This window comes from Sanguibacter suarezii NBRC 16159 (assembly GCF_001552735.1).
Taxonomy (GTDB): Bacteria; Actinomycetota; Actinomycetes; order Actinomycetales; family Cellulomonadaceae; genus Sanguibacter; species Sanguibacter suarezii.
Map to the genome: position 1 here is coordinate 169436 of NZ_BCRT01000010.1, position 230686 is coordinate 400121.

General features: G+C 70.6%; 197 protein-coding genes, 3 tRNA genes, 1 other RNA gene and 1 pseudogene (2 of these 202 cut by a window edge). 104 read left to right on the forward strand and 98 right to left on the reverse strand.

The window, feature by feature from the left end; genetic code table 11:
• Window positions 1–744: the 3' portion of a hypothetical protein gene (locus tag SS2_RS05420; RefSeq protein WP_157607194.1), read on the forward strand. Its footprint begins 153 nt before the window's first position; the window shows 744 of its 897 coding nt (coding positions 154–897); its start codon lies off the left edge, out of view; its stop codon occupies window positions 742–744.
• Window positions 745–787: 43 nt separating this feature from the next.
• Here the strand turns inward: SS2_RS05420 and SS2_RS05425 are convergent, their stop codons facing one another.
• A complete protein-coding gene (locus SS2_RS05425; RefSeq protein WP_066461846.1) occupies window positions 788–1645 on the reverse strand; it encodes a DUF3097 domain-containing protein in 858 nt (285 codons plus the stop codon).
• A 110-nt stretch (window positions 1646–1755) separates the two neighbouring features.
• Here SS2_RS05425 and hrcA point away from each other — a divergent pair, with 110 nt between their 5' ends.
• From hrcA to SS2_RS05495, 14 genes are all read left to right on the forward strand, one after another.
• A complete protein-coding gene (gene hrcA, locus SS2_RS05430) occupies window positions 1756–2781 on the forward strand; it encodes a heat-inducible transcriptional repressor HrcA (RefSeq protein WP_066461851.1) in 1026 nt (341 codons plus the stop codon).
• A 175-nt stretch (window positions 2782–2956) separates the two neighbouring features.
• Window positions 2957–4069 (forward strand): molecular chaperone DnaJ, encoded by a 1113-nt coding sequence (gene dnaJ / locus SS2_RS05435; protein ID WP_066461854.1) that lies wholly within the window; start codon window positions 2957–2959, stop codon window positions 4067–4069.
• Window positions 4069–4860, forward strand: coding sequence for a 16S rRNA (uracil(1498)-N(3))-methyltransferase (locus tag SS2_RS05440; RefSeq protein WP_066461856.1), 792 nt, complete (start codon window positions 4069–4071; stop codon window positions 4858–4860). Before dnaJ ends, SS2_RS05440 begins: the two co-directional genes overlap by 1 nt.
• A gap of 42 nt (window positions 4861–4902) precedes the next feature.
• The gene (locus tag SS2_RS05445; RefSeq protein WP_066461858.1) at window positions 4903–5277 is read left to right on the forward strand and encodes a histidine triad nucleotide-binding protein; all 375 of its coding nucleotides are present in this window, start codon (window positions 4903–4905) and stop codon (window positions 5275–5277) included.
• Between the two features lie 144 nt (window positions 5278–5421).
• Window positions 5422–6480, forward strand: a complete 1059-nt coding sequence (locus SS2_RS05450; protein WP_066461859.1) for a PhoH family protein — start codon at window positions 5422–5424, stop codon at window positions 6478–6480.
• Window positions 6477–6938, forward strand: a complete 462-nt coding sequence (gene ybeY / locus SS2_RS05455) for an rRNA maturation RNase YbeY (RefSeq protein ID WP_066461861.1) — start codon at window positions 6477–6479, stop codon at window positions 6936–6938. The genes SS2_RS05450 and ybeY overlap by 4 nt, the downstream gene beginning before the upstream one ends.
• Entirely contained in the window at window positions 6935–8281 is a 1347-nt protein-coding gene (locus SS2_RS05460; RefSeq protein WP_066461863.1) for a hemolysin family protein, read from the forward strand. Before ybeY ends, SS2_RS05460 begins: the two co-directional genes overlap by 4 nt.
• The gene (era, locus tag SS2_RS05465; RefSeq protein WP_066461865.1) at window positions 8278–9225 is read left to right on the forward strand and encodes a GTPase Era; all 948 of its coding nucleotides are present in this window, start codon (window positions 8278–8280) and stop codon (window positions 9223–9225) included. The genes SS2_RS05460 and era overlap by 4 nt, the downstream gene beginning before the upstream one ends.
• A 343-nt stretch (window positions 9226–9568) precedes the next feature.
• On the forward strand, window positions 9569–11743 hold the full coding sequence (locus tag SS2_RS05470) for a DUF7937 domain-containing protein (protein ID WP_066461866.1): 2175 nt from the start codon (window positions 9569–9571) through the stop codon (window positions 11741–11743).
• Between the two features lie 173 nt (window positions 11744–11916).
• On the forward strand, window positions 11917–13773 hold the full coding sequence (locus SS2_RS05475; RefSeq protein WP_066461867.1) for a variant leucine-rich repeat-containing protein: 1857 nt from the start codon (window positions 11917–11919) through the stop codon (window positions 13771–13773).
• A gap of 215 nt (window positions 13774–13988) precedes the next feature.
• The gene (gene leuA, locus SS2_RS05480) at window positions 13989–15740 is read left to right on the forward strand and encodes a 2-isopropylmalate synthase (RefSeq protein ID WP_066461868.1); all 1752 of its coding nucleotides are present in this window, start codon (window positions 13989–13991) and stop codon (window positions 15738–15740) included.
• 93 nt (window positions 15741–15833) lie between these two features.
• Entirely contained in the window at window positions 15834–16700 is an 867-nt protein-coding gene (gene recO / locus SS2_RS05485; RefSeq protein WP_083941808.1) for a DNA repair protein RecO, read from the forward strand.
• 11 nt (window positions 16701–16711) lie between these two features.
• Window positions 16712–17593, forward strand: coding sequence for an isoprenyl transferase (locus SS2_RS05490; protein ID WP_066461869.1), 882 nt, complete (start codon window positions 16712–16714; stop codon window positions 17591–17593).
• Window positions 17593–18222 carry a TetR family transcriptional regulator gene (locus SS2_RS05495; protein WP_066461871.1) on the forward strand — a complete coding sequence of 210 codons (630 nt, stop codon included), beginning with the start codon at window positions 17593–17595 and terminating at the stop codon, window positions 18220–18222. Before SS2_RS05490 ends, SS2_RS05495 begins: the two co-directional genes overlap by 1 nt.
• Here SS2_RS05495 and SS2_RS05500 read toward each other — a convergent pair.
• The 5 genes from SS2_RS05500 to SS2_RS05520 are packed head-to-tail and all read right to left on the reverse strand — an operon-like array spanning window position 18182 to window position 21860.
• Complete coding sequence (locus SS2_RS05500; RefSeq protein WP_066461879.1) at window positions 18182–18709, reverse strand: DedA family protein; 528 nt, start codon at window positions 18707–18709, stop codon at window positions 18182–18184. The two genes, SS2_RS05495 and SS2_RS05500, sit on opposite strands and share 41 nt — an antisense overlap.
• Window positions 18710–18716: 7 nt before the next feature.
• Window positions 18717–19106, reverse strand: coding sequence for a Fur family transcriptional regulator (locus SS2_RS05505; RefSeq protein WP_066461881.1), 390 nt, complete (start codon window positions 19104–19106; stop codon window positions 18717–18719).
• The gene (locus SS2_RS05510) at window positions 19094–20050 is read right to left on the reverse strand and encodes a metal ABC transporter permease (protein ID WP_066461890.1); all 957 of its coding nucleotides are present in this window, start codon (window positions 20048–20050) and stop codon (window positions 19094–19096) included. Before SS2_RS05510 ends, SS2_RS05505 begins: the two co-directional genes overlap by 13 nt.
• Window positions 20047–20862: a metal ABC transporter ATP-binding protein gene (locus SS2_RS05515; RefSeq protein ID WP_066461891.1), complete on the reverse strand. Its 816-nt coding sequence runs from the start codon at window positions 20860–20862 to the stop codon at window positions 20047–20049. The genes SS2_RS05510 and SS2_RS05515 overlap by 4 nt, the downstream gene beginning before the upstream one ends.
• Window positions 20859–21860, reverse strand: coding sequence for a metal ABC transporter substrate-binding protein (locus SS2_RS05520; RefSeq protein WP_066461892.1), 1002 nt, complete (start codon window positions 21858–21860; stop codon window positions 20859–20861). The genes SS2_RS05515 and SS2_RS05520 overlap by 4 nt, the downstream gene beginning before the upstream one ends.
• A 198-nt stretch (window positions 21861–22058) precedes the next feature.
• Here SS2_RS05520 and SS2_RS05525 point away from each other — a divergent pair, with 198 nt between their 5' ends.
• Both SS2_RS05525 and dusB read left to right on the forward strand, forming a co-directional pair.
• The gene (locus SS2_RS05525) at window positions 22059–23447 is read left to right on the forward strand and encodes a glycine--tRNA ligase (RefSeq protein ID WP_066462424.1); all 1389 of its coding nucleotides are present in this window, start codon (window positions 22059–22061) and stop codon (window positions 23445–23447) included.
• Between the two features lie 149 nt (window positions 23448–23596).
• On the forward strand, window positions 23597–24796 hold the full coding sequence (dusB, locus tag SS2_RS05530; protein WP_066461894.1) for a tRNA dihydrouridine synthase DusB: 1200 nt from the start codon (window positions 23597–23599) through the stop codon (window positions 24794–24796).
• Here dusB and SS2_RS05535 read toward each other — a convergent pair.
• From SS2_RS05535 to SS2_RS05545, 3 genes are all read right to left on the reverse strand, one after another.
• Window positions 24777–25436 carry an MOSC domain-containing protein gene (locus SS2_RS05535; RefSeq protein ID WP_066461896.1) on the reverse strand — a complete coding sequence of 220 codons (660 nt, stop codon included), beginning with the start codon at window positions 25434–25436 and terminating at the stop codon, window positions 24777–24779. The genes dusB and SS2_RS05535 overlap by 20 nt on opposite strands.
• A 325-nt stretch (window positions 25437–25761) precedes the next feature.
• Entirely contained in the window at window positions 25762–27540 is a 1779-nt protein-coding gene (locus SS2_RS05540) for a glycoside hydrolase family 13 protein (RefSeq protein WP_083941810.1), read from the reverse strand.
• A gap of 62 nt (window positions 27541–27602) precedes the next feature.
• Window positions 27603–28673, reverse strand: coding sequence for a LacI family DNA-binding transcriptional regulator (locus SS2_RS05545; protein ID WP_066462426.1), 1071 nt, complete (start codon window positions 28671–28673; stop codon window positions 27603–27605).
• Window positions 28674–28988: 315 nt separating this feature from the next.
• On the opposite strand from SS2_RS05545, the gene SS2_RS05550 reads away from it, so the two are divergent.
• The 6 genes from SS2_RS05550 to dnaG all read left to right on the forward strand — a co-directional run bounded on the left by SS2_RS05550 (window position 28989) and on the right by dnaG (window position 38193).
• A complete protein-coding gene (locus SS2_RS05550) occupies window positions 28989–30230 on the forward strand; it encodes a sugar ABC transporter substrate-binding protein (RefSeq protein ID WP_066461898.1) in 1242 nt (413 codons plus the stop codon).
• Window positions 30231–30351: 121 nt separating this feature from the next.
• Window positions 30352–31977 carry an ABC transporter permease subunit gene (locus SS2_RS05555; RefSeq protein WP_066461900.1) on the forward strand — a complete coding sequence of 542 codons (1626 nt, stop codon included), beginning with the start codon at window positions 30352–30354 and terminating at the stop codon, window positions 31975–31977.
• A 1-nt stretch (window position 31978) separates the two neighbouring features.
• Window positions 31979–32893, forward strand: coding sequence for a sugar ABC transporter permease (locus SS2_RS05560; protein ID WP_157607195.1), 915 nt, complete (start codon window positions 31979–31981; stop codon window positions 32891–32893).
• Window positions 32893–34737, forward strand: a complete 1845-nt coding sequence (locus tag SS2_RS05565) for a glycoside hydrolase family 13 protein (RefSeq protein WP_066461902.1) — start codon at window positions 32893–32895, stop codon at window positions 34735–34737. The genes SS2_RS05560 and SS2_RS05565 overlap by 1 nt, the downstream gene beginning before the upstream one ends.
• Window positions 34738–34801: 64 nt before the next feature.
• A complete protein-coding gene (locus SS2_RS05570) occupies window positions 34802–36097 on the forward strand; it encodes a deoxyguanosinetriphosphate triphosphohydrolase (protein ID WP_066461903.1) in 1296 nt (431 codons plus the stop codon).
• Between the two features lie 47 nt (window positions 36098–36144).
• Complete coding sequence (gene dnaG / locus SS2_RS05575) at window positions 36145–38193, forward strand: DNA primase (RefSeq protein WP_066461905.1); 2049 nt, start codon at window positions 36145–36147, stop codon at window positions 38191–38193.
• 71 nt (window positions 38194–38264) lie between these two features.
• Here dnaG and SS2_RS05580 read toward each other — a convergent pair whose 3' ends face one another.
• Both SS2_RS05580 and SS2_RS05585 read right to left on the reverse strand, forming a co-directional pair.
• On the reverse strand, window positions 38265–40103 hold the full coding sequence (locus SS2_RS05580) for an HNH endonuclease signature motif containing protein (protein WP_245643368.1): 1839 nt from the start codon (window positions 40101–40103) through the stop codon (window positions 38265–38267).
• A 236-nt stretch (window positions 40104–40339) separates the two neighbouring features.
• A complete protein-coding gene (locus tag SS2_RS05585) occupies window positions 40340–40627 on the reverse strand; it encodes a hypothetical protein (RefSeq protein ID WP_066461909.1) in 288 nt (95 codons plus the stop codon).
• 361 nt (window positions 40628–40988) lie between these two features.
• Between SS2_RS05585 and SS2_RS05590 the strand changes: the two genes are divergently transcribed.
• Complete coding sequence (locus SS2_RS05590; protein ID WP_066461911.1) at window positions 40989–42374, forward strand: FAD-binding oxidoreductase; 1386 nt, start codon at window positions 40989–40991, stop codon at window positions 42372–42374.
• A 76-nt stretch (window positions 42375–42450) separates the two neighbouring features.
• Here SS2_RS05590 and SS2_RS05595 read toward each other — a convergent pair.
• From SS2_RS05595 to SS2_RS05615, 4 genes are all read right to left on the reverse strand, one after another.
• Window positions 42451–42523 (reverse strand) — tRNA-Asn (locus tag SS2_RS05595).
• Window positions 42524–42542: 19 nt separating this feature from the next.
• Entirely contained in the window at window positions 42543–43076 is a 534-nt protein-coding gene (locus tag SS2_RS05600) for a hypothetical protein (protein WP_066461913.1), read from the reverse strand.
• A 447-nt stretch (window positions 43077–43523) separates the two neighbouring features.
• Window positions 43524–44522, reverse strand: coding sequence for a hypothetical protein (locus SS2_RS05610; protein WP_157607196.1), 999 nt, complete (start codon window positions 44520–44522; stop codon window positions 43524–43526).
• Window positions 44523–44969: 447 nt separating this feature from the next.
• Window positions 44970–45043: transfer RNA gene (locus SS2_RS05615), tRNA-Ile, on the reverse strand.
• A 59-nt stretch (window positions 45044–45102) separates the two neighbouring features.
• On the opposite strand from SS2_RS05615, the gene SS2_RS05620 reads away from it, so the two are divergent.
• The 3 genes from SS2_RS05620 (at window position 45103) to SS2_RS05630 (ending at window position 47111) form a co-directional block, all read left to right on the forward strand.
• Entirely contained in the window at window positions 45103–45900 is a 798-nt protein-coding gene (locus tag SS2_RS05620) for a DUF1206 domain-containing protein (RefSeq protein WP_066461918.1), read from the forward strand.
• Between the two features lie 69 nt (window positions 45901–45969).
• Complete coding sequence (gene def / locus SS2_RS05625; RefSeq protein WP_066461920.1) at window positions 45970–46458, forward strand: peptide deformylase; 489 nt, start codon at window positions 45970–45972, stop codon at window positions 46456–46458.
• A 152-nt stretch (window positions 46459–46610) separates the two neighbouring features.
• Complete coding sequence (locus tag SS2_RS05630) at window positions 46611–47111, forward strand: DUF3145 domain-containing protein (RefSeq protein WP_066461921.1); 501 nt, start codon at window positions 46611–46613, stop codon at window positions 47109–47111.
• Between the two features lie 73 nt (window positions 47112–47184).
• Here the strand turns inward: SS2_RS05630 and SS2_RS05635 are convergent, their stop codons facing one another.
• The 5 genes from SS2_RS05635 to SS2_RS05655 form a co-directional block, all read right to left on the reverse strand.
• The gene (locus SS2_RS05635; RefSeq protein WP_066461922.1) at window positions 47185–48429 is read right to left on the reverse strand and encodes a beta-ketoacyl-[acyl-carrier-protein] synthase family protein; all 1245 of its coding nucleotides are present in this window, start codon (window positions 48427–48429) and stop codon (window positions 47185–47187) included.
• A gap of 121 nt (window positions 48430–48550) precedes the next feature.
• The gene (locus tag SS2_RS05640; protein ID WP_066461924.1) at window positions 48551–48799 is read right to left on the reverse strand and encodes an acyl carrier protein; all 249 of its coding nucleotides are present in this window, start codon (window positions 48797–48799) and stop codon (window positions 48551–48553) included.
• Window positions 48800–48866: 67 nt separating this feature from the next.
• Window positions 48867–49871, reverse strand: coding sequence for a beta-ketoacyl-ACP synthase III (locus SS2_RS05645; RefSeq protein ID WP_066461926.1), 1005 nt, complete (start codon window positions 49869–49871; stop codon window positions 48867–48869).
• Window positions 49868–50878 (reverse strand): ACP S-malonyltransferase, encoded by a 1011-nt coding sequence (locus SS2_RS05650; protein WP_066461929.1) that lies wholly within the window; start codon window positions 50876–50878, stop codon window positions 49868–49870. The genes SS2_RS05645 and SS2_RS05650 overlap by 4 nt, the downstream gene beginning before the upstream one ends.
• 145 nt (window positions 50879–51023) lie before the next feature.
• Window positions 51024–52211 (reverse strand): PucR family transcriptional regulator, encoded by a 1188-nt coding sequence (locus SS2_RS05655; RefSeq protein WP_066461942.1) that lies wholly within the window; start codon window positions 52209–52211, stop codon window positions 51024–51026.
• Window positions 52212–52365: 154 nt separating this feature from the next.
• Here SS2_RS05655 and SS2_RS05660 point away from each other — a divergent pair, with 154 nt between their 5' ends.
• Window positions 52366–53022, forward strand: a complete 657-nt coding sequence (locus SS2_RS05660; RefSeq protein ID WP_245643370.1) for a hypothetical protein — start codon at window positions 52366–52368, stop codon at window positions 53020–53022.
• Between the two features lie 98 nt (window positions 53023–53120).
• Here the strand turns inward: SS2_RS05660 and aceE are convergent, their stop codons facing one another.
• Window positions 53121–55865, reverse strand: coding sequence for a pyruvate dehydrogenase (acetyl-transferring), homodimeric type (gene aceE, locus SS2_RS05665; protein WP_066462430.1), 2745 nt, complete (start codon window positions 55863–55865; stop codon window positions 53121–53123).
• Between the two features lie 435 nt (window positions 55866–56300).
• On the opposite strand from aceE, the gene SS2_RS05670 reads away from it, so the two are divergent.
• The 8 genes from SS2_RS05670 to SS2_RS05705 all read left to right on the forward strand — a co-directional run bounded on the left by SS2_RS05670 (window position 56301) and on the right by SS2_RS05705 (window position 62581).
• Window positions 56301–56714, forward strand: coding sequence for a DUF3052 domain-containing protein (locus SS2_RS05670; protein ID WP_066461945.1), 414 nt, complete (start codon window positions 56301–56303; stop codon window positions 56712–56714).
• Window positions 56715–56725: 11 nt separating this feature from the next.
• Window positions 56726–57184: a peroxiredoxin gene (locus SS2_RS05675; RefSeq protein ID WP_066461947.1), complete on the forward strand. Its 459-nt coding sequence runs from the start codon at window positions 56726–56728 to the stop codon at window positions 57182–57184.
• Window positions 57181–57627, forward strand: a complete 447-nt coding sequence (locus SS2_RS05680; RefSeq protein WP_157607197.1) for a hypothetical protein — start codon at window positions 57181–57183, stop codon at window positions 57625–57627. The genes SS2_RS05675 and SS2_RS05680 overlap by 4 nt, the downstream gene beginning before the upstream one ends.
• Before the next feature lie 64 nt (window positions 57628–57691).
• Window positions 57692–57765, forward strand: a tRNA-Val gene (locus SS2_RS05685).
• Window positions 57766–57857: 92 nt separating this feature from the next.
• Window positions 57858–59111, forward strand: a complete 1254-nt coding sequence (locus SS2_RS05690) for a histidine kinase (RefSeq protein ID WP_083941815.1) — start codon at window positions 57858–57860, stop codon at window positions 59109–59111.
• The gene (locus tag SS2_RS05695) at window positions 59108–59824 is read left to right on the forward strand and encodes a response regulator (protein ID WP_066461955.1); all 717 of its coding nucleotides are present in this window, start codon (window positions 59108–59110) and stop codon (window positions 59822–59824) included. The genes SS2_RS05690 and SS2_RS05695 overlap by 4 nt, the downstream gene beginning before the upstream one ends.
• An 82-nt stretch (window positions 59825–59906) precedes the next feature.
• Entirely contained in the window at window positions 59907–60674 is a 768-nt protein-coding gene (locus SS2_RS05700) for an ABC transporter ATP-binding protein (RefSeq protein ID WP_066461956.1), read from the forward strand.
• Between the two features lie 5 nt (window positions 60675–60679).
• Entirely contained in the window at window positions 60680–62581 is a 1902-nt protein-coding gene (locus SS2_RS05705; RefSeq protein ID WP_245643405.1) for an FtsX-like permease family protein, read from the forward strand.
• Window positions 62582–62667: 86 nt separating this feature from the next.
• Here SS2_RS05705 and SS2_RS05710 read toward each other — a convergent pair whose 3' ends face one another.
• Together SS2_RS05710 and SS2_RS05715 are read right to left on the reverse strand one after the other, a co-directional pair.
• Window positions 62668–63222, reverse strand: a complete 555-nt coding sequence (locus SS2_RS05710; protein WP_066461958.1) for a HEAT repeat domain-containing protein — start codon at window positions 63220–63222, stop codon at window positions 62668–62670.
• A gap of 13 nt (window positions 63223–63235) precedes the next feature.
• Window positions 63236–63994 (reverse strand): DUF2161 family putative PD-(D/E)XK-type phosphodiesterase, encoded by a 759-nt coding sequence (locus tag SS2_RS05715; RefSeq protein WP_066461960.1) that lies wholly within the window; start codon window positions 63992–63994, stop codon window positions 63236–63238.
• Between the two features lie 102 nt (window positions 63995–64096).
• On the opposite strand from SS2_RS05715, the gene SS2_RS05720 reads away from it, so the two are divergent.
• Window positions 64097–64717: a DUF305 domain-containing protein gene (locus SS2_RS05720; protein ID WP_066461963.1), complete on the forward strand. Its 621-nt coding sequence runs from the start codon at window positions 64097–64099 to the stop codon at window positions 64715–64717.
• A gap of 3 nt (window positions 64718–64720) precedes the next feature.
• Here the strand turns inward: SS2_RS05720 and SS2_RS05725 are convergent, their stop codons facing one another.
• Both SS2_RS05725 and SS2_RS05730 read right to left on the reverse strand, forming a co-directional pair.
• Entirely contained in the window at window positions 64721–66490 is a 1770-nt protein-coding gene (locus SS2_RS05725) for an oleate hydratase (protein WP_066461964.1), read from the reverse strand.
• 178 nt (window positions 66491–66668) lie between these two features.
• Window positions 66669–67466 carry a hypothetical protein gene (locus tag SS2_RS05730; RefSeq protein WP_066461965.1) on the reverse strand — a complete coding sequence of 266 codons (798 nt, stop codon included), beginning with the start codon at window positions 67464–67466 and terminating at the stop codon, window positions 66669–66671.
• 175 nt (window positions 67467–67641) lie between these two features.
• Here SS2_RS05730 and SS2_RS05735 point away from each other — a divergent pair, with 175 nt between their 5' ends.
• Window positions 67642–68142, forward strand: coding sequence for a ClbS/DfsB family four-helix bundle protein (locus tag SS2_RS05735; RefSeq protein ID WP_066461966.1), 501 nt, complete (start codon window positions 67642–67644; stop codon window positions 68140–68142).
• Here SS2_RS05735 and SS2_RS05740 read toward each other — a convergent pair.
• The 3 genes from SS2_RS05740 to SS2_RS05750 form a co-directional block, all read right to left on the reverse strand.
• Entirely contained in the window at window positions 68139–70163 is a 2025-nt protein-coding gene (locus SS2_RS05740; protein WP_066461969.1) for an ABC transporter ATP-binding protein, read from the reverse strand. The genes SS2_RS05735 and SS2_RS05740 overlap by 4 nt on opposite strands.
• The gene (locus SS2_RS05745) at window positions 70163–71899 is read right to left on the reverse strand and encodes an ABC transporter ATP-binding protein (protein ID WP_066461970.1); all 1737 of its coding nucleotides are present in this window, start codon (window positions 71897–71899) and stop codon (window positions 70163–70165) included. Before SS2_RS05745 ends, SS2_RS05740 begins: the two co-directional genes overlap by 1 nt.
• Before the next feature lie 128 nt (window positions 71900–72027).
• Window positions 72028–72654 carry a LysE/ArgO family amino acid transporter gene (locus tag SS2_RS05750; protein ID WP_066461971.1) on the reverse strand — a complete coding sequence of 209 codons (627 nt, stop codon included), beginning with the start codon at window positions 72652–72654 and terminating at the stop codon, window positions 72028–72030.
• A gap of 68 nt (window positions 72655–72722) precedes the next feature.
• Here SS2_RS05750 and SS2_RS05755 point away from each other — a divergent pair, with 68 nt between their 5' ends.
• Window positions 72723–73676, forward strand: coding sequence for a LysR family transcriptional regulator ArgP (locus SS2_RS05755; protein ID WP_066461972.1), 954 nt, complete (start codon window positions 72723–72725; stop codon window positions 73674–73676).
• Here SS2_RS05755 and SS2_RS05760 read toward each other — a convergent pair.
• Window positions 73642–75147 (reverse strand): histidine-type phosphatase, encoded by a 1506-nt coding sequence (locus tag SS2_RS05760; protein WP_066461974.1) that lies wholly within the window; start codon window positions 75145–75147, stop codon window positions 73642–73644. The two genes, SS2_RS05755 and SS2_RS05760, sit on opposite strands and share 35 nt — an antisense overlap.
• 275 nt (window positions 75148–75422) lie before the next feature.
• Here SS2_RS05760 and SS2_RS05765 point away from each other — a divergent pair, with 275 nt between their 5' ends.
• Window positions 75423–77528 carry an MMPL family transporter gene (locus tag SS2_RS05765; protein ID WP_066461976.1) on the forward strand — a complete coding sequence of 702 codons (2106 nt, stop codon included), beginning with the start codon at window positions 75423–75425 and terminating at the stop codon, window positions 77526–77528.
• A 36-nt stretch (window positions 77529–77564) separates the two neighbouring features.
• Here the strand turns inward: SS2_RS05765 and SS2_RS05770 are convergent, their stop codons facing one another.
• Complete coding sequence (locus SS2_RS05770; protein WP_066461977.1) at window positions 77565–78260, reverse strand: SOS response-associated peptidase; 696 nt, start codon at window positions 78258–78260, stop codon at window positions 77565–77567.
• Window positions 78261–78365: 105 nt separating this feature from the next.
• Here SS2_RS05770 and SS2_RS17880 point away from each other — a divergent pair.
• Window positions 78366–78845 (forward strand): annotated as a pseudogene (locus tag SS2_RS17880) (4'-phosphopantetheinyl transferase family protein); the annotation flags it as partial.
• 121 nt (window positions 78846–78966) lie between these two features.
• On the opposite strand, the gene SS2_RS05780 reads toward SS2_RS17880, so the two are convergent.
• Entirely contained in the window at window positions 78967–80376 is a 1410-nt protein-coding gene (locus SS2_RS05780; RefSeq protein ID WP_169796261.1) for a M1 family metallopeptidase, read from the reverse strand.
• Window positions 80373–84497, reverse strand: a complete 4125-nt coding sequence (locus tag SS2_RS05785; RefSeq protein WP_217995568.1) for a Pls/PosA family non-ribosomal peptide synthetase — start codon at window positions 84495–84497, stop codon at window positions 80373–80375. The genes SS2_RS05780 and SS2_RS05785 overlap by 4 nt, the downstream gene beginning before the upstream one ends.
• A gap of 208 nt (window positions 84498–84705) precedes the next feature.
• On the opposite strand from SS2_RS05785, the gene SS2_RS05790 reads away from it, so the two are divergent.
• The 5 genes from SS2_RS05790 (at window position 84706) to SS2_RS05810 (ending at window position 92151) form a co-directional block, all read left to right on the forward strand.
• Entirely contained in the window at window positions 84706–86898 is a 2193-nt protein-coding gene (locus SS2_RS05790) for an NTP transferase domain-containing protein (protein ID WP_066461981.1), read from the forward strand.
• Window positions 86899–86942: 44 nt separating this feature from the next.
• Window positions 86943–89357, forward strand: a complete 2415-nt coding sequence (locus SS2_RS05795) for a glycoside hydrolase family 94 protein (protein WP_066461983.1) — start codon at window positions 86943–86945, stop codon at window positions 89355–89357.
• A gap of 207 nt (window positions 89358–89564) precedes the next feature.
• Window positions 89565–90452: a polyphosphate kinase 2 gene (ppk2, locus tag SS2_RS05800; protein ID WP_083941899.1), complete on the forward strand. Its 888-nt coding sequence runs from the start codon at window positions 89565–89567 to the stop codon at window positions 90450–90452.
• Window positions 90453–90461: 9 nt separating this feature from the next.
• Window positions 90462–91343, forward strand: coding sequence for a Nif3-like dinuclear metal center hexameric protein (locus SS2_RS05805; RefSeq protein ID WP_066461985.1), 882 nt, complete (start codon window positions 90462–90464; stop codon window positions 91341–91343).
• A 58-nt stretch (window positions 91344–91401) separates the two neighbouring features.
• On the forward strand, window positions 91402–92151 hold the full coding sequence (locus SS2_RS05810; RefSeq protein ID WP_066461987.1) for a zinc ribbon domain-containing protein: 750 nt from the start codon (window positions 91402–91404) through the stop codon (window positions 92149–92151).
• A 148-nt stretch (window positions 92152–92299) separates the two neighbouring features.
• Here the strand turns inward: SS2_RS05810 and SS2_RS05815 are convergent, their stop codons facing one another.
• Window positions 92300–93076, reverse strand: a complete 777-nt coding sequence (locus SS2_RS05815) for a YaaA family protein (RefSeq protein ID WP_066461989.1) — start codon at window positions 93074–93076, stop codon at window positions 92300–92302.
• Window positions 93077–93172: 96 nt separating this feature from the next.
• Here SS2_RS05815 and SS2_RS05820 point away from each other — a divergent pair, with 96 nt between their 5' ends.
• Complete coding sequence (locus tag SS2_RS05820; RefSeq protein ID WP_066461991.1) at window positions 93173–93559, forward strand: tautomerase family protein; 387 nt, start codon at window positions 93173–93175, stop codon at window positions 93557–93559.
• Here SS2_RS05820 and SS2_RS17885 read toward each other — a convergent pair.
• The 3 genes from SS2_RS17885 to SS2_RS05835 all read right to left on the reverse strand — a co-directional run bounded on the left by SS2_RS17885 (window position 93556) and on the right by SS2_RS05835 (window position 97969).
• Window positions 93556–94140 (reverse strand): hypothetical protein, encoded by a 585-nt coding sequence (locus tag SS2_RS17885; protein WP_245643372.1) that lies wholly within the window; start codon window positions 94138–94140, stop codon window positions 93556–93558. The genes SS2_RS05820 and SS2_RS17885 overlap by 4 nt on opposite strands.
• 107 nt (window positions 94141–94247) lie before the next feature.
• On the reverse strand, window positions 94248–97133 hold the full coding sequence (locus tag SS2_RS18115) for a glycosyl hydrolase 53 family protein (protein WP_066461992.1): 2886 nt from the start codon (window positions 97131–97133) through the stop codon (window positions 94248–94250).
• Window positions 97134–97423: 290 nt separating this feature from the next.
• Window positions 97424–97969: an NUDIX domain-containing protein gene (locus SS2_RS05835; RefSeq protein WP_066461994.1), complete on the reverse strand. Its 546-nt coding sequence runs from the start codon at window positions 97967–97969 to the stop codon at window positions 97424–97426.
• Between the two features lie 87 nt (window positions 97970–98056).
• On the opposite strand from SS2_RS05835, the gene rnpB reads away from it, so the two are divergent.
• Both rnpB and SS2_RS05845 read left to right on the forward strand, forming a co-directional pair.
• Window positions 98057–98434: RNase P RNA component class A (rnpB, locus tag SS2_RS05840), an RNA gene on the forward strand.
• Between the two features lie 280 nt (window positions 98435–98714).
• Window positions 98715–99065, forward strand: coding sequence for an STAS domain-containing protein (locus SS2_RS05845; protein WP_066462441.1), 351 nt, complete (start codon window positions 98715–98717; stop codon window positions 99063–99065).
• 193 nt (window positions 99066–99258) lie between these two features.
• On the opposite strand, the gene ppgK is transcribed toward SS2_RS05845, so the two are convergent.
• Entirely contained in the window at window positions 99259–100044 is a 786-nt protein-coding gene (gene ppgK, locus SS2_RS05850) for a polyphosphate--glucose phosphotransferase (RefSeq protein ID WP_066461996.1), read from the reverse strand.
• Complete coding sequence (gene map, locus SS2_RS05855; protein WP_066461998.1) at window positions 100041–100913, reverse strand: type I methionyl aminopeptidase; 873 nt, start codon at window positions 100911–100913, stop codon at window positions 100041–100043. The genes ppgK and map overlap by 4 nt, the downstream gene beginning before the upstream one ends.
• Window positions 100914–101043: 130 nt before the next feature.
• Here map and SS2_RS05860 point away from each other — a divergent pair, with 130 nt between their 5' ends.
• Window positions 101044–101226, forward strand: coding sequence for a hypothetical protein (locus SS2_RS05860; protein ID WP_066462000.1), 183 nt, complete (start codon window positions 101044–101046; stop codon window positions 101224–101226).
• 116 nt (window positions 101227–101342) lie between these two features.
• Here SS2_RS05860 and panB read toward each other — a convergent pair whose 3' ends face one another.
• Together panB and SS2_RS05870 are read right to left on the reverse strand one after the other, a co-directional pair.
• The gene (panB, locus tag SS2_RS05865; protein WP_066462002.1) at window positions 101343–102188 is read right to left on the reverse strand and encodes a 3-methyl-2-oxobutanoate hydroxymethyltransferase; all 846 of its coding nucleotides are present in this window, start codon (window positions 102186–102188) and stop codon (window positions 101343–101345) included.
• Between the two features lie 41 nt (window positions 102189–102229).
• Window positions 102230–103888 carry an NAD+ synthase gene (locus SS2_RS05870; RefSeq protein ID WP_066462004.1) on the reverse strand — a complete coding sequence of 553 codons (1659 nt, stop codon included), beginning with the start codon at window positions 103886–103888 and terminating at the stop codon, window positions 102230–102232.
• A gap of 140 nt (window positions 103889–104028) precedes the next feature.
• On the opposite strand from SS2_RS05870, the gene SS2_RS05875 reads away from it, so the two are divergent.
• The 3 genes from SS2_RS05875 (at window position 104029) to SS2_RS05885 (ending at window position 108897) form a co-directional block, all read left to right on the forward strand.
• Window positions 104029–105363 carry a glutamine synthetase family protein gene (locus SS2_RS05875; RefSeq protein WP_066462006.1) on the forward strand — a complete coding sequence of 445 codons (1335 nt, stop codon included), beginning with the start codon at window positions 104029–104031 and terminating at the stop codon, window positions 105361–105363.
• A gap of 42 nt (window positions 105364–105405) precedes the next feature.
• Window positions 105406–108507, forward strand: coding sequence for a bifunctional [glutamine synthetase] adenylyltransferase/[glutamine synthetase]-adenylyl-L-tyrosine phosphorylase (locus SS2_RS05880; RefSeq protein WP_066462008.1), 3102 nt, complete (start codon window positions 105406–105408; stop codon window positions 108505–108507).
• Between the two features lie 93 nt (window positions 108508–108600).
• On the forward strand, window positions 108601–108897 hold the full coding sequence (locus SS2_RS05885; RefSeq protein ID WP_066462010.1) for a hypothetical protein: 297 nt from the start codon (window positions 108601–108603) through the stop codon (window positions 108895–108897).
• On the opposite strand, the gene SS2_RS05890 is transcribed toward SS2_RS05885, so the two are convergent.
• From SS2_RS05890 to SS2_RS05905, 4 genes are all read right to left on the reverse strand, one after another.
• Window positions 108894–109946: an AI-2E family transporter gene (locus SS2_RS05890; RefSeq protein ID WP_245643374.1), complete on the reverse strand. Its 1053-nt coding sequence runs from the start codon at window positions 109944–109946 to the stop codon at window positions 108894–108896. The two genes, SS2_RS05885 and SS2_RS05890, sit on opposite strands and share 4 nt — an antisense overlap.
• Before the next feature lie 96 nt (window positions 109947–110042).
• The gene (gene ddaH, locus SS2_RS05895; protein WP_066462015.1) at window positions 110043–110813 is read right to left on the reverse strand and encodes a dimethylargininase; all 771 of its coding nucleotides are present in this window, start codon (window positions 110811–110813) and stop codon (window positions 110043–110045) included.
• A 39-nt stretch (window positions 110814–110852) separates the two neighbouring features.
• Window positions 110853–111752, reverse strand: a complete 900-nt coding sequence (locus tag SS2_RS05900) for a universal stress protein (protein WP_066462017.1) — start codon at window positions 111750–111752, stop codon at window positions 110853–110855.
• Window positions 111752–113254 carry an amino acid permease gene (locus SS2_RS05905; RefSeq protein ID WP_066462018.1) on the reverse strand — a complete coding sequence of 501 codons (1503 nt, stop codon included), beginning with the start codon at window positions 113252–113254 and terminating at the stop codon, window positions 111752–111754. Before SS2_RS05905 ends, SS2_RS05900 begins: the two co-directional genes overlap by 1 nt.
• 236 nt (window positions 113255–113490) lie before the next feature.
• Here SS2_RS05905 and SS2_RS05910 point away from each other — a divergent pair, with 236 nt between their 5' ends.
• The gene (locus SS2_RS05910) at window positions 113491–114621 is read left to right on the forward strand and encodes an NAD-dependent epimerase/dehydratase family protein (protein ID WP_083941819.1); all 1131 of its coding nucleotides are present in this window, start codon (window positions 113491–113493) and stop codon (window positions 114619–114621) included.
• Window positions 114622–114623: 2 nt separating this feature from the next.
• Entirely contained in the window at window positions 114624–116009 is a 1386-nt protein-coding gene (locus SS2_RS05915; protein ID WP_083941900.1) for a UDP-glucose dehydrogenase family protein, read from the forward strand.
• On the opposite strand, the gene SS2_RS05920 is transcribed toward SS2_RS05915, so the two are convergent.
• The 8 genes from SS2_RS05920 to SS2_RS05955 are packed head-to-tail and all read right to left on the reverse strand — an operon-like array spanning window position 115977 to window position 126511.
• On the reverse strand, window positions 115977–117059 hold the full coding sequence (locus SS2_RS05920; protein WP_245643376.1) for a glycosyltransferase family 9 protein: 1083 nt from the start codon (window positions 117057–117059) through the stop codon (window positions 115977–115979). The two genes, SS2_RS05915 and SS2_RS05920, sit on opposite strands and share 33 nt — an antisense overlap.
• The gene (locus SS2_RS05925) at window positions 117056–117766 is read right to left on the reverse strand and encodes an SDR family oxidoreductase (protein WP_066462019.1); all 711 of its coding nucleotides are present in this window, start codon (window positions 117764–117766) and stop codon (window positions 117056–117058) included. The genes SS2_RS05920 and SS2_RS05925 overlap by 4 nt, the downstream gene beginning before the upstream one ends.
• Complete coding sequence (locus tag SS2_RS05930; protein ID WP_439646291.1) at window positions 117763–119916, reverse strand: PfkB family carbohydrate kinase; 2154 nt, start codon at window positions 119914–119916, stop codon at window positions 117763–117765. The genes SS2_RS05925 and SS2_RS05930 overlap by 4 nt, the downstream gene beginning before the upstream one ends.
• Entirely contained in the window at window positions 119913–121214 is a 1302-nt protein-coding gene (locus SS2_RS05935) for a glycosyltransferase (RefSeq protein ID WP_083941823.1), read from the reverse strand. The genes SS2_RS05930 and SS2_RS05935 overlap by 4 nt, the downstream gene beginning before the upstream one ends.
• Complete coding sequence (locus SS2_RS05940) at window positions 121211–122212, reverse strand: glycosyltransferase (RefSeq protein WP_066462022.1); 1002 nt, start codon at window positions 122210–122212, stop codon at window positions 121211–121213. The genes SS2_RS05935 and SS2_RS05940 overlap by 4 nt, the downstream gene beginning before the upstream one ends.
• A complete protein-coding gene (locus SS2_RS05945) occupies window positions 122209–123252 on the reverse strand; it encodes a glycosyltransferase family 9 protein (protein ID WP_066462443.1) in 1044 nt (347 codons plus the stop codon). The genes SS2_RS05940 and SS2_RS05945 overlap by 4 nt, the downstream gene beginning before the upstream one ends.
• Window positions 123249–124823 (reverse strand): HAD-IIIA family hydrolase, encoded by a 1575-nt coding sequence (locus SS2_RS18220; protein ID WP_066462025.1) that lies wholly within the window; start codon window positions 124821–124823, stop codon window positions 123249–123251. Before SS2_RS18220 ends, SS2_RS05945 begins: the two co-directional genes overlap by 4 nt.
• Window positions 124820–126511 (reverse strand): carbamoyltransferase family protein, encoded by a 1692-nt coding sequence (locus SS2_RS05955; RefSeq protein WP_066462027.1) that lies wholly within the window; start codon window positions 126509–126511, stop codon window positions 124820–124822. Before SS2_RS05955 ends, SS2_RS18220 begins: the two co-directional genes overlap by 4 nt.
• 188 nt (window positions 126512–126699) lie before the next feature.
• Between SS2_RS05955 and SS2_RS05960 the strand changes: the two genes are divergently transcribed.
• Complete coding sequence (locus tag SS2_RS05960; protein WP_066462029.1) at window positions 126700–127551, forward strand: glycosyltransferase; 852 nt, start codon at window positions 126700–126702, stop codon at window positions 127549–127551.
• A 4-nt stretch (window positions 127552–127555) separates the two neighbouring features.
• Here the strand turns inward: SS2_RS05960 and SS2_RS05965 are convergent, their stop codons facing one another.
• The 3 genes from SS2_RS05965 to SS2_RS05975 all read right to left on the reverse strand — a co-directional run bounded on the left by SS2_RS05965 (window position 127556) and on the right by SS2_RS05975 (window position 130323).
• Complete coding sequence (locus tag SS2_RS05965) at window positions 127556–129343, reverse strand: thiamine pyrophosphate-requiring protein (protein WP_066462031.1); 1788 nt, start codon at window positions 129341–129343, stop codon at window positions 127556–127558.
• Window positions 129344–129364: 21 nt separating this feature from the next.
• Entirely contained in the window at window positions 129365–129619 is a 255-nt protein-coding gene (locus SS2_RS05970) for an acyl carrier protein (RefSeq protein ID WP_066462032.1), read from the reverse strand.
• Window positions 129620–130017: 398 nt separating this feature from the next.
• Window positions 130018–130323: a DUF4235 domain-containing protein gene (locus SS2_RS05975; RefSeq protein WP_066462033.1), complete on the reverse strand. Its 306-nt coding sequence runs from the start codon at window positions 130321–130323 to the stop codon at window positions 130018–130020.
• Window positions 130324–130498: 175 nt separating this feature from the next.
• Here SS2_RS05975 and SS2_RS05980 point away from each other — a divergent pair, with 175 nt between their 5' ends.
• Window positions 130499–131461 (forward strand): S41 family peptidase, encoded by a 963-nt coding sequence (locus SS2_RS05980; protein ID WP_066462034.1) that lies wholly within the window; start codon window positions 130499–130501, stop codon window positions 131459–131461.
• Here the strand turns inward: SS2_RS05980 and SS2_RS05985 are convergent.
• Window positions 131442–132032 (reverse strand): TetR/AcrR family transcriptional regulator, encoded by a 591-nt coding sequence (locus SS2_RS05985; protein ID WP_066462036.1) that lies wholly within the window; start codon window positions 132030–132032, stop codon window positions 131442–131444. The two genes, SS2_RS05980 and SS2_RS05985, sit on opposite strands and share 20 nt — an antisense overlap.
• A 103-nt stretch (window positions 132033–132135) precedes the next feature.
• On the opposite strand from SS2_RS05985, the gene SS2_RS05990 reads away from it, so the two are divergent.
• Window positions 132136–133182 carry a hypothetical protein gene (locus SS2_RS05990; protein ID WP_217995569.1) on the forward strand — a complete coding sequence of 349 codons (1047 nt, stop codon included), beginning with the start codon at window positions 132136–132138 and terminating at the stop codon, window positions 133180–133182.
• On the opposite strand, the gene SS2_RS05995 is transcribed toward SS2_RS05990, so the two are convergent.
• The gene (locus SS2_RS05995; protein ID WP_066462037.1) at window positions 133179–133367 is read right to left on the reverse strand and encodes a hypothetical protein; all 189 of its coding nucleotides are present in this window, start codon (window positions 133365–133367) and stop codon (window positions 133179–133181) included. The genes SS2_RS05990 and SS2_RS05995 overlap by 4 nt on opposite strands.
• 182 nt (window positions 133368–133549) lie before the next feature.
• Here SS2_RS05995 and SS2_RS06000 point away from each other — a divergent pair, with 182 nt between their 5' ends.
• Complete coding sequence (locus SS2_RS06000) at window positions 133550–134545, forward strand: NADP-dependent oxidoreductase (RefSeq protein ID WP_066462038.1); 996 nt, start codon at window positions 133550–133552, stop codon at window positions 134543–134545.
• 33 nt (window positions 134546–134578) lie between these two features.
• Here SS2_RS06000 and SS2_RS06005 read toward each other — a convergent pair whose 3' ends face one another.
• Together SS2_RS06005 and bsh are read right to left on the reverse strand one after the other, a co-directional pair.
• Window positions 134579–134980 carry a GNAT family N-acetyltransferase gene (locus tag SS2_RS06005; RefSeq protein ID WP_066462039.1) on the reverse strand — a complete coding sequence of 134 codons (402 nt, stop codon included), beginning with the start codon at window positions 134978–134980 and terminating at the stop codon, window positions 134579–134581.
• Window positions 134981–135063: 83 nt separating this feature from the next.
• Window positions 135064–136011: a choloylglycine hydrolase gene (gene bsh / locus SS2_RS06010; RefSeq protein ID WP_066462043.1), complete on the reverse strand. Its 948-nt coding sequence runs from the start codon at window positions 136009–136011 to the stop codon at window positions 135064–135066.
• 593 nt (window positions 136012–136604) lie between these two features.
• Here bsh and SS2_RS06015 point away from each other — a divergent pair.
• Together SS2_RS06015 and SS2_RS06020 are read left to right on the forward strand one after the other, a co-directional pair.
• Window positions 136605–137510 (forward strand): aminoglycoside phosphotransferase family protein, encoded by a 906-nt coding sequence (locus SS2_RS06015; protein WP_066462446.1) that lies wholly within the window; start codon window positions 136605–136607, stop codon window positions 137508–137510.
• A gap of 222 nt (window positions 137511–137732) precedes the next feature.
• A complete protein-coding gene (locus SS2_RS06020) occupies window positions 137733–138413 on the forward strand; it encodes a GntR family transcriptional regulator (RefSeq protein WP_066462045.1) in 681 nt (226 codons plus the stop codon).
• Window positions 138414–138429: 16 nt separating this feature from the next.
• On the opposite strand, the gene SS2_RS06025 is transcribed toward SS2_RS06020, so the two are convergent.
• The gene (locus tag SS2_RS06025; RefSeq protein WP_066462048.1) at window positions 138430–139359 is read right to left on the reverse strand and encodes a carbamate kinase; all 930 of its coding nucleotides are present in this window, start codon (window positions 139357–139359) and stop codon (window positions 138430–138432) included.
• 120 nt (window positions 139360–139479) lie between these two features.
• Here SS2_RS06025 and SS2_RS06030 point away from each other — a divergent pair, with 120 nt between their 5' ends.
• The 4 genes from SS2_RS06030 to SS2_RS06045 are packed head-to-tail and all read left to right on the forward strand — an operon-like array spanning window position 139480 to window position 144656.
• The gene (locus SS2_RS06030; protein WP_169796263.1) at window positions 139480–140376 is read left to right on the forward strand and encodes an oxamate carbamoyltransferase subunit AllH family protein; all 897 of its coding nucleotides are present in this window, start codon (window positions 139480–139482) and stop codon (window positions 140374–140376) included.
• A complete protein-coding gene (locus tag SS2_RS06035) occupies window positions 140369–141670 on the forward strand; it encodes a cytosine permease (protein ID WP_066462054.1) in 1302 nt (433 codons plus the stop codon). Before SS2_RS06030 ends, SS2_RS06035 begins: the two co-directional genes overlap by 8 nt.
• A gap of 23 nt (window positions 141671–141693) precedes the next feature.
• Window positions 141694–143238 (forward strand): acyl-CoA synthetase FdrA, encoded by a 1545-nt coding sequence (fdrA, locus tag SS2_RS06040; protein ID WP_066462056.1) that lies wholly within the window; start codon window positions 141694–141696, stop codon window positions 143236–143238.
• Complete coding sequence (locus SS2_RS06045; protein WP_245643378.1) at window positions 143235–144656, forward strand: YlbE family protein; 1422 nt, start codon at window positions 143235–143237, stop codon at window positions 144654–144656. Before fdrA ends, SS2_RS06045 begins: the two co-directional genes overlap by 4 nt.
• Window positions 144657–144722: 66 nt before the next feature.
• Here SS2_RS06045 and SS2_RS16945 read toward each other — a convergent pair whose 3' ends face one another.
• Window positions 144723–145301: a CGNR zinc finger domain-containing protein gene (locus SS2_RS16945; protein WP_083941827.1), complete on the reverse strand. Its 579-nt coding sequence runs from the start codon at window positions 145299–145301 to the stop codon at window positions 144723–144725.
• A gap of 141 nt (window positions 145302–145442) precedes the next feature.
• On the opposite strand from SS2_RS16945, the gene SS2_RS06055 reads away from it, so the two are divergent.
• Window positions 145443–146468, forward strand: coding sequence for an LLM class flavin-dependent oxidoreductase (locus SS2_RS06055; RefSeq protein ID WP_245643379.1), 1026 nt, complete (start codon window positions 145443–145445; stop codon window positions 146466–146468).
• Window positions 146469–146590: 122 nt separating this feature from the next.
• Window positions 146591–148765, forward strand: coding sequence for a glutamine synthetase III family protein (locus SS2_RS06060; protein WP_066462059.1), 2175 nt, complete (start codon window positions 146591–146593; stop codon window positions 148763–148765).
• A 186-nt stretch (window positions 148766–148951) separates the two neighbouring features.
• Here SS2_RS06060 and SS2_RS06065 read toward each other — a convergent pair whose 3' ends face one another.
• Window positions 148952–149857 carry an alpha/beta fold hydrolase gene (locus SS2_RS06065; protein ID WP_245643380.1) on the reverse strand — a complete coding sequence of 302 codons (906 nt, stop codon included), beginning with the start codon at window positions 149855–149857 and terminating at the stop codon, window positions 148952–148954.
• Window positions 149850–150875, reverse strand: a complete 1026-nt coding sequence (locus SS2_RS06070) for an NADP-dependent oxidoreductase (protein WP_066462061.1) — start codon at window positions 150873–150875, stop codon at window positions 149850–149852. Before SS2_RS06070 ends, SS2_RS06065 begins: the two co-directional genes overlap by 8 nt.
• Window positions 150876–150983: 108 nt before the next feature.
• Here SS2_RS06070 and SS2_RS06075 point away from each other — a divergent pair, with 108 nt between their 5' ends.
• The gene (locus SS2_RS06075; protein ID WP_066462067.1) at window positions 150984–151391 is read left to right on the forward strand and encodes a winged helix-turn-helix transcriptional regulator; all 408 of its coding nucleotides are present in this window, start codon (window positions 150984–150986) and stop codon (window positions 151389–151391) included.
• A gap of 245 nt (window positions 151392–151636) precedes the next feature.
• Here the strand turns inward: SS2_RS06075 and glnA are convergent, their stop codons facing one another.
• A complete protein-coding gene (gene glnA, locus SS2_RS06080; protein ID WP_066462068.1) occupies window positions 151637–153061 on the reverse strand; it encodes a type I glutamate--ammonia ligase in 1425 nt (474 codons plus the stop codon).
• Window positions 153062–153269: 208 nt separating this feature from the next.
• Here glnA and SS2_RS06085 point away from each other — a divergent pair, with 208 nt between their 5' ends.
• Complete coding sequence (locus SS2_RS06085) at window positions 153270–153710, forward strand: RDD family protein (protein ID WP_066462069.1); 441 nt, start codon at window positions 153270–153272, stop codon at window positions 153708–153710.
• A gap of 100 nt (window positions 153711–153810) precedes the next feature.
• Here the strand turns inward: SS2_RS06085 and SS2_RS06090 are convergent, their stop codons facing one another.
• The 4 genes from SS2_RS06090 to SS2_RS06105 form a co-directional block, all read right to left on the reverse strand.
• On the reverse strand, window positions 153811–154554 hold the full coding sequence (locus tag SS2_RS06090; protein WP_066462070.1) for a DUF4191 domain-containing protein: 744 nt from the start codon (window positions 154552–154554) through the stop codon (window positions 153811–153813).
• An 89-nt stretch (window positions 154555–154643) separates the two neighbouring features.
• Window positions 154644–155645 carry a lipoyl synthase gene (gene lipA / locus SS2_RS06095; protein ID WP_066462072.1) on the reverse strand — a complete coding sequence of 334 codons (1002 nt, stop codon included), beginning with the start codon at window positions 155643–155645 and terminating at the stop codon, window positions 154644–154646.
• Window positions 155646–155678: 33 nt separating this feature from the next.
• Window positions 155679–156371: a lipoyl(octanoyl) transferase LipB gene (lipB, locus tag SS2_RS06100; RefSeq protein WP_066462074.1), complete on the reverse strand. Its 693-nt coding sequence runs from the start codon at window positions 156369–156371 to the stop codon at window positions 155679–155681.
• Window positions 156372–156375: 4 nt separating this feature from the next.
• Complete coding sequence (locus SS2_RS06105) at window positions 156376–156819, reverse strand: MarR family winged helix-turn-helix transcriptional regulator (protein WP_066462076.1); 444 nt, start codon at window positions 156817–156819, stop codon at window positions 156376–156378.
• Window positions 156820–156875: 56 nt separating this feature from the next.
• Between SS2_RS06105 and SS2_RS06110 the strand changes: the two genes are divergently transcribed.
• The 3 genes from SS2_RS06110 to SS2_RS17345 all read left to right on the forward strand — a co-directional run bounded on the left by SS2_RS06110 (window position 156876) and on the right by SS2_RS17345 (window position 162015).
• Window positions 156876–159188 carry an MMPL family transporter gene (locus SS2_RS06110; RefSeq protein WP_066462078.1) on the forward strand — a complete coding sequence of 771 codons (2313 nt, stop codon included), beginning with the start codon at window positions 156876–156878 and terminating at the stop codon, window positions 159186–159188.
• Window positions 159185–160249: a Gfo/Idh/MocA family protein gene (locus SS2_RS06115; protein ID WP_245643381.1), complete on the forward strand. Its 1065-nt coding sequence runs from the start codon at window positions 159185–159187 to the stop codon at window positions 160247–160249. Before SS2_RS06110 ends, SS2_RS06115 begins: the two co-directional genes overlap by 4 nt.
• A gap of 80 nt (window positions 160250–160329) precedes the next feature.
• On the forward strand, window positions 160330–162015 hold the full coding sequence (locus SS2_RS17345; RefSeq protein WP_066462079.1) for a hypothetical protein: 1686 nt from the start codon (window positions 160330–160332) through the stop codon (window positions 162013–162015).
• A 29-nt stretch (window positions 162016–162044) separates the two neighbouring features.
• On the opposite strand, the gene SS2_RS06125 is transcribed toward SS2_RS17345, so the two are convergent.
• The 3 genes from SS2_RS06125 to lpdA form a co-directional block, all read right to left on the reverse strand.
• On the reverse strand, window positions 162045–162983 hold the full coding sequence (locus tag SS2_RS06125) for a TIGR01777 family oxidoreductase (RefSeq protein ID WP_066462463.1): 939 nt from the start codon (window positions 162981–162983) through the stop codon (window positions 162045–162047).
• Window positions 162984–163103: 120 nt separating this feature from the next.
• Entirely contained in the window at window positions 163104–164918 is a 1815-nt protein-coding gene (gene sucB, locus SS2_RS06130) for a 2-oxoglutarate dehydrogenase, E2 component, dihydrolipoamide succinyltransferase (protein ID WP_066462082.1), read from the reverse strand.
• Window positions 164919–164947: 29 nt separating this feature from the next.
• Window positions 164948–166333, reverse strand: coding sequence for a dihydrolipoyl dehydrogenase (gene lpdA / locus SS2_RS06135; RefSeq protein WP_066462083.1), 1386 nt, complete (start codon window positions 166331–166333; stop codon window positions 164948–164950).
• Window positions 166334–166565: 232 nt separating this feature from the next.
• Between lpdA and SS2_RS06140 the strand changes: the two genes are divergently transcribed.
• Complete coding sequence (locus SS2_RS06140; protein WP_066462084.1) at window positions 166566–166907, forward strand: oxidoreductase; 342 nt, start codon at window positions 166566–166568, stop codon at window positions 166905–166907.
• Between the two features lie 111 nt (window positions 166908–167018).
• On the opposite strand, the gene SS2_RS06145 is transcribed toward SS2_RS06140, so the two are convergent.
• On the reverse strand, window positions 167019–168497 hold the full coding sequence (locus SS2_RS06145) for a leucyl aminopeptidase (RefSeq protein WP_066462085.1): 1479 nt from the start codon (window positions 168495–168497) through the stop codon (window positions 167019–167021).
• Window positions 168498–168579: 82 nt separating this feature from the next.
• Between SS2_RS06145 and SS2_RS06150 the strand changes: the two genes are divergently transcribed.
• The 4 genes from SS2_RS06150 (at window position 168580) to SS2_RS06165 (ending at window position 170827) form a co-directional block, all read left to right on the forward strand.
• A complete protein-coding gene (locus tag SS2_RS06150) occupies window positions 168580–168942 on the forward strand; it encodes a hypothetical protein (RefSeq protein WP_066462086.1) in 363 nt (120 codons plus the stop codon).
• 44 nt (window positions 168943–168986) lie between these two features.
• Entirely contained in the window at window positions 168987–169469 is a 483-nt protein-coding gene (locus SS2_RS06155; RefSeq protein WP_439646292.1) for a hypothetical protein, read from the forward strand.
• A gap of 117 nt (window positions 169470–169586) precedes the next feature.
• A complete protein-coding gene (locus SS2_RS06160) occupies window positions 169587–170615 on the forward strand; it encodes a quinone-dependent dihydroorotate dehydrogenase (RefSeq protein WP_066462087.1) in 1029 nt (342 codons plus the stop codon).
• On the forward strand, window positions 170612–170827 hold the full coding sequence (locus tag SS2_RS06165) for a hypothetical protein (protein ID WP_066462088.1): 216 nt from the start codon (window positions 170612–170614) through the stop codon (window positions 170825–170827). The genes SS2_RS06160 and SS2_RS06165 overlap by 4 nt, the downstream gene beginning before the upstream one ends.
• A gap of 96 nt (window positions 170828–170923) precedes the next feature.
• On the opposite strand, the gene SS2_RS06170 is transcribed toward SS2_RS06165, so the two are convergent.
• A complete protein-coding gene (locus SS2_RS06170) occupies window positions 170924–171934 on the reverse strand; it encodes an aldo/keto reductase family protein (protein WP_066462089.1) in 1011 nt (336 codons plus the stop codon).
• Window positions 171935–172091: 157 nt separating this feature from the next.
• Window positions 172092–172691, reverse strand: a complete 600-nt coding sequence (locus tag SS2_RS06175; RefSeq protein ID WP_066462093.1) for a DUF3043 domain-containing protein — start codon at window positions 172689–172691, stop codon at window positions 172092–172094.
• A gap of 53 nt (window positions 172692–172744) precedes the next feature.
• Between SS2_RS06175 and SS2_RS06180 the strand changes: the two genes are divergently transcribed.
• Window positions 172745–174091 carry a dipeptidase gene (locus tag SS2_RS06180; protein WP_066462095.1) on the forward strand — a complete coding sequence of 449 codons (1347 nt, stop codon included), beginning with the start codon at window positions 172745–172747 and terminating at the stop codon, window positions 174089–174091.
• 6 nt (window positions 174092–174097) lie between these two features.
• Here the strand turns inward: SS2_RS06180 and SS2_RS06185 are convergent, their stop codons facing one another.
• From SS2_RS06185 to nadA, 3 genes are all read right to left on the reverse strand, one after another.
• Complete coding sequence (locus SS2_RS06185; RefSeq protein WP_066462097.1) at window positions 174098–174625, reverse strand: acyl-CoA thioesterase; 528 nt, start codon at window positions 174623–174625, stop codon at window positions 174098–174100.
• An 89-nt stretch (window positions 174626–174714) separates the two neighbouring features.
• Window positions 174715–175314, reverse strand: a complete 600-nt coding sequence (locus SS2_RS06190) for a DJ-1/PfpI family protein (RefSeq protein WP_083941834.1) — start codon at window positions 175312–175314, stop codon at window positions 174715–174717.
• A 75-nt stretch (window positions 175315–175389) separates the two neighbouring features.
• On the reverse strand, window positions 175390–176592 hold the full coding sequence (nadA, locus tag SS2_RS06195; protein ID WP_066462099.1) for a quinolinate synthase NadA: 1203 nt from the start codon (window positions 176590–176592) through the stop codon (window positions 175390–175392).
• A 111-nt stretch (window positions 176593–176703) separates the two neighbouring features.
• On the opposite strand from nadA, the gene SS2_RS06200 reads away from it, so the two are divergent.
• Both SS2_RS06200 and SS2_RS06205 read left to right on the forward strand, forming a co-directional pair.
• A complete protein-coding gene (locus tag SS2_RS06200) occupies window positions 176704–177918 on the forward strand; it encodes a glycerate kinase (RefSeq protein ID WP_066462101.1) in 1215 nt (404 codons plus the stop codon).
• Between the two features lie 121 nt (window positions 177919–178039).
• Window positions 178040–178390: a HesB/IscA family protein gene (locus SS2_RS06205; protein ID WP_066462103.1), complete on the forward strand. Its 351-nt coding sequence runs from the start codon at window positions 178040–178042 to the stop codon at window positions 178388–178390.
• A gap of 130 nt (window positions 178391–178520) precedes the next feature.
• Here SS2_RS06205 and SS2_RS06210 read toward each other — a convergent pair whose 3' ends face one another.
• Window positions 178521–178766: a sulfurtransferase TusA family protein gene (locus SS2_RS06210; protein WP_066462104.1), complete on the reverse strand. Its 246-nt coding sequence runs from the start codon at window positions 178764–178766 to the stop codon at window positions 178521–178523.
• Window positions 178763–179953: a cysteine desulfurase family protein gene (locus SS2_RS06215; RefSeq protein WP_066462106.1), complete on the reverse strand. Its 1191-nt coding sequence runs from the start codon at window positions 179951–179953 to the stop codon at window positions 178763–178765. Before SS2_RS06215 ends, SS2_RS06210 begins: the two co-directional genes overlap by 4 nt.
• A 284-nt stretch (window positions 179954–180237) precedes the next feature.
• On the opposite strand from SS2_RS06215, the gene ctaC reads away from it, so the two are divergent.
• The 3 genes from ctaC to SS2_RS06230 are packed head-to-tail and all read left to right on the forward strand — an operon-like array spanning window position 180238 to window position 183313.
• Window positions 180238–181137, forward strand: a complete 900-nt coding sequence (ctaC, locus tag SS2_RS06220) for an aa3-type cytochrome oxidase subunit II (protein ID WP_066462108.1) — start codon at window positions 180238–180240, stop codon at window positions 181135–181137.
• Window positions 181137–182918, forward strand: coding sequence for an aa3-type cytochrome oxidase subunit I (ctaD, locus tag SS2_RS06225; RefSeq protein ID WP_066462110.1), 1782 nt, complete (start codon window positions 181137–181139; stop codon window positions 182916–182918). The genes ctaC and ctaD overlap by 1 nt, the downstream gene beginning before the upstream one ends.
• Window positions 182915–183313: a cytochrome c oxidase subunit 4 gene (locus tag SS2_RS06230; protein WP_066462112.1), complete on the forward strand. Its 399-nt coding sequence runs from the start codon at window positions 182915–182917 to the stop codon at window positions 183311–183313. Before ctaD ends, SS2_RS06230 begins: the two co-directional genes overlap by 4 nt.
• Window positions 183314–183809: 496 nt before the next feature.
• Here SS2_RS06230 and SS2_RS06235 read toward each other — a convergent pair whose 3' ends face one another.
• The 5 genes from SS2_RS06235 to ctaE all read right to left on the reverse strand — a co-directional run bounded on the left by SS2_RS06235 (window position 183810) and on the right by ctaE (window position 188807).
• Window positions 183810–184433 carry a superoxide dismutase gene (locus SS2_RS06235; RefSeq protein ID WP_066462114.1) on the reverse strand — a complete coding sequence of 208 codons (624 nt, stop codon included), beginning with the start codon at window positions 184431–184433 and terminating at the stop codon, window positions 183810–183812.
• A 128-nt stretch (window positions 184434–184561) separates the two neighbouring features.
• Window positions 184562–186271, reverse strand: coding sequence for a cytochrome bc1 complex cytochrome b subunit (qcrB, locus tag SS2_RS06240; RefSeq protein WP_066462115.1), 1710 nt, complete (start codon window positions 186269–186271; stop codon window positions 184562–184564).
• Window positions 186268–187299, reverse strand: coding sequence for a cytochrome bc1 complex Rieske iron-sulfur subunit (gene qcrA / locus SS2_RS06245; protein ID WP_066462116.1), 1032 nt, complete (start codon window positions 187297–187299; stop codon window positions 186268–186270). The genes qcrB and qcrA overlap by 4 nt, the downstream gene beginning before the upstream one ends.
• Window positions 187296–188075 carry a cytochrome bc1 complex diheme cytochrome c subunit gene (qcrC, locus tag SS2_RS06250; protein WP_066462118.1) on the reverse strand — a complete coding sequence of 260 codons (780 nt, stop codon included), beginning with the start codon at window positions 188073–188075 and terminating at the stop codon, window positions 187296–187298. Before qcrC ends, qcrA begins: the two co-directional genes overlap by 4 nt.
• Window positions 188076–188156: 81 nt before the next feature.
• Window positions 188157–188807: an aa3-type cytochrome oxidase subunit III gene (gene ctaE, locus SS2_RS06255; protein WP_083941838.1), complete on the reverse strand. Its 651-nt coding sequence runs from the start codon at window positions 188805–188807 to the stop codon at window positions 188157–188159.
• Window positions 188808–189067: 260 nt separating this feature from the next.
• Here ctaE and SS2_RS06260 point away from each other — a divergent pair, with 260 nt between their 5' ends.
• Window positions 189068–189469 (forward strand): response regulator transcription factor, encoded by a 402-nt coding sequence (locus tag SS2_RS06260; RefSeq protein WP_066462120.1) that lies wholly within the window; start codon window positions 189068–189070, stop codon window positions 189467–189469.
• Complete coding sequence (gene trpD, locus SS2_RS06265; protein ID WP_066462123.1) at window positions 189466–190521, forward strand: anthranilate phosphoribosyltransferase; 1056 nt, start codon at window positions 189466–189468, stop codon at window positions 190519–190521. The genes SS2_RS06260 and trpD overlap by 4 nt, the downstream gene beginning before the upstream one ends.
• A 40-nt stretch (window positions 190522–190561) precedes the next feature.
• Here the strand turns inward: trpD and SS2_RS06270 are convergent, their stop codons facing one another.
• The 3 genes from SS2_RS06270 to SS2_RS06280 all read right to left on the reverse strand — a co-directional run bounded on the left by SS2_RS06270 (window position 190562) and on the right by SS2_RS06280 (window position 194738).
• Window positions 190562–190843, reverse strand: a complete 282-nt coding sequence (locus SS2_RS06270; protein WP_066462125.1) for an Lrp/AsnC family transcriptional regulator — start codon at window positions 190841–190843, stop codon at window positions 190562–190564.
• Window positions 190844–190904: 61 nt separating this feature from the next.
• Complete coding sequence (locus tag SS2_RS06275) at window positions 190905–192854, reverse strand: DEDD exonuclease domain-containing protein (RefSeq protein WP_083941840.1); 1950 nt, start codon at window positions 192852–192854, stop codon at window positions 190905–190907.
• Window positions 192855–192926: 72 nt separating this feature from the next.
• Window positions 192927–194738, reverse strand: a complete 1812-nt coding sequence (locus SS2_RS06280; protein ID WP_066462127.1) for an AMP-dependent synthetase/ligase — start codon at window positions 194736–194738, stop codon at window positions 192927–192929.
• A gap of 140 nt (window positions 194739–194878) precedes the next feature.
• Between SS2_RS06280 and SS2_RS06285 the strand changes: the two genes are divergently transcribed.
• On the forward strand, window positions 194879–195823 hold the full coding sequence (locus SS2_RS06285; protein ID WP_066462129.1) for an ROK family glucokinase: 945 nt from the start codon (window positions 194879–194881) through the stop codon (window positions 195821–195823).
• Window positions 195824–195896: 73 nt separating this feature from the next.
• Here the strand turns inward: SS2_RS06285 and SS2_RS06290 are convergent, their stop codons facing one another.
• Window positions 195897–196463: a hypothetical protein gene (locus SS2_RS06290; protein ID WP_157607202.1), complete on the reverse strand. Its 567-nt coding sequence runs from the start codon at window positions 196461–196463 to the stop codon at window positions 195897–195899.
• Between the two features lie 59 nt (window positions 196464–196522).
• Between SS2_RS06290 and SS2_RS06295 the strand changes: the two genes are divergently transcribed.
• From SS2_RS06295 to SS2_RS06305, 3 genes are all read left to right on the forward strand, one after another.
• Window positions 196523–197317 carry a lysophospholipid acyltransferase family protein gene (locus tag SS2_RS06295; RefSeq protein WP_245643383.1) on the forward strand — a complete coding sequence of 265 codons (795 nt, stop codon included), beginning with the start codon at window positions 196523–196525 and terminating at the stop codon, window positions 197315–197317.
• Window positions 197318–197400: 83 nt separating this feature from the next.
• Window positions 197401–198624, forward strand: coding sequence for a pyrophosphate--fructose-6-phosphate 1-phosphotransferase (locus SS2_RS06300; protein WP_066462133.1), 1224 nt, complete (start codon window positions 197401–197403; stop codon window positions 198622–198624).
• The gene (locus SS2_RS06305) at window positions 198621–199973 is read left to right on the forward strand and encodes a class II 3-deoxy-7-phosphoheptulonate synthase (protein ID WP_066462135.1); all 1353 of its coding nucleotides are present in this window, start codon (window positions 198621–198623) and stop codon (window positions 199971–199973) included. Before SS2_RS06300 ends, SS2_RS06305 begins: the two co-directional genes overlap by 4 nt.
• A 151-nt stretch (window positions 199974–200124) precedes the next feature.
• Here SS2_RS06305 and SS2_RS06310 read toward each other — a convergent pair whose 3' ends face one another.
• Both SS2_RS06310 and SS2_RS06315 read right to left on the reverse strand, forming a co-directional pair.
• Complete coding sequence (locus SS2_RS06310) at window positions 200125–202503, reverse strand: Stk1 family PASTA domain-containing Ser/Thr kinase (RefSeq protein ID WP_083941842.1); 2379 nt, start codon at window positions 202501–202503, stop codon at window positions 200125–200127.
• Between the two features lie 86 nt (window positions 202504–202589).
• Complete coding sequence (locus SS2_RS06315) at window positions 202590–203609, reverse strand: lytic transglycosylase (RefSeq protein ID WP_066462137.1); 1020 nt, start codon at window positions 203607–203609, stop codon at window positions 202590–202592.
• A gap of 187 nt (window positions 203610–203796) precedes the next feature.
• On the opposite strand from SS2_RS06315, the gene SS2_RS06320 reads away from it, so the two are divergent.
• A complete protein-coding gene (locus tag SS2_RS06320) occupies window positions 203797–204261 on the forward strand; it encodes an Rv2175c family DNA-binding protein (protein WP_066462143.1) in 465 nt (154 codons plus the stop codon).
• Between the two features lie 16 nt (window positions 204262–204277).
• Here SS2_RS06320 and SS2_RS06325 read toward each other — a convergent pair whose 3' ends face one another.
• Complete coding sequence (locus SS2_RS06325; protein ID WP_066462145.1) at window positions 204278–205387, reverse strand: polyprenyl synthetase family protein; 1110 nt, start codon at window positions 205385–205387, stop codon at window positions 204278–204280.
• 157 nt (window positions 205388–205544) lie between these two features.
• Here SS2_RS06325 and SS2_RS06330 point away from each other — a divergent pair, with 157 nt between their 5' ends.
• The 3 genes from SS2_RS06330 to SS2_RS06340 all read left to right on the forward strand — a co-directional run bounded on the left by SS2_RS06330 (window position 205545) and on the right by SS2_RS06340 (window position 209007).
• Window positions 205545–206687 (forward strand): DUF4192 domain-containing protein, encoded by a 1143-nt coding sequence (locus SS2_RS06330; protein ID WP_083941844.1) that lies wholly within the window; start codon window positions 205545–205547, stop codon window positions 206685–206687.
• A gap of 122 nt (window positions 206688–206809) precedes the next feature.
• Window positions 206810–207223, forward strand: a complete 414-nt coding sequence (locus tag SS2_RS06335; protein WP_066462149.1) for a universal stress protein — start codon at window positions 206810–206812, stop codon at window positions 207221–207223.
• Window positions 207224–207462: 239 nt separating this feature from the next.
• Window positions 207463–209007 (forward strand): RNA polymerase sigma factor, encoded by a 1545-nt coding sequence (locus SS2_RS06340; RefSeq protein WP_066462153.1) that lies wholly within the window; start codon window positions 207463–207465, stop codon window positions 209005–209007.
• A 188-nt stretch (window positions 209008–209195) separates the two neighbouring features.
• Here SS2_RS06340 and SS2_RS06345 read toward each other — a convergent pair whose 3' ends face one another.
• Window positions 209196–209450 (reverse strand): DUF7455 domain-containing protein, encoded by a 255-nt coding sequence (locus SS2_RS06345; protein WP_066462155.1) that lies wholly within the window; start codon window positions 209448–209450, stop codon window positions 209196–209198.
• A gap of 69 nt (window positions 209451–209519) precedes the next feature.
• Between SS2_RS06345 and SS2_RS06350 the strand changes: the two genes are divergently transcribed.
• The 10 genes from SS2_RS06350 to SS2_RS06395 all read left to right on the forward strand — a co-directional run bounded on the left by SS2_RS06350 (window position 209520) and on the right by SS2_RS06395 (window position 220352).
• Window positions 209520–211685, forward strand: a complete 2166-nt coding sequence (locus SS2_RS06350; RefSeq protein ID WP_066462475.1) for a DNA gyrase/topoisomerase IV subunit B — start codon at window positions 209520–209522, stop codon at window positions 211683–211685.
• An 89-nt stretch (window positions 211686–211774) separates the two neighbouring features.
• A complete protein-coding gene (locus SS2_RS06355) occupies window positions 211775–212896 on the forward strand; it encodes a GNAT family N-acetyltransferase (protein ID WP_245643384.1) in 1122 nt (373 codons plus the stop codon).
• A gap of 137 nt (window positions 212897–213033) precedes the next feature.
• A complete protein-coding gene (locus SS2_RS06360; protein ID WP_157607204.1) occupies window positions 213034–214074 on the forward strand; it encodes a prenyltransferase/squalene oxidase repeat-containing protein in 1041 nt (346 codons plus the stop codon).
• 68 nt (window positions 214075–214142) lie between these two features.
• Entirely contained in the window at window positions 214143–215030 is an 888-nt protein-coding gene (locus SS2_RS06365) for a hypothetical protein (RefSeq protein WP_066462160.1), read from the forward strand.
• Window positions 215027–216154 (forward strand): energy-coupling factor transporter transmembrane component T, encoded by a 1128-nt coding sequence (locus tag SS2_RS06370; RefSeq protein ID WP_157607205.1) that lies wholly within the window; start codon window positions 215027–215029, stop codon window positions 216152–216154. Before SS2_RS06365 ends, SS2_RS06370 begins: the two co-directional genes overlap by 4 nt.
• Window positions 216151–217830, forward strand: coding sequence for an ABC transporter ATP-binding protein (locus SS2_RS06375; protein ID WP_083941846.1), 1680 nt, complete (start codon window positions 216151–216153; stop codon window positions 217828–217830). Before SS2_RS06370 ends, SS2_RS06375 begins: the two co-directional genes overlap by 4 nt.
• Entirely contained in the window at window positions 217827–218696 is an 870-nt protein-coding gene (locus SS2_RS06380; RefSeq protein WP_245643385.1) for an ECF transporter S component, read from the forward strand. Before SS2_RS06375 ends, SS2_RS06380 begins: the two co-directional genes overlap by 4 nt.
• Before the next feature lies 1 nt (window position 218697).
• Window positions 218698–218985, forward strand: a complete 288-nt coding sequence (locus SS2_RS06385) for a hypothetical protein (protein WP_066462164.1) — start codon at window positions 218698–218700, stop codon at window positions 218983–218985.
• Window positions 218986–219066: 81 nt separating this feature from the next.
• On the forward strand, window positions 219067–220014 hold the full coding sequence (locus SS2_RS06390; protein ID WP_066462166.1) for a DUF1214 domain-containing protein: 948 nt from the start codon (window positions 219067–219069) through the stop codon (window positions 220012–220014).
• Window positions 220015–220067: 53 nt separating this feature from the next.
• Window positions 220068–220352, forward strand: coding sequence for a hypothetical protein (locus SS2_RS06395; RefSeq protein ID WP_066462168.1), 285 nt, complete (start codon window positions 220068–220070; stop codon window positions 220350–220352).
• Window positions 220353–220439: 87 nt separating this feature from the next.
• Here SS2_RS06395 and metH read toward each other — a convergent pair whose 3' ends face one another.
• From metH to SS2_RS06415, 4 genes are all read right to left on the reverse strand, one after another.
• Window positions 220440–223970 (reverse strand): methionine synthase, encoded by a 3531-nt coding sequence (gene metH, locus SS2_RS06400; protein ID WP_066462170.1) that lies wholly within the window; start codon window positions 223968–223970, stop codon window positions 220440–220442.
• A gap of 239 nt (window positions 223971–224209) precedes the next feature.
• Window positions 224210–225865, reverse strand: a complete 1656-nt coding sequence (locus tag SS2_RS06405; protein WP_066462172.1) for an HNH endonuclease signature motif containing protein — start codon at window positions 225863–225865, stop codon at window positions 224210–224212.
• Window positions 225866–226037: 172 nt separating this feature from the next.
• Window positions 226038–226709 (reverse strand): NADPH-dependent F420 reductase, encoded by a 672-nt coding sequence (locus SS2_RS06410; RefSeq protein WP_066462173.1) that lies wholly within the window; start codon window positions 226707–226709, stop codon window positions 226038–226040.
• Entirely contained in the window at window positions 226706–227752 is a 1047-nt protein-coding gene (locus SS2_RS06415) for an LLM class flavin-dependent oxidoreductase (RefSeq protein ID WP_066462174.1), read from the reverse strand. Before SS2_RS06415 ends, SS2_RS06410 begins: the two co-directional genes overlap by 4 nt.
• 119 nt (window positions 227753–227871) lie before the next feature.
• Between SS2_RS06415 and SS2_RS06420 the strand changes: the two genes are divergently transcribed.
• Window positions 227872–228402 carry a MarR family winged helix-turn-helix transcriptional regulator gene (locus SS2_RS06420; protein WP_083941848.1) on the forward strand — a complete coding sequence of 177 codons (531 nt, stop codon included), beginning with the start codon at window positions 227872–227874 and terminating at the stop codon, window positions 228400–228402.
• Between the two features lie 25 nt (window positions 228403–228427).
• Here the strand turns inward: SS2_RS06420 and SS2_RS06425 are convergent, their stop codons facing one another.
• Window positions 228428–229441 carry a hypothetical protein gene (locus SS2_RS06425; protein WP_066462176.1) on the reverse strand — a complete coding sequence of 338 codons (1014 nt, stop codon included), beginning with the start codon at window positions 229439–229441 and terminating at the stop codon, window positions 228428–228430.
• Between the two features lie 50 nt (window positions 229442–229491).
• A protein-coding gene (locus SS2_RS06430; protein ID WP_066462178.1) for a DNA gyrase/topoisomerase IV subunit A crosses the window boundary here: on the reverse strand, window positions 229492–230686 show its final stretch. Its footprint extends 1280 nt past the window's final position; 1195 of the gene's 2475 nt are visible here — the last part of the coding sequence; the start codon falls outside the window, past its right edge; its stop codon occupies window positions 229492–229494.

The window sequence follows — 230686 nt, forward strand, 5'->3', positions numbered from 1 at the left end:
CCCCAGCCGAGCGGTTTCCCACCGCCGCCGGCCGGCTACCCACCGCCTCCGGCCGGCTACCCGCAGGCGGCCCTCAGCCAGGTCTCGGTCGCAGACGCCTTCACCTACGGCTGGAACAAGTTCACCGAGAACGTCGGCGTGATCCTCCTCGCGGCCCTCACCTACGCCGCGGCGTTCGTCGTATTGGGGATCATCGCCTTCACCATCCTCGTCGGCACGGCCGCGGCCACCACGGACGCCTACGGGAACCTCAGCAGCGGTGGTGCCTTCGGCTTCGGGTTCGGCATGGTCGTGTTCATCGCCCTGGCGGTGGTGCTCGGCGCGCTGGTCCAGGCCGGGATCATCCGCGGGTCGCTCGTGGCGACGCACGGCCGGCGGCTCGCCTACGAGGACTTCTTCCGCTTCGACAACCTCGGCACGGTCATCCTCACCGCGGTGCTCGTGGGCCTGGCGACGGCGCTGCTGTCCATCACCGTCGTCGGCGGGATCATCTTCGCGTTCTTCGCTCAGTTCGCGCTGTTCTTCGTCATCGACAGACGTCTGGGCGCGATCGACGCCATCGGCGCCAGCTTCCGGATGGTGTGGGCGAACCTCGCCACCGTGGTGCTGCTGTCCATCGGGGTGTACATCGCCGAGTTCATCGGCAGCCTGCTGCTCGGGATCGGGCTGCTCGTGGCGCTGCCCGTGGCGATGATCGCCTCCGCCTTCGTCTACCGCCGCCTCATCGGGGAGTACCCCGTCTAGCCCAGTACCCCGTCTCGCCCAGCACCCCGCGTATCCCGCGGGCTCAGCCCTCGGTGACGAAGTCGATGAGCTCCTCCACCCGCGCCAGCAGTGAGGGCTCGAGGTCCGCGTAGGAGCGCACCGTGCCCAGGATCTTCTTCCACCCCATCGCCACGTCGGTCTGGTTCTGCGCGGGCCAGCCCAGCTCACGCAGGATCCCGTACTTCCACTCCGTGCCGCGCTCGATGACCGGCCACCGCTCCAGGCCGATGCGGGCAGGGCGGACCGCCTGCCACACGTCGACGTAGGGGTGACCCAGGACCCGCACGTTCCCGCCGGGGAACTGGCGCAGCACGTCGTCGGTGATGCGCTGCTCCTTGGAGCCGGCCACGAGGTGGTCCACGAGCACACCGACCCGGCGCCCGGGGGAGGGCTTGAAGTCCGCCAGGGCCACGGCGAGGTTGTCCACGCCGTCGAGCAGCTCGACGACGACGCCCTCCACCCGCAGGTCGTCGCCCCACACCCGCTCGACCAGCTCGGCGTCGTGACGGCCCTCGACCCAGATCCGGCTGCCGCGGGCCACCCGGGCGCGGGTGTCGGTCACCGCCCGGGAGCCGCTCGCGGTGCGGGCGGGGGCCTGCGGCGCGCGCGCCGCCACCGGTGGCGTGAGCTCGACGGGGGCACCGTCGATCCAGAAGCCGGGGCCGAGCGGGAAGGTCCGGGTGCGCCCTGCGCGGTCCTCGAGCACCACCACGTGCATCCCGCCGGACTTCTCCGTGCGCACCACCGCGCCCACCCATCCGGAGGTGACCTCCTCCACCACGAGGCCGCGATCGGCGGGGAACGGCCGCGAGACAGGCCGCCGGGAGGCCGGGTGGGGGCCGGAGGACAGGACGTCGGAGGAGTAACGATCAGCGCTCACCGCGCAAGGTTATCCGCCGCGGCGGGGTGGTCGTGGAAGTGCCTGGGGGGTGTCGCGTAGAATTAGCACTCACCTACTTCGAGTGCTACGTGAGGGCAGGAGGAACTGACATGGCGTCGAGCGACGACCGCAGGCTGGATGTGCTCCGGGCCATCGTCGAGGACTACGTCCACACGCGTGAGCCGGTCGGGTCGAAGGTGCTCGCCGAACGGCACGGTCTGGGCGTCTCCCCGGCAACCATCCGCAACGACATGGCGGTGCTGGAAGAGGCTGGCTACATCGCCCAGCCGCACACCTCCGCCGGCCGGGTGCCCACCGACAAGGGCTACCGGATGTTCGTCGACCGTCTGGCCGAGGTCAAGGCGCTCTCGCCGGCCGAGAAGAACGCGATCGAGACCTTCCTCGCCGGTGCGGTCGACCTCGACGACGTCATCTCCCGCGCCGGGCGGCTGCTGGCTCAGCTCACCGGTCAGGTCGCCGTGGTGCAGTACCCCTCCTTGCGCCGGTCCGGGCTGCGTCACCTGGAGATCGTCGTGCTCGGCGACCGCCGGCTGCTCGTGGTGATCATCACCGACACCGGCCGCGTCGAGCAGCGCACCCTCGAGGTGGAGTGCCCGCCGGACGAGGAGACGCTGCTCCACCTGCGGACCCGGTTCAACGTCGCGGCGGCCGGTCGCCGGCTGCCCGAGCTGCGGGTGGCGCTCGAGGAGCTCGCGGACAGCTTCCACCCGCGTGACCGCGCCATGGTGGCGCGGATCGCCGAGGTGGTCACCGACACGCTGTCCCAGGAGAGCGAGGAACGGATCGTGCTCGCCGGGACCGCGAACCTGGCCCAGGCGAACATGCGGTTCGAGCACTCGCTGCGGCCGGTCCTGGAGGCGCTCGAGGAGCAGGTCGTGCTGCTCAACCTGCTGACCGACATGGTCGAGGACTCCGGGGACGTCGCCGTGCGCATCGGCCACGAGACCCAGCTCAGCGGCTTCTACGAGACGTCCATCGTGACGACCGGCTACGGCAGCGAGGGCGACGCCATCGCGACGATCGGCTCGATCGGACCGACCCGGATGGACTACCCGGCCACGATGGCGGCGGTCCGGGCCGTGGCGAGGTACCTCTCCAGGATCCTCACCACATGACCTGGCCACCAGAGGGAATCACAATGGACCTCGGTGGCGTTGTCACACGTGACACCACCTGACCGACCTGACCTGACCTGACCTGACCTGACCTGACCTGACCGTGCGACCGCCGGTGGCGGCACCGCCCGGCACTCCCGAGTTTCAGCAAACCCCGATCGGCAGAGAGTATTCAGTGAGCGACTACTACGACGTGCTTGGTGTGGCCAAGGACGCAAGCCAGGACCAGATCAAGAAGGCCTACCGCAAGCTTGCGCGCGAGTTCCACCCCGACGTTGCCGGCCCCGGCGCCGAAGACCAGTTCAAGGACGTGGGCCGCGCCTACGAGGTGCTCTCCAACCCGGAGAAGCGCCGCTCCTACGACATGGGCAACGACCCCTCCGCCCCCGGCGGCGGCATGGGCGGCGGCTTCGGCTTCCAGGACATCTTCGAGACGTTCTTCGGCGGCGGTCAGGCCCAGCGCGGACCCATCCCGCGCGCCCGCCGCGGCCAGGACGCGCTCATCCGCCTGGACATCGACCTCGCCGAGGCCGCCTTCGGTGTGCGCCGCGAGGTCCAGGTGGACACCGCAGTCGTCTGCGGCACCTGTTCCGGTTCCTGCTGCCGCCCCGGCACCTCCCCGCGCACCTGCGACGTCTGCAACGGGCGCGGGACGGTCCAGCGGGTGGCCCGCTCCTTCCTCGGCCAGGTCATGACGACCGCGCCGTGCGCCCCCTGCCAGGGCTTCGGCACCACGATCCCCGAGCCGTGCGCCGAGTGCGCCGGCGAGGGCCGCGTGCGCAGCCGTCGCACCGTCACCGTCGAGGTGCCCGCGGGAGTGGAGACCGGCAACCGGATCAAGCTCACCTCCCAGGGTGAGGTCGGCCCCGCCGGCGGACCGGCCGGTGACCTGTACTTCGAGATCCGTGAGCGCAAGCACGAGCTGTTCCTGCGCCGCGGCGACGACCTGCACGCCACCCTCGAGGTGCCCATGACCGCCGCCGCGCTGGGCACGGTCATCGAGCTCGAGACCCTCGACGGCGTCGAGTCCGTGGACCTGCGCCCGGGCACGCAGCCAGGTCAGATCATCACCCTCAAGGGCCTGGGCATCGGGCACCTGCACGCCGCCGGACGCGGTGACCTCAACGTCCACGTCGAGATCCAGATCCCGACCGGCCTCAACGACGAGCAGGCCGACCTGCTGCGTCAGCTCGCCGAGCTGCGCGGGGAAGAGCGTCCCGAGGGACGCGTGGCCGCCGCGCACCCGGGTGTCTTCACCCGCCTGCGTGACAAGCTCTCGGGTCGATAGTGAGCGCGCCGGTCTTCCTCGCCGACCCAGGCGGCCTGGCCGTCCTCGCGCCCGGTGACACCTACCTGCTCGACGGCGACGAAGGGCGCCACGCGGGCGTCGTGCAGCGCCGCCGGGTGGGGGAGCGCATCGACGTGGTCGACGGCGCCGGCCGGCGGGTGGAGACCGTGGTCGCCACGGTCGACGCCGGGACGCTCGAGCTCTCGGTCACCGCTGTGCGCACCGAGGCTCCCGACGGCGTCGAGCTCGTCCTCGTGCAGGCCCTCGCCAAGGGAGACCGCGACGAGCTGGCCATCGAGGCGGCGACCGAGGTGGGCGTGGACGCGGTCCTGCCGTGGCAGGCCGAACGCTCCGTGGTGGTGTGGCGCGGTGACCGCGCCGCGAAGTCCCGTGCCCGCTGGGTCGCCACCGTCAAGGCCGCGACCAAGCAGGCGCGCCGGGCGACCCTGCCCGCCGTCGGCCAGGTGGTGGACGGCAAGGCGCTCGCCTCGACCGTCGAGGAGGTGCGCGCCGGCGGCGGCCTGACCGTGGTGCTGCACGAGGACGCCACGACGCCGCTGGCCGGCGTCGACCTCCCGGTCCCTGACGCGGCTGCGGCCGCCGCCGGTGCGCCGGTCCGCCGGGTGCTCGTCGTCGTGGGCCCCGAGGGTGGGATCAGCGACCGTGAGGTCGCAGCGCTCACCGACGCCGGCGCGGTGCTCGCCCGTCTCGGTCCGCACGTGCTGCGCACCTCGACCGCGGGGCCCATCGCGATCGCGCTGCTGAGCCAGCGGCTGGGCCGGTGGGGGTGAGCCTGCGCTGAGCCGGCACCCGAACTGGGCTAGCCTCGGGTGATGACCTCCTCGCAGCCGAACTCCCCGACCCTGACCGACCCGGAGTGCCTGTTCTGCAAGATCGTCGCAGGCACGGTGCCAGCCACGGTCGTCGCCGAGACGCCCGAGGTGATCGCCTTCCGCGACATCAACCCGCAGGCGCCGATGCACGTCCTCGTGGTGCCGCGTGAGCACTACGGCGACATCGCCCAGCTCGCCGCAGGCGACCCGGCCCTGCTCGCCGGGGTGGTGGCGCTGGCCGACGAGATCGCCGGGGACCTGGCCGACGGTCAGTTCCGGCTCATCTTCAACTCCGGCCCGCACGCCGGGCAGAGCGTCTTCCACGTCCACGGTCATGTCATCGGCGGCGAGCGGCTCGGCTGGTCCCCGGCCTGAGGCCCGCGCTCGCCCGCGCGGCAGCGATCCGCTGCTCGTGCGGTGCGGAGCCACCTGCTCGTTAGACTGGGAAGCGGGTACCTGTCTGCGGACACGGGCCGTCACTGCAGCGAACGATCAGACAAGGAGCGGGCACACCGCTATATGGCAACTCCAGAGAGCACGACCGGATCCTCGCGAGGGGACGTCGAGCACCGCATCATCGTGCCTGCGGACGTTTCGATCTCGTCCTTGCTCGGGCCCGTGGACTCCGTCCTGCGAGCGATCGAGGAAGGCTTCGACGCCGTCGACGTCCGCGTCCGTGACCACGAGATCGTCCTGCGCGGACCGGTCGGCGACGTCGCCCTGGCCGCCCGCCTGGTCGACGAGCTCATCGAGGTCGCCGAGGCCGGCACGGCGCTGTCCGCCGACGTCGTCAAGCGGTCGATCGTCATGCTGACCTCAGCCACCGAGACCCGTCCCGCCGAGGTCTTCACCCTGAACATCCTGTCCAACAAGGGCCGCACCATCCGGGCCAAGACCGTCGGGCAGAAGCACTACGTCGACGCGATCGACGCCAACACCGTGACCTTCGGGATCGGTCCGGCCGGGACCGGCAAGACGTACCTGGCCATGGCCAAGGCGGTCCAGGCCCTCCAGGCCCGCCAGGTCAACCGGATCGTGCTCACCCGACCGGCCGTGGAGGCGGGGGAGCGGCTGGGCTTCCTGCCGGGGTCGCTCTCGGAGAAGATCGACCCGTACCTGCGCCCGCTCTACGACGCCCTCCACGACATGATCGACCCGCAGTCCATCCCCAAGCTCATCGAGGCCGGCACCATCGAGGTCGCCCCCCTGGCGTACATGCGCGGGCGCACCCTCAACGATGCGTTCATCATCCTCGACGAGGCGCAGAACACCTCCGTGGAACAGATGAAGATGTTCCTCACCCGGCTGGGCTTCTCGTCCAAGATGGTCATCACCGGTGACGTCACCCAGGTGGACCTGCCCGGTGGCACGGCGTCAGGGCTGCGCGTCGTCCAGGACATCCTCACCGGGGTCGACGACGTGGAGTTCTGCCGGCTGAGCTCGGGCGACGTCGTCCGTCACCGGCTGGTGGCCGACATCATCGACGCGTACTCCCGCTGGGACACGGCGGTCAGCACCCGCACCGGCGGCTCGCACGCCCCGGGCGACCACATCCACGAGAAAGGCCACCATCGGTGAGCATCGAAGTTAACAACGAGTCCGGCTACGAGGTCGATGAGGCCGAGTTCGCTGCGCTGGGCCGGTTCGTGCTCGACGAGATGCACGTGCACGCCCAGACCGAGCTGTCGATCCTCTTCGTCGACACCGACGTCATGACTGAGCTGCACATCCAGTGGATGGACGAGCCGGGACCCACGGACGTGCTGTCCTTCCCGATGGACGAGCTGCGCCCGGGCCGGGACGGGGACATCACCCCCGCCGGCCTGCTCGGCGACGTCGTGCTGTGCCCTGAGGTCGCCGCCGCGCAGGCCGTCGCGGCCGGTCACTCCACGGTCGAGGAGATGCTGCTGCTGACCACGCACGGAATCTTGCACCTGCTCGGCTACGACCACGCCGAGCCCGAGGAGGAGAAGGAGATGTTCGCGCTCCAGCGCAAGCTTCTGCTCACCTTCCTCGCCGGCCGACCCACCGGATGAGCGTGGCCGGAGACATACCCGTCGGCCTCCTCCTCCTGCTCGCAGTCGTGGGCATCGCGCTCGCCGCGATCCTCAGCGCAGGTGAGGCCGCCGTCCTCAGGATCTCTCGCTCGGCGGTCAGCGAGATCATCGATCACCGCCCGGACAGCGCCGCGCGCATCCAGCGCCTGGTGGCCGACCCCGGCCACACCGCCGCCGCAGCGGCCTTCGTCCGGGTCTTCGCCGAGATGCTCGCGACCGCGTGCATCACCGTGGCCCTGGCCTCGGTGGTGCACCAGTGGTGGCTGGTGCTCATCCTCGCCGTCGTCATCAGCGCTCTCGTCTCGCTGCTCATCGTGCGGGTCAGCCCGCGCAGCCTCGGGCGGCACCGCCCTGCCCAGACGCTCGTCCTGGTCAGCCGGGTGCTCAGCGTCGTGCTCGCGGTGGCCGGCGGCGTGACGCGGCTGACCAGCGCGACGCGCACCACCCTGGAGGCCGACGAGTCCCGCGAGCTGCGGGACATGGTCGACCGGGTCAACGACTCCGACGTCATCGAGGACGAGGAACGGATGATGCTCCGTTCCGTCTTCGAGCTGGGCAGCACCCTGACCCGGGAGGTCATGGTCCCGCGCACCGACATGGTGACCTGCGCGGCCACCACTCCGCTGCCCAAGGCGCTCTCCCTCTTCCTGCGCTCGGGGTTCTCCCGGGTGCCGGTCATCGGGGAGTCCGTGGACGACCTGCTGGGCGTCGTGTACTTCAAGGACGTCGTGCGGGTCCTGCACGACGCCGAGGGCGGGGAGACCCGCCCGGTGACCACGGTCATGCGACCGGCGACCTTCGTGCCGGAGTCCAAGCCGGTCGACGACCTCATGCGGGAGATGCAGGTCTCCTCCTCGCACATGGCGCTCGTCGTCGACGAGTACGGCGGCATCGCCGGGCTGGTGACGATCGAGGACGCGATCGAGGAGATCGTCGGCGAGGTGACCGACGAGCACGACGCCGCCCCACCCGAGGTGGAGGAGGTCTCACCGGGTCAGTTCCGCGTGCCCTCACGGCTGCCGATCGACTCCCTCGGGGAGCTCTTCGACCTCGAGATCGAAGACGACGACGTGGACACCACCGGCGGCCTGCTCTCCAAGGCGCTGGGCAAGGTGGCGCTGCCGGGCTCGGCCGCCGACGTCCACGGCCTGCACCTGGTCGCCGAGCAGGTGGAGGGCCGACGTCGCCAGCTGGCGACCGTCCTCGTCTCGCGCAGCGCCCCCGCGGCCACCGAGACCACACAAGAACGACGAGTACTTGACGACCACCGCGCGAGCGACGACCGCCGCGCGTCCGCAGAACAGCAGGAGACCGACTCATGACCCGTAACACCTCACCCGACACCCAGGTCGGTGGGACGTACCGATCGGGCTTCGCCTGCCTCGTCGGCCGGCCCAACGCCGGGAAGTCGACGCTCACCAACGCGCTGGTGGGGCAGAAGGTCGCGATCACCTCCGACCGTCCCCAGACCACCCGCCACACCATCCGCGGCATCGTCAACCGGCCCGACGCCCAGCTCATCCTCGTCGACACCCCCGGCCTGCACCGCCCGCGCACGCTCCTGGGGGAGCGCCTGAACGACCTCGTCCGCGAGACCCTCACCCAGGTGGACGTCATCGTGTTCTGCCTCCCGGCCGACCAGAAGATCGGCCCGGGCGACCGGTACATCGCCGAGCAGCTCGCCCAGCTGAGCACCGGGCGTCGTCGCACGCCGATCGTCGCCGTCGTCACCAAGGCAGACCTCGTCACCCGTGAGGAGCTGACCAAGCACCTGCTCAAGGTGAACGAGCTGGGGGAGTGGGCGGACATCGTCCCCGTCTCGGCCAAGGGCGAGTTCCAGGTGGACGTGCTCGCCGACGTCCTCGTGGGTCACCTGCCCGAGGGCGCGGTCCTCTACCCCGACGGTGAGCTGACCGACGAGCCCGAGGCCGTCATGGTCGCCGAGCTGGTCCGTGAGGCCGCCCTCGAGGGCGTACGCCAGGAGCTGCCGCACTCCCTCGCGGTGGTCGTGGAGGAGATCACCCCGCGCGAGGGCGGGTCGGGCGCCAACCCGCTGCTCGACGTCCGCGTCAACCTCTACGTCGAGCGTGACAGCCAGAAGGCGATCATCATCGGCCGCGGCGGGTCGCGGCTGCGGCACGTGGGCACCGAGGCGCGCAAGGGCATCGAAGCGTTGCTCGGCAACCGGATCTACCTCGACCTGCACGTCAAGGTGGCCAAGGACTGGCAGCGCGACCCCAACCAGCTGCGCAAGCTCGGCTTCTGACCGAGGCCGCCCGGTCCCTCTCGTCTCTCCTCTCGCCCCTGTGACCTCGCTGTTCGTCGAGGTCATGGGGACCTCTACCCACTCCGCAGGGGTGCGCTCAGGCCCTTCCTGGACATAGTGTCCATGCTGTCATCAGCACCGCACCGGGCGCCGCCCGGCAGCCCCGCCCTCCGGCGCGGGGCGCCGGAGCTCCGGCGGCCGTGGTCCACGGCTCGCTCCGGCGGGTGGATGGCATAGGCACGGCACGTGCGATGTGGGTAGGTTGTCACCGTCATCCACGTGGCACCGTCGCGCGTCCCACGCCGCGGGCACGGTCGCAGACGGTAACGACGAGAGGGAGATCATGAGTTACGAAGGTCAGGCTCCGCCACCCGGTGGCTACCCGCCCAACGGGCACCAGCAGTCCTCGCAGGGTCCAGGCGAGCACGCCCAGCCAGGACAGGCTTCCCCGTCCGGCTACGGTCAGCCCGCGCCCTACCAGCAGCCCGGTCGTCAGGGTGGCCCGTACGCGGGACAGCCGAGCGGCCCCGCACCGGCGCCGGGCCCCTCGGGCCAGCACGGACAGCAGCCCTCCGGGTCCTACGCCCAGGCTCCCGCCGCACCGCGGCCCAACCCCTTCGCAGGGATCCCCACGTCGGACTTCGTCCGGGACGCCATCGCCGCCCTGCTCCTGCTCGTCTCCTTCGCGCTGCCGGTGACCTACGGTCGCGAGTTCGAGGACATCGGTGACCGCTTCCACTTCGTCGTGATCCTCGTGACGGTCCTCTCGATCGTCTCCCTCACGCTGCCCTACCTCGCCCGAGCGGGCGTGTTCCCGCCGAGCTGGACGGTGCACACCACCCGCAAGGCGCGCTTGCTGGCCAACGCGCCGTACGTCGTCGTCGTCCTCGTGTACGTGGTGATGGACATCCTCACCAGCGACGAGATCACCGGACTGGGGACGATCTTCGCCCTCGGTCTCGCCGGCGCGGTCCTGGCAGCCCAGCCGCGCCAGTGCGAGATGGGCCCGGAGGACCTCGACCGAGACGTGTCGAAGCTCTGGTGGTCCATCACCGCGGCCATCGGTGGGTTCATCGCCCTCACCTACGTCGTCTCGCTGATTTTCTTCCTCATCGACATCGGTGACTTCGCAGACTTCTGGGGAACGGTCGCCGCAGTCGGCGCCGTGCTGGCCTGGATCGTGGCCGTCGCCTTCAGCCTGTGGGCGATCTACGGGACCGTCGTGCTGCGGTCGCCGAGCTGGCGACTGGTGCTCATCGGCATCGGCGTCATGCTCGTGTGCGCCTTCGTCTTCGGTGCCGGCGAGGGGTCCTCCCTGGTCAAGATCGAGTCGCTGCGCGTCTTCGGTCTGGGGATCATCCAGCCGCTCAGCCTGGAGGAGGGCCTCGGGGCGATCTTCGTCCCCGCCGCCGCTGCTGCCGCTGCGGCGCCTGCCACGCTGCGCGCCCTGTCCCGCGAGCCGCGGTCCACGACGTGGATCTTCACCGCTGTGCACGGCTTCGACTACATCGCCCTGCTCGCCGCGGCCACCGTGGTCACGTCCGCGCTGCTGTTCTTCGTGGACGTCGTCGATCGGTCCACCGGCGTCCTGGTCACCACCATCGTGCTGGGCCTGCTGATCCTCGCCGTGGCGCTCTACGCCCGGCTCTCGCTGGCCAAGAACCTCTCCGCCAGCCGGATCCTCGCTCTCGGCGCCGCCGGGGTCACCTTCGTCCTCGGCCTGGTCATCGTCATCATGGTGCCCGAGGAGGCCTTCGGGGACGGGAAGTACATCACCGTGGGCCACCTTCTCCTCGCCTTCGGTCTGCCCGTCCTCGTAGCGATCGCGCTGACGGTGCCGAAGGACGTGCGCGAGTACTTCGCCTCCCACCGCCCCGTCGGCCAGGGCGCGACGAACGCCGCGTACCAGTGGGCCGCACCCCAGGGGCAGGCACCCGGCTACCAGTACCCCGGTCAGGCCGGTGCTCCCGCAGGACCCGGTGCTCCGGGTGGGGCGGGCGCACCGGGTGGCTACGGCGCGCCCGGCCAGGCGCCCCAGGCCTACGGCGCACCTGCCCAGGCCGGGCCGTGGCAGACCCAGGGGGCTGGCGGTAACGCACCGCAGGCTCCCCAGCCCCAGCAGCAGGCTCCGCAGCAGCAGCCCCAGCAGCACGTCGCGCAGTCTGAGCCGGTGCAGCCGGTGCAGCCTGAGCCCGTGCAGGACGTCTCGCACGAGACGGCCCCGCACGAGACGGCCCCGCACGAGACGGCCCCGCAGCCGGCGGACCCGTCGCACCGTGAGGAGCCCGTCTCCGAGGTGACCGAGGTCGTCGAGGCTCCCACGAGCAGCGGCTTCACCGCCGCTCAGGCGCTCGACCCGAGCACCCCGGGTGCCGTCCTGGCCCAGATCGTCCAGGACGCTCCTGAGCTGCGCGCCCAGGTGGCGGCGAACCCGTCGACCTACCCGGCGCTGCTGGGCTGGCTCTCCCAGCTCGGCGACCCTGAGGTGGACGAGGCGCTGCGCCGCCGCGAGCACTGAGGAACCCCTGCAGTCCGGGGCAGGAGGCCGTCCGCCAGACGGCCGGCCTCCTGCCCCCACCCCACCTGCCCGGCCCCGCCCCACCTGCCCGGCCCTGCCCCACCCTGCTCCGCCCAGCCCGCTCTGCCCACCCCGCCCCTGCGTCCACCGGCAACCAGAGAAGACAGGTAGCAATGACCAACCCGAGCGACTACACCCTCGCGCAGGCCGCTGACCCCTCCACCCCGGCTGCGCTCCTGGGCGAGATCGCCACGCACCGCCCGGACCTGCGCCCTGCCATCGCCGCGAACCCGACTGCGTACCCCGAGCTGTTGGACTGGCTCAGGGCCTTCGGCGATCCCACGATCGACGCGGCGCTGGCCGCTCGCGGCGCGGCTCCCGCGGCGGGGTACGGATATGGCACCCCGGCCCAGGATCCGTCCGTGACCCAGCCCCTCCCGAGCGGGTACGGCGCCTACGGTGTCAGCCCCACGACACCCTCCACGACACCGTCGACGGGGGAGCAGGCCAGCCAGTGGGGCCCGCCCGCTGCCGAGCAGACGGCCGCGTGGGGACAGCAGCCTCCCGCTGGCCAGGGTGCATGGAACCAGCAGCAGGACCCCGCAGGCCAGGCCGCATGGGGACAGCAGCCTCCCGCCGGCCAGGGCGCATGGAACCAGCAGCAGGACCCCGCATGGGGACAGCAGCCGGCCGGTGCCGCGAGCACGGCGTGGAGCCAGCCCCAGCCCCAGCCCAAGGCGTCGTCGCGCCGCGGCCTGTGGATCGGCGTGTCGGTGGTCGGCGTGCTCGTGGTCGCTGGTGCTGCTTTCGCGGCCAACGCCCTCTGGTTCTCCAAGGTCGGCGGGGCCAAGACCCCCGAGGCGGCAGTCACCCAGATGATGGACGCAGCAGTGTCCAAGGACCTGGTCGCGCTCTACGGCGTCACCTCTCCCTCGGAGTTCGAGAGCGCGACGACGGGCATGAGCCTGTTCATGGACCGGATGAGCGAAGACAGCGACCTCGACACCGGGGCGCTCAAGGACGTGTACGAGGACTACCTCGAGGCCTTCGACCTGAGCATGGACGGCCTGGAGGTCGAGGTCGAGGAGATCGAGGACGGCCTGGCAAAGGTGTCCGTCGTCGCCGGTGAGCTGACCATCGACGCCGACGCCGAGGAACTCAGCGACGCCACGATCGCCGCGATGGACCAGCTCGAGAGCGGGCCCATGTCCGAGCTCTTCGCGCTGAGCGGGACCTCGATGCCCACCGACGCCGAGGTCCGCGAGGAGATGAACACTGCCGTCGCCGAGACCTTCCCGGTCGACGTCTCCGCCGCTGACCTCGAGGACCCGTTCCTCATGGTCGTGCGTGAGGGCGGGAGCTGGTACGTCAGCCCCATGCTCACCATGCTCGAGTACGGAGCGGTCGCCGAGGGCGTCGAGCGCGGCTCGCTGCCCGCGAGCGACCTCGCCGGTCAGTTCGACAGCCCGGAGGCTGCCGCCGACGGGCTCGTGGACTCCATCACGGAGTACCTGTCCACCGGCGACGAGTCCGCGCTCCTGTCCACGCTCCCGCTGGCCGACCGCCGCGCGCTGTCCCTGTACGGGAACTTCGACGAGATCGACGTGGCCGAGCTCGCCGAGCTGCAGGAGCTTCTCGAGACCAGCACCATCGACGCGTCCTTCGCCGTCCGCGACGAGGACGACGGCGTCGCCTGGCTGCAGCTGGAGACCTTCAGCTTCACCGGTGAGTTCGACGGTGTCGCCAGCACCCTCGAGCTCGACGGCGAGTGTGTCTCGGCCGACGTCGACGGACAGGCGATCAACGCCTGCCTCGACGACATCCCGGCGCTCAAGGAGCTGGGTCTGGGCGACCTCTCGCTCATCGCGGTCGAGGAGGACGGCGGCTGGTACATCTCCTACGCCGGGACCGTGGGAGACGCCTCCGGCGTCGTGCTGGCCAACGTGATGCGTCTGTACGAGGAGGGCAAGCTCACCGACATGCAGTGGTGGTCGGACAACCTCGGCATCCTCGGCGACGAGCTGTTCTGAGGGGCGGGCGCCAGCGTGTCCTGCCTCGTGGACCGCTGGCGCCACCGCTCCGCAGGGGGAGTACAGTGTTTTTCGTGAAGCGTGCTCAGCAGGTGTCCCTGCTCCTTCTGTGCCGCGACGGGGCCTCGTAGGCCGGTTCCTCGTCGCGGTGGTTGGTGTGCCGGCTCGTAGGACCCACACCCACACGCAGCAAGAGACCGAAGGATTGACCCGCCATGAACGCACACGCAGCCCCTCAGCAGCCGTCGACCATGCCCGTCGGCAAGTACCTGCCCTACGCCCAGCAGTTCACCGTGGACCTGCCCGGGCGCACCTGGCCGGACAAGACCATCACCCAGGCGCCGCGCTGGTGCGCGGTCGATCTGCGTGACGGCAACCAGGCGCTCATCGAGCCGATGAACCCCGAGCGCAAGCTGCGGATGTTCGAGCTGCTGGTGTCGATGGGCTACAAGGAGATCGAGGTCGGCTTCCCCTCGGCGTCCCAGACGGACTTCGACTTCGTCCGGATGCTCATCGAGAAGAACCTCATCCCCGACGACGTCATCATCCAGGTGCTGACGCAGTCCCGCGAGCACCTCATCGCCCGGACCTACGAGGCCATCCGCGGGGCCAAGCACGCGATCGTGCACCTGTACAACTCCACGTCCGTCCTGCAGCGCGAGGTCGTCTTCCGCACCGACCAGGACGGCATCGTCGACATCGCGCTCGAGGGCGCGAAGCTGTGCCGCAAGTTCGAGCAGACCATCCCCGAGACGACGGTCTACTACGAGTACTCCCCGGAGTCCTACACCGGGACCGAGCTGGAGTTCGCGGCGCGGATCTGCAACGAGGTGATCGAGGTCTTCGAGCCCACCCCCGAGCGCAAGGTCATCATCAACCTGCCCGCCACGATCGAGATGGCGACGCCGAACGTCTACGCCGACTCCATCGAGTGGATGAACCGTCACCTCAACCACCGCGAGAACATCATCATCTCGCTGCACCCGCACAACGACCGCGGCACCGCGGTGGCCGCCGCCGAGCTGGGCTACCAGGCCGGCGCGGACCGCATCGAAGGCTGCCTGTTCGGCAACGGCGAGCGGACCGGGAACGTCGACCTGGTGACCCTGGGCATGAACATGTTCAGCCAGGGCATCGACCCCCAGATCGACTTCTCTGACATCGACAACATCCGCCGCACCGCCGAGTACTGCAACCAGCTCTCGGTGCACGAACGCCACCCCTACGCCGGTGACCTCGTCTTCACCGCGTTCTCGGGCTCGCACCAGGACGCGATCAAGAAGGGCCTCGATGCCATGGCTGCCCAGGCCGAGGCGGCGGGCACGAGCGTGGACGAGCTCGTCTGGGGCGTGCCGTACCTGCCGATCGACCCGCGCGACGTGGGACGCAGCTACGAGGCGGTCATCCGGGTCAACTCCCAGTCCGGCAAGGGCGGGATCTCCTACCTGCTCAAGACCGAGCGTCACCTCGACCTGCCGCGTCGTCTGCAGATCGAGTTCTCCCGCGTGGTGCAGTCAGTGACCGACGCCGATGGCCGCGAGGTCACCGGCGAGGACATCTGGCAGATCTTCGCCGACGAGTACCTGCCGGCCCCGGTCGACGGCCCCCTGCAGCCGTGGGGACGGTTCTCGCTGCGCGGCACCCGGGCCTCGAGCGTCGAGGGCGGCCTGGACACGCTGTCGGTGGATCTCGTCGACGACGGTGAGCTCATCACCCTGGAGGGCTCCGGCAACGGACCCATCGCCGCCTTCGTCGACGCCGTGTCATCGATCGGCGTCGATGTGAAGGTGCTCGACTACGCCGAGCACGCCCTGTCCGAGGGTGGGGACGCCACGGCGGCGGCCTACGTCGAGTGCGCCGTCGGCGAGGAGGTCCTGTGGGGAGTCGGGATCGACCCGTCCATCACGACCGCCTCCCTCAAGGCGATCATCTCGGCCGTCAACCGCCAGGGCCGCACCCAGGAGTAGCAGCCGCCACCGGGCCCGCACAGTTGTGCGGGTCTGGTGACGGAGGGCGCGTGGCATGCCGGACCAGCGGCCGCGATGGCGGACAATGGACCTGTGGTCCTGTATCGAGACGAGGCGTTGGTTCTGCGCACCCACAAGCTGGGTGAGGCAGACCGCATCATCACGTTCCTGACCCGCGAGCACGGCAAGGTCCGGGCCGTGGGCAAGGGGGTGCGCCGCACCTCCTCGAAGTTCGGCGCCCGCCTCGAGCCGTTCATGTTCGTCGATGTCCAGCTGCACGTCGGGCGCAGCCTGGACATCGTCACCCAGGTCGAGACGGTCGAGCCCTACGCCCGTGCCATCTGCGAGGACTACGGTCTGTACACCGCAGGCGCGGTCATGCTCGAGACCGCCGATCGTCTCGTCGACGCCGAGCGCGAGCCCGCCCTCCAGCAGTTCTGGCTGCTCGCCGGAGCGCTGCGCGCACTGTCCTCGCGGGCTCACGCCCCTGGCCTGGTCCTGGACTCCTACCTGCTGCGCGGCCTGGCCGTGGCCGGGTGGGCACCGACCTTCGCCGACTGTGCGCGGTGCGGCGAGGTGGGCCCGCACCGCGCCTTCTCCGTCGCCCAGGGCGGCACGGTGTGCTCGCGGTGCCGCCCGCCGGGCTCGACCGCCCCGGCGCCGGAGACCATCGAGCTGCTCGCAGCCCTGCTCAGCGGTGACTGGTCGGTGGCCGACGCCACCGGTGAGCGCACCCGGCGCGAGGCCAACGGCCTCGTCGCTGCGTATAGCCAGTTCCACCTGGAACGGTCGCTGCGCTCACTGCGGATGGTCGACCGCGCCGACCCCGGCGGGACCCCCGCACCGACGCCGGCGCCAACCGCAGCACCGACCCCCGCACCGACCGCCGCCCCCGACTCCTCGTCCTCCGGTCCCACCGGCGACGTCCCCGTGGCAGCCGCCACCCCAGCCGACAACTGAGAGGTCCCGCCATGGTCCGCGGCCGCAGAGCTGCTCAGGGTGCCACGCCACCCGCCGCCCCCGTCCCCCCGCCGCCGCACCCCTCGGGCGCTGTGGCGCCGTCCATCCCGGCGGAGTTCGTGCCCAAGCACGTCGCCGTCGTCATGGACGGTAACGGCCGGTGGGCCAACGCGCGCGGGCTGCCGCGCACGGCCGGGCACGAGGCGGGGGAGGCCGCCCTGCTCGACGTCGTGGCAGGAGCGATCGAGGTGGGCGTCACGCACGTGTCCGCCTACGCCTTCTCGACCGAGAACTGGAAGCGCTCGCCCGAGGAGGTGCGCTTCCTCATGGGCTTCAGCCGGGACGTGCTGCGCCGCCAGCGGGACACCATGAGCTCGTGGGGTGTCCGGGTGCGCTGGGCCGGGCGCCGGCCCCGGTTGTGGCGCTCGGTGATCAAGGAGCTGGAGACGGCGGAGGAGATGACCGCCGAGAACACCGTCTGCACCTTGACCATGTGCATCAACTACGGTGGCCGCGCCGAGATCGCCGACGCTGCCAAGGCCATCGCCCACGAGGTCGCCGCGGGGCGGCTGGACCCGGACAAGATCACCGAGAAGACCGTCGCGCGGTTCCTCGACGAGCCGGAGCTGCCCGACGTCGACCTGTTCCTGCGGTCCTCGGGGGAGCAGCGGATCTCGAACTTCATGATCTGGCAGTCCGCCTACGCCGAGCTCGTCTTCCTGCCCGAGCCGTGGCCCGAGGTGGACCGGCGCAGCCTGTGGCGCGCTGTGGAGGAGTACGCCAGCCGCGACCGACGCTACGGCGGCGCGGTCGACCTGGCAGCCCAGGAGGCCGCTGCGGAGGCTGTCGAGGAGGCCGCCGCCGACGCCGAGGCAGTCGTGGAGTCCCGCTGATGAGCCCAGCCCCGGGCACCACCCCGGCCCGGCGCGTCTACGCCAACGGCAGGGTCAAGCGCCAGGAGATCATCCAGGCGGCGATCGCGCTGTTCGCCGAGGTGGGGTTCAACGCGGCGTCCCTGCGTGACATCGCGGCACGGGCCTCGATGTCTCACCCGGGCCTGCTCCACCACTTCCCGACCAAGGCCGCGCTGCTGGCGGCAGTCCTGGAGTACCGCGACGAGGTCGACGGCGCCGCGATGGCGGAGGAGGTGGCCCAGGGGCGCAGCGCGCTGGAGGCTCTGGTCCACCTCGTCGAGCGCAACCAGGTGCGTCGGCCGATCGTCGAGCTGTACGCGACGCTGTCAGCCGAGGCGACGTCGCCCGAGCACCCGGCCCACGCCTACTTCGTCAGCCGGTACTCCGAGATGACAGCCATGCTCACGCAGGAGTTCCGGCGTCACGCCGACGCCGGCCGGCTCCGCGCCGGGGTCGTCCCGGACCGCGCCGCGCGCACGATGATCGCCGTCCTGGACGGCCTGCAGATCCAGTGGCTGCTGTCCTTGGGGGAGCCCCAGGGCAGTCAGGTCGACGTGGTGGCCGACCTCAGAGCCCATCTGGCGACGGTGGTCGACGCAGCGCTGTGACCGTGCGGCGACGTCGGGACACCCACACCGCCAGGACGACCGCCAGCACCAGCGCGACGAGGGCGGCGATGCCCCACGGGGACCCGGCAGCCGCGGCCAGCGCCGCCTCCCAGGCCGCCCACCCGACGGTGGCGTAGATGGTCGAGTGGATGACGCAGCCCAGGAGCATCGCGGGCAGGTAGCGGCGCACGGGCATCTGAGTCAGCCCGGCGGCGGCGTTGACGATCGTCTTGAAACCGACGGTGAAGAAGCTCAGCGGCACGGCGAGTACGCCCCAGCGGTTGAGCGCCGCGGTGCCTCGGGCTGCCGCGGGGCTGAGCGACCAGGCCTGGGCGCGCGCGAGCACGCGGTTGCGCGGGGCAGTCCGCGCCACGGTCTGGACCACGACGAGCCGCGCCAGCCAGTAGGTGGCCTGGGTCCGCACGAAGACGATCGTGAAGAAGAAGCCGAAGATCGCGACGAACGGTGCTCCGTCGAGGTCAGGCATCAACGACCTACCGCTCCACCGCGCAGTCGGCGCACGTCCCGAAGAGCTCGATGGTGTGCTCGATGTCGGTGAAGCCGTGCGTCGACCCGACCAGGGTCGCCCAGGCCTCGACGGTGGGGCCGTCGATCTCGATGGTCGCACCGCAGAGGCGGCACACGAGGTGGTGGTGGTGCTCGGTGCGCTGGCACCGGCGGTAGACGTTCTCGCCGTCGGCGGTGCGCAGGACGTCGACCTGGCCGGTGTCTGCCATGGCCTGCAGGGTCCGGTAGACCGTGGCCAGCCCGGTGGTCTCGCCACGGGCGCGCAGCACCTCGTGGAGCTGCTGGGCGCTGCGGAAGTCCTCGGTCGCGTCGAGCAGCTCGGCGATGGTCGCGCGCTGGCGAGTCATTCGCTGCATGTCGTGGCTCCCTTGTGGAGTGAGGCGTGGGGTGAGGCATCGAGCGAGACGTCGTCGAGCATGTCCGGGTGGGGGTCCAGCGCGGCCCTGCGACGGCGCAGCACCAGGGGGCGCAGCGCGGCGACGAGGGCGTAGATGAGGACCGCCAGGATGACGATGGTCGCGCCGGGGGACTGCGGCTGCCAGTACGTGATGGACAGCCCGACGACGCACACCGTGACGCCGACGCCGACGGCGACGCCCATGGTACGCCGGAAGGACGTCGTGACGAGCTGGGCGACGGCCACCGGGATGATCATCAGCGCGCTCACCAGGAGCAGGCCCACCACGCGCATGGAGACGGTCACGGTGAGTGCGGCGATGACCGCGATGGCGATGTTCAGGGCGCGCACCGGCAGGCCGGAGGCGCGGGCGAAGTCCTCGTCGTGGGAGACGGCGAACAGCACCGCGCTCAGCCCCACGCCGACGGCGAGGATGATCACGCCCAGGCCGATCGTCAGGTAGAGGTCGGTCATGGTGACCGTGGAGATCGACCCGAAGAGGTAGGACATGAGGTTGGCGTTGGTCCCGCCGGCGAAGCCGATGATGAGCACGCCGCCGGCGATGCCGCTGTAGAACAGCAGCGCGAGGGCGACGTCGCCGCTCGTGCGTCCGCGTTCGCGGACCAGCTCGATGGCGATGGCGCCGATGATCGCGGCGACGACGGCGCCGGGGACGGCGAGGGCGTCGTTCTGGACCAGGCCCATCGCGGAGCCGACCAGCCAGCCGACCGCCACCCCGGTGAGGGCGACGTGACCGATGCCGTCACCGAGCAGGGAGAGGCGGCGCTGGACGAGGTAGGTGCCCATGACCGGCGCGGTCAGGCCGACGATCACGGCTGCGGCGAGGGACCGCTGCATGAAGGGGTCGCTGAGCATCCCGGCGAGCTCGCTGAGAAGGGTCATGATCCGAAACCTGCGTCCTGGATGAGCGGAGACCCCTCGAGCGGGTCCTCGTGCGGGTGCACGTGGTCATGCCCGGGCCAGGCGTGGTCGGGCGCGGCGGGCAGCGCGGCGCCGTCGTGCACCTTGGTGCCGTGCTGCAGGACGACCGTGCGGGAGATGAGCGGGGCGAAGGACCCGAGCTCGTGGAGCACCACGAGGATCGTCGTGCCGAGCTCGACCAGACCGGTGAGGGTGGCGGCGAAGGCCTCCTGGCTGTGCCGGTCGACGCCGGCGACGGGCTCGTCCAGGACGAGCAGGTCTGGGTCCCGCACGAGGGCGCGGGCGATGAGCACACGCTGCTGCTGACCGCCGGAGAGCTCGCTCACCGCGCGGCTGGCGCGGTCGGCGAGACCGACCCGGGCGAGGGCGTCCAGGGCGGTGGCCCGCGCTCCCCGCGGCATCCGGATCTGGCGGCCGTAGAGCAGGCCGGAAGAGACCACCTCAAGGGCGGTCGAGGGGACACCGGTCGTGGCGCTGACCCGCTGGGGCACGTAGCCCACGCGCTTCCACGGGACGGCGGGGCCCAGGGGCTTGCCGTACAGCGAGACCGAACCGCGCGAGGCGGGCAGGATGCCCACGAGGGCCCGGACGAGGGTCGACTTTCCCGAGCCGTTCGCACCGAGCAGGGCCACGACCTCGCCCGAGGTGACGCTCAGGTCGATGCCCCGCAGGATGTGGCTGCTGTCCAGCGTGACGTGCAGGTCCCGCGCCTCGATGACCTGCTCGCGCGTGGCCGGGCGGGGGACTGGGGTGGGGAGGGCCGACGCGGTCATGCGCAGCCGAGCCCGGTGCGCAGCGCCTCGAGGTTGGCGAGCATGACACCACGGTAGTCGCCGTCGGGGTCGCTCAGGCTCTCGAGCGGGTCCAGGACGGTCGCGGTGATCCCGAGGTCGTTCGCGAGGGTCTGTGCCACCTTGGGGCTGATGAGGGTCTCGAAGTAGATCGTGGTGACACCGCGGTCGCGGATGGTTGCTGAGACCTCCTTGATCCGGGCCGGGGACGGCTCGGCGTCGGGGTCGATGCCCGAGATGCCCACCTGCTCGAGGCCATAGCGGTCAGCGAGGTAGCCGAAGGCCTCGTGCGTGGTCACCAGCACCTTGCTCGTGCACTGGGACAGCCCGGCGGTGAGCTCGGCATCGAGCTCGAGGAGGGAGGCCTCGAGCTCCGCGCCGCGGGCGGCGTAGGTCTCGGCGTTCTCCGGGTCGACGGCCGAGAGCTCGGCGACCACGTCCTTGCTCACCGCGGCCAGGCGGGTGGGGTCGAGCCAGAAGTGCGGGTCGAGCTCGCCGTGGTCGTGGCCGTCGTCGGCCGTGTGCTCCTCAGCGTGCTCGTCCGCGTGCTCCTCCTCGGAGTGCTCGTCGCCCTCGTGCTCGTGCGTGCCCTGCAGCTCGTGAGCCTGCAGGTTCGCGGAGTCCGCCGCGTCGACGAGGTGTGCCGGCTCGCGTGCGGCGATGGCCGCGTCGACGGCGGGCTGGAAGTCAGAGAGGTAGACGACGAGGTCGGCGTCGCCGACCTCACGGGCCTTGGCGGGGGAGAGCTCGAGGTCGTGCGGCTCCGCGCCCTCGGGAGTGAGCGAGGTGACGGTGACGAGGTCGCCGCCGATCTCCTCGGTGATGTACTGCAGCGGGTAGAAGGAGGCGAGCACCTGGAGCCGGCCGTCGTCCTCGGCGGTGTCGGCGCCGGCGCAGCCGGTGAGGGCGAGCGCGGCAGCCAGGACGCCACCGGTGAGGGCGGCCAGGGGACGACGAGAGACACAGTTCATGAGCATCATTATCAATTAGCGCTTTCTGCGGTGTCAAACGAGTCATCTGTCTGCTCGGTCACGTCCGAGGCCGCGCCCGGTGCCGGCCCGCCGCTGCCCGTGAAGGTCGTGACCCCGAGTAACCTGGGTGGTCGGCGCACGGTGTGCGTCGCCCCCCTCTGCCCCACGAGCCACGTGCGGGCACCGAAGTCTCTTGGAGTGATCACTGTGGCCCAAGCGCCCTCTCACCTCGATTCCGTCATCTCTCTCGCGAAGCGTCGCGGCTTCGTGTTCCAGTCCGGCGAGATCTACGGAGGGTCGAGGTCCGCCTGGGACTACGGCCCCCTCGGTGTCGAGCTCAAGGAGAACATCAAGCGCCAGTGGTGGCGCACGATGGTCACCAGCCGTGACGACGTCGTCGGCCTGGACTCCGCGGTCATCCTGCCGCGCAAGATCTGGGAGGCCTCGGGTCACGTCGGAGTGTTCACCGACCCGCTGACGGAGTGCCTGTCCTGCCACAAGCGGTTCCGCGAGGACCAGATGATCGAGGAGTTCGAGGAGAAGAAGGGCCGCGAGCCCGTCGGAGGCCTCGCCGAGATCGCCTGCCCCAACTGCGGGAACCGCGGGCAGTGGACCGAGCCGCGCGACTTCAACATGATGCTCAAGACCTACCTCGGCCCCGTCGAGGACGAGTCCGGGCTGCACTACCTGCGCCCCGAGACCGCGCAGGGCATCTTCGTGAACTTCGCCAACGTCCTGGGCGCGAGCCGCAAGAAGCCTCCCTTCGGCATCGGCCAGATCGGGAAGTCCTTCCGCAACGAGATCACGCCGGGGAACTTCATCTTCCGCACCCGTGAGTTCGAGCAGATGGAGATGGAGTTCTTCGTCGAGCCCGGCACGGACGAGGAATGGCACCAGTACTGGATCGACCTGCGCACCAACTGGTACGTCGACCTGGGCATCGACCGCGACAACCTGCGCCTGTACGAGCACCCGAAGGAGAAGCTCTCGCACTACTCCACCCGCACGGTGGACATCGAGTACCGCTTCGGCTTCACCGGGAGCGAGTGGGGCGAGCTCGAGGGCATCGCCAACCGCACCGACTTCGACCTCAAGACCCACAGCGAGCACTCGGGCAAGGACCTGAGCTACTTCGACCAGGGCAAGAACGAGCGCTGGGTGCCCTACGTCATCGAGCCCGCGGCCGGCCTGACCCGCTCGCTCATGGCCTTCCTGGCCGACGCCTACACCGAGGACGAGGCGCCCAACGCCAAGGGCGGGGTCGACGTGCGCACCGTGCTCAAGCTCGACCCGCGCCTGGCTCCGGTCAAGGCCGCGGTCCTGCCGCTCTCGCGCAACGAGCAGCTCTCCCCGAAGGCCCGCGACCTGGCCGCCGAGCTGCGCAAGAACTGGAACGTCGACTTCGACGACGCCGGTGCGATCGGGCGCCGCTACCGCCGCCAGGACGAGGTCGGTACCCCGTTCTGCATCACGGTCGACTTCGACACCCTCGACGACCAGGCCGTCACCATCCGTCACCGCGACGACATGTCCCAGGAGCGCGTCTCCCTGGACCAGGTCACCTCGTACCTGGCCACGCGCCTGCTCGGGTCCTGACCAGTCAGTGACCACGGCGTGACCTGACCTGCGGGTGCGTCCCGGCTGCCCTCCCGCAGCCCGGCACCTGCCCGACGGCGTGTCCCCCCGGAGCCGCCCACGCCTCGCGTGGGCGGCTCCTCGCGTTGGGGCGGTGGGATACTGATGGGATGAGTTCCACGTCTTCCACCCTGAGCGCGCCCGCCTCGACGGCGCCCGCGCCGCTGCTCCCGCCGCTGCGCATCGGCCCGCACACGGTCCCCACCCCCGTCGTCCTGGCGCCGATGGCCGGGGTGACCAACACCGCCTTCCGCAAGCTGTGCCGCGAGCACGGCCCGGGCGGGCTGTACGTCGCGGAGATGGTGACCTCCCGGGCGATCGTGGAGCGCAACGTCGAGGCGCTGCGCATCGTGACCTTCGAGGAGGGGGAGTCGCCGCGCTCCGCCCAGGTCTACGGCGTGGACCCGGCCACGGTGGCAGCAGCGGTCAAGATCATCGCCGGTGAGGACCGGGCCGACCACGTCGACCTCAACTTCGGCTGCCCGGTCCCCAAGGTGACCAAGAAGGGCGGGGGCGCCGTCCTGCCGTGGAAGCGTGAGCTGTTCACCCGGATCGTCAACGCGGCCGTCGAGGCTGCGGCGCCCTACGGTGTGCCGGTCACGGTCAAGATGCGCAAGGGCATCGACGCCGACCACCTCACCTACCTCGAGGCTGGTCTCATCGCGGAGCAGGCCGGGGTCGCCGCCGTGGCGCTGCACGCCCGCACCGCCGCCGACTACTACTCCGGCACCGCGGACTGGTCGGCGATCCGCCAGCTCAAGGAGACCGTCACGTCGATCCCGGTGCTCGGCAACGGAGACATCTGGTCTGCTGAGGACGCCCTGGAGATGGTGCGCCAGACCGGCTGCGACGGCGTCGTGGTCGGGCGCGGGTGCCAGGGGCGCCCGTGGCTCTTCGCCGACCTCGCCGCGGCCTTCAACGGCTCCGACGAGCGGATCAAGCCGGGGCTCGCTGTCGTCGCAGAGACGATCTACCGGCACGGTGAGCTCATGGCCGACTTCTTCGAGGACGAGGACAAGGGCACCCGCGACCTGCGCAAGCACATGGCCTGGTATCTCAAGGGCTACGCCGTCGGCGGCGACGCCCGTCGCGGGCTGGCACTGGTGTCCTCCCTCGCCGAGCTGCGCGAGCGCCTGGACGCCCTCGACCTCGACCAGCCCTACCCGGGCAAGGACGCCGAGGGCCAGCGCGGCCGCCAGGGATCACCCAAGCAGCCGCACGTCCCCTACGGCTGGCTCGACTCGCGCGAGCTGAGCGACGAGCACCGCGCCAAGCTGCTCGAGGCAGAGCTCAGCGTCTCGGGTGGTTGATCGCGTCGAGCACGCGCTGGGCGAGCTGCAGGACACCCGCGTCGTGGGCCTCCCCCAGCACCCGGGCGTCCTCGGGTGAGCGCTCGGTGAACCAGCGGCCGACCGTCACCGTGTGGTCGGGTCGTGACAGGACGGTGATCTCGTCCTCGGCCTGGATCGATCCGGGGCGCAGGACGCGCAGGTAGGTCCCCACGAGGCCCGCGTCGCTGAACCGGCGCACCCAGTGCTCCTCGCCCAGGCGTCGGGCAAAGGTGGCGCAGGGGGTCCGCGGGCTCGTCACCTCGACCTCGACCGTCGCGCCGATGCGCCATCGTTCTCCGATGAGCGCACCCGTCGTAGCGATCCCGCGGGTGCGCAGGTTCTCCCCGAAGAGCCCGGGCGGGACCTCGCGGCCGAGCTCCTGCGCCCAGGTCGCTGCCTCCTCGTCGGCATAGGCGTAGAGCGCCTTGTCCTCCCCGCCGTGGTGGCTGCGGTCGGCCTGGACGTCCCCGCGCAGACCGAGGGTGCCGACCTTGACCGGCCCGGTGACCGGGCGTTTATCGATCGCGGTGACCCCGACGGGTCCGGGGTCGGTCTGAAGCGCGTGCACGCGGCAGACCGCGCTGAGCCGGGCGGGTCCCTCGGGAGATGGCGTGAACATGGGCTCATCATGCCAAGGTCGGGCGGTCAGGTCAGGCGGTGCGGCGGACCTGAACCTTCGCGGCGAGGTCGCGGACCTGGCGCGGGGTGGCCCGGGGGAAGAACGGGAGGCTGTGCTAGGCGAGGTCGAGGACGGCGACGTCGGCGCTCATCAGCGCCTCCTCGGTGTCGCGCGCGAGGTTCGCACCCCCGCCCGAGGGCGGGGAGCTCGGGGTGAGACCGAGCTCCGCGCGCCGTCGGGGGGGCTGACGTGCCGCTCGGTCCGTGTCCAGGCCGACGGTCGTGTTCCACGACGCCGACCCGTGACGAAGACCGAGGTCATCGGACTACAGCTGGACCCAGACCGTGGTGTCCTGCGGGACGCCGCCGTCGGTCAGCGGGCCGCTCGAGATGAGCACCTGGGCGTCGGCCGGCAGAGCGACCGGGGTCTCGCCGAAGTTCGTCAGCACGAGCACGTCGTTGTTGACGAAGGCGAGCACCGTGGCGGACCCGGCGAACTCCTCGACCCAGCCCAGCGATCCCAGACCGAGGTCGTGGGACTTGCGCACGGCGAGGGCGTCACGGTACATCGAGAAGGTCGAGCCCTCGGTGGCGCGCTGGACGTCAGCAGCGCACTCCTTGTAGGAGTCGGGCTGGGGCAGCCACGTCTTGCCGGTCGGGCTGAAGCCGAGGCCGGGCTTGTCGGACTCCCAGGGCAGGGGCACGCGGCAGCCGTCGCGGCCGGCCTCGGTGTAGCCCGAGCGCCACCAGGCCGGGTCCTGACGGAGGTCGTCGTCGAGGTCGGTGTGCTCGGGCAGGCCGAGCTCCTCACCCTGGTACAGGTAGGCGGAGCCGGGCAGGCCCAGCATCTGCAGGCTCGCGGCGCGGGCGCGGCGCAGGCCGAGCTCGGCGTCGGGCTGGGGGTCGTTCTTGCCGATGCCGTTGGGGCGCACCGCGGCACCGGTCAGGCCCATCCGCGAGGCGTGGCGGATGACGTCGTGGTTGGACAGCACCCAGGTGGTGGGCGCGCCGACCTCGTCGGAGGCGTGCAGGGACGCGGTGACGACGTTGCGCAGGGCTGCGGCCTCCCACGCGGTGGTGAGGTAGGAGAAGTTGAAGGCCTGGTGCATCTCGTCGCTGCGGACGTAGCGGGCCAGACGGCTCAACGGCTCGACCCACGCCTCAGCCACCAGGGCACGGTCGCCGGCGTAGTCGGCGAGGACCATGTTCCAGGCGCGGTAGATGTCGTGCACGCCCTCCTGGTCGAACATGGGGCCGGAGTTGCCGGCGCCGGTGGAGCCGTCCTCGGCGGGCTCGGTGGTGCCTTCGACCATGGCGACGTCGCCGTCCCAGTCGGGCAGGCCCGGTGCCTTGACCATGCCGTGGGCCACGTCGATGCGGAAGCCGTCGACCCCACGGTCGAGCCAGAACCGCAGCACCTCCTCGAACTCGGCACGCACCTCCGGGTGCTCCCAGTCCAGGTCAGGCTGGCGGGTGTCGAACATGTGCAGGTACCACTGGTCGTCGGAGACGTCGTCCGCCGCGGCCAGGGGAGAGGTGCGCTCGTTCACGCGGGTCCATGCCGGACCGCCGAAGATCGACTTCCAGTTGTTGGGCGGCAGCTCGCCGTTCTCGCCCTTGCCCTCGCGGAACAGGTACCGGGCACGCTCGGGGCTGCCGGGGCCGGCGGCCAGGGCGGCCTTGAACCACTCGTGGTCGTCGGAGGTGTGGTTGGGCACGAGGTCCGCGATGATGCGCAGGCCGCGGCTGTGTGCCTGGGCGACGAGCTCGTCGAAGTCGGCCAGGGTCCCGAACAGCGGGTCGACGTCGCGGTAGTCAGCGACGTCGTAGCCGGCGTCGGCCTGGGGGGAGCGGTAGAACGGGGAGAGCCACACGGCGTCGATCCCGAGCTCGACCAGGTGGTCCAGGCGCGCGGTGACGCCGGGGATGTCGCCGATGCCGTCGCCGTCGCTGTCCGCGAAGGAGCGCGGGTACACCTGGTAGATGACGGCGGAGCGCCACCACTCGCGTGCCGAGTCGCTCTTGGGGTGGATGACCGTGGTGGTCGGGTTGAGCGAGGTCAGCTCGAGAGCAGAGGAGTCTGCGATCGAATCGATATGAGTCACGTCGACAATGTCCTTGTCATGAGGGGTCGGTCTTGTGCGGTCAGTCGTGGAAGAAGAGGAGGTCAGACGTTGCGCAGGGCAGCGTGCAGACGCATGTCCGGGGACGCGCCGGTGGAGTTGCGCACGATGAGCTCGGGATAGAACAGCAGCTCCGAGCGCGGCGCCGGGGCTCCGCTGATGCTGGCCATCAGCGCACTGATGGCGGCATGGCTCATGGCGGAGACCGGCTGGCGCACCGTGGTCAGGGGCGGGTCGGTGAAGGCGATGAGCGGGGAGTCGTCGTAGCCGATGATCGACACGTCGTCGGGGACGGACAGCTTGCGCTGGTGCGCAGCGCGGATCGCCCCGAGAGCCATGAGGTCTGAGCCGCAGACGATCGCGGTGTGGCCGGAGTCGATGAGGTCGCCACCGGCGGCCTGACCGCCCTCGACCGTGAACAGCGACGTCGCGATGTGCGCGGACGCGTCCTCGATGCCGAGGTGGCGGGACATCGCCTCGCGGAACCCCTCGACCTTGCGCTGAGCCGTGATGAAGCGGTCCGGGCCGGTGGCCAGGCCGATCTTCTGGTGGCCCAGGGAGACCAGGTGGCGGATCGCGAGCTCCATCGCGGCGACGTCGTCGGCCGAGACGAAGGGGGCGTCGATCTCGCCGGCGAAGCCGTTGATGAAGACGAGGGGCACGCCGCGGCTGCGCAGCTGCTCGTACCGGCTGCGGCTGGCCTGGGTGTCGGCGTGCAGGCCGGAGAGGAAGATGATGCCGTCGATCGCGTGGTCGAGCAGCATCTCGATGTACTCGTCCTCGGTGGTGCCACCGGGGGACTGGGTGCACAGCAGCGGGGTGTAGCCGCGCTGGGAGAGCATGCTCTCGATGGTCTGGGCGAAGGCGGGGAACACCGGGTTGGTCAGCTCCGGGACGATCATCCCGACGAGGCCGGCGGACCGGTTGCGCAGCTTCTCAGGCCGCTCGTAGCCGAGCACGTCGAGGGCGGCCAGCACGGCCTGGCGGGTCTCGGAGGCGACTCCGACCTTCCCGTTGAGCACCCGAGAGACGGTCGCGGTGCTGACGCCTGCCTGCTTGGCGAGGTCGGCCAGCCGGGTCTTGGGTCCCAGTGCTTCAGTGGGGATATGAGTCAGTGACACGCCAGACCTCCTTGTCTTGTGCCGGGCTCGCGATCAGCCGGGGTGTGCTCGGGTTCTACCTACAGGGAGAGGGTTTCTTGCAGTGTGTTGCAGGTCCCTATCACCAGTGAATAGTACGGCAGAACCCCGTGAACTCCTAGAATCCGCCGTGGAATCTGCCCGGTCAGTCTTGCACAACCGATCGTTGCATGAAAGTTACTGCAACGGCTTGCAGATCGCGGTGCTCACGGTTTAGTGTCATCGGCATCAGGGCCAACGTCGGTGATCCACTGGCGTCGGCCGGACCAGTTACTCACCCTTGGAGACACGATGCGACGGAGCATCCTTCTGACCGGCGTGCTCGCCTCGAGCCTGGCACTCTCAGCCTGCGGCTCGAGCGGCAACAGCACCAGTGACACCCCCAACCCCGATGCATCCTCGCCTGCGGCCGACGCGGCCGGCGTCTTCACGATGTGGGTCGACGAGGTCCGCATCAACGACGTCAAGGGCGTCGTCGAGACCTTCGCCGAGGAGAGCGGCGTCGAGGTCAACCTCGTGCAGAAGGCCTCAGGCGACATCCGCGAGGAGTTCGTCCAGCAGGCACAGACCGGTGAGGGCCCCGACGTCATCATCGGCGCGAGCGACTGGCTCGGCGAGCTGGTCAGCAACGGCCTCGTCGCTCCCGTCGAGCTCGGTGACGCAGCCTCCGGCTTCGTGCCCTCCGCCGCGACCGCCTTCGCCTACGACGGCCAGAACTACGGCACGCCCTACGCGATCGAGAACATCGCCCTCGTGCGCAACAACGCGCTCGCCACCGAGACCCCGGACACCTTCGACGCTCTCGTCGAGCAGGGCAAGGGCCTGGGCACGTACCCGGTCCTCATCCAGCAGGGTGCTGAGGGCGACCCGTACCACATGTACCCCATCCAGTCCTCCTTCGGTGCCGTCGTCTTCGAGCAGAACGCAGACGGCTCCTACACCGACACCGTCGCCATGGGCGGCGAGGCGGGCACCAACTTCGCCAACTTCCTCCAGAAGATGGGCCAGGAGAAGGTCTTCGACACCGCGATCGACGGCGAGAAGGCCAAGCAGGCCTTCCTCGACGGCCAGAGCCCGTACATCATCACGGGACCGTGGAACACCACGGCCTTCACCGAGGCCGGCCTGGACATCTCCGTCCTGCCGATCCCGAGCGCCGGTGGCGAGGTCTCTCGTCCCTTCGTCGGTGTCCAGGGTGCCTACGTCAGCGCCTTCGCCAAGAACCCGGTCCTGGCGAACGAGTTCGTCGCCAACTACCTCACCTCTGAGGCGGCTCAGGACGCGCTCTACGAGGCCGGCGGCCGTTCGCCCGCCCTCGCTGCCTCCGCTGCCAAGGTCGAGGACCCGATCCTCGTCGGCTTCGGCGAGGCCGGCGCAGACGGCATGACCCAGCCGTCCATCCCCGCGATGGCTTCGGTCTGGTCCTTCTGGGGCATCGGTCAGGCCGAGATCATCTCGGGCGCCGCAACCGACCCCGCCGCCGCATGGACCACGATGATCTCCAACATCGAGGCGGCCATCGCCGGCTCGTGATCTGAGAGATCGCACGTTTCGCGCAGATGTGGGAGCCATCGACGGCTCCCACATCTGCGTCCCGAGCACAGGTCCGCAGGACATCGCCGTCCCGGCCGCACCATTCCCGAGGGGGAGACCCATGACTGACCAGCCGACGGCCGTCCGACCGCCTGACACAGAGCCTGACGCCACGTCCAAGCGCCCACGCGTGCGCGGGCCGCGGACCGACCACTCACCCGCCCGGGACTTCAAGCCCGGCTTCATCGCCAAGCTCGTGCTCATGGCACTGGTGAACGCCTTCGGTCTCTACGGGATCCTCGCTGCCGCTGGCGTCGAGTCCTGGGGCATCGTCGCGTTCTTGGTCATCGCGCTCATCGCGGCCAACTACGTGTACTTCGCCCGCCGCGCGGTGCCGATGAAGTACCTGGTGCCTGGGCTGGCGTTCCTGCTGGTCTACCAGATCTTCACGATGTTCTACACCGGCTACATCGCCTTCACGAACTACGGCGACGGCCACATCCTCGACAAGCAGGGTGCGATCTCCGCGATCGAGCTGCAGACCGAGAAGCGCGTCGAGGGATCGGCCACCTACCCCCTCACGGTCCTGTCCGGCGACGACGGCCTGGCCTTCGCCATCGTGCGCGACGGCGAGGCGCTCGTCGGTGACATCGACACCCCCCTCGAGCCGGTCGACGACGTGACGATCGAGGGCTCCAAGGTCACCGAGGTCCCCGGCTACGACGTCCTCAACTTCGGCCAGATCGCTCAGCGACAGGCCGAGGTCACCACCATGCGGGTCGCCTTCTCCGAGGACCTCGGTGGTGGGAGCCTGCGCACCCAGGACGCCTCCAACGGCTATGTCTACGCCCCGACGCTCAACTACGACGAGGCGACCGACACCTTCACCAACCTCGAGACGGGCACCGTCTACACCCCCGACGACCGAGGCAACTTCGTCTCCGCCGACGGTGAGCGGCTGACCCCGGGCTGGAAGGTCTCCGTCGGCTTCGAGAACTTCACGAAGATGTTCACCGACTCGCGGATCTCGGGAGCCTTCCTGCAGATCGCGGCGTGGACCTTCGCCTTCGCCTTCTTGTCCGTGGCGACGACCTTCGTCCTCGGCCTGGCTCTCGCCCTCGTCTTCAACGACCCGCGCATCCGGGGTCGCAAGGTCTACCGGGCGCTGATGATCCTGCCGTACGCCTTCCCCGGCTTCCTCGCGGCGCTGGTGTGGAAGGGCATGCTCAACGAGCGCTTCGGCTTCATCAACGAGGTGATCTTCCGCGGAGCAGACATCGGGTGGCTCAACGACCCGTGGCTGGCCAAGCTGGCAGTCCTTGGCGTGAACCTCTGGCTGGGCTTCCCGTACATGTTCCTCATCTGCACCGGCGCCCTCCAAGCCATCCCCAACGACGTCATCGAGTCCTCCAAGCTCGACGGCGCGGGACCCTTCCGGATCGTCTCGAAGATCATCTTCCCGCTGCTGCTCGTCTCCGTGGCGCCGCTGCTCATCTCCTCCTTCGCCTTCAACTTCAACAACTTCACGCTCATCTACATGCTCACCGGTGGTGGCCCCAACTTCCCCGGGAGCCCGCTCATCATCGGATCGACGGACCTGCTCATCTCGATGGTCTACTCCGTCGCCTTCGAGAGCGGCGTGAAGCAGTACGGGCTCGCTGCGGCGGTCTCGATCCTCATCTTCATCTTCGTTGGATTCATCTCCTGGCTCGGCTTCCGCCGCACCCGGCAACTCGAGGAGCTCTGACATGGCCACCGCACCTACGCAGCTGTCCCGTTCGACCGGAGAAGCGGTCGAGTACCGCGGCGACGCTCCCAAGGGCGCCCGCTGGTGGCGTGAGATCGGCTGGCGTCACATCGTCGGCGTCGTCACGATCATCTACTGCGCGCTGCCTCTCCTGTACGTGCTCTCGGCCGCGCTCAACCCGGGCGGCACGCTCACCGGCTCCAACGACCTGTTCAAGACGATCAGCCTGGAGAACTTCCAGCGCCTGTTCGAGACGGACTTCGGGTACTGGGCCGTCAACTCGCTCGTCATCTGCACGGTGACGGCGATCGGCACGGTCCTCATGGGCGGTGCCGCCGCGTACGCCTTCTCCCGGTTCCGGTTCCGCGGACGTCACGCCTCGCTCACGACGCTGCTGCTCATCCAGATGTTCCCGCAGATGCTCGCGGTCGTCGCGATCTTCCTCGTCCTGCTCAGCCTCAAGGACGTCTTCCCGATCCTCGGGGTGAACAGCCAGATCGGCCTCATCATGGTCTACCTGGGTGGCGCCCTCGGGGTGAACACCTTCCTCATGTACGGGTTCTTCAACACCGTCCCGCGTGAGATCGACGAGGCAGCGAAGATCGACGGCGCGAGCCACGCGCAGATCTTCTGGACGATCATCCTGCGCCTGGTCGCCCCGATCCTCGCGGTGGTCGGACTGCTGTCCTTCGTGGGGACCTACGGCGAGTTCATCATCGCCAAGACGGTGCTGCAGAGCACCGAGAAGCTCACCCTGGCGGTCGGCCTCTACCAGTGGGCCTCCGACGAGCGCAACGCCCCGTGGGGTCAGTTCGCCGCGGGTGCGGTGCTCAGCGCCATCCCGGTGATCCTGCTGTTCCTCTTCCTGCAGAAGTACATCGTCTCCGGCCTGACGGCAGGATCGGTCAAGGGCTGATGACAGTCACGCACGGTGCGGGTCACCTTCTCGGTGACCCGCACCACGACGGTTCGTCCTTGTACGTCTCCACCCAGGTCCCTCGGCTGGGGGACCGCGTCACCGTCCGCGTGCGGATCCCGCTCGGCCCGCCCGAGCAGGCCGAGCGCGGTGTCCACCTGCGGGTGGTGCGCGACGGCGAGCCGCGGATGTCGCCGGCTCGTCTCGTCGAGGTCACGGCCACCGACCGGTGGTACGAGGCCGAGGTCCTCGTGCACAACCCGGTCACCAGCTACCGCTTCTTCATCGACTCCCCGGGCGGGTACCGGTGGCTCAACGGCCGCGGTGTGTTCGCCCGCGAGGTGCCCGACGTCGCCGACTTCCGCCTCACCGTCTTCGAGCCGGCGCCGGCCTGGATGACCGGCTCGGTGGTGTACCAGGTCTTCCCCGACCGCTTCGCCCGGGCCATCAGCGACAAGCCGCTGCCGGAGTGGGCGCAGGCGGCGCAGTGGGACGACGAGCCGATCGCCTCGGGCCACGGGGTGGCCACCCAGCTCTACGGCGGTGACCTGCCTGGGGTGCGCGAGCACCTGGACCACCTCGTCGAGCTCGGGATCGGCACGGTCTACCTGACCCCGGTGTTCCCCGGTCGCTCCAACCACCGCTACGACGCGACGACCTTCGACCACGTCGACCCGCTGCTCGGCGGGGACGAGGCCCTCGTCGACCTGTCCCGCGCGGTGCACGAGCGCGGGATGCGGATCATGGGCGACATCACCACCAACCACACCGGCTCCGGCCACGAGTGGTTCGCGGCCGCCCAGGCGGACCGCGCGAGCGAGGAAGCCTCCTACTACTACTGGACCGAGGACGAGCCCGGGTACGTCAGCTGGCTCGAGCACGCCTCGTTGCCCAAGCTCAACTACGCCGCCCCGGCCCTGGCCGCCCGGATGATCGAGGGTCCTGCCTCGGTGATCGGGCGGTGGGTCGCCCCGCCGTACTCCCTCGACGGATGGCGGGTCGACGTCGCGAACATGACCGGCCGCTACGCCGACCAGGACGTCACCCACGAGGTGGCTCGCACCATCCGCGAGACCATGACCGCGATCAACCCTGAGGCGGTGCTCGTCTCCGAGCACTTCCACGACTCGGGAGCGGACATGATGGGCGACGGGTGGCACGCCAACATGAACTACTCCGCCTTCACCCGCCCGGTGTGGTCCTGGATCGTCGCCCCGGACAGCACCGTCCCCGCGCTCGGTCTGCCCACCACCCTCCCGCGTCGATCCGGGGTGGACATGGTCGCCGCCATGCGCGACTTCGACTCTGTCGTGCCGTGGAAGGTCATGGCCACGCAGTGGAACATGCTCGGCTCCCACGACACCCCGCGCCTGCGCACGCTCGCGGGCAGCCGCGAGATGGTCGAGGTCGCCGCAGGCCTGCTGTTCACCTTCCCGGGGACCCCGGTGCTGTTCGCCGGAGACGAGGTGGGCGCGCAGGGCACCAACGGTGAGCACGCGCGCGTGACGATGCCGTGGGACGACCCGGACCGCTGGGACGGAGAGACCTTCGAGATCTACCGGTCGCTCATCGCGTTGCGCCGGTCGAGCCAGGCCCTGCGTGAGGGCGGGCTGCGCTGGGTCGTGGTCACCGACGACGCCGTGGCGTACCTGCGCGAGACCCCCGAGGAGTCGGTGCTCGTGCTCGTCGCCCGCGCGCCGTGGGACGGCGCCGTCCTGCCCGGCGAGCTCGCCGAGCCGGGGGCGGTGCGCAACCTCTACGGCGGGGCCGTCCTGGACCACGGCGACGACGGGCTCACGCTGCCCGGGGACGGCCCGGGCGTGCAGGTCTGGCGTCTGCGGTAGCCGGTGATCTGGCCCCTGATGGGCACCGCTAGGGTGCCGACGCCGGTATCGCTAGGGTTGACCTGTGCCACACACTCACGCTGACAGCTCCCTGCGCGGTTCCGGCTACTCCGAGGCCGACCGCGCGCGGTGGGTCACCGAGGCGCCCAAGAGCAAGTCGCGGACCCCCTTCGAGCGTGACCGGGCGCGCATCGTGCACTCCTCGGCGCTGCGCCGGCTCGGGGCCAAGACCCAGGTCCTGGGCCCCGGGTCGGACGACTTCATCCGCACCCGGCTCACCCACACCCTCGAGGTGGCCCAGGTGGGGCGCGAGCTCGGCAAGGCGCTGGGCTGCGACCCGGACGTCGTCGACACCGCGTGCCTGGCCCACGACCTGGGCCACCCTCCCTTCGGGCACAACGGCGAGCGGGCCCTGGCCGAGCTCGCCAAGGACGTGGGCGGCTTCGAGGGCAACGCTCAGACGCTGCGTCTGCTCACCCGGCTGGAAGGCAAGGTGTTCTCCGAGGACGGGCGCGGCGTCGGGCTCAACCTCACGCGCGCGAGCCTGGATGCCTCGGTGAAGTACCCCTGGGCCTTCCGGGAGGGACCGCTGCGCCTGGACGGGCGACCGACGCACAAGTTCGGCGTGTACGCCGACGACATGCCGGTCTTCGAGTGGCTGCGCGAGGGTGCGCCCGCGGGTGTGAAGTGCCTGGAGGCGCAGGTCATGGACCTCGCCGACGACATCTCCTACTCCGTGCACGACGTCGAGGACGGCATCGTGGGCGGGCGTTTCGACCTGGCGGTGCTCGCCGCGGACGAGGAGCGGGCCCGGGTGATCGACGCTGTGCAGACCTGGTACGGGCACCTCGTCTCACCCGACGGCCTGCGGGACGCCATCGAGCGGCTCGACGCCGCAGGTCTGCTGGTGCAGGGCTTCGACGGGTCCCGCCGGGCGCTGGCCACGCTCAAGGACACGACGAGCTGGCTCATCGGCCGCTTCGCCAAGGCCGCGGAGAAGGCCACCCGTGCCCAGTACGGCGACGGCCCGCTCACCCGCTACGCCGCGACCCTCGTGGTGCCCGAGCACACCCTCGCCGAGATCCTCGTCCTCAAGGGGCTGGCCGTGGCCTACATCATGGCCCCGCGCGAGGCAGAGCCGCTCTACATCCACCAGCGCCAGCTCATCGCCGACCTCGTCGAGGTGCTCAGCGAACGGGCTCCCATCGCCCTGGAGCCGGCCTTCGCAGCCGACTGGCGCGAGGCCGAGGACGACGCCCGCCGGCTGCGGATCGTCATCGACCAGGTGGCCTCGCTCACCGACATCAGCGCCGCCCAGTGGCACGCGCGGCTCGTCCAACCGGTGCGTGTGCGCCGCTGAGCAGGGCCGGGCACGAGGCGCTCCCGGGGACGCCTAGACTCAGTGACGTGGCAGGCCTGATCAAACGAGAAGACGTCGACGCCGTACGGGACAAGGCGCGTATCGAGGAGATCGTCGGCGAGCAGGTCACCCTGCGCACCGCCGGCGTCGGATCGATGAAAGGGCTGTGCCCTTTCCACGACGAACGCTCTCCGTCCTTCCACGTCAGGCCCCAGGTAGGCCGCTGGCACTGCTTCGGCTGCAACGAGGGCGGCGACGTCATCTCCTTCGTGCAGAAGATGGACGGGCTCGGTTTCTCCGAGGCCGTGGAGTACCTCGCGGGACGCGTGGGCATCACGCTGCGCTACGAGGAGGGCGGGGGACCGCGCCGCACCGAAGAGCCTGGCCGGCGCCAGCGCCTGCTCGAGGCCAACCGGGTCGCCGCCGCATACTTCGCTGAGCAGCTGCTCAGCCCCGAGGCCGCAGCCGGGCGGACCTTCCTGGCCGAGCGCAGCTTCGACCGGGGCGATGCCCTGCACTTTGGTGTGGGCTATGCGCCCAACGGGTGGGACAACCTGCTGCGTCACCTGCGCGGCAAGGGGTTCACCGAGGCGGAGATCGCGGCGTCGGGCCTCATGAGCGAGGGCAACCGAGGCATGTACGACCGCTTCCGCGGGCGCCTGATCTGGCCCATCCGCGACGTGACGGGCGAGACGATCGGCTTCGGCGCGCGCAAGCTCTACGAGGAGGACCAGGGCCCCAAGTACCTCAACACCCCCGAGACCGCGCTGTACAAGAAGTCGCAGGTGCTCTACGGGATCGACCTCGCCAAGCGGGACATCGCCAAGAACAAGCAGATCGTCGTCGTCGAGGGGTACACCGACGTCATGGCTGCGCACTTGTCCGGGGTGACCACGGCCGTGGCGACCTGCGGCACGGCCTTCGGCTCCGACCACGTGCGCTTCGTGCGACGGCTGGTGGGGGACACGAGCTCGGGTGCGGGCGTCCAGCTCGCCGGGGGCGGGTCCTCGGGCGGGGAGATCATCTTCACCTTCGACGGTGACGCGGCCGGCCAGAAGGCCGCCATGCGCGCCTTCGGCGAGGACCAGAAGTTCTACGCCCAGACCTTCGTGGCGGTCGAACCCAGCGGCATGGACCCGTGCGAGCTGCGCCAGGCGCGCGGCCCGCAGGCGGTCCAGGCCCTGGTGGAGGGCCGTCAGCCGCTCTTCGAGTTCGTGCTCAAGACGACGCTGGCGAGCTTCGACCTGGAGACCGCGGAGGGGCGGGTGGCGGCGCTGCGCTCGGCTGCTCCCGTCGTCGCCGGGATCCGGGACACGGCGCTGCGCCCGGAGTACGCGCGCATGCTGGCCGGCTGGCTGGGCATGGACGGTGAGTCCGTTCGCCGCGCCGTGCACGACGCCGGGCGCGGGGCCGCAGGGGCGTCTCGGCCACCCGAGCGCGGCTCGGGCGGCCCGCAGCGCGGTGGTCCGGCGGGCGGTTCTGGCGCGGGCTCGGCGCGCGGGTATGCGGGTGGATCTGGGGGCGGGGCCGGAGGTGGCTATTCGAACGGTTCCGCAGCTGGCGGCGACCGCGGTCAGCTGCCGGCTGCCGCCGGTGACGGCCTCGCCAGGCCGAGCCAGAGCGACCCGATCGCACGGCTGGAGCGCCAGACCCTCGAGGTGATCTTGCAGTACCCGAGCATGGTGCCGGCCGCGCTGGTCGACGACCTGCCCGGTGACGCGTTCACGGTGCCCGCCTGGCGTGCGGTGCACGAGGCGATCCGGGCGACCGGTGGCCTGGCGTCCGCGGCAGGCCGCGCTGACTCCGAGTGGGTGGCGCTGGTCGCGGAGGAGTCGAGCGCGCCCGTGCTCGCCCTGGTCAACGAGCTCGCGGTGGCACCGCTGCCCGAGGACCGTCCCGGGGCCATCGAGGACTATGTGCGGGGGATCGTGCGGGCTTTCCTGGATCTCGGGTTCACCCGCAAGATCGGCAACGCCCGCAGCCGCCTCCAGCGGATCGACCCGGTCGCCGACGCCGAGGCCTACACCCAGGCCTTCACCGAGCTGCTGACCATCGAGCAGCAGCGCCGCGAGCTGCGCGAGCAGGACAACGAGTAGGACACCGACCAGGATTGACCAGGACAATCAGCTGGCGCGAGCACGGTGGTGAGCACCGCGTGGCGACGTGGTCAGAACGGTGGCACGTCGGGGAACCGTGACCGCACCGGATGCGTGCCGAGCTGCTCCGACCGGACCGCTGATGGGTCGTTCGAGCGATCCGCTGCGCGGCGCGAAGACCTCGCCGCACCCCAGTCCGGGTCCTCGGTGTCCGCCTCACTGGCTGTGGAGTAGCGGAGCGCATCCTCGGCGGACGTGGGAGTGACGCCGATGCGCAGGAGGAAGTCGGCGGACAGCCCCAGCGACACCAGGTAGGCGAAGCTGAGCCGGGGAGCATGGTCGTTCGACGGCGGATCGGAGGTGTAGGCGCGCCCTGACGGCGCCGTCCACTCGACCGCGGCGTCGAAGAGGCCCGGCGGGGGCCTCGATGAGATGGGTGCGGAGGGCTCTGACTGTCCTGGCCCCTCTGGCCGTCTCACAGGCGTGCTCGGTCCCGACTGTGCTCGTCGCCCTGACTCTGGTTCGGGCTCGGCTGGGACGTCTGCCTGGTTGAGGAGGCGGGGTCGCCAGGTGCTGAGGTGCTTGAGGCGATGATGCCGCCGGCACACGGTCATGAGGTTGTCGTGGTCCGTCGTGCCGCCCAGCGCCCAGTCGGTGATGTGGTCGAGGTCGCAGCGTCTGGCGCGACGGGAGCACCCCGGGAACCGGCAGGTCTCGTCGCGCAGCCGGAGCGCTGCTCTGAGGTCCGCGGGGACGGCGTAGCGGTCCCGGCCGACGGAGAGCACCACCCCGGTCTCAGGATGGGTGAGGATGCGTCTGAAGCTCCGAGCGCGACCGGCCAGGATCCGAGCGGTCTCAGCATCCATGGGGCCGTAGCCCTCGAGGGTGGCGGGGGAGTCGCTGTGGCCGAGCAGAGTGAGCACAGGGACGGTCACAGCCACCGTCGCCTGGATGCCTCGCAGCAGGCGGCCCCGGTCGAGGGGTCCCGCGCCGGTGGGTCCCCAGTCGTACCGGGGTGGTGAGTCGTCGTGGTCGGCTCTGTCGGGCCCGCCGACTGTACTGTCCCTGCCGTCCCTGCCTTGCTTGCCGTCGGTGCCGGCAGCGCCGTCCCGAGCGTGCCGGAAGGCGTCATGGGCGTCGTCGTCCAGCATGAGTGCGCTGAAGGCGTCGGCGCGGAGCTCAGGCAGTGATCGCGGGTCGCTCGGGTGCTGCACGGCAGCAGCGATGTCGCTCACCCGGTTGAAGATGGCCACAGCCTCCACCGCTGGGAGGTACTGATGCAGCCAGGCCATGCCATCACGGGCGGGATCGAGCTGGACGCACCGCTTCGGCAGGGCTGCGGCGTGCCGTTCGACCAGGGGGACGGGGTGCGAGCGTTCGCGCTCTTTGCGGGCACGTCGGGCGAAGGTGCTCGCTGTGAGACCAGGTGCTTGGGCGAGCAAGCGTCGTTCGAGATCTTCGCGCTGGGCCTGCTCAAGGCCGTCTGTGTGCTCGAGGACCACCTGGGCGTGGCGGTAGGAGATGACCCCTTCGCGCAGTGCGGCGAGTGTGGCTGGGCAGGTCTCCACGAGGATCTGGGCGTCGTCGACCAGGGTGCTGGTGGTCTGCTCGGGAAGGCTCAGTGCGCAGGCCAGCTCGGCGACCACCGCCAGGTGGGCGGTGTGCTGAGCCCGGGGTGCCCACGGATCGTCGACCAGGAGGTCAGCCGACTGGACCGACCATGTGCGGACAGCCTCCATGAGCTCGGCCCGCCAGGCCGAGAGAGAATTCATCATGGCGTTCGCGGCAGCAACCGCGCCGACCAGGTCGTTCAAGGTGTCCAACGCCTGCTGGGCTGCGCCACGAGCAGGGGCGGACGCACGTGACGTCTCGACTGCTGGTGGGCCGCAGGTCCCGGGATCGGTAGGCATGTTCTGACCATATGCCCAGGCTCTGACATTCATGCCAGATGGGACCTTTGCAGTGCGACGTCGCAGATCAGAGGGTCGGCAGGGCTGTGAACGCGTGGGCGAGCCCACATCGAGTGAGCGCAGGAGGGGGCTGAAGAGACCTGCGCCCTCGCCATCGGGCCGACGGCCGGGACCCGCACCGCACCGCCCCGCAGCGGCCCGCCGTCGGGCAGGCCGGTCGCCCGCCGTCGGGCAGGTCAGGCGCCGGCGATCTCCTCGGGCGCGATCTCGCCCCGCTCGATGAGCTGGCGGCGTGCCTCGATCACCGGGGCGACGGACTCGGCGCTCCAGATGTTTCCGCCGTTGAGCATGCCCTCGGGGTCAGGGAAGCCCTCGGGCGCGACGCGGATCCCGGCGACCCACATGCGCAGCAGAGCCGGCGTCACGCCGAAGGCGTGCGCCAGTGCGGGGCTGTCATAGACGCCCTTGAACGGTTGGGGGGGTGTCTCACGGATGCGCTGAGGTGCGCGGGCGACGTCGGTCATGATGCAACTGTCCCAGAGAACACACGGAATCCCATCATGCGTCAGCGGGCGCGTTGCCGCAGAGCGTGCCCGCGCACCGGTCATGTGTTGAGCCAGGACCAGTCCTGCGAGACGATTGTCATGATCGGGACCCTTGGGAGCCGGGACGTCCTAGGACGCGGGTGACCACCCACGCCCGTGCGCCAGGTCCGACGCCGCGCCCCCTGGGTGTGCGCCATCCTCTCCGTCTTCTCGCAGCCCCGCGCCCGCCGCCTGGCCGCCTCGCACCGCCGCGGACCGCTCACGGTGATGCCTGTACCTCGCACCGTCCCGCTCCGCGTCCGCGCGCACCTGCCGTAGCCACGGGGCCCAGGAGCTCACCATGGTCCCTCACGACACGATCTCTCAGGATGACGTCCAAGCGCTCGCAGACTCGGTGACGGGTCCCGTGATCGTCCCCGACGACGCCGACTACGCCGACGAAGGCCGCGCCTACAACCTCGCTGTGCAGCACGCCCCGGACGTCATCCTCGGCGCCACCGACGCCGACGACGTCGCAGCCGGCATCCGCTGGGCGGGCCGGCTCGGGTGTCCCGTCTCGGTCCAGGCCACCGGTCACGGTGCGAGCTCGGCGATCGACGGCGGGCTGCTCATCAGCACCAGCCGCATGCAAGAGATCGTCGTCGACCCCGTCGAGCGGACGGCCCGGGTGGGGGCGGGGGTGCGATGGCGCGACGTGCTCGCCGCGACCGTGCCGCACGGGCTGATCGGGCTCAACGGCTCGAGCACCGCCGTGGGCGTCGTGGGATACACGGTGGGAGGCGGACTGCCCATCCTGGGCCGCGCCTTCGGATTCGCCTCGGACCGCGTGCGTAGCTTTGAGGTCGTCACCCCGGACGGGGAGGTGCGCCACGTCGACCCGGACTCCGAGCCCGACCTCTTCGCAGCGCTGCGCGGAGGGAAAGGCAGCTTCGGGATCGTCACGTCGTTGACGTTCTCGCTGCTCCCGCTCTCCGAGCTCTACGGCGGCGGCATCATGTACCCCGGCGCGGACGCCGCGGAGGTGCTCGCGGCCTTCAGCCGCTGGCTCCCCACCCTGCCCGACGCCGCAGCGCCGTCGATCGCGCTGCTCCGGCTGCCGGACCTGGAGTTCGTGCCCGAGCCGTTGCGCGGACAGTTCGTCGTGCACCTGCGCTTCGCCTATGTCGGCGGCCCGCTCGACGGTGCCGAGCTGCTGGCCCCCATGCGGGAGGTCTCGACCCCGCTCATGGAGATGGTCGGGCCGATGAGCTATCTCGACGTCGACCAGGTGCACATGGACCCGGTGGACGCGCTGCCCTTCGAGGATGGCGGCCTGCTGCTGCACAGCTTCGACGAGACGGCTCAGCGGGCACTCCTGGAGCTGGTGGGGCCGCAGGCGGACACCCCGCTCCTCATGGTCGAGGTCCGGCCGCTCGGAGGGAACCTCGCCCTTCCGCCGGTCGGGGTGGACTCCGTCTCCGGGCGGGACGCGGCCTTCTCGTTCATCACGATCGGGCTCATGGTGCCGCCGGTCGGGGAGAGGGTGCCGAGGGCGATCCGTGACGTCATGCGTGCCATGGAGCCCTTCTCGACCGGGGGGACCATGGTGAACTTCCACGGCCGTCCTGGGGACGAGGCCGACCGGGCCCGGGCGTGGTCACCGGAGGCCTACGCCCGGTTGACCGCAGCCAAGGCGACCTACGACCCGACCAACATGCTGAGGTTCGGTCACGGGGTCGGCGTCTGAGTCCGCGGCCGTCTGCCGGGGGAACGACAAAGGCCTCCGACCTGCATCTCTGCAAGTCGGAGGCCTTCGTTGTGGGCTCCCGCGACTGGACTCGAACCAGTGACAATCCGATTAACAGTCGGATGCTCTGCCAACTGAGCTACGCGGGACTGACCGGAGAAAACTCTATCAGGCTTCCGGGTGTGCTCCTGACGTGGAACGCAACCGGGAGAGTGCTGTCCGGATCAGCTGTGCTGACCTCGCAGACCTTACGTCGGCACCGGGGTCCGGCACAACTTGGGTGAACAGATCGCCCGTTGCGTCACGTCGCACTGCCACCCGGGCAGAGAGCCCGTCGGGCAGGTGGACGGTCTCGGACAGGACGACCGAGTGCTGCACACGCTCGCGGAACACCCGCGCGAAGGCTGTGCGCTCGGGGTGGGCCAGGCGCAGCGGCGTCGGCTCCAGGGAGTCCACCCACCGAACGGTGAGTGCAGCCTCTGCGGGGTCCCAGCTGGCGCGATCGACGCGGCACCACGGCGAGGACACCGCGGCGGTGGGGGGAGAGGGCGGCCCAGGGACCACGACGAGCGACCGCTGGGTGGCAACCGCCCAGGCGCCTTCGTCGAGCATCGCGCTGCCCAGCACCGTGTCACCCGCTGGCAGGTGCAGCGAACGGCGGATCTCGGGCGGCATCGCGTCCTTGCGTGAGAACAGTCCCATGGGATCACCGTAGTCGGTGGGAATGTCCCAGGTGAATGCGGGCGGGCACGACGCCGGGCACGACGCCGGGCGCGACGCGCGCGACCGTCTCCTCGTGGGTCAAGACCATGCCCCGTGAGCGCGGCCTGGTGCCCATCGAACGACAAGGTGAGGATGAGCGCGTGCTCGCTGAGCGGTTCCGACAGTTCCCTGAACTGAGGAGCGTCACGTTCGGTGTTCCGGATTCTGCGGAGGCTCAGTCGCCGCTTGAGAACGACGGTGGCCGACAGCTCGACTGAGCGATGACAGAGGCCCGACGGGATGATCGCTGACCACGGGACGGACCCTGGTCGCACCGTAGGGTGCAGCGTTGGAGCGAGACCCGGACGAGAAGAAACCCCCGAGGAGCGTAGGGCTCCTCGGGGGTTTCTTCTGAGCTGTTCACAGAGCAGTGGTGACGGACTGCGATTAGCCCGCGATGGGTGGCGTAAGTCCGCTCGACGGGTGGGTGTTGCACCCTGAGCCGAGGCACCCACCTCCACCCGTGCTCGGCGGGGCCGGCGCTGGAGCGGGCTTCGCAGGCGCCGGAGCAGGCTTCGTCGTCGTGGAGCCCTCGTTGGTGGTGGTCCCACCAGTGGACGTCGACGGCTTGCTCGCTGCAGCCTTGCGGGCAGCCTCAGCAGCCGCGGCTGCCTGACGAGCTTCTTCGGCGACCCGGGCCTCTTCTGCCAGGCGTACTTCCTCGGCCAGTCGAGCCTCTTCGGCAAGACGGGCTTCCTCGGCGATCCGGGCGACCTCGGCCTGCGCCTCGGCGCTCAGACGAGCGCCCTCAGCGATCTGGAACTCGGCGAAGTCGACACCGAGCACCGTCACGGCGCTGTTGAGCGCCTTGATGTCGGCGGCCAGCAGGGACGCCTCGTCGGTGATGAGCGCGGCGTCCTCACGGGTGGAGCACTCCACCGAGACCGATGCACCGGCGACCTTGGCACGGGCGTCGGCGACGACCGTGAGCCGCTCGGCGCCGGAGGGCCGGGCCTCGACGGCTTCGATGGCTTCGACGCCCTCGCTCGCCTCGACAGCTGCGACGGTCTCGACCGCGGGGCGCTCGGCGTAGGCCGTGGTGCCCTGCTCGGCCAGCACAGCGAGATCCGGGATCCCAGCGAGGATGTCGGCGGGCAGCTCGGTGACCGTCGTGCTCTCCACGACCAGGTCGGCTGCGGCGAGAGCGTCTTCGACGAACCCGTTGGCCTCGGTGGCGCGCTCGACAGCGCTGAGGCACTGGCGCTCAGTCTCTGCGGCGTTGGCGCGGGCGTTGCCGGCCACGAACAGCAGGATCCCGCTGAGGATGATGACGAGGCCGACAGCGAGCAGGATGAGGAGCTTCTTGTTCGACGCCAACCCCCTCTTCGAGGGGCGGTCGGCATCTGGGGTCGTGGGCACATCGGGTGTGCCAGGCGTGTCGACCATGGTCGTCATCTCCTTCTTCACATCTGGTGGCGGGGGCGGTCGGGGACATGGCGAAAGGCGCATCTCTTCACGTCATGGAGGCCTGTCAGAAACGCGGCTTCTGCAAGAGGCAGGCTCCCCGGTCGTGCGCATGTCGGAGACGACGGCGCCTCAGGGGTGACTGGGCCCCGATCCGGGCGGACGAGAGGCCATTACTCGAATCGGACGATCCGGGGAGGTTATGAGGACCCCACGTCGCGCTCACTAAGTCGGCTACACATGGATCCGGAGCAAGAGTCTGCATGTCCAGCACATGGCTTCTCGCAGGGACGACATGTCGTGCACGAGGAGCAGGACTGTGCCGTGCTCGATGGGGCATTCGACGACGTAGACGACGAGCGCGTGGCGGCAGCACAGAGGAGAAGGGCGCCCTAGCAACGTTGCCGTTGGCCAGGACGCCCTTGTGGGTGCCCCGTGCCGGACTTGAACCGGCGACCAGTCGATTATGAGTCGATTGCTCTGACCATCTGAGCTAACAGGGCGCGGTGGAGAGTGTATCCGGCGGGAGGCGGGATCGGTCTGTAGATGCAACGATCATCCGATGCCGAACACCTCATCACCCACAGAAACTGCCCGTGACCTCCAACAATCCACCGGATTCCGGCGTGCTGCGCGTGCTGGCTACGCCGTGAGCGGGCTGCTGCACATCCTCATCGGATGGATCGCCATCCACCTCGCGCTCACCGCGTCGTCCGAGGAGGGCGGCTCAGCCGACCAGGAAGGTGCGCTCGCCCAGCTCGGCGAGGCGCCGTGGGGCGCGGCCGTCCTGTGGTTCTCGGTCGTCGCGCTCGTGGCGCTCGCAGCGTGGCAGGCCACCGAGGCTGTCGCGGGTGGGGACGGCGCGGGCGCACGGGTCAAGGCCGCTGCCAAGGCCGTCGTCTACCTCGCGGTGGGCGTGCTCGCCTGGCAGGTGGCGCAGGGCGGGGGCTCCGGGTCCGGATCGCAGACGGGTGAGCTCATGTCCTCGGGCCTCGGCCGGGTGGCCGTCGCGGTGGCGGGGCTCGTCGTCGTGGGAGTTGGTGGCTACCACGTGTACAAGGGCGTGACCAAGAAGTTCACCGAGGACCTGCAGGGCGGGACCGCGGGCACCATCGGGCGCGGGGTCGTTGCCGTCGGGGTCGCCGGGTACGCCGCCAAGGGCGTCGCGCTGATCATCGTGGGCGTGCTCTTCGTCGTCGGCGCCGTGCAGGCAGACCCGGAGAAGGCCAGCGGCCTCGATGTGGCGCTGCGCACGCTGGCGGAGCTGCCCTTCGGCAAGGTGCTGCTCGCTGTGGTCGCCCTGGGCTTCGTCGCGTACGGGATCTACTCCTTCGCCCGGGCGCGGTTCGCGCGGATGTGATCTGCAGATCTGAGCGGATGGCTCGCGCGGATGTGACAGGGACGTGGCTGGTCATGAAACAATAGGCGCATGGCTATCCGTGAGATCCGCGTCATCCCCGATCCCGTCCTTCGCACCCCGTGCGAGGAGATCACGGTGATCGACGACCGGGTCAGGAGCCTCGTCGAGGACCTCGTGGAGACCGTCGACCACGACGGCCGCGCGGGCCTCGCTGCGAACCAGATCGGCGTGAGCCTGCGAGCCTTCTCGTGGAACATCGATGACGAGATCGGCTACGTCCTCAACCCGAAGATCGTCGAGCTCTCCGAGGACGAGTACCAGGACGGCGACGAGGGCTGCCTGTCGGTCCCCGGGCTCTGGTACCCGACCAAGCGCGCGTGGTACGCCCGCGTGGAGGGCATCGACCTGGACGGCAACAAGGTCGTGGTGGAGGGGACCGAGCTCATGGCCCGGTGCCTGCAGCACGAGGTGGACCACCTCGACGGCCACCTGTACCTCGACCGCCTCGAGCGGGCCACCCGCAAGAAGGCCATGCGGGAGTTGCGCGAGTCTCTCTGAGCGGGGCTTTGGACCGGTACGCCACGCTGGTCATCAGACGTGATCTACGGCATGATGTGGCACAGCAGTTCCGATAAACCGTGATGTACATGCAGTCGCCCGGTTGATAGAGGTCGTTGGGGAAGACGAATCTCTACTCTGGGAGGGACAACATGGCTGGTGCTATCACCCGCGGTGTGTTTTTTGTGCACTCGTCTCCACGAGCGCTCTGCCCGCACCTCGAGTGGGCAGCGAGCAACGTCCTCGGCACCGCCGTGACGCTCGACTGGATCGAGCAGCCTGCTGCGCCCGGACTCTACCGGGCGGAGTACACCTGGCAGGGCCAGCAGGGCTCTGGGTCGCGCCTGGCGTCAGCCCTGCGCGGCTGGACCCACCTGCGCTACGAGGTCACCGAAGAGGCCAGCCACGGCTCCGACGGTTCTCGCTGGAGCCACACTCCCGAGCTGGGCATCTTCCACGCCTCCACCGACGTGCACGGCAACATCGTCATCCCCGAGGACCGTGTCCGCGCGGCGCTGGAGTTCGCCCACGACCCGCGGCGCATGCGTGACGAGCTCGACCTCGCCCTCGGGCAGGCCTGGGACGACGAGCTGGAACCCTTCCGCTACGCCGGCGCCGGAGCGCCCGTCCGCTGGCTGCACCGCGTCGGCTGAGGGCAGCGGAACCACACGAGAACGACGAAGGGGCGGACCCGGCCGGGTCCGCCCCTTCGTCGTGCGTCGAGCCTCAGGCGTTCGTGACCACCAGGGCCACGTTGTGCCCGCCGAAGCCGAAGGAGTTGTTGATCGCCGCGATGTCACCCGTGGGCAGCGCGCGCGGGGTGTCCCGGACCAGGTCGAGGGTGAGCTCGGGGTCGGGGTTGGCGACGTTGATCGTCGGGGGAGCCTGGCGGTGGTGCACGGCGAGGACGGTGAACACCGTCTCCAGCGCCCCCGCGCCACCGAGCAGGTGACCCGTCATGGACTTCGTGGCCGAGAGCGCCACGCGGTCCGCTGCGGACCCCACGACAGCGCTCACCGAGCGAGCCTCGATGAGGTCGCCCACGACCGTGGAGGTCGCGTGGGCGTTGACGTGCACGACGTCCGCCGCGGTCACCTGAGCGTCCTCCAGGGCTGCGCCCATGGCGCGGATCTGGCCGGCGCCCGTGGGCTCGGGGGAGGTGATGTGGTAGCCGTCGGCGGTCAGGCCGAGACCGGCGACCCGGGCGTAGACGCGCGCACCGCGGGCTGCGGCGTGGTCAGCGGCCTCGAGCACGACGACGGCCGCACCCTCACCGATGACGAAGCCGTCGCGGTCGACGTCGTAGGGGCGCGAGGCGCCCGCCGGGTCGTCGTTGCGCAGGGACAGCGTGCGGGAGGCGGCGAAGGCGGAGATCGGCATGGGGTGCACGGTCGCCTCGGTGCCGCCGGCGATGACGACGTCGGCACGGCCGGAGCGGATCATCTCGACGCCGTAGGCGATGGCCTCGGCGCCGGAGGCGCAGGCGGAGACGAGGGCGTGCGCGCCGGCGCGAGCACCGAACTCGAGGGAGACGTAGGCGGTGGGGGAGTTGGGCATGAGCATGGGCACGGTCATCGGCAGGACCCGACGAGCACCCTTCTCACGCAGGGTGTCCCAGGCGTCCAGGGTGGTCCAGATGCCGCCGATGCCGGAGGAGACCACGGAGCCGATGCGGTCGCCGTCGAGCTCGGGGGAGCCGGCGTCGGCCCAGGCCTCGCGGGCGGCGATGATGGCGTACTGCGCCGAGGGGTCCATGCGCTTCATCTCAGGACGAGCGAGCACCTCCTCGGGCTTGACCTTGATGGTCGCAGCAAAGTTGACGGGCATGCCGTAGGTCTCGGCCCAGTCGTTGTCGAGGGTCCGGGCACCGGACTCGCCAGCAAGGGCGGCGGCCCAGGTCGATGCCACATCGCCGCCGAGCGGCGTGGTGGCACCAAGGCCGGTGACGACGACGTCGCGAACGTTGGTCATGGGAACTCCTGGGGATCGTGGACGGTGCCCGAGCGGGGCTGGTGGAGCAGGTGGCGCAGTCGAGCTGGGGGCGCTGGGACGGTGCCGGTGAACCGGCCCGTCCCAGCGGGTCAGGCGTGGATCAGGCCTGGGCGCCGGTGATGAAGGTCACCGCGTCGCCGACGGTCGCGAGGTTCTTGACCTCGTCGTCGGGGATGGTCACGGAGAACTTGTCCTCGGCGTGGGTCACGATGGTCATCATCGAGAGGGAGTCGATGTCGAGGTCGTCGGTGAAGGACTTCTCCGAGGTGACCGAGTCAGCGGGCAGGCCGGTCTCCTCAGCAACGATCTCGGCGAGGCCTGCGAGGACATCAGCTTCGGTGAAAGCCATGGGTGTTTCTCCTTGTGTGTGGTGATGAGTGACGTGCGGGAGGGAAAGAAGAACGTACGGGGGAAACTTACGGCAGAACGACGACCTGAGCGGCATAGACGAGCCCGGCGCCGAAGCCGATCTGCAGGGCCAGGTCGCCCGACTTCGCCGCGCCCTCGCGGAGCAGACGCTCCGCGGCGAGCGGGATGGACGCGGCTGAGGTGTTGCCGGTGTCGGCGATGTCACGTGCCACGACCACCGTCTCAGGCAGCTTGAGCTGCTTGATGAACTGGTCGATGATGCGCATGTTCGCTTGGTGCGGGATGAACACCTGGATCTGGTCGGCGGTGACGCCCGCCGCGTCGAGGGCCTGCTGGGCGATGACCGGCATCTGGAAGCTGGCCCACTTGAAGACGGGCTGGCCCTCCTGGCGCAGGGTCGGCCAGCCGAGCTCGGGGTTCTCCTTGAGCTCGCTCCAGCTGTGCGTCTGACGGATCGTCTGAGCCTTCGAGCCGTCCGAGCCCCAGACGGTCGGGCCGATGCCGGGGAAGTCGGAGGGGCCCACGACCGCCGCACCCGCGCCGTCGCCGAGCAGGAAGGAGATGGAGCGGTCGGTCGGGTCGATGAAGTCGCTCATCTTCTCCGCGCCGATGACCAGCACGTTGCGGGCCGCGCCGGAGCGCACGAGCGCGTCGGCCTGGCCGATGGCGTAGGCATACCCGGCGCAGGCGGCGGAGATGTCGTAGGCAGCGGCCGGGGTCGCGCCCAGCCGGTCGGCGATGACCGCGGCGGCAGACGGCGTCTGGTGGAAGTAGGTGACCGTGGAGACGATGACGGCGTCGATGTCCGCACCGGTCAGCCCGGCGGCGTCGAGGGCCTTGCGGGCGGCCGCCTCGGAGAGGTCGAGCACCGACGTCTGCGCACCGGCGCGGCGGCGGGTGATGATCCCGGTCCGCTGGCGGATCCACTCGTCGGAGGAGTCGATGGGCCCGGCGATGTCGTCGTTGGTCACGACGAGCTCCCCACGCTCGGCGCCGATCCCCAGGATGCGGGAGAACTGCGGGCCGGTGGACTGCTTGAGCTGGATGGTCACTTGGAGTCCTCTTCCGGCGAGCTGGTGGTGGTGGCACGTGCCCCGACGGTGGAGTGCCGGGCGACGAGGTCGCGGGCCGCGTCGAGGTCAGCGGGCGACTTGATGGCGACGGTCTCCACTCCCGGGAGGGAGCGACGGGCCAGGCCCGTCAGGACCCCACCCGGTGCGAGCTCGAGCAGGCCCGTCACCCCGAGGGCGATGAGCTGCTCCTGGCACAGGTCCCAGCGCACCGGCGCGACGATCTGCTGGGCGAGGCGGGCGAGAACGTCCTGGTGGGCGCCGAAGGGGCCACCGGTGCGCGCGGCGTCGAGCTGGGCGTAGGAGGCGCCGTCGGCGTTGGACAGCAGCGTCAGGGACGGGTCCTGGGCCGGCCACCCGGCAGCCACCGGGGCGAAGGCGTCCAGCGCCGACTGCATGAAGGGGGTGTGGAAGGCGCCGGCGACCTGAAGGGCGATGACCCGTGCCTTGGCCGGGGGAGCGGCGGCCAGCGCGGCCAGCCCCTCGAAGGACCCGGCTGCCACGACCTGGCCGGTGCTGTTGACGTTGGCCGGGAAGAGCCCGGCGGCCTCGATCGCCGCGAGCACCTCGCCCGGGTCGCCGCCGACGACGGCGCTCATGCCGGTCGGGGTGGCGGCCGCGGCCTGCGCCATGAGCTGGGCGCGGGAGGTCACCAGGCCGACCGCACCGGCGTCGTCGAACACGCCGGCGGCGGCGGCGGCGGCGAACTCGCCGACGGAGTGGCCGGCGGTGACGTCCACGACGTCCGCCGCGGCTGCGCCGTCGAGCAGGGCGCGCAGCGCGATCAGCGACGACGAGACGATGAGGGGCTGGGCGACGGCCGTGTCCCGGATCGTGTCCGCGTCAGAGACGGTGCCGTGCGCGAGCAGGTCGATGCCGGAGGCCTGGGAGAAGGACGCCAGCTGGTCGGCGACGCCGGGCAGCTCGAGCCACGGGGCGAGCATTGCGGGGGACTGTGAGCCCTGTCCAGGGCATACGACGGCAAGCACGGTCTAACTCTGCCCGATCTGCTAGGGGGGCGGGCCGTCACGACCCGCACGAAGTGTTTCTCTGGTGATTGTGCATAACCTACAAGAAGGCGCCGATCCGCCGGGTGACTGTCCATCCTGGCGCCCTGCGCCACCCGGCGCGGACCTACCGGCTCGTGGAGAGCCGCCCCACCGCCAGGGCCACCTGGAGCACGAAGGACTCCCGCGCGTCGAGCGGGTCCCAGCCGGTGAGCTCGGCGACCTTGCGCAGACGGTAGCGCACCGTGTTGGGGTGGACATAGAGGTCACGGGCGGCGGCCTCGAGGGACCGTCCGGTGGCCAGGTAGGCCGAGAGCGTCTCCAGGACCGCGCCCGTCGCCTCGAAGAGCGGGGTGTAGGCCTGGCGGACCAGGGTGCGGCGTGCCTCGTGGTCGCCGGTGAGCACGCGCTCGGGGAGCAGCTCGTCGGCGAGCACCGGGCGCGGTGCCTGCGGCCACGCGGGAGCGGCCCGCAGCCCGGCGAGGGCCGCCGCGGCCGACCGCGGCGCGTCCTCGAGGCCGGGCATGGCCGGCCCGATGATGACCGGACCGGGTCCGAACCGGGGCAGCAGCGAGTTCGCGGCGGCGACGAGGTCACCCTCGCCACCCAGCACGAGCACGATCCGGTCGCCCTGGATCCCCACGAGAGCGTCGGCGGCCGCGCGCCGGGTGACGCGGCGCAGCTCGGCCGCGCGCACGTCGTCGAGCGGTGAGGTGGTGGTGCCGACCATGACGAGGACGGAGCCGTGGCCGGTCCAGCCCAGCGCGGCGACCCGGGAGCGCACGGAGTTGTCGCTGTCCCCGCGGATGATCGCGTCGACGACGAGCGCCTCCAGGCGGGCGTCCCAGGCGCCGCGCACCTCTGCGGCCCGGGCGTAGACCTCGGCGGCGGAGAAGGCGACCTCGCGGGAGTACCGCAGCACGGCCTCACGCAGGTCCCGCTCCCCGCCCGGGATGGCGAGCTGGTCGCTGTGGGTCTCCACGACCTCGACGACGATGCGCACGAGCTGGAGGGTGTGCTGCAGGGAGATGGACCGGGTGAGGTCGGTCGGCGCGGCGGCGAAGATGTCGCTCACGGCGTGCGGAGAGCTGGCCGGGTCGGCGAACCAGGTGACGAAGGCGGTGATGCCGGACTGGGCGACCAGGCCCACCCAGGACCGGTCCTCGCCGGGCAGCTCCCGGTACCAGGGCAGCTCGTCGTCGAGGCGGCGCAGCGCGGCTGCGGTGAGCAGACCGCTGCCGTCGCGGACCCGCTGGAGGGTCGTGGGGCCGGTCGGCGTCGAGGCGGCAGTCGCGTTCTTCGCAGCGGAGGGCATGCACCGAGCATACGGCGTCCGTTGTGGGGAACTGACAAAACTAGGGGCGTTTGCGGAGTGTCGCGTATCTCGCAATCCGGTCATGCTCTCTGTGCGGGCCCCGACGAACGGCTATCGTCGGCGTATGGCCCTCATGCCCAGACTCCGTCAGCTGATGCGACGAACCACGTCCGCATCGACCATCGGGGCGCGCCGGCCCACCTCACGCGGCCGCCGCGGTGACACCCTCCACGAGGATGCGCTGCGCGCGATGCTCGTCGATGACCCCAACAACATCCGTGCCTTCCAGGCGCTCTCAGAGATCGTCCGACGCCGGGCTGCCGAGGGCAGCCACGCGGACGACCCGTTGAGCGCACCCCCGGACGCCGGCGCTCAGCAGCGTGCTGCTGACCTTGCCGTCTGGTCCCTCGGCGAGGAGCTCGCCGGCAACCCCCGAGCCTGGTACCCGCTCATCGAGCTCGCTCGGCTCTCGCTGCACGACGACCAGGACGCGGCCATCCGCCGCCTGGCCACCGCCTCGGACCGTGACCCCTCCGGAGAAGCCCTCGCAGAGTCCCTCGCGGTGCTCCGGGAGGCTCAGCTGCCCGTGGAGGCCCTGGGCCTCGGCGTGGGCCACTGGCGGGCCAAGGAGCACAGTCCTGAGGTCGGGCGCCAGCTCGTGCTGGCCGCGCTCGACGCAGACCGCACCTACGACGCCCGCCATCACCTGGCCAGCCTGGAGCTCAACCCCGACCGTCAGGCCGTGGACGCGATCCGCGGCGAGCTCGAGCCGGCGATCATGCGTGTGGAGCAGCACATCCCGGAGTCCTGAGCCGGCTGCGCGCGAGGAGCGCGCAGCCGACCAGCCCGCAGACGACGACGGCCCAGCCCCCTCTCGGGGGCCGGGCCGTCGTCGTTCGTGCTAGCGGGTCAGGAGTCCCCGCCCGCGTTGCCGGAGGTGCCGGCGTTCACGTCGTGCAGCTGGTACTGCTCGATCGCCCGTGCGGGGGCGTCGGCCGCGACCTCGCCGCGGCGGGCCAGCTGCTGCAGGACCCGCACGACGACGGAAGGACCGTCGATCTTGAAGTACCGGCGCGCGGCGGCACGGGTGTCGGAGAACCCGAAGCCATCGGCGCCGAGCACCGCGTAGTCGCCAGGGATCCACTGACGGACCTGGTCGGGGACGAGGTGGTCGAAGTCGCTCGTGGCCACGAACGGACCCTGAGCCCCGGCGAGCTTCGTCGTGAGGTAGGCCTCACGAGCAGGCTCGGACGGGTTGAGGAAGTTGTGCTGCTCGGCGAGGAGACCGTCGCGGCGCAGCTCGTTCCAGCTCGTCACGGACCACACGTCAGCCTGCACGCCCCAGTCCTGGGCGAGCAGCTCCTTGGCCTCCAGCGCCCACGGCACACCCACGCCCGAGGCCAGGATCTGGGCCTTGGGGCCCTCGCCCTCGCTCGTGGCGACACGGTGGATACCGCGCAGGATGCCCTCGACGTCCACGTCCTCCGGCTCGGCCGGCTGGCTGATCGGCTCGTTGTAGACGGTGAGGTAGTACATGACGTTGGGGTCACGGGACTCGTTGTCGCCGTACATCCGCTGGATGCCGTCACGCACGATGTGGCTGATCTCGTAGCCGTAGGCCGGGTCGTACTGGACGATCGCGGAGTTGGTGCCGGCCAGGAGCGGGGAGTGGCCGTCAGCGTGCTGCAGGCCCTCACCGGTCAGGGTCGTGCGACCAGCGGTCGCGCCGATGATGAACCCGCGGGTGAGCTGGTCACCGGCGGCCCAGAACTGGTCGCCCGTGCGCTGGAACCCGAACATCGAGTAGAAGATGTAGAACGGGACCGTCACCTCGCCGTGCGTGGCGTAGGACGTGCCCACAGCCTGGAACGCGGAGGCCGAACCGGCCTCGTTGATCCCGGTGTGCATGATCTGACCGGCCTCGGACTCCTTGTAGGAGAGCATGAGCTCGCGGTCCACGGCCAGGTAGTTCTGCCCGAGGGTGTTGAAGATCTTGGCGCTCGGGAAGATCGAGTCCAGGCCGAAGGTCCGAGCCTCGTCCGGGATGATCGGGACGATGCGGTGACCGAAGTCCTTGTCCTTGATGAGGTCCTTGAGCAACCGCACGAACGCCTGGGTGGTGGCGATCTGCTGAGCTCCGGAGCCCTTCTTGAGGATGTCGTACTTGCTGGCTGCCGGCAGCGTGACCGGGCTGGAGACCGAGCGGCGCTCGGGCACAAAACCGCCCAGCTTGGCCCGACGGTCCAGCATGTACTGGATCTCCGGCGCGTCCGTCCCGGGGTGGTAGTACGGCGGTGCGTACGGGTCGGCGTCGAGCTCGGCGTCGGTGATCGGGATGTGCAGCGTGTCGCGCAGCGTCTTGAGGTCGGCCGGGCCGACCTTCTTCATCTGGTGCGTGGAGTTGCGCCCGGCGAAGCCGGAACCCAGTCCGTAGCCCTTGATGGTGTGCGCGAGGATGACGGTCGGCTGGCCGGTGTGGGCCGTGGCCGCCGCGTAGGCCGCGTAGATCTTGCGGTAGTCGTGGCCACCGCGCTTGAGAGCCCAGATGTCGTCGTCGGACAGGTTCTCCACGAGCTGCTTGGTCCGCGGGTCGCGGCCGAAGAAGTGCTCACGGATGAACGCGCCGTCCTCCGCGCGGTAGGTCTGGTAGTCGCCGTCGGGCGTCTCGTTCATGAGGTTGACGAGAGCGCGGTCCTTGTCGGCGTTGAGCAGCACGTCCCATTCGCGGCCCCAGATGACCTTGATGACGTTCCAGCCGGCGCCGCGGAACTGCGCCTCGAGCTCCTGGATGATCTTGCCGTTGCCACGGACCGGGCCGTCGAGGCGCTGCAGGTTGCAGTTGACCACGAAGGTGAGGTTGTCGAGCTGCTGCTGGGCAGCGAGCTGCAGCATGCCGCGGCTCTCGGGCTCGTCCATCTCGCCGTCGCCGAGGAAGGCCCAGACGTTCTGCTTGCTGGTGTCCTTGATACCGCGGTTGTGCAGGTAGCGGTTGGTCCACGCCTGGTAGATGGCCGACGCCGGGCCGAGGCCCATCGAGACCGTCGGGAACTCCCAGAAGTCCGGCATCTGACGCGGGTGCGGGTAGGACGGCAGGCCGCCACCGGCGTGGGAGTGCTCCTGGCGGAACCCGTCGAGGTCCTCAGCCGAGAGACGTCCCTCGAGGAAGGCGCGGGAGTACACGCCGGGGGAGGCGTGACCCTGGAAGTAGACCTGGTCGCCGCCGCCCGGGTGGTCCTTGCCGCGGAAGAAGTGGTTGAGGCCCACCTCGTACAGCGTCGCGACGGACGCGTAGGAGGAGATGTGCCCACCGACACCGATCCCGGGGCGCTGTGCGCGCGTGACCATGACGGCCGCGTTCCACCGGTTCCAGCTGCGGTAGCGCCGCTCGAGCACCTCGTCGCCGGGGAAGTACGGCTCTTCGTGGACACCGATGGTGTTCACGTAGGGCGTGTTGATCGACGTCGGGATTGCGACGTTGCGCTCCCGGGCCCGCTTGAGCAGGTTCAGGAGCACGTAGCGGGCGCGAGGGCCACCACGATCGTCAATCAGCCCGTCGAGGGACTCGACCCATTCTCCGGTCTCGGAGGGATCGATATCGGGGACCTGGCTCAACAGACCATTGATCAATGGTCCCGTCTCGTCATGCGTAGCCACCAGCAACCTCACATCATGTTCAGAGCGGGACGGTATGCCCCATTGCTCGCGAGGACCGGTCGTTACGTCCACATGCAGCGGCTGTGTGTGCTCCATGCAAAGGGTTCGTCAACTCCGGTCGTTGACTCCATTCTCAACGCTCGGTCGAGGTGAAAGCCACTCTATCGAGGGATCATGTGACGTGACGTTGGTGACATCGCTGGTATCTGGCGGTTTTTGGCTCCCAGATCCGTTCCGCGGGCCGGGCCCTCGGGCCTCGCGGCGGGGGAGCGCAGACCCACGGACCGGTCTGGATCGCCCCTGGCTGACGACGCGTCGGCGTTTCGGGACCAATTCCGGACGCGACGTAGCGCACAGTGGGCTACGTTTGCCACCATTGATCCATCCGGCGCGGGACTCGCGTGCGGAACCAGCTGTGAAAGGACGAACATCACCGTGGTATCGACCGCTGAGCCTCAGGATGCGAACCGACTTGGATTCGCCTCTGGGCTCGTAGTCCAGGAGTTCGGGTGGGCCGAGGACGTCGACGACGACCTCCGGGACGCCATCGAAGAGATCACCGGCACCGAGCTGGTCGACGAGGAGTACGACGACGTCACCGACGGCGTCATCCTGTGGTGGCGCGAGGACGACGGTGACCTGACGGACACCCTTGTCGACGTCCAGACGGTGCTCGACGACGGCGGAGTCATCTGGATCTTCACCCGCAAGCCGGGCCGCGACGGTCACGTCGGGCACAGCGACATCCAGGAAGCCGCGACGACGGCTGGTCTGCACGCGACGAGCACGTTCTCGATCGCCTCGGACTGGTCGGCCACGAAGCTCGGCAACCGCGGCCGCGGCAAGTGAGCTCTGCGTCCATGACGACGCTCACCGTGGGTGATGCGGCACCTGACTTCACGTTGCCCAACACCCACGGCACACCGGTCCGCCTCGGTGATCTCCGTGGTGCGCCGGTGCTCGTGGTGTTCGTCCCCTTCGCGTTCTCCGGGACGTGCACGGACGAGCTCTGCGAGCTGCGAGACAACATCGAGGAGTTCGAGACCGCGGGCGTCCAGCTCGTGGTGATCTCCTGCGACGCGATGTACTCGCTCAAGGCGTGGGCGGCCCAGGAGGGCTACGCCTTCGACCTCCTCTCGGACTTCTGGCCGCACGGCGACGTCGCCCGGGCCTACGGCGTGTTCGACGACGAGCGAGGCCTGGCCAACCGCGGCAGCTTCCTCGTCGACTCCGAGGGCATCCTGCGCTGGGCCGTCGTCAACGGGCGCGGCCAGCGACGCGACTTCGACGGGTACCGGGCGGCGCTGGCAGCGCTGTGAGACCTGGTGCTCCGCCGGCCCGGACGGTGCGGGCCGGCCCTCGAGCGGGGGCGGGCGCCGCCGCTGTGGCAGCGCTGCTGCTGGCCGGCTGCGCGGCAGGGCCCGACCCGGCCAAGGGACAGTTCGAAGATCGAGACCCCCTGCAGCCCTGCACCGAGGTCACCCTGGCACAGGGTGAGACGGTCCCCGCCGAGGCGTGGGACTGCCTCGAGGCCGGTGCCACGACCGGGGCGGAGCTCGTCGTGGGAGTACCCACGACGGAGGGGGAGACCATCCGCTACTACTTCCGCGCCGGCCCTGAGGTTGAGGGTGTGGAGATCTTCATCGACCGCACCGCCGAGAAGTGGGGCACGGGGAAGTGGGACCGCCGGCTGTGCACGGGAGAGAGCTTCGACGTGATCGTCGCCGGGTGCCTAGCGACCTTCGTGCCGGTCGAGGCGTGAGACGTGTTGTGACCGTGTGCCGGACCGTGACCGCGAGCAGGTAGGCTGTCATCCGCTCGTTCAAGGGCCTGTAGCTCAGTTGGTTAGAGCGCCACGCTTACACCGTGGATGTCGGGGGTTCGAGTCCCTCCGGGCCCACCCTTGAAGAATCGTTGGAATACCAACGATCTCTCACCCTCCAGCGGTGCGCCCACACTGGACGATTCCCCTGCCCCGCCTAGAGTCGGCACATGAGATCTTCGTCCCTGCCTCGGCCGCAGCGTCGTGACGTCGTGCGGGCGGTGGCCTGCTGGGCCGTCGCGGTCGGCGCGCTGCTCAGCGTGTCGCTGGCTGCGGGCATCGACCCCGAGCTGTCCGACGACGTCGTCGGCGTGGGCACCTCGTCGTGGTGGGTGACGGTCCTCGCGGTGACCGGCCAGGCCGCCGCGCTCGTGTGGGCGCGGAGCGCGCCCAGGGTGGTGCTGCCGCTCCTCGCCGCGGTCTCGCTGATCGCCGCATTGGCGGGAGCGGGCGGACTGGTCGGCCTGACGTCCCTGGCTGTCATGGTGGCCAGCTACGTCGCCGTCGTCGAACGGCCCGCCGGTGGCGTGCGCGGGCCGGCCATCTGCGCTGGTGCGCTGACCTTCGCCGCGACCATGGTCACCGGTGTCCGCGACGGGGACCTGGGTGCCCTGGTGCTGGTCGGCGGGGCGCTCGCCCAGGCCGTGTTCGTCGTCGGCGCGCCTGCTCTGGTCGCGGCGCTCGTCTCCTCCCGCCGCCTGGTCCGGGAGGCGACCGAGCGCGAGCTGAGCGCCCTCGCCCGCGAGCAGGACGCTCTCGTCCGCGAGGCGCGAGCGCAGGAGCGCACGGCGATGGCCCGCGAGCTGCACGACATCGCCGCCCACCACCTCTCCGGCATGGCAGTGATGGCCGCAGCCATCGAGCGCCAGATCGACTCCGACCCGGACGCCGCCCGGGAGGGGGTGCGGCAGGTACGCAGCCAGAGCACCGCGGTGCTGCGCGACCTCCGACGCCTTGTCGGGATGCTGCGCGAGAGCGACGCCGGGGAGCTCTCGGTCGAGTCCCTCGACGGGATCGCCGGGCTCACCGAGCAGGCCGCTCGGCTGGGCGCCCCGGTCGAGCTCGTGGTCCTGTCAGGCGGCGACGACGCCCCGCTCGGCGCCGGACTGGGTCCGCTCGCCCACCTCAGCGCGTACCGCCTGGTCCAGGAGGCGCTGGCGAACGCCGTCCAGCACGCACCCGGTGCGCCGTGCCGGGTGACCATCGACGACCGCGACCGGGCGACCGTGGTCGTCACCGTCCGCAACGAGGCTGCGGTGACCGTCCCTCCGGCGCGTCCCGGGAGCGGGTTCGGGCTGGTCGGCATGCGTGAGCGGGCCGAGCTCACCGGGGCGGACCTGCGGTACGGTCCCAGCATCGACGGCGGGTGGGACGTGACCCTGCGCCTGGACCGGGACACCACAGGACGGCAGGAGCACGGATGATCCGCATCATCATCGCCGACGACCAGGCGCTCGTGCGGGCGGGGCTCTCCTCGCTGCTCGGGGCCGAGGCGGACATCGAGGTGGTGGGGGTCGCCGCAGACGGTGACGAGGCCGTCCGCCTCGCCCGTGAGCTGCGCCCGGACGTGGCCTGCCTGGACATCCGGATGCCCGGACGGGACGGCATCTCGGCCACCCGCGACCTGTGCGGCCCCGACGTCCCCGATCCGATCCCGGTGCTCGTGCTCACCACCTTCGACCTCGACGACTACGTCTTCGGGGCGCTGGAGGCCGGCGCGTCGGGCTTCCTCCTCAAAGACGCCGACCCGGCAGAGATGGCCGACGCCGTGCGCTCGATCGCCGCAGGCGAGGCGGCCCTGGACCAGTCGCTCACCCGCCGGGTGCTGCGCGAGTTCGTCGAGCGGCGCCGCACCCAACCGGTCAGCGCGCACCGCGCCACGGAGCTGCTCACCGCCCGCGAGACCGACATCCTCCTGCTCCTGGCGCAGGGGATGTCGAACGAGGAGATCGCCCAGGAGCTGGTCGTGGAGGTCTCCACTGTCAAGTCCCACCTGGCCCGGATGATGCCGAAGATCGGGGTGAGGTCGCGCCTGCAGGCGGTCGTGTGGGCCTACCAGAACCGGATCGTCACCGTCCCTGACGATGCTGGCGGCCCCCTTGCATCGAAGGATGCAAGCCGGGATCTTCCGTCCTAGGCGGCTCGAAGGAGGACCTGCCCGCTCCCTAGCGTGAGGAACGACGGTGCACCACCGTCGCCCGACCTCGAAGGAGCCCGTCATGTCAGCTACGGTCCCAGCCCCGTCCCTCGCCCCGCCCGGTACCCGGACGGCGGTCCGCCTCGTCCAGGTCCGCAAGACCTACCCCAACGGCCTCGGTGAGACCGAGGCGCTGCGCTCGGTGTCGGTAGCCCTGCAGCCCGGATCGTTCACCGCGGTGATGGGAGCCTCCGGCTCCGGCAAGTCCACCTTCCTCAACTGCGCCGCCGGGCTGGACACCCCGACCAGCGGGCAGGTCGTCATCGGCGACCAGGACCTCACGGTGCTGTCCGCAGACGCGCTCACGCAGTTCCGGCGCCGGCACGTCGGCTTCGTCTTCCAGGCCTACAACCTCGTGGGGCACCTGACCGTCGCGGAGAACGTGCAGCTGCCGCTCATGCTCGACGGCCGCCGTCCCGACCCCGCGTGGCAGGACCACCTCATGCACGCCGTCGGGCTGGCGGGGATGGAGGACCGGCGACCCGGCCAGCTCTCCGGCGGTCAGGCCCAGCGGGTCGCGATCGCCCGAGCGCTCATCACCCGCCCTGCGGTGGTCTTCGCCGACGAGCCGACCGGCGCGCTGGACTCTCGCACCGGGGACCAGATCCTCGACCTGCTGCGCAGCGCCGCCCAGAGCCTGGGCCAGACCCTCGTGCTCGTCACCCACGACGCCCGCGTCGCCGCGGTGGCCGACCAGGTGCTCTTCCTCGACGACGGCCGCGTGTCCGGGCACCTCCAGGCCCCGACCGTCGAGCAGATCGCCGCTGTCCTCCTCACGGCGGGGCGGTGACGACGATGTGGTCCTTCACCCGGTCCTCCGCCCGCGCCCACCGCGCCAGCATGCTGGGCAGCCTCGTCATCGTCCTGCTCGCCTCGGCGCTGCTCAGCGCCACCGGCGTCCTCATGGAGTCCGGGATCCGCGGCTCCGGGCTCGATCCGTCCAGCAGCGCGACGCTCACCGCGGTCGCGGCCTCCTTCGCGGGGACGACGGTGCTCGTGGTGGTGCTCATGGTCGCCTCGACCATCGCCGCCGCGTTGCGTCAGCGCCGCCGCGAGTTCGCGCTGCTGCGTGCCGTGGGTGCCACCGGCGCGCAGGTGCGCAGCATGGTCACTGGCGAGGTGCTGCTGATCTTCGCCGTCGGCGGTCTGCTCGGCGCCGTGCCGGGCTTGGCTGCAGCGCGGCTGCTGACACCGATGCTCGTCTCCAGCGGCATCGTCCCCGCAGGCTACGACCTCACGCTCTCACCCCTGCCCGTGATCGCGACCCTGCTGCTGCTCGTCCCCACCGGCCTGCTGGCTGCGCGGTTGGCGGGCCGCGAGGCCGTCCGCACGAGCCCGACGGCGGCGGTGCGCGTCAGCGACGCCGAGCCGTCGGTCCTGGGTCGGGGACGCCGGATCACCGCCGGCTGCCTGGCAGTGGCAGGCCTCGCCGTCGCGCTGGTCCCCTTCGTCATCCCGGGCATGCTCGGTGGCGCCGCCGGTGCGACCTCCGCGCTGCTGCTCATCTCCGCGGCTGCCCTCGCCGGTCCTGCGCTCGTCGCCGTGGCCGCCGAGCGCGCGGTGCACGCCTCCCGGCTGACATGCTCGGCGAGCGGGCACCTCGCCATGGTCAACGCCCGAGGCTTCTCCCGCCGGCTGACGACGGCGATCGTGCCGCTCGCGCTGCTGCTGGCGCTGGGCACGGTCCAGTCGGGGGTGGACAAGACCGCCGTGCAGGCGGCGGGCGTCCAGCTCGAGGACGGGGTGCGCGCGGACCTGGTGGTCGACGCCTCCAGCCTGAGCGCAGGGCAGCTCGACGAGATCCAGGCACTGCCCGGCATGGACGCCGCGACGAGCACCGCGCAGACCGCCGTCCACATCAAGATCGAGGCCGACGACGAGGACCTCTCCGCCTTCGACGGGCTGTCCTGGGAGGCCGGGGCGCTGGGGGTCCTGTCCACCGGCGCCAGCGACGTGATCGACCCGCAGGTCCGGTCCGGGTCGCTGGCTGACGTGGACGGCGTGGACACCATCGCCGTCGGCGTCGACGCGACGTTCATGACAGGCAAGGGCGTCGGCGACACCATGGAGGTGAGGTACGCCGACGGCACCGAGGTGACCACGACCATCGTCGCGGTCTACGACCGCGGGCTGGGGTTCGGCGACTTCCTCGTCGGGGAGTCCACGGCGGCAGCGCACGGCGCACCCGTCGCAACCGACGCCCTCTACGTCCGGTCCGAGCCGGGTGCGGCCGACGACGTCCGGGCGAGCCTGGACGCGATGGGCCTGCAGACGCAGTCGGTCGACGGCTACATCGAGGAGATGATGACCACGGCAGCTGACGGTCAGAGCCTGTCCACCGTGCTCCTGCTCGCTCTGCTCGCCTTCATCGCCCTCGCGGCGGCGAACACCCTGGCCATGCTCAGCGCCCAGCGCGGCGGCGAGTTCTCCCTGCTGCGGCGCACCGGTGCCACCGGACGCCAGCTGACAGCCATGGTGGCCGTGGAGTCGGCCTTCGTGGTGGCGGCCGCGTGGGCGATCGGGACGCTCGCGGTGGTCCCGGCGCTGGTCGGGGTGAGCTACGGGCTGCTGGGGACCGTGGTCCCGTCGGTGGACTGGACCACCTACGGGGGACTGGCCGCAGCAGTCGCGGTCATCGCGGTGCTGGCCGTCGTCCCCGTCGCCCTGCGGGTAGGCGCGGGACGCCGACGGGCGTGAGCGGGTGGCTGGGGCCACAGACGCACCAGGGCGTGGTCGGAGACCGACCACGCCCTGGGGTGGGCCGCAGCCCAGGCAGCGGCGATCTACGCCGACGCGGCCTTGAGCCGTGCGGCGAGGGTGTCGCGGGCCTGCTGGGCGACGGGACGCACGGACTTGTCACGGTCGCTGAAGTGCTGGGCGATGACGGACTGGTGCTCGGCCGTGCCCTGGGCGGCCAGCGCGCGCAGAGCCGCTGCGCGCACGCGCGGGTTCTCGTCCGAGGCCAGACGCACGAGCTCGGCGGCGGCGGGGATGTCACGCTCGAGGACCACGCGGGCGCACATCTCGCGCACGCGCCAGGCGCGGTTCTTCAGCCCGGTGACGACGTCAGGCGCGGCGGCCTCGTCCCACACGTGCAGGAGCGTGCGGGCGCCCCAGAGCTCGGGCCAGTACAGCGCGGGTGCGCCCTCGAGGATGCCCAGGCCGTGGCGGCCACCGGCGTACAGGAGGAAGTCCTTGCCGGCGTTCTCGCCGCGCAGGAGGGTGATGGCCTTGCGTGCCACGGCCTCCTCGCCATAGTGCTCGACGGCGATCGCGATGCGCTCGCCCGTCGGCAGATCGATGGGGATGTCGGGGTGCGGGTTCAGTTTGTTGTCCATTGCGCTGTCCACTCTAGCGGGCGGGGCCGGTGGAGCCGCCGTCGGCCCCGGTGAAGAGGTCTGCGTGCTCGGCGAGGGCAGCGAGCCCGGCCGGTGTCGCCTCGTGGTGGCGCGGTGACCCCTTGGCGAACCACGCGTAGTAGTTACGACCCAGGATCGCCGAGGTGTTCTCGGGCCCGCCGAGGGCGCGGATCTGCGTCGTGGTGAGCTCCCCGTGCGCAGCGAGGATCGCCACGATCGCCAGGCTGCGCTCCTTGTAGACGGTGAGGATACGACGCCGAACGACGCCGCCGGCGTTGCGGCTGCCGGTGCGTCCGGTGTGCTCGGTGAGCACCGCCAGGCGCTTGCGGGTGTTGGTGCGCACGGCCCGCGCCGGGGCAGGGTGGACCGCGGCGTCGACCTGCGCGGCGCCGGCCTCGGTGAACCCGACGAAGAGCAGCCCGATCTCCAACCGCCGGCACAGTCGGACGATGTCGTCGTGGCGTGGTGCTCGGTACCCGCCCTTGGGCAGCGGGACGGCGACGTACACGCCGTCGGCCACGAGCTGGCGGCGCGACGCCTGGAACAGCAGCTCGATCGTGAAGCCGGTCTTGAGCTCGACGACGATCAGCTCGTCGTCGCGCACCGCGGTCACGTCGCAATCCTTGACCTCGCCCTTGACCTCGTAGCCGAGGGTCTCCAGGAACGCCTTGACCGGCAGGTACAGGTCGCTCTCCTGCAGGGTGCGGCCCGTGAGGGTGCGCCGACGCGGGGCGGGGGCCGGCTCGGCCATGGGGTGACGCTCCTTCAGGCTCGGCTCGGTGTGCGCCCCCACGGTACCGGCACTCGTCGTCGCGTCGAGCGAACTCCCAGGTCGGTGACCTATGTTCCCGCTGTGAAGACGACGAGAACCCGCACCCTGACCACCGTCCTCGCCCTCGCCCTCGCCCTCGCGCTCTCGCTCTCCGCCTGCGCGACGACGCCCGGTGCGGCCACCGGCAGCGGCGGCGCCACTGCGGTGAGCGGCTCCACACCGGCCGACGACGCCGCTGGGCAGCCCGCCGAGGTCAACGACGTCGACCTGCACTTCCTCGCGATGATGACGCCCCACCACCAGCAGGCCGTCGAGATGAGCGACATCGTGCTGGCGGCCGACGGCGTCAGCGAGGAGACCCGCGATCTCGCCCTGCGCATCGCCACCGGCCAGCAGGCGGAGATCAACACGATGGTCACCTGGGCGACCGACTGGGACCAGCTCGACCTGCTCGAGGTGCACTCGGTGCACGTCGCCAACGGCATGCTCCTGCCCGAGCAGATCACGGCGCTCGCCGACCTCACCGGAGCCGACGTCGAGCGCCGGTTCCTCGAGGAGATGCGCGCCCACCACGTGGGTGCGATCGCGATGACCGAGGACCAGGTGGCCAACGGGGGATTCGGCGAGCTCCGCGACCTCGCCCAGGTGATGATCGACGTGCAGACCGCCGAGGTCGAGGAGATGGACGCGCTGCTCGGCTGAGGGCTACTCCTCCGGAGGCAGGAGGTCGTACTCGCGGAGCAGCTCGCCGATCTCGGTCGAGTCGAGCCGCTTGGTGAGCCGGCTGCGCAGGAAGCTCGGCCGGGGCATCTTGAGCTCCTGGCCGTCGCGCAGGCTGCTCATGGCGTGCAGGAGCTTGCGCACGTCGTAGGTGGAGGCGAACACTTCAGGGACCCCGCGTTCGATGCCGAGCAGCTGGTAGGCGGCCTCCATCCCGGTGCGGACGGAGTACTCGGTCGTGAAGATGGTGTCCCGGGTCGTCTCGGCGAACTGGCCGATGAACGCGAAGTTCACCGCACCCTTCGGGACGACGTCGGGTCGGTCCCCGGCCTTGCGGGGCATGAAGAACGCCGTCACGTACGGCATCATCACCGGCACGCCCTTGGCGCCGTGCGCGGCCAGCTCGGGGATGTCCTCGACGGGGACACCCAGGTGGTAGAGCCACTCCTGGGTGATCTCCTCGCCCGTGCAGTCTTGCATCGGCTTCTTGACGAAGTCGCCGTCGACGTCGACGAACAGGCCGTAGATCCACACCACGATCTGGTCGGCGGGCTGCTGCTTGAAGTGGGGCTGCCTGTTGACGGTCCAGCTCATGAGCCAGCTGGAGTCGCGCACGGTGACGATGCCGCCGGTGACCACCTTGCCGCTGAACGGGTCTCGCTTGGCGATCTTCTTGATGTACTCCGGGATGCGCGCGTCCAGGGTGGTGACCGTCGCCGACTCCCACTTGCTCTCGGGGATGTGCGAGCCGAAGACGTCGGGCTTGCCGAAGGACGGGTCGCGCTCGGCGATGTTGCGCCACAGGTCCCAGGCCGGTGCCGGGCCGGTGTCCAGCTTCGCGGCGGTGTGGTGGTTGCCTTCGTCGGAGTTCTCGGTGAGGGACCCGATCGTCGTGAACAGGAGGTCGTGCTCGGTGAGGTCCGCGCCGCCGATCAGGCCGTCCTGGACCCAGTGGATCCGGGTGGCGAGCTTGCGGTCGGCGGACAGGTCGAAGTCGACGTCGGTGACCTCCGTGCTGAACAGGCAGTTGACTCCCTGGTCGAGCAGCCAGCGGTAGAGGGGGAGGACGAGCGACTCGTACTGGTTGTACTTGGTGAACTTCAGCGCTGAGAGGTCGGGCAGGCCGGCCACGTGGTGGATGAACCGGTGCAGGTAGAGCTTCATCTCCAGGGCGCTGTGCCACTCCTCGAAGGCGAACATGGTGCGCCAGTACAGCCAGAAGTTGCTCGCCAGGAAGTCCTTGCCGAAGACGTCGGTGATCCGCTTGCCCTCGACCTCTTCCCGGGTGGCCAGGAACAGCCGGACGATGTCCTTCTGCGCCTTCTCGTTGAGGGCGAAGAGACCGTCGGTGTGCGCGTCCTCGCCGCGGTTCTCGGTCACCCGCTGCAGGGAGAAGTTGGGGTCGTCCTTGTTCAGCCAGTAGAACTCGTCGAGCACCGAGGCGCCGTCGATCTCGAGGGAGGGGACGGTCCGGAACAGGTCCCACAGGCACTCCATGTGGTCTTCCAGCTCACGCCCGCCGCGGATCACAAAGCCCTTCTTGGGAACCTTGATGCCGTCCAGCGCGCCGCCCGGGAGCTTGAGGCGCTCGAGGATGGTGATCTTGTGGCCCGGCATCTGCCCGTCCCGGATGAGGAAGGCCGCGCCAGACAATGACGCGAGCCCCGATCCGACGAACCAGGCGGACTTGTGCTCGACGCCCTCCGGCTTGCGGGGACGGGCGAAGGCTTCGTAGTTCCCACTGCTGTAGTACATGGATGATCCTCTCGGCGCGCGCAGCCCTGCGGGATCGGGCGCCGTCGACGAGGTGCGGCCGGCGTCGCTCGGAGTGGTCCTTCGCGCCGTATCAGGGCGCTCTTCGACCCTAGGTCATCCGCTCAGATCAGGCATGTGCAGTCGAGGAACCGTTGGCCGACTGGTCGCTGGCTCCAGGTCAGCCGAGGATCGTGGCGAGGCGCGCGCGGGTGAGATTCTTCTGGGCAAGGGACCGCACGACGGGCGACGGATCGTCCTCCAGCGCCCGGAAGACCGGCAGGCCCGCTCCGGGGTCGGCGGCCACGGCGACGCTCCAGGCGTACTCGAGGGTCTTGCGCAGCGACGCCCAGGGGGCAGTGCGGCGGGTCGCCGCGTCGGCGGCGACGAACAGCCTGGTGGCGCGGCCGCACGCGTCGAGGGCGACGGCGGCCGCCTCGGGAGCGCGGAGCAGCCGTGGCTCGCAGACCGTGGCCAGGACCGCCCGGGTGAGCAGCGGGTCGTCGGAGGCCGCCCACGTGCTGATGACGGCGGCGACCGGTGAGGACGGGTCAGCGACCGCGATCGTGCCCGGTGCGCCTGCCTGCTGGACGACGTCGGCGGCGAGCTGCAGGCCGCGGGCGACGGCCTCGCGGACCCGCCACCGATCGTCCCGTGCGCGCTCGGTGAGGATGTCCAGCAGTGCGGCGAGGTCGTCGGAGCCGACGGCGGTGCTCGCCGTCGCGCGTCCCACACCCGCGGTGCCGCACATGGCCAGGTACTCGTCCGCGTCCTCGGACAGGTCGGTGAGGGTGACGAGGTCCACCTCGGCGGCGCAGCGGTCGACCAGGGCGAGGTTGGCACGAGGGCCGGGCAGGCCCGAGCCGGCGAGGAGCTGGGCGCGCAGCTCTGGGACGGAGAGTGATCCGAGGTCCTGAGGAGGGAGCTGCACGGTGGGACTTCCCTTCGGTGCGAGGCCGCCGGGTGAGAGCCCGGTCATGACACCGGTCTCGCGACCTGGTCGGTGCCCAGGTCATCGTGGCGCGGCTGCGGCTCGCGCCCGCCCACCATCCAGCATCCTTCGGATCGTAGGGTCCGGCTCCCGCGAGACCTCGGGCCCTAGGTCCCGCCCGCTGCGAACCGCCCGTGGTTAGTGTCGAAAGTGGAGGTGGACCATGGTGCGACCGACGACCAAGGACGAGCTGCTCCGTGCGAGCGACGACGGTCTGCAGGCGGTGTGGGACAGCGCAGCCAAGATTCCCGACGGCGCACGGTGGGAGGACCCCGACAGTCGTGACCGCTGCGTGCGAGACGTCGTGGCGCACCTGCGTGAGTGGCAGCGGATGATGCTCACCTGGTACGACGACGGCATGGCCGGGCGCAGGCCCGTCATGCCGGCTCCCGGGTACACCTGGCAGACGCTGCCGGTGCTCAACGCGGCGATCTGGGCGCGCTATCAGGACACGACCGAGCTGGAGGTCCGGGAGGGCCTCGCTCAGACGCACGCGCGGCTGCGGTGGATCATCGCCTCGCACACCGACGCCGAGCTCTTCGACAAGCAGCACTACCCCTGGACGGGCAGCACGTCGCTCGGGTCGTATCTCGTCTCGGCCACGTCGAGCCACTACGCGTGGGCGGTGACCACGCTCCGTCGCCGGAGCGCAGCCCTGGTCTAGGCGTCCACCTCGTCGGACTGACCGCCCTGGAACTGGCTGAGGTAGAGGGCGTGGTAGGCGCCGCGGCGCTCAAGCAGCTCCTTGTGGGACCCCTGCTCGACGATGCGACCGGCCTCCATGACGAGGATGGTGTGCGCGTCACGGATGGTCGAGAGGCGGTGCGCGATGACGAAGGACGTGCGGTCCGAACGCAGCGCGGCCATCGCGTGCTGGACGAGCAGCTCGGTGCGGGTGTCGACCGAGCTGGTCGCCTCGTCCAGGATGAGCAGCGACGGCTGGGCGATGAACGCCCGCGCGATCGTGATGAGCTGGCGTTCTCCGGCCGAGAGCGACCCGCCCTCCGCGTCCACGACCGTGTCGTAGCCGTCCGGGAGCTGGCGGACGAAGCGGTCGACCATCGTGGCCTTGGCGGCCTCGACCACCTCGTCGTCGGTGGCGTCGAGACGGCCGTAGCGGATGTTCTCCCGGATCGTCCCGGCGAACAGCCAGGAGTCTTGGAGCACCATCCCGACCTGGGAGCGCAGGTCGCGCCGGGTCAGGTCACGGATGTCCACGCCGTCGACGAGGATGCGGCCGCCGTCGAGCTCGTAGAACCGCATGATGAGGTTGACCAGGGTGGTCTTGCCCGCCCCGGTGTGCCCCACGATCGCGATGGTGTGCCCGGGCTGCGCGGCCAGCGACAGACCCTCGATGAGCGGCTCGTCCGGGGTGTAGCTGAACGTCACGCCGTCCAGCTCGACGTGCCCGTCGCGGCGGGTCGGCAGACCGGAGACGGCGACCTCGGGCTCTTCCTCCTCGGCGTCGAGCAGCTCGAAGGTCCGCTCGGCCGAGGCGATGCCGGACTGGAGCATGTTGGCGATCGAGGCGATCTCCGAGATGGGCTGGGTGAACTCGCGCGAGTACTGGATGAAGGCGGTCGCGTCACCGAGGGTCATCTGGCCCGAGGCCACCCGTAGGCCGCCGGCGACGGCGACGAGGACGTAGGACAGGTAGGACACGAAGGTCATCGCCGGCATGATCATGCCGGAGACGAACTGGGCGCCGAAGGCTGCCGAGTACAGCTTGTCGTTGCGCTCGTCGAACTCGGCGAGCATCTCCTCGTCGCGGCCGTAGGCCCGCACCAGCTCGAGCCCGGACAGCGACTCCTCGACGTGGCCGTTGAGTGAGCCGGTGTGCTTCCACTGGGCGGCGAAGAGCTTCTGCGACCGGACGCCGATCACGCCGGCGATGATGCCGGACAGCGGCAGCGCGACGAGAGCGATGAGGGCGAGCTGCCAGGAGACCAAGAACATCATGACCGTGATGCCCAGCACCGTCATGACGGACTGCACGAGCTGGGAGAAGGCCTGCTGCAGCGCGCTCTGGATGTTGTCGACGTCGTTGGTCACGCGGGACATGAGGTCACCGCGCTGGTGGGTGTCGAAGTAGCGCAGCGGGAGCCGGTTGATCTTGCGCTCGATGTCCTCACGGAGCCCGAAGATCACGCGCATGACGAGCTTGTTGAGCAGGTAGCCCTGCGCCCACATGAGGAAGGACGCGACGATGTAGAGCGCCAGGACCGCGAGGATGAGGTCTCGCAGCCGAAGGAAGTCGATGCCCTGGCCGGGGACCACGTCCGCGGCGATCAGCATGTCCGCCCACGTGTCGTTGCCGTCGGCGCGGGCCTGCGCCACGATCGTCTCGAGCGGGACGCCGGCGGGCAGGGACATGCCGAGCGCACCGGTGAAGATGACGTCCATCGCCCTGCCCAGGACGCGCGGGGCGATGACGGTGAAGACGACGGAGATCATCACCAGGACGATGACGACGGACATGAGGGCGCGCTCGGGGCGCAGCAGCCCGACGAGGCGCTTGGCCGAGGGCCAGAAGTGCTGGGCCTTGCGCGGGGGCGGTCCGTCCCCGAACATGCCGCCGTCAGCCTCGGTGGGCTGGTAGTCGGTCTCCTCCGTCGCCGTGGCGTCAGCGCTCGCGGAGGCGTCCGTGGCCTCCACCTCGGCGGTGTCCTTGGTCGTGCGGGCCATCAGGCCACCCCTTCCACGCTCAGCTGAGACTCGACGATCTCGCGGTAGGTCTCGCTCGTCTCGAGCAGCTCCTCGTGCGTCCCGGACCCGGCGACGGTCCCGCCGTCGAGCACGATGATGCGGTCGGCGGAGCGGATCGTGGAGATGCGCTGGGCGACGATGATGACGGTGGCGTCACCGGTCGCGTCGGCCAGCGCGGCGCGCAGCCTCGCGTCGGTCGTGACGTCCAGGGCGGAGAAGGAGTCGTCGAAGAGGTAGACGAGGGGGCGTGCGGCCAGCGCGCGGGCGATGCACAGGCGCTGACGCTGCCCGCCGGAGACGTTCGTCCCGCCCTGGGCGATCTTCTCCTCGAGGCCGTCCGGCTTGGCTCGGACGAAGTCCTCGGCCTGGGCGACCCGCAGCGCCTCCCACATCTCCTCCTCGGTCGCGTCGGGGCGACCGAAGCGGAGGTTGGAGGTCACCGTTCCGGAGAACAGGTACGGCTTCTGGGGGACCAGGCCGACGATGCCGGCGAGCTGGTGGCGGCCCAGCTCGGCGACCGGCACGCCACCGATGGACACGGTGCCGGACTGCGGCTCGAACAGGCGGGGGACGAGCCCGAGCAGCGTCGTCTTGCCCGACCCGGTCGACCCGACGATGGCCGTCGTGCGTCCGCGTTCGGCGACGAAGCTCACCCCGGACAGCACCGGCAGCTCCGCGCCGGGATAGCCGAAGGTCACGTCGCGGAACTCGACCTCGCCCGAGGTGGGGGTGGCGGCGTCGCCCTCGGCGGGGGCGCGCATGGACGGGACGGTGTCGAGGACCTCCTCGATGCGCTCGGCCGAGACGACGGCACGGGGCACGGCCATGACCATGAAGACGCCCATCATGACGGCTACGAGGATCTGCAACAGGTACTGCAGGAAGGCGGTGAGCGCCCCGACCTGGATCTGGCCGTCGTCCACGCGGTGACCGCCGAACCACAGCACCGCGGCGGTGGCCAGGTGCAGCACCATCATGATCAGCGGGAACATGAGGACGAAGAGGTTGCCCACCCGCACCGAGACGCGGGTGATGGCGAGGTTGGCGTCGGTGTAGCGCTCGGCCTCGAGCGGCTCACGGACGAAGGCACGGATGACGCGGATGCCGGTGATCTGCTCGCGGAGCACGCCGTTGATCGCGTCGATGCGGTCCTGCATCTCGCGGAAGAGCGGCAGCAGCCGGACCACCAGGACCGAGACGACCACGAGCAGCAGCGGGACCGAGACCCACAGGAGCCAGGACAGTCCCGGGTCCTCGCGCAGCGCCATGATGATGCCGCCGATGCACATGATGGGGGTGGAGACCATGAAGTTCAGGGTCAGCAGCACGACCATCTGGACCTGCTGGACGTCGTTGGTGTTGCGGGTGATGAGGGTGGCCGTGCCGAAGCGGCTCACGTCGAGGGTGCCGAGGGCGTCGATCGTGCGGTACACCTCGCGGCGCATGTCCCGGCCCACCGCCATCGCGGTGCGCGCACCGAAGTAGATGGCGCCGATCGCCGCGGTGACCTGGATGAGGCAGACGGCGATCATGCGCCAGCCGGTGGCCCAGATGAAGTCCGTGTCTCCGACGGCGACGCCCTGGTCGATGATGCGGGCGTTGAGGCTGGGCAGGTACAGGGCAGCCATCGTCGAGATCAGCTGGAGGACCAGGACCGCGACGACCCATCCCCGGTAGGGGCGGACGTAGCGGAGGGAGAGGTGCAGGAGCTTCACGGGACAGCTTTCTGAGGTGCGGTGACGGCCGTGGACGAGCGTAGCCGCAGAGTCCGACATTCGGAACGCAATTGTGCGAAGGGCGGTCATACCCCCGTCGTGCCCGTCGCGTTCCCGTCACGCCCCCGTCATGCACCCAGAGCCATCCGGATCCCCAAGGTCACCATGACCACCGCGATGAGGGCGTCGAGGACCTGCCAGGAGCGCGGCCGGGCGAAGACCGGACGCAGCAGCCGCGCGCCGAAGCCGAGGGCGAAGAACCACACGACGCTCGCAGCGATCGCCCCGCCGACCCACCACCACCGCTCGTCCGCGCCCTGCTGGTTGGCGACCGACCCGAGGAACACCACGGTGTCGAGGTAGACGTGCGGGTTGAGCCAGGTGAGGGCGAGCGCGGTGGTCACCGCGACCCCGATCGGGACTGACGCTCCGTCGTCGGGGGTCATGGCGGACGGGCGCAGGGCTGACCGCGCGGCGAGCACGCCGTAGGTGAGCAGGAAGAGCGCCCCCAGCACCCGGACCACGACGAGGGCGGCCGGGGCGGACTCCACCACGGCGCCGACGCCGACCGCCCCGGCGGTGATGAGCACCGCGTCGGACAGGGCGCAGACGAGGACGACGGGCAGCACCGTGCGTCGGCGACCGCTGATGCCCAGGCGTAGCACGAAGGCGTTCTGGCTGCCGATCGCGACGATGAGGGCGAGGCCGGTGGCAAGCCCGGTGAGAGCGGGAAGAAGGGTGGTGGAGAAGGTCACGTCCTCACGGTAGGTGTGGGACCGGCTGCAGTACAGTGAATGTTTCTGCATCCTCTTAAGGACCTCTTATGACGAGTTTCCAGCTCGACCACCTGCAGACCCTGGCGGCCCTCGTCGACGAAGGGTCCTTCGACGCCGCCGCCCGCCGGCTGCACGTGACACCCTCCGCCGTCTCCCAACGGGTGCGCGCCATGGAGCAGCAGGCCGGCAAGACTCTCGTGCAGCGCACCACCCCCGTGCTCACCACCCCGGCCGGTGACGTGGTGCTGCGCTACGCCCGCCAGGTCCTGCTGCTCGGCCGGGACACCGAGACTGAGCTCGGCCTGCAGGCCACCGACCGGGGACGGACGTCCATGGCCATCGCCGTCAACGCCGACAGCCTGGCGACCTGGTTCATCGACGCCCTCGCTGCGGTGCCCGCCCGCCTCGAGGTGGTCTTCGACATCCGCCGCGAGGACCAGGACCACAGTGCCGCGCTGCTGCGCTCGGGGACGGTCATGGCGGCGGTGACCGGGACCCGTGACGCCGTCCAGGGCTGCACCTCGCGGGCCCTGGGCATCATGCGCTACCGGGCGGTGTGCCGCCCCGCGCTGCTCGACCGCGCCGGCCTCGCGCCGGGCGCGGCCGCCCGATCGGCCGCGGACCTCAGCCGGCTCGCCGAGACGCCGGTGATCATCTTCGACCGCAAGGACGACCTCCAGGACCGCTTCCTGCGCGACGTCGGTGCCGCGGACCTCCGGTCCCCGCGGACCTACGTGCCGACGTCGGACGGGTTCGAGCGGGCCGTGGTCGCCGGGCTGGGCTGGGGGCTGCTGCCCGAGCAGCAGTGCCTCGCCCGCATCGCCTCCGGCGAGCTGGTGGAGCTGGCCCCACATGCTCCCGTCGACGTCCTGCTGTACTGGCAGCGGTGGTCCCTGGCCTCCCCGCTGCTCGACGAGGTGACCCAGGTGGTCGAGGCCGCGGCGCTCGACCACCTGATCGCCCCGGTCAGCCGTTCCGGGCGCCGGCCAGGCAGCGGGTGAGCTCGGTGTCGGTGTAGAAGAAGCTGCCCTCAGCCACCGGGGTGCAGTCGAAGGCGAAGGCCGTCTCCCGCTCGTTGTAGAGCATCCGCACCAGGACCTCGCCGGCGTCGTCGCGGAACACGTCCCACTGGATGTTCGCGGACATCGGTGCCACCTCGGCCCCGCGCCACGGGTTGGTGGTGTAGTCGAAACGAGTGCCCTCAGCCACCTGCTCAGTGCTCCCGGGCAGCTCGAGCAGCGCGGCGAAGGGGATGATCTCCTCGGCGTGGGCGAAGCGGAAGTCGGCCGCCTGCGTCGTCGCGCCGGTGCGCACTCCCTCGACCGCGGTGAGGAAGGAGTCCAGCAGCACGTCGGCCATCCGGTAGGTGACGTCCTCCCCGGCGAAGCCCGGACCCTTCTCGTAGAAGTCCTCGGCGTCGGAGAGCGAGGCCAGGACCGTGGCGTCGGCGGCCGAGAGGTAGGGGGACAGGTCCACGTCGAGCTCGGCGGACATCCCCGGCGCGATGACGTAGAGCTCATAGAGGTAGGCGGCGACGTCGGTCACCGACTCCAGGTGCGTCTCGCCCTTGCCGCGGTCCACGAGGTCGATCTCCCCGGCCTCGATCCGGTCCACGAACTCCGGCGTGAACAGCGCCGCCACGACGTGCGCCGCGACGGCGGAGATCTCGTCGTCCTCCTCGATCGCGTCCAAGGCCTCCTCGAGGCGTTCGTCACCGTCCTCGTAGGCGAGGTAGGCGGCGTCGGTGTCGTGGAAGTAGAGGAGGTCGGCGTCCACGACGGTGTCCGCGACCACCGCGGCCAGGTCCGGCTGCGCGGCCAGGAGCCCGTCGACGAAGCTCTGCCCGCTCTCGACCGCGCGGTCCACACCCGAGGTGGTGATCGTGACCGGCTGCCCCGTCTGGGCGGCCGCGGCGAAGAGCGGCTGCAGGCGCGCATGGGTGCGCTGGGCGATCTCCACGTGCTCGGTGGCCCCTCGCCCGCTCAGCGAGCCGTAGCCGATCTGCTCGTGGACCGCGGTGATCGCGTCGATGTCCGGACCGAGCTCGCGGCCCAGGGCGGTGAGCCCGTCTGCCTCGTCGGCGATGTCCCACAGCTGGGCCAGGAGGTCGTCGTACTTCTTGCTCGAGAGCAGGCGTGAGCCGTGCCGGCCGACGTGCTCCACCAGGACCGGGGTGAAGCCCTCCGGCACGGCCTGGTAGGAGCTGGCCTCCGCAAAGGGTGCGTACGGGGCCTTGGTGCCCAGGGCGAGAGAGCCGACGGCGGCGGAGCCCGTCGGGTCCGTGGCCGCGGGGGCGGAAGGGACGGTGGCCGGTGGCGCCGGAGCCGCGGCGTTGCCGGCGTCGGAGCAGGCGGCCAGCGACCCCGCGAGAGCCAGCGTGAGGACGAGGGAGGTGGCACGCAGGCCGGCGCGGCGGGCCGGTGCCGGGGTGGGGCGCGCGACCGTGGGGGTCGCTGGGGGGACGAGTGACATGGGACGAGACTCCTGGAGCGGTCGCGGCACCCGCGCCCGGGCGGGCGCGGCTGGCGCACGTTAACAGGCGGAGAAGACGCGGCCAGCGTGAGAGTTTCATCCTCCGTTCAGCAGGTCGAGAGGCCCTGTTCACCAGGGTGCGCGGGGTCCGGTCTCACGGAGCGGAGCCCACCGGTTGACAGCCCCGGAGAGTGCGCGGATTCTCAAAAAAGAGGGTCGTGCCCGACGCGGACCGCAGCCCCCGAAGCCCGCCGCAGCTCCACCGAGGAGTCGTCATGTCGCGCATCGCCGGCTGGATCACCCGCCCCTTCGCCACCTGGGTCGTCATCGCGTTCTGGGTGATCGTCGCTGCGGTGATGAGCCCGCTGGCGGGACAGCTCACCGGGGCCCAGGAGAACGACGCGAAGTCCTGGCTGCCGGCCAACGCCGAGTCCACCCAGGTCCTGGAGATCGCGAGCAGCTTCACCTCGCCGAACACCATCCCGGCCGTCATCGTCTACGTGCGCGAGTCCGGGCTCACCCCGCAGGACCTGGCCGAGGTCGCGGCCGACGTCGCGACCTTCAGCGCGCTGGACACCCTCGACGGCGAGGTGGCTGGCCCTATCCCGTCCCAGGACGGCCAGGCCGCCCAGGTCATCGTCCCGCTCGACCTCGGCTCCGAAGGGTGGAACCTGGCCGCCGACGCCGTCGCCGACCTGCGCGCCACGGCCGAGGAGGGCGCCGAGGGGATGGAGGTGTACGTCACCGGCCCGGCCGGGCAGGCCGCCGACTCCTCCAAGGCCTTCGAGGGGATCGAGTCGACCCTGCTCTACGCCGCGGCCGCGGTGGTCGTGGTCATCTTGCTGCTCACCTACCGCAGCCCCGTGCTGTGGCTGCTCCCGCTCATCACCGCGGGCATCGCCCTGACCGTGTCCCAGGCGGTCATCTACCTCATCGTCGACGCGACCACGCTCACCGTCAACGCCCAGAGCGCAGGCATCCTCACCGTGCTCGTCTTCGGTGCCGGGACGGACTATGCCCTGCTGCTCGTCGCCCGGTACCGGGAGGAGCTGCGCCGCCACGAGAGTCGGCACGAGGCCATGTCCTTGGCGCTGCACCGTGCGGCCCCGGCGATCACCGCGAGCGGGGCGACGGTGGCGATCGGCATGCTCTGCCTGCTCTTCGCCCAGATGCGCTCGACCAGCGGGCTGGGACCGGTGGCTGCGATCGGGATCGTGGTGGCGGTGCTGATCAACCTCACGCTGCTGCCGGCGCTGCTGGTCGCCTGCGGGCGCTGGGTCTTCTGGCCGCGGGTGCCCCGCCTGGGCGACCCGCAGCCCAGCGAGCGGGGCTTCTGGGCGCGGGTGGGCAAGCGGATCGCCCGCGCTCCGCGCCGCACCTGGGTGGTCACCTCACTCATCCTGGCGGTGCTGAGCATCGGCATCGTCCAGCTCGACGCGAACGGCCTGACCAGCGCGGAGTCCTTCCGCGGTGACCAGCCCTCGATCACCGGGGAGCAGGTGCTCGCCGAGCACTTCCCGGCCGGGGCCGGGTCCCCGGTCGTGGTGGTCTCCGACGCGGAAGAGGGCGTTGCGGTCCGCGAGGCCTTCGCCGGCGTCGAGGGCATCGAGGAGAGCTCTGTCACCGAGCCGGTCGTGGTGGGCAGCTACGCCTACATGGAAGGCACCTTGACCTTCGAGCCGGACAGCCAGGAGGCCTTCGACACGATCGACCGCACCCGGGAGGCCGTCCATGCCGTGCCGGACGCCGATGCGCTGGTCGGCGGCGGCACGGCGCTCCTGCTCGACGTCAAACGCGCCTCGGCGGACGACAACCGCCTCATCATCCCGATCATCCTGCTCACCGTCTTCCTCATCCTGTGCGTGCTGCTGCGCGCGATCACCGCTCCGCTGATCCTCGTGGCGACCGTGGTGCTGTCCTTCGCCGCCGCGATGGGGGTCAGTGCCCTGGTCTTCCGGCACGTCTTCGGCTTCGCGGGGGCTGACCCGTCGCTGCTGCTCTTCGTCTTCGTCTTCCTCGTGGCCCTGGGCATCGACTACAACATCTTCCTCATGACACGCGTGCGGGAGGAGTCGCTGCGCTACGGCACCCGGCGCGGGGCGCTCATCGGGCTCGCCGCGACGGGGGCGGTCATCACCTCCGCCGGGCTGGTCCTGGCCGGGACCTTCGCGGTGCTGGGGACCCTGCCGCTGGTGGCCTTCGCCGAGATCGGCTTCGCGGTGGCCTTCGGGGTGCTGCTGGACACGATCGTCGTGCGGTCGGTCCTGGTGACGGCCCTCACCCTCGACGTCGGCCGTCACATGTGGTGGCCCAGCGCCCTCGGGCGCAGGGAGGACGTGCCCGAGCCGGACGTGCCCGACGAGGTCGGTGCGTCGCGGTAGCCCTTCCCGCGGCCGTCGCAGGGGCCGTTATCGCGGTCAGTCGATCGGGGCGATGAGGTCCGGGTCGGTGGGGTCGGCCTTCTGGGTGCTGTTGACCTGGCGGCTGACGCGGTAGGAGGTCAGGCTCTGGGCGACGGCGTCCGACGACTCGGCCAGGCGGGCGGTCATCTCGAGCGGATCGTCGAGGGGCTCGGGGTCGAGCCAGCCGTCCCACAGGTCAGGCAGGAGGAAGGTGGGCATCCTGTCGTGGACCTCCCCGGAGGCGTCGCGGGCCTCGCGGGTGATGATCGTGTAGGTCAGCGCCCACTCCCCGGTGCGGTCGTCCTTGCGGGGGGCGTACAGGCCTGCGGCGGCGAGGATGCCGGTGCCGTGGATGTAGTGGGGTTGCTTGCCGGTGGGGGTGTCCTCCCACTCGTAGTACCCCACCATCGGCACGACGCAGCGGTGACCGGTGAAGGCGGTGCGGAACATCCCGTTGGTCGCGGCGGTCTCCAGCCGGGCGTTGATCGGCCGGGGGCCGGAGTCCTTCGCCCAGCTCGGGCGCAGTCCCCAGCGGGCGTAGTCGACCTCGCGCGTGGTGGCATCCTCGTGGTGCCACTCGCGCACGATCGGGGCGTGGGTGCTCGGGGCGATGGAGAAGGCCCCCGCCCAGTCGTAGGCCGTCCCGGGGCTCGCGTCGAAGGTTCGCATGAGGGCGTCGATCTTGACGTCGTTCGCGTATCTGCCGCACATGCTCCTGAGCCTAGGACCAGGCTCCACGGGCGGCACGCGCTCTGCGACACTGGGCAGATGACGACGGCGGCGCAGATGACGACGGCGCGCACGACGACGGCGCGGATGACTGCACCCGACCTGGGCGACGGCCCGCACCTGGTGGTCGCCTGGGCGCTCGCGGACACGCAGGACCGCCTGCCCGACGCTGTAGACCTGCTGCGCGGCGTCGTGGCCGATACCTGCGCCGTCGACGCCGGGGAGGTGACGGTGACGCGGCTGTGCCCGGGGTGCGCCAGCCGGGCGCACGGACGCCCGCTCGTCACGGTCGCGGGGAACCCCGGCCCGCACGTGAGCCTGAGCCGAGCCGCTGGTCTCGTGTGCGTCGCGGTGACCGACGCGGGGCCGGTGGGGGTCGACTGCGAGCGGTCCGGGGCCGCGGCCTTCACCGACTTCGCGGACGTGGGTCTCCACCCCCTCGAAGGGTCGACGGGGCCGGCGGAGCAGACTCTCACGTGGGTGCGCAAGGAGTCCCTGGTCAAGGCCACCGGCGACGGGTTGGCCGTCGACCTGCGCCTGGTCCGGCTCACCGAGCCGGCGCAGGCCCCGCGTCTGCTCGCCTGGGAGAGCGCCCGCCCGCCGGGCGTGGGGGTATGGATGCGCGACGTCGTCGGGCCGCCCGGTCACGTCCTGGCCGTGACGGTCCTGGCCGCTGGTGAACCACAGGTCAGAGTGTGGCCGGGGGGACAGAGGGCGTCGTCGTGCCCGCCGTCCCAGCTGCCCCGTCTGACTCGCCTGTCTCCCCAGCCCCAGGCAGGGCAGGCAGCGCTCGGACGTCCAGCCACGCGGTGAACAGCTCGCGCAGGCTCGCCCCCGTGACCTCCTCGGCGAGGGAGACGAAGTCCTCGGTCGTCACCGACCGGTAGGCGAAGCGTGCCACCCACTCGCGCAGCAGCCGGAAGAACGCCTCGTCCCCGATCGTCACGCGCAGCGCGTGCAGGGTGAGGGCGCCGCGCTTGTAGACCCGGTCGTCGAACATCTCGGCCGGTCCGGGGTCGCTCAGGAGCAGGTCCTGGGGGAGCGCTGCCAGACGCGCCCACTGCTCGGCGGCATGACGGGCGGCGGCCGGGCCGCCAGACTCCTGGGACCACAGCCACTCCGCGTAGCAGGCGAAGCCCTCGTGCAGCCAGATGTCGCGCCAGTGCGCCACGGTCAGGGAGTTGCCGAACCACTGGTGGGACAGCTCGTGGGCGACCAGCCGCTGGGTCTGCCAGCCGGGTGCGAGGAAGTTCGCACCGAAGATGGACAGGCCCTGGGCCTCGAGCGGGATCTCCAGGGCATCCTCGGTCACCACGACCGCGTACTCGGGGAAGGGGTAGGGCCCGAACAACCGCGTGAAGGCGTCGAGCATCTCGCCCTGGCGGGCGAAGGTGGCCGCGGCCTGGGCGGTGAGCTCGGGCGGGAAGACCAGTCGCATGCGCACCCCGCCGCCCGACGGCGCGGGCTCGGCGACGCGCTCGACGTACCGTCCGATCTGCACGGTGGCCAGGTAGGTGGCCATCGGCTCGGTCTGCTCATAGGTCCACGTCGTGGTGCTCGCCCGGCGCCGCGAGCCGGTGAGCAGACCGTTGGCCACGACGCGGTACTGCGAGGACGTGGTCACGCTCACGCGGTACGTCGCCTTGCTCGAGGGTCGGTCGTTGCACGGGAACCAGGACGGAGCGCCGTGCGGCTGGGAGGCGACGATCACGCCGTCGGCCAGCTCTTCCCAGCCGGCCTCGCCGTCCAGGCCGGGCACGGGGCGCGGGGAACCGCCGTAGGTGATCTGCGCGGTGAGCTCCTGGCCGGCAGCCAGCGGGGTGCGGGTCTTGACCACGAGCCGGCCAGGACGCTGGGAGTACTTGGCCGCGGGCGCACCGTCGACGGTCAGCCGGGTGACCCGCAGACCGTAGAGGTCGAGCGTGAACCTGCTCAGCGGGACGCGGGCGACCAGGCGCAGGGTCGCCGTGCCGGCCAGGGCGTTCGTCTCGACCGTGTAGTCCAGGGACAGGTCGTAGGACAGCACGTCGACGCTCAGGTCACCGTGCCCGGGCACGTAGGGGTCGGCTCCCGGGTCATGGCTCAGCAGCCCGCTCATGCGCGGCCCTCCGTGGGGGCCGGGCGCGCGCCAGCAGCCTCGTCCTCGACCCAGGGGCCGATCGGGTTCCCGATCCACCGGGTCTTGTCAGGCACCGACTCGCCTCTCATGACCAACGACACCGGACCCACAGTAGCGTGCCGCCCGAGGGAGGCCGCGGGCAGGATGACGCTGTTCGGCCCGAGGGTCGCGCCCTCGCGCAGCACCACCGTGTCCAGGCTCAGCGTGCGGTCGTGGAAGAGGTGGGTCTGGACCACGCAGCCCTGGTTGACGGTCGCGCCGTCGCGCAGCTCGACGAGGTCCGCCTCCGGCAGCCAGTACGTCTCGCACCACACCCCCCGCCCGATCCGCGCACCCACCGAGCGCAGCCAGACGTTGAGCACCGGGGTGCCCACGGCGATCCGGGCGAAGAAGGGCGCGGCGAGCACCTCGACGAAGGTGTCGGCCAGCTCGTTGCGCCACACGAAGGAGCTCCACAGCGGGTGGTCGGTGAGCCGCACCCGGCCCACCAGCGCCCACTTGGCGGCGGTGGTCACCGCGGCGGCGAGCGCGCCGACCACGAGCAGCAGCGCCCCGCAGACGAGGGCCGCGCCCGGCCAGCCCGCCCACTCCTGCCCGGACCCGGCGACGAGCAGCAGGACGGTGACCACGCCCAGGCAGGTGGCGGCATGGACCATGACGGGGACCAGCCGGCACACCTCGATGAGCGCACGGGCGACCCGCAGCCGGGTCGGTGGGGCGTAGGTGCGCGACTGGTCGGGCTGTGCCACGACGCGGCGCAGCCGGGTGGGCGGGCTGCCCAGCCACGAGGTCCCCGACTTCGCCTTGGTGCGCCGCGGCGCGGCTGAGAGCACCGCGACCAGGCCGCCCTTGGGGACCTTGCGGCCGGCGGCGGTCATCCCGGAGTTGCCCACGAAGGCGTGCTTGCCGATCTTCACGGTCTCGATCCGCAGCCAGCCGTTGCCGAGCTCGTACATGCCCAGCATCGTGTCGTCCGCCAGGAAGGCACCGTCGTTGACCGAGGTCAGGCACGGGATGAGGAGCACGGTCGACGCCTCGGTGTCTCGCCCGACCTGCGCGCCGAGCGCTCGCAGCCAGGCCGGGGTCAAGGAGCTGGAGTACAGCGGGAACAGCCACGTCCGCGCCTCGTCCAGGACCCGCAGGATGGACCAGGCCTGCCAGGCGCGCAGCCCCTGGACGGGGTGGATGCCGCTGGTCAGCCCCACGGACAGCGCCCGCACCAGAGCCCAGATGCTCACCGCGAGGACGACGACGGCGACGACCGTGCCCAGCGGCAGCAGCAGGAGCGCCCGCGCGGCAGCGGCGCCCACCGACCCGGCGCTGGTCGCGCCGCCCTGGCTCGCGCGGCTGCCGGCGTCGACCACCTGGTCGACGACGAGGGCGCCGGCGCCGACCACCGCGACCACCGGCAGCGCGGCGATCAGGGCTGACATGGCCGCGTAGGCCCACAGCCAGCGCGGGCGGCGGGGCGGACGGGCGGTGCGCCAGGGCCCGCGTGCCGCGCCGGCCCGCTGAGCGGGGGCACCGGACCAGAACTCGTCGTCGGGCACGGTGCCCAGGACGGCTGAGCCGGGGGCGATCTCGGCGCGGGCGCCGACCCGCGCCCCCGCGCCCAGGGTGCTGCGAGCGCCCACCCGGGCGTCGTCGCCCACCCAGACCGCGCCGATGTGCAGCACGTCGCCGTCGATCCAGTGGGCGACGAGGTCGACCTCGGGCTCGATCGAGCAGCCCGCCCCCAGGGTCAGCAGCCCGGTGACCGGGGGGATGGTGTGCAGGTCGACGTCCGGTCCGACGGTCGCGCCGAGGGCGCGGGCGTAGAAGGGCATCCACGCCGCGCCGGACAGGGTGGTCGCGCCCAGCTCGTCGACGAGTCGCTCGGCGAGCCAGAGCCGCAGGTGCACCTGCCCGCCACGCGGGTACTCACCCGGCCCGACGCCGGCAAGCAGCGCCCGGGCACCCAGCGCCGCGAGCACCATCCGTCCGTGCGGGAGGACGAGCACGGCCCAGCCGGCGGCGATCGCCCACGAGGAAGCCCGCGGCAACCACGCCACGTCCCACAGGCTCGCCACGGCTGTGCTGGCCGCTGCCAGCCACACGAGCCAGCGCAGCCCGCCGATCGTGCGCAGGGCGAGGGAGAAGACGACCTGACCCGCCTGGGTGCGGCGGGGGACCGGGCGGACCTCGGTGTTGCGGCGACCGGTGGGGACCGCCATGGCGTCGAGGGTCGCGGCGAGGGCGGCGGCGGTGGGGTGCTCGTAGACGTCGGCCACGGTCACCTCCGGGAACCGGGCGCGCAGCCGGGAGACGAGCTGGGCGGCGGTGAGGCTGCCGCCGCCGAGGGCGAAGAAGTCGTCCTCGCCCGAGGTGACGACGGCTCCCAGGATCTCCAGCCAGAGCTCCTGGAGCCAGGACTCGGTGGGGCTGGCGGGGGTGGCGGTCGGGGCGCCGGGAGCGTCCTGTGCCGGGGTGCGGCCGGAGCGGGCAGACCCGGCGCGCGACCGGGCACCCGAGGAGGCATCGGACGGGGCGTCGGACGAGGCATGGGCGGACCGCGCGGCCGGCAGCGGCCACGGCAGGGCGTCGCGGTCGATCTTCCCCGAGGTCCGGGTGGGGAGCGTGTCCACCTGGGCCAGGCGCGGCACGAGGGCGGCGGGCATCGAGGCTCGCAGCTGCGTCATCGCGGTGCTCGCGGAGAACTCGGGCGTGGTGGTGACGTACCCGACGAGGATCGTGTTGCCGGACCCGGTCGTGCGGATCGCGGCCGCGGCGCCCTCGACCCCGGGCAGTGCCAGCAGCGCGCTGTCCACCTCGCCGAGCTCGACCCGTCGTCCGCCGATCTTGACCTGGTCGTCCACACGCCCGGCGAAGACCAGCCCGGTGCCGTCGAAGGTGACCATGTCACCGCTGCGGTAGGCCCGGTCCCAGCCCAGGGTGGGCATCGGGGCGTACTTCTCCGCGTCCTTGACCGGGTCGAGGTACCGGGCGAGCCCGACGCCGCCGATGATCAGCTCGCCCGGGCTGCCGGTGGGCACCGGTTCCCCGGACGGGTCGACGACGGCCAGGTCCCAGCCGGCCAGCGGGAGCCCGATCCGCACCGGGGGCTCGGCGGTCAGCCGGGCCGCGCACGCCACCACGGTCGCCTCGGTGGGGCCGTAGGTGTTCCACAGCTCGCGGTCGGCGGTGGCCAGGCGGGCGCCGATCTCGGGCGGGCAGGCTTCCCCGCCGAGGATCACCAGTCGCACGGCGTCCAGGGCGCCCGGCGGCCACAGGGCGACGAGGGTGGGGACGGTGGACACGACGGTGATGTCGTTGGCGATCATCCACGGCCCGAGGTCCATGCCGCTGCGGACCAGCGACCGGGGAGCCGGGACGAGGCAGCCGCCGTGCCGCCAGGCCAGCCACATCTCCTCGCAGCTCGCGTCGAAGGCGACCGACAGCCCGGCCATCACCCGGTCCCCGGGGCCGAGCGGGGCGTCCTGGAGGAAGAGATGGGCCTCGGCGTCGACGAAGGCGGCGGCCGAGCGGTGGGAGACGGCGACGCCCTTGGGGGTGCCGGTCGAGCCGGAGGTGAAGATGATCCACGCGTCGTCGGTCAGGGCAGGGCCGTCCGCCGCGTCCGAGGAGGCGGGGGAGGGGAGCACGGGGGAGAGAGGCGCAGCGGACGCCCCGACCGCGACGGGGCGGCGGACGGCCACCGCGAGGTCGTTGCCGATGACCGCCGCGACGTCCGCCTCGGCGAAGACCGTGCGGGCCCGCTCGTCGGGGTCGTCGGCGTCGACCGGGACGTAGGCCGCTCCGGCCACCAGGACCGCGATGATGGCGACGTAGAGGTCGGTGGTTCCCGAGGCGATCCGCACACCGACCCGGTCCCCGCCGCCCACCCCGGCGCCGGCCAGCTCGCCCGCGAGGGCGTAGGCGGCGTCGGCGAGCTCGGCGTAGGTGAGCACCTGCGCCCCGTTGTCCAGGGCCGGTGCGTCGGGGAAGTCCTCCACGCTCTGGTGGAACACGTCCACCAGCGTGCGCGGCGGCGGGGCGTCGCCCGAGCGCAGCAGCGCAGCCGGGACGCGGGGAGGCGGGACGGGGTCGCCGGCGGTGTTCACGGACAGACCATGCCCCCTGTCGATGAATCGCACATGAACGGCGGGTGTCCCTCAAGGGAGGCAGGTGGCCCGCCCGTGCGCCTGCCCCCAGAGTCGCACGCGGGGTGCGTCCCCGCCACGTCTGCCCTCGCGCGCGCGAGGCCTGTTCATCCGGGAGAAAGATCGGTAGGGTTACTAACAAACGTGCAGCGCAGACGAGTGAGGAACTATGGCCCAGCAGCAGTCCGCCCCGTCCACGATCGACCGAGGCACCGCCATCGTGCTCGCTGCCGGGGCCGACGACGCCTCGCGCGCGCTCCTCGAGCGCCCCCTCGGGGACAGCACCGTCGCCGGGCTGGCGGTGGCCACCGTCCGCCAGATGTTCGCCCCCGAGCGCATCATCGTCGTCGTGGCCGCGGGGGACACCACCCTGCCCGCCCTTCTCGGAGACGACCTCACCTACGTCGAGCAGACCGAGCCGCTGGGCACCGGGCACGCGGCGGGCGTGGCCCGCGACGCGGTCCCGGCGGACACCGACGTCGTCCTCGTCGCCTACGCCGACACCCCGCTGCTGCGCCCGGACTCCCTGCGCGGGCTGGTCAACCGGCACCAGCTCAAGCAGGCCGACTTCTCCCTCCTCACAGCCGTCGTCGACCAGCCGCTGCCCTACGGGCGGATCGAGCGGGACGAGACCGGCCGGATCCGGGCGATCGTCGAGGTCGAGGACCTCGACGCCGGGGACGCGGCGATCCACGAGATCAACGTGGGCGCCTACGTCGCCGCGCCGTCGGTCCTCTTCGCCCAGATCGACGCCCTCGCTGAGGCCGGGGAGCACCGCCTGACCGAGATCGCCCAGCGCTTCCTCGACGCCGACGACGTCATCGTGTCCTACCAGATCTACGACACCGACGAGGTCCAGGGCATCAACACCGAGGCCGAGCTCGCCCTCGCCGCGGACATCGTGCTCGAGCGTCTCTTCGTGCCCACCAAGAACACCGACACCTCCATCCACTTCGGCACCGGCGGCTGGCGTGCGGTCATCGGGGAGGGGTTCACGCTGGGGAACCTGCGCCGGCTGTGCCAGGCCATCGCCAACGAGGCCACCCGCAAGGGGATCGACCACCAGGGCGTGGTCATCGGCGGCGACCGCCGGTTCCTGTCCCGGGAGTCGGCCGAGGCCGCCGCGGAGGTCTTCGCCGGCAACAACATCTCCGTCCTGCTCCTGCCCGACGACGTCCCCACGCCCTTGGTGACCTTCGCCGCGCCCTACACCGGCTCGGCCTACGGGATCATCATCACCTCCTCCCACAACCCCCCGGAGTGGAACGGCGTCAAGGTGTTCCGCGCCGACGGCTCCCTGCCCCTGGACGACGAGACCGACCGCTTCCAGGACGAGGCGAACGCGCTGCGCGTCGACGAGGTCATCACCCTCGACCTGCACCTGGCCCGCAAGGCCGGCATGGTCGTGGACCGGGCGCTGACCGAGCCGTACATCGACGCGATCGAGAAGATCATCGACGTCGATGCCGTGCGCGGCTCGGACCTGCGGGTCATCGTCGACCCGATGTACGGCACCTCTCAGCTCACGCTGGGCACCATCCTCAACGACATGCGGGTGCGCGCGGAGTTCATCCACGGTGCCCACAACCCGCTCTTCGGCGGCCACGCGCCGGCCCCTGACCTGCAGCGTCTGACCAGCCTCATCGGCATGATCACCAACGGCAAGGGTGCCTACGACCTGGGCATGGCCACCGACGGCGACTCCGACCGCATCGGGATCGTCGACGAGACCGGGGAGTACATCTCGACCAACGACCTCCTGCTCCTGCTCTTCTGGTACCTGCACGAGGTCCGCGGCGAGAAGGGCGGCGTGGTCCGCAACATCGCGACCACCCACCTGCTCGACCGCCTCGCCCGGCACTTCGGCGAGGAGTCCCGCGAGGTCAAGGTCGGCTTCAAGCACGTCACCGCCGGCATGGAGGAGATCGGCGCGGTGCTCGGCGGAGAGTCCTCGGGCGGGTTGACCGTCCGTGGCTGGATCCTGGGTAAGGACGGCATCTTCGCCTGTGCGCTCGTCGTCGAGATGCTCGCCGTGACCGGGAAGCGCATCTCCGAGCTGCGCGCGATGATCTACGAGATCACGGGCCGGCTGTACACCCTCGAGGCCGGGGTCCCGGCGACACCCGAGATGCGCGTGGCCGTGCCGCGGCGACTGGCCGCGGACCCGCTGACCGCCGTCGGGCCGTACGCGGTGGTGGGCATCGACCACACCGACGGCACCAAGATCCTGCTCGAGAACGACAACTGGGCGCTGCTGCGCTTCTCCGGGACCGAGCCGGTGCTGCGCATGTTCGTCGAAGCCGACTCGCCCGAGAAGGCGAGCGAGCTCCTCGACTGGCTCAAGGGCTTCGTCACCGCCTGACCCCTCATCCCCGACCACCCTCACGGACAGGATCGACCCCTCCCATGAAATACGGCTACTTCGACACCGCCGTCGACGAGTACGTCATCACCCGCCCCGACGTCCCGGTGTCGTGGACGAACTACCTCGGCACCAAGAACCTGTGCACCGTGCTCTCCCACACCGGAGGCGGGTACTCCTACTACAAGAGCGCCCAGCAGGGCCGCATCACCCGGTTCCGCCCCAACGGCGTCCCGCTGGACCGCCCGGGCCACTACGTCTACCTGCGCGACAACGCCGACGGCGACTTCTGGTCCGTGTCCTGGCAGCCGGTCGGCAAGCCGCTCGACGGGCCGGGCGCCGCAACCTACACGACCAGGCACGGCATGGGATACACCCGCTTCGAGTCGTCCTACAAGGGCATCGACGCCTCCCAGACCGTCTTCATCCCCCTCGACGACGACGTCGAGCTGTGGGACACCCAGGTGACCAACACCTCCGACGAGGTCCGCGAGCTCACCGTCGGCTCGTACGTGGAGTTCAGCTTCCACACCATCACCATCGACAACCAGAACCTGCAGATGTCGCTGTACTCCTCGGGGTCCAGCTACGCCGACGGGATCATCGAGTACGACTTCTTCTACGAGCCGTGGACCTTCCACTTCTTCACCTCCTCCCAGGAGCCGTCCTCCTACGACACGCTCCGGGACAACTTCATCGGCCCCTACCGCAGCGAGTCCAACCCCATCGCGATCGAGCGCGGGCACGGCACCAACCAGTCGGCCACCACGCAGAACCACTGCGGATCCCTCCAGCACACGATCACGCTGGCGCCGGGGGAGACCACGCGTCTGGTCTACATGCTCGGCTACGGCTCGCGCGACGGCGCCGGGCGCACGATCCAGGCCAAGTACACCGACCTGGCCACGGTCGACGCCGAGCGTGCCCGGCTGCGCGAGCACTGGCAGGCCAAGCAGGCCAAGCTCTCGATCAGGACCCCGCACGAGGGCATGAACACGATGATCAACACCTGGACGCTGCTCCAGGCCGAGACCTGCGTGCAGTGGTCGCGCTTCGCGTCCTTCGTCGAGGTGGGCGGGCGCAACGGCCTGGGCTACCGCGACACCGCACAGGACGTCATGAGCGTCATCCACACCAACCCGGTCAAGACCCGCCAGCGGATCCTGGAGCTGCTGCGCGCCCAGGTCTCCTCCGGCTACGGCCTGCACCTCTTCGACCCGGTCGCCTTCGACCCCGACGCCGAGAAGCTCCCGGACATCCCGTCGCCGACCATCGTGCCCACGCCGTCCATGGACGACCTCATCCACGGCCTCGAGGACACCTGCTCCGACGACCACCTGTGGCTCGTCTCCTCGATCGTGGAGTTCGTCAAGGAGACCGGCGACATCGCCTTCCTCGACGAGGTCATCCCCTACGCCGACGGCGTGCCGGCCACGGTCTACGACCACCTCAAAGCCGCACTGGACTTCTCCGCCGCGCAGATCGGTCCCAACGGCGTCGCCCTCGGGCTGCGCGCGGACTGGAACGACTGCCTCAACCTCGGCGGCGGGGAGACGTCCCTGGTGACCTTCTTGCATGCCTGGGCCATCCAGGCCTTCCTCGAGCTCGCCCGGCCGCTGGGCCGCACCGAGGACGTCGCCCGCTACGAGGCCGAGCTGGCCCGCATCGCCGACGTCGCCGACACCCAGCTGTGGGACGGGGACTGGTGGATCCGCGGGTACACCCGCGACGGCGTGAAGATCGGCTCGGCGGAGAACGACGAGGGCAAGATCTTCCTGGAGCACCAGGCGTGGCCGGTCATCGCCGGGATCACCACCCAGGAGCGCGGGGAGACGTCGATGAACTCCGTGCGTGAGCTGCTCGGCTCGGAGTACGGCAGCCACCTCAACTGGCCGGCCTTCACCAAGGTCGACGACACCATCGGCTTCGTCACGCGGGTGTACCCCGGGATCAAGGAGAACGCCGCGATCTTCTCCCACCCCAACGCCTGGCCGATCATCGCCGAGGCGATGCTCGGGCGCGGCGACGAGGCGGTCGCCTTCTACGACTCGGTGCTGCCGTACAACCAGAACGACAACATCGAGGTGCGCGGGGCCGAGCCCTACGCCTACGTCCAGTTCCTCTACGGCCGTGACCACGAGTGGTACGGCAAGGCGCAGAACCCCTGGCTGACCGGGACCGCGGGGTGGATGTACACCGCCGCGACCAAGTACATCCTCGGGGTGCGCCTGAGCCTGGACGGCCTGATCGTCGACCCGGCGATCCCCACAGCCTGGGACGGCTTCGAGATGCGCCGGGAGTGGCGCGGAGCCGTCTACCAGATCGAGGTCCGCAACCCCGAGCACGTGTCCTCGGGGGTCGTGAGCATCACCGTCGACGGTGCGGACCACCCGCTCGGTCAGCCCATACCGGCACAGCCAGAGGGCTCCGAGGTCACTGTCGTGGTGACCCTGGGCTGACCGTGACCAGCTCCGGCGCCGGCAGCGTGACCTGCTGGCACCGGAGCCGCACCTGCCCGACGGCGGAGGACGTCGGGCAGGTGTGCCCTCACCCGTGACGCCGGTGTGTCGGCCGTCGCCCGGTGCGCGCCCGGGCGAAGGTATTTAATGGAGCCCACGAGCGCCGTCGCACGTGACCTGGCGCCGCCGAGCCAGGGAGCTGCCCCGATGTCGAAGACCGCTGACACCACAGGGAACGCCGCGACTGCCACCGACAGCGGGGAGGTCGCGGTCGGTGACGCGGAAGCGGCCGGGCGCACGCTGTCCAAGCTCCCCAAGGACGTCTACGAGGCGGAGCTCGTGCGCCTGCAGGCCGAGCTCGTCGAGCTCCAGGAGTGGGTCAAGGCCACCGGCGCGCGCGTCGTCGTGATCTTCGAGGGGCGCGACGCCGCCGGCAAGGGGTCCGCGATCAAGCGCGTCACCCAGTACCTCAACTCCCGCCACGTGCGCGTCTCCGCCCTGCCCGCACCGACCGAGCGGGAGAGGTCACAGTGGTACTTCCAGCGGTACATCGCCCACCTGCCGGCTGCGGGGGAGATCGTGCTCTTCGACCGCAGCTGGTACAACCGCGCCGGGGTCGAGCACGTCATGGGGTTCTGCACCCCGGCGGAGTACAAGCGGTTCATGGCCCAGTGCCCGGTGTTCGAGCAGCTGCTCATCGATGACGGCATCATGCTGCGCAAGTACTGGTTCTCGGTCTCCGACGAGGAGCAGGAGAAGCGGTTCGCCTCCCGCAAGGACGACCCGATGCGCCGGTGGAAGCTGTCCCCGATGGACCTGGAGTCGATCACCCGCTGGGAGGACTACTCCCGGGCCAAGGACGACATGTTCACCCACACCGACACCCCGAGCTCGCCGTGGTTCGTCGTGGAGAGCGACGACAAGAAGCGGTCGCGGATCAACATGATCTCCCACCTGCTCTCTTCCATCCCCTACGAGAGCGTCCTGCAGCCCACGATCGACCTGCCCGAGCGCCCCGCCTCGACCGGCTACCGGCGCACCGAGCGGAGCCTGCAGACCTACGTCCCCGACCACGCGTCCACGCTGGTCGGCTAGTCTGCGACCGTGAACCCAGCACCGACCCTGTCCCGTGTCGTCGCCCTGCTCGAGGCGCGCTACCCGCCGTCCACCGCCGAGGACTGGGACGCCGTCGGGCTGGTGACCGGTGACCCGGCAGCGCCGGTGCGCAAGGTGCTCTTCGCGGTCGACCCCGTCGCCGCGGTCGTCGACGAGGCGGTCGTCTGGGGCGCAGACCTGCTGGTCACCCACCACCCGCTGCTGCTGCGCGGGGTGCACTCGGTCGCGGCCGGCACCCTCAAGGGGCAGCCGGTGCACACCCTCATCACCTCCGGCTGCGCGCTCTTCGCCGCCCACACCAATGCCGACGCCGCAGTGCGCGGGGTCGCCGAGGCCCTGGCCGACGTCCTCGGCCTGGTCGAGACGAGCCCGCTCGAACCCACTCCGGGCGCAGGCCCTGGTGTGGGCCTGGGCCGGGTGGGTCGCCTGGGCGTCCCCACGACGCTGGGTGCCTTCGCCGAGCTCGTCGCCGCAGCGCTGCCTGAGACGGCGCAGGGCATCCGGGTCGCCGGGGACCTCGACGCGCAGGTCTCCACGGTCGCGGTGCTCGGCGGCTCGGGCGACTCTCTCCTCGGTGCGGCTCGGGCGAGCGGGGCAGACGTGTACGTCACCTCCGACCTCAAGCACCACGCGGTCTCCGACGCCCGCGAGCAGGCCGCCCTCGACGCCGTCGCGGCCGGTCGGCCGGCGCGGGACGGACGCCCGTTCCTCGTCGACACCGCGCACTTTGCCAGTGAATGGCCGTGGTTGGCCTACGCCGCCGCGGACCTCGTGCACGACCTGGCTGCCGACGGCACTACGGTTGAGACCAGAGTCAGTACTGTGAGAACCGATCCTTGGACCGCGCGGGTCGCGCGAGCCGAGGTCTGAGGCCTCGCGGCGCTGCGCCCCCGCACCCCACCGCACCTCCTGTGAAAGGACACCACCTGTGACCAAGGCACCCGTCGAGGACCAGCGTCGACTCTTGGATGTCCAAGCGCTCGACACCCGCCTCCAGCAACTTGCGCACCGACGCAAGAACCTGCCGGAGCTGGCTCGGGTCGCCGAGATCGACGCCCAGCTGGCCGATCTCAACACCGCGCTCGTCGCCTCCCGCACCGCCGCGAGCGACCTGCGCCGCGAGCTCGCCAAGGCCGAGGCCGACGTCGAGCAGGTCCGTTCCCGGGCGACCCGCGACCAGACCCGCCTGGACTCCGGGGCGGTCAGCGCCAAGGACGCCCAGGCGCTGGTCAACGAGCTGGAGTCGCTCTCCCGACGCCAGGGCCTGCTCGAAGAGGTCGAGCTCGAGGTCATGGAGCGCCTGGAGGCGCACGAGGACACCCTGGCCAAGCTCGACGAGGCGAACCAGAAGACCCTCGACGCCCGGGCCGCCGCCGTGGCTCAGCTCGATGCCGTCTTCGCCGAGATCGACGCCGAGGCCGCCACGGTCGCCACCGAGCGTGCCGCCGCCGTCGCCGGTCTGGACGCCGCGCTCGTCGCCCTCTACGAGAAGGTCCGTACCCACCTGGGTGGGCAGGGCGCCGCCGCCCTGCGCGCCGGACGGTGCGACGGCTGCCGCCTCGACCTGGATCAGACCGCGATCGAGGCCATCCGGGCCCAGCCCGCCGACGAGGTCGTGCGCTGCGAGGAGTGCGGACGCATCCTCGTCCGCATCCCCGAGAAGCGCGTCACGGAGTAACCCCTCCCCCCGGAGACCGCAGTCCGGTCTCCACCGAGCTCCAGCATCCGGTGAGGTCGTCTGTTGGGTGCGAGGTCGTCTGTTCAGACAGACGACCTCGCACCTGAGAGACGACCTCGCTGGCGTTCGGGAGTGAGGTGGGTCCGGGTCAGGCGACGACGAGCTCGAGGGTGGCGGCGCCGTGCTTGCCCTCGAGGAGCGTGGCGTCCAGCAGGGATGTACCGACGAGCTCGTGGGCGGCCTTGTAGAGGTCTTCGGCGCTGCGCGGCTCGGCGCCCTCCCGCGTGAGCAGGTGACGGGTGAGCACGCCGCGCGTGTGCTTGGCGTTGTGGGAGACGACCGAGCGCTTGCCGTCGAGCTCGCGCAGCACCCGCACGCTCACCCAGTCCGTGCCCTTCGCCGGCTTCCACGCTGCCAGGTACGCGGCCGAGCGGCAGTCGACGACGACGTCGCCGCTGGCCCGCGGGGCCAGGACGGCCTCCAGCAGCGGACGCCAGGAGGCCGCGAGCGGACCCACACCCGGCAGGTCGGTGCCCATGGACAGCCGGTAGGCCGGGATGGCGTCCGCAGGGCTGACCGCTCCCCACAGCGCCGAGACGGTCCGCACGCTCGCTGCAGCCAGCTCGGCCTGGGCGGGGGAGAGGTCGTCGAGGCCCGCCGCCGCGTAGAGCACCCCGGTGTACACCTGCGCGGCAGGGGCCGCGGGTTCGGTGTCCAGGCGGGTGTTGCGCGCGACGTCATCGGCCAGGCTGGGGCCGACCCCCAGCGTGGTCAGCGCATCGCGGCGGGCGCTGGCGCGGGCGAGCGCCCGCAGGACCGTGGCCCGGTGACGGGTGAGCGAGGGGCCGCTGAGCGCGGCCAAGTCGACGGGGCTGCCGGCGGTCGCGGGAGTCTTGCCTTCGGACGGGGGCAGCAGGATGAGCACGGGGCAAGTCTAGGCGGGGGCGCGCCGGCCACGCTGTGAGCCCCGTCTCGGAGCAGGCGTTGCGCAGCGGGGGAGCCGGGGCTAGGTTCGTCCATCATGGGCCAGTTCAAGGTGTATGGCAGGCGATCCGAGTGGCTCGACCGGCGCGAGGCGCTGAGCGACCACCTGCATGCGGCCCTGGTCAACGCGTGGCACTATCCGCCGGAGAAGCGCTTCCAGCGCTTCCTGTGGCTGGAGGACGACGACCTCGTCGCCCCCGGACGCGGCCCGGGGTACCTCGTCATCGAGCTCGTGGCCTTCAGCGGGCGGTCCCCGGAGGCCAAGCGCGAACTCGTCCGCCAGGTCTACGACCGCGTGTGCGGCGCCTTCGACCTGCCGGTGGACGACCTCGAGCTGGTGATCCTGGAGAGCCCGCGGTCGAGCTGGGGGATCCGCGGCATGGGCGGGGATGAGCTGACGCTGGGGTACGAGGTGGACGTCTAGTAGTACGTGGGCATCTCGTCGGTGGGCAGGACCTGCACCACGTCGAGGTCCGGCGTCGCCAGGAGCGCGTCGACGGCGGGCTGGCTCGCGGCGATCACGGCCCAGTGCGGGTCGACGTCGTGCGTGAAGCACCAGGCGTGGTCGGCTGGCCACGCGAAGGCGGGAGGCGCGTCGCCGGGCTGACCCCACGGCTCTCCCCAGTGGTCGATGTCAGCCACCTGCCCCCGGTGCAGCGCGAAGCTCCTGATGGGTGACTGAGGCGGGATGTCGACGAGTGGCCATCCGGGTGGGAGCCCAAGGTCTTCGTAGCCGTCCCAGCGGCAGAAGTAGGCCTCGGACGGCGTCGTGGTGAATGCCACGAGCACGTGAAGGGCGTGCTGGACGCGACTGACGTGGGTGGGGTGATCTGGATCTCTCACCACCGGTTCTGACTGACCGGGTGCGGTGGGGTCAGGGAGGAACCGCAGCCGGGCGTAGGCCGGGAAACCGTCGGGGCCGACGCTGATGAGGCGGTCGCTGTCCTCCTGCGAGTCGACGAGCCAGGTGGAGGGTGACAGGTCTGAGCACGGCTGAAGTCCCATCACGCGACCCTACAAGCGACTGGTCGCATGGGCTGGCCGACGGACCGAGGCCGAGGCCCCAGGGTGCGTGCCCCGGGCCTCGGCCTCCGTCCTCCTACGTGCTGGCGCTACTGCGCGTCGCTGCTGACGGCGCGTCGGCGGCGCACGACGAGGACCGTCCCCGCAGCGAGGAGCAGCATCGTCGCCATGACTGCGGCGAGCACGTCAGCGCCGGTCTCTCCCAGCGCCTGGGCTGTGACCGTCGGTGCGGTCGCCGTCGGGCCCGTCCCGGTGCTCACCGAGCCCGCCGGGCCGGGACCCGCCGGAGGGGTGGCTGCGGGGAGGACCTGGATCTGCGCCGAGGCGAGGATCGTGCCGGTGAGGTCACGCACCTGGATGTGGTGGGTGCCGGCGGTGAGGGTGGCTGGGATCCGGACAGTGGCCGTCGCCGCCCCGTCGGTGACAGGCACCGTGGCGAGACGCTGGTAGGAGCTGGCGACGCCGATCTCGATCTCGGGGAGGTCGAGGCCGGTCACGCTGACGGTCACCTCACCGCCGGCGGTGATCGAGCCGATGCCGAGAGTCAGCACCGGACCGGCCGGAGTGCCCGGCCCGGGGGCCTCGGCCGCGGTGACGGTGATCGCCGTGGTGGCAGTGCGCCCCTGGTAGAACGCCGTCAGGTCCCGGGTGCCCGGTGCCGTCAGGTCAGGAACCGTGATGGTCGCCTGCTCGGTGACGTCGACCGTGCTCGCGTCGGAGTACGTCGCGGTCACTGCGAGCCCGCTCGGGTCGAAGGTGTCCCCGACCGTGTACGTCGTGCGGGTCGGCGGGGTCATGGTGATCGAGACGAGGTCAGCAGGCACGGTGACCAGGCTGGCCTCGGCGGTGGTGATCAACGCGGTCGCGGCGTCGGCCTCGGCCTGGGTGGCGCGGGAGCCGGCGAGGACGACGGCTCCGGTTTCCACAGCGAGGTCGAGGGCGTCGAGGGACTGCTCGGTGTAGAGCGAGCGGTCGATCGCCTGGGCGGCGGTGACTGCTGCCTGCAGGGCCGCGGTGTCGGCGGCCGGATCCTCGACCCGGGTCAGGCGGAGGTCGTCGATGTTGCCCCATGCGCCGGCACTCAGCGTGAAGGACGCTGCGACGGTGACGAGGCCGTCGCCGCCCACCACGACATCGTCGGTCGTGGCTGTGGAGTAGAGCTGCCACCCGTTGAGGGTGATGGGTGCGGTGGACTCCGCGCCGCCGGAGGTGGCGCTCAGCGTGAGGGTGTCGGTCGGCCCGGCCAGTGCGCCGTGGCTGGTCGCGGAGAGCCGGTAGGTGCCGGCGGGGACGCCGGTGAGGGTCTGCGCGACGGCGAAGGAGTAGCTGCTCCCCAGCCAGAACTTCAGCGACATGGCACCGTCGAAGGCATCGGGGTCCTTGGTGACGGCCGCCCCGGAGCCGCTGATCGTCCACATGGACAGGTCGGCGTCCTCGAAGCTGGGGTTGCGGACCGGGTTGACCGCGGTGACCGTGACGGTCGCGGTGACGGCCATGCCGCTGTCGGTGGTGCCGGTGATCGTGTAGGTGCCAGGACCGCGGATCCAGTCGACCGAGCTGCGCCAGGTCACCGGGTGCGCCTCGACGGCTCCGTCGTTGAAGGTCACCCGCACGGTGCGGGGAAGCGTGGGAGCAGCCCCGTCGCTGACGGTGAGGGTGACCGCCTCGACGTCGGTCACCTCACGCGGCGCCGTGGCGCCGGTGCGGGCGTACTGGAAGACCCGCAGCGACTCCAGCGGGTTCCCTGTGGCGTCGAACAGCGCCTGGTTGTCCCAGGCGGACCCGCCGAACCACTTCCCGGCGTCCTCCGGGTCGTACTCGTCGGCGTAGCTCGAGGCCCAGCCGGAGCCGTCACGCTCCCAGAGGGCCGAGTTCTCGGCGAGGTTGGCCGGCGGGCCCACCGGGAGCCAGGCCGGCTCCCAGTAGAAGACACCCAGACCGGCGGGGCCGACGTCGGTCACGGCCTCCATGACGTCGCGCACCGCGGTGGCCTGCCCCTGGACGCTGGACGGGTACTGGTTGAAGCCCGACGCCGGCTTGATGACGTTCTCGTGCCCGTCGCCGTCGGCGAGCGTGTAGTTCCAGGACGTCTCAGCGACCATGACCTCTTTGTCGTAGGTGGTCGCCACGGTCGACAGGACGGAGGTGAGGTTGCTCAGCGACCCGTGCCAGAAGGGATAGTAGGAGCTGGCGAAGACGTCGTAGTCGACCTTGTAGGTGTCGAGGTTCTTGGCGATCGATGCGTAGGAGCCAGCCCGCTCGGGGTTGGTGAAGTGGACGGCGACGAGGGCGTCGGGGTAGACGGCGCGCACGGCCGTGCTGCCGGCGTTGAAGATCTGCGACATGTTCGCGAAGCCGGTCACCCCGGCGACACCGTTGTTCGTCTCGTTGCCCACCTGGACAATGCCGACGTCGACGCCGGCGTCCTTGAGGCGGGTGAGGGACTCGGCGGTGAACGCCTGCGTCGCGGTCGCCTTCTCTGCGACGGTCATGGCAGACCAGGCCTTGGGTGCCTTCTGCTTGGCCGGGTCGGCCCAGAAGTCGGAGTAGTGGAAGTCCACGAGCAGCTTCATGCCGTGGGCGGTGGCGCGCTTGCCGATCGCGACCGCGGCGGCGATGTCGTTGTCGCCGCCTCCGTAGCCGTTGCCCGCGGCGTCGAAGGGGTCGTTCCAGACCCGGACCCGGACGTAGTTGACGTCGGCTGACTCCAGGACGTCGAAGACGTCCGCAGTCTGGCCGTCCCAGTCACGGAAGGCGACGCCGCTCTTCTCCAGCGCGAGGATCGAGGAGATGTCCACGCCGTTGATGAAGTCGGCGGGCAGGTCCTCGACCTTGTCGATGACGATCCCGGCCTGAACGGGCCCGGTGGCGTCGTCGGCCAGGGAGGGGGTGGTCAGCAGGGGGGTGAGGAGCACGGCGGCGGCGGTCGCCGTCGCCGCGAGCCTCAGGGGCAGGCGTGATCGTGCTGGGGGCATCAGGTCGATTCCTCTCGAGCGTCATTGTTCGACAGTGCGCCAGGCGCTGGTCCATGCCGACCGGTCGGGTGCGGGACGGCTGTCATCTATGACAGGTCGAGCGCTGGTTCTGGTGGACTGTACACGCTCCCAGGATTCCGTGGACCAAAAACTGAGCCTGCAGAACGAATCTGTGTGGCACCCGACGCGATGGCTCAGTCCAAGACTGTGCACGCGCACAGTCATGGCCGCGCCGGAGGGCCTGTGGCACTCGTCTCGTGAGGAGCGGGCGAGGTGTGTGACTGAGTCGGCTAGGAGATGCGCCCGAGCTCGATGGCCGCACACATGAGCGCGGCGACGGTCTCGCCGTCGACGATGGACCCGTCCTTGATGAGACCCAGTGCCTGCGGCCACGGCACGCGACGCAGGCCCACGATGCCTTCCTCCGCCTGCTCGTGCGCCTCGCCGGAGTCGCGCAGACCGCGCGCGAGGAAGATGTGCTCGGGGGCGTGGCACACGCCGTTGAGCGCCATGAGGTTGCCGATGCGCTCCCAGGAGTCGGCGACCAGCCCGGTCTCCTCGCGCAGCTCACGCTGTGCGGCCAGGAGCAGGTCCTCCCCGTCCGAGCCGCCTGCGGGGATCTCGAGGGAGACGCGTCCGGTCGTGTACCGCTCGACCTCGACCAGGACGATCTCGTCGGCGTCGGTGACCGGGACGATGAAGACGGCGGGGTTGCGCATCTCGACCACGCCGTAGATGCCGTCCGAGCCGTCGGGGCGCTCGACGGTGTCCTCGCGGACCCGGATCCAGGGGTTCTCGTAGACGACGGAGGACGAACGGGTCTGCCAGGTTGCCATGCGGTTCATCCTCGCACGACCTCCGCTGGCGCTCGCGGACAGGGGGCCTGCCGGCCGCTCGGCGTCCCGTATCCTTGGACACGCGGATGAGTTGGCTAGACGGCCGCGTCAGGGCTCCGGCCCTGCCGAGGAACGTCCGGGCTCCACAGAGCAAGGTGGTGGGTAACGCCCACCCGGGGTGACCCGCGGGACAGTGCCACAGAGAACAGACCGCCGGGGCGCTTGCGCATCCGGTAAGGGTGAAACGGTGGTGTAAGAGACCACCAGCGTGCCGGGTGACCGGCGCGGCTAGGTAAACCCCACCTGGAGCAAGGTCAGACAGAGTGTGTTCGAGGGCTGCTCGCCCGAGCACTCGGGTAGACCGCTAGAGGCGTGCGGCAACGTACGTCGTAGATGGATGGTCGTCGCCTGCGCGTGGGTAACTGCGTGTGGGAACAGAACCCGGCGTACCGGCCAGCTCATCCGCACTCACCACTCACCACCCAGGCCACGGCGCCTGCGGTGCCTCCGGCGACGGCGCCCACGGCGCCTCCGACGTGCCGTCCTCTGGGGTGACTGAGTCAGGCCGGCCCGGTGACGCAGTCCCCGGCTGTTGAACGCGCAACTAAAGTATTGGCTTGGTCAAGATATTGCCAAGGTCAGCGGCGTCTGCCTAGACTGAAAACGAGAGGCACGGCGAGTTGACCCATTTGGCGGTCTTCGTTCGGGGGCGTGTCTCGAAGCACGCGAGAGCGGAGTGGCGGACATGCTAGGTGCACAACAGTCAGGGGCGCCGATCGGCGGTATCAGCCTGGCCGAAGAACAGAGCCACTCTGTGGTCGACATGTGGGGCGAGATCGACGGCGCGTTGCGCCCTGAGGCGAGCGCCGCGTTGGCGTGCGCGCTCGACCGCGACCTTCCGGTCGTCATCGACACGTCGCGGGTGACGTTCATCGACTCGACCGGCATCGCCTTCCTCGTGCAGTTCTACACGATCGGGCGCGAAGAAGGGCTCGAGGTCACCCTCCGCAACCCGCCGACCGTCGTCAGCGACGTGCTGGCGATGCTCGGCGTGGACGAGTTTCTCGGAACCGTGCCGTTGACGCCTGTCCGCTAGTCCCAGGCTGGTCACACAGGCCGGTCCTGCGCGGCCCGTCCCACCGGGCTGGCCCTGCTGGCTGGCTCAGCCCGGTCCCACCAGCGCACCGCGGTCCCACCAACGCACTGCGGTCCCACCAACGCAACGCGGTCCCACCAGCGCATCTGCGCCGGTGGGACCGTTGTTCGTTGATGGAGGCTCTCGCGAGCCGTCAGCGCTCGCCGGCCGCCAACGACGCCGCTCCCACGATCCCGGCAGCGTTGCGCAGGGTGGCGGGGATGATCGGCGCCCGCAGCTTCAGCAAGGGCAAGTACTTCTCGTGGTGCTTGCTCACCCCGCCGCCGACGACGATGAGGTCGGGGGAGAAGAGGTACTCGATCGTCTCGAAGTAGCGCTGCAGGCGCTGGGCCCACTGCTCCCAGGAGAGGTCCTCACGAGCCTTGGCGCTCTCCGCCGCCCGGCTCTCGGCGTCGTGCCCGTCGATCTGCAGGTGGCCGAGCTCGGTGTTGGGCACCAGGTGCCCGTCCACGAGCAGGGCGCTGCCGATGCCCGTGCCGAGGGTGGCCACGAACACCACACCGTCCACGCCTCGGGCCGCCCCGTAGGTGGCCTCGCCCACACCGGCGGCGTCGGCGTCGTTGACGCCGACCACCCGGCGGTTCAGCGCGGAGGAGACGACCTCGTCGAGGTTGACCCCCGCCCAGGACTGGTCGAGGTTGGCGATCGAGGGCACGAGGCCGTGCAGGATCGGTGCGGGGAAGGCGACCCCGACCGGGGTGTCAGAGGGCAGGTCGAAGCTGTCCACCAGCTCGGCGATGACGGCGGTCACCGCCTCCGGCGTGGACCCGCGAGGGGTGGGGATGCGCAGGCGGTCGGCGGCGAACTCACCCGTGCTCAGGTCGACCGGAGCGCCCTTGATGCCGCTGCCTCCCACGTCGATGCCGAAGGCGTGGTGCTTCCCGTGATCGTGCTTGCTGTGATCGTGGTGTTTGCTCATGGCAGGGTCAGGATCTCCGCTCCGGTCTCGGTGACGACGAGGGTGTGCTCGAACTGTGCCGTGCGGCGACCGTCAGCGGTGACGACGGTCCAGCCGTCGTCCCACATGGTCCAGTCGGTCGTGCCCAGCGTGAGCATGGGCTCGATGGTGAACACCATGCCCGGCACGATCACTGTGTCGTAGGCGGGCGCGGCGTCGTAGTGGGGGATGACCAGGCCGGAGTGGAAGGCCTCTCCGACCCCGTGACCGGTGTAGTCGCGGACGGTCCCGTAGCCGAAGCGGTCCGCGTACTTCTCGATGACCCGGCCGATGACGTTGACCTCACGCCCGGGCTTGACGGCCTTGATCGCCCGGTTGAGCGCCTCCCGGGTCCGCTCGACCAGCAGCGCGGACTCCTCGTCGAGCTCGCCGACGCCGAAGGTCGCGTTGTTGTCACCGTGCACGCCGCCGATGAAGGCGGTGATGTCGATGTTGACGATGTCACCGTCGAGCAGGACGGTGGAGTCGGGGATGCCGTGGCAGATGACCTCGTTGATCGAGGTGCACAATGACTTGGGGAACCCGCGGTACCCGAGGGTGGACGGGTAGGCGTGGTGGTCGAGCAGGAACTCGTGACCGATGCGGTCCAGCGCGTCAGTGGTCACACCGGGGGCGACGTGCTTGCCGACCTCCTCCAGCGCCTGCGCCGCGATCCGCGACGCCACCCGGATGCGGTCGATGACCTCCGGGGCGACGACGTCGCTGCCCTCGTAGGGCGCGGGGATCTTCTTGCCGACGTACTCGGGGCGGGGGATCGACGCGGGGACGCTCAGGACGGGGCTGACGGTTCCCGGGGTGAGCGAGGGGCGGAGCGCGGGCGCGGAAGACATAGGTGCAGTCTACGGACTTGGTCGTGCACGCGTCCGCCGAGCCGTGCGTCGGCCGTGGTCGTGGAACGATGGAGGTGTCTGCGGCCGTCGCCGACGCCGCGCCAGACGCCGTGCCAGGAGGAGGAACCACATGCCTGAGGAGTTCTACTTCAACACCAAGACCCGTCAGGTCGAGGTGGGCAAGCCCTCGAGCTGGACCCACCGGATGGGTCCCTACCCCACCCGGGAGGCCGCCGAACGGGCTCTGCAGATCGCCCAGGTCCGCACCGAGGTGTGGGACGAGGAGAACAAGGACGACGACGAGGAGTCCTGACCGGGTGTGCTGACCAGGCGTCCTGACCGCGCGTCCCGTCCTGCGCACCCGTGCCGCGCACCCGTGCCGCGCACCCGCCCCGCACCCAGCGGGGCGGGGCGGACGCACGGATCAGCTCAGTGGTCGTACTGGTGCTCGGGACCGGGGAAGGTCTGAGCCTGGACCTCGCTGACGTAGGCCTCGGTCGCGGCGGCCAGAGCAGCGCCGACCTGGCCGAACTGCTTGGCGAACCGCGGCGACCAGTCGCCCATGCCGGCCATGTCCGTCCACACCAGGACCTGCCCGTCCACGACCGACCCGGCGCCGATGCCGATGGTGGGGATGCGCAGGATCTCGGTGGCACGTGCCGCGACCGGAGCGGGGACCATCTCCAGCACGACCGCGACCGCGCCGGCATCCTGCAGGGCGAGCGCGTCCTCGCACAGGCGCTCCGCAGCCTCGTCGCTGCGACCCTGGATGCGCTTGCCCCCGAGCATGTTCTCCGACTGCGGCGTGAACCCCAGGTGACCGAACACCGGGATGCCGGACTGCGTGAGCAGCTCGACGTGCTTGACGATCCGCTCCCCGCCCTCGATCTTGACCGCCTGCACCCCGGCCTCCTTGAGCATCCGCGCGGCGGAGGCGAAGGCCTGCTGGGGGGAGGCCTCGTAGGACCCGAAGGGCAGATCCGCCACGACCATCGAGTGCTTGGCGGCGCGGGCCACCGAGCGGGCGGAGACGATCATCTCGTCCAGGGTGACCGGGATGGTGTTCTCATACCCGAGGACGTTGTCGCCCATCGAGTCCCCGACCAGGAGCATGTCGACGCCGGCCGCGTCGAAGATCCGCCCGGTGATCGTGTCGTAGGCGGTGAGCATGGTGAGCTTGCGGCCGGCGGCCTTGTGCTCGATGAGGTGCTGCACCCGGAACCGCTTGCGCTGGGTGGGCGCGGGGACGGAGCCGGGAAGGGGATGCTGATCCATGGTGATCTACCTCTGTGTCGCAGGATTCCGGGTAAGAAGAGTCAGTCCAGGGGCTCGCGCCACCGGGACGTGATCGGCATGCGCCGGTCCCGTCCGAAGGCGAGTGCGGTGACCTTGGGGCCGAGGGGGTACTGGCGCCGCTTCCATTCTGCCCGGTCGACCAGGGAGACCACCTTGTCGACGACGGCGGCGTCGAAGCCCCGCGCCAACAGCTCGGCGCGGCCCTCCGCGTTCTCGATGTAGGCGTCGAGCACCTCGTCGAGCAGGTCGTAGGGCGGCAGGGAGTCCTGGTCGACCTGACCGGGACGCAGCTCGGCCGACGGCGGCTTGGTGATCGAGCTCTCCGGGATGGGCGGCAGCTCACCGCGGTCCAGCGCCGCGTTGTTGCGCCACCGCGACAGCGCCCACACGAGCGACTTGTCGACGTCCTTGAGCGGGGCGTACCCGCCGACGGCGTCCCCGTAGATGGTCGAGTACCCCACAGCGAGCTCGGACTTGTTGCCGGTGGCGAGCACGAGGTGGCCCTCGGCGTTGGACAGGCCCATGAGGATCATCCCCCGCACCCGCGCCTGCAGGTTCTCCGCGGCGACGCCCTCGAGGTGCAGCTCGCCCTGGAAGGCGTCGACCATCGGGGCGATGGGCTGCACGCGGTAGTGCGCGCCGATCCGCTTGGCGAGGTCCGCGGCGTCGTCCTTGGAGTGCTCGGAGGAGTAGACCGAGGGCATGGACACGCCGAAGACCTGCTCGCCGCCGATCGCGTCAGCGCTGATCGCGGCGACCAGGGCGGAGTCGATCCCGCCGGAGAGGCCGAGCACGACCGACCCGAAGCCGTTCTTGCGGACGTAGCCGCGCAGGCCCGTCACCAGCGCCTGGTAGACCTCCTCGTGGGGGTCCAGGGGAGGGGCGATCGGACCGTGGTGGTCGGGCGCGTCGTCGTCGGCCAGGTCCCACAGGAGCAGGTGCTCGACGAACTGCGGCGCGCTGGCGAGCAGGGTGCCGTCGGCGCCCATGACGAAGGACCCGCCGTCGAAGACGAGGTCGTCCTGACCACCGACCATGTTGACGTAGGCGACCGGGGCGTCGACCTCGCGGGCGCGCCGCGCCGCGAGGTCGGTGCGCAGGTGCCCCTTGCCCTGCTCGAAGGGCGAGCCGTTGAGGACGAGCAGGAGGTCGACGTCGGCCGCGTCCATCTGTGCGACCGGCCCGCCGTCCTGCCAGATGTCCTCGCAGATGACGATGCCCAGACGACGACCGGACACCTCGACCACGCACGGCTGGGCGCCGGGGGCGAAGATGCGGAACTCGTCGAAGACCCCGTAGTTGGGCAGGTGGTGCTTGGCGTAGACGGCGCGGACCACGCCACCGCTGATCACCACCGCCTCGTTGGTCGGGCGCATGCCCGGGGTGCTGGGGGAGGCCTGCGGCGCGCCGACCGACCCCAGGACGACTGTGAGGTCACCCAGCCCGGTGCGCACCAGCTCCTCGGCGAGCGAGGTGATCGCTGCCTGGGCGGCCCGCTGGAAGGACGCGCGCAGGGCGAGGTCCTCGATCGGGTACCCCGTGACCGTCATCTCGGGGAAGGTGACGACGTGCGCGCCCTCGGCGGCCGCGCGAGCGGCCCACGCGAGGATCGCCTGGGTGTTCTGTTCGATGTCGCCGACACACGTGTCGATCTGCGCGAGCGCGATCCGGATCTCCATGCGTCTCACCCTATTGCCTGACGTGGCTCTGGACGCGCGCCATCTATACAGTGAGGCGTTGCAGGGGTGGATTCAGCTCTGGTGGACCCGACGTGCGTGCCGCGCCCCCGAGGGGGCCTGGCATCAGGCAGGATGTACTCATGGACAGGCAGCAAGAGTTCGTGCTCCGCACGGTCGAGGAGCGCGACATCCGCTTCATCCGCCTCTGGTTCACCGACGTGCTGGGCATGCTCAAGTCCGTGGCGATCGCACCGGCGGAGCTCGAGGCTGCCTTCACCGAGGGCATCGGCTTCGACGGCAGCGCGATCGAAGGGCTGACCCGCGTCTACGAGGCGGACATGGTCGCCCGCCCCGACCCCACGACCTTCCAGATCCTGCCCTGGCGCGGTGAGACCCACGGGACCGCCCGCATGTTCTGCGACATCCTCACCCCCGACGGCGAGCCGTCCCTGGCAGACTCGCGCAACGTGCTCAAGCGCGCCCTGGCCAAGGCCAGCGACCAGGGCTTCACCTTCTACACCCACCCCGAGGTCGAGTTCTACCTCTTCGAGCCGCCGACCGCGGACGGCCCGCTCGTCCCGATCGACCACGGCGGGTACTTCGACCACGTCGCCCGCACCCAGGGCCACGACTTCCGTCGCGCGGCGATCACCATGCTCGAGTCGATGGGCATCTCGGTGGAGTTCTCCCACCACGAGGCGGGCCCCGGCCAGAACGAGATCGACCTGCGCTACGCCGACGCGCTGACCACCGCGGACAACCTCATGACCTTCCGCACGGTCATCAAGGAGGTGGCGCTCGAGCAGGGCGTGTTCGCCTCCTTCATGCCCAAGCCGCTCGCCGACCACCCTGGCTCGGGGATGCACACCCACCTGTCGCTGTTCGAGGGTGACCGCAACGCCTTCCACGAGCCCGGCGCGCAGTACGAGCTGTCCAAGACCGGTCGCCAGTTCATCGCGGGGCTGCTCATGCACGCCGCCGAGATCACCGCGGTGACCAACCAGTACGTCAACTCCTACAAGCGGCTCTGGGGCGGCGCCGAGGCGCCGAGCTACATCTGCTGGGGTCACAACAACCGCTCCGCGCTCGTGCGAGTGCCCATGTACAAGCCCGGCAAGGGCAACTCCAGTCGCATCGAGTACCGCGCGCTGGACACCGCCGCGAACCCGTACCTGGCCTTCGCGCTCATGCTCGCGGCCGGCCTCAAGGGCATCGAAGAGGGCTACGAGCTGCCCGACGCGACCTCCGACGACGTGTGGGAGCTGACCGACGCCGAGCGCCGCGCCATGGGCATCAAGCCCCTGCCGCAGTCCCTCGACGACGCGATCGCGCTCATGGAGAAGTCCGAGCTGCTCGCCGAGACCCTCGGTGAGCACGTCTTCGACTTCTTCCTCAAGAACAAGCGCCAGGAGTGGGACGGCTACCGCGCCCAGGTCACGCCCTTCGAGATCAAGCGGCTCCTGCAGGTCCTCTGACCTGGCTGTCCATCGCACGAACCGAGCTGGAGCGGCGCAACCATGGTGAGCACGGGCCGGACCACATCCCTGACCGGCAGGCTGACCAGACTGGGGTTCTCCGACATCCCGCGCGCGGCGCAGATGTGCGCCGACAAGGACCTCGTCGCCGTCGTGGGGGAAGTCACCCCGGACTCCGGGCTGCTCGTCGCCCTCGGCGACGCCGCCGACCCTGACCTCGCCTTGCTGTCCCTGGTCCGGTTGTGCTCGGCCCTGCTGGCCGAGGGCACGGCGCAGTCGCGCCAGCGCGCCGAGGTGGTGGCCAGCTGGCTGCGCAGCACCATCTGGGACGACGACGGCGCAGGGGTCGAGCCCCGCCGCCGGCTCGTGGCCGTGCTGGGCGCGTCCATCGCCCTGGGCGACGAGCTGGTGCGTCACCCCGAGCTCGTGGACGTCGTCGCCGACCCCACCTCGGGCGTGGGCGTGGACGCCCGCACGGTCCGGGCCGAGCTGCTCGGCGCCGTCGGCGCCGACCCCGAGGCCGCCGTCCCGGTCGCCTCCGGGGCCGGCAGCGACGTCGTGGACGCGCTGCGCCTGGCCTACCGGCGCCGGTTGCTGCGGATCGCGGCCACCGACCTCGTCTCGCCCGAGCCGCTGTCCATCCTGCCGGCCGTCGCCGCGGCCCTCGCGGACCTGGCGGCCGCGGCGCTGGAGGGCGCCCTCGCGGTGGCCCGCGCCGAGCTCGACGACCACGGCGCCGGCGTCCGTCTCGCGGTGCTGGGCATGGGCAAGTGCGGGGGACGTGAGCTCAACTACGTCAGCGACGTCGACGTCATCTACGTCGCTGAGCCGGTCGAGGGGTACACCGAGGAGTACTCGACCGCGGTCGGCTCGCGCCTGGCCGCGTGCCTGACGCGGGTGTGCGGAGGGCCGGGCGGGGAGCCTGCACTGTGGGCGGTCGACGCCGCGCTGCGCCCCGAGGGCAAGAACGGCCCGCTCGTGCGCACCCTGGCCAGCCACCTGTCCTACTACGAGCGGTGGGCCAAGACCTGGGAGTTCCAGGCATTGCTCAAGGCCCGCCCGGTGGCCGGGGACACGGAACTCGGGCAGGCCTACGTCGAGGCGATCACACCGATGGTGTGGTCCGCGGTGAGCCGGGCGAACTTCGTCGAGGACTCCCAGGCGATGCGCCGGCGGGTCGAGGACCACGTGCCCCCCGCAGAGGCGGACCGCCAGCTCAAGCTGGGCAAGGGTGGCCTGCGTGACGTCGAGTTCACCGTCCAGCTGCTCCAGCTGGTGCACGGACGCTCTGACCCCTCGATCCGCAGCTCGAACACGCTCACGGCCCTGGCGGCGCTGGCCAGCGCCGGGTACGTGGGACGTGAGCACGCCGCCCAGCTCGCGGTCTGCTACCGGTTCCTGCGCGTCCTGGAGCACCGCATTCAGCTCGTCCACCTGCGCCGCACCCACCTCATGCCGACCGCGGAGGACGACCTGCGCCGGTTGGCTCGCTCGGTGGGGCTGCGCCTGGACGGGCCCGACGGCCTGCTCGCACGCTGGCGCGCTGTCCGCCGCGACGTGCGGAGCCTGCACGAGGAGCTCTTCTACCGTCCGCTGCTGCCGGCCACCGCCCAGCTCTCCGCCGCGGAGGCGAGCCTGGCCCCCGAGGCGGCGCAGGCGCGGCTCGCGGCGATCGGCTACCGCGACCCCGCCGGGGCGATGCGCCACATCGCCGCGCTCACCGACGGGGTGAGCCGCCGGGCCGCCATCCAGCGCCAGCTGCTGCCGGTGATGCTCGGGTGGTTCGCCGAGGGCTCGGACCCGGACTCGGGCCTGCTGGCCTTCCGGCGTCTGTCCGACGAGCTGGGCACCACGCACTGGTACCTCAAGCTGCTGCGCGACTCCGGGTCGGCGGCCTACCGCCTGGCTTCGCTGCTCTCGACGTCGAAGTACGTGGCGGAGGCGCTGGGCCGCTCGCCGGAGTCGGTCAAGTGGCTCGCTGAGGACTCCGAGCTCCGACCGCGCGGCCTGGACCGGCTGCTCACCGAGGTCCACGCCTTCTTGACCCGCGCCGACGACCCCCAGCGTGCCATCACGGTGCTGCGGGCCATGCGCCGGCGGGAGCTGGCGCGGATCGCCTGCGCGGAGCTGCTCGAGGTGAGCGACCCGAGCGAGTCCGCCCCGAGCATCTCCGACGCCGCCGATGCGCTGCTCGTGGGCGGTCTGCGGATCGCCCAGCACGTCGTCTGCAAGGAGCGCGGCATCACCCAGGACGCCGCACCCGCGAACCTGGCGGTCATCGCCATGGGGCGCCTCGGCGGGCGCGAGCTGGGCTACGGCTCGGACGCCGACGTCATGTTCGTCTACACCCGGGCCCACGACGCCGAGGACGCCGTCGCACAGGAGTACGCCAAGACCGTCGCCCAGCGGATGCGGGCGCTGCTCGGCGGAGCCAACGAGGAGCCGCCGCTGCAGGTCGACGCGGACCTGCGGCCCGAGGGGCGCAACGGACCGCTCGTGCGGTCCTTCGACTCCTACGCCGAGTACTACGGGCGCTGGTCCGCGGCCTGGGAGAGCCAGGCTCTGCTGCGCGCCCGACCAGCAGCCGGTGACGCGGAGCTGGGCGAGGCGTTCATGCGGCTCATCGCCCCGCTGCGCTACCCCGCAGGGGGCATCGACGCCGCGACGCTGCGTGAGATCCGGCGGATCAAGGCCCGGGTGGAGTCCGAGCGGCTGCCGCGCGGGGTGGACCCCACCCGCCACCTCAAGCTCGGTCGCGGCGGGATCAGCGACGTCGAGTGGACCGTCCAGCTGCTCCAGCTCCAGCACGGGCACTCCACACCCGGCCTGCGCACCACCGAGACGCTCACCGGTCTGCGGGCCGCCTGCGAGGCCGGGCTGGTCAGCGAGGACGACGCCGACACCCTCTGCGCGGCCTGGCAGATGTCCTCGAACCTGCGCGACGCGATCGTGCTGTGGTCGGGACGGGTCGGTGGGGCGGGCGCGGACGTGCTGCCCTCCGACCGTCGCGCGCTGAGCGGGCTCGCCCGGGCGCTGCACTACCCGGTGGGTGGGGGCAGCGACCTCGAGGAGGACTACCTGCGCACCGCACGCAGGGCGCGCCTGGTCATGGAACGCCTCTTCTACGGCGAGGACGACGCCTGACTCTCCGCTCCTTCACTCCCCGTCCCCGCGCCACCCGTCCCTTCCGCTGAGCTCGGGGAGATAGGCTGTCGAAACCGGACACAAGGGGAAGACATGAAGCGCGATGCGTCTGCGGGTCTGATCGATCTGGGTTCCTTGGTGACCGTGCCCCTGGAGGGCCCAGCCGCCCTGTCCGAGCGACCGAGGCTGCTACGCCAGACGTGGTTCTGGCTCTACGTGCTGACCGCAGTGTGCCTCGTCGTCTTCTGCGTCCTGGGTGCCCAGATGGGGAATGCCGCCGACGCCGACGAGTTCACCGGCGGATGGGTGCCCCCTCTTGCCGTGACGTTCATCGTGGGCGCGACCTCGTACGTCGTCGCCCTGGTGCTCCACGGCCGCGGCCGGCGCTAGGGAGCGTCAGTCGCTTCGGCGTCGTCGTCGTCGCGCAGGGCCTTGTCCGAGCCGGGGTCGCGGAGCATGTGGGAGTCGACCAGCTCGTGGCGGCGCATGTACGTCGTGGCGACGGCCTGGATGGTCGCGGCGATCGGCAGCGACAGGAACGCACCCAGCGCACCGAAGACCGCACCGAAGCCGAGCACGACGATGAAGGACACCGCGGGGTTCATCTGCAGCGCCCGGGCCGAGACCTTGGGGGAGAACCACAGGTTCTCCACCTGCTGGTAGGCGATGATGAACGCCAGGACGAGGATCGCCTTCTTCGGCCCGTCCGTGGTCAGGGCGAAGACGATCGGCAGCGCGCCACCGATGTACGTACCGATGGTCGGGACGAACTGGGAGACGACTCCGGTGAACAGGGCGAGCGGCAGGGCGTAGGGGATCTGGATGATGGTGAGGAAGACCCCGGTCGCCAAGCTGGACATGGCCGCCAGCACCACGCGGGAGTTGATGTAGTCCGAGATCTTGGTCTGGGTGATCTCCCAGAGCTTGAGCACCTCGTTCTGGTTCTTCGGGCTGAGCCATCCGCAGATCGATGCCCGGAACTTCGGGCCGGCCGCGGCGAGGTAGTACGAGACGAGCATGATCGTGGTGAAGGCGAACACCGCGGAGAGCACAGAGGTGCCGATCGCCAGCGCACGGCTGGCCACCTCGTTGCCCCAGTCCTGGATGAGCTGGGCCTGCAGGTCCGCCATCTCGGGGACCTCGACGTTGAAGCGTCCCTCGATCCACGTCGCCACGGACTCGTAGGTGCTGGGCAGGGTCCGGATGAGCTCCCCGGCCTGCTCCACGAAGATCTGCCCGAACAGAGCCATCACCGCGATCGCCGCAGCCAGCAGGCCGAACAGCACGACGGCGGTGGCCCCGCCCCGTTTCCACCCGTGCCGCACCAGCCAGACGATCATCGGCTCCATCGCCAGAGCGAGGAAGAGCGCGATGATGAGGTTGACGAACAAGGAGGTGAGCGACCCCATCGCACGCCACACGAAGATCGCGGCGAACACGGTGAGGACCGTGATCAGGAGTGCCCGAGGGAACCACCGGGGAGGGCGGGCTGAGTCAAAGGTGGCACTGCGAGCCGTCGGCCTCATGGGCTGAGACTAGTGCAGGGCACGCACCCGCACGGACAGGCACGTCACGCAGCCCTCGAGCTTCTCGAACTCAGAGATGTCCACCGTGACGACGTCGTAGCCCAGGTCGCTGAGCAGCGCGGCGGTCTGCGGCGCCGCAGCGGAGATGAGCAGGGAGGACCCGCCCAGGCAGACGACGGCGGTGCCGTCCGGCTCGGGCACCGGCAGGAAGCGCGGGAAGATCCCGGGGTCGTCGACGAAGTCGGGGTATCCGATGACGGTCCCGTCAGGCAGGGCGGTCACCGCGGTCTTGAGGTGGAGCACTGTGCTCACCGGAACGGCGACCACCTGGGCGCCGAGCGGGGTGAGGATCGCGCGCAGCTGGCGCACACCCTCGGCGTTGGTCCGCCCGCCACGTCCGACGTAGACCGTGCTGCCGATCTTCAGGACGTCGCCGCCGTCGAGGGTGCCGGGCTCGCGGATCTCGTTGAGCGAGCACCCCAGGTCGTCCAGGACGGAGCGGGTGCCGGCCGGCTCGGGGCGCCGAGAGGTCGCGCCCGAGCGTGCGGACACCGCGACGTTGGCGTACATGACCACCGAGTCCTCGACGAAGACGGCGTCGGGGCAGTCGTCGGCGGGTTGCACCTCGATCGTCGTCCAGCCGTGCTCCGCCAGGATCCCCACGTAGGTGTCCCACTGCGCGTAGGCGCGTTCCAGATCGACCGGGACCCGGTCGATGTGCTCGACGAGCCCTTCAGCGAGGCGTGGACCAGGACGGCGGACGAGTGCGATCGACGACATGCGCCCAGTCTAGTGCGCTCCCGCCCCCGCCGCCGGGGTCTACCGGCTGGTCACACCGCGGTGGCGGGGAACGACGATCACCGGGACGGGGGAGGCTCGCAGCAGCTTTGTCGCGGTCGAGCCGAGGAACACCTTGGTCAGCGCGGACTCGGAGGACGACCCCATGACCAGCACGTCACCGTCACGCCAGCCCAGGTCTGCCACGGCGTGCTCCCAGCTGGGGCCGCTGACCACGACGGACTGGTCCACAGCCGCGAGCCGGTCGGCGTCGGGGCGGCGGGCGAGGTCGGCGACGGCCTGGCGCTGCCCCTGCTCAGCCTGCTCCCGCCAGGCGTCGAGCACAGAGTCCTCGATGTCGAAGCCCATCTCCGGGGGGAACATCGTCTTGCGGCGGATCGCGAAGGTCACCATCCGCAGCGCCGCCCCGGCGTGGTGGGCGATCTGAGCGGCGGCGGCGAGCACCTGCGAGCTGGACGGTCCAGAGTCCACCGCGACGGTCACCCGGCGCACCCGGTCACCGGCGGAGACGGAGAAGCCGCGCGGAGCGATGGCCACCGGGACGGGAGAGGAGTGCAGCACCCGGTCGGCGACCGACCCGACGGCGATGCGGCCGCGCACGGCGTCCTCGCTCGAGCCGAGCACCAGGGCCGAGGCGCTGTGCTCGGTCGCGGCCTCGTGCAGCGCGGGCGGGACGGACCGGGCCAGACGCACGTCGTCGCGCGCCGGGACGTCGTCGGGCAGGTGGGAGCGGGCGGCGGCGAGGAAGGTCGCGGCCGCCTCGCGCTGGGCCGAGGCGTGCGCGGAGGTCGGTCCGGTCCAGCGGTGCTGGAGCACGCCGCACAGGACCAGGTCGGTCCTCAGGGACCGGGCGAGCACCTCGCCCAGGGCCAGCGCGCCACGGTCACGGGTGTCCAGAGCCTGCCCGACGACGATCGTCATCACGCCTCCTTCGGTGGGGTGGGACCGTCCGTGCCGATCCGCGGCGCGGCGGCGAGGGTCTCCAGGGCGGAGTGCTTCATCGACCAGCTGAAGTAGAAGACGAGCGCCGCCCCCGCCCAGATGACGAAGGCGATGAGGGTGACCTGGCCCAGCCCGGAGATGACGTAGGCGCAGGCGATGACGGACAGGATCGGGGTGATCGGGTAGCCGGGGACCTTGAAGCCGCGGGGCAGCTCAGGTGCGGTGCGGCGCAGCACCATGACACCGACCGAGACCAGGAGGAAGGCCACCAGGGTGCCGATCGAGGTGAGGTCGGCGAGGATGCCGAGCGGGACCACGCCGGCCAGGACCGCCACGACCACACCGACGATGACCGTGTTGACCATCGGGGTCTGGGTGCGGCGGTCGATGCGGGAGAAGGTCTTGGGGATGAGGCCGTCGCGGCCCATCGCGAAGAGGATGCGGGTCTGGCCGTAGAGGCAGATGAGGGTCACCGAGAAGATCGAGATGACCGCACCAGCAGCCAGCAGCAGCCCCGGCCACTGGGACCCGGTGAGGTTCTCCAGGATGGTGGCGAGACCGGCCTTCTGTCCCTCGAACTCGCCCCAGGGCTGGGCGCCGATCGCCGCGACGGCCACGAGCAGGTACACGACGGTCACCACGGCGAGGGAGGCCATGAGCGCGATGGGGATGGACTTCTTGGGGTTGTGGACCTCTTCACCGGCGGTCGCGATGGCGTCCAGGCCGATGAAGGAGAAGAAGATGGACCCGGTCGCGACGGACACCCCGGCGAAGCCGAAGGGCGCGAACTGGGAGAAGTGGTCAGTCTGGAAACCGGTCAGCCCGACGGCGATGAACAGCACGAGGACGCTGACCTTGATGATCACCATGATCGCGTTGGCCCGGGCGGACTCGCTCGCCCCGCGCAGCAGCAGCAGGACGCACAGGCCGACGAGGATCATCGCTGGCAGGTTGATCACGCCTCCGCTGTCCGGTGCGAGGGACAGCGCCTCGGGGAACTGCCACCCGACTGTGCCCTCGAGCAGCAGGTTGAGGTACTCCGACCAGCCGACCGCGACCGCGGCGGCCGACACCCCGTACTCCAGGACCAGGCACGCCCCGACGATGAAGGCGACGGCCTCGCCCAGGGTCGCGTAGGAGTAGGAGTAGGACGAGCCCGACGACGGGATGGTCGAGGCGAGCTCGGCGTAGCAGAGCACGGTCAGCCCGGCCACGATCGCTGCCAGCAGGAAGGAGGCGATGACCGCCGGCCCTGCCTCGGGGACCGCCTCGGAGAGGATGAAGAAGATCCCGGTGCCGATGGTGCCGCCGACCCCGATCATCGTCAGCTGGAAGGTCGAGATGGACCGGCGCAGGTGCCCCTGCTCGGAGGGTGCGCCGTCGGAGGCGAGGGGGCCAGGGCTGGCGCTGGCGTCGGCGCTGGTCAGAGCATCGGCGGGGATGCTCTTGCGGAACATCCGGTGCGCGAGGGTGTCGGTCATGGGTGGCTCTGGCTCCGGGGGTGGGGAGGCGTGGGGGTACCGAGCGTGTGGCTCGGCTGCTCACCTATCTTATCGGCGCGGTGCCGGTGCGTTATCGGCGCAGCGGTGCGGCGCCGGGGGCGACAGGCGCTGACCGGCGCCCCAGTGCGAGCGGCGGTGGGCGGTGCCAGGATGGACAGAGCACCACTGGTTCGAGACGAGGACCGGCCACCCGAGCAGAGCGCGGGAGCAGACCGATGGCCGACACGTCCGAGCACGCTACGTCCAGCCACGCTTCGTCCAGCCACGCAAGGTCCAGCCACGCCGCGGCCAGTCGCACCTTCCGTCATGCGGTGGTCACCGGTGGGGCGGGGTTCGTGGGCGGCCACCTGTGCGAGGCGCTCCTGGACCGCGGCGTCACGGTGACGTGCGTGGACGACTTCTCCTCCGGGTCGCCGGCGAACGTCGCCCACCTGGACGACGCGCGCTTGGACGACGCACGCCCGGCCGGTCATGCCCGCTTCCATCTCGTCGAGGCTGACCTCACCCGACCGGGGGCCCTCGACGCGGTGCCCACCGACGTCGACCTCGTGCTCCACCTGGCCTCACCGGCCTCACCGGTGGCCTACCTCAGCCGGCCCGTGGAGACCCTCCAGGTCGCCTCGCTCGGCACGCAGCAGGCGCTCGACCTCGCCCGCGCCGCCGGCGCGCGGTTCCTGCTGGCGTCGACGTCGGAGGTGTACGGCGACCCGGCCGTGCACCCCCAGCGTGAGGACTACTGGGGGAACGTCAACCCGATCGGTCCTCGCAGCGTCTACGACGAGGGGAAGCGGTACGCGGAGGCGCTGACGACCGCCTACCGCGGGGCGTGCGGCACCGACACCGCGATCGCCCGGATCTTCAACACCTACGGACCGCGGATGCGAGCCGACGACGGCCGGATGATCCCCGCCTTCGTCATGCAGGCGCTCGCGGGGGAGCCGCTCACGGTGGCGGGCGACGGGTCGCAGACCCGGTCGGTCTGCTACGTCGACGACCTCGTCCGCGGACTCCTCGCCCTCGCGGACAGCGACCTGCCCGGCCCGGTCAACCTCGGCAGCTCGACCGAGCTCACGGTCGCGCAGATCGCCGCAGACGTCCTGGCCGAGACCGGGTCCTCGTCCACCACCGTCTTCGTCGACCTGCCCGAGGACGATCCTCGGCGCCGGCGTCCCGACACGTCCTTGGCGCGCAGCGCGCTGGGCTGGCGGGCGACGACGGACTGGCCCACCGGGTTGGGGCGCACGGTCGCGTGGTTCCGGGACACCCTGGCTGGCACCGGCCAGCTCACCGGGGCGGGCCGGCCCGGAGCAGGCCGGGCCGGCGCCGGTGACGGGCTGGGGGAGTGACCGTGCGTATCTCCGTCATCGGCTGCGGTTACCTCGGCGCCGTCCACGCCGCGGTGCTGGCGCACCTTGGGCACGACGTGGTCGGCATCGACGTCGACCCGGAGAAGGTCGCCGTCCTCGCCTCGGGGCACACGACCTTCTTCGAGCCCGGGCTGGCCGAGCTGCTCGCCGCCGGGACGCAGTCCGGTCGGCTGCGCTTCTCCACCGACCCCGCCGAGCTCGCGGGGGCGGTGGTGCACTTCGTGTGCGTGGGCACTCCTCAGCGCGCCGACAGCGGACTGGCAGACCTGGCAGCCGTGGACGCCGCGGTGGCCGCGCTGCTGCCCCGGCTCGCTTCTGGGGACCTCGTCGTGGGCAAGTCCACCGTGCCGGTGGGCACGGCGGCGTCCGTGCTGGGGCGCCTGCGGGCCGCCGGCAGCACGGCGCGCGTGGTGTGGAACCCGGAGTTCTTGCGGGAGGGGCACGCGGTGGGCGACACGCTGCGCCCCGACCGGCTCGTCTACGGCGTGGCGGACGAGGGCAGCGACGACGGCGCGGCGGACGTCGCCCTCCTCGACGAGGTCTACGCCGACCTGCTGCGTCGCGGGGTCCCCCGGGTGGTCACCGACCTTCCCACGGCCGAGCTGGCCAAGGTCGCCGCGAACTCCTTCCTGGCGACGAAGATCTCCTTCGCCAACGCCATGGCTGAGGTGTGCGAGGCGGCAGGCGGTGACGCCGTGGCGCTCGCCCGGACGATGGCCTACGACCCGCGGATCGGCGCGCAGTACCTGGGAGTGGGGCTCGGATTCGGCGGTGGGTGCCTGCCCAAGGACATCCGCGCCTTCGCCGCGACCGCCGACGAGCTCGGTGTCGGGCGGTCGGTGGCCTTCCTCCATGAGGTCGACGAGATCAACGACCGGTGCCAGGACCGGGCGGTGGAGCTGGTGGGGCGTGCCGCTGGAGGGCTGCGTGGTGCGCGGGTGGCCGTGCTGGGTGCGGCCTTCAAGCCGGAGAGCGACGACGTGCGCTCGTCCCCGGCCCTCGACCTGGCCGTGCGGATCGCCGACGAGGGGGCCGACGTCGTGGTGACCGACCCGCAGGCCCTGCTGCGCGCTCAGCTCGTCGCGCCGCAGCTGCGGTACGCGGTCGACGCTGTCGAGGCGCTGACCGGGGCGGACGTCGTGGTCCTGGCCACCGAGTGGCAGGAGTACCGCTCGCTCGATCCGGCGGCGGTGGCTGCGGTGGTCAGGCGCCGGTGCGTCGTGGACACCCGCAACGTGTGGGACCTCCAGCAGTGGCAGGCCGCCGGTTTCCAGGCCGCCGCGCTGGGGCGCTCGGCCGTACGACCTGGTGCTGGCGCGGCGCGGGACGCGGCCTCAGAGGGCGGGCTGGCGGCGCCGGGAGGCTGAGAGCAGGCCGTCCGCCGCGTCGAGCACGTCCTCGACGGTCACCGCTGCCAGCACCGGGTCCAGCACGTCGGCGTGCGGATCGCCTCGATGATCGCCTCTCTGCTCGTCGTGCTCACCGTGCTCACCGTGCTCACCGTGCTCGTCGTGCTCACCGTGCGCGCCGTACTCACCTGGTCCGCCGTGCCACAGCGTGGTGTGCAGGTGGGGGTCGAGGGCAGGTCCCCACAGCCGCGGAGGGGTCGGGCCGAACAGGACGACGGACGGCGTCGCGAAGGCCGTCGCGAGGTGCGCCACCCCCGTGTCCGCGCTGACGAGCAGGTCCGCTGTGCCGACCAGCCGGGCGAGGGCCGGCAGGTCGAGCCGGCCGCCGGCGTCGTGCACGCCTGGCGCCGCCGGCGGGGCGGCCGGCATGGACGTGACGGGGGCGCGGTGCCCGCACACCTGGGCGGTGATCTCCCGCTCCTGCGCGGTGCCGGTGACCACCACGCGGCGCCCTGCCGCGGCCAGGTGCGCCACCACGGCGGCGAACCGCTCGGGCGGCCAGCGCCGCGACGGGGACGCCGCGCCGGGATGGACGACGACGTGGCCGCGCCGCGGCCCTGGCGCGGGCAGGCGTAGGTCCTCTCGCCCGCAGGTCCCGCCCACCCTGCTCAGGAGCCGGCACCACCGGTCGACCTCGTGCTCGTCGGCGTCCCACTCCGGACCGGGTGTGCCTGTCGCGGGGCAGTCGAAGGCGACGAGCTGGTCCGGTCGGGTGTCCAGCAGCAGGCGGTGGCTCTGCGGACCGCGACCGTGCAGGTTCACCGCGACGTGCCCGCTGACGTGACTCCCGCCGGGCGGGCGGGGCCAGTCGAGCGGGGCCGCGAGGCCGCTGGTGGGGAGCACGGCGTCGACGAGGCGATGCTGGTGCAGCCACCGGCCGAGGTCCAGCCGCCCGGCCACGGTGATCTGGCGCTCGGGCCACGCCCGGCGCACGCCCCGTAGCGCTGCCACGGCGGCGAGCGCGTCGCCCAGGCCTAGCGCGCGCAGCACCAGGACGTCACCGGTCACGGCCAGGACGTCTCGCCCGAGGACATGACGAGCATCTCCCGGATCTCGCACCCCACGGGCTGGCGCAAGGCCATCACCACCGTCGCAGCGGTGCTGCGCGGGTCGTTGAGGTCGGCCTCAGGGCCGGGGCGGTACTGCTCGGGCCGTCCGTCGAAGAAGGGGGTGCGCATCCCGCCCGGCACCAGGCACGTCACGCCCACCCGCCCGGCCATCTCCGCGGAGAGCGCCTGGGAGAACCCGCGGATGGCGAACTTGGAGGCGCAGTACGCCGTCGCGTCACCCACCCCGCGCAGCGCGAGGGTGGAGGCGACAGTGACCACCGTCCCGCGGCGTTCGTCCAGGTAGGGCAGTGCCGCCCGGATGGTGGCCACCGTGCCGAAGAGGTTGACCCGGATGACCTGCTCCCAGCGCTCGGTCTCGATCTCGCCGAGCGCCCCGCACGCGTCCACGCCGGCCGCGGTGACCACCGCGTCGGGTGGTCCCACCTCGGCCGCCAGGGTGGTCACGGCGTCAGCGGTCGCGGCGGAGTCGGACAGGTCCACGACGGCGTGCGCGACGCCGGAGGCGGGCGGCACGCGGTCCAGCACGACCGGGGTGCCGCCGGCTGCGGCGACGGCCTCCACCACGGCGGCGCCCAGTCCGCTCGACCCCCCGGTCACGTAGACGGTGCCGAGGTCACGCTGGGCCAGGTCGACGGGTGCGCTCATGAGGACTCCTTCAAGGTGGGTGAGGTGGTTGCTGGTGCTGCTGAGGTCGCTGCGGTGGGTGTCATGGTGGGGCGTGCGGTGCTCGTTCTGCTGGCACTGCTGCGAGCAGACCGGTCGAGGATCGCGGTGGTGGACCGTCCTTCGACGAAGGGCAGGACCACCACGCGGCCGCCGTGCCCGCGGACCACCGCGGACTCCGGCAGGTCGTCGGCGACGTAGTCACCGCCCTTGGCCCAGACGTCAGGGCGCAGCCGGTCCAGCACGGCGCCAGGGTCGTCCTCGTCGAAGATCACCACCTCGGTGACGCAGTCCAGGGCGGCCAGCAGACGAGCCCGGTCGGCCTGGGGGATGACCGGCCGCGACGGACCCTTCAGCCGGCGCACGGAGTCGTCGCTGTTGAGCAGCACCACGAGGCTGTCACCGAGCCTCGCGGCCGCCTCGAGGGTGGCCACGTGCCCGGCGTGGACGATGTCGAAGCAGCCCCCCGTCGCCACGACCGTGCCGGTCTCACGCAACCGAGAGCCCAGCCGCTCGACGTCGGCGACCGTCGCGTCGGTCTGGGCAGCGGGCGAGGACGCCGGCTGCGCGGCACCGGCATCGGTGCCAGCATCAGCGCGCGACCGGCGCCGGAAGCCGTCAGCGCCGCCGGCCTCGACCCACGCGGACGCGGCGCCCACGGCCCGGACGACCGCCTCCAGGACGTCGGAGTCCTGGGCCAGGGCGATGGCCACGGACGCCGCGAACCGGTCGCCCGCGCCGCAGGCGTCACCGCGTGCCGGGTGGGCGGGGACGTAGACAGGGGATCCGGTCGCCTGGGCGAGGAAGGCGCCACGGTCCCCGGCGGTCACCGCGACCGCACCGGCGTCCCAGCTGCGGCACAACGCCTGGGCGAGGCCGCCCACGTCGTCGGGATCGACGTCCAGGTGCAGTTCAGCGGCCATGGAGACGGCCTCGGCGAGGTTGGGCGTGACGATCGCGGTGCCGGCCACCGGCGGCCCTCCCCGCGGGTGCGGGTCCCACACGACCGGGGTCGTGAGGGCCGCGGCGGCGATCGCCTCGCGCACCGGACCGTCGTAGGTGACCCCGGCGCCGTAGTCGGAGACGAGCAGGACGCGGGTGTCGGCGAGGGCCCGGTCGAGCTCGGCCGGCGGGACGTGGCCCGGTCGTGCCGGGCCGCCGTCGTCCACCCGCACCACGGTCTGGCCGCCCGAGCGCACCCGGGTCTTGCGGCGGGTCGAGCCCTCCTGGGGCAGCGGGACGAGGTCGACGTGCTCGGTGAGCAGGCGGGTGAGCTCGGCGGCCGGGGCGTCAGCGGCGATGGGTGCCACGAGACGTACGTGCGCCTGCTGGGCGCACAGGACCGCGGTGAGACCGGCGCCGCCTGGGCTCTGGCGCACCTCGAGAGTGTCCACCACCGGGACCGGGGTGTCCGGGCAGAGCCGCGTCACGACGCCGTCGACGTCCCGGTCGAGGAGCACGTCGCCGACGACGGTGACCAGCGCGGGAAGAGGTTCGGCGGCGGCCGGGGCGGCGCGCAGCCGGGCGTCCAGGGCCGCACACAGCGCGTGGACGGCGACGAGGTGGAGCTCCTGGATGCCGGCCGTGGAGGACGCCTCAAGGGTCAGCGCGTCGTCGCAGGCCGCGGCGAGGGTCGAGGGTCCTGGCCCGGTCATCGCCCACACCGTCAGGCCGAGCTCGCGGCCGCGCCGCGCGGCAGCCACGACGTTCGGGCTCTCGCCCGAGGTGGACAGCAGCACCAGGACGTCCCCGGCCCGGCCGTGTGCCTGCACCTGACGGGCGAACATCTCCGGGACGCCGTAGTCGTTGACGATCGCGGTGAGGCTCGACGTCTCGGCGTGCAGGCTGATCGCCGACAGGGGCACCCGCTCGCCGTCGAAGCGGCCCACCAGCTCGGCGGTGAGGTGCTGGGCCTCGGCGGCGCTCCCGCCGTTGCCGGCCGCGAGCAACCGTCCTCCGGCAGGCAGCACGGTCGCCAGGTGCGCCCCCCACCGGTCGATGCGCTCGCTCTGGCGGCCCAGTGCCGCCAGGCCAGTGGTCAGGTCCTCGCAGTGGGTGGCCAGCTGATACCGGGCAGGGGCGCGCGAGCCTGAGCCGTGCGGGTGGGACCCGGGCCGGCGGGGGGACATCATCGTTCCTCCACCGGCCAGGGCACGGTGACCGTGCCGGCGGTCGTGCGGGCGGCCACCGCGGACCCGACGTCGAGGTCCTGCGCGGTGGGTGCCGCCGTGGCCGCCACCGCGGTCCGGTAGGCGTGCGCGGTGCGTTCGGCCACCGTCGACCAGCCGTAGAGCCGCTCGGCTCGGCGCCGTCCCGCGGCTCCCAGCGCCTCTCCCAGCCCGGGGTCGGAGTGCAGCCGGAGCAGTGCCCGGGCCAGCGCGACAGGGTCCTGCGGGGGCACCAGCAGCCCGGTGCGCTCGTGCAGCACCGAGTCCAGCAGCCCGCCGACGGCGCTGCCCACCACCGGCCGCCCGCAGGCGGCCGCCTCGATCGGCACGATCCCGAACGGTTCGTACCAGGGGTCGCACACCACCACGTCGGCCGCGTGCATCGCTGCGCGCACCTCGTCCTGGGTCAGGCTTCCCACCAGTCGCACCCGGTCGGCGACGCCCAGCTCCTGCGCGAGGGCGCGCAGCCGCGCCGCCTCGACGTCGACGTCCAGGTCGGCGGCCGGCGGGCCGCCGGCCACGACGAGCTCCACGTCGGGGGTGTCCACCAGGGCGCGCACGATCGTCTCGATGCCCTTGCGCTCCACGAGCCGGCCCACGGACAAGGCCACGAACCTGCCGTCGTCTGGCCTGACCCGCTCGCTCTGCCCGGGGACCGGGAGCCTGAACTTGTCCAGGTCCACCCCGCACGGCACCACCTCGATGCGGTCCGGGTCAGCGCCGAGCGCTGTCAGCTCGGCCACCTCGTCCGAGCAGGTGGCCACGATGAGATCCACCTCCGCGCACAGGAGACGTTCGAGGTCCACGCGACCAGCCGGGCTGGTGTCGCGGTCGCCTTGGTGGCGGTGCTTGACGGAGCCCAGGGCGTGGAAGGTCTGCACGAGCGGGGCCGGCACGGTCCTGGTCGCGCGCAGCCCGGCCAGACCCGACATCCAGAAGTGGGCGTGGACCACGTCCGGGGGAGCTGAGCGTGCCCACCTGGCAGCCAGCTCGTCCCCGAAGGCGTCCATGTGCACGAGGAGCTCGTCCTTGGGGATGTGGACGGGTGGGCCGGCGTCGACATGGACGACGTCCACCCCCGGCGCCAGCGGCACCACCACCGGCAGGTCCGGGTCGTCACGACGGGTGTAGACCGTGACCGCGTGGCCCTGCGCGCCCAGGTGCTGCGCGAGCGAGGCGACATGGACGTTCTGGCCGCCTGCGTCCACGCTCCCCAGCGTGGCGAGCGGGCTGGCGTGCTCTGAGATCATCGCGATCCTCATGGGGTCACCTCCTGCAGCAGCGTGTCCCAGCGGAGCAGGAACTCCGCCAGGGGGTATCGGGTGAGCACGTGGGCGCGAGCTGCGTCCCCACGTGCCCGGGCCTCGTCCGGGTCGGCGATCCAGCGGTGGGCGGCGGCGACGAGGTCCTGCGGCCGGTTGCTCACCACCCCCGCGGCGGCCGGGACCGCCTCCGGGGTCTCGGTGGTCGCCAGGGCGACGACCGGGAGTCCCACAGCCATCGCCTCCAGCAGCGCGAGGCCCAGGCTCGTCCACCGGAAAGGGTGGAGATAGACGCGCGCCTGGCCGAGGCGGGCGTGCATCGCGTGCTGCGGTACGTCACCGTGCAAGGTGGCGTCCGAGCCCAGGCCGCCGGTCGCGTCCAGGTGCGCTCGCAGCCCGTCGACTCCCATGCCGTAGACGTCGAGGGCGGCTTCGCGGCCCATGTGCAGGAGGACGTCCGTGCCCGCCACCCGCCAGCGGCGCACCGGTTCGTTGACCACGGCGGCCACGGTCGAGCGTTCACCGGTGTAGAGGTGGCCGGGGTCGGGGATCCCGTGGTCGATGACGACGGTGCGTGCCGTGCCGTTGTCCCACATGAGCGCGTTGAAGGCGGTGACGTGGACGAGCGGCACCGTGCCGTCGGCGACCACGTCGACGTCGGCCATGGGATGGCGGGTCGACGCCGCGTGCCCGGTCGGGGCGTTGTGCTCGACGTAGACGGCGGGGAGGTCGCGGCCTGCCCGTGCGCCGGTCCAGCGCTCGAGGAGGTCGATCTCGTGCGGTCGCTGCAGCACCACGACGTCCACCCCGCCTGCCCGGACCTGCTCCGCCAGTTGCTGCGGCGTGTGCTCGACCGCGGTGGCCGGCCAGGTCCAGGTGCGGGCCCGGCCGCGCCCGTCGGCGTCGCGGTCCGCGGTGAGCGGGAGCAGGTAGTCGTGCCGCCCGGCGACGAAGCTCGTCGTCCAGGAGCCGTGCACGTGCCAGGTGAGGATCCTCATGTGAGCACCTCGGCTCGGATGAGGCTCTCGGCGGCGTCGGCCACCTGCTGCGGGGGGACCGCGGTGAGGCAGGGGTGGCCCGGCACCGGGCAGACCCGGGCGCGGGACCCTGCGCAGGGCGCCTGCTGGTCCCCGAGCACCACCGACGCCACGCCCCACGGAGCCCACCGCTGCGCCGGCACCACGGGTGAGAACAGGCTCACCACCGGGGTGCCGACGGCGGCGGACAGGTGCGCGGGGCCGGTGTTGCCCGCGATCACGCAGTCGGCGCCGGCCAGCACCGCGGCGAGGGAGGCGAGGGTGGTCCGGCCACCGAGGTCGCGCACGTGGGGCTGGCCCGCGCTGACGGCTGCGGCGAGGGAGCGTTCACGCGGTCCGCCGGTGACCACCACCTGGTGCCCGCGCCGGCCGAGCTCGGCGACGATCTCTCGCGCGTGCGCCGGCGTGGGCGCCCGGGAGGGCACCGACGCGCCGGGGTGGACCACCACGTACGGACCGGGTGGGACGAGGTCCGCCGCGCTGGGCAGCGGCCCGCGGACGGCGAGGCGCTGGTCGAGCGGGCGAGGGGTGGGGAAGCCTGCGGCGCGGACGAGGTCGAGGGCGGCCTCGACCTCGTGCATGCCGGCCGGGCGGCGGTGGCGGACGTCGAGCAGCGACCCGGGGTAGTCCTCGCTCGTCGCGGCGATCAGCGGGATCCCGGCCAGCCGCGCCAGGAGCGCCATGGGCAGGGGGGACTGGTGGTCGGAGGTGAAGATCACGGCGGCGTCGTACCGCTGCGCGGCGAGCTCGTCGACGAGGCGGTCCACCTGGGCGGGTTCTACCGGCGTCGGCGTGTACCCCGCCCACGGTGCGTCGAACTGCAGCACGGTGCGCACGCCGGGCAGCAGGGCCCCCGCGCCGGCGGCTGCGGGGGAGGCGAGCAGGTCCACCGAGCCGGCGGTGGCGGCCATGACGCGGACCGCGGGACCGGTGAGCAGGACGTCACCGTCGCTGTCGAGGCGGACCGCGAGGACGTGCGCTGACCTGAGGGAGGTGATCATCGCCATGCCGCTCGCCCCAGCTCCGGGCTCGCCGCGCCCAGGCGGGCGGCGAGCAGGTCGATGGCCCCGGCCAGGTCTGCGGCGACGAGCTCGGCCTCGGCGACCTCCTCGGTGCGGGTGGCCGGTGCCGGGACGAGGACGCCGACGGCGCCGGCCGCGCGCGCGGCCTCGACGTCAGCTCCGATGTCCCCGACGACGGCGCACGCAGCGGGCGCCAGGCCCAGCTCCTGCGCGGCGGCGAGGATCATGCCCGGACGAGGTTTGCGGCACAGGCACTCGTCCTCGGGGCAGTGCGGGCACACCTGCCACGTGTCGAAGGGGCCGAGCCGCGCCTCCACCTCCGCGTTGACGGACTGGACCTGGGCGGCGGTGAGGAGTCCTCGGCACAGTCCTGACTGGTTGGTGACCACGCCGACGAGCACACCGCGGGAGCGCAGCGCGTCCAGCACCGCGCGCGCGCCCTCGGTGGGGCGGACGGCCTCGGGGTCACCGTTGTAGGGGATGTCCTCGATGAGGGTGCCGTCGCGGTCGAAGAGCACGGCGTCGATGGGCAGCGGCCACGGCGGGAGGCCGCCCCGGGCGTTCCACTCCCCGCGGGCCCGGTGGGCGACTGCGGCGAAGGGGATGGCGACGCTGGTCCAGGCCAGACGGCGGGCCTCGCGCGCGAAGACCTCGTCCGCGGGTCGAGGGCCAGGGGTCAGCCGCCGGACGAAGAAGTCCGCGGTGAAGGCTGCCCATACCCACGCAGCGACCGCCGTCAGACGCGGGCGGCGCGTGAGGGCCGCGGCGACGGTCAGGGCGGCCACGGCGACGGTGGCCAGGTGCAGTCGGAGCCGGCCGCGACCGGTCTGGGCGACCGTGCGCCACCGCCGGCCGTGCAGGGCGCGCAGCGTCGCGTCGTCGAAGGTCCCTGCCTGGACGCGCAGGCTGACGTCGTCGGCTGCGGGGCGGACGGGGTGCAGGACGTGCCGCTCGCCCTGGGCGAGCGTCCACCCGGCCCGGCGCACCCGGGCGGCCAGGTCCGCGTCCTCGCGGTAGGCCCGCGGGAACCGTTCGTCGAAGCCGGACACCTGCTCCAGGGTCACCCGGCGGTAGGCCATGTCAGCCGTGGCCCAGCGGGCTGACTCCAGGCCGGCGGTGGACCGTTCCCAGTCGGTGGGGCGGCGTCCCGGTGGCAGCGGCACGACGATGCGCCCCTGCACCCCGCCCACCCGCGGGGCGGCCGACCTCAGGTCTGCGAGCAGGTCCGGCGCCCAGCTCGGAGGGAGCTGGACGTCGTCGTCGAGGAACACCACCCAGGGCGTCCGTGCGCAGCGCCAGCCGGCGTTGCGGGCCGCGGCCGGGCCGCGCCCGCCCGTGCGCACGATGCGCACCGGCAGCCAGGCGCCCGACTGTCCCAGGTCGACGCCGGGTGCGCCTGGGGCGGCGGGACGGTCGTCCACGACGACCACCTCCTGCGGCATGACGTGCGCGCCGTGCACCTCCTGCGCTGCCAGGCTCGTCAGCAGGACCGCCAGGGAGGGCCTGCCGATCGTGGGCACGACGATCGTGTAGTCCTGCGCCGGGCTCATCGCGGTGCTCCGTGGGAGGGGCTCGGCTCTCCGCCGGAGAACAGGGCACTGCGGCGCACGAGGTGCGGGCCCAGGACGAGCACGTCGACCGGGGCGGAGCCGAAGAGCTCGAGGGCGTCGCGGGGGTCGTCCACCATGGGACGGCCCGCGGTGTTGAGGCTGGTGTTGATCACCACCGGCAGCCCGGTCAGACCTTCGAAGGCACGGATGGTCGCCTGCAGGCGCGGGGTGGAGCCGTCGATGGTCTGGATCCGGGCGGTGCCGTCCACGTGCACGGCCGCCCCGATCCGGTCCCGCCAGGCGGGTGCGACGTCGTGCACGAACAGCATGTAGGGGCTGGGGACCGGCCCGCCGCTGAAGATCTCGGCGGCCCGCTCCAGGAGCACCATGGGGGCGACCGGGCGGAACTGCTCGCGTCCTTTGACGTCGTTGAGCCGTTCCAGGTTGGCCACCGGCCCCGGGTGAGCCAGCAGGGACCGCTGTCCCAGGGCGCGGGGGCCGAACTCCGAGCGACCGTCGAACCACGCCACCATGCCGTCGTCGGCGAGGACCCGCGCGACCTCCCCGGGCAGGTCGGGCGGCGTCTCGAAGGGGACGTGGGCGCGGCGCAGCCACGCCGCGAGCTCGTCGTCGGGCCAGGAGCGGCCCAGGGCTGCGCTGGCCATGGGTTCGATCATGTCCCCGTGGTCCGCGGCCACCTGGAGGGCAGCGCCCAGGGCGGTGCCCGCGTCGCCGGCTGCGGGCTGGACCCAGATGTTGTCGAAGGGGGAGTCACGCCACAGGCGGGAGTTCGCCACGCAGTTCAGGGCAGTCCCACCGGCCAGGGTGAGCGTCGTGTCGCCGGTCTGGCGGTGGATCCACCCGGCGAGGTCGAGCAGCACCTCCTCGAGGCGGGTCTGCAGGGAGGAGGCGAGGTCGGCGTGGGCGCCGAGCCCGCCGTGCTGTTCGCCCCACGTGCCGTCGTCGACGCGGCGGGGAGCCCACCGTTCCCAGTCGGGCGGCTGGGCGACGAAGCCGCCGTCGTCGGTGGCGAAGATCAGCTCACGGAGGTCGTCCAGGAACCGGGGCGTGCCGTAGGAGGCCAGGGCCATGACCTTGTACTCGTCGCTCGACCGCAGGAATCCCAGGTGCTCGGTGAGCGACTCGTAGACCAGCCCCAGGGACTGGGGCAGGCGCTGGGAGGCGAGGATCTCCAGCTTGCCGTCCACGTACCGCCCGGCCAGGTGGGAGGTGGACTCACCGCGCCCGTCCAAGGAGAGCACGCTCGTCGTCCGATAGGGCGAGGCGAGCGCGGCCGACGCCGCATGGGACACCTCGTGCGGGACGAAGTGGACGCGTGCCGGGTCCAGGCCCGGCAAGGAGGTCGCGAGCATGGTGGGCGCCTGGCGGGCGTAGCGCAGCCGGAGCCAGTCCCACGGGTCGGGCAGGTCCATGTCAGGGGCCGGACGGGCCAGGGACGGGTCGAAGGAGTAGGCGACCGCGTCCAGGTCCGCGGGGTCGAGCCCGCCAGCGGCCAGGCACCAGCGCATCGACTGCTCGGGGAGCTCCCAGGCGGCGAAGGGGACGGGGCGTTTGCCGTGCTTGCGGCGGCTGAACCGCTCTTCCTCAGCCGCGGCGACGACCTGTCCGTCCACGACGAGAGCGGCCGCGGGATCGTGGAACAGTGCATTGACACCGAGTACGCGCATGGCTCGCGGGCCTTCCTGCTGTGCGCCATGCTCGAGCAGTGGAGACCCGGGAGACCACGGGTGACGCTGCGAGCCGGCACGGATGCGCGGTCGACCTCCTGCAACCGGTCCGTCACCCCAACAATGAACCGCTTCTCCGCGGCTCGCACTTCCACGAGGGTGCGGCGGGGTGACGCAGGGAGGCACGCATGGAGGACGAGCGGGTCACCGTGGTGGTCATGAGCCGCGACCGGTGCACGGAGCTGCTGACCTCCCTGCCGCGCCACGACGCCCCGGTCGTCCTGGTGGACAACGACTCCTCCAACGGCACCGCGGCCCAGGTCCGCAGCCGGTTCCCGCAGGTGACGGTGGTGGAGCTGGCGGAGAACGTCGGGTCGCTGGCGCGCACCGTGGGCGTCGAGCGTGCCCGCACGCCCTATGTCGCCTTCGCCGACGACGACTCCTGGTGGAGCCCCGGAGCGTTGCGCACGGCCGCCCAGGTGCTCGCCGACCATCCCCGCGTGGCCGCGGTGGCGGGCGCGATCCTCGTGGGACCGCAGGACAGGGCTGATCCGATGAACGCCGAGCTGGCCCGGTCCCCGCTGCACTCACCGGGCCTGCCGGGCCCGCGCGTCCTCGGCTTCGTCGCCTGCGCCACGATGGTGCGCCGGGACGCGTTCCTGGACGTGGGCGGGTTCGACCCGCTGGTTCGGTTCCCGGGGGAGGAGGAACCGGTCGCGCTGCGTCTGGCAGCCCGGGGGTGGTCGCTCGTCTACGTCGACGACGTCGTCGTCCACCACCATCCCTCCCCGGCCAGGTCAAGCCCGCAGGAGAGGGCGGCCGCCATCGCGCGGTCCTCCATGACCTCCGCGCTGCTCCTGCGGCCGTGGCCCGACGTGCTCCGGCGCGCAGGCGCGCTCGCGGTGGGCGGTCGCGCGCAGCGCCGGGGGCTGGCCAGGTCCCTGACGACGGCGCACCTCGCGCTGCGCCGCCGCAGGCCGGTGCCGGAGGCGGTCCGGCGGGACCTGGCGACCGTGGCCCGGTCCTCGGGCGGGCGGTAGCCCGCTACGCCTCTTCGTCCTCGGCCTCTTCGTCCTCGCGCTGGCGCCGCAGCAGGTCACCGGCGCGCTCGCCGCCGGGCTCCTGGGCCAGCCCCGCGAGCATCTGGTCGATCGTCTCCGCTTCCTGGCGCGGGGCGAGCAACGGGGTGTCACGGTCCACCACCGCCTCGATGAGGGTGGGGCGAGACGCCGCCAGAGCATCCCGCCACGCACCCCAGACCTGGTCGGGGGAGTCGATACGGATCCCCTGCAGCCCGAGGATCTCGGCGTAGCGCGCGTAGGGGAAGTCCGGCACGGTCTGGGAGGCGGGGAAGCGTGGGTCGCCCTCCATCTCCCGCTGCTCCCAGGAGACCTCGGCAAGATCGCCGTTGTTGAGCACCAGCACGACGAAGCGCGGGTCGGGCCAGGTGGGCCACCGGGCCGCGACGGTGATGAGCTCCGAGATGCCGTTCATCTGCATCGCACCGTCCCCAGCCAGGGCGATCACCGGGCGGCCCGGGTGCAGCAGCTTCGCCGCGATGGCGTAGGGCATCGCGCAGCCCATCGACGCCAGCGTGCTGGACAGGTGCGCGGGCACCCCGACAGGCAGGTGCAGGAAGCGGGCGTACCAGTAGGTGATCGAGCCGACGTCCACCGCGACCTGCGCGTCGGCGGGCAGGTGCGCGTCGAGCCCGGCGACGACGCGCTGGGGGTTGAGCCGGTCGGTCTGGTGCTCCACCCGCTGCTCGGCCACCCGGTGCCAGGCCTCGACCGAGCGCGCGACCTGCGCGGCCCATCCGGTGCGCTCGGGAAGCAGCGGCAGGAGTGCGGCGAGAGTGTCTTTCGCGTCTCCGGCGAGGGCTACCTCCACGGGGTACTTGGCGGCGATGTTGCGTGCGGTGATGTCGATCTGGACGGCGCGCGCCTGGCCCGGGGCGGGGTAGAACTCCGTCCACGGGTCGTTGCTGCCGACGATGAGCAGCGTGTCGCAGCCCGCCATGAGGTCTGCTGAAGCGGTGGTCCCCAGGTGCCCCATGACGCCGCAGTGGTAGGGCAGCGACTCCTCCAGCAGCGGCTTGCCGAGCAACGACGTGGTCAGTCCGGCGCCCAGCCGCTCCACGACGGCGCGGACCTCCTGCTCGGCGCCCTGCGCCCCTTGGCCGATGAGCACCGCGACGCGCTCGCTGGCGCCCAGGAGCGCGGCCGCCGCCTGCAGGTCAGGCTCCAGGGGCAGGCTGCGCCCCCGGGCGAAGGCCGTGGAGGTGGTCACCTGCGCGTGGGCGTGCGTCTGGAGCTCGGGGGCCTCAGCCTTCTGGACGTCGTGCGCGATGATCACGCTCACCGGGCTGGACGTGGCCAGCGCGGTGCGGAAGGCGTCGTCGAGCACGTGCGGGAGCTGGTCGGGCGAGGTGACCGTCTGGACGTACTGCGCGCACGCGTCCTTGAACAGCGTCTGCAGGTCCACCTCCTGCTGGTAGCCCGCACCCAGGGCGGTGGTGGCCACCTGCCCCACGAGGGCCACGACGGGCTTGCGGTCGAGCTTGGCGTCGTACAGGCCGTTGAGCAGGTGGATCGCGCCGGGACCCTGGGTCGCCAGGCACACCCCCACCTCTCCGCTGTACTTGGCGTGACCGACCGCCATGAAGGCGGCCATCTCCTCGTGGCGGGCGGTGACCAGCTCGATGCGGTCCTGGTGTCGGTGGAGCGCCGCCAGGAGGGGGTCGATGCCGTCCCCGGCGTAGCCGAAGACGCGCTCGACCCCCCAGGCGACCAGGCGCTCGACGATCGTGTCAGCGGTGGTGTCGGTGGTCATGTGCCTGGCGCCTCTCGTCGGTCAGCCGCCAGCGCCCTGCGGCTGGGTGGCCGACGTGCCCTGCTGGGTCAGCTCTGACAAGAAGGAGTGGCACCGCTGGGCGCGTTCGGAGTCCTCAGCCATGACGGACTCGAAGAACTCAGCGATGTCGTCCTTGCCGGCGTTGCGGGCGTCGCGGACATACTGCCCGTAGTCGTGCCCGGCCTTGAGGGAGTGGTACTGCAGCGAGATCAGGTCGAAGGTGACGTCGTCGAACCCGGTTTCTCCTGTTGCCATGGTGGTGCCTCGCTCTCGTGCGGTGTGGTCGTGTCAGGGTGGAGCGGCTGGTGCCGCTCGATCCTCGACTCCGGCGAGGCGACCGTTGAGGTGTGAGGTGGACGGCGCTGTGGTCGTCGCGGACGCCAACGGTGACCTTCCCCGGAATCGCTCGCCGCCGTCTTGACGAGCCGTCGGTCTCATCCGGTCTCCGGTGGGATCCGTCGGGGTGTCCTTCCACCGTAGATCGGCACCTTCGAGTGCGCATGCGCAAGTGCGAGCGCGTCTCGGCGGCCAGGTGCGGCGCGGCTGCCCGCTCATGGCAGTGACAGACTCATGGCCACCGACGGGCTCGTTCGTGGCCTTCTCCACGCGGTTCCTCATCGAGGCACGCAAGCGTTAGCGCTGCGCCCCGGCTCTCATTCCCCGGGCCACTCGCCCGTCCAGCGTTCGAAGGCCCTCGCCCCGCCGCGGTCGATGGCAGCCTTGACGACCGCGTAGATCGCGCCCTGGATGAGCGCCGCGAAGAGGATCTCGCGAGTGGAGTACTGCGACTGCAGCGGCCCGGGGGCCTCGCTGTGGTTGCCGGGAGCGGCGCGCTTGTAGACCCGCTTGAAGACCTGCCCGGCGACGAGCCCGCCAGCGATCGAGCTCACGAGCCCGAAGGGGCGGTACAAGATCTTCGCGGCCTTGTTGTTCTGAGGTGCCTGCGGTGAACTGGTCATCGTCTGACGCTAGCCGCAGCAGGCTGACCTCGCAGAAGAGAGCCGCGCCGGTCGACACCTCCACCCCCTGCGGCTACGTTGTGAGCGCACGACGGGCCCCGCGCTCAGCGCAGGCAGCCACCACGGGCGCAGCGTGAGCGGAGGTGAGATGGGACGACCACGACCAAGACGAGCGGTGGCATGGGCGCTCGCGGTGCTCGTCACGGCGTCCTGCGCTCCGGCGGCCCAGGAGCCGGGAATCTCCGCGCAGAGCTATCTCGAGTCTGCGATCGGCGTGCTGGACCGTGGCATCAGGGCGGACTCTCCGGAGTGGGGCGTGGCCACGCGGGAGGCGCGGGCCGCAATCTCCGAGACCAGCTCCGTGGCGGACGTCCACGCCCTCCTGGACCACCTCGCCGTGGTCGCCGGCGGGCCGCACAGCTGGTTCCGCACGCCGCAGGAGGTTCAGGCGTGGGAGGCTGCCGCGACCGGCGTGGACGGGCCCGCTCTCCCGAGTGTCGTGGTCGAGGACGGCATCGGGGTGCTGACCGTCCCGGCGTTCGCGCTCGACGACGCTGACCTTGTCCAGCGCTATGTCGATGCCGGGATCGCGGCGGTGAAGCCCTACACAGAGGTGGACCTGTGCGGGTGGGTCGTCGATCTCTCGCTCAACAGCGGTGGCAACGCCCACGCGATGCTGGCGGCGGTCTCGCCTCTGTTGACCGACGGAGTGGTCATGCGGTCCCAGGAGCGGGCCAGCCCTGCGGTGGAGATCGTCGTCGACGGCAACACCGTGCTCGGCGCGGGCCAGGTCCTGGCTTCCGGCGGCGAGGAGGTGGTCAAGCTCAACCCGACGTCGGTCGCGGTGCGCCACAGCGGGATGACTGCCAGTGCGGGTGAAGCTGTCGTGATCGCCTTCTACGGCGAGCCTGCTGCCCGCTCCTTCGGTCAGTGGACCCGAGGCTTCACCACGGGCAACGACTTTGTCGAGCTCGGTGACGGTGCGGGGCTGACGGTCACGGTCCGCACGTTCCAGGACCGGCTGGGGACGACGTACGACGGGAAGCTCGGCCCCGGGGTGGAGGGTGCAGGCGCCGCCGTCGGCCAGAGTCCGGGGCTCACCGAGGAGGAGTGGCTGCTCAGTCGCTGTGCGGAGTGACCTCTGAGGCGAGGGCTTCGGCGCGCAGGCCTGCCAGCACGAGCGTGACCAGTCGGTCCACGAGGTGCGGCGCGGCTTCCCTGACAGCCTCGGGCTGGGGCCGGGTGACCACACCCAGCGCGACCACGAGCTCGAGGGCTCCGACGTCGTGGGGGACGAGCGCGGCGGTGCGCGCGTGGACGAGCAGCTCTTCGACGTCAGCGAGTGACTTCTCCTGCGCCTCGCGGACCGGGCCGGACAGGCCGCCGGCCACCTCCTGAGAGAAGGCCGCTGTGAGGGCGCCCAGGTCGAGGTCGACCAGCCGCGTGACATATCGGCGCCAGACGGTGTCCGGGTCGCCCGCCAGCTCGGCCGTCGCCGCTGCTGTCGCGGCGGAGAGGTCGTCCAGGATCGCGAGAGTGACCTGCTCGATGAGGGCAGTGCGAGACTCGAAGTTTCGGTACAGGGTTGCGATGCCCACACCCGCGGCGTCCGCGACGGTGTCGAGGGCGACGTCACTGCCGTCCTCGGCGAAGAGGCGGCGGGCTTCACGAATGATGGCGGCGCGGCGCCGCGCGGCATCGGCCCTCATGGTGACCTCCGTCTCTGCTGGGGTGACTTGACGAGACGAGCCTAACCGGAGGATTATCGTCCACAGAACCGGAGGATTTTCCTCCGGAATAGAGAGTGGACACATGACGACCAACACACCCGTGGCCCTGGAGACCCAGGCCGCGCCCTCAGACTTGGCTCCGGAGCAGGTGCCCACCCGAAAGGCTCCCCGGCCCGCCGTGTCGCTGGTGGGCATGACGGCTGGGCTGGCCGCGATCCTCGTCCTGCTGCTCGCGCTCTTCATCGTTCCCTCCCTCAAGAGCGGGGCCCATGGCCTGCCGCTGGGCCTGGTGGGCAGTCCCGCCGGCCTCGCCCAGGCGGAGGAGTCGTTGTCGTCGGTGACCCCGGACGCGTATGCCACGCGTCACTTCGACAGTGAGGACGAGCTCACGACCGCGATCGAGAGGCGGGACGTCGTCGGCGGTCTCGTGCTCACGGACACTGACGTGCGGGCCCTCGTGGCGAGCGCCGGCTCCACGGCGATCTCCGGCACGGTGACCGCGACGGCCACCCAGCTGGCAGCAGCCAGCGGCGCTCAGCTGGGCGTCGTCGACGTCGTCCCGCTGCCTGAGGCCGACCCGACCGGAGTCGGCATCGGCGGGCTGGCCTTCCCCCTCGTCTTCGGGGGCATCGTGCCGGTCGTCGCCTTCGCCTCGGTCTTCCCGCGGCGCAACGGATGGCGGCTCGGCGGGATCCTCGCCTTCTCCGTCGTGGGCGGCGCCGTCGTGGCAGCGGTGCTCCAGCTCTGGTTCGGCAGCGTGTCCGGGGTGTTCCTGCCCGTGGCCGGGTCCATGGCGCTCGGCATCGCCGCTCTCGCTCTCCCGCTGGCGGGGCTGCAGAAGCTCTTCGGGGGCAAGGGCTTCACCATCGGTGCGATGACCATGATGTTCCTGGGCAACCCGCTCGCCGGCATCGCCACGACGGGGGCCTGGTTGCCCGCCGGGCTGGGTGCCTTCGGTCAGCTGCTGCCCCCCGGTGCCACGGGCGCCCTCGTCCGGTCTGCCGCCTACTTCGGCGGGTCCGGTGGCCTGGTCCCGGCGCTCACGCTGGCAGGCTGGGTGGTGGTCGGTGTGATGCTCACGATCGCCGGGATGAAGAAGGCCGCCAAGGCGGCGCCTGCTGCGGTCTAGCGGGTGAGCAGGAGCGCACCGACGAGCACCACGACGACAGGCACCGTCGACAGCACGAACGTGCGCAGCGGACGGGCGGCCTCCTCGCGCGATGCGGCATCCCGCATCGGCGGAGCGAGGGGGTTGGCGTTGATCCCTGGGCGCATCCCGAGAGGAAGCTGGTCGCTGTTCGGTTCGTGGCTCATCTGCCACACTCCCGTCTGAGGGGCGACTGTCGGGTCGCCGTGGGGGCCTGCTCCCTGCACACACGCTGAAGTGGGACCAGTCTCGCACTGATCTCGGTGGACATCGTGAGCGAAGAACCTCCGCGTGGCGGACGATAGGCTCTGCGCCCACGCCTGGGCTGCCACCGTCAAGGAGTGATCGCGTGAGAGCGTTCGTCGTCAACCGGTACAAGGGTCCGCTGCTGGACACCAACGTGCCAGAACCCGTGGTGGGGGAGCGCGACGTGCTCGTCCAGGTGCGCGCTGCCGGCCTCAACCAGCTGGACGAGAAGATCCGCGAGGGTGAGTTCAAGCAGATCCTTCCCTACCAGCTGCCGCTGATCCTCGGGCACGACGTCGCAGGGACCGTCATCGACGTCGGGTCGAAGGTGCAGGGGTTCGCGCCGGGCGACGAGGTCTACGGCCGCCCTTCGAGAGACCACATCGGCACCTTCGCAGAGCGGATCGCGGTCCCCGAGTCGGACCTCGCGCCCAAGCCGACGTCCATCACCATGGACGAGGCGGGTTCGCTGCCGCTGGTGGCGCTCACCGCGTGGCAGGTCCTCGTCGAGCGCGGGACGGTGCGCCCCGGTCAGAAGGTGCTCATCCACGCCGGCGCCGGCGGCGTCGGGTCCATCGCCATCCAGCTGGCCAAGCACCTGGGCGCGACGGTCGCGACCACGGCCAGCGCGGCCAACGCCGACTTCGTGCGGGGGCTGGGGGCCGACGTGGTCATCGACCACCGCACCCAAGACTTCGAACAGCTCCTTGACGGCTACGACCTCGTGCTGGACAGCCTGGGCGGTGAGAATCTCGAGAAGTCCCTGCGCGTGCTGGCTCCAGGCGGCACGGCGATCGGCATCTCCGGTCCGCCCGACCCGGCGTTCGCCCGCGAGCAGGGCCTCAACCGCGTGCTGCGACTGGCCATCACCGCCCTGAGCGCCCGCGTCCGCCGGCACGCGAAGAAGCTGGGGGTGAGGTACGAGTTCCTGTTCATGCACGCCAGCGGCGCCCAGCTCCGCCAGATCACCACCCTGGTCGACGACGGCGTGCTGCGTCCCGTCGTCGGACGTGTCATGCCCTTCGACCAGACTCCCCAGGCGCTGGCTGGGCTCGCCAAGGGCGGCATCCGCGGCAAGGCAGTGATCGAGGTTCCCTGACCGACGTTCCACCTGCGCGGCGCCGCCTCTCGGTCACCTCAGTCGTTGGACGCCGGCGCGGGTCGAGGTAAAGCCGCACGTGCGGTAGAAGGCCTCGAAGCGAGGTTCGTAGTCGACGTGCAGCCACTCGCACCCCGCCTCGCGCACCTGATCGCGCAGCCGCCGGACAAGCTCAGTGCCGACGCCGCGGCGCTGCACCTCCGGGAGGACGACGGCGTCCAGGACGAAGGCATGGCTGCCGCCGTCCCAGCACGCGTGCACAAAACCGCACAGCTGTCCGTCGAGCTCAGCGCACACCCACGCCACACTGTGCGCGCGCAACCGTTCCGACCACGGGACGGTCGTCCCGGACGCGGACCCGGTGAAGGCGCGGTCGTGGAGCCGGCTCAGGTCATCGTCGTCGACCGGTCCGGAATCGACGTAGGTGATGGTCATGAGGCAAAGGTACGTGGCTCACATGTGGGAGCGACCGCCCGGTGCGACGACGTCAGCGTTCATGACCACCCATCGGCCCGCAGCTATGCCATGACGAGCTTGTCGCCGTCCGTCGGGTGCTCGGCCATCGCGACGCTGCGGATCCTCGGGTCGTCGTAGGTGTTCCAGTAGTACGTCGAAGTCCGCGAGGAGAAGAGCCCCGTGTAGATCGTGATCTCGAACTCGCCCGAGCCCATCGCGGCGCAGCCGTCGACCATCGCGACCTGCTGCAGCGTGTGGAACGCCCGGCTGACGTTCTCCTCCTCGTTGCCCTTGGTCGGGTAGTGGGCGTTGACGTATGCCGCGCGGACGAACCGCGACGGCGAGTAGTAGTCCCCGGGGATCCCGCGCATGTGCGAGCCAGAGCCGAACGGCGTGAGATGAGCCCTGCCCAGCACGGTCTCCTCGGGAAACTCGGGCGAGGTGTTGAGGTAGTTGCGCAGGTTCTCGTGGTGCCAGGCGAAGCCCGGCTGGTTCGTCAGGACATCGACGTCGTCGTCGAAGACGTGCATGCCATCGCTCGTGTACTCCACGACGATGGAGCGCGTCGCGTCGGCGATGATCCAGTGGAGCAGGGAACTCGGGTACTTGTCGTTGATCGGCTTGTCGACGATCACCACGTCCTGGAGTGCGGCCTCGACCTCGTCGACGCTGGCGAACTGTGAAGCCACCCAGAGCGGGAACTCGTATGCGGCGACGTTGACCGCGCCCTCGACCGGACCGGAGGCATACGCCGCGTACCCCGGGAAGTTGAGGCCGGCGATGGCCAGCCCTGCGTCGTTGCCGCAGTCGAAGTACAGCGGGGTGTCCTCCTCGACGATGCCCATACCGATCGTCGCATGCTCGATGCTGCCCACTGCGCCGAAGGGCGACCGCGGCGCGTAGCCGGTGGGAGTCAACACCACCTGCTGACCGTACCCGCTCGTCCAGTCAAGATTGCGGGCGAGGTAGAGGTTGTCCTGACCGTCAGAGAACCTGATTCCTGTGCACATAGCGATGTCCCATCGTCGGTGTAGCCAGCGGCAGACGCGGCTCGGTACGTCGTGCCGTCGTGCTTCAGTTGCCGTGCTCAGCACCATGAGGAGCGGTCAGGGCGGTTCTGCTGAACCTTGCGGGGCGTGTCCGCGGTCCTTGGGGTGCGATATTCACCGTCGCAGACCTTCGTCGGTTCAGCCACCCGTGGAGGGATCGCATGCTGAGTTGCAGGGAGAAGAGGTTCGACGCCCGTCAAAGAGCGTTCCCGAGACGCAGCGGGGCGCCCCTGCGGATGCCGGATCATCGTCCGTCCCGCTCAGGGCGCCACGATTGACATGCGCGGTTCATCCTCTTAGCGTTCAGCCATCCAGAAGGAGCGGTTTACGACGTTCTTCCTGCGGTGCGCCTCCGATCTCAAGGATCACGCGTGAGCAGGCGAAACGCGGACGAGGGAGATGCCCAGGGTGACGGATCTGTCGTTGTCCACGTTTTCACCAGGCGCGCGAGGCAAGGATGGGCGGGGCATGGCTAGAAGCGCTGGTGTGGTCGGCAGCCGGCCCGGGGGCTGGTTCTCCGTTCCTCTCACCGACGGTTCGACTGATCGGTGATCGTGACTCCGCCCAGCCGGGCCCCCGAGGATCTGGTCATCGACGAGGCGCTGGTGGCCGACCTCGTCGCCCGGCAGTTCCCGTCCTGGGCGCACCTGTCACTCTCGAGAGTCCCCTCCTCGGGAACCGACAACGCCATGTTCCGGCTGGGCGCGGACCTGGTGGTGCGACTGCCAAGAGCCGCCGCAGCCGCACATCAGGTGGACAAGGAACAGCGGTGGCTCCCTGTCGTGTCGGCTGACCTGCCGTTGGACGTGCCGACACCCCTCGGAGTCGGTACGCCGTCCGAGCCGTTCCCCCTGCCGTGGTCGGTCTACCGCTGGCTGGAGGGTCAGGACGCGTTCGTGGCGCCCCCCGTGGATCTGCGCGAGGCGGCTGGGAGCCTCGGACGCTTCGTGTCCGCCTTGCGTCGAGTAGACCCGACGGGAGGCCCGCCCTCTTTCCGTGGCGGCCCCGTGCGCACCCGCGACGACTACGTCCAAGACGCCATCCGTGACCTGGGCGCCGACGGCACCGTCGATCCGCACGAGACGAGAGATGCCTGGGAAGCCGTTCTGGCGCTGCCCCAGTGGGACGGTCCCTCCGTATGGCTGCACGGTGACCTGCTCCCCGGCAACCTCTTGACGGTGGAGGGTCGGCTCAGCGCGGTCATCGACTTCGGTGGCATGGGCGTCGGTGACCCGGCGTGCGACCTCATACCTGCTTGGACGATGTTCACGCCCGAGACCCGCTCGGTATTCGCGGACGCAGTTGGCTCCGACGCCGATACCTGGGCGCGGGGACGTGGCTGGGCGCTGTGCTTCGGCCTCATGTCCGAGCACTACTACCGTCACTCGAACCCCGTGCTCGCAGGTATCGGCCGGCGAGCAGTCTTGGAGGCGTTGGACGACCTCGCAGCAGGAACATGACAGGTCGACCGGCGGAAGGGAAGTGGTCCACGCCTACCGGTGCAGCTGAATCAGGCTGCTGCACGATCAGGTGGCAGTGGTTCTCAGGGTGCGGTGCTTCCGCTGACGCCCGCCTGCGGGGCGCAACGCCCCTCCTGACCAGGTGTGGGACCTGCATCACGACCGACGCCTGTCGTCGCCTTCTCGGCCCGTCGGTAGGCCCCCCTGTGGGAAGATGGTGCCGTGGAACTGGCTGAGGACCCCGAGTCGGACGCGGCACGCGTGACACGTCGACTCCGCGAGGACATCCTCAGCGGGACGCTCGCGCCGGCGAGCAAGCTGGTCGAGCGTGAGATCGCCGAAGACCTGGGCGTCAGCCGCGTGCCGGTCCGCGAAGCGCTCAAGACGCTGGCGGCTGAAGGGCTTGTCATCCTGCGGCCTCGCACCTCTGCGACGGTGCGCGAGTTCACGCCGGTGGACATGGCAGACCTCGACGAGGTGCGTTCCGCGCTCGAGGTCTTGGCCTTCCGGCTCGCGGCCAACCGCCGCACGCGAGAGGGGCTTGGCCTGTTGCGGGCGGCGCTCGACCGAGAGGTCAGAGCATGGCAGGCCGGAGACCGTGCGCATGCTGCTATCGAGGCAGCCAACTTTCACGAGATCGTGACATCGATCGCGGGCAACGACATGTTGCTCGAGATCGACCGGCTGCTCCGTGGTCGTATCCGGCGGCGCCTGGTGCAGCAGGAGACCGACGCGGAGCGGAGCGTGCGGGAGCATGAAGCGCTCTACGAGGCGATCGCGATGCGCGACGTCGCGCAGACCAGTGCGCTGATCCTCGAGCACATGGACAACATCCGTTACCTCGACGACCCGACGTGGCGCGAGAGCGACCCACTCCTGCGCGCCGCGCCGCGCGAGGAGTGAGCCGCCGGCCCGGGCCTCAGACGTAGACGATTCCGCCGTCGACGTCGGGGCGGATCTCGGTCCCGATCGTGCGTGCCAGCAGGTCGTCGAGGCGGTCGAGCGGTCCGATGAGCGCCCGTCCACCCGCGCGGGCGACGCGGATCGCAGCCTCGACCTTCGGTGCCATCGAGCCCTCGGCGAATGCCAGCTTGGAGATGGCGTCGGGGGAGGCGGTGAGGATGTCACGAGCTCCTGGCGTGCCCCAGTTCTCGGTGACGTAGTCGCCATCGGTGAGCATGATGAGCGTGTCAGCGCCGATCTCTGCAGCGAGCGCGGCGCTTGCGGCGTCCTTGTCGACGACGGCCTGCACCCCGACCTGGCGACCACGGGAGTCGATGCGCACGGGGACACCGCCGCCCCCCACGCACACGACCAGGCTGCCTGACTCGAGCAGCCGGTCCACGAGCGGGGCCTGGAGGATCGCAACGGGCTCGGGGGAGGGGACCACGCGGCGGAATGCGTCGCCGTCCTTGGCGATCGTCCATCGGTAGGCGGCGGCAGCCTCGGCGGCGTCGTCGGCCGAGTACTGCGGGCCGATGAGCTTGGTCGGCCGGTCGAAGGCCGGGTCGGCTTCGTCGACGACCGTCGTGGTGATGACGGCAACGACCTCGCGGTCGCCGCCGAGGGCGTTCGAGAGCTCCTGCTGGACGACGTATCCGATCATGCCCTGCGTCTCGGCACCGAGGATGTCGAGGGGGTAGGCGGCGACGTCCTGGTAGGCGAGGTTCTGCAGCGCGAGCAGACCGACCTGGGGTCCGTTGCCGTGGGTGATGACCATCTCGGAGTCGCTCGCGAGCTTCGCGAGCGCCTCGCAGGTCGATCGGACGTTGGCTCGGAGGAACTCGGCCGTCATCGGCTCTCCGCGACGGGCTAGAGCGTTGCCGCCGAGGGCTACGACGATGCGCATGGGGTCTCCTGGGGGATGTGGAGGTGGGCAGAACCACGTGTTTGGTATGCCAGAAAGCGCTATGGTATACCTGAGTTGCCGGCGCGACCAGCCGCCGGGCCCATCGCGGGGAAGAAGACGATGAACGCTGTTGCCCGACGCGGCACTGCGAGCGTGGTGTCCTGGGACGCTGCAATCACCCCGCTGTTGCCCGGAGCGCCGAATGCTGCTCCCGTCCCGGTGCACTCGCGTCATCGTCACGTCGTCAACCTCCTGGTGCCCGGCGCCGGTCTCCTGGCGCTGGCGTCCGATGAGCTCGACGACGCGCCATGGACCATCCGCGTCGCGGACTGGGCTGCGGTGGAGCCGCTGATCGGCACGAGCGTCGTGCTGTCGCAGGAGGGCGTGCTCCTCGGGGGAGACCACAGCCTGCGTCTCGATCCGCAGACCCGCTGGTTCGCTCAGCCGGTCGACCTCGCGGTGGTCCCCACGCGGGACCTGGCGCGAGCCGGCGCCGTCCTGGGTGCGGCGGTCCGCGAGCCGGTGACACCCTTCGGCCGAGCCAGCGCGCAGGTGATCCACACCCGGACGGTCGCGTTGCGGGCCTGCTTGCTCGACGCCGACGCCGACGGACCCGACCTCGCTGCCGCAGTCGCCGCGCTCGTCGGGCTCGGCGAAGGGCTGACGCCGTCGGGCGACGACATCATCACCGGCCTGGCGTTCCTCGCGGCGCAGCCCGGGATGCGCCTCGGCTCGCGACGGCCGGCGATCCGCCGGGCCCTCGGTGAAGCCGCCCACCGCACGACGTTGCTGAGCGCCACCACCATGGCCGCCGCCGTCGAGGGACGAGGCAGGCAACGCTTCCACGATCTCGCCATGGCGATCGTCGAAGGACGAACCCGGTCCGCCGTGCCGGCAGTGCTCTCCATCGGGCACTCGTCGGGCAGTGACCTCCTGAAGGGCATGTCCCTCGCTCTCGATGTCGAGAGCGAGCTCCGCGCGCAGCGCGACAACGATAAGGGGAACAGCAATGACTGAGCACACAGTGACGACGTCGTCCGGGGTGGAGGAGACGGGGGAGTACGAGCACTCTCCGGTCCCCGTCAACCGGCGCAAGTCCCTCTTCACCGTCTCGGCGGTGTGGTTCGGGTTCCCGATGATCCTCACGAACGCGGTCCCTGGAGGACTGGTCGTGGCGATGCTCGGCTTCCCCAAGGGCGTGGCCGCGATCCTCGTGGCCAACGCGATCATGGCCGTGTACGTGAGCCTGTTGAGCTACCGCGCCGGCAGCACCGGCAAGAGCTTCTCGCTCCAGGCGACCGAGACCTTCGGCACGGCCGGATACGCCATCGCCTCCGGCTTCCTGTCGACCGTCGTCGTGGGCTGGTTCGCCTTCAACACCGGTGCGACGGGCAACAGCCTGAACGCCGCATTCGGCTGGAACGAGACTGCGGTCGCAGCCATCGCCGGACTGGCCTTCATCGCGATCACCTACCTCGGGATCCGCGCGTTGTCTGTCCTCGGCGTCATCGCCGCTCCGCTGTTCATCATCGCGGTGATCATCGCGATCGTCATCGCGAGCCGGACGAGCGACTTCTCCGACCTGACGTCCTACCAAGGTGTCGGTGGCGCGATGACCTTCGGCGCCGCAGTCACCGCGATCATCGCGACCTTCGCCGATTCCGGCACGATGACCGCCGACTTCACACGGTGGGCGAAGAACGGCCGGCACGGCGTCCTCGCCACGCTCACGGCCTTCCCCATCGCCAGCCTCGTCGCGCAGCTCTCTGGTGCGGTGCTCGTCGCCGCTGGAGCGATCGCGAGCCCGGAGATCGCGGGCGGGAACTTCTCCCCGATCCTCACCGGTGAGAACAACACCCTCCTCAACATCTTCCTGGTCCTCTTCATCTTCATCAACCTCGGCTCCGTGTGCACGCACTGCCTCTACAACGGTGCGCTCGGCTGGTCACACCTCACCCGCTCGACCATGCGCGTGGTGACGCTCGTGCTCGGCATCATCGGCGTCGTCGTCGCGGTCCTGGGTGCCTGGAACTACTTCGTGAGCTGGCTCGCCCTGCTCGGAGTGATCGTTCCCCCGATCGGTGCTGTCCTCATCGCCGACCAGATCTTCCTCGCCCGTCGCCACGTCGGGCGGCGGGAGCAGAAGTTCCGACCAACGGCCTTCGCCGCGTGGGCGATCGGCGCAGTCGCTGCGCTCATCACCCACTACTTCGCACAGGGCTTCTCCGACGCCGTCGTCGGCCTCGTCGTCGGATGCGTCGCCTACCTGCTGCTGGATCACTACTCGACGACCGACCGACTCTCCGCCTGACACTCGAACACGCAAGGAAGATCATGACCAGGCACATCGACATCAGAAAAAACACCTACCTCGACTCGGTCTCGCTCATGTCCATGAGCACCAAGGCCAACGGCATCGAGGGCGTCACGCAGGCGTTCATCGCCATGGCGACGCCGATGAACAAGGAGGTCCTCGCAAACCTCTCGATCACCGACCCGGCCATCGACGACGCCCGGCCGAGCGACCTCATGATCGTCATCGACACCGACGAGGACCAGCTCGCGCGCGCAGTGGGCGAGGTCGACGACATCCTCGCTCGCAAGAGTGCCGGGAACGCGGCTGCCGACATCCGGTACAACACGCTCGGCCAGGCCTTCGACGAGGTCCCCGACGCGAACCTCGTCCTCATCTCGGTCAACGGCGCCTTTGCCGCACGTGAGGCGCGCAAGGCCCTCGCTGCCGACAGGCACGTGATGATCTTCTCGGACAACGTCTCGATCGAGGACGAGCTCGAGCTCAAGACCATGGCTCACGAGAAGGGCTTGCTCCTCATGGGCCCCGACTGCGGCACGGCGATCATCAACGGCACTGGCCTCGCCTTCGCCAACGCGGTGCGCCGCGGCTCGCTGGGCATCGTCGGCGCGTCGGGGACCGGCAGCCAGGAGATCGCGGTCCGCATCCACGAGCTCGGCGGGGGGATCTCGCAGCTGATCGGCACCGGAGGGCGTGACCTCTCGACCAGCATCGGCGGGATCATGACGATCGACGCCATCCGCGCGCTCGACGCGGACCCGCAGACGAGCGTCATCGTCGTCGTCTCCAAGCCTCCGGCCGACGAGGTCGCCTCCGCGGTCCTCGCCGCCGCGGGCGCGACGACGAAGCCCGTCGTCGTCGCCTTCCTGGGCAGCGAGCGCACCGAGTCCGGCTATGCGAACGTCACGCTCGCCTCGGGGACGCACGCCGCTGCAGTGGCTGCCGTGCGCGCCGCTGGGATCGACGGAGCTGGCGTGTCCGAGTCCGTCGACACGGCCCTCGTCCAGCGCGTGCGATCAGCGCTCGCACCCGAGCAGAAGTACGTGCGCGGACTGTTCTGCGGGGGCACGCTCTGCGACGAAGCGATGTTCCTGGCGCTGGAGACCTTCGACGACGTGTACTCCAACATCCAGAAGGACCCCGCGCGTCATCTCACGGCCTCCATGCCCTCGGTGGCCCACACCTATCTCGACATGGGTGACGACGACTTCACCGACGGCCGACCGCACCCGATGATCGCCCCCGAGGTGCGACTCGACCGGCTCATCGCGGAGGCCCGTGACCCGGAGGTCGGGGTCATCGCCCTCGACTTCATCGTGGGCTTCGGCTCTCACGAGAACCCCGTGGGGGTCACTGTGCCAGCCATCGCCAAGGCGAAGGCCATCGCCGCTGAGCGGGGTCAACACCTTGAGATTCTCGCCTACGTCCTGGGTACGGACCTGGACACCCCGGCGGTCGCTGAGCAGGTCGCCCTCCTCGAGGAGGCTGGCGTGACCGTGGCCTCCTCCTCCACCAATCTCGGGCTGCTGGCCCGGGAGTTCGTCGCGAAGGATGACACGCTGTGACCATCAACAACCTCTTCGGATCCGACCTCAGGCCCGTCAACCTGGGTCTCGACATGTTCGCTGACGACCTGGCAGCGCAGGGCGCACGCCCCGTACGCATGGACTGGGCACCACCGGGCGGGGGAGACCCTGACGTCATCGATGCCCTCTCGCGCCTCGAACGGCCGGAGATCGCCGAGAAGATCGACGCCGCGAACGCCGTCGCCCTGGAGCGCATCCTGGCCGCGCAGCCCTTCCTCGAGGGCTTCGGCCAGGCACTGGACACCGTCCCCGGGATGACGCCGACGACGATCCTGCACGCCGGTCCGCCGATCGAGTTCTCTCGCATGTCAGGGCCGATGAAGGGTGCAGTCACCGGTGCGCTCGTCTTCGAGAAGCTCGCCTCGAACCTCGACGAGGCCTTCGAGCTGGCTGCCTCGGGCGAGATCACCTTCTCCCCGTGCCACGAGCACCAGTCCGTGGGGTCGATGGCGGGGGTGACCAGCGCGAGCATGTGGGTGCACAAGGTCACCAACCGTGCCTTCGGCAACACCGCGTACACCAACCTCTCCGAGCAGCTGTCGAAGATCCTGCGGTTCGGGGCCAATGATCAGTCCGTCGTCGACCGCCTCAACTGGATGCGTGACGTGCTCGGTCCGGTCCTGGCCGGCGCCATGGAGCTCAACACCGACGGGCTGGACCTGCGTCTGATGCTCTCCCAGGCGCTGCACATGGGAGACGAGGCGCACAACCGCAACGTCGCCGGGACGACGCTCCTCTTCCAGGCGCTTGCGCCGTACATCCTCGAGTCGGACTTCACGACGAAGGAGAAGCGCGAGGTCTTCGACTTCATCAAGTCCTCGGACTACTTCTCCGGACCGACCTGGATGGTCACCGCCAAGGCAGCGCTCGACGCCGCGAACGGGATCGAGAACTCGACCGTGGTGACGACGATGGCTCGCAACGGCGTCGACTTCGGTATCCGCGTCTCCGGCACGGGCGGCCAGTGGTTCACCGGCCCCGCTCAGGAGGTCATCGGACCGATGTTCGCGGGCTACACGCGCGATGACGGAGGCCTGGACATGGGCGACTCTGCGATCACCGAGACCTTCGGCATCGGCGGCTTCGCCATGGCTGCGGCCCCCGCGATCGTGGCCCTCGTGGGTGGCACGGTGGAGGAGGCGATGGGCTACTCGCGGTCGATGAACACCATCACCACGGGGAACAACCCCAACATCACGATCCCGGCCCTGGACTTCATGGGTGTGCCGACGGGGATCGACGTGCGCAAGGTCATGGAGACGGGCCTCCTGCCCCTCATCAACACGGCGATCGCGCACAAGGAACCGGGCATCGGCATGATCGGGGCGGGCATCACGCACCCGCCTGTCGAAGCCTTCCAGCAGGCTCTGCGCGCACTGGCGGACCGGCTGGCCTAGCAGGAAGCGTCGTGGTCGGCCCGGACACCGGGCCGACCACGCGTCTCGGTCGCGTGCCCGCGGGGGCTACCGCCGGGTCTGGTTCGCATAGGCGCGAGCGGCCCGCACACGGTCACCGCACCGGGTCGAGCACCATCGGCGCCGCGCGTGCGTGCGGAGGAAGATCCGGTCGCAGGCAGGGGCTTCGCAGCGGGCGAGGAGATCGGCTTCGTCGCCGGCGAGCAGTGTTGCTGCATCCTCGCTGATCTGGGCCATGGCGTGCTCGACGAGCTGGGTGACCGGATGGGCCGTTTCTCGGCGGAATCCGGTCTGGGCATCATGGCGCAGAGTGCGTGCGCTCGGAGCCTTCCGGAGTGCGCTGTTGACAGCATCCAGCGCGGTCTCGGGGGGAGCCTCGCCCGCTACATGGGCGTCGAAGAGGGCGCGAAGGTGGGCGCGCAGGCCAGTCAGCTGCGTCTGGCAATAGGTCAGCAGCGTCGTCTCGTGCGGGACGAGGTCATGCTCGATGAGCCAGCGTGTGGCGTCTTCGGGGCTGGCTAGCTCGTCCGCATGCTGCCCGCCCGGAAGTGCGACAGCGGTGCCGACCAGCGCGAGGCTCGCATGCGTGTCTGCGCCGGGGGCGGGCGGGAGAGGGGGCTTCGTCATGTCCTCATGGTAACAGTCAGAGTTTGCCGTGAGTCCTCTGCTAGCATGACTCTCACGCCAAGCTAGTTGCTTTGCCATGAGAGTTTGAGGAGTCGCATGTTCCCCGTCCCGCATTCAGGTACCGCCCCGTTCACTCTGTCGGTGCTCGACAACGCCCACACTGCAGTCGGCCAGAGCGCCGAGGTCGCGCTGGGGGAGGTCATCGCGCTCGCGAAGCTCGCAGACCAGCGCGGCTTTCACCGGTTCTGGATGTCCGAGCACCACGCGATGCCGGGCGCGTCGACCTCGTCGCCGCAGCTGATGCTCGCGCGCCTGATCGGGGAGACGTCGCGGATTCGCCTCGGAGCGGGTGGCGTGATGTTGCCGAACCATGCGCCGTTGGTCATCGCCGAGCAGTTCGGGATGCTCAATGCGCTCGCGCCGGGACGGGTCGACCTGGGCCTCGGGCGCGCTCCGGGGACGGACATGGCGACCGCCTCCGCCCTGCGGCGTCACCACGACGCCAACGACAGCTTCCCTCAACAGGTCGACGAGCTGCTGGCCTTCCTTGCCGGCGACTTCCCGGCTGGGCACCCCTATCGCGGCGTCCATGCAGTGCCGGGGCCGTGGCAGGATGCCGAGAACCGTGTGACGCCGTCGTCGACGACCCCGGAGACCTGGATCCTCGGGTCGTCGCCCTATTCTGCGCAGCTTGCCGGCCGGCTCGGTCGCCCCTATGCGTTCGCCCTGCAGTTCGGCGACGCTGACATCGAGACGGCCTTCCGGCTCTACCGTGAGAGCTTCCGGCCCTCTGCGGTGCTCGCCGAGCCGTATACGCTCGTCAGCATCGCTGTCGTGGCGCACGATGATCCGGTCGAGGCCAAGCGTCAGGCGCGTACCGGCGCGATGGCGATGCTGCGCATGTTCCAGCGCAAGCACTACAGCCTGCTCTCGCCTGAGGAGGTCGAGGCGTACCCGGCCACGCTCGAGGAGAAGCAGATCCTCGACTTCTACACCCAGCACACCGTCAACGGCACGGGAGCCGATGTGGCGGCCGTCCTCGATGCGCTCCACGCACGGACCGCTGCCGACGAGATCATGCTCGTGACGACCGGGCACTCCCGCCAGGTCCAGGCCCGCACGATCGAGCTGCTCGCCGACCACTACGGCATGCCCGCCTCGTCCTGAGCGTCGTGTGGTGCCAGGGGCCCTGACCTGGGGACGAAACATGTTCGAAACATTGCGTCCTTTCGGGTAACACAGAGGTCGTAGCCTGGCGCGAGCGATCATCGTCGACAGAGAGCTGAACCATGACTGCCAACAGAGTCCGAAGCCAGGCCATCACCGAGGTGCTCAACCGCACCGCGGTAGAGACCGCGGAGACCCGCCCGCTGAGCGAGATCTGGGCGATCGACGTCTTCAATCTGGCGAAGATGGAGGAGGCGCTGTCCAAGAACGCCTTCAAGGCCGTCAAGAGGACCGTCAAGACCGGCGAGCCTCTCGACTCGGCCACCGCCGACATCGTCGCCGCCGCGATGAAGGACTGGGCGATGGGCAAGGGGGTCAAGTTCTTCTCGCACGTGTTCTACCCCCTCACCAACATCACCGCCGAGAAGCACGACGGGTTCATCGTCACGAACGCCGACGGCAACGCGATCACCGAGTTCACGGGCAGCCTGCTGATCAAGGGGGAGCCTGACGGCTCCTCCTTCCCCAACGGGTCCCTGCGCATGACCAACGCCGCTCGCGGATACACCGCCTGGGACCCGACCAGCCCCGCGTACATCATGTGGACCGCCAACGGGCCGACGCTGATGATCCCGTCCGTCTTCATGTCCTGGACCGGAGAGTCTCTCGACAAGAAGATCCCGCTGCTCCGCTCCATCTCCGCGATGGACGCCGCGGCCCGCCGCGTGCTCACCCTCATGGGCGAGACCGACATCGCACCGCTCAACGCGAGCTGCGGGGCCGAGCAGGAGTACTTCCTCGTCGACCAGCACTTCGCCGTCGCGCGTCCTGACCTGCTGCTCGCTGGCCGGACCCTCTTCGGCGCCGCCCCGGCCAAGGGGCAGGAGTTCGACGACCACTACTTCGGAGCCATCCCGGAGCGCGTCCAGGTCTTCATGCAGGACTTCGAGGAGAAGCTCTACCGCCTCGGGATCCCGGCCAAGACCCATCACAACGAGGTGGCCCCGGGCCAGTTCGAGGTCGCGCCGTACTACGAGGACGCCAACGTCGCCGCCGATCACCAGCAGCTGCTGATGACCGTGATGAAGGCGACTGCCGCCGAGCATGGGTTCCTCTGCCTCCTGCACGAGAAGCCGTTCGCGGGTGTCAACGGCTCGGGAAAGCACGTCAACTGGTCGGTGGCCAACTCCACCCAGGGCAACCTGCTCGACCCGGGAACCTCCCCGGAGCACAACCTCAACTTCCTGCTGTTCTGCGGCGCTGTCATCCGCGGCGTGCACAAGTTCGGGCCGCTGCTCCGCGCGGTGATCGCCACCGCGTCCAACGACCACCGCCTCGGCGCCAACGAGGCCCCGCCGGCGATCATGTCGGTCTACCTCGGTGACCAGCTCGAGGGTGTCTTCAACGACATCATGGCCGGCAAGATCTCGGTCTCCACCGACGGCGGCGTGATGGATCTCGGTCTGTCCCAGATCCTCAACTTCAAGCGTGACCCGGGGGACCGCAACCGGACCTCCCCGTTCGCCTTCACCGGCAACCGTTTCGAGTTCCGCGCCGTCGGTTCCTCGCAGTCCGTCTCTGGCCCGCTGACCGCCCTCAACACCATGCTGACCGACTCCCTGACGTGGGTGGCCGACCAGCTCGAGGTGCAGTTCGAGGCAGGCAAGACTCCGCCCGAGGCTGTCGCGTGTGTCATCAAGGAGCTCATGGAACTCCACAGCGACGCCGTGTTCGGTGGCGACGGCTACTCCACCGAGTGGCACACCGCCGCCGTCGAGGAGCGCGGCCTGCGCAACTTGCCCACCACTGCTGAAGCCCTCCCGGTGTTCAGCGAGCCCGAGGTCATCGAGCTGTTCGAGAAGACCGGAGTGCTGTCCGCGGCCGAGCTCAACGCTCGGTACGAGGTCTATGCCGAGCAGTACGTCAACTCGATCGCGGTCGAGGCGAAGCTGGTCATCGACATGGCGAAGACCGTCATCTACCCGGCGGCTCTCTCCTACGCCGCGGATCTCGCGAAGACCTACGCCGTCGCCCAGGAGGTGGGTGCGTCCTTCGACACGACCCAGCTCAAGGTCATCGCCGAGAACGCAAACCTGCTGCTGTCGACGGTCGCCCAGCTGGAGTCGGAGCTGGAGTGCCACGACTTTGCCGACGCGAAGGCGCACATGTCCCACTCGGCGACCTCCATCCGCAGCCTCATGGACACCGTCCGCAGCTATGCGGACGCCCTTGAGGCCGAGGTGGATGACGCGCTCTGGCCGCTGCCGAAGTATCGCGAGATGCTCTTCATCAAGTGACGAGGTAGCCCTTCCGCAGTAGGGCTCACCGCAACGCCCCGCCGACCGTCTGGTCGGCGGGGCGTTGCGGGTTGAGGTGGTGGCGCTGACTCGGCGTTCGCAACGAGTCGAGGTGCGCCTGAGATTCGGAATAAAGTGACCAGAGCGACGCGGAAGAGCCGCTGCACGAACCGGTCGTAGTTCGCTTCAGGTGTCGAGGTGTGCCAGGAGCGTAGGGACGAAGTGGTGATGGTGGTGGAAGACGCCGCCGTGGCCTGAGGCCGGGTAGATGGCGAGGGTGCTGTCGGGTATGCGGGCGTGCAGGTCGCGGGACAGTGCGGTGGGGACCATGCGGTCGTGGTCGCCGTTGGCGATCAGCGTCGGCGCCGTGATCGCGGCGAGGTTCTGCGGCCGCTGGCGGCCCCAGGTCTTGATGCCGGTGATCTGGCGCCGGAATGCGGTCAGGGTGATGGGGTCGTCGCGGTCCATCACGCGTTCCCGGATCCTCGCGAGGTAGTCCTTCGCGGCAGCCTTGCCTGCGGGCGTGCGGGGGAAGAAGAGGAACTCCTTGACGTCGGTGCGGGCGAGCGCGGCGCGGACCATGTCGACGTAGATGTATGCCGCGCCGGTGGGGTGGTTGATTCCGGCGCCGCCCGCAGGCCCGGTGCCGGCGAGGACGAGCCTCCGCACGAGTCCGGGATCGTCCAGGGTGACCTGCTGCGCGACGAATCCGCCGAGCGAGAAGCCGAGGAGGTCGATCCTGGTGAGGCTGAGCGCGGTGACGAACGCGCGCGCGGCGTCGGCCATGCCCTGGACGGTCAAGGGGACGGTGCCGGTCGATCCGCCCACTCCGGGGAGGTCCACGGCGATGACGCGGCGACCGGCGGCGAGGGCGTCAACGACGCGCGGGTCCCACTCGTCGAGGGTGGCGCCCAGGTGGGTGAGGAGCAGGACCGGTGTCCCAGCGTCGGCGCCGAGCTCGCGGTAGGCGAGTGTGTCGCCGGCGACGTCCAGGTGGAGGGTGGGGGCAGTGACCCAGGTCATCGCGCGTGCTGCGAAGCGGACACTCTCGCGGGTGCGATGGCTCGTCGAGGCGGCGGGTGTGTCAGGCATGGTTGGTGCCTTCCTCGGGGGTCGTGGTGACGAGGATCTTGCCGCGAGCTCGACCAGCGAGGAGTTGGTCGAGTGCGGCCAGGGTGTCGTCAAACGGCAGCACTCGGTCGACGATCGGGTGCAGGATGCCGTCATCGACGAGCCCAGCAGTCGCGGCCAGGGCTTCGCCGTCGGGCTGGATGATCAGGAATCGGTAGCGCACGCCGAGGCGCCGGGCCTGCCGGCGCAGGCGGAAACTGAGGACGGCGAGTGCGGCCTTGACGAGGCGGCCCGCGCCGGCTTGATCGGCCAGGTGCGGGTCGGGCGTCCCGGCGATGCCGACGACGATGCCGCCGCGACGCAGGACGCGGAGGGAGCGGGTGGTGATGTCGCCGCCCTGGGTGTCGACGACGATGTCGACGGGGGTGTCGGCGAGCCGGTCGACGAAGTCCTCGCTGCGGTAGTCGATGACAATGTCGACGCCCAGGTCTTTGACAACGTCGGCGCTATCGGCCGATGCCGTCGTGGCGACGGTAGCGCCCAGGTGCTTGGCGAGCTGGATCACGGCCGAGCCGACCCCGCCCGCCCCGCCGTGCACGAGGACGGTCTGCCCCGGCTGGATCTGACCGACTGCGACGAGCGCCTGCCATGCGGTCAGGGCGACGACGGGCAGGGCGGCAGCGTCGACGAGAGGGATGCTCGACGGGGCGAGTGCCACGGCGGCGGCGTCGACGGCGACGACCTCGGCCCAGGTGCCCATGGCGACGACGCCCGTGTAGCCGTATACGCGGTCACCGGGGCTGAATCTCGTCACGCCCTCACCGACGGCGATGACCTCGCCGGAGAGCTCGCCACCCATGACCTTGGGCAGGTCGAGGCGGAAGACGGCCTTGAACTCGCCGGTGCGGGTGCGCTCGTCGGCGTGATTGACCCCGGACGCAGCCATCCGCACGAGAACCTCGTGCGGGGCCGGCGTCGGCTCGGGCATCTCGACCGCCCGGAGCGGCCTTCCGTACGTCTCTAGGACGAAGGCCTTCATCGTGTCTCCTCGGGCCGACTGGCGTCAGCCAAGTAGTTGCATTGTGTTACTAGTTGTTTCCAGCGTAGAGTGAGTGATCACAAAGTGCAACTACCCGGATGGAGGGCGATGATCTCCGAACCGCGCTCGTCGTGCCCGATCAATCGCAGCCTTGAGCTGCTGGGCGATCGGTGGAGCCTGCTGATCTTGCGTGACATCGCCCTGCACGACCGGCGGTCTTTCCGTGAGCTGCTCACCGGCAGTCAGGAGGGCATCAGTGCGCCTGTCTTGTCACGCCGGCTGGCCGACCTCGTCGATCAGGGCCTCCTGACGAAGGCCGAGAGTGCCCGCGGCAAGCAGGGCAGGTACTCGCTCACCGAACTCGGACTGGCGACGATGCCGCTGCTAGTCGAGCTCGCACACCTCGGAGTGCGACTCGACCCGTCCACCCGCGCCCACGCGCCCGACATCGGCGACGACCCCGACGGGATCGAAGCAGCCATCTCCGCCCTGCGCGCGGCGCACCTAGGCACCTGACGCGAGGCAACGGACGTGCCAGCCCCTACAGGGCAACGGGTGGATCGGTGAGCTCGACTGGGGCAGGAGACCGGGGCGCAGCTGCATGCCCGGCCCTCTCCGGCCCTTCCCTCGCTGGGGCAGTTGGCACACCGCGCCGTGGCAAACCTGTGGCAAAAGCACAGCACCCCGGTTGCCACAACGGGCGGCCGGGGTGCCAGCACTTCTTTTCAACTACTCACGACGGGTGTCGTGACCAGCGACGATCACATGTCGTAGTACAGCTCGAACTCGTGCGGGTGCGGGCGCAGACGGATGGGGTCGATCTCGTGGGTGCGCTTGTAGTCGATCCACGTCTCGATGAGGTCGGGGGTGAAGACATCCCCGACGGTGAGGAAGTCGTGGTCGGCCTCGAGGGCGGTCAGAGCCTCCTCGAGCGAGGCGGGAACCTGCTGGATCGCCGCGTGCTCCTCGGGGGGCAGCTCGTAGAGGTCCTTGTCGACCGGCTCCGGGGGCTCGATCCGGTTCTTGATGCCGTCGATGCCGGCGAGCAGCTGAGCGGCGAAGGCGAGGTAGGGGTTTGCCGTCGGGTCCGGGACGCGGAACTCGACGCGCTTGGCCTTGGGGTTGTTGCCGGTGACCGGGATGCGGATGCACGCGGAACGGTTGCGGGCGGAGTAGACCAGGTTGACCGGAGCCTCGTAGCCCGGGACCAGGCGGTGGTAGGAGTTCACCGACGGGTTGGTGAAGGCCAGCAGCGCGGGAGCGTGCTTGAGCAGACCGCCGATGTACCAGCGTGCGAGGTCGGAGAGGCCGCCGTAGCCCTTCTCGTCGTAGAACAGCGGGACGCCGTCCTTCCACAGGGACTGGTGGGAGTGCATGCCCGAGCCGTTGTCGCCGAAGAGCGGCTTCGGCATGAAGGTCGCGGACTTGCCAGCTTCCCAGGCGACGTTCTTGATGACGTACTTGAACTTCATGAGGTCGTCCGCGGCGGCGGTCAGCGTCGAGAAGCGGTAGTTGATCTCCTGCTGGCCGGCGGTGCCCACCTCGTGGTGCGCGCGCTCGACGTCCAGGCCCACCTGACCGAGGACTGCGCACATCTCGTCGCGCAGGTCAGCCATCTGGTCGTTGGGGGAGACGGGGAAGTAGCCGCCCTTGTAGCGGGTCTTGTAGCCGAGGTTCCCGCCCTCTTCGACGCGGCCGGTGTTCCAGGCCGCTTCCTTGGAGTCGAGGTAGTAGAAGCTCGAGTGCTGGCTCGTCTGGAAGCGCACGTCGTCGAAGACGTAGAACTCGGCCTCGGGGGCAAAGAACGCGGTGTCGGCGATGCCGGTGCTGCGCAGGTAGGCCTCAGCCTTGAACGCCACGTTCCGCGGGTCGCGGGAGTACGCCTCGTCGGTGAAGGGGTCCACGATCGAGAAGTTCACGATGAGCGTCTTGCGCTTGCGGAACGGGTCGATGTACGCCGTCGTCACGTCGGGGATGAGCTTCATGTCCGACTCGTGGATGGCTTGGAAACCGCGGATCGAGGATCCGTCGAACATCATGCCATCGGTGAAGGCCGACGCCTCGAACTGGGAGATCGGGATGTTGAAGTGCTGCATCACACCCGGCAGATCGCAGAACCGCACATCGACGAACTCGACGCCATCGGTCTGGGTGAAGGCGATTGCCTCCTCGGCGTTCTTGAACATCCGCTACTCCTTGGTCGGTGTCGCCCTGGGTCCGGGCACTGTCAAACCTAGAGGGAGTGGATTTCCCCTCCATGTTCCTCATGTTTCACGCATGTTACGAAGCGTCCACGTGTGTGACGTTCTCATGACGTGCACCGTCCCGACGCCGCTCAGCATGCGTCTTTGACCCTACTGCGGAGCCCACCCTCGGTGCACGTAGTCTTGACTGGTGGCATCACGTGAAGATCTAGGGTCCTGGCTTGAAGGCGCTCCGCAGGGGAGCGAGGGCTACCGCGGGCAACGACTGGGCCTGCCCGAGCACGGCCCCGGCTCCTTCGCTCCGATGGGGCGGCGGATCGGGGCGCTCATGGTGGACTGGCTCGTCGCCAGCCTCGCCAGCCTGGCGTTCTTCGGATACGACCCGATGGCGACCCTCGGCATCTTCGCCTTGGAGAACCTCCTGCTCGTGTCCACCCTCGGATACACGATCGGCCACCGCCTCTTCGGTATCACCGTCCGCCCCGAGGTGGCCGGCGTGCCGTACATCGGCTTCCTGCGCGGTGCGGTGCGCACTCTCCTGCTGTGCCTGGTCATCCCGGCCGTGATCTGGGACGCCGACGGCCGTGGCATGCACGACAAGGCCGCCCGCACGGTCATCGTCCGCCGCTGACCTGCGGCGTGCCCCAGACGCGCCGGACCAGGGGGTAGCGCCCCGAACGCACAACATCCCCCGGACGTCGGCGTCCGGGGGATGGTGTTGGGGATTCAGATCAGCGCATGCCCTTGCGGTCTGGGCGGGCGCGGTTGGGGTCGACACCCTTGGGGATGGGCATCCGGATCTTGCCGAGCGCGGTCAGACGCTTGCCTACCTCGCCGACCTCGGCCTTGGTGAGCTTCGGCTTGAGCTTCTGGACGTGGCGCGCCAGCTTGGCCAGCGGCACCTGCCCTTCGGCGTTGCCGCACTGCACCACGACGACGGGGACACCGGAGAGCACGCGGTTGAGCTTGCGCTGCTCGGCGTCGATGAGCTTCTTGACCCGGGTGGGCGGGCCCTCGGTGACGAGCAGCACGCCGGCGCGGCCCAGGCCACGGAAGACGAGGTCCTGCGTCTTGGGATCCACAGCGACGGGCTCGTCGTCGAAGGACCAGCCACGACGGATCGTGCCGAGCGCGGCGCGCGAGGCTCCTGGCTGGCCTTCGATCTGGGCGTACTGAGCCTTCTCGGCGCGCCGAGCCAGGATGAACATGGCCCCCAGCAGGGCGAAGGGCAGGCCGATGATCGTCATGTAGACGACCTGTCCCCAGATCAAGCCGATGGCGATCGCGACGACCATGATCGCCACGAAGACGCCGAGCATGAACCACGGGACCTTGCGGTCCCGCTCATAGGTCATCTTGTAGGCCTGGAAGACCTGGTGATACCAGCGGACCTTCTTCGGCTTCTTCTGCTTGGGGGCGCCCTGAGCGCCGGTCGCAACGCCCGTGGCGGTTGCGTCACTGTTCTTGCGAGCCATGGTTGCCAGTCTACTGGGACGGATGAGGCAGGTCGGGCACGAACCGCCGGGCGTCAGCGGTGGCGGTCAGCACCCGGGGGCCGGCGAGGTCACCGCGCGAGCAGCGTCTTCGCCTCCTGACGGGCGCTCATGGGTTCGGTGAGGTGAGCCAGGGCGGGCGGGACCTCGAGGCCGCGACGCTTCATCGCCTGACCCCACAGACGCCCGGCACGGTAGGAGGAACGCACCAGCGGACCGGCCATGACCCCCAGGAAGCCGATGCGCTCGGCCTCCTCGGACAGCTCGACGAACTCCTCAGGGCGCACCCACCGGGACACCGGGTGGTGGCGCAGCGACGGCCGGAGGTACTGGGTGATGGTGATGAGGTCGCAGCCGGCGTCGTGCATGTCCTGCAGCGTCTCCTTGGCCTCCTCGATCGTCTCGCCCATGCCGAGGATGATGTTCGACTTGGTCACCAGGCCTGCCTCGCGGGCCCGGGTGAGCACCGACAGTGACCGGTCGTAGCGGAAGCCGGGACGGACCTCCTTGAAGATCCGCGGGACCGTCTCGAGGTTGTGCGCGAGCACCTCGGGCCGGGACTCGTTGACGACGTCGAGCAGCTCGGGGATGGCGTTGAAGTCCGGGATGAGGAGCTCGACGCCGGTTCCCGGGTTGAGGGCGTGGATCTGGCGGACGGTCTCGGCGTAGAGCCACGCGCCGCCGTCGGGCAGGTCGTCGCGGGCGACGCCGGTGATGGTGGAGTAGCGCAGGCCCATGGCCTGGACGGACTCACCGACGCGTCGCGGCTCGTCGGCATCGAAGTCGGCGGGCTTCCCGGTGTCGATCTGGCAGAAGTCGCAGCGGCGGGTGCACTGGTCACCACCGATGAGGAAGGTCGCCTCGCGGTCCTCCCAGCACTCGAAGATGTTGGGACAGCCTGCTTCCTCGCAGACGGTGTGCAGCCCTTCGCTCTTGACCAGGCCTTTGAGCTCGGTGTACTCCGGGCCCATGGTTGCTCGGGTCTTGATCCACTCGGGCTTCTTCTCGATGGGCGTGGCGGCGTTGCGGGCTTCGACCCGCAGCATGCGCCGTCCGTCAGGTGCGATTGTCACGCGCTGTCTCCCAGGGTCAGAGGTCGGGCCAGCCTACGCCAGAGCTGTCGTGGTTCTGCCGGTCTGACCGATCCGTGAACGTGACGTGCACAACAGGGCCGCGAGCTCGCGGTCCAGGTGCGCACGCAGCATCGGTGTGGCGTCGGCGACGCTGAAGGGACGGCCCAGCTCGGCTGAGAGGGTCGTGACGTCCGCGTCGGAGATGCCGCACGGCACGATCGCGGTGTAGGGAGACAGGTCGGCGTCGCAGTTGAGTGCGATGCCGTGCATGCTCACCCCGCGGGCCACCCGCACCCCGATCGCGCAGACCTTGCGCTCGCGCTGGCGGGCTGAGGCGGGGAACCACACGCCTGACCGGCCCTCGACCCGCGCGGCGGACAGGCCCAGCACAGCGCACAGCGCGATGACGGCCTCCTCCAGCGCCCTGACGTAGGCGACGACGTCGACCGGGTCAGGCAGGGTGATGATCGGGTAGGCAACGAGCTGGCCCGGCCCGTGCCAGGTGATCTTCCCGCCGCGGTCGACGTCGATGACCGGCACGCCGTCGGTGGGACGCTCACCCTGGCGGGTGCGCCGCCCGGCGGTGTAGACCGAGGCGTGCTCGACCAGCAGCACCGTGTCCGGGCGGGTGCCCGCGACGACCTGGGCGTGGATCTCGCGCTGCAGCGCCCACGTCTGCTCGTAGTCCGCAAAGGCGGTTCCCAGGTCGACCGCGTGGAAGTCCATGGTTTCAGGCTAGCCCGTCGGCGCCCGAGCGCTCGGCGTCGACCATGGACAGCAAGATCGCGCGCAGCTGGGCGATCTGCTCCGGCGTGATCTTGGAGTGGGCGATGCGGTCACCCACCTCAGGGCTGGCGGCAGCCAGGGCGGCTGCGCGCCCGGCATCGGTGAGGCGGACCACGCGACGTCGGGCGTCACCGGCGTCGGGCCCGCGTGAGACGTAGCCCAGGCGCTCCAGGCGCTCCAGGGTGCGGCTCATGGTCTGCTCGGTGACCCCGGACGCGACGGCCAGCTCGCGCTGGGAGTGGTCGTTGCCGAGAAGGGCCAGCAGCACCGGCAGGCTCGCGTGGTTGAGCTGCCAGCCCTCCAGGTGGGCGTTCCACTGCCGCTCGAGGTCGCGCGCGACATGGGAGAGCAGGCGCCCGGTGGGCCAGCGGGCTGGGTCGTCTGTCATGTCACCTCCAGGTGCGCAGGTTGCATCGTGACTCGTCGTCATCAACAATACTCAGCATGCTGAGTAAAAAGAGGTCGGGCGTCCTTCGCGGACTTGCCATTCTTGCAGTGCTGGGGATCTGGTTGGGCATCGGTGCCGTGGGCGGACAGGCACAGGGCAAGCTCAGCTCGGTCCAGACCAACGACGCCGCGGCGTCGTTGCCCTCGAACGCGGAGTCCACGCGAGCCGCAGAGCTCGCCGCCGAGTTCGTCTCCTCCGAGTCCCTGCCCGGACTCGTCGTCGTGACGTCCGCCAGCGGAGGAGCGCTCACCCCTGAGCAGCTGGCCGCAGTGGACGAGTTCTCCCAGACGATCCCCGCCATCGAGATCCCCGGGGCTGGCCCGGACGACCCGCAGACCATCGGTGACTCCCTCACCGGGCCGGTCATCGTCGTGCCGTCCGAGGACGGGGAGGCGGCGCTCATCACCTTCTCCCTGGACGCGACTCTCGCTGAGGCCACGCTGGCCGACGGCGAGACCTTCACCCCGGTCGTCGTGGAAGCCCTGCGCGGCGCCATCGCCGACGGCCTCGCCGACGCCGACCTCAACATCTGGGTGACCGGCCCGGCCGGGTTCATCGCCGACCTCGTCGTCGCCTTCGGCGGGATCGACACGGTGCTGCTGCTCGTGGCCCTGGTCGCCGTGCTCATCATCCTCGGCTTCGTCTACCGGTCCCCGATCCTGCCCTTCGTCGTCATCCTCACCGCCGTCTTCGCGCTGTGCCTGGCCGGCCTGGTGGTCTACCAGCTGGCCGACGCCGGCAAGCTCGTGCTCAACGGTCAGTCGCAGGGCATCTTGTCCATCCTCGTGGTGGGCGCCTCGGTCGACTACGCGCTGTTCATCGTGGCCCGCTACCGCGAGGAGCTCACCCGGATCGCCGAGCCGCACAAGGCGATCGCTGCCGCGCTGCGCGCCTCCTTCGAGCCCGTCCTGGCCAGCGCCGGCACCGTGATCGCCGGGCTGCTCTGCCTCCTGCTGTCTGACCTGGCCTCCAACCGCAGCCTCGGCCCGGTCGCCGCCATCGGCATCGTCGCAGCCTTCATCGCGGCGATGACCTTGCTGCCGGCCATGCTCCTGGTGGGCGGGCGTCGCTCACGTGCCGTCTTCTGGCCGCGGGTGCCCAAGTTCACCACCGCGGAGAACATCACCGCCGAGCAGATCACCGCAGACCAGGTCGCGGGGGAGCCGGTCGCCGGGAAGCACGCCGCCGCGACTGCTGTCCGCGACGAGATCCCCACCACCGGCCTGTGGGCGCGCACCGCGGCCTTCGTGGCTCGTAACGACCGCAAGGTCTGGATCACCACCGCTCTGGTGCTGGCGGCCTGCGCTGCCTTCGTGCCGACCTTCAGCGCCTCCGGGACCAGCCAGTCCTCGATCTTCCTCACCCAGGTGGACTCCGTCGACGGCGAGGAGGTGCTCGCCGAGCACTTCACCGGCGGCACCGTGCAGCCCGCCACCGTCATCGTCCCCGAAGCTGACGTCGATGCCGCGGTCGAGGCGGCCCTGTCCGTGGACGGCGTGGTCTCCGCCTCGCCCGTCACCGCCCAGAGCGGTCAGGGACAGCCAGGCGCTCCTTCCCAGGAGCCGCCGACGGTCATCGACGGATCGGTCCGTATCGATGTCACCACGGACGCACCGGCCGACACCCAGGAGGGTGTGGCCACCGTGTCTGACCTGCGCGACGCGGTCCACGAGGTCTCGCCCGAGGCACTGGTGGGTGGCGCCGCCGCAGAAAGCCTGGACACCCAGAAGGCGGGCACACGCGACCTCCAGGTCATCGTGCCGGTCGTGCTGGCCGTGATCCTCGTCATCCTCATGCTGCTGCTGCGCTCGGTGCTCTCGGCAGTGCTGCTCATGGCGGCCAACGTGCTCTCCTTCGCCGCGGCGCTGGGAGTCTCGGCGATCATGTTCAACCACGTCTTCGACTTCCCCGGTGCGGACCCGACGGTGCCGCTCTACGCCTTCTGCTTCCTCGTGGCGCTGGGGGTCGACTACACGATCTTCCTCATGACCAGAGTCCGGGAAGAGACGATCACCCACGGCACGAGGCAGGGCGTGGTGCGCGGGCTCACCGTCACCGGCTCGGTCATCACCTCCGCCGGTGTGGTGCTCGCCGCGACCTTCGCCGCGCTGGGGATCATCCCGTTGATCTTCCTCGCCCAGATCGCGTTCATCGTCGCCTTCGGCGTGCTGCTGGACACGCTCGTGGTCCGCACGCTGCTCGTCCCGGCCCTCGTCCACGACATCGGCCCGGCGGTCTGGTGGCCCTCACGCCTGGACCGCGGCGCCGCTGAGCCCGCAGTGAAGGAGACCGATACGGTGGTGGGGTGAACATCCCCACAGACACCTCCCGACCAGCCCTGACGCCGACCGATGACCGGTTGCGCGTCGGGCTGGTCGGCTACGGCGGAGCCGGGCGTGGAATCCACGCCCGGCTTCTTCGCGCTGCCGGCCATGTCGTCACCGTCGTGGTCACCCGCTCGCCCGACCGCCGCGCGCAGGCGGACGCGGACTGGCCGGGTGTGCGGGTCGTCGACGACCTCGACGAGCTGCTCGACGCCCGCGACGCCTACGACCTCGTGGTCCTGGCCAGCCCCACCCCGGTGCACGAGGAGCAGGCCGCGGCCGTGCTCACCGCCGGCGTGCCGCTGCTGATGGACAAGCCGATCGGGCTGACCGCCGATGGTGCGCAGGTCCTCGTCGACCTCGCCGAGGCCGGCTCCGTGCCGTTCACGGTCTTCCAGAACCGGCGGTGGGACCCCGAGCAGCTCACGCTGCGCGCCGTCCTGGAGTCCGGTGAGATCGGGCGGGTGCACCGGCTGGAACGGCGGTGGGAACGGTTCCGACCCGTGCCCCTGGACCGGTGGAAGGAGAACGACCCCGACGGCGGCGGGCTGCTGCTGGACCTGGGCACCCACCTCGTGGACTCCTCCGTCCAGCTCTTCGGTCCGGTCGAGTCGGTGTACGCCGAGCTGCGGTCGCTGTCCACCCCCACCGAGGACGACGTGTTCCTCTCGATCCAGCACGCCGGCACCGGCGTGGTGAGCCACCTGTGGGGCGGCTCCCTCGTCGGCGCACCGGGCCCACGCACCCGGGTGCTCGGCTCCGAGGGCGCCTACGTCGTGACCACCTTCGAGAACGACGCCTCTCCCTTCGAGCTCATGGACGACGGCGCACCGGCAGGCAGCGAAGGCTGGATCGCGCGCGGGCGGGAGCGGTCCTTCGTCCCGCGCGCGCCCGGCGGGCACGGGGACTTCTACCCGGCCGTCTCCCGATGGCTGCGCGAGGGCGGACCGGTCCCGGTGGACCCGCGCGACGCGGTGCACACCGCACGCGTGCTCGACGCCGCCCGGGTCAGCGCCGCCACAGGCGCCCGCTGCACGGTCGACTGACCCGCCTCAGGTCGGCGCTGCGGCGAGGCGAGTCCTGTGGACAACGCCGGTGGCGGGCCGCGCCGGGGTGAGATGGGTCCATGGACGTCGACCTCACCCTGGAGCGCCAAGGCCGCCTCGCCGAGGCCGGGTATGTCCCGGCGCCTGCGCTGGGCACCGTGCCGGTGCGCGGGCGCATCCGCGTGCAGGACGCCGGCGGGAACCCCTTCGACCTCGAGCTCGTCGCCCTGGCCGACGGCGCACGCGAAGCCTCCGTCGCCCACCTCGCGGGCTGGTTCTCCGTCGCTGATCCCGCGGTGGAGCCGCTCGTGGACGCCCTCGACCTGGACGACGCGATCGGCTACCTCACGGCCGTCGCGGCCCCCTGCACCCTGGAGACCTTCGTCGAGGTGTCCGGACGCCTGGGAGCCGGCCACACGAGCACCCTCCTGGTGACGATCGGCCGAGCCCTCGCCCGCCTGCATGCCCGCGGTCTGCGCTACGGGCCCATGCGCCCCCAGGACGTGCTCATCGACGACGGACGGGTGGTGCTGACCGTGCCCAAGCCCGCGCCGGCCGGTGCCGCGCCGCTGGCCCCCTCACCGCAGGAGGACGCCTATCACCTCGCTGCCCTGGCGGACGCGGTCATCGCCCCCGCCCACGGACCCCAGGCCGGTGACCGCCCCGAACCAGGCTTGCGCGGCCTGGTCAAGCTCATCGTCAGCGCGCTGGGCGACGCCGAGTCGCGCCCCGGCGTCGGCACCCTGGCCACCCTCAGCCACGACCTGGCTCCGTGCCTGCCGCTCGTCCTGCCTCGGGCTGCGGTCCCAGACGCCGAGGAGATGGGGGAGCCACCCGTGTCGGGGGAGCCGCGCGCATCGGGGGAGCCCCGCGCATCGGGGGAGCCCCGCGCCGACGGACTACCGCGCGACCGGGCGTCGTCGCGGTTCCGGACGCCCAGCCCTGCCGACGCCGTGCGACGGGGCAGCCTGGACCGGCCACCGCCCCGGCGCAAGGCCTTCCGCGGCAGCACCTCCCGCCTGCCCGCGGCTGGCGCGCCCGCGCCAGGGCCACCCGATCCCCTCGGCGGAGCGGCACCCTCGACGCCAGAGCGGGAGGTCAGGTCTTCGACTCCCGACCCGGTGCTCAGGCGGTCGACCTCTGACCCGCAGCCCAGGCTGCGTCGTCCCGTGGTCCTCGTGCTGCTCGTGCTCGCTGGTCTGCTCGGCGGCGGCGTCATCGTGCACAGGGTGGGAGCAGATGCGCCGGCTCACGCCGCGCCGGGTGAGCTCGCGTCCGCGTCCGCGCCCGCGCCAGAACCGGCGCAGGAGGACCCCGGGGCGGCGGCCGCACAGCTGACCGCGGCCCGGATGGACGCCGTCGTTGCGCTGACCAACGCGCCGCTGGATGCGGAGGGTTCCCAGGCGTCTGGCGGTGCCAGCGGGGCACCCTCGGACGGCTGGGGCGGGGTGCTGGTCCCTGGCTCGCCCGCGCACCTGCAGGCCAGCGAGCTTGTCGCCTCTCTGCGGGCTGAGGGGGCCAGGATCAGCGGTCTCACGGTCGAGACCGTGGGAGTCGAGGTGCTCGCGCAGACGGCGGGATCACCGTCCGCCCCGGCGACCGCGCAGGTCCAGGTCACCTTCACGATCGGGGCGTACACCGTGGAGTCGGCCGACGGTGCCCGCACGGTCGCGGCCAGTGCCCCCAGGACCGCGGTGCTGGACCTGGTGGCGACGGACTCCGGCTGGCGAGTGGCCACCGTCGCCGAGACGGCACCACCCGGCTGAGGCGGGGGCTCTCACGCGGGAGCCCGCGGTCAGCGCGTGGGCGTGGCCCCTGCCAGCCACGTGGCGGCGGCGTGGATGGTCGGGTGGTCGAAGGTGAAGCCGGACTCCTCCAGGACCGTGGGGTGCACACGCTGGGACCCGAGGATCTCCGAGGAGAAGCCGCCGATGACGAGCTTGAGCGCCCACTCCGGCGCAGGAACCACGGTCGGACGGTGGAAGGCGGCACCCAGGGCCCGGGTCAGGTCACGGTTGCGCGAGGGGGCAGGCGCTGTGAGGTTGACCGGCCCGCTCACCTGCGACTCGAGCAGGTGGAGGATGGCACGGACCTCGTCGGCCATGGAGATCCAGCTCCAGAACTGCTGCCCGGACCCCAGCGGGCCCGCGACCCCGAGGCGCAGCAGCGGCAGCAGCCGTCCCAACGCTCCGCCCTTCGTCGTCAGGACGATCCCGGACCGGATGTCGACGACCCGGACGCCCGCCTGGCGGGCGGGCTCGGCGGCCGCTTCCCACTGCCGGACGACGTCGGCCAGGAAGCCGCGTCCGGGGGCTGAGGACTCGGTGAGCACCTCGTCGCCGCGGTCGCCGTAGTACCCGGTGGCCGAGGCCTGGATGAGGGTGATCGGGTAGGGCTCGCCCTCGGCGGCGGTGGCTCGCCGGACCTTGGCGAGCTCGCGGGCCAGCAGGCTCGTCGTGCTCACCCGAGAGCTGAGGATGAGCGCGCGGTACTCAGGCGTCCAGCGGCGGTCCCCGGCGCCCGCCCCGGCGAGGTTGATGACAGCGTCGACGCCGTCGAGCGTGCCGACCGGGAGGATGCCGGCCGCCGGGTCCCAGGCGATCTCGTCGTCCCGGCGGGCCGGGCGGCGAACGAGGCGGCGGACCGTGTAGCCGGCGGCTGAGAGAGCGGGGACCAGTGCTGAGCCGACGAGGCCGCTCGCACCTGCGACGACGACTGTGCGTGGAGGTGCCATGTCGTCATCGTGCCACAGCAGCGCCGTCGCGCACCGTGAGAGCGTGAAGCCCGCAAGACGCACACGAGCCCGCGACCACCGGTCGCGGGCTCGTGCAGCGAGCTGAGGAGTGCTCCTCGGTCAGAGACCGACCTCGGACTCGAACGCACCCTCTTCGATGCGGTTCTTGACGGCCATCAGGTAGCGCGACGCGTCGGCGCCGTCGACCAGACGGTGGTCGTAGGACAGCGACAGGTAGCAGATCGAGCGGATGGCGATGACCTCGGCGCCGTCGGCGTCCTTGATCACGGCCGGACGCTTGACGATCGTGCCGGTCGCCAGGATGGCGGAGGTGCCACCCGGGACGATCGGGGTGTCGATGAGCGCGCCGCCGGAGCCGGTGTTCGTGATGGTGAACGTGCCACCGCTGAGCTCGTCGGGGGAGACCTTGTTCCCGCGGGTGCGGGTGGCGAGGTCGGCGATCTTGCGAGCGATGCCGGCCAGGTTGAGGTCGCCCGCGTCGCGGATGACCGGGACCAGGAGGCCACGCTCGGTGTCGACGGCGATGCCGACGTTCTCCTGTGCGTGGTACGTGATGGTGTCACCCTCGAGCACGCCGTTGACCTTCGGGAAGGCCTTGAGCGCCTCGATGGCCGCGAGCGTGAAGAACGGCAGGAAGGTGAGGTTGGCGCCCTCACGAGCCTTGAAGCTGTCCTTGGCCTGAGCGCGCAGGCGCGCGATGCGGGTCACGTCGACCTCGACGACCGTGGTCAGCTGGGCCTGCGTGTGCAGTGCGTCGACCATGCGCTCGGCGATGATCTTGCGCAGGCGGCTGGCCTTCTCGGTGGTCCCGCGCAGCGGAGACACGGGCGGGACGCTCGTGGTCTTCGATGCGGCCGGAGCGGCTGCTGCGGGAGCAGCGGCCGGTGCCTTGGCTGCCTCAGCGGCCTTGGCGGCCTCTGCAGCCTTGGCTGCTGCCTCGAGGACGTCTTCCTTGCGGATACGTCCACCGACGCCGGTCCCGGTGAGGGTGGAGACGTCGACGCCCTTCTCGGTCGCGAGCTTGCGGACCAGCGGCGTCAGGTACGAGCCACCAGCGGCAGAGACGGCCGGAGCAGAAGCCTGAGCCGGAGCGGCGGCCTGTGCGGGAGCAGCAGCCGGGGCGGCCTTGGGCGCCTCGGTGGCAGCCGGAGCCGGAGCAGCGGCGGGAGCCGGTGCAGCAGCCGGGGCAGGTGCAGCCTCGGGTGCCGCAGCAGCGGCAGGTGCCGGTGCAGCCTCAGGTGCCGGTGCGGCAGCCGGAGCGGCAGCCTCAGGGGCGCCCGAGCCGACGACGGCGAGGACGGTGCCGACCTCGACGGTCTCGTCCTCCTGGACGAGGATCGACTGGACGATCCCGGCCACGGGGGAGGGGACCTCGGTGTCGACCTTGTCGGTCGAGACCTCGAGCAGCGGCTCGTCGACCTCGACGGAGTCGCCGACCTGCTTGAGCCAGCGGGTGACGGTGCCCTCGGTGACGGACTCGCCGAGCGCGGGGAGCTTGATCTCTTCGCCAGCGCCTGCCTCAGCAGCCGGGGCCGCTTCCTCGGGAGCTGCCTCGGCGGCCGGAGCAGCCTCAGCCGGTGCCTGCTCGGCCGGAGCCTGCTCGGCGGGGGCGGGGGCTTCTTCGGCCGGAGCCTCGGCTGCAGGTGCGGCCGGTGCCTCGGGAGCCGATGCTTCGGAACCCGAGCCGATCACTGCGAGGGTGGCGCCGACCTCGACGGTCTCGTCCTCCTCGACCAGGATCTGCTCGAGCACGCCGGCGAACGGCGAGGGGATCTCGGTGTCGACCTTGTCGGTCGAGACCTCGAGCAACGGCTCGTCGAGCTCGACCGTCTCGCCGACGGCCTTGAGCCAGCGGGTAACGGTGCCTTCGGTGACTGATTCGCCCAGTGCGGGCATCTGCACGTTGTCAGACATGACCTCTCCGGTCTCCTTTGATGGTTTGGTCAGTTGTGGGCGTGCAGAGGCTTGCCGGCCAGAGCCAGGAATGCCTCTCCAAGTGCCTCGTTCTGAGTGGGGTGTGCGTGGACGAGTGCGGCGACGTCCTCGGGGTAGGCCTCCCAGTTCACGATGAGCTGGCCCTCTCCGATGAGCTCACCGACACGGGCGCCGATCATGTGGACGCCGACGACGGGGCCGTCCTTCTGACGGACGAGCTTGATGAAGCCCTGGGTCGCGAGAATCTTGCTCTTGCCGTTGCCGGCCAGGTTGTACTCGAGGGTCTCGACCGAGTCCCCGCCGAACTGCTCCTTGGCCTTGGCCTCGGTGAGTCCGACGGACGCGATCTCGGGGTCGGAGTACGTGACGCGGGGGATGCCGGACTCCACGATCGGGGCCGGGTTGAGCCCGAGGATCTGCTCGGCGACGAAGATGCCCTGAGCGAATCCACGGTGGGCGAGCTGGAGTCCGGGGACGATGTCGCCCACGGCCCAGATGTTGCCCACGCCGGTGTGCAGCTTGTCGTCGGTGATGACGAAGCCGCGGTCGATCGTGATGCCCTGGGCCTCGAAGCCGAGGTCAGCGGTGCGTGCACCACGGCCCACGGCGACAAGGAGGAGCTCTGCGTCGAAGGTCTTGCCGGACTCGAGCGTGACGTGCACGCCGGAGTCGTCCTGGGTGACGCCGGAGAACCGGTCGCCGAGGTTGAAGGCGATGCCGCGCTTGCGGAAGGCGCGCTCGAGGGCCTTGCTCAGTGCCTCGTCCTCGTTGGGGACCAGGTGGGGCAGCGCCTCGACGATCGTCACGTCGGCACCGAAGGAGCGCCAGACGCTCGCGAACTCCGAGCCGATGACACCGCCACCGAGGACCACGACCGACTTGGGCACGTAGTCGAGCTTGAGGGCCTGCTCGGACGTGAGGACACGTCCGCCGATCTCCAGGCCAGGCAGGGAGCGGGAGTAGGACCCGGTCGCCAGGACGATGTTGCGTCCGGTGATCCGCTGACCGTTGACCTCGACGGTGTCCTGGGCGACGAGGGTGCCCCAGCCGTCGAAGACGGTGATGGCACGAGACTTGATGAGTCCCTGCAGACCCTTGTAGAGGCCCGAGACGACGCCGTCCTTGTAGCTGTTCACCCCCGCCATGTCGATGCCCTTGAACTCGGACAGCACGCCGAAGTGGCTGCCGTCGCGGGCGTTGTCAGCAAGCTCGGCCGCGTGAAGCAGGGCCTTGGTCGGGACGCAGCCGTAGTGCAGGCACGTTCCCCCCAGCTTGTCTGCTTCGACGAGGGCCACCTTCGCTCCCAGCTGAGCGGCGCGCAGTGCGGTGGCGTAGCCGCCACTGCCTCCGCCCAGGACGACGATGTCGAAATCGGTGCCGGGGGTCTCGGCCACGTGGAACTCCTTAGGCGCAATGGGTTTGGTACACGCCCATCTTGTCATCAAGGTGGCCGGGTCCAAAGTGTAAGTGCACCGTATGGGCGCGTTGTCGCTGTGATGCTCAAGACACCAGGGCAGATATTCCGCACATTTTGTGACGTGCGACGACGTGGGGAGGCTGGTCAGCCCTGGTGGGGGCGTCTGTGGCCCTCAGGGAACCCGCAGGGGCGGGATGTATTCTGCGTCCATGTCTCGACTGTCTCAGTTGTTCACCCGGCGCTCGGCACGCGCGGCCGAGCCGAGCGGGCGGGCGAGCGCCGCCGACCGGCGCCGCGAGACCCAGGAGCACCTGGCCGAGTTCACCCGCACGCGGGTGAGCGTGGAGGCGTACATCGAACCGCCGACCATCGACCAGCCCACCACCATCCTCCTCATCGCCGCTGACGGGGAGTGGACCCGGCGCCGCGTGCCCGACGCGGCCGCGGCGCGCAAGCTCGCGGCCGAGCTGGGCATCCCGGTCTACGACGTGAACTTCACCGGCTACCCGCAGCGGATGCGGGACTGGACCTCCGCCCAGCGCCGTCGCTGACCTGCCCGAAGCTGCCCCCACGCACAGTGCGGACGGACAGCCGCCAGATCGAGGATCTGAGGACCGTCCGCCCGCACCGGTACCTGCTGTGCGACCTGCTGGGTCGCCGCGCTACTTCTTGGGGGCGCGGGACTCCAGGTAGGAGAGCATGGTGCGCACGCCCACGCCGGTGCCGCCGACCGGGGTGTACCCGTGGGCGGACCCTTCGTTGAAGGACGGACCAGCGATGTCCAGGTGAGCCCACGGGGTGTCGCCGGTGAACTCCTTGAGGAACAGCCCGGCAACGAGCATCCCGCCGAAGCGGTCCCCGATGTTCGCGATGTCAGCGACCGAGGAGTCCATGCTCGAGCGCAGCTCGGTGGGCAGCGGCATCGGCCAGAACTGCTCGCCGGAGGCGTCAGCGGCCTCGACGACCGCACCGCGCACGTCGTCGGATCCCATGACGGCCGAGACACGGGTGCCCAGGGCGACCATCTGGGCGCCGGTGAGCGTCGCGATGTCGAGGATGACGTCGGGGTTCTCCTCGCCGGCTGCGACAAGACCGTCGGCGAGGACCAGGCGGCCCTCGGCGTCGGTGTTGAGCACCTCGACGGTCGTGCCGCCGCGGACGGTGATGACGTCCGAGGGACGCTGCGCCGTGCCCGAGGGCATGTTCTCCGCGAGGCACAGCCACCCGGTGACCGCGACGGGCAAGCCGAGCTGCGCCGCGGCCAGCACGGTGTGCAGGACGGCGGCCGCACCGGCCATGTCCGACTTCATCGCCTCCATGCCCTTGGCGGGCTTGATCGAGATGCCGCCCGAGTCGAAGGTGATGCCCTTGCCGACGAGGGCGACCTTCGAGGCAGCCTTGGCGGGGGTGTAGGACAGCTTGACCAGGCGCGGTCCGCGGGTCGAGCCGAGCCCGACGCCGAGCAGGCCGCCGTAGCCGCCGGCGGTCAGGGCCTTCTCGTCGAGGACCGTGACCTTGACGCTGGTGCCCTTGGCCGCCGTCTTGGCGATCTCGGCGAAGGCCGCGGGGAACAGGTCGTTGGGAGCGGTGTTGACCAGGTCGCGGGTGGCGTGCACGGCGGCCGCGACCACCTGGGCGCGGTCTCCGGCGGCCTTGATGCGGGGCTGGTCGGCCAGCGGCGTCGCGATGGTGATGGACTCCAGCGGCGTGTTGGCCGTCGCGGCGTCACCGGTGCGGTAGGTGCGGAAGGCGTAGGACCCGAGCAGGGCGCCCTCGGCGACCGCAGCGACGTCGTGCTCCTCGGCGGTCGGCAGTGCGATGACTGCTGAACGCACCCCGCCCAGCGTGCGGGTCGCGGCGCCCGCGGCGCGGCGCAGCGCCTCGGGGTTGAGCGCGGTCATGGAACCGAGCCCGGTCAGGACGATGATCTTGGCGTTCAGCCCGACGCCCGGGATCCGGGTCACGGTGTCCAGAGCGCCGCTCACGCCCAGCAGCGTGAGGTCGATGTTCGTGCGGACAGCCTCCGGGAGTGCGTCGCTCGGGCTGAGCGCGGGACCCGAGGGGGTCGCCGCGACGCCGATGACGAGCGCATCCGTGGTGAGGCTGGAGAGGTCTTTGCTTGTGAATGAGAGGTCTGCCACTCGCTGATGATATCCCCGCCGGTCCCCACACCCTGGGACCACAGTTCACTGCTGTGCGCGCCCGGGCGGTAATCTCGGACCTGTGCTGGCACCCCTGACCTACATCATCATGGCCGCCGCGACGGCGCAGGCGCTCTGGGCCCTGTGGTTCGTCATCAAGGACCGGGCTGTGATCCTCAAGCAGCTGTGGGGCGGAGCGGTGGTCGAAGGTCTGCTGCTCGTCCAGGTCCTGGTGGCTGCGGTCATGCTCGCCACCGGCGATCACGCGATCGCCGTCGGGGAGTTCTGGGGCTACCTCATCACCGTGCTGATCATCCTGCCGTTCGCGGCGGCCTGGGCCTTCGCCGAGCGGAGCAGGTGGAGCTCGGTGGTCATGGTGGTCGCGGCGCTCACCGTGGTGTTCTTGCAGTGGCGCCTGGTGCAGATCTGGACGAGGACCGGATGACCACCGGCCGCAGGACCCCAGACCGCGACGACGAGAGAGCTGACGTGCCCCCTGAACCTGCGTCCCCCGCACCGGGCGACGACACCACCGACCTGTCTGGCGTGCGTCCCACGAACAGCGGGTTCGGCCGGCTGCTCGTGCTGGTCTACGCGGTGCTGGCGCTGGCGGCGACCGCCCGCGCGCTGTACCAGCTGCTCACCCACGGCGACCAGGCCCCGCTCGCCTATGCGCTGTCTCTGCTCGCCGGCATCGTCTACATCGTGGCCACGATCGCCCTGGCCCGCGGCGGCGGGCGCTGGCGCACCGTCGCCTGGGTCGCCTGCTCCTTCGAGCTCGTGGGGGTGCTCGCGGTCGGCGTCGCCACGATCGTGGACGCCGGAGCCTTCCCGGAGAGCACGGTGTGGTCGTCCTTCGGGCAGGGCTACGGGTACGTCCCGCTGGTCCTGCCGGTGATCGGTCTGTTCTGGTTGTGGCGCACCCGCGGTCATGACGAGCCGGCTGACCGGCCCGACGATGGTCCTGCCTAGCCGGCGCCCGTCGGTGCGACGATCTACCGGATCCTGCCGCGGCCCGCGCTGCGAGTCGTCTCACGATCCGTCCAACGAACCCCAGCGTCACGACAGCCCAAGGAGCCCGGCCCACTCATGATCTACCGCTTCGTCTTCCGCACGTTCTTCGCCCGGATGGACCCGGAGAAGGCGCACACCCTCGTGTTCCGCCTGATCAGCACGGTCGGACGGGTGCCGGTGCTGAACGGCATCATCCAGGGTGCCTTGGCGCCGTACCTGCGCGAGGGCGGCGTGACGGTGTTCGGGCGTCGGGTACCGGCTCCCTTCGGCCTGGCCGGCGGCTTCGACAAGAACGCCGAGGCCATCCGCGGGCTCACGATGCTCGGCTTCGGTTTCATCGAGATCGGGACGGTCACCGCCCACCCTCAGCCGGGGAACGAGAAGCCGCGGATGTGGCGTGAGATCCCGCTCGGCGGGGTGCGCAACCGGATGGGCTTCAACAACGAGGGCGCCGCGGCAGCCGCCGAGCGGCTGCGGGCCCTGCGCGCGACGACGTCCGGACGGGCCGTCTTCGTCGGCGCCAACATTGGTAAGACGAAGGTCACGCCCGCAGCGGAGGCCGCCGGCGACTACGCCACGAGCGCGAGCCTGCTCGCCCCGTGGGCCGACTACCTCGTGGTCAACGTGTCCTCCCCGAACACCCCGGGCCTGCGGGACCTGCAGTCGGTGGACGCCCTGCGCCCGATCCTCGTCGCGGTGCGTGAGGCAGCCGACCGGGCGACCGACGCCAATGCCCGCCCCCGCATCCCGCTGCTGGTCAAGATCGCTCCCGACCTGGCCGACGACGACGTCGACGCGGTCGCTGACCTCGCCCTCGAGCTCGGCCTGGACGGCGTCGTCGCGGTCAACACGACGATCAACCACGAGCTCGGCGAGGGTGGTCTCTCCGGACGCCCTCTCCTACCGCGTGGCCTGGAGGTCGTGCGCCGTCTGCGCGCGCGACTGGGGGAGGACCCTGTGATCATCGGAGTAGGTGGCATCACGACCCCTGCCGACGCCCGTGCCTACCTCGACGCCGGTGCGAACCTCACCCAGGGGTACACCGCATTCATCTACGAGGGGCCGTTCTGGGCCCGCCGGATCAACAAGGAGCTTCTCGGATGATTACTCCCCAGTGGTTGTGGGAGTTCCGCGACGCGGCCGGGGCTGTCCTGCCCGAGCCGACCAGCCCGGTCTTCACCAACCAGTACGACGCCGAGCAGTGGCTCGGCCAGACGTGGCACGAGCTGGCCGCGGCCGGTGTGGCGAGCGCCGTCGTGCTCCACGCCGGCGCGCCGGCCGCGCCCGCGGTCGCGCTGTCGACGCAGGTCGGCTGACCTGGACTGACCTGTCAGGACGACCGAGGCCTCCAGAGCTGCGTGGATGCGCGCCCTGGAGGCCTCAGTCTCTCTCCTGCGGGGATGCAGGGATCGTCAGACCGGTCGTGACTGCGGTGCGCCCTCGGCCGTCTTGGCCGGGTCGCGCTCGACGACGTCACCGAGGATGGAGTCGATGCGCTCGAGCAGCTCGGCGGGGATCACCACACCGGAGGCCTTGACGTTCTCGGCGACCTGCTCAGGACGCGAGGCGCCGATGAGCGCTGCGGCGACGTTCTTGTTCTGCAGGACCCAGGCCACCGCGAGCTGCGCCAGGCTGAGGTCGAGCTCCTGGGCCACCGGAGTAAGCTGCTGCACCCGCTCGAGCACGTCGTCGCGCAGGAAGCGCTTGATGAACGTGGCGCCGCCCTTGTCGTCGGTGGCGCGGGAGCCCTCGGGGAGCGCGGCTCCGGGCTTGTACTTGCCGGTGAGGACGCCCTGAGCGACGGGGGACCAGACGATCTGGGAGATGCCGAGCTCGGCCGAGGTGGGAACCACCTCGTCCTCGATGACCCGCCACAGCATGGAGTACTGCGGCTGGGAGGAGATGAGCTGGAAGCCGAGCTCCTTGGACAACGCGTGGCCGGCGCGGAGCTGGTCGGCGGTCCATTCACTGACGCCGATGTAGAGGGCCTTGCCCTGGCGGACGATGTCGGCGAAGGCCTGCATCGTCTCCTCGAGGGGAGTCTCGGTGTCGTAGCGGTGCGCCTGGTAGAGGTCGACGTAGTCGGTGCCCAGCCGCGTCAGGGATCCGTTGATGGACTCCATGATGTGCTTGCGCGAGAGTCCCGTGTCGTTGGGGCCGCCGGGGCCGGTCGGCCAGTAGACCTTCGTGAAGATCTCCAACGACTCCCGTCGCTGTCCCTTGAGGGCGTCGCCGAGCACCTGCTCGGCCTTGGTGTTCGCGTACACGTCCGCGGTGTCAAAGCTCGTGATGCCCGCGTCGAGGGCGGCGTGCACGCACTGCGTCGCGGTCTCGTTCTCGACCTGCGAGCCGTGGGTGAGCCAGTTGCCGTAGGTGATCTCGGAGATCTTCAGGCCGGAGTTTCCAAGGTATCGATAGTCCATCCATCGAGGTTAGACCACCTCTGACCAGCGCGTGCGGTGGCCGGACCGGATGGAGGAGGTCGCCGCGCACCGACGCCCCTCGACGACCATGCCCGGAAGACAGCGATGGCTGGAGGTCCGAGGTGGACCGCCAGCCATCAGGTGCTGCAGACGTTCGTCAGGACGGGTATTCCCCGTGCTTGACCATCGGCTTGGGCAGGCGGGCCCGGCGGATCTGGAAGGCGCGCATCGCTGCGTACATGGCGGTGCCGCGAACCACGGCGTCCTCGCCGAACTTCGCCACGAGACGCTTCTTGAGCATCCGCCACATGATGAAGGAGTCCACGATGGCGATGAGGACTACGAGGTAGACACCGATGATCGCCAGGAAGGCCAGGCCGGGGGCCTGGTTGGCGACAAAGGTCAGCACGAGGAAGGCGGCCGCGACGAAGAGGAAGTACTCGGCGACGTTGCGCCGGGCGTCGACGTAGTTGCGGACGTAGCGGCGCACGGGGCCGCGGTCACGCAGGGGGAGGTTCTTCTCGTCGCCAGACTTCATCGCCTGGTACTCGAGGTCGCGGGCCTCGCGCTGCTTGATGCGGGCGGCCTTGGCCGCGGCGCGGCGGTCGTCCGGGACCAGCGGGCGCTTGTTGGCGGCCTCGGCCTCTCTGCGCTTCGGCGTCGGGCGGCCCTTGCCGCCAGGCTGCTCGATCTCCGCTGCGGCGGCGACCGGGTCGGCTGCGGATGCGACGTCTGAGGACTTCTTCCGTGAGAACACGTCTCCATGCTAGTGGACTGCGGGGGTGGGTCGTAGCGCGATACGGTGCACCGATGAGCGATCTTCTCGACCTCCGTGCCCGTGTCAGCCAGCTGTTCCCTGCTCTGCGGGGTGACCTGGAGGCACTTGTCCGTATTCCTAGCGTCTCGGCGCCCGCCTTCGACCAGTCTCACGTCGCCTCGAGCGCCGAGGCTGTCGCTGACCTCTTGCGGGGTGCTGGCCTCGACGACGTGCAGATCCTCACCGCCGGCGAGAGCCGTCCCGCGGTCATCGCCCGGCGCCCGGCGCCTGCTGGCGCCCCGACGGTGCTGCTGTACGCCCACCACGACGTCCAGCCCCCGGGAGACCGCGCGGACTGGAGCACCGACCCCTTCGTCCCAACCGAGCGGGACGGTCGGCTCTACGGGCGCGGCGCCGCTGACGACAAGGCTGGGATCATCGCGCACCTGGGCGCACTGCGGACCCTGGGGGAGGACCTCGCCGTGGGCGTCACCGTCTTCGTCGAGGGCGAGGAAGAGATCGGCTCGCCGTTCTTCGCCGAGTTCCTCGCCCAGCACGCCGACCTGCTGCGCGCCGACGTCATCGTCGTCGCGGACTCAGCGAACTGGAAGGTCGGCGTCCCCGGCCTGACCACCTCCCTGCGCGGGCTCGTCGACTGCGAGGTCGAGCTCACGGTCGGGTCGCACGCCATCCACTCGGGCATGTTCGGCGGACCGGTGCTGGACGCCATCACCCTGCTGTCCCGCCTCGTGGCCACCCTGCACGACGACGCCGGCGACGTCGCCGTTGCCGGGCTCGCCCACGCACCCGACCCGGCGGTGGACTACGAGGAGGCGGACTTCCGCGCGGACTCCGGGGTGCTGGACTCCGTGGCGCTGGCCGGCACCGGACCGATCTCGGCACGGCTGTGGACCCGTCCGGCGTTGTCGGTCATCGGCTTCGACGCACCGAGCGTCGCCCTGTCCTCCAACACGATCACCCCCAAGGCCACCGCCAAGCTCTCGCTGCGGATCGCCGCCGGGCAGGACCCGGCCGCCGCGCTGGAGGCGCTGCGCACCCACCTGGTCTCCCACGCCCCCTTCGGCGCGCAGGTCGTCGTGCGTGACGGCGAGCTCGGCCGGCCGTTCCAGGCGCCGGTCGACTCCGCCGCGATGCGCGCGGCGCGGGCGGCCTTCGAGCAGGCGTGGGGCACGCCGCCGGTCGACATCGGCATCGGCGGGTCCATCCCGTTCATCGCCGATCTCCTGGAGGTCTTCCCTGACGCCGCGATCCTGGTCACCGGTGTGGAAGATCCGGACTCCCGCGCTCATGGCGCCGACGAGTCGGTCCACCTGGGAGAGCTGGAGAAGGTCGTGCTGGCCGAGGCGCTGCTGCTGGCTGCCCTCGCTGAGCAGAACTGAGCAGGCTCAGACGCGGTGGGCGACGTCCACCGCGCGAGCCCAGGCCGCCACGTCCTCGGGCAGGTCAGGACTGATGATGTCGCCGCCCAGCAGGGCGGCGACATCAGGGGCCGGGATGCGCGAGCCGTCCTTGCTGAGGAAGCGGGCCGCCACCCAGCCGCGCGCTGACAGCGTGCCCCGGGTGGTGATGCGCTGTTCGAGGTAGACAACGCGTGGGTCCCACCCGAGCACCTGGCTGGTCACCTCGACCGGCTGGAACAACGTCAGCGACCGCTTGTAGGACATGGTCGACGCCGCGACCACCGGGTACCAGCCCCGGTCGTTGAGCAGCGTCATGGATCCGCAGTCGGCGAGCAGGTTGCTGCGCGCGGAGTCCATGAGGTTGAGGTACACCGCGTTGTTCATGTGGAAGTAGATGTCGAGGTCGCCAGGCCGGACCCGGGTACGGGTCACCGACGGGTCGAGGATCGTCTGGCCGGGGATGGCACGGCGAGGCCGGTAGGTGGCGAGCGCCAGCTGGATCTGTCGAGTCACCGCATCACGCTACTACGGGCGCCCGCGGGAGCCGGCGAGCGGCACGGCGACCATCAGCGTGTCGGACGCCGACCGGTGACGGCGACGGTTCAGGTGGGCACGCCCGGGGCGTAGTCCAAGGACCGGGCGGTCGTGGCGGCCACCTCGGGGCTGTCCAGACGGGCCACCACGCGCAGGGCAGCGTCCAGCGCACCGGCGGTCCCGGCCGAGGTGATGACGTCCCCGTCGTCGACGAAGGCCGCCTGGGTGTCCACCAGGGCGCTCGGCTCGGTCTCGGCGAGCAGGCCCGCCTGGTCGCGGTGGGTGGTGCAGGGCCGCCCGGCCAGCAGCCCGGCGGCGGCGAGGACGAGGGCGCCGGCAGACACCCCGACGACGAGGGGGACGGTCTCGCGCTGGTCGCGCAGCCAGGCCAGGTGCTCGGAGCTGGCCATGCGCAGCAGGGCGCCCTGTCCGCCCGGGTAGACGAGCACGTGCAGCGGGCCGCCTGCGTCTGCGGCGACGTCCGGGACCATGAGCAGGCCGCCGGCGAGGCGGACGCCGGCGCCGTCGTCGGAGAAGGTCACCACGTCCGGACGGGAGTGGGCGGCCTCCGCCCACCGGGTGAGCACCGTGTACGGGCCGACCACATCCATCTCGTCAGCGCCGTCGAAGACGTACACGCCCAGGCGGAGCGGTCGTGCAGTGCTCACGAGGACCTCCCGGGATCGAGTCCTGTGGTTCTGGCGTCGGGTGGGAGCGGGACCCGCGTGCTCCCAACGTACCGCTCAGAGTCCGGGCAGCGCGAGCATCTGATCGAGGGCGACGCGGGCCCAGTGAGCGTCGTCGCTGTCCACGACGATCTGGTTGGTGACCCGTCCGGCGACCAGCGACTCCATGATCCACACCAGGTGCGGCAGGTCGATGCGGTTCATGGTCGAGCAGAAGCACACGGTCGAGTCGAGGTAGTGCACGTTCTTGTCCGGGTGGGCAGCGGCGACCCGGCGGACGAGGTTGAGCTCGGTGCCGATCGCCCACGACGACCCCGGCTCAGCGTTGTTGAGCATCGTGATGATGTACTCCGTCGACCCGACGAAGTCCGCGGCGGCGACCACCTCGTTCTTGCACTCGGGGTGGACAAGCACATTGATGCCGGGCACGGCGGCCCGGATGTCGGTGACGTTGCGCTCGGAGAACCGGCCGTGGACCGAGCAGTGCCCGCGCCACAGGATCATCCGGGCGTCCTGCAGCTGCTGGGTGGTCAGACCGCCGCCGGGCTTGCGCGGGTCATAGACGACGCAGTCCTCGGCCGTGAGGCCGAGCTTGATCATCGCGGTGTTGCGGCCCAGGTGCTGGTCAGGCATGAACAGCACCTTCCCGGTCCCGTCCACCCCGCCCACCTGGTCGAAGGCCCAGCGCAGCGCCACCTCGGCGTTGGAGGAGGTGCACACGGTCCCGGCGTGGCGGCCGGTGAAGGCCTTGATCGCAGCGGTGGAGTTCATGTAGGTCACGGGCAGCGTGACGTCGGCGATGCCGGCGTCGGTGAGCACGTCCCAGCAGTCCTCGACCTGGTTGATCGCAGCCATGTCTGCCATGGAGCAGCCGGCCGCGAGGTCAGGGAGGATGACCTGCTGGTCGTCAGAGGTGAGGATGTCGGCGCTCTCGGCCATGAAGTGCACGCCGCAGAAGATGATGAACTCCGCGTCCGGCCGAGCGGCGGCCTCGCGCGCGAGCTTGAAGGAGTCGCCCGTGACGTCGGCGAAGTCGATGACCTCGTCGCGCTGGTAGTGGTGGCCGAGGATGAACGCCCGGTCACCCAGGGCCGCGCGCGCCACCCGGGCCCGCTCTACGAGGTCAGGATCGCTCGCAGCGGGCAGGTCGCCGGTGCACTCCACGCCGCGCTCGGAGGACAGGTCGGTCTTCTGTCCCAGGAGCAGCAGGGCCGGTGAGGCGGAAGGTTCGGTGAAGGACGAGTTCAGCAGTGTGCTCACGCGGCCAATCGTCTCACAAGGCCACAGCCGCAGGCCGGGACGGTCAGGCCCGCACGCCGCGCCGGAGCCGGGTGCGGCCGGCGGCGTGGGCAGGTAGGTGAGGATGGGGCCATGCATGTACTCATCACCACCGACCGGTTCACCGGCGCGGACACCTCGCGCCGCGTCAGCGAGGCGCTGGCTGCCGGGTGGCTGCGGGGCGCACCTCACGACACGGTCGAGCTGTGCCCGCTCTCCGACGGCGGACCTGGGTGGGCCAGTCTCCTGGCCCAGGTGTCCGGATGGCCGCAGCCTGATCCCGACGGCGTGCTCGTCATGGGGGAGACGGCCTACCTCGACACCGCGGTCGCCCTGTGCTCCGACCCGCAGGGCGGCTCGGGCGCCGTGGCTGCCCAGCTGCTGCGTGCGGTGGCCTCGGGGGCGAGCCGCATCGTCGTCGGGCTCGGTTCTCCTGCGGACCTCCCCGCACTGCCCGACGCCGGAGCCGGGATGCTGGCCGCCCTGGGAACGACGGTGGACGACGAGGACGCGCGCGGGCTGGGCGAGGTGCTGGCATCCCTGCGCGGTGTCGACCTCGTCGCGGCAGTGGCCACCGACATCCCGCTGCTCGGCCTGCACGGGGCGAGCGCAGGCGCCGCTGACGCCGGCTGGGCCAGCCGTGAGGCGGCTCAGCTGCGCGAACGGGAGATCGGCCAGCGTGCCGACGTGCTCTGGCGTGCCCGCCAGCAGGCATCGACAGATGCCGCTGCCTCAGGCGCGGCAGGCCCGTCTCGCTCTCTGCTCGCGGGCGGTGGCCCGGGTGGAGCTGGCGGAGCCGGCACGGGGGCCGGGGGTGCGTCCGGTGCCCGGACCGCGCGAGGACGCTCCCGTGACCTGACCGGGCTGCCGGGTGCGGGGGCGGGCGGCGGCCTGGGCTTCGCCTTCGCGCTGCTCGGGGCCCGGCTGCTGCCCGGCGCCTCGGTCTTCGCCCAGGTGGCCGGCCTGACCGCGCGTGCCCTGGCCGCGGACCTGGTGGTCACCGCCCGCGAGGATCTGGACGGCGCTTCCTTCCACGGCTCCGGCGTCGAGCAGGCGGCCGCGGCGGCGAGCAGCTACGGGGTGGCCTGCGTGGCGCTGTACGAGCGCAGCATGATGAACCGTCGCGAGCTGGCGGCCGTGGGTCTCAGCGCGTCGTACTCCCTGGCTGCAGGGCCGGCGGAGTCCGGGACGACCACGGTCGTGGACCGAGCGGGGACGGTGGCGCAGCGGGTGGCGCGGTCATGGTCCCCGGCCTGGTCAGGCGGTCATTCGCGGGATCGTGACGGCTCTGGGGGGTCGAGGGCATAGGCTGGTGGGAACAAAAGCCTCTGGCGCACGGTTGCTCATGAGCGTGGACTGTGACGCCAGTCGCATCCATGACGAGAGACCGACTGTTCGTCACTAGTTTTCTTCATTGTGGGGAGACACCATGAGCGAGACCACCGAGACTGCAACCCACGGCGTGCTGCTGTCTGACTTTGCCGGCCAGAAGATCCGTGCGCTGCTCGAGCAGGAAGGCCGTGACGACCTGCGTCTGCGCGTCGCCGTCCAGCCTGGCGGTTGCTCAGGCCTGATCTACCAGCTGTACTTCGACGAGCGCCTCCTGGAGGGCGACGCCCTGCGTGACTACGACGGCGTCGAGGTCGTCGTGGACAAGATGAGCGTCCCCTACCTCGAGGGCGCCACCATCGACTTCGCGGACACGATCGAGAAGCAGGGCTTCACGATCGACAACCCGAACGCCGGCGAGGGCTGTGCCTGCGGCGGATCCTTCGCCTGACCACTGCTCGTCCGCACCACAGCGTCTGAACCATCACAGCGGGACCCTGGTCATCCAGGGTCCCGCTCGTGCGTGCGGGGACGGTGGTGCGGGTCGCGGGCGCGGGATGCGGGGCGCGGCGCTGCGGCGGTCAGCCGCCGACGCGGACGGTGATCGCGGTGAACGCCCCGTCCGCCGCATCGACGTCCACCGATCCTTCGATGGCGTGGCCGCGCATCCGGGCCCAGGCCGGGACGTCGTGGACCGCGGCCGGGTCGGTGCTCCACACCGTGACGAGTTCGCCGGGGTCGAGGTCCTGCGCCCGCCGAGCCAGCCGGATGACCGGGATCGGGCAGCGCAGCCCGCGCGCGTCGACCACCACCGGCTCCTGGGTCACAGCGACCCCACGCCCAGCATCCCGCGGACCGTGGCCACCGCGGTGGGCAGCACGGCGAGGAACCGCTCGACGTCCTCGCGCGTCGTCGTGCGGTCGATGCCGATCCGGACGTTGCCGTGGGTGAGCACGCCCATCGCGGCGAGCACGTGGCTGGGCTCCAGCGCGCTGGACGTGCACGCAGAGCCCGATCCGACGGCGATCCCCGCCCGGTCGAGCTCGGAGACCAGCGCCTCGCCGTCCACGAACAGGCAGGAGAAGGTCACCACGTGCGGGAGACGGTTCGAGGGGTCGCCGACCATCTCGACGTCGGGCACGAGCTGGGGGACACGGGTGCGCACGAGATCGACGAGGGCGCGGCGCCGGGAGTCCTGAGCCGCGAGGTCGTCGGCGCAGGCCTGGAGGGCGACGGCGGCAGCGAAGGCGGACGGCACGGACACCCCGCCGGGGAACCAGGAGTCGGCGTCCTCGGGCCAGTCCGCGGTGAACCGCACGCCCCGGCGCACCACCAGCACCCCGACGCCGGACGGGCCGCCCCAGTCGGCGCTGTCGCCGGTGAGCACGTCCCAGTCCTCGGGGACCACCGCGTGCCCGAGCGCTGCACCCGCGTCCACGACGAGCGGGACACCCGCGGCGCGGGCCGCCGCGTGCACGGCGCGAACCGGCTGGATCGTCCCCACCTCGCCGTTGGAGTGCTGCAGCGCGGCGACGGCGACGCCCGGAGCGGTCAGCGCCGCGGCGAAGGCGTCAGCGTCGACCATGCCGGTCCCGTCGACGCCCACGACGTCGTGGCGGGCGTCCGCGCCGGCCCGCGCGGTGACGAAGCGTGCGGCGTCGAGCACGGCGGCGCGTTCCACGGCGGAGGTGACGATGGTCGTTCCGGCGCGGCGGCGCCCCAGGGCGACGGCCCGGACCGCCGCGTGCAGCGCGGCGACGTGGGAGGGAGCGAAGTGGACCTCTTCGGTCTTGGCGCCCACCGCGCCGGCGACGGCCTCGCGGGCGCCCCACAGCAGCGCTGCGGCGCGCCGTGACTCCGAGTGCAGGCGGTGTGGCTCGGCCCACCCCTCGGTGAGGGCCTGCTCGAGCCCTTGACGGGCGAGCGGGTGCAGCCGCGCGTTGCCTCCGGCGTCCAGGTGGACCCGGGCGGGCGGGGGAGGGGGGCTGGCGGGTGAGAATCCTGGATCGACCACGCTCACACCGTAGCGCGAGGGTGACGCAGGAGTGCCAGACTGGTGAGGAGGGCTGTGTCGCAGCCGGCGACGCCCGGACAATCAGGGCTTTAGGTCCTAGGTTCGTGACAGACCTATGGCCGCTGTTAGAAACGTTGGAAGTGCCACCTTTCTCACACCCGTAGGGCGTGCTCAAGGCCCGTTCTGTGCCAGATCCGCGCTACGCTTCATGCTATCGAGGACGAAGGTCCTGTGTGCTGCCCGTGCTCGGGTGGTGGGCAGGACGTGAAGTGAAAGGCCCCCCTTTGCGCTCGGAACGCCCCACCCCCAGTCGGAAGACGACCGGCAGGCTCGTTGTAGCCGCCGCGCTCGTCAGCCTTGTCGTATCCGGATGCTCCCCTGAGGCCCAGCGCGGCTTCCTCCCGGGGTTCACCGACGGGCAGGTGACCAACCAGACCGAACGCATCACGAGCATGTGGGTCGGGTCGTGGGTCGCTGCCCTCGCCGTCGGCATCATCACCTGGGGCCTCATGCTCTGGTGCGTCGTGGCTTACCGCAAGCGCAAGAACGACAAGACCCTGCCCATCCAGACCCGCTACCACCTGCCGCTCGAGATCATGTACACGATCGTCCCGATCGTCATGGTCGGCGTGCTGTTCTTCTTCACCCAGCGTGACATCGGTGAGATCCGCGCCATCGACGCGGAGCCCGACGTCACCGTCCAGGTGATCGGCAAGCAGTGGAGCTGGGACTTCAACTACCTCGACTCTGACGTCTACGAGACCGGCCAGCACGCGGTCGACGTCGGACACCTCGACACCGACCTGGGTGCACCGGGGACCAACGCGTCGTTCCCCACCTTGTACCTGCCTGTCAACAAGGTCGTCGAGTTCCAGCTCGAGTCGCGAGACGTCATCCACTCCTTCTGGATCCCCGCGTTCGTCGATAAGATGGACATGATCCCGTTCCGGACGAACATCTGGCAGGTCACCCCCACCCGCGAAGGCATCTACGCGGGCAAGTGCGCTGAGCTGTGCGGTGAGTTCCACTCCGGGATGCTCTTCAACGTGAAGGTCGTCTCCCAGGAGGAGTACGACGCACACATGGCGGAGCTCGCGGAGCGTGGACAGACTGGTTCACTCGGACTCGACCTCAACCGTCAACAACACGAGGCATCCAGTGCCTCCACGGAGGGTGAGCACTGATGGTCAGCGCAGTAAGCGCCGTAGATGTGGTCCCCGGGCTGGCGCCGTCGCGTCAGAGCCTGGGCCGGACCGTGATCAAGTGGATCACGTCGACCGACCACAAGACGATCGGGTACATGTACCTGATCACCTCCTTCATCTTCTTCTGCATCGGTGGCCTCATGGCCCTGGTGATCCGGGCCGAGCTCTTCGAGCCGGGCATCCAGATCGTCCAGAGCAACGAGCAGTACAACCAGCTGTTCACGATGCACGGCACGATCATGCTGCTGCTGTTCGCGACCCCGCTGTTCGCGGGCTTCGCCAACGTCATCATGCCGCTGCAGATCGGTGCACCTGACGTCGCGTTCCCGCGTCTGAACATGTTCGCGTACTGGCTGTACCTCTTCGGTGGCCTCATCGCCTCTGCCGGGTTCTTCACCCCTCAGGGCGCGGCCTCCTTCGGCTGGTTCGCCTACGCGCCGTTGTCGAACACGACGTTCAGCCCGGGCCTGGGCGGAGACCTGTGGGTCTTCGGGCTCGCGATGACCGGGTTCGGAACCATCCTCGGTGCCGTCAACTTCATCACCACGATCATCACCATGCGCGCGCCCGGCATGACGATGTTCCGCATGCCGATCTTCACCTGGAACACCCTGGTCACGAGCATGCTCGTGCTCATGGCCTTCCCGCCGCTGGCCGCCGCGCTCTTCGCGCTCGGTGCTGACCGCAGGCTCGGGGCCCAGGTCTTCAACCCCGAGAACGGTGGCGCCATCCTCTGGCAACACCTGTTCTGGTTCTTCGGTCACCCCGAGGTCTACATCATCGCTCTGCCGTTCTTCGGCATCGTCAGTGAGATCTTCCCGGTGTTCAGCCGCAAGCCGATCTTCGGGTACAAGGGCCTCATCTACGCCACGATCGCCATCGCGGCGCTCTCGGTGACGGTGTGGGCTCACCACATGTACGTCACCGGAGCGGTGCTGCTGCCGTTCTTCGCGTTCATGACCATGCTCATTGCGGTGCCGACCGGTGTGAAGTTCTTCAACTGGATAGGCACGATGTGGCGAGGCAAGCTCACCTTCGAGACGCCGATGCTGTGGTCGATCGGCTTCCTGGTGACCTTCCTCTTCGGTGGTCTCACCGGTGTCATCCTCTCCAGCCCGGTCATGGACTTCCACGTCTCGGACTCCTACTTCGTGGTGGCGCACTTCCACTACGTGGTCTTTGGCACCGTGGTGTTCGCGATGTTCGCCGGCTTCTACTTCTGGTGGCCCAAGTTCACCGGGCGCATGCTCAACGAGCGCCTGGGCAAGCTGCACTTCTGGCTGCTGTTCATCGGCTTCCACATGACCTTCCTCATCCAGCACTGGCTCGGCGTCGCGGGCATGCCCCGTCGCTACGCCGACTACATGCCGCAGGAAGGGTTCACCTGGATGAACCAGGTGTCCACCATCGGCGCCTTCATCCTGGCCGCCTCGACCCTGCCGTTCCTGTGGAACGTCTACATCACCTGGCGCAACGCGCCGCTGGTCATGGTGGACGACCCCTGGGGCTACGGTGGCTCCCTCGAGTGGGCGACCTCCTGCCCGCCGCCGCGGCACAACTTCACCTCGCTGCCGCGGATCCGCTCCGAGCGTCCGGCCTTCGACCTGCACCACCCTGAGGTCGCGGCCATGGACCACTCCGGTGGCGTGCAGAAGCACCTTGACCATGTGTTCGGCGAAGCCGACCGCCGCGGCCAGCAGGAGACTGGTGAGCAGCGTGTCATCGACGGCGACCCGCGTGACGGAGGCAACGACCGATGAAGATCGAAAGCAGACTGTTCACCTTCCTGGTGCCGTTCTTCCTCGTCGTGGCTCTGGTCTACGGCTGGCTCAGCGACTGGGAGCCGGTGGGAACTGTCGCCCTGCTGCTGCTGGTCGGCCTGGTCGGCATGGTCGGCTGGTACCTCGCGGCAACCGCCAAGCGGATCGACCAGCGCCCTGAGGACGACCCCTACGGGGAGATCGAGCAGGGCGCCGGCGAGCAGGGCGTCTACGCCCCGTGGAGCTGGTGGCCGCTGGCCATCGCTGCCGGTGCGGCGATCTGCTTCCTCGGACTCGCTGCCGGGTGGTGGATCTTCGGGATCGGCGTCATCGTCTCGGTGCTCGCCCTCGTGGGCTGGGTCTTCGAGTTCTCCCGCGGACAGCACGCGCACTGATCCACCTGCCGGTCACCTGACCGGATGCATGACCACCGAACGGCGGTGGGACACGAGCAACGCTCGAGTCCCACCGCCGTTCTTGTGTGCCCGGGGTCTGCGTCGAGGCGTGCTCGTGCGTGGGCGGACGGGGGAGGACGGGAACCTCGCTTCTGAGGCGCCAGGAGGCTCTGTGTGCCCCCCCGCGGGCCCAGCTGGCGCTGCGAGGTGCTCCGGCAGGCTGAGCGGAGCGTCGCGTCGTGTCACGGCGCCACAGGGGAGGCGTGGCGCTCTGCTCTCGTCATCGATGCGGTTGCCGACCCCCGGTCGACTGCAGCGGCCGAGTCCAAACTGGCACGGCGCGGAAGGTGTCGCAGGGCATGCCAGGGCACACAGAAGCGCCCTGTGCGGCGCCACCAGCCTGCGCGGCCTCCCGGGGGAGGGGCGGGCTGGTTCGGCGCGCACAGGGCGCTGGAGAGGTGATCTGCGGCCCGAGACCGGGCCGGTGCACGTTAGATCAGGGGACGATGAGTCCGGCCGTCTGCGTGCGGGCGCGAGCGAGGCGGGCCTCAGCGTCCGCCCAGTTCACGATGTTCCACCAGGCTGCGATGTAGTCAGCGCGGACGTTGACGTAGTCGAGGTAGTAGGCGTGCTCCCAGACGTCGAGCAGCACGATCGGCGTCAGGCCCATCGGGATGTTGCCCTGCTGGTCGTAGAGCTGGACGATGATGAGCTTGGAGCCGATGGAGTCCCAGGCCAGGATGGCCCAGCCGGATCCCTGGACACCCGCGGCGACGGCAGCGAAGTGCTTCTTGAAGGCCTCGAAGGAGCCGAAGTCCTCAGCGATGGCCGCGGCGAGGTCGCCGGTCGGCTCGCCGCCACCCTCGGGGGAGAGGTTGGTCCAGAACGCCGAGTGGTTGACGTGCCCGCCGAGGTTGAACGCAAGGTTCTTCTCGTGCAGGTTGACGGCTGCCAGGTCGCCACTCTCGCGGGCCTCGGCCAGCTTGTCGAGGGCCGTGTTGGCGCCGGTGACGTAGGCCTGGTGGTGCTTGGAGTGGTGAAGCTCCATGATCCGGCCAGAGATGTGGGGCTCAAGCGCTCCGTAGTCGTAGCCGAGCTCAGGCAGTGTGTAGACAGCCATGTTCGATCTCCTCCTGGAGGTTTCTCGCAACCGTGATGTCGCGACGTCTATATAAGCAGATGGCCTGCGGCGATGTTCCCACTGGGTGGAGACATCGTCGCAGGCCATCACTCAACTGTGCCGCACGATCAGTGCTGGTGCCCGTGATCGTCCGGGGTGTGGTCACTCAGAACCGCGCCGCCGTCCGTCGCAGCGAGCTGCGCGGCCGGGGCGTGAGACTCGAGCTGGTCGTGCTCGCCGTGCGAGTGCGCGGCGGCCAGCTCGGCCGGGGTGACCGGCTCGATCCGGTCTTCGAAGAAGAACCGGGAGAGCTTCTGCAGCATCTGGTCCTTCTTGAAGCCCTTGCGGCGAACTCCGCGAGAGTCCTCGCGCGGCTCGATCTCCAGCGGCTTGTGTGCGTCGTAGTTGACGCGCACCCAGCGCTCCTGGTCGTTGAGCGGCTTGTGCACCTCGATGTACTCGCCGTTCGCGAACCGGACGATGCGCCCGGTCTCGTGCCCGTGCAGGACCAGCTCGCGGTCCTTGCGCTGCAGGCCGAGGCAGATGCGCTTGGTGATCCAGAAGGCCAGCACCGGGGCGACGAACAAGGCGATCCGGAAGGTCCAGGTGATCGCGTTGATCGACAGGCTGAAGTGCGTGGCGATGAGGTCGTTCGAGCCGGCCAGCGCCAGGATGATGAAGGCCGTGAGGAAGCCGACTCCCAGTCCGGTGCGGACGGGGACGTTGCGCGGGCGGTCGAGGACGTGGTGCTCACGCTTGTCCTTGGTGACTGCCGCTTCGAGGAAGGGGTAGATCGCCAGGAAGGTGAACAGCAGACCAGGCACGACGACGGCCGGGATGAGCACGTTGAGCGAGAGCGTGTAGCCCCCGATGACGTACTCCGTCTGGCCGGGCATCAGACGCAGCGAACCCTCGAGGAAGAGCATGTACCAGTCAGGCTGGGCACCAGCCGAGACGGGGGAGGGGTCGTACGGTCCGTAGTTCCAGACGTTGTTGATCGCCATCGTGGCGCCCATGAACGCGATGACACCGAAGACGATGAAGAAGAACCCACCGGCCTTGGCGACGTACACGGGGAAGAGCGGGAAGCCCACGACGTTCTTGTCCGTGCGTCCGCCACCGGGGTACTGGGTGTGCTTGTGGAGCACCACGAACAGCAGGTGCAGGCCCACGAGCGCCAGGATGAGGGCGGGGACAACGAGGATGTGCATCGTGAACAGGCGCGGGATGATGTCCGCCCCGGGGAACTCTCCACCGAAGACCATGTAGGACATGTACGCGCCGATGAGCGGGATCGCCTTGATGACGCCGTCGGTGATGCGCAGACCGTTGCCGGAGAGGACGTCGTCGGGCAGGGAGTAGCCGGTGAAGCCAGCGGCCAGGCCCAGGATCATGAGGATGAAGCCGACCATCCAGTTGAGCTCACGCGGCTTGCGGAACGCTCCGGTGAAGAAGACGCGCATCATGTGCGTGACGATCGAGGCCATGAACAGCAGCGCTGCCCAGTGGTGGATCTGGCGCATGAGCAGTCCGCCGCGGACCTCGAAGGACAGCTTCATCGTCGAGGCGAAGGCCTCGGAGACGAGCTGGCCGTTCATCGAGGCGATGGGGCCGGTGTACTCCACCAGGCCCATCGACGGGACGAAGAACATCGTGAGGAACACGCCCGAGATGAGCAGCACCACGAAGGAGTAGAGGGCGATCTCCCCGAGCAGGAAGGACCAGTGGTCCGGGAAGATCTTGCGGGCGAAGCCCTTGACCGCGGTGGCGATGCCAGTCCGCTGGTCGAGGTAGTCCGCCGCGCCGGCCACAGGGCCCTGTGCTTGTGTGGTGCTCATTTGAGGCGCTCCCAATAGCTCGGGCCCACAGGCTCGTCGAAGTCGCTCTGGGCGACGAGGTAGCCCTCGTCGTCGACCATGATCGGCAGCTGGGGCAGCGGGCGCTTGGCGGGGCCGAAGACGACCTTGGCTCCGTCAGCGACGTCGAAGGTCGACTGGTGGCAGGGGCACAGGAGGTGGTGCGTCTGGCGCTCGTAGAGGGCGACAGGGCAACCGACGTGGGTGCAGATCTTGGAGTAGGCGACGATGCCGTCGTACGACCAGGACTTGCGATCTGGTGCTTCCTTCAGCTCTGACTGGTCCAGGCGGACCAGCAGCACGATCGCCTTGGCCTTCTCGGTGATCCAGTGGTGGGAGTTGCGCTCCTCCGCCGGGACGTCCGGGATGACGTGGACGATGCTGCCGATGGTGATGTCCTCCGGCTTGAGCAGCTTGCCGGTGGGGTCGATCGCCAGGCGGGTGCCGCGACGCCAGATGGTGTGCTTGAACTTGGCGATGTCCCAGTCGCCACCGATCGAGCTGATCAGCGGGACGACGATGGTCAGCGGGAAGAGCGCGAGGGCCGTCACGACGGCTCCCTTGAGGACGCCACGACGGGCGATGCCGGAGTCTTCGGCACCTTCCTTGAGGACGGCGACGGCCGCCTCGCGGACCTCGTCAGAGCTGCGCTGGGGGTGGCGCTCCTCGGACTTCTCGTGGTCAGACATGAGGGTCTTCGCCCAGTGCACGGCCGCCAGGCCGATGCCCATGAGAGCGAAGAACAGCCCGAGACCGAGGGCGAGGTTCGCGTTGCGCACGCTCTCGGTGGTGCCGTCGGGGCGGATCGTGAAGTACGCGATGAGCATCGCGATGGTGCCCACGATGGAGATGAGGAAGAGGATGACGACCTGAGCCTCGGCGCGCTTGGCTGCCTTGGGGTCCTTGTCGGCCATCCGGAGCTTGTGCTCCGGCATCCCCGGGTCGGGGAAGCGGTCCAGCTCGTTCGACCCGTCCGTGACGGTCAGGTCGGTGTTCTTGTGCTCGCTCATGAAGACTTGGCTCCGATCCACACGGCACACCCGATGAGCGAGCCGATCCCGATGATCCAGATCCAGAGACCCTCGCTGACGGGGCCGAGGCTCCCGAGGCTGAGGCCACCGGCGGATCCCTCACGCTGGTCCACGAGGAACGCGATGACGTCGCGCTTCTCTTCCGGCGTGATGGTCGCGTCGTTGAAGACGGGCATCGACTGCGGGCCGGTGAGCATCGCTTCGTAGATGTGCGTCTCGGTGGTCTCCCACAGCGACGGCGCGAACTTGCCCTCGGAGAGAGCGCCACCAGCGCCGACAGCGTTGTGGCACATGGCGCAGTTGGTGCGGAAGATCGCCGCGCCCTCTGAGATGTCACCGAGAGCCGGGTCGACCTGCTCTGCGGTGGGGGTGGACGGGCCAGGGCCGAGGGAGGCGACGTAGGCGGCCAGCTGGTTCGTCTGCTCCTGGTCGAACTGGGCCGGCTTGGCCACAGCCTGGGGGCCGTTCATCTGCATGGGCATGCGGCCCGTGCCGACCTGGAAGTTCACGGCAGCGGAACCGACGCCGATGAGCGAAGGAACCTCGTCTCGACCTTCGGCGTCCACGCCGTGGCAGGTGGCGCAGTTGGCCAGGAAGAGTTTTTCGCCTGCTGCGATGTCATCGACGGCTGCGGTGTCAGCGCTAGCCGACGTGGGTGCCAGGGCGGCGTACAGGCCGCCGGTCACCAACAGCGCCAGCAGCAGCAGCACGACCGGTGTCAACCGGTGGTGTCGGCGGGCGGCGAGTGCCTTCACGGATGGATCCTCGTCTCGCAAGTGGGGGGAGCAGTGGGGACAGTGGTCTACGCCCCCGGGGGCGCGGACGGGTAGAGCGACTTACTGAAGGAAGTAGATGATGCCGAAGAGGGCGATCCACACGACGTCGACGAAGTGCCAGTAGTAGGACACGACGATCGCGGTGGTGGCCTCGTGGTGGCCGAAGTTCTTCGCGGTGAAGGACCGGCCGAGCAGGAAGAGGAAGGCGATGAGCCCACCGACCACGTGCAGGCCGTGGAAGCCCGTCGCGAGGAAGAACACGGAGCCGTAGGGGCTGGATGAGATCGTGAGGCCGGCTTCGACGAGCTCGGAGTACTCAAAGATCTGGCCGGCGACGAAGAACGAACCCATGAGGTACGTCAGAGTGATCCACTCGTTCATGCCCCAGCGGTTGATCTGGAAGATGGACCCGGTACGACGGGGCTGGAGCCGCTCAGCGGCCCAGACGCCCATCTGGCATGTCACCGATGACAAGACCAGGACGCACGTGTTGATCAGCGCGAAGCTCAGGACCAGGCGCTCGGTCCCTCCGCTCCACTGCTCGGGAGGGATCGTCGCACGGACGGTGAAGTACATCGCGAAGAGACCCGCGAAGAACATGAGTTCACTCGCGAGCCACACGATGGTTCCGACCGACACGGGGTTCGGTCGGTTCACAGACACGTGGAGTTGGGCGTTGGGGGCAGCCGTTGCAGTCGACACGTTAATCATTATGGCCGATGTCGGCGTGTGTTTGGGCCCTAAGACCCACACTTCTGGGGGGTTGAATCTCACAATGACGGTAGAACCACGGTTCCGGATGCGACCTCGTGACGAAACACCTGCAACTGTCACGAAAATAGGGGTGTTGGCGTGCCAAGATGCTCTTAGGTACGTACCCGCCCAGCACGCTCGGCGTCGTCACGGACGATGTCGTCGGTACCGGACCGGGTCCCAGGACACGGACTGGTCCGTCTCACACGATCGCGAGGATGCTCATGCCAACGATTCTTCTCTACAGCGACGACCGCTCCGTCCGGGACGAGGTGCGGGGTGCCGTCGGTCAGGTGACCGGGGCAGGGGAGAGCATCGAGTGGCTCGACGTCGCGACCTACGACGAGGTGATCAAGCGCGCCGACGCCGGCGGGATCGACCTCTACGTCCTCGACGGTGAGGCGGACAAGGTCGGCGGCATGGGCATCTGCCGTCAGCTCAAGAACGAGATCTACAACTGCCCGCCGGTCGTGCTGCTCACGGGCCGGCCCCAGGACGCCTGGCTCGCCTCCTGGTCGTTGGCCGACGTGGCCGTGCCGCGTCCGCTCGACCCCCTCGAGCTCCAGAAGGCCGTGCGCGCGGTGCTCACCACGCCGCTCCGCCAGGGCGTCGAGCTGTGACCGCAGGCTCCACCACGTTCACCTGGCCTGACCTCACCGCGGCGCTCATCGCCGGGCAGGACCTCTCCGCCGCCGCCACCGCCTGGGCGATGGACTCGGTGATGTCCGGAGCCGCGACCCCCGTCCAGCTCGCGGGGTTCCTCGTGGCGCTGCGGGCCAAGGGGGAGACGACGGCCGAGCTGAGCGGCCTCGCCGACTCGATGCTCTCCCACGCGACGCCGCTGCGGGTCGCGGGCCCGGCTGTGGACATCGTGGGCACCGGTGGGGACCGGGCGCACACCGTGAACATCTCGACGATGGCCGCCATCGTGCTCGCCGGCGCGGGTCTCAAGGTGGTCAAGCACGGCAACCGTGCGTCGTCGTCGTCGTCGGGGTCGGCCGACGTGCTCGAGGCCCTCGGGATCCGGCTCGACCAGCCGGCCTCCCGGGTGGCGCAGATCGCCGAGGAGGTGGGCATCACCTTCGCCTTCGCGAACGTCTTCCACTCCTCCATGAAGCATGCTGCCGCGGCGCGCAGCGGGCTCGGCCTGCCGACCGCCTTCAACTTCTTGGGACCGCTCACCAACCCGGCTCAGCCGCGGGCCACCGCGGTCGGGTGCGCCGACGCGCGCATGGCTCCGTTGGTGGCCGGGGTGTTCGCCGGCCGCGGCACGTGCGCGCTGGTGTTCCGCGGGCACGACGGCCTCGACGAGCTCGCCGCCTCGTCCCCGGCCGACGTCTGGGAGGTGCGCGACGGCGTCGTCGTCCAGCACCAGCTGGACCCGGTCGCCGACCTGGGACTGACCCCGATCACCATCGCGGACCTGCGCGGGGCGGACGCGGAGTTCAACGCGGGCGTGGCCCGCCGCGTGCTCGACGCCGAGCCCGGACCGGTCCGCGAGACCGTGCTGCTCAACGCTGCAGCCGCCCTCGTGGCGGACGGCAGCCTGAACGGGACGGCTGAGGGCTCCCTCACCGACCGGCTGGTCGCCGGGATGGCGCACGCCGCGGCAGCGATCGACTCCGGCGCCGCTCGTGACGTGCTCGCCCGGTGGGCTGCCGCCGCCGGCTGAGCCGGTCTGTCCGGCGGCCGGTGGACCGGCCGCCGGCGGGTCAGTCCTCCAGGCCGAGCGCGAAGGCCGCGTCCAGGTCCTTGCTGGAGAACTCCCGGAACGCCAGGTAGGTGCGCGTGCGCTGCACGCCGGGGACCTTGCTGATCTTGTCGGCGATGATGTCGGCGAAGTCGTTGTGGTCGGTGACGTGCACCATCGCGATGAGGTCGACCTCACCGGTCACCGAGTAGACCGCCGACACCCCTGGGACCTCGGCGATGGCCGTGGCGGCCTCCGGGATGAGGGCCTGGTCGGTGTCGATCATGACGATGGCGGTAGGCATGGTGTGCTCCTCGACTGGGGTCGTGCGTGCGCGGTCCGGCCGCGCGGCCGGTGGGCTGACCTCAGTATGACGCGTCACCCTGCGCAGACAGGGCAGGCTGGGCGTGGTGGTCCGATGGCGCGGACTGCGCCACCACCTGCGCGGTCGAGGTGTTGACCACGTGCCGCTCGGCGCCGCGCACCGGGCAGGTCAGCGGGTCGCTCACCTCGACCAGCCGCACCCCCGGGCTGCCCAGCCAGGCGATGACCAGGTCGCTCTCCTCGGGGTGGCAGGCCGGCGCCGGCCACAGGGGAGGCTCCACGTGCTCGGCCGACGCCACGGCCGAGGCAACGGTGGCGAGGGGGTCGCCCGTCCGTTCGCAGACCGCCGTCGCAGCCAGGCGCCCGTACCGCACGACGACGATCTCCCATCCGCCCGCCTCCCTGGGGCGAGCCGCGACGAGCTGGCTGCAGGTGGTCAGGGGTGCCAGGCGCTGAGCCCGAGCCGCGCCGCCGAGATAGGCCTCGAGACGGTCGCGGTCCCCGGCGGCGTCCTCGAAGCGTTCGTCACGGACCAAGGCGGCGATCCGGTGGGCGAGAGCGTCGACGACCGGGCTCGCGTCACCCGCCATGGTCGCCCGCAGCGCGTCGATCACCTCGGGGTAGGTCTCCGGCAGGAGGTCGGCGTCCAGGGCCGCCCGCGGGCGGCGCTCGGGGGGCACGCACGGTGCGCTGCACCGTCCCATCTCTGCCAGCGCGCAGGCGGTGGCTCGCGCTGCGGGGGTGACGGGCAGGCGCCCGCCGCACTGGCGTACCGGGTGCGCGGCCTGCAGTGCCTCCAAGGCGGCTACCGCGCGCGACCGGGAGGCGAAGGGGCCGATGTGCGGCTCGGTCTCAGCCGGTTCCCCGAGGGACCCGTGCGCCCCGCGGGCGGGGGCGGACGCCGCTGCGGCTGCGGCGGGGTCTCGCACGATGGTCAGCCGGGGGTGCGCCTCTGCGGTGAGCCGGATCCAGTGCATCCGTTCGGGGTGCTTGGACCGCTGGTTGTACCGGGGGGCGTGCTCGGTGATCATCCGCAGCTCGCGCACGCGGGCCTCGAGGTCTGTGGCGCAGGGGATGGCACGTACCGACGTCGCGAGGCGGATCATCTCGAGCATCCGCCGCCGCTTCTCCGAGGCCGTGAAGTAGCTGCGCACACGCCGACGCACGTGCATGGAGGTCCCCACGTAGAGGATCTCCTCACCGGGGCCGACGAAGAGGTAGACCCCGGGCCCGTCAGGCAGGCCGTCGGCGAGGTGCTTGCGGCGACGGATGTCCGGCGGTACCGGGTCCGTCGCCCCGGCCAGGTCCTCCAGCGTGGTCACCCCGGACGGGGCGAGGCGCTCGAACAGCGCGTGCATGACGTCGACCGTGGCGCGTGCGTCCGACAGTGCCCGGTGGTCCGGGGTGATGGTCGCCCGGAACAGGGCGGCGAGCGTGGAGAGCTTGTGGTTGGGCGCCTCGTCGCGCGTGACCACGCGCCGGGCCAGGGTCACCGTGTCCAGCACCTGGTTCCCCGGCCAGACGAGGTCCATGGCCGCCGTCGCCGCACGCAGGAAGGAGATGTCGAAGGGTGCGTTGTGAGCCACCAGCACGGCGCCGCGGGCGAACTCGAGGAAGGAGGGCAGCACGGCCTCGATCCGCGGGGCGGAGGCGACCATCGCGGTGCTGATCCCGGTCAGCCGGGCGATGAAGGCCGGGACCGGCGTCCCGGGGTTGACCAAGGTCTGGAACTCGCCCAGCACCTCACCGCCGCGGACCTTGACCGCGCCGATCTCGGTGATGCCGCTGTCCTTGGGCGACCCGCCCGTGGTCTCCAGGTCGACGACGACGAAGGTCACCTCGCGCAGCGGGGTGCCGAGCTCGTCCAGGCCCAGCTGGACCGGCTGTCCGGTCCCGAAGGCGGGCTCGACCACCGGGGCTGAGGGGAAGAGCCGGCGGCCGGTGTCACGGGCGCCGGGCGCCGGTCGCAGCTCAGGGATCGAAGGAAGCATGCAGCGAGGATAGGCCGCGCCGCTGACACCGCCGCGCCACCTCGGTATCGCCCGAGGTGACGCGGCTGCGGGTCACTCGGCGTGGATGACGTCGGCGTAGATCGCCGAGATCTCCGGGGCGAAGTCCTTGAGCACCAGGGTGCGCTTGACCTTGAGCGAGGGGGTCAGGTAGTCGTTCGCGATGGTGAAGTCGGTGACCAGCACGGAGAACTTGCGGATGGACTCCGCCCGGGAGACCGCGCGGTTGGTGCGCTGCACCGCGGCGTCCAGGGACGCCAGCACGTCGACGTCGGTCGTGGCGGCCTCGACCGTCATGGGCTCCTTGCCGTGGGTGGCCAGCCACCCGGGCAGGCCCTCCGGGTCCAGGGTGATCAGTGCGCCGATGAACGGCTGGTTGTCGCCCACCACGACCACCTGGCTGATGAGGGGGTGCGCGCGCAGACGGTCCTCGAGGACTGCCGGGGCGACGTTCTTGCCGCCGGCGGTCACGATGATCTCCTTCTTGCGACCGGTGATCCGCAGGTAGCCGTCGTCGTCGATGGTGCCGATGTCCCCCGAGCGGAACCAGCCGTCGGCGAAGGCGTCCTCGGTCGCCTGCGGGTTGTTGCGGTACCCGCGGAAGACGTGCGGGCCCTGGATGAGGATCTCGCCGTCGTCGTCGAGCTTGAAGGCGTGGCCGGGCAGCGGGGGACCGACCGTGCCGATCGTCCCTGCCTCGGGCAGGTTGACGCTCGTCGGTGCGGTGGTCTCGGTCAGGCCGTATCCCTCGAGCACCACCAGGCCGACGCCGCGGTAGAAGTGGCCGAGGCGCTCACCCAGCGCAGCTCCGCCGGAGACGGCGTAGCGCGCCTCGCCGCCCAGTGCGGCGCGGATCTTCTTCAGCACGAGCGCGTCGGCTGCCTTGTGCCGCAGGCGCAGCCCCAGCCCGGGGCCGCCGGGGGTGTCCAGGCTGCGCGAGTAGCTGATGGCCGTCGCGGCCGCCCAGTGGAAGAACTTGCCCTTCCCCGCCAGCGCCGCCTTCTGCTCGGAGGAGTTGTAGACCTTCTCGAAGACCCGCGGCACAGACAGGATGTACGTGGGGTGGAAGGAGCCCAGGTCCTCCAGCAGCGTCTTGGTGTCCGGGGTGTGGCCCAGGACCGAGCCGGCCGGGACCACGAGGACATGGATGAAGCGGGCGAAGACGTGGGCGAGGGGCATGAACAGCAGCGTCCGGCGTCGGCCGTAGTTGAGGACGTCGGCCAGGCGCTCGCTCGCGTTGACGGTGACGGAGTAGAAGTTCTCGTGGGTCAGCTCGGCGCCCTTGGGACGTCCCGTGGTCCCGGAGGTGTAGATCACGGTGGCGACGTCGCTCAGGACCGCCAAGGACCGCCGACGAGCGATCTCCTCGTCGGTCACCGCCGCGCCGGCGCGTACGAGGGCGTCGATCCCGCCGTCGTCGATGACGAAGACGCTGTCCAAGGACGGGGTCTGCGCGCGGACCTCGGCGACCGTCTCGGCGTGCAGGGGAGTCTCGACGACGATGAGGCGGACGTCGGAGTCGGTGAGGATCCACTCGACCTGTTCCGCGCTGGACGTCTCGTAGAGCGGGACGGTCACAGCGCCGGCGGCCCAGATGGCCCAGTCGAGCAGCGACCACTCGTATCGTGTCCTGGACATGATGCCGACGGAGTCACCAGGGTTGATCCCCTGGGCCACGAGTCCCTTGGCGACGGCGACCACCTCTGCGTCGAACTCTCTCGCGGTGACCGGGACCCAGGTCCCGGACGCGTCCTTGCGTTCCATGAGAGGTTGGTCGCCGGAGGCCGCGACGCGTTCCGCAAGAAGATCGTTGAGATTCTTGCTGGGGTCGACGGTGATGAGTGCGGGTGTGCGGTGCTCGTCCATGCTGGCTCCAGTGACAGTGGTCGATGTGTGGGTAGACCTTACCCAGTCGGCGGGTGTGCGGCCGTGCACCAGAGGTGAGTAGGCTTCAGGCGAGTCGCACGAGTATGTGCACACTACGAGGTGAGGCAGGAAACGGATTCATGTACGCCATCGGGGTCGACATCGGCGGGACCAAGATCGCAGCCGGGGTGGTCGACGAGCACGGGCAGATCCTCGCCCAGACGCGGGTCAGCACGGAGCCCGACGATGCGTCGAGCATCGACCAGGCCATCGCCGAGGTGTTCCGTGAGCTGTCCCGGGACTACGAGATCGGTGCAGTCGGCCTCGCCGCCGCCGGCTTCGTCAGCCCGGACCGCAGGTCCGTGCTCTTCGCCCCGAACATCGCGTGGCGCAACTACCCGATCGCGGACCGTGTGGCTGCACTCATCGGCACCGACGTGCCGATCGTGGTGGAGAACGACGCGAACGCCGCCGGGTGGGCCGAGTTCCGCTTCGGCGTCGGCCAGCACGCCAGCGACATGCTCATGCTCACCGTCGGCACCGGCCTGGGTGGCGCGGTGATCGTGGACAACAAGCTCGTGCGCGGACGCTGGGGCGTGGCGGCCGAGGTCGGTCACATGCGTGTCGTCCCCTCCGGGCACTACTGCGGCTGCGGCCACGAAGGCTGCTGGGAGCAGTACGCCTCCGGCTCAGCCCTGGTCCGCGACGCCAAGGCTGCTGCGGGCTCTCGCCCGCGTGAGGCCGCACACCTGCTCGACCTCGCAGACGGTCGCATCGAGAACATCAACGGCCCCCTGGTCACCCTCGCGGCCCAGTCCGGCGACTCGCTCTCCGTCGAGCTCCTCGCCGACCTCGGCCGCTGGATCGGGGAGGGCGCGGCATCGGTCGCCGCGCTGCTCGACCCCGAGCTCATCGTCATCGGCGGCGGCGTGGGTGCGGCGGGCGACCTGCTGCTCAAGCCCGCCCGTGAGTCCTACGCCGAGGCGCTGCCCGCCCGTGGGCACCGCCCCGAGGCGCGCATCGAGCTCGCCGCACTGGGCAACGAGGCCGGGATCGTCGGCGCCGCCGACCTCGCCCGGGTCTGACCCCGCCTGCTCGCTGCCTGCTCGCTGCCTGCTCACCCCGCCTGCTCACCGGCTCCCCGGAGCCAGCACGATGTCAGACGACGGCCCCACCCGACCCGGGGTCGTCGTCTCGCGTGCTGGGCAGGCGCCAGACCAGCAGCCCCAGCCCGGCCAGGAAGGCCGCTGAGAGCGCCAGGTATGCCTCGGACGGGGCGAGGCCCCAGAACATCCGCATGCACACCGCAGCGAGCGGCGCAGCGACCACGGCGAACCAGCCGAGGTTGCGCATCCGGTCGCTGCTGAGGGAGAAACCGGGGTCCGGCGGCACGAATTCGCCGTCGGCGTCCTCGAGGGCCTCGGCCTCGGGGCTGCGGCGCCAGGCGCGTGGGTCCGAGGTCTCATGCGCGGGGCCGCTGACCCAGGGAGCCACCGGGAAATCGAAGCTCGCGGAGGTCACCGGGGTGCGCGCAGTTAGTTCCGGGTCCGGATCCGTGGAAAGATCGGAGAGTTCCGAGACGATCTGCTGCCATGCGGTGTCCGTCTGGTGAGGGTCGGACAGATCCACCCGGTCGGCCGGCTCAGCAGGCTGGTCCGGGCCCGGTTCGACGGGCTCGACAGGGTCGCCGGGACGGTTCTCGGGATCATCGGTGGTTCCTGACATGGTGATCACTCTAGAGTCGGTTGAGAGTCCCGCGAATGCGAGGCGCATGAGGAGGCGGGTTGTTCTACTGGCTGATGAAGCGAGTCCTGGTCGGACCGCTGCTGCGACTCATGTTCCGCCCATGGGTGCGCGGTCTCGAGAACATCCCCGGCGACGGTCCCGCCATCGTGGCGAGCAACCACCTCGCCGTCATCGACTCCTTCGTGCTGCCGCTGGTGCTCAGCCGCGAGATCGTCTTCATCGGGAAGTCTGAGTACTTCACCGGGACCGGCCTCAAAGGACGCCTCACCGCCGGCTTCATGCGCGGGGTGGGCACCATCCCGGTCGACCGCTCCGGCGGCAAGGCCAGCGAGGGCGCCCTGCGCACCGGCCTGAAGCGGCTCGACGAGGGTGGCCTGTTCGGCATCTACCCCGAGGGCACCCGCAGCCCCGACGGCCGCCTGTACCGCGGCAAGACCGGCGTCGCGCGTCTCGCGCTGGAGTCCGGCGCGCCCGTGATCCCGGTCGCGATGATCGGCACCGACAAGGCCCAGCCCATCGGCAAGCGGCTGCCCAAGCCCATGCGGATCGGCATCGTCATCGGCGAGCCCCTCGACTTCAGCCGCTACCGCGGCATGGAGGGCGACCGCTTCATCCTGCGCTCGGTGACCGACGAGATCATGTACTCCCTCATGAGCCTGTCCGGCCAGGAGTACGTCGACATCTACGCAGCCACGCAGAAGGCCCGCCTCGCCGCCGGCGTCAAGGCCTCTGAGACCGGTGCTCCCGCACCGAGCGCCCCCGGTGGGCGCCCGGCTCCTGACGTCCAGGTGCCGGAACCACCCCAAGAGACCCCAGATCCGTCAGTAGACTGAGATCTGATCCACACGAACGATTCAGCGCCCACCGACGACGTGCCCCCGGCACGCCGGAAGGGGCTCAATGAGAGGTTGTTTCAATGACGGTCCGTCGCGTCGCGCTCCTCACGGCAGGTGGCTTCGCCCCGTGTCTCTCCTCCGCTGTCGGCGGGCTCATCGAGCGGTACACCGAGCTGGCTCCCGAGGTCGAGATCATCGCTTACCAGCACGGCTACCACGGCCTGCTGACGGGTAACAAGATCGTGATCGACGACGAGGTCCGCAAGAACGCCGGTGTGCTGCACCGCTTCGGTGGCTCCCCGATCGGCAACAGCCGCGTCAAGCTCACCAACGCCGCCGACTGCGTCAAGCGCGGTCTGGTCAAGGAGGGCGAGAACCCCCTCACGGTCGCCGCTGAGCGCCTCAAGGCGGACGGCGTCGACGTGCTGCACACGATCGGCGGCGACGACACGAACACGACCGCAGCCGACCTCGCTGCCTACCTCGAGGAGCACGGCTACCACCTCACGGTGGTCGGCCTGCCCAAGACGATCGACAACGACGTCATCCCGATCAAGCAGTCCCTCGGTGCGTGGACCGCAGCCGAAGAGGCCGCCCACTTCGCCAAGAACATCATCGGCGAGCACCGCTCCGGCCCGCGCATGCTCATCGTGCACGAGGTCATGGGCCGTCACTGCGGGTGGCTCACCGCCGCCTCCGCTGCCTCCTACCGGTCCTGGCTGGACACCCAGGAATGGGTTCCCGGCATCGGCCTGACCAAGGAGCGGTGGGACATCCACGCCGTCTTCCTGCCGGAGCTCGCCCTCGACATCGAGGCCGAGGCCGCGCGCCTGCGCACGGTCATGGACGAGGTCGGCAACGTCAACATCTTCCTCTCCGAGGGCGCTGGCATGCACGAGATCGTCGCCCAGCTCGAGGCCTCCGGCGAGACGGTCGAGCGTGACCCCTTCGGTCACGTCAAGCTCGACACGATCAACCCCGGCGCATGGTTCGCCAAGCAGTTCGCCGAGCTGCTCGGTGCCGAGAAGACCATGGTCCAGAAGTCCGGCTACTACTCGCGTGCGGCTGCGGCCAACCCCGAGGACCTGCGCCTCATCAAGTCGATGACCGACTTCGCGGTCGACGCAGCCTTCCGCGGAGAGTCCGGCGTCGTCGGGCACGACGAGGAGGACGGCGACCGTCTCAAGGCCATCGCCTTCCCGCGCATCGCCGGTGGCAAGGCCTTCGACGTGTCGCAGCAGTGGTTCGGCGACCTCCTCGGTGAGATCGGCCAGCCTCTGGTCCCCGCGCCCGCGCACTCATGAGTGTCGCCGTCGATCCGGAGATCGCGGCGGGGCTCGACCACTTCCGGACGCTCGTCGCCGGTCAGCAGCCGGTCTGGCCGGATGCCGGCCACCTGCGCAGGGTCACCGACACGCTGGGCGGACTCCCTCCGCTCGTCGTCCCGACCGAGCTCGAGTCGCTCACCGAGCGTCTTGCGGCTGCGGGTCGGGGTGAGGCGTTCCTGCTCCAGGGCGGGGACTGCGCGGAGACCTACGCCGACGCGAACGCGGACCGGGTGCGCAACAAGGTCCGCACCATCTTGCAGATGGCGGTGGTCCTCACGCACGGCGCGAGCATGCCCGTCGTCAAGATGGGGCGGATGGCTGGGCAGTACGCCAAGCCGCGCAGCTCCAACGACGAGACCCGGGACGGCGTCACTCTGCCGGCCTACCGCGGCGACATGGTCAACGGCCACGCCTTCACTCCGCAGGACCGGATCCCCGACCCCGAGCGGCTGCTGCAGGGATACAACATCTCTGCGGCGACGCTCAACGTCGTCCGGGCCCTGACCACGGGTGGCTTTGCTGACCTGCGCCAGGTGCACGAGTGGAACCGGGGCTTCATGACGAACCCCGCCTACGCCCGCTACGAGCGCACCGCGACCGAGATCGACCGGGCCATCCGGTTCATGGCGGCGTGCGGTGCGGACTTCGAGGCGCTGCGCACCGTGGAGTTCTTCGTCAGCCACGAAGCGCTCCTGCTCGACTACGAGCGAGCCCTGACCCGGGTGTCCTCGCAGTCCGGCCTGCCCTACGACTCCTCCGGCCACTTCCTGTGGATCGGGGAGCGGACCCGCAGGATCGACGGCGCGCACGTGGACTTCCTGTCCAGGATCTCCAACCCGATCGGCGTCAAGCTCGGCCCGACGACGACGGCAGACGACGCGCTCGCCCTCCAGGACAAGCTCAACCCGGAGGGCATCCCGGGTCGCCTGACCTTCATCACCCGGATGGGTGCCGGCACGATCCGCGAGGCGCTGCCGCCCCTCGTGGAGAAGGTCACCGCGCAGGGCGGGCCCGTCACCTGGGTCACCGACCCGATGCACGGCAACACCATCACCTCGGACTCGGGGTACAAGACGCGTCGCCTCGAGGACGTCCTCGACGAGGTACGCGGCTTCTTCGAGGTGCACCGCGCCGCGGGGACGGTGCCCGGCGGGTTGCACGTCGAGCTCACCGGTGACGACGTCACCGAGGTGCTCGGAGGCAGCGAGGAGATCGACGACGCCGGTCTGGCGCTGCGGTACGAGACCCTCGTCGACCCGCGCCTGAACCACCAGCAGTCCCTGGAGATGGCCTTCCAGGTCGCCGAGATGCTGCGAGGTCGCTGACCGCGCAGCACGACGCGGCATGAACGATGCCGCACGAACGATGCCGCACGAACGATGCCGCAGGAACGAGGGAGCCCCGGTCCACCACAGGTGGGCCGGGGCTCCCTCGTACCTCCGTGCCGCTGGTGCGGCCCGCGGCTGCTCGTTCGCCCTACAGCTCGAGGGTGATCTTCGATCCCTTGCGCAGCTGGGTGCCGGGCTCTTCGCTCTGCTGGCGGACCTCGTTGCCGAAGATGCCCATGAAGTACTTGACCTTGACCTCGAAGCCAGCGGCCTCGAGGATCTGCTGCGCCTCGGCGACCGGCTTGAGCTTCACGTCCGGGACCTCGACGAAGGGCTGGCCGAGGGAGACCACGACCGGCACGCTGTCACCGCGGTGGGCGCGAGACCCAGAGTCCAGCCCCTGGGAGATGACGCGCCCCTCGGGCACGGTCTCGCTGTACTCCTCGGTGACGGTGGCCGTCAGGTCAGAGGGCTCGAGCCGGGCCTTCGCGTCCTCCAGGGAGAGCAGCGAGAGCTGGGGGACGGTCACCGGCTCCGGGCCCTTGGACACGTCCAGCACGATCGGGGTGTTGTGCGGCAGCGAACTGCCCTCGGCGACCGACACGCTCATCACTGCGTCGGCGGGGATCGTGGTGTTCCAGGCCGAGGTGGTCGAGACCTTGGTGAAGCCCGCGGCCTTCAGTGCGTCGACGGACTCTGTGACCGGCAGACCGGTGAGCCCGGTCGGGACGGTGAAGTGCTCGATCCCCTGGGAGACGGTGAGCGTGACGCTGCCGTCCTTGCTGATGCGGTCCCCTTCGCCCGGGTCGGCGCTGATGACGTCGCCCGCGGGGACGGTGTCGCTGAACGCCTCGACCGGGTCCGCGGAGAGGGCGGCGAGGGCGAGTGTCGCCTCCGCGTCCGCGACGGGGACGCCGGTCAGCCCGGTGGGCACGACCGTGTAGGCGCCAGGCCCGGCGTTGAACCACCAGTAGGTCCCACCGCCTGCCGCCGAGAGCAGCAGGACCAGGACGATGATCCACAGAGCCCGACGACGCCGACGGCGCGGTCCGGCTGCTGCCGCGAGCCGCTCCTCCTCGGCTGTGGCTGCGGCCTCGGCTGCCTCAGGAGTGCCCGGCATGAGTGCGCGGGCCGAGCTGAGGGACAGGGCGATGGTCGAGCCGGAGGAGGGGACGCTGAGCGCCTGGGTGAGGTTGTTGGAGCTGGACGGGGAGGCAGAGCTGCCTGCTGCGCCGACGGCGGTGACCACAGCGGTGTCGTCGGCCGGCCGGGGGACAGCAGAGGAGTCAGGGGGCGTGGCCGGTCCTGACGTGGCGTCCAGCAGCGCGGTCACGCCGGTGTCGGTGGGCAGGCTGACGACCGCCACGAAGCGTGACGGGGTGTCGGAGTCGCTGTCGTCGCTGTTGTCACTGCCGTCGCCGGTCCCGGTCGGCTCGTCGCTGTGACTGTCGATATCACTGTTGCCATCGGCGTCGGACAGGTCGGCGTCCGCAGCAAGAGCCCGCACGTCCTCACTGCTCGTGGCGGGGGAGCCACCGGCGCCGGCCGAGACCATCTGTGCGGCGCCGGAGGCACTGACCAGCAGGGTGTCGCCGTCAGAGGGAGCGTCGTCGTCCGTCTCCACCGGGGGCGGGGGGACCGGACGCTCCACGCGACGGTCGAGGACGTCGTCGGGCAGGGCGGTGCGCAGGCGGCGCAGGTAGGCCAAGGCGGTCGGGGCGTCGGTGGGACGGTCGCCGGGCTCGCGGGCGGCGAAGGCGCAGACAAGCTCGTCGATCTCCACCGGCAGCCAGGAGGCGACACTGGACGGTGCCGGGATGTCGTTGTTGACGTGCATGAACGCCACCTGGATGGGGGTGGCGCCGATGAAGGGCTGCGTGCCGGTGAGCATCTCGTAGGCCATGATGCCGACCGCGTAGATGTCGGTGCGGGTGTCGCAGTCGCCCGTGGCGATGAGCTCGGGGCTGAGGTAGGCGACGGTCCCCAGGATGGTGCCGGTCGTCGTCGAGGTGACCTCGGTGACCGCACGGGCCAGCCCGAAGTCGGCGACCTTCACCCGGCCGTCCGCAGCGAGCAGGATGTTCTCCGGCTTGATGTCGCGGTGGACGAGGCTCTGGCGGTGCGCGGCCGCGAGGGCGTCGAGGACGTGGTCGACGATGGACAGGGCGTCGCGGACGGTGAGCGGGCCCTCGTCCTCCATGCGGCGTCGCAGGTTCGTGCCGTCGACGTACTCCATCGTCAGGTAGCTCGTCTCGCCGTCCACACCCTGGTCGTAGACGGCCACGAGACCGGGATGGGTCAGCCGGGCAGCAGCCCGCGCCTCGCGACGGAACCGGGACACGAAGTCCGCACCGGAGGCTCCGTCGGCCAGGTGGGGGTGCATGACCTTGAGCGCGACCTCACGGTCCAGGCGCCGGTCTGTGGCGAGATACACCGTGGCCATGCCGCCGCGGGCGATGCGGGAGTCCACCTTGTAGCGCCCGTCGACCAGTTGGCCGACGAGGGAATCAGTCAGAGTGGTTGCCACGCGATGATTCTAGTGGGCGAGGTGGGCGAAATTGGGGATCTGCGCGATCTCGCCGCAGGCTCTCCACACCAGGTCGGACGCCCTGGTCACTGCTGGGCCTGCAGGGTGCGGACATTCGCGACGTAGCGGCGCGTGTCGTCGAACATCCCGTACTTCCGCACCGAGCTCTGCCCCTGGTAGTAGCCCGCGATCGCGGAGTCCACGGTGGGGCTGGTGGCGACCAGGCGCCCGATGATCGCGACGCCGGCGGTGACGTTGTCCTGCGGGTCGAGCAGGTTGAGCTCGCGACCCACCAGGTCTGACGCCCAGTCGCCGGAGCTCGGGATGACCTGCATGGTGCCGATCGCGTTGGCGGGGGAGACCGACTGGTGGTTGAAGCCCGACTCCTGGGTGGCGATCGCCAGCGCGAGGCTCGGGTCCACGCCGTGGGCGATGGCGGTGTCGCGGACCATCGTGCGCATCTGGTCCTTGGACGGGACCGTGGTGGCGAGCAGGGCCGCCTTGTTCTGGTTGGCGGCTGAGACCACGTCGCGGGAGTAGGTGCGTCCGGCGAAGGTGTCGCCGACGAGCTGGACGGTCGGGGCCGCCGTCGTCGTCGCGGAGGTGGCGACCGGGGCGCTCGACCCGATGGTCAGCGTCTGCCCGATCCGGATGAGGGCGGAGGGGCCGAGGTTGTTCGCCGAGACGATCGACTGCGCGGTGCACCCGTACCGCAGCGCGAGGCCCGAGACGGTGTCTCCGGCGACGACGCGGTGGGAGGAGGTGGTCGCGGCGGGGGTGGTCGCCGCCGGCTGGGCGGGGGCGGAGGTCGCCGCGGTCGGGATGACCAGGCGCTGACCGGCACGGATGCGGTACTGGGCGTCAAGGTTGTTCGCCGAACGGATGGAGGCGGGGGAGGCGCCGGTCTGCACCGCGATCCCCGAGACGGTGTCTCCGGAGACGACGTCGTAGGTCTCGTCCGCCGCGGAGGACGAGGCAGCTGCCACGATCGAGGCAGCAGCCAGTGCGAGTCCCGTGGTGCCGTAGCGCAGTGCGTAGCGGCCAGCGGTGCGGGTCAGGGACGGGGTGGGAGCCGTCGGTGCGGCGGCGCTGCGTGAGGCGGGCATGGTGCGTGTCCGATCTGTTGGCGGTTCCGTCGATCCGGAGGTCCGGGCAGCGCTCGTCCACGCGCCCACGTGACCAGTGTGACAGATGTTACTGCAGGTGCTGATGGTGCTCGTGGTACAGGATGACTGTAAGTCACGTTTGTCGCAGCCGACAGCGGGGGACTCCTCAGCGCCGTAGGCTTGTCCGGTGACCAACCCAGAACAGCAGCCGCAGCCCGACTCGGCGACCGACCCCCAGACCGCACGGATCGACGCCCTCGTGGGCGACTGGGTCAACCTGCCCGGGGTCGCTGACCGCCTGGGCACCAAGGTGACCTCGGTGCGCAGCGCACTCACCGACCGCCGGATCGTGGGGATGAAGCGCGGAGAGCGCAACATCTTCTCCATCCCCGAGCAGTTCCTCGTGCCCGCGCACCTGTCCAACCCGGCAGACCGCAAGCCGGTCGAGGTTCCCGAGGGCGAGTCCGAGCAGGTCATCATCCTGCCCGCGCTCAAGGGCACGATCATCCAGCTCGCGGACGTCGGCTACTCCGACCCCGAGATCATCGAGTGGCTCTTCACCGTCGAGGAATCCCTCGGGGAGACCCCGATGGCTGCCCTGCGCGGCGGCCGCAAGAGCGCCGTTCGCCGGGCCGCGCAGGGCCTGGGCTGACCGAGCCGGTCTGAGTTCAGGCGTGCCGCTCGACGGCCGCGCGCGCGAGTGCCACCAGGGTGTCTGACGCAGGCTGGGGCAGGTGCGCGGCGTCGAGCGCCTCGAAGGCCTGGGTGCTCAGGCTCGTGATGAGCTCTTCGATCTCCTCGACCGCGCCGCTGGCTCGGACGACCTCCTGGATCTGAGCGACCTCGCTGTCGCTGAGGTCAGGACGACCCAGCGCGGCGACGAGCTCGGCCCGCCCGGCGGGGTCGAGGGCGCGCATGGTGCGGATCATGAGCAGCGTGCGCTTGCCCTCGCGCAGGTCGTCCCCGGCTGGCTTGCCGGTGGTGGAGGGGTCACCGAAGACCCCGAGCAGGTCGTCGCGCAGCTGGAAGGCCTCTCCCAGCGGCATGCCGAAGGCTGAGCACGCAGCCACCTGGTCCGCGCTGGCGCCGGCCAGCGTCGCGCCCAGGGTGATGGGGCACTCGACGCTGTAGCGGGCGGTCTTGGACCGGATGATCTCCCGGGCACGGCGCTCGTCGCCGACGAAGTCCCCGTCCCAGGGCTGCATCTGGGCGTGGATGTCGAGGTACTGCCCCACGGTCACCTCGGTGCGCATCCGGGTGAAGATGTCGCGCGCGGGAGCGGCACGGTCGGCCGGCAGCGCGGAGACCGCGCGCAGGAACTCTTCTTCGCTCGAGATGAGGCTGAGGTCCCCCAGCAGGATCGCGGTGGACAGCCCGAACTGGTCCGCGTCGCCGGGCCAGCCGGCGTCGACGTGACGGCGGGCGAAGGCGCGGTGGGCCGTCGGCTCGCCGCGGCGGGTGTCGGACTTGTCCATGACGTCGTCGTGGAAGAGCGCGGCGGCCTGGAACAGCTCGAGGGCGGCACCCACCCCGATGATGTTGGCGAGCTCGGGGGAGTCCGCCGGCGCACCGTGCGAGCGCCAGGACCAGTAGCAGAAGGCGGCGCGCAGTCGCTTGCCTCCGCGCAGCATCTGTCCCCAGGCGTCGATGAGGGGGGCGGCGTCGGTGCTGATCTCGGCGAGGACGAGGCTCTGGTCCTCCAGCACTTGGGCCAGTCGGCCGTCGATCTTGTGGCGCAGGTCTTCGCGGTCGACGAGGGACTCTGTGGCGGCAGGCATGGGTCGAGCCTAGATCGGTTCCTGCGGGTTCCGGGAATCCGCCACACCAAGGCCCGGGTCCGCTCTCTCGTGGTCCACAGGGCGGCCGCTGGAACGCGTGTGCACAGAGGGGGCGCCCGGCGGCCCCGGGGTCGGGGACCTCGTCGCACGGTGAGGCATGACACCGACACTGCGGGTCCGTGACCCCCAAGAGCTCTTGGCGCTGATTCCCTACCAGCTCGGCTTCCAACCACGCGAGAGCGTCGTGGTGGTGAGCCTGCGCGAGCCGCACCGCCGGGTCGGCCTGGTCATGCGGGTCGATCTCGCCGCCCTCGCCGATCCCGACGACGGCCCTCAGGTCGCCCGGACCATGGTCACCCACGTCGCCCGCGACCGGGGGCGGGACACGGTGCTCGTGGTGTACACCGACGCCTCCGTCCCGGCCGTGCAGGACCCGCGCGTGCCGGCATGGCGGGCGACCGGGCACTACCTCGGAGCCGCCGAGGCCTTCCTGGGAGAGGTCGACGTCTGGGTGGTCTCGGGGACCGGGTACTGGGCCCTCGGCTGCGCCGACCCCCGCTGCTGCCCGCCCGGTGGACGCCCGCTGTCTGACCTGTCCGCGACGGTGGTCGGTGCGGAGATGGTGCTGGCTGGGGCGGTGGTCATGGCCACGCGGGACGAGCTGGCCTGGATCCCGCGGGCGAGCGATGCGGACAGGCGACGGGCCAATGCGGCCGCGAACCGGTGGCGGCGTCGGGCCCGGGAAGCCCGAGAGGCCCGGGAGGCCCGCGGTCAGGGCGCCAGCGCGCTGGCGCAGTGGCGCCAGGCTGGCTTCGCGACCTGGCGCGCAGCCCTGGCCGGGGACATGACGGCGGCGAGCCTGGGCCGGATCGAGGCGGCCCTGGAGGACATCGCCGTGCGGGACGCCGTCCTGCTGTCCATGGTCCCGGGCACCGGCGGCCTGCCCGAGGAGTATCTGGACGAGCCGGTGACGCAGGGGTCGCTCGCGACGGCGACGGCGGTGGGACGGGCGATGGCAGCGATCGTGGACCCGGGGGCGGGAGTCCGGCCGGAGGACGACCTCGCCAGCGCGGCCCTGCGCGCGCTGGAAGGGGTGATCGCTCACGGGAGGCGCCGTCATCAGGCTCCGGCCCTCACGCTGCTCGCCATGCTCACCTGGTGGCGGGGGAGCACCGCGCGGTCGGGGGCGCTCCTGGAGCGGGCGTACCTCTGCGACCCGGACTACCGGCTGGCGCGCTTGCTCACCCAGGCCCTCGAGGCGGGGATGGCGCCGGGCTGGGCGCGAGGGCCGGGCCGGTGACACCGGAGCTGACCTGCGCCGTGACGCCTGGCGCGGTCGACCTGACGGAACCGGCGCTCTCGGGTAGTTTCAGACCTGCAGGCGCCCGCGTGGGCGTCTGCAGTGCGATTCACGGAGGACTGATGACTGTTGTAGTGGGCTATCTCGCCACGGTTGAGGGACGTCAAGGACTGACTGCTGCGGTCGAAGAGGCCCGGCGCAGGAAGACCGACCTCGTCGTCGTGGTGACCGAGAAGGCTCACACGCCCGCCCCGGAAGCCGTGGAACAGCGTGAGGTCGAGCTCGAGGTGCTGGCCCGGACCGCGCAGGCCGAGGGCGTCGACGTCGACGTCCGGGTCCTGGGGGAACGCCGCGACGTCGCGGAGGACCTCATCGCCGTCGCCGAGGAGGTCTCGGCCGACGTGCTGGTCATCGGGCTGCGCCGGCGCAGCCCCGTCGGCAAGCTCATCCTCGGGTCCAACGCCCAGCGGATCCTGCTGGGCAGCCCGTGCCCCGTCCTGGCCGTCAAGCCGGACCGCGTCGTGGCCGCCGAGTAAGGAATCTTTCGGGCCTGCGAGTCGTTGGCATGAGGGAGTCGGCTGCCGCCGGCTCAGGGGATCACGGCCCAGCCGCCTTCCCGCAGAAACCAGTCGTCGCGTGGCTGAAAATCCCTGCAAGGGCGTGGATCAGCGATGCGGCGAGTATAATGGTGGTTTACGGCAGCTGAGATGAGTCGCTCTCGACCATCGCTGAAGTCAGCCGAACTCTGCCTCCCTGAGATGCCGAAAGGTCGTTTGTGGCGCCCATCTCTGAGAATCTCGCACTCCCCCGCGAATTCGAGCACCCAGCACTGCAAGAACTCATCCGTCGTGGCGCAACCCACGGCCGTGTCGACGCGGAGAGCTTCCGCGACGCCTGCGAGAAGGCCGAGGTTGCTGACGCGAAGCGGCTCAAGACCGTCTTCCGCGCGCTCGTCGCGGCTGGGGTTGACGTCGACCTGCCGACCACGACCGTCGCTGCCGCTGCGACCACCCGGTCCACGAGCACGACCGCGCGCGCCGTCAAGCCCAAGACCGCTGCCAAGAAGGCTGAGCCGGTGACCACCCGTCGGGCGGCCCCGGCCAAGGCCGCTGACGCAGGCGAGGCTGACGCTCCCGCGGACGCCGCGGCGTCGAGCACCGAGGCGGCTCCGGTCGCGGTCACCAAGCGCGCCCCGCGCAAGCCCGCTGCCGCGAAGGCTGCCCCGGTCAAGCGCACCCGCCGCAAGGCCTCCGACGACGTCGAGGAGACCGAGTCGGTCGAAGAGGTCGACGAGACCGACGGCGAGCCCGCCGCCAAGAAGGGCACCGAAGAGGTCGACGAGTCACGCGGCTACGTCTACTCCGACGCCGACGACGACGACGCACCTGCCCAGCAGGTCGTCACCGCCGGTGCGACGGCGGACCCGGTCAAGGACTACCTCAAGCAGATCGGTAAGGTCGCCCTCCTCAACGCTGAGCAGGAGGTTGACCTCGCCAAGCGCATCGAGGCCGGTCTCTTCGCCGAGGAGCGCCTGAACTCTGGCACGAAGTTCGAGGCCAAGGCCCGTCGTGAGCTCGAGTGGATCGCCGGCGACGGACGCCGTGCCAAGAACCACCTGCTGGAGGCCAACCTCCGCCTGGTGGTCTCCCTGGCCAAGCGCTACACCGGTCGCGGCATGCTCTTCCTCGACCTCATCCAGGAGGGCAACCTCGGTCTGATCCGTGCGGTCGAGAAGTTCGACTACACCAAGGGCTACAAGTTCTCCACCTACGCCACGTGGTGGATCCGTCAGGCGATCACCCGCGCCATGGCCGACCAGGCCCGCACCATCCGTATCCCGGTGCACATGGTCGAGGTCATCAACAAGCTCGCCCGCGTGCAGCGTCAGATGCTTCAGGACCTGGGCCGCGAGCCCACGCCTGAGGAGCTGGCGAAGGAGCTCGACATGACCCCCGAGAAGGTCGTCGAGGTCCAGAAGTACGGTCGCGAGCCGATCTCCCTGCACACCCCGCTCGGCGAGGACGGCGACAGCGAGTTCGGAGACCTCATCGAGGACTCCGAGGCGGTCGTCCCGGCGGACGCGGTGAGCTTCACCCTCCTCCAGGAGCAGCTGCACCAGGTCCTCGACACGCTCTCCGAGCGTGAGGCGGGTGTCGTCTCCATGCGCTTCGGCCTGACCGACGGTCAGCCCAAGACCCTGGACGAGATCGGCAAGGTCTACGGCGTCACGCGCGAGCGGATCCGTCAGATCGAGTCCAAGACGATGTCCAAGCTGCGTCACCCCAGCCGGTCCCAGGTCCTGCGCGACTACCTGGACTGACGGGCAGCTGCCTGATCAGACGACTCGACCCGCGGAGGCTGACCTCCGCGGGTCGAGTCGTCTGTGCGCTCGGCGGGTCCGCAGCCAGCGGGGCCATAGCCGGCAGGTCCACAGACGGCGGTCCACAGACGAGACGAGCCCGACCCCCACGATGGGGGTCGGGCTCGTCGGGTCTCGGGAGTGTGTGCTCAGCCGCGGGTGGCCGCACCGGCGCCGTGCTCGGCGAGGAGGCGGTCGGTCTCGTCCTGCACGTGGGTGGCCACGGGCGTGAACGCCTCGGAGTGTGCACGTGCGTGGTGCGCGCAGAAGAAGAGCTCGCCGGCTGGGAGCAGAACTCGTACGTAGGCCTGAGCGCCGCAGCGGTCGCAGCGGTCGGCCACGGTCAGGGCTTCAGTCGTTGTAGTAGTCACATGAATATGTAACCATCCCCGCTCGGTTTCCATACCACCCGATGGGGATGGTTCGCTCCCCGCGTATTCTTCGGCCGCCGGGCGCCGCGGGAGAGCGCGGTGATGGTCTTGTCAGCGGCACCGATTACCATCAAGACCGTGACGACCGCATCGGCAGAATCTAGCTACACCGCCCGCCACCTCTCCGTCCTGGAGGGGCTCGACGCGGTGCGCAAGCGCCCGGGCATGTACATCGGGTCCACGGACTCCCGTGGCCTCATGCACTGCCTGTGGGAGATCATCGACAACTCCGTCGACGAGGCTCTGGCGGGCCACTGCACGAAGATCGGCATCGTGCTGCACGCGGACACCTCCGTCACCGTCACCGACAACGGTCGAGGGATCCCGGTCGACGTGGAACCCAAGACCGGGCTCAGCGGCGTCGAGGTCGTCTACACCAAGCTGCACGCGGGCGGAAAGTTCGGTGGTGGCTCCTACACCGCCTCCGGTGGTCTGCACGGGGTCGGCGCCTCGGTCGTCAACGCCCTGTCCTCGCGCCTGGACGTCGAGGTGGACCGGGCCAGCAAGGTCTACCGGATGACCTTCCGGCGCGGTGAGCCGGGCATCTTCGACGACGCCGACGGCCAGCCGAGCCCCGACTCGCCCTTCACCCCGTTCATCGACAACTCTGAGCTGCAGATCGTCGGCAAGGCCAAGCGCGGCCAGACCGGGACGCGGGTGCGCTACTGGGCGGACCGCCAGGTCTTCCCCAAGACCGCCGTCTTCTCCTACGACGAGCTGGTCACCCGCGTCCGTCAGACGACCTTCCTCGTCCCGGGGCTGACCATCACGGTCCGCGACGAGCGGGGCCTGCCGGGCACGCCGGGGGAGGACGGGCCGCACGAGGAGACCTTTGTGCACCACGGCGGGACCGTGGACTTCGTCGAGTACCTCGCCCCGGACGCGCCGGTGACCGCCACCTGGCACATGACAGGGGCGAGCACCTTCAAGGAGACCGTCCCGGTCCTGGACGAGCGCGGCCACCTCATCTCCCAGGAGGTCGTCCGCGACTGCGAGGTGGACATCGCCCTGCGGTGGGGGACCGGTTACGAGACCGAGCTGCGCTCCTTCGTCAACATCATCGCCACGCCCAAGGGCGGTGCCCACCTGGCTGGCTTCGAGGCCGGGCTGCTCAAGGTGATGCGCAAGGCCGTCGAGACCAACGCCCGCCGGCTCAAGGTCTCGCTCAAGGACTCCAGCGAGCGCATCGAGAAGGACGACGTGATGGCTGGCCTCACCGCTGTGCTCACCGTCCGGCTGGCCGAGCCGCAGTTCGAGGGGCAGACCAAGGAGGTGCTGGGCACCGCGCCGGTCCGCGCGATCGTGGCGCGCGTGGTCGAGCAGGAGATCAACGCCTTGTTCTCCTCTCCCAAGCGCGACGACAAGACCCAGGCGGCGCTGCTCCTGGACAAGGTGGTCGCCGAGATGCGCGCCCGGTTGTCCGCGCGCAAGCAGAAGGAGATCTCGAGGCGCAAGAACGCTCTGGAGACGAGCTCGCTGCCCACCAAGCTGGCGGACTGCCGCAGCGACGACGTCGCGCGCAGCGAGCTGTTCATCGTCGAGGGTGACAGCGCGCTCGGCACCGCGAAGCTGGCTCGCAGCTCTGACTTCCAGGCGCTGCTGCCCATCCGCGGGAAGATCCTCAACGTCCAGAAGGCCTCGGTCTCGGACATGCTGCGCAACGCCGAGTGCGCCGCGATCATCCAGGTCCTCGGGGCCGGGTCGGGGCGGTCCTTCGACCTGTCCGCAGCGCGTTACGGCAAGGTCGTGCTCATGACCGACGCCGACGTCGACGGCGCGCACATCCGCACCCTGCTGCTGACCTTGTTCTTCCGGTACATGCGCCCCATGGTCGACGCCGGCCGGATCTACGCCGCCGTCCCCCCGCTGCACCGGATCGAGGTGATCGGGGCCGGGTCACGCAAGAACGAGTACATCTACACCTACTCCGAGGCCGAGCTCAACACGGTGCTCAAGAAGCTCGACCGCAGCGGCAAGCGCTACAAGGAAGACATCCAGCGGTACAAGGGCCTGGGTGAGATGGACGCCGACCAGCTCGCTGAGACCACCATGGACCCCCGGTTCCGCACGCTGCGTCGAGTGACCGCCGAGCACGCCGAGGCGGCCGAGCGCGTCTTCGAGCTCCTCATGGGGTCTGACGTCGCACCGCGCAAGGACTTCATCATCGCCGGGGCGAGCGCGCTGGACCGCGGCAGGATCGACGCCTGAGCCGTCAGCCGCCCTGTCGGGAGGTTTCTGCCGAGGAACGAGTCGGTTAAATCTGTACGGAGCAGTCCAGGAGTCTCTAGGCTGGGGCCATGGACGAGATCGCGGAGCCGAGCGGTGACCCGGACGCCACACCTGGGCGTGACGTCGCTGCCTTGACGTCGCTGCTGCCCGACGACCTCGGCCTCACCTGGCGCCCGCTCACGGTTGAGGACTCCAGCGCGCTGTTCAGGCTCATCGCCGCGATCGAGGCCGCCGACCGTCCCTCCTACCGCACCTCTGCCGTCGAGGTGGACGAGATCGTCGAGGGCGACTGGAAAGACCTGGCCGCGGACACGATCGTGGGGATCGACGCGACCGGCGAGCTGCGTGCCTATGCCGCCGTGGAGATTCGCCCCGGTGACGAGTCGACCGTCCGCGCCGTGGTCGTCGGCGGCGTGCACCCCGAGGCACGCGGCGTCGGGCTGGGAGCAGCGCTGGTGGCATGGATGACTGCTCGCGCCCGTGCCAAGCTCGAAGCCCGCACCGACCGGGGGCCCGGACGCATCGCGGCCTACCTCGACGACTCTGCCCCCGAGCACTGGCACTACCTCGAAGACGCCGGGTACACCGCGCAGCGCTACTACGCGACGTTGCGCCGCGACCTGACGTCTGCGATCCACACCGAGAGTCTGGATCCCGAGCTGCGGATCCAGGGCTGGAGTGCGGACGTCGACGACGCCACGCGACTCGCGCACAACGACGCCTTCCAGGACCACTGGGGCAGCGAGCCTGCCACCGTGCAGTCCTGGGTGCAGGGCCGCGCCACCTTCGCTCCCGCGTGGAGCTTCGTGGTGCTCGACGAGGAGCGCCGGTCCGCTACCGGCGAGCCCTACGTCGCCGGCTACCTGCTCTCGGGGCGGTACGAGAAGGACTGGCCCATCGCCGGCTACACCAGCGGCTACATCGAGACCCTCGGTGTGCGCCGGGCCTACCGCGGCCGCAAGATCGCCCTGGCGCTGCTCTCCGCAGCGATGACCGCCTACCGCGACGACGGCATGGAGTTCGCCGAGCTGGACGTGGACACCGACAACCCCTCGGGCTCCTTCGGGCTGTACTCGACACTGGGCTTCACCAAGGTCCAGGGGTCTCGGATGTACTCCATCGACGTGCCGCACGTGGGACCGCCTGAGCTGGAGACGGACGCGTACTGGACGCGCTTCCGGCCGGCGTGAGTCAGACAGCGTGAGACAGACGGGGCGAGACGGACGGCGTGAGACGGACGGCGTGAGACGGACGGTCGAGCCCGGCCCGAGAGATCTAGACTTCCTCGGGCCGTCTCGGCCGCTCCCGTTCTGATGAAGAGGATCTCGTGACTCGTCGATCTGTCCCGCTCGTGTCTGTTGCGCTCGCTGCGACGCTGTTCACCCTGACCGGCTGTGCCGGCTCCGACTCTCCCTCGGCAGCCGAGTCGGTGAGCCCGACGGCGACCGGGACCACCGCGGAGTCCTCCACCGGACCCACCGAGTCCCCAGCCCAGACCGCCGCCGCGTGGCTGGTCACCGCAGCCGACGGGGCTCCGCTCCTGCAGACGGAGTTCGACGGCGTGGCCTATGACGACTACGGCCTGACCGCCGACGTCGCGCTGGCGCTGCTGGCTGCGGGCGACTCCGCTGCGGCTGAGCCCTTCGTGGCCGCGCTGGCCGCCCCGGAGACCGTCGCCATGTACGTCGGTGACGGGGCCAGCGCCCAGTACGCCGGTGCCACCGCGAAGCTGCTGGCCACCCTGGACACTGCAGGCCTGGATGGGACCGACCTGGGCGGCCGGGACCTGGTGGCCGAGCTCCTCGCGCTCCAGGCGCCGTCGGGACGCTTCAGCGACCTCGGCGCCGACGACTACTCCACGACCGTCTCCCAGGCCTGGGCCGTCCTTGCCCTCGGCGCGACGGACGGTGCCCCGCAGCCCGCCGTCGACTTCCTCACCGCCCAGCAGTGCGCCGGGGAGGGCTTCCCGATCCAGCTCGCCGACGTGAGCCCGGTGGACTGCGCCTCGGACGTGGACGCCACGGCCTTTGCCGTCGCCGCCCTGCTCGACGCCGGGGTCCCGGCCTCGGCGCCAGCCGTCGCGGAGTCCCTCGCCTGGCTCGAGGCGACGAGCGCGACCGACGAGGCCGGCCAGTACTGGGTGGCCACCGGTACCACCGACCCCAACGTCAACAGCACCGCACTGGTGGCGGTGGCCCTCACAGACGCCGGGAGCGACTCCGCCGCCGCCACCGGATGGCTGGAGTCGCAGATGCTCACGGGCGCCGACGCGGGTGCCTTCCCTCTCGCCGGTGCGCCGGACACGCGCACGAGCGCCCAGGCGACGTTCGCCCTCGCTGGGACGGGCTTCAGCAGCCTCCTGGGCTGAGCATGACCAGTCGGGCGGGGGCGAGGGGACGGGTCGCGCGACGGCGCGTCGCCGGGGTGGGAGCGCGGGTGGCGCTCACGGCACTCGCGGTGCTCGGCGCTGGGCTCACCGCCTCGGCCGCCACCGCAGCGACCCCTGCTGCCCTGGTTCCGGCCTCGGCCTCTACCTCGGCCTCAGCCACGGCCTCCGCCACGGCGACCGCGACGGGCACAGCGCCGTCGGAGGTGGAGCCCTGTGGCGGCGTGAGCATCATCGTCGACTTCGGTGCGCTCGACGCTCCGGGGGTGCGCGGGTGCGCGCCGGTCGAGTCGCGCGACTCGGTCTCGGGCCTTGACGCACTGGTGGCAGCGGGCGTGAGCATCGAGGGGACCGCGCAGTGGGGGACCGCCTTCGTCTGCCGGGTCGACGGTCGCCCCGGCGCAGAGGAGGACATCGTCCTCCCCGACGGGCAGCTCGTTCGTGAGAGCTGTGCGCGCACACCCTCCCAGCAGGCCTACTGGTCGCTGTGGCACGCCGACCAGAGCGAGTGGCGCTACGCCACGACCGGCGTCGGTGACCTCGACCTGGCGGCGGGGGACACCCTGGCGCTGGTGTTCACGACCGGGCCGCAGGCTGCGGCCGCGCCGGAGGTGCTTCCTGAACAGGTGCGGTCCGGCGACCTGCCGGAGGGCTGGACGGACCGCACACCCGCTGGCTCCGTCGCGACCGACGATTCTCCTACCGGCGATTCTCCGACCGACGATTCTCCGACCGGCGGTTCTCCGGCCGACGGTTCTCCGACCGGCGATTCTCCGACCAGCGATGCCCCGACCAGCGACGATCCGACCAGCGACAGGGCGTCCGACGCCTCCTCCGGCGCCTCCCCGACCGGCGTCGGCATCGTGCCGGTCGTCGCGATCGGGCTGGTGCTGTGCGGGGGCGTGGGAGCGGCCGTCGTGGCGCGGCGGCGACGATGAGCGTGCACCCGGGAGCCTGGTGGGTCTGGGCGCTCGTGCTCGCCGGCGCGGCGGCCGCCACGACCAACCTCCTCGTCCTCGCTCTGCTCCTCACGGCGATCTGCCTCGTCGTCGCCTGCTGTGCTGGGGACGCCGCTCCGTTCCGCCTCTACCTCGTCGTGGCAGCTGTGGTCGTCGTCGTCCGCGTCGTCTTTCGGGTCGTCTTCCCGGCCGGCGGGGGCTCCGCCGTGCTGACCCTGCCCGCGGTGCGACTGGGCCCGCTCGAGCTCTTCGGGACGGTCACGGCTGAGGCGCTGCTCAGCGGCCTGGCAGGTGGACTCCAGCTCGCCGTCGTCATCCTTGCGGTGGGGGCGGCGCACACCCTCGCCGACGTGCTCGACCTGCTCAAGCACGCCCCGCCCGCCCTGGCCGGGGTGTCCACCGCCCTCGTCATCGCCGTGTCGGTCTTCCCCAGCCTCGGGCGGTCGGTGGTCGACGTGCGCCGGGCCTCCCGGCTGCGCGGAGCCAGCCGGCGCCTGCGGGGACTGCGTGCCACCGTCATCCCGGTGCTCGAAGGCACCATGGACCGCTCCCTGGCTCTGGCGGCGGCCATGGAGGCGCGGGGGTACGGCAGCCACGCTGCCACGCTGCCCGTCGGAGACAGCGGTCCCAGCGCGTCCATCCGGCCGGGGGAGCAGGGGGCGGCGACCAGCACCGCCACAGCCCGGTCGTGGGCTCAACCTGCGTGCGTGCTGACCGCGGTGGCCTGCGTGGCGCTCGCGGCCTACGGGCTCTTCGACTCTGCCTGGCCGGGCTGGTCACCGGTCGTCCTCACGGTCGCGGCGGTCCTCGCCCTCGGCAGCGCGAGCCGGCTGGACCGCTCGGCCCGGCGTACCGTCTACCGCCCCCGACGCTGGACCCTGGCCTCGACCGCGGTGGTGGTGAGTGCGGTGACGAGCGCCGTGCTGCTCCTGGTGGCTGTCCCGGCCGTGATCCGCCAACCGCCCGCTGTGCTGGCACCGGGTGCCACCTCCGTGACGGCGCTGTCCGTGCTGCCTGACCTCACCGTGCTCGCCCTGCTCGCTCCGCTCGTGGCCGCGGTGCCCGCCCTGTTCCCCTCGCTGGACCGCTGGAGACGCTCATGATCGAGCTCACCGACCTCGCCTTCGCCCACACCGGCGGACGCACCCTCTTCTCCGGCCTCACCCTCGCCCTCGAGCCGGGTCAGCTCGTGCTGGTGGCGGGTGGGACCGGGACCGGGAAGTCGACGCTGCTGGCCACCCTCAACGGACTCGCCCCGCACTTCACCGGCGGCACCCTCGCCGGGGAGGTCCGCGTGCACGGCCGGTCCACCCGGCACGTGCCCCCGCGCGACATGGCCGACCTCGTCGGCTACGTCGGACAGAACCCGGCCCTGGGCTTCGTCACCTCACGGGTGGAGTCCGAGCTCGCCTTCGGGATGGAGCAGCGTGGGGTCAGCCCGAGCGACATGCGCCGCCGCGTCGAGGAGACCCTCGATCTCGTGGGCATCGCCGACCTGCGCGACCGCGCCCTGGACTCCCTGTCCCTGGGGCAGCAGCAGCGGGTTGCGCTCGGCGCCGTGCTCACCGCCGGCCCGCGGGTGCTCGTCCTGGACGAGCCGACGTCCGCGCTGGACCCGGTGGGGGCGGAGGAGGTGCTGGCCACGATCACGCGGCTGGTGCACGACCTCGGTCTGACCGTCGTGCTCGCCGAGCACCGCCTCGAGCGCGTGCTGCCCTTCGCCGACCTCGTCCTGCACCTGCCCGGGGACGGCACGGTCGTGTGCGGGGACCCCGGTGACGTGCTCGCCGGTACCTCGGTCGCCCCGCCCCTGCTGCGCCTCAGCGAGGTCATGGGCTGGCACCCCGCCCCGCTCACTGTTCGGGATGCCCGACGACGCGTCCGCGGCGCGGGCGCTGCACTCCCGGCACCAGCCGGTACGCCTGACGTACTCGGCACTCCTGACACGGGTCGCGGCGCCGTGGTGCTCCGGGCCGCCGGGGTGCGGGTGCGGTACGGCCCGCGCGAGGCGGTCCGCGGGGTCGACCTTGAGCTGCGGGCCGGTGAGATCACCGCCGTCATGGGACGCAACGGGTCGGGCAAGTCGTCTCTGCTGTGGGCCTTGCAGGGGAGCGGGCACCGGGACGGGGGGACGGTGCAGGTGCACGGCGTCGACCCGGCGACGGCGCGGTCCCGCGCGCGATCGCTCGTCGCGCTCGTGCCCCAGGACGTCACCAGCCTGCTCTTCTGTGAGAGCGTCGAGGACGAGTGCGCGACCGCGGACCGGGAGGCTGGTCTGCCGACCGGTACCACATCGATGAGCCTTGATGCCTTGGTTCCCGGGATCGACCGGGGCGCCCATCCTCGTGACCTCTCCGAAGGGCAGCGCCTCGCCCTGGCCCTGGCGGTCATGCTCGCCGTTCCCGCGGCGACCCTGCTCCTCGACGAGCCCACGCGAGGGCTCGACTACGCGGCCAAGGACGCGCTGGTGAGAAGCCTGCGGGGATTGGCAGCCAGCGGCGTCGCCATCGCGGTCGCCACGCACGACGTCGAGCTGGCGGCGCTGCTCGTCGACCGCGTCGTACTCATGGCCGAGGGGGAGGTTGTCGCCGACGGTCCAGCGCGGGCGATGCTCACCGGGTCGCCGGCCTTCGCCCCGCAGGTGGCCAAGGTCTTCGCTCCGGCGCCGTGGATGACAGTGAAGGATGTCGATGCGTGCCGTACGGCCAGCGCGGCGGCGGACCACGTGACGGACCATGTGACAGCCCACGTGACAGCCCACAATCAGGCGCTGCCGTGACCGGGACCACGATGGCCCGGCCCGGCCGCGGCGTCGGGCAGGTGGCGCTGGTGGGGGTGGTCTCCCTGCTGGGGCTGGCGATGTTCTGCTGGCCGCTCGTGGCGAGCGTGCTGCCGCGCTCGGGTGGGCAGAGCACGCCGTGGCTCATGCTCGTTCTCGTGCCGGTGCTGCTGGTCATCGTGCTCAGCCAGGTCGCCTCCGGCGGGCTCGACCCCCGCACGCTGGCGATGCTCGGCGTGCTGTCCGCCGTCAACGCCGCCCTGCGGCTGGTCAGCGCAGGGACGGGAGGGATCGAGCTGGTCTTCGTGCTGCTCGTCCTCGCCGGGTACGTCTTCGGGGCGACCTTCGGCTTCCTGCTGGGCATGATCTCGTTGTTCGCCTCCGCGCTGCTCACCGCCGGCGTGGGGCCGTGGCTGCCGTTCCAGATGCTCGCCGCCGGGTGGATCGGGCTGGGTGCGGGGCTGCTGGGCCACCTGGTCGCCGGGCGGGTCCGGCCGCGTGGGCGGGCTGAGCTCGCGGTGCTCGCCGGCTACGCCGCCGTGGTGGCCTACGCCTTCGGAGCACTGATGAACCTGTGGTTCTGGCCCTTCGCGATCGGCGGCGACACGGCGGTGTCGTACATCCCGGGCGGCCCGCTCACCGAGAACCTGCGCCGCTTCCTCGTCTTCACCGTGACCACGTCAACGCTCACCTGGGACACCGTGCGGGCGGTGACCAACGTCGTCGCCGTGCTGGTGGTGGGCAGTCCGGTGCTGGGCACCCTGCGGCGGGCGCAGCGTCGGGCTGCCTGGATGACGACCGAGTACTCTGACGGCTACCCGGGCTCAGTGCCGAGCCCGGCGTCCCTGACGAGCCCGAGGAACTGACGTGCACCCAGCTGCCAAGAGATGTGTCCAGTGGTCGGTCGGTCTGCTCGTCCTCGGGACCTTGACCCTGGTGTTCCGCCCCGAGATCTACACGGTGTTCTCCCGGCTCGCCGGGCCGGAGTCGGAGATCGGGTACACGCTCCTGAACACGGCGTTCACCTTCGCGCAGGCGACCTTGTTTCCCGTCGGCTCCGCGCTGATCGGGGCTGCCGTGGTCATCCAGGTGCTCGGCGGTCAGGTGCGGCGCCCGTGGGAGAGCGCTGACCAGGACCGCAACCGCAACGCCTGACGAGCACAAGCGTGAGGGGCGTGCTTGGCTGGTCGCAGCCTGCGCGCCCGGCGTCGGCATGACGACGCCCGAGGGGGCACCATGGCTGAGCACGTCGACGCCGACACCTTCACCCGTGCCGAGACCGACCGCATGTTCGCCGACCTGCAGCGCGACGCAGGCGGGATCAACCAGTTCCTGCACAACCGCGAACCTGCCTCGGTCGACCACCAGACAGTCATCCGGATGAACCGGGACACGCTCTACAGCTTCGCCGTGGTGGACCTCTCAGCCGGGGCGACGCTCACCCTTCCAGACTCCGGCCGTCGCTATCTGTCCGCGATGGTGCTCGACAACGACCACTACGTGGTCGAGGTGCTGCACGACGCCGGCGAGCACCGGCTCGATGAAGGGACCGTGGGCACCCGCTACGCCGTCGTGGCCGTGCGGACCCTCGTCGACCCGGTCGACCCGGACGATCTCGCCGCGGCCGCCGCGGTGCAGGACGGTGTGCGTCTGGTCGCTGAGTCTGCGGAGCCCTTCGTCTCGCCCGACTACGACGAGGCGAGCATGAGCACGACGCGCGAGGCGTTGCTCGTGCTCGCGTCCGGCCTGCGCAGCTTCGACCGCATGTTCGGCACCCGTGAGCAGGTCGATCCCGTGCACCACCTCATCGGGACTGCGGCCGGCTGGGGAGGGCTCCCCACGACGGAGGCGTCGTACGTGGGCATCGACCCGCAGGTGCCCCCGGGGGAGTACACGCTGACCTTGCGTGACGTGCCGGTCGACGCGTTCTGGTCCGTCTCCGTGTATGACGAGCACGGCTACTTCGAGCCGAACCCCCAGGGCATCTACAGCATCAACTCCGTCACCGCAGTGCCAGACGTCGACGGCGGGGTCACCGTGCGCTTCGCCCCGCTCGGCGAGGTGGCGACCAAGCCGAACACCATCCCGGTCCCCGAGCGGTGGAACGTCCTCGTCCGGCTCTACCGTCCGCAGCACGCGGTGCTCGACGGCACCTGGACCGTCCCCGAGCTGCGCCCTGCCTGACCGGCCGCCGACAGGCACGCGGCACCCGAACCGTCGAGCAGGAGCGTGCGGCGTTGCAGGCAACTGATCCCCAGCTGCTCGAGACGTACTCAGAGATCACCGTCGAGGGAGTCGAGCCCGCGACGATCGTCTTCACCTACTCCTTCGTCGACCAGATCGACACTGCCGCGGCCGTGGAGCAGTTCGAGGTCGTCGCAGCGGAGCTGCAGACGGTGTGCGACAACCAGGTCTTCCCGGCCATGGAGAGCGTCGGCGTGACTGGCTCCCCGCAGGTGACCTACACCTACCTCAACGCCGATGGCACGCAGATCTGGACCCGGACCTTCGAGCCGTCCTGATCCCGTCCGGTGCTGGGTGCGTCATGGCGCGCCCAGCACCTCGCGCGGGTCCCACCCGCGCCGCGCGCACAGCCACGACCACCCCGCTCATACCGAGAAGTACTTTGCCTCGGGGTGGTGGAAGACCATCGCGTCGGTCGACTGCTCGGGGTGCAGCTGCAGCTCCTCGGAGAGCACGACGCCCACCCGTTCGGCGCGCAGCAGCTCCATGACCTTGCGGCGGTCCTCCATGTCCGGGCAGGCGGGGTAGCCCAAGGAGTACCGCGCACCGCGGTAGTCCACCTTGAACATCCCGTCCAGGTCCGCCGGGTCCTCGGCCGCGTAGCCGAGCTCCTCGCGCATGCGGGAGTGCCAGAACTCCGCGAGGGACTCGGTGAGCTGGACGGACAGACCGTGCAGCTCCATGTACTCGCGGTACTTATTCGCGGCGAAGAGCTTGGCGGTGTGCGCGTCGACCGTGGCCCCGACGGTCACCAGCTGGAAGCCGACGACGTCGATCTCGCCGGAGTCCTTGGGCCGGACGAAGTCAGCCAGGCAGAGGTGACGGTCACGGCGCTGGCGGGGGAAGGTGAAGCGCATCCGCTCGGTGCCCACCTCGCCGCCGGAGCCGCCGTCGGGTCCGTCGTGGTGCAAGATCACCATGTCGTCGCCGTCGGCGACGGCGGGGAAGTAGCCGTAGACGACGGAGGGGTCGAACATGTTCTCAGTCTTGATCCGGTCGAGCCACTCGCGCAGGCGCGGGCGACCCTCGGACTCCACGAGCTCGTCGTAGCTCGCGCCGTCCTCGCCGCGGCCCGGCTTGAGACCCCACTGGCCCATGAACGTGGCGCGCTCATCGAGGAAGGCGGCGTAGTCGGCGAGCTGGATGCCCTTGACGATGCGTGAGCCCCAGAACGGCGGCGTGGGGATGGGGTTGTCCGCGGCGACGTCCGAGCGGGCAGGAAGGTCCTCGTCGGGGGTCTGGGTGACCGTGACGGCGGCGTGGCGGCGCTTCTTGAGCGGCGGCAGGCCGACGGCGTCGGGCGCCTCGCCGCGCGCGATGCGCACGAGCGGTTCCATGAGGCGCAGCCCCTCGAAGGCGTCCTTGGCGTAGCGGACCTCGCCCTCGAAGACGTCGGCGAGGTCGTCCTCGACGTAGGTGCGGGTGAGCGCGGCGCCGCCGAGCAGGACCGGCCACCGCGTACCGAAGCCGCGGGCGTTGAGCTCTTCGAGGTTCTCCTTCATCACCACGGTCGACTTCACCAGGAGCCCGGACATCCCGATGACGTCGGCGTCGTGCTTCTCGGCGGCCTCGATCATCGCGGAGATCGGCTGCTTGATGCCGATGTTGATGACGGTGTAGCCGTTGTTGGTGAGGATGATGTCGACGAGGTTCTTGCCGATGTCGTGCACGTCCCCGCGCACGGTACCCAGCACGATCGTGCCCTTGCCGGCCTCGTCGGACTTCTCCATGTGCGGCTCGAGGTGCGCGACGGCGGTCTTCATCGCCTCGGCGCTCTGCAGCACGAAGGGCAGCTGCATCTCGCCCTTGCCGAAGAGCTCACCGACCACCTTCATGCCCTCGAGCAGGTGGTTGTTGACGATGTCGAGCGGCTTCATGCCCTGGGCCAGCGCGAGGTCGAGGTCGACGTCCAGGCCCTTGAGCTCGCCGTCGACGATGCGGCGCTCGAGCCGCTCACCGAGGGGGAGGGCGGCCATCTCTGCCGCGCGCTGGTCCTTGAGCGCCGCGGTGTCCACTCCGGCGAAGAGGTCGAGCAGGCGGGCCAGCGGGTCGTGGGTGAGGTTGCCGTCGGCGTCGTACTCGCGCTTGTCCCAGACGAGGTCGAGCGCCGCCTGGCGCTGGTCGTCGGGGATCTTGGCGAGCGGGAGGATCTTCGCGGCGTGCACGATCGCGGAGTCCAGCCCGGCCTGGACGGCCTCGTGCAGGAACACCGAGTTGAGCACGATGCGGGCGGCCGGGTTGAGCCCGAAGGAGACGTTGGAGACGCCGAGGGTGGTGTGCACGCCGGGGTACTTGGCCTTGAGGGCCCGGATCGCCTCGATGGTCTCGATCCCGTCGCGGCGGGTCTCCTCCTGCCCGGTGGCGATCGGGAAGGTGAGGGTGTCGACGATGATGTCGGCGACGTCCATGCCCCAGGTGCTCACGAGGTCGTCGATGAGGCGGCTCGCGATGGCGACCTTGGTCTCGGCGGTGCGCGCTTGCCCGTCCTCGTCGATGGTCAGCGCGATGACCGCCGCGCCGTGCTCCTTGACCAGGGGCATGATCCGCGCGTAGCGCGACGTGGGTCCGTCACCGTCCTCGAAGTTCACCGAGTTGACGACGGCGCGCCCGCCGATGAGCTCCAGGCCGGCCTGGATGACCTGCGGCTCGGTGGAGTCCATGACGAGCGGCAGCGTGGAGGCGCTGGCCAGGCGGGAGACGACGGCGCGGGCGTCGGCCACGCCGTCGCGCCCGACGTAGTCGATGCAGACGTCGAGCAGGTGTGCGCCGTCGCGGGTCTGCGCCCGGGCGATGGCCACGCACTCGTCCCAGTTCTCAGCCAGCATGGCCTCCCGGAAGGCCTTGGAGCCGTTGGCGTTGGTGCGCTCACCGATGGCCAGGAAGGACGCGTCCTGGTCGAAGTCGACGTGGGTGTACAGGCTCGCCACGCCCTGCTCAGGGACGGGGGTGCGCTCGGCGACCGGGCGGCCACCGACTCGCTCGACCACCTCGCGCAGGTGCTCGGGGGTGGTGCCGCAGCACCCGCCGACCAGCCCGAGGCCGAACTCCTGGGCGAACTGCTCGTGGGCGACGCCGAGCTCTGCGGGGGAGAGCGGGTAGTGCGCGCCGTTCTTTCCCAGCACCGGCAGCCCGGCGTTGGGCATGCAGGTGACCGGGACGGGGGAGTGCTTGGACAGGTGGCGCAGGTGCTCGCTCATCTCCGCCGGGCCGGTCGCGCAGTTGAGGCCGATCGCGTCGATGCCCAGCGCCGCGAGGGTGGTCAGCGCCGCACCGATCTCGGAGCCCATGAGCATGGTGCCGGTGGTCTCCACCGTGACCTGGACGAAGATCGGCAGCGTGATGCCAGACTCGGTCATGGCCGCCTTGGCGCCGTTGACGGCGGCCTTGGTCTGCAGCAGGTCCTGGCTGGTCTCGACGAGGATGGCGTCGGCGCCACCGCTGATCAGGCCGGCGGCCTGGGTCGCGAAGGTGCCCTTGAGGTGGGCGTACGTCGTGTGCCCGAGGCTGGGGAGCTTGGTTCCCGGGCCCATGGAGCCCAGCACCCACCGTGGCTTGTCCGGGGTGGAGTTCTTCTCCGCGCTGCGCCGGGCGATCGCGGCGCCAGCCTCGGCCAGCTCGAAGATCCGGTCGTCGATGTCGTAGTCGCCGAGGTTGGACCAGTTGGCGCCGAAGGTGTTCGTCTCCACGCAGTCCACGCCCACGGCGAAGTAGGCGTCGTGCACGGACTCGATGACGTCGGGGCGCGTGACGTTGAGGATCTCGTTGCAGCCCTCGAGGCCGAGGAAGTCGTCGAGGGTGAGGTCCGCGGCCTGCAGCATGGTGCCCATCGCGCCGTCGGCGACGACGACGCGGGTGGAGATGGCGTGCTTGAGCGCTGCGGCGCGGGGAGTGAGCATGGGGTCAGTGTAGGGAGCGGTGAGCGGGCGCGGTGATGCGCCCGCTGGATGGGCACGCACTGGAGCGATGGTCTGTTGATCGCCTTCGCCTCACGTCGAGCTCGTGCGCGGTGCACCTGCTCGCTCGTGAATCCGCTCGCTCGTGCGTGAACCCGCTCGCTGTTGCGGCCGGCACGCAGCTGAAGGGGGTTCGCGGACTCTGCGGGGTGTTGCGGGAGAGTTCCGGCCTATCAGCTGTCTCAAGCCCCGCGTCGTTGTTGAGCAACGTCGTAGGGCTGAGTGTCGCCGCGGCGTGGATTCTTGGCATCTGGCTGGGTACCTGGGAACGAACGACGAGAGAACGCCAGGCCTGGGGTGCTGACCGCCTGGCTCAGGGTTCGTGCACCGGTGGTTTCGGCACTGGTCATGTCGCGGGGGAGCCCGGCTGTGGCTCCGGTGCGGCTGACTCGTACGTCGCGGGTGCCTCCTGGTTCGCGGTCGATGGTGAGGTTGTGACGATGGACCTCGTGGTGGTGGTAGCTGCACAGGAGGATGCCGTTGTCGATCGAGGTTTCGCCGTGATCTCGGTCCCACCAGTCGATGTGGTGGACCTCGCACCAGCGGGCGGGTTGGGTGCAGCCGTGGAACTGGCAGCCGCGGTCGCGGACGATGATGGCTCGGCGTTGTTCGCGGGTGTAGAGGCGGACGGTGCGTCCGAGGTTGATGGGGACGTCGTCGGCGCTCATCACGATGCGGGTGAGCTCGGCGTCGCACAGGATCCGGGCGACCTCGCTGAGCGGAACCGGGGTGCCGTCCTCGAAGGTCGCGGGGGTCACCGGCTGCGGTAGACCTGTCGCCAGTCCGGGCAGTGCGCGGTCGGGACCAGCGTCACCGATGGTGGCGGATGCGGATGCGGATGCAGGCGCCGTGCCTGCCGTGCCTGCTGTGCTCGCGGTGCGCGCCCTGTTCGCCCTGCCTCCCGTGCTCGCGGTGCCCGCCGCACCCGCACCCGCACCCGCAGTGGCAGCGGCGGCTCGGCGACGCAGCTCGTGCCGGGCTTGGACGAAGGTCTCTTCGGTCAGGATGACGGACACGTGCGGGCGGACCAGAGCGCCGTTCTTGAGGGACCCGCCGTTGACGGCCCGGTCGGCCACGTCGACCAGGGCGTCGGCCATCCGTTGGGCGTAGTCGCGGTCGTCACCGTCCGGGGGACGGCTCATCGCGGCTTCCAATGCCACCTGCACCCGCTGACCGTCTACCACGTCCACGAACCCCTTGATGTGCGTGCCCTGCGCGGTGTGACTGATCGACAGGAACCGGCGCCGGCGGATCTCCTCGTGGGAGGCGTCGTGGGCGACGCTATCCCGCCGGGCCCACCACCGGTCTGCGGTCTTGGCGAACGCGTCAGCGCCTTCCTTCTTCGCCAGGTCCAGCAGCTCCTGGCTCTCGTCGGCGGTCAGCTCGAGCGACCCAGGACGCTCCGCACGAGAACGGACCTTCCCCAAGATCTCCGCGTGGACGACTGTCACCTGCCCCGAGACCACCGCCTCGGCTGCATCCGGTGACTCTTCCAGCACCGCCGCGACAGCGACCTGAGCTCGCGCCGTCCGCAGCCCCTCCCCAGACATCTGGCTGCGCCACGCTTCAAAGGACGCGTACCCGGCCCTCTTCCACTGCCCACAGTCTCGCTCGGCGACCAGCAATGCCGCCCGCTCCGCAGTCAACGCGGCGATCGACCGGTCCAGCTCGACGATGCGCTCGCACCGCACGACCGACTGCACGGCGACCGGCCGCGCCCCCACTGCGCCGCCAGGAACCGACCCAGCGGCTGACGCACCTGCTGGGCCCGTGCCCATCTCCTCGGTCCCGACCAGCATCAGGCCGTGCTGGACCGCTGCTCCCACCTGACCCGCCATGACCCACCACCCGACACCGTCGTCGACCGCCGCTGAAACCTGCCGTGTCCCCGGAGTAGACGGGGCTCCTACCTGATGCCTCGACCCTAGACCGAGCCACTGACACAGCCGCCGGCGACGAGCTGGGCCGCCGAACGCCGACACGGATCCAGGCAACCGCGGAGTACCAGCCTCACCCGCGGCGCACCACCATCCCGAGCAGCGCCTCGAGCTCGGCTCGGGTGTGCACCCCGGCGAACACCTCGGTCCCCGGTTCCAGGGCGAGCCCGGCCACCAGTGGCCCGGCGTCCACGGCGTCGAAGCCTATCGCGTCGATGAAGGTCGCTACAGCCGCCCGAGCACCGGAGTCGTCCCCGGCCACGGCAAGAGCCCGCCGGTCCAGAGCCCCGGGTGGCCTGAAGTCGGTGTCCAGGTCGTGATAGCCGATGTGGTTGAGCGTCTTGACCAGACGTGCGCCCGGCAGCACGGATGCCACCAGGTGCGAGGACGACGCGACGTCGGCCAGGGCTGGCATCGCCCCGTCGGTCTCGGCCCAGAGGTTCATCGCGTCGATGACGATCTTCCCGTCGAGCATCGCGGGGTCCAGAGAGGTCACCTTCCCGAGGGGGATGGCGAGCACGACGACGTCACCGGACGCGGCGGCCTCCGCGGCGGTCACCGCGCGGGCGCCGGGGGCCATGATCGAGGTGATGAGCTCGATGTCGGCGGGGTCGCCCGAGGCGGCGACGAGCACCTCGAAGCCTGCGTGCAGCGCCCGGCGGGCGACCGCGGTCCCCACCCGGCCTGCTCCCAGGACGGCGATCGTGGCGAGCGGGGTGGCGCCGGTGGGTGCCGCGGGGCTCATGCCTGCCTCAGCGCGGCGTCGACCAGTGGCTTGACCTGGGTGCCGAGCAGCTCGATGGAAGCCAGGAAGTCCTTCTGCGGTAGGTGCCCGACGTCCATCTGCAGCACCTGGCGGCTGTGGCCGAGGTGGCCGTGCAGCGCGACGATGCGGTCGGCAATCTCCTGCGGGGACCCGACGAAGAGGGAGCCGTCACCGGCGGCCTCGCGGTCGTAGGAGCTGCGCGGGGGACCGGAGACTCCTCGGGCGGGGCCGAGGGAGGACCACATGGTGCTCCACTGCCCCCACCACAGGTCCTTGGCGCCCTGGGACGTCTGCCCGACGAAGCCGGGGTTGGCCACCGCCACGGTGACGTCGGAGCCGGAGTGGCCCGCCTGGGCGGCGCTGGCACGGTAGAGCTCGGCGAGCGGGCGGAACCTGGAGGCCTGGCCGCCGATAATCCCGTAGACGACGGGCAGGCCCTGCTGGCCGGCACGGGCGGACGAGGACGGGCTGCCGCCGGTCGCCCGCCACACGGGCAGTCGCCCGGCGTCGGGACGGGGGACGACCTCGGCGTCGGTCAGCGGGGAGCGGAACTGTCCGCGCCAGGTGATGCGCTCACCGTCGGCCAGGTCGTTGATCTGCATGAGGAGGGCGAGCTTCTCCTCGTAGAGCGCGTCGTAGTCGGCCAGCTCGTAGCCGAAGAGCGGGAAGGACTCGATCGAGGAGCCGCGCCCGGCAGTGATCTCCGCGCGGCCGCCCGAGAGCGCATCGACCGTGGCGATCTGCTGGTAGACGCGAATGGGGTCGTCGGTGCTGAGCACGGTGACAGCGGTGCCCAGGCGGATCTGCGCCGTGGTGGCTGCGGCCGCGCCGAGCACGGTCGCTCCGGCCGAGGCGGGCATCTCGCGGGTGTGGTGCTCGCCGATGCCGAAGTAGTCGAGCCCGACCTGGTCGGCGAGCTGGATCGCCTCGAGCAGGTTGCGCATGGCCTGGGCGGTGCTGCCGAGCTTCCCGGTGGACGGGTCGCGCTGGACGTCGCCGAAGCTGTAGACGCCGAGTTCCACGGTTCCTCTTCTCGCTCGTGGTGCCTGCGGTCGAGCCGCGGCGCAGATGTGTTGTTCGACAGATCATATGTAGGTCAGATCGGTTGTGCAACCACGTGTCTGTCGCTAGAGTTCCCACCATGGAGCAAGCGACAACCCGACAGGTCGTGCCGGGTGCAACCGACACCACCGCCAGCGCCGCGGCCGTCGAGGACGACTTCGGTCGACACCTCGTGATGCTCATGCGCGCCTACCAGGCCACGCTCGGACCGCTCCTGGGGGAGCTCCCGCACGGCACCCGTGGTTACCAGGTGCTGGTCGCCGTCGTCGCCGGGGACCACCCCAACCAGCTCGCGCTCGCAGCCCACCTGGGGATCGACCGCACCGTCATGACGTACGTCATCGACGACCTCGTCGCCTCGGGTCTGGTGGAACGCCAGCAGAACCCCGCGGACCGCCGGGCCCGCCGGGTCGTGGCGACCGAGGCCGGGCGCAGCACCCTCGCCGAGCTCCAGCGCCGCGTGCTCGACGCCGAGGACGACCTCCTCGGCGCACTCCCTCCCGCTCAGCGCGCGGTGTTCCGCGACCTGCTCCAGACCGTCGCCTGTGGCGTGCGGGACGTCGCCCCCGAGGTCGACCCGTGCGAGGCTGCCACGTCCATGCTCGACTGAGCGGTTGCGCGGCTGAACGTGCCCCCTAGGACGTCCTCGCCTTGGACCAGCGACCCGCACGGATCGTGGCGCGCCGCTCGCGCGACGAGGCCAGGCGCCGCTTGCGCAGCGAGACCAGCAGGAGCGTATAGGCGGCGACGGACCCGGTGACCCCGCCCCAGACAAGCGCCTGCGAGGCGTCGACGGCACCGGGAAAGAGCGTGAGGAACGCCGAAGACGCCGCAGGCCCGGACAGCGGCCCCGGACCGAGATCAGTGGTCACGGTCCATCCTGCCCCCACGGTGCCCAGGCTCGCCCACAGGACGACGTGCAGCCATGCCTGCGCGGGGGCGAGCAGTGGGCCGCGCTCCCACGGCACGGCGCGCACAGCCTGAATCGTGCTGACGAACAGCAGGCCGATCAGCACCGGCACCATCGTCATGGCACCGACGACCTGTCCGAGGTCCCCGGTCTCACCGAAGAGCGGACGGGAGACGACCCAGACGCTCATCGCGAGGTTCACCGGGACCATGAGCGCGAAGACGAGGTTTGCCCAGCGGTGATGCCAGGGGACTCGCACGTCGGCCGCCGGGCGATCACGGCCGGAGCGACGTCCCCGCAGGCGCGTCGACAGGTCGACGACGAGCGCCAGCCAGGCGATTCCGGCGATCGCGGCGGAGGTCGTCGAGAGGGCGGCGAGGGGCTCGGTCCACCAGTCGTCGCGGGGCGGAGTGCTCAGGTCGACAGAGATCGGCACCGCCATCCGGGCTGCCCATGCCGTTGCGGACGCACCGCTCATCAGGACGAGGCCCGCCCAGGTCGCGCAGAACAACGTCCACTGGACGACGGTGAGGCGAGCGTCGTGGTGACCGGCACCTTGGCGCCGGGCCAGCGCGAGGGGCACGGTCAGCGCCAGCGCGACGCCGCACGACATCATGATCGACATCATGATGAGCTCGGGCACCCACAGGCCCGAGGCGAGGACGAACGCGGCGACTGCGAGGTTGACCACGGTGAGAGCAGCGAAGTTCGTACCGTCAGCCGCAGCGCGTGTCGTCACGCGACGCGAGCATAGGGCATTCCTGCCCACACCGGCCTGATCTGACCGCCTTATCCCACCGCGTGCACCGGTGCGTTGAGCGCCACTCCGGACCCGTCGCGGCGCGGGTCCGGCTCGGGCAGGGACACCGGCTGCCCGGCAGACCCGGTCGCGTGCGGGGGAGCGGTGCCCACCCAGGCGAGGATGAGGGTGTCCTCGCCCTTGAGGAAGCGGTGCGCTCGGACCCCGCCGGTCGCGCGTCCCTTGGCCGGGTACACCTCGAAGGGGGTGACCTTGATGGCGCCGGTCTGGGTGCCGGGGAGCGCGTCACGCGAACCGGCGACAGTCACCACCGCCTGCTCGTCGTCGCCCGGGGTGACGACGCCGAAGAAGACCACCTGCTGGTCCGGGCCCAGCTTGATCCCGGCCATGCCGCCGGCGGTGCGACCCTGCGGGCGCACGGCCGAGGCGGGGAAGCGCAGCAGCGCCGCCTCGGAGGTGATGAAGACGAGCTCGGCGTCGTCGGGCGCGGGGGCGGCGCCCACGACGGTGTCGCCGTCCTTGAGCGCGATGACCTCCCAGCTGTCCTTGGCCGGCACGTCGCCGCGGGCAACACGCTTGACCACGCCAGCAGCGGTGCCCAGGGCCAGCGGAGGCGCGTCCTCAGCCAGGGAGACCAAGGAGATGATCGTCTCGCCGGGATCGAGCGCGGTGACCTCGGCCGTGGGAACCCCGCCGGACAGGCTCGGCGCGCCCTGGGTGGGCGGCAGAGCCGGGAGGTCCAGCACAGAGATCCGCACGATCCGCCCGCGTGAGGTCAGCGCCCCGATCTCGGCGCGCGCGGAGGCGGGGACGACCGAGCGCAGCACGTCGTGGGCGTGGCGGTGGTCGTCGCGCACGATCGGCTCGTCGCTCGCCGTGCGGGCCAGCAGCCCGGTCGCGGACAGCATCACCCAGCACGGGGTGTCCTCGACCTCGAGCGGCACCGCGGACCCGCGGGCGGAGGTGGGCCCGGGCGCGCCGGTCACCCCGGCCCCGGCGGAGTCGAGCAGGATGGTGCGTCGCGGCGTGCCGTAGACCCGTGCGACGTCGGCCATCTCCTGGCTGACGACGCTGCGCAGGCGGGCGTCGGAGGCGAGGATGGCGAGCAGCTCCTCGATCTCCTCGACGAGGGCGGCCTGCTCCTTCTCCAGGTCGATCTGGGAGAACTTCGTCAGACGGCGCAGCCGCAGCTCGAGGATGTACTCCGCCTGCGCCTCGCTCAGG

Coding starts and splice junctions, on each gene's coding strand:
- SS2_RS05695 (WP_066461955.1), top strand. CDS start 59,108: ATGATCCGCATCATCATCGCCGACGACCAGGCGCTCGTGCGGGCGGGG.
- SS2_RS06325 (WP_066462145.1), bottom strand. CDS start 205,387: ATGCCTGCCGCCACAGAGTCCCTCGTCGACCGCGAAGACCTGCGCCAC.
- SS2_RS05580 (WP_245643368.1), bottom strand. CDS start 40,103: ATGCCTACCGATCCCGGGACCTGCGGCCCACCAGCAGTCGAGACGTCA.
- SS2_RS05790 (WP_066461981.1), top strand. CDS start 84,706: ATGGCCCAGCAGCAGTCCGCCCCGTCCACGATCGACCGAGGCACCGCC.
- SS2_RS06315 (WP_066462137.1), bottom strand. CDS start 203,609: ATGCCCGCCTCACGCAGCGCCGCCGCACCGACGGCTCCCACCCCGTCC.
- ddaH (WP_066462015.1), bottom strand. CDS start 110,813: ATGTCGTCGATCGCACTCGTCCGCCGTCCTGGTCCACGCCTCGCTGAA.
- SS2_RS05550 (WP_066461898.1), top strand. CDS start 28,989: ATGCGACGGAGCATCCTTCTGACCGGCGTGCTCGCCTCGAGCCTGGCA.
- SS2_RS06090 (WP_066462070.1), bottom strand. CDS start 154,554: ATGGCTCGCAAGAACAGTGACGCAACCGCCACGGGCGTTGCGACCGGC.
- SS2_RS05710 (WP_066461958.1), bottom strand. CDS start 63,222: ATGGACAACAAACTGAACCCGCACCCCGACATCCCCATCGATCTGCCG.
- ctaE (WP_083941838.1), bottom strand. CDS start 188,807: ATGATTAACGTGTCGACTGCAACGGCTGCCCCCAACGCCCAACTCCAC.
- def (WP_066461920.1), top strand. CDS start 45,970: ATGGCTATCCGTGAGATCCGCGTCATCCCCGATCCCGTCCTTCGCACC.
- SS2_RS05640 (WP_066461924.1), bottom strand. CDS start 48,799: ATGGCTTTCACCGAAGCTGATGTCCTCGCAGGCCTCGCCGAGATCGTT.
- SS2_RS06180 (WP_066462095.1), top strand. CDS start 172,745: ATGAGCGATCTTCTCGACCTCCGTGCCCGTGTCAGCCAGCTGTTCCCT.
- lipB (WP_066462074.1), bottom strand. CDS start 156,371: ATGGACTTCCACGCGGTCGACCTGGGAACCGCCTTTGCGGACTACGAG.
- SS2_RS06305 (WP_066462135.1), top strand. CDS start 198,621: ATGAGTGTCGCCGTCGATCCGGAGATCGCGGCGGGGCTCGACCACTTC.
- SS2_RS05610 (WP_157607196.1), bottom strand. CDS start 44,522: ATGGTCGACACGCCTGGCACACCCGATGTGCCCACGACCCCAGATGCC.
- SS2_RS06035 (WP_066462054.1), top strand. CDS start 140,369: ATGACTGAGCACACAGTGACGACGTCGTCCGGGGTGGAGGAGACGGGG.
- SS2_RS05590 (WP_066461911.1), top strand. CDS start 40,989: ATGGTCCCTCACGACACGATCTCTCAGGATGACGTCCAAGCGCTCGCA.
- SS2_RS05730 (WP_066461965.1), bottom strand. CDS start 67,466: ATGACCGGGCTCTCACCCGGCGGCCTCGCACCGAAGGGAAGTCCCACC.
- SS2_RS06060 (WP_066462059.1), top strand. CDS start 146,591: ATGACTGCCAACAGAGTCCGAAGCCAGGCCATCACCGAGGTGCTCAAC.
- SS2_RS05760 (WP_066461974.1), bottom strand. CDS start 75,147: ATGTCACTCGTCCCCCCAGCGACCCCCACGGTCGCGCGCCCCACCCCG.
- SS2_RS05700 (WP_066461956.1), top strand. CDS start 59,907: ATGTCAGCTACGGTCCCAGCCCCGTCCCTCGCCCCGCCCGGTACCCGG.
- SS2_RS05450 (WP_066461859.1), top strand. CDS start 5,422: ATGGCAACTCCAGAGAGCACGACCGGATCCTCGCGAGGGGACGTCGAG.
- SS2_RS05990 (WP_217995569.1), top strand. CDS start 132,136: ATGACGACCAACACACCCGTGGCCCTGGAGACCCAGGCCGCGCCCTCA.
- SS2_RS05795 (WP_066461983.1), top strand. CDS start 86,943: ATGAAATACGGCTACTTCGACACCGCCGTCGACGAGTACGTCATCACC.
- SS2_RS05970 (WP_066462032.1), bottom strand. CDS start 129,619: ATGGCAACAGGAGAAACCGGGTTCGACGACGTCACCTTCGACCTGATC.
- SS2_RS06290 (WP_157607202.1), bottom strand. CDS start 196,463: ATGTCAGGAACCACCGATGATCCCGAGAACCGTCCCGGCGACCCTGTC.
- SS2_RS05820 (WP_066461991.1), top strand. CDS start 93,173: ATGGGCCAGTTCAAGGTGTATGGCAGGCGATCCGAGTGGCTCGACCGG.
- SS2_RS06335 (WP_066462149.1), top strand. CDS start 206,810: ATGACTGTTGTAGTGGGCTATCTCGCCACGGTTGAGGGACGTCAAGGA.
- metH (WP_066462170.1), bottom strand. CDS start 223,970: ATGCTCACTCCCCGCGCCGCAGCGCTCAAGCACGCCATCTCCACCCGC.
- qcrA (WP_066462116.1), bottom strand. CDS start 187,299: ATGAGCGAGCACAAGAACACCGACCTGACCGTCACGGACGGGTCGAAC.
- SS2_RS05955 (WP_066462027.1), bottom strand. CDS start 126,511: ATGCGCGTACTCGGTGTCAATGCACTGTTCCACGATCCCGCGGCCGCT.
- SS2_RS05475 (WP_066461867.1), top strand. CDS start 11,917: ATGACCAACCCGAGCGACTACACCCTCGCGCAGGCCGCTGACCCCTCC.
- SS2_RS05875 (WP_066462006.1), top strand. CDS start 104,029: ATGGACAGGCAGCAAGAGTTCGTGCTCCGCACGGTCGAGGAGCGCGAC.
- SS2_RS06025 (WP_066462048.1), bottom strand. CDS start 139,359: ATGCGCATCGTCGTAGCCCTCGGCGGCAACGCTCTAGCCCGTCGCGGA.
- SS2_RS06005 (WP_066462039.1), bottom strand. CDS start 134,980: ATGACCATCACCTACGTCGATTCCGGACCGGTCGACGACGATGACCTG.
- SS2_RS17345 (WP_066462079.1), top strand. CDS start 160,330: ATGGACGTCGACCTCACCCTGGAGCGCCAAGGCCGCCTCGCCGAGGCC.
- SS2_RS05975 (WP_066462033.1), bottom strand. CDS start 130,323: ATGACCAGTTCACCGCAGGCACCTCAGAACAACAAGGCCGCGAAGATC.
- qcrB (WP_066462115.1), bottom strand. CDS start 186,271: ATGAGCACCACACAAGCACAGGGCCCTGTGGCCGGCGCGGCGGACTAC.
- SS2_RS06110 (WP_066462078.1), top strand. CDS start 156,876: ATGCTGAGTAAAAAGAGGTCGGGCGTCCTTCGCGGACTTGCCATTCTT.
- SS2_RS06280 (WP_066462127.1), bottom strand. CDS start 194,738: ATGGACGAGCACCGCACACCCGCACTCATCACCGTCGACCCCAGCAAG.
- SS2_RS06270 (WP_066462125.1), bottom strand. CDS start 190,843: ATGCCTACCGCCATCGTCATGATCGACACCGACCAGGCCCTCATCCCG.
- SS2_RS16945 (WP_083941827.1), bottom strand. CDS start 145,301: ATGACGAAGCCCCCTCTCCCGCCCGCCCCCGGCGCAGACACGCATGCG.
- SS2_RS05555 (WP_066461900.1), top strand. CDS start 30,352: ATGACTGACCAGCCGACGGCCGTCCGACCGCCTGACACAGAGCCTGAC.
- leuA (WP_066461868.1), top strand. CDS start 13,989: ATGAACGCACACGCAGCCCCTCAGCAGCCGTCGACCATGCCCGTCGGC.
- SS2_RS06375 (WP_083941846.1), top strand. CDS start 216,151: ATGATCGAGCTCACCGACCTCGCCTTCGCCCACACCGGCGGACGCACC.
- SS2_RS06370 (WP_157607205.1), top strand. CDS start 215,027: ATGAGCGTGCACCCGGGAGCCTGGTGGGTCTGGGCGCTCGTGCTCGCC.
- SS2_RS06235 (WP_066462114.1), bottom strand. CDS start 184,433: ATGGCTGTCTACACACTGCCTGAGCTCGGCTACGACTACGGAGCGCTT.
- SS2_RS05635 (WP_066461922.1), bottom strand. CDS start 48,429: ATGACCAACGTTCGCGACGTCGTCGTCACCGGCCTTGGTGCCACCACG.
- SS2_RS05925 (WP_066462019.1), bottom strand. CDS start 117,766: ATGAGCGCACCCGTCGACCTGGCCCAGCGTGACCTCGGCACCGTCTAC.
- SS2_RS05515 (WP_066461891.1), bottom strand. CDS start 20,862: ATGACCGCGTCGGCCCTCCCCACCCCAGTCCCCCGCCCGGCCACGCGC.
- SS2_RS06355 (WP_245643384.1), top strand. CDS start 211,775: ATGGACGAGATCGCGGAGCCGAGCGGTGACCCGGACGCCACACCTGGG.
- SS2_RS06285 (WP_066462129.1), top strand. CDS start 194,879: ATGTACGCCATCGGGGTCGACATCGGCGGGACCAAGATCGCAGCCGGG.
- SS2_RS05705 (WP_245643405.1), top strand. CDS start 60,680: ATGTGGTCCTTCACCCGGTCCTCCGCCCGCGCCCACCGCGCCAGCATG.
- SS2_RS05765 (WP_066461976.1), top strand. CDS start 75,423: ATGTCGCGCATCGCCGGCTGGATCACCCGCCCCTTCGCCACCTGGGTC.
- SS2_RS06065 (WP_245643380.1), bottom strand. CDS start 149,857: ATGCCTGACACACCCGCCGCCTCGACGAGCCATCGCACCCGCGAGAGT.
- SS2_RS05945 (WP_066462443.1), bottom strand. CDS start 123,252: ATGATCACCTCCCTCAGGTCAGCGCACGTCCTCGCGGTCCGCCTCGAC.
- SS2_RS05600 (WP_066461913.1), bottom strand. CDS start 43,076: ATGGGACTGTTCTCACGCAAGGACGCGATGCCGCCCGAGATCCGCCGT.
- SS2_RS05510 (WP_066461890.1), bottom strand. CDS start 20,050: ATGACCCTTCTCAGCGAGCTCGCCGGGATGCTCAGCGACCCCTTCATG.
- sucB (WP_066462082.1), bottom strand. CDS start 164,918: ATGTCTGACAACGTGCAGATGCCCGCACTGGGCGAATCAGTCACCGAA.
- SS2_RS05845 (WP_066462441.1), top strand. CDS start 98,715: ATGCTAGGTGCACAACAGTCAGGGGCGCCGATCGGCGGTATCAGCCTG.
- SS2_RS06200 (WP_066462101.1), top strand. CDS start 176,704: ATGCATGTACTCATCACCACCGACCGGTTCACCGGCGCGGACACCTCG.
- SS2_RS05490 (WP_066461869.1), top strand. CDS start 16,712: ATGGTCCGCGGCCGCAGAGCTGCTCAGGGTGCCACGCCACCCGCCGCC.
- SS2_RS18115 (WP_066461992.1), bottom strand. CDS start 97,133: ATGCCCCCAGCACGATCACGCCTGCCCCTGAGGCTCGCGGCGACGGCG.
- SS2_RS06345 (WP_066462155.1), bottom strand. CDS start 209,450: ATGGAAACCGAGCGGGGATGGTTACATATTCATGTGACTACTACAACG.
- SS2_RS06125 (WP_066462463.1), bottom strand. CDS start 162,983: ATGGCACCTCCACGCACAGTCGTCGTCGCAGGTGCGAGCGGCCTCGTC.
- bsh (WP_066462043.1), bottom strand. CDS start 136,011: ATGTGCACAGGAATCAGGTTCTCTGACGGTCAGGACAACCTCTACCTC.
- SS2_RS06160 (WP_066462087.1), top strand. CDS start 169,587: ATGATCTACCGCTTCGTCTTCCGCACGTTCTTCGCCCGGATGGACCCG.
- SS2_RS06070 (WP_066462061.1), bottom strand. CDS start 150,875: ATGAAGGCCTTCGTCCTAGAGACGTACGGAAGGCCGCTCCGGGCGGTC.
- SS2_RS05565 (WP_066461902.1), top strand. CDS start 32,893: ATGACAGTCACGCACGGTGCGGGTCACCTTCTCGGTGACCCGCACCAC.
- SS2_RS06350 (WP_066462475.1), top strand. CDS start 209,520: ATGGTCTTGTCAGCGGCACCGATTACCATCAAGACCGTGACGACCGCA.
- SS2_RS05470 (WP_066461866.1), top strand. CDS start 9,569: ATGAGTTACGAAGGTCAGGCTCCGCCACCCGGTGGCTACCCGCCCAAC.
- era (WP_066461865.1), top strand. CDS start 8,278: ATGACCCGTAACACCTCACCCGACACCCAGGTCGGTGGGACGTACCGA.
- SS2_RS05675 (WP_066461947.1), top strand. CDS start 56,726: ATGACGACGCTCACCGTGGGTGATGCGGCACCTGACTTCACGTTGCCC.
- SS2_RS06170 (WP_066462089.1), bottom strand. CDS start 171,934: ATGGACTATCGATACCTTGGAAACTCCGGCCTGAAGATCTCCGAGATC.
- SS2_RS05715 (WP_066461960.1), bottom strand. CDS start 63,994: ATGGCCGAGCCGGCCCCCGCCCCGCGTCGGCGCACCCTCACGGGCCGC.
- SS2_RS05755 (WP_066461972.1), top strand. CDS start 72,723: ATGACGAGTTTCCAGCTCGACCACCTGCAGACCCTGGCGGCCCTCGTC.
- SS2_RS06205 (WP_066462103.1), top strand. CDS start 178,040: ATGAGCGAGACCACCGAGACTGCAACCCACGGCGTGCTGCTGTCTGAC.
- SS2_RS06330 (WP_083941844.1), top strand. CDS start 205,545: ATGACACCGACACTGCGGGTCCGTGACCCCCAAGAGCTCTTGGCGCTG.
- dusB (WP_066461894.1), top strand. CDS start 23,597: ATGAGTTCCACGTCTTCCACCCTGAGCGCGCCCGCCTCGACGGCGCCC.
- SS2_RS05770 (WP_066461977.1), bottom strand. CDS start 78,260: ATGTGCGGCAGATACGCGAACGACGTCAAGATCGACGCCCTCATGCGA.
- SS2_RS05995 (WP_066462037.1), bottom strand. CDS start 133,367: ATGAGCCACGAACCGAACAGCGACCAGCTTCCTCTCGGGATGCGCCCA.
- SS2_RS05655 (WP_066461942.1), bottom strand. CDS start 52,211: ATGCCCTCCGCTGCGAAGAACGCGACTGCCGCCTCGACGCCGACCGGC.
- hrcA (WP_066461851.1), top strand. CDS start 1,756: ATGGCGTCGAGCGACGACCGCAGGCTGGATGTGCTCCGGGCCATCGTC.
- SS2_RS17885 (WP_245643372.1), bottom strand. CDS start 94,140: ATGGGACTTCAGCCGTGCTCAGACCTGTCACCCTCCACCTGGCTCGTC.
- SS2_RS05585 (WP_066461909.1), bottom strand. CDS start 40,627: ATGACCGACGTCGCCCGCGCACCTCAGCGCATCCGTGAGACACCCCCC.
- SS2_RS06275 (WP_083941840.1), bottom strand. CDS start 192,854: ATGCTTCCTTCGATCCCTGAGCTGCGACCGGCGCCCGGCGCCCGTGAC.
- SS2_RS05940 (WP_066462022.1), bottom strand. CDS start 122,212: ATGAGGATCCTCACCTGGCACGTGCACGGCTCCTGGACGACGAGCTTC.
- SS2_RS05780 (WP_169796261.1), bottom strand. CDS start 80,376: ATGAGCGGGCTGCTGAGCCATGACCCGGGAGCCGACCCCTACGTGCCC.
- map (WP_066461998.1), bottom strand. CDS start 100,913: ATGTCTTCCGCGCCCGCGCTCCGCCCCTCGCTCACCCCGGGAACCGTC.
- panB (WP_066462002.1), bottom strand. CDS start 102,188: ATGGATCAGCATCCCCTTCCCGGCTCCGTCCCCGCGCCCACCCAGCGC.
- SS2_RS05445 (WP_066461858.1), top strand. CDS start 4,903: ATGACCTCCTCGCAGCCGAACTCCCCGACCCTGACCGACCCGGAGTGC.
- SS2_RS05880 (WP_066462008.1), top strand. CDS start 105,406: ATGGTGAGCACGGGCCGGACCACATCCCTGACCGGCAGGCTGACCAGA.
- ppgK (WP_066461996.1), bottom strand. CDS start 100,044: ATGAGCAAACACCACGATCACAGCAAGCACGATCACGGGAAGCACCAC.
- SS2_RS06030 (WP_169796263.1), top strand. CDS start 139,480: ATGAACGCTGTTGCCCGACGCGGCACTGCGAGCGTGGTGTCCTGGGAC.
- SS2_RS05860 (WP_066462000.1), top strand. CDS start 101,044: ATGCCTGAGGAGTTCTACTTCAACACCAAGACCCGTCAGGTCGAGGTG.
- SS2_RS05740 (WP_066461969.1), bottom strand. CDS start 70,163: ATGGCCCGCACGACCAAGGACACCGCCGAGGTGGAGGCCACGGACGCC.
- SS2_RS05630 (WP_066461921.1), top strand. CDS start 46,611: ATGGCTGGTGCTATCACCCGCGGTGTGTTTTTTGTGCACTCGTCTCCA.
- SS2_RS05620 (WP_066461918.1), top strand. CDS start 45,103: ATGCCGAACACCTCATCACCCACAGAAACTGCCCGTGACCTCCAACAA.
- SS2_RS06405 (WP_066462172.1), bottom strand. CDS start 225,865: ATGGCGGGTCAGGTGGGAGCAGCGGTCCAGCACGGCCTGATGCTGGTC.
- SS2_RS05870 (WP_066462004.1), bottom strand. CDS start 103,888: ATGGAGATCCGGATCGCGCTCGCGCAGATCGACACGTGTGTCGGCGAC.
- SS2_RS06105 (WP_066462076.1), bottom strand. CDS start 156,819: ATGACAGACGACCCAGCCCGCTGGCCCACCGGGCGCCTGCTCTCCCAT.
- SS2_RS06390 (WP_066462166.1), top strand. CDS start 219,067: ATGGCTGAGCACGTCGACGCCGACACCTTCACCCGTGCCGAGACCGAC.
- SS2_RS18220 (WP_066462025.1), bottom strand. CDS start 124,823: ATGAGCCCGGCGCAGGACTACACGATCGTCGTGCCCACGATCGGCAGG.
- SS2_RS05460 (WP_066461863.1), top strand. CDS start 6,935: ATGAGCGTGGCCGGAGACATACCCGTCGGCCTCCTCCTCCTGCTCGCA.
- SS2_RS05835 (WP_066461994.1), bottom strand. CDS start 97,969: ATGGCAACCTGGCAGACCCGTTCGTCCTCCGTCGTCTACGAGAACCCC.
- SS2_RS06260 (WP_066462120.1), top strand. CDS start 189,068: ATGCTCATGCCAACGATTCTTCTCTACAGCGACGACCGCTCCGTCCGG.
- ppk2 (WP_083941899.1), top strand. CDS start 89,565: ATGTCGAAGACCGCTGACACCACAGGGAACGCCGCGACTGCCACCGAC.
- SS2_RS06230 (WP_066462112.1), top strand. CDS start 182,915: ATGAAGATCGAAAGCAGACTGTTCACCTTCCTGGTGCCGTTCTTCCTC.
- SS2_RS06165 (WP_066462088.1), top strand. CDS start 170,612: ATGATTACTCCCCAGTGGTTGTGGGAGTTCCGCGACGCGGCCGGGGCT.
- SS2_RS05960 (WP_066462029.1), top strand. CDS start 126,700: ATGGAGGACGAGCGGGTCACCGTGGTGGTCATGAGCCGCGACCGGTGC.
- SS2_RS05985 (WP_066462036.1), bottom strand. CDS start 132,032: ATGAGGGCCGATGCCGCGCGGCGCCGCGCCGCCATCATTCGTGAAGCC.
- SS2_RS05500 (WP_066461879.1), bottom strand. CDS start 18,709: ATGCCTGACCTCGACGGAGCACCGTTCGTCGCGATCTTCGGCTTCTTC.
- SS2_RS06075 (WP_066462067.1), top strand. CDS start 150,984: ATGATCTCCGAACCGCGCTCGTCGTGCCCGATCAATCGCAGCCTTGAG.
- SS2_RS06410 (WP_066462173.1), bottom strand. CDS start 226,709: ATGAGCCCCGCGGCACCCACCGGCGCCACCCCGCTCGCCACGATCGCC.
- SS2_RS06140 (WP_066462084.1), top strand. CDS start 166,566: ATGTCTCGACTGTCTCAGTTGTTCACCCGGCGCTCGGCACGCGCGGCC.
- SS2_RS05900 (WP_066462017.1), bottom strand. CDS start 111,752: ATGACGATCGTCGTCGGGCAGGCTCTGGACACCCGTGACCGTGGCGCG.
- SS2_RS06300 (WP_066462133.1), top strand. CDS start 197,401: ATGACGGTCCGTCGCGTCGCGCTCCTCACGGCAGGTGGCTTCGCCCCG.
- SS2_RS05735 (WP_066461966.1), top strand. CDS start 67,642: ATGGTGCGACCGACGACCAAGGACGAGCTGCTCCGTGCGAGCGACGAC.
- SS2_RS05910 (WP_083941819.1), top strand. CDS start 113,491: ATGGCCGACACGTCCGAGCACGCTACGTCCAGCCACGCTTCGTCCAGC.
- ctaD (WP_066462110.1), top strand. CDS start 181,137: ATGGTCAGCGCAGTAAGCGCCGTAGATGTGGTCCCCGGGCTGGCGCCG.
- SS2_RS05725 (WP_066461964.1), bottom strand. CDS start 66,490: ATGTACTACAGCAGTGGGAACTACGAAGCCTTCGCCCGTCCCCGCAAG.
- SS2_RS05535 (WP_066461896.1), bottom strand. CDS start 25,436: ATGTTCACGCCATCTCCCGAGGGACCCGCCCGGCTCAGCGCGGTCTGC.
- SS2_RS05505 (WP_066461881.1), bottom strand. CDS start 19,106: ATGCAGCGAATGACTCGCCAGCGCGCGACCATCGCCGAGCTGCTCGAC.
- SS2_RS05520 (WP_066461892.1), bottom strand. CDS start 21,860: ATGATGCTCATGAACTGTGTCTCTCGTCGTCCCCTGGCCGCCCTCACC.
- SS2_RS05885 (WP_066462010.1), top strand. CDS start 108,601: ATGAAGCGCGATGCGTCTGCGGGTCTGATCGATCTGGGTTCCTTGGTG.
- SS2_RS05930 (WP_439646291.1), bottom strand. CDS start 119,916: ATGATGTCCCCCCGCCGGCCCGGGTCCCACCCGCACGGCTCAGGCTCG.
- SS2_RS05935 (WP_083941823.1), bottom strand. CDS start 121,214: ATGAGGATCGCGATGATCTCAGAGCACGCCAGCCCGCTCGCCACGCTG.
- SS2_RS05495 (WP_066461871.1), top strand. CDS start 17,593: ATGAGCCCAGCCCCGGGCACCACCCCGGCCCGGCGCGTCTACGCCAAC.
- SS2_RS06420 (WP_083941848.1), top strand. CDS start 227,872: ATGGAGCAAGCGACAACCCGACAGGTCGTGCCGGGTGCAACCGACACC.
- SS2_RS05560 (WP_157607195.1), top strand. CDS start 31,979: ATGGCCACCGCACCTACGCAGCTGTCCCGTTCGACCGGAGAAGCGGTC.
- SS2_RS05905 (WP_066462018.1), bottom strand. CDS start 113,254: ATGACCGACACCCTCGCGCACCGGATGTTCCGCAAGAGCATCCCCGCC.
- fdrA (WP_066462056.1), top strand. CDS start 141,694: ATGACCAGGCACATCGACATCAGAAAAAACACCTACCTCGACTCGGTC.
- SS2_RS05965 (WP_066462031.1), bottom strand. CDS start 129,343: ATGACCACCGACACCACCGCTGACACGATCGTCGAGCGCCTGGTCGCC.
- SS2_RS05690 (WP_083941815.1), top strand. CDS start 57,858: ATGAGATCTTCGTCCCTGCCTCGGCCGCAGCGTCGTGACGTCGTGCGG.
- SS2_RS05660 (WP_245643370.1), top strand. CDS start 52,366: ATGCGACGAACCACGTCCGCATCGACCATCGGGGCGCGCCGGCCCACC.
- glnA (WP_066462068.1), bottom strand. CDS start 153,061: ATGTTCAAGAACGCCGAGGAGGCAATCGCCTTCACCCAGACCGATGGC.